The organism is Vibrio sp. Isolate24 (assembly GCF_022398215.1).
In the GTDB taxonomy this organism is placed as follows: Bacteria; Pseudomonadota; Gammaproteobacteria; order Enterobacterales; family Vibrionaceae; genus Vibrio; species Vibrio coralliilyticus_A.
In genome coordinates, this window is record NZ_JAKEUU010000002.1 from 747,762 (window position 1) to 969,910 (window position 222,149).

Below are 222,149 nucleotides of genomic sequence, written 5' to 3' on the forward strand. Positions count from 1 at the left end.
CGATTTGCCCCTTGAACTTACATTTCAAATATTTTGAGAATGTTTTCTCAATCCCATTTGAGATATTTTTTGAAGGTGAGAAACAGACAACGAAGTCTATCATTTCATCATCGAGTAGTTTCTTGGCAAGACTAGCGGCCATAATCGTTTTTCCGGCTCCTGGCGTTGCTTGCGCTAGAAAATGGCATCCTCCACTTTTATACTTGTTATACGCATGTTTTACGCATTGTTGTTGCCATACTCTCATCATATCGATTCACTTTTACGCAATCGTGCAAGTGCTTCAGACCAAACGTTCAGTTTTGCTACGAGTGATGCCGCTTTTTTGGCTGCATTCGAATGCGGTTCATCGAGTAACCTACAGAGTTCTCTCGAACGCTTCATTAGTATTTTGTACTCTTTGAGCTCTTCTAGGGTGATTGTTAGTTCAGCTTCAATGTCAGACTTTTCTTGCTGTAGCGTTGAATGAATAGATCGCAACGGACTCTTTGCAGTGGCTACTTTTGAGCTCATCAAACGCTTTTCTTTAAGGTCAAACCTCATTTCATTAAAGGCACTTGTTTTTGAGTAAGTCTTGTTGTGTCTAGTTCCTTGGCTAACAGCAAGCCCAGCCTTTTCGAGCTTATCAAGCTGCCTTGCGACAAGTTGACGAGCGTTAGACACGCTGCCATACGAATCAGAATGGCTCTGAATATGTTTACGAACATCTGTCACGCGAAAACTACTCATTGAAGGGTGAGTGATGGCCTGATAGACATCACGGTTAATTCGATAGACTTCGGTCATAGCGACACCATCAAAATGGAAAGTTGCGGATTATAGTCCGTGGATATGAGCGCATCAAGAGCGGATAGTCTTTGATTTTAAGAACGACATAAAATGAAAGACTTAGCAAAGCAGTTTGGAGATAATCTGCGCAAGATGCGTTTAAGCAAATCCATTGCACAAGAAAAGCTGGCCTTAATGGCGCAAATAGATAGAAGCTATATTGGGCGGATAGAGCGAGGAGAAGTCAATATAACTTTGGAAAAAGCCTATATGTTGGCTTCAGTGTTAGAGTGTGATGTCAGAGAACTATTACCCTAATCTCGAATAACACCCAATTTGTATTGGCTTGTTGCCCTATCTTTGGTAATCATCTCGGCCATTTTCCTGACCGAGATGCATACTCATTAAGACTCTACAAACTGGAGCCCCATTTCCCAGTCAGACACTTTAACAAAGTTCAAAGTATCTACATTGTGTTTCTTGAACGCTTTCACAACTTTCTCATGAACGATAATATGAGGATAGTCGCTGAATTTAGGCATAAAGACTAAACGATCTTTCTCTGGCATCGCAGACAACTTGTCATCATCTAAATAGTACTGCTCAATGGTGTGTCGAGTGTCTTCAGGGTCAAAATCATCAATACTACACTTCTCGAGATTAAGGACGTCCATTTTTTCAAAAACATTAAAGACCCAAAAGTTGTCATGGTATTTATTGTTGTCGTCTACAATCACGCTTGGGTACAACTGACAGAACTTATTGCTAATTTCACCAAGAGACTCTTTGATTTCATTGGAAAATACAGGATAAGTTGAATCTAAGTGGGCCTGCTTAATAGGTCTTGATATACCTCGAGCCAAATCATCTTCACGGTAGCCATTTTCAAAAAACATAGGCTCACCACCACTCAGCTTTGTATATTCGTAATCTCTCATAGCTGAATGTTTCTGTGGCTTTAGATACAAAGTGTTTTCATCATAGCTTTTAAAAACAATATAGTATTGATCGTTATATTGGCTCATTGTCCTACCTTAGGTATCCATCTTGTACTCTGGTACGTAATTGTTTTGGTGTTCCATGGTGAGCGACTGGTTTGGTAACGCTTGTCTTTACCATCTCTGTCACTCCCCTTGTAGTGAAGTCTGTCGTTGCTGCAGTATGTATCGGAGGAAGCTTCTGCATTGAGAATATCAAACTGACAAGCGCATCCTGGCCCTCCGGGAACAAAATAATGGGAAATCTTGGTCAACGGCAGTAAAAAAAACTTCCCTTTTTTAACTTTGTTAATCTTTTTTAGTAACTTACGGCTTATCGGATCAAGTAGCTTATGTATCTCGGACTCGTTTTCCGTTGCTTTAGTTTTACCGTAGCACTCTTTAATGCTCTTTCTTATCTCTGGGTCTCTCAACTCTCCAGAAACGTAATCATGATACGGTTCTTCTCTAGGACGGCTAAACGTATGGTCCCCTCGGTGCAGTTGGCAATGAAGTTGGCATGCCCCTGGTAATGTAGCAGGCAGACCAACCAAGTTTGATAACTGATTGATATCATAACCTTTATTGACCAAGTTTTCACCCAGTTCACTGAGTTTTACCGCTTCAGCGGAAATAAGGTGATGCGTATCCATATGGATACCATTGTTATAGGGGTGCTCAGGTAATTTTTTTACGTTATTCACCCAACGTTTTCGGTAGCCTTTTTTCTCAATTGTACCATTAACAAAATCGGATTCGGCCGCTTCTTGGTTACTCAGTATACCCATAGGTAACTCATCCTATACATAATCAATTTCACCCCGGTACAGCCGAGGAGTTTTATGTTCTTCACTCTTGCACAATCGACATTTACCGTTTCTAGGCTCATGTTCCTCTTCCACTTGAGCGGTACCATTAACCCGTTTGTCTGGTATGGCTGATTTACGGCGCAATGCCAAATGGCCCGCTAATTTGTCGTAATCTGGTAAGATATCGACTAAGCCATCCACAGTACTGGTAAAGGTTTTTAGTGCTTGTGCGGCGTGAGAGACTGCCCCAACCTTTTTGACACCCATGGTAAATTTCGCTGTGACCGTCGCAATTCTAGCGGCTGCCCCTGCTGGCCCTGTTAGTAATCCAATCACAATGGTTAACACCACTTCAATGGCAATGTACGCTGCCGCTTTGCCCACGTAGTAGAAATAGAAGTTAGGCGGGATGGCTTCAATAATGAGGTTCAAGTATGTAAAGAAAGGCAAGATGCTGTTGTCATCATTAATCAACGCCAAGGCTTTAGGGAAAAATTCACTCCCCTTGATTTCCATCGCCCACTCAGGGTCAAACTCCATCACGACAGTGTCAACGAACTGTTCTACTCCTTTCACATCGTTGTTGGTAAAGAGCGTAGGCAAGTTCCAAATGGCTTCTCGGTGTCTTGCAATACACTTAATCTTGCGCGCGATATCATCTGAGCCTTCATTCCACCAAAGCTGCACATCATCGATGGCCTCATCAATGCTCTCGTATGCATCCACACTGGCTGCAATGAGTAAGTTAGGCGCCATACTGGAAATGTAAGCTGCCTGTTTTACCCAGCTTGGTAAATCGCTTTGAGCTAACTGAGCTTCCGTTCCTTTCATCGCATCGGCGGTGTACTTTTCCAATGCATTGTATTTTTGATTGGCGTAAATATAGAGCTTATCAAAACCATCGGTGGTGGCATCGGCTAGAGTATGGCCCATCTCGCCCCAGACTTCGGGAGAGAAAAGTTCCACCACGTCAGCTCCCCAAGCTTTAGCCCCTTCAAGCACACCATCACCCAAACAGAGTACGCCTTCTTCGTCCCATTGCTTCTGGAAACCTGACATATCTTGAGCAACGGTGTTTAAAAGGCCATCCAAATAGGTCTCTATCGCTTCTTGTTGCTTTGCAATCTTATCTTCAATGCCCGGCTCACCTTCATACTCGATAGTGACGGAGTCGGTGTTCGGTTTAAGGTCGTCGACCACCACCACTCCTCCTTCTGTCTTCCGAGTCTCCAACGCCAGATCCATAGTTTCTGAGATCGTACTTCTTTGTGGCGATGGGTTGAGCTCTAACTTGTTTTTATGGGGAACGGAGCCATTGGCTATCACTTTGAGGTTTTTGGCGTAAACAGGCGTTCCCCACAGATCATCATGAACGGCACGGATCTTAATCCACTTCTGCTCTTCTAAATCTATCTTCGGTATCGCATTCACCACCACTTCAATAGTCCCTGCTTCAGCAGAATAAACATGGTCAGGCGCTTGAATGACCGAGACACCCGACACATCACTCATAAGTTGGCTAGCATTCTTCTCCATACGCTTGAAAGCTTGGCTGAGGTTATCGGACAGCTTTTTAGCGTAAGTATCAATGGTACTGACATGCTTCTCATAGATATCAGAAGACAAGTAAACGTAATTCAACCGACTGGCTTCGGATTTGAGTGATTCGACACGCCCCTTTATCTTACTAAGTAGACCTTCAAGTTCAGAGTTAAGTGTCTTCTTCGCCTTATCCCAAGGGTAGCTATTGATGAAAACCTGAGGGTTGCCTTTGCCACGAGCACGCATGTAAGCCAGCATACGGTCTGCTGTTTCATGTTTGGGTAAACGAATTAAGACGGAGAGGATTTCCCCTTCTTCCATCACCATAGGTAAGCCGTTCGCCAGTACACTGTCAAAACTGGTATCAGAGAGACTATCAATTCCCGCGATTAGCGATTCTGCCAATACGCTGAACTGAAAATCAGGGTGTCTAAATTCGAAGTGGGCTTTCGTNTCCCCTTCTTCCATCACCATAGGTAAGCCGTTCGCCAGTACACTGTCAAAACTGGTATCAGAGAGACTATCAATTCCCGCGATTAGCGATTCTGCCAATACGCTGAACTGAAAATCAGGGTGTCTAAATTCGAAGTGGGCTTTCGTTTCTGCTTTCACAATATCGGCAAAATACCGGTCAGCGGTGAGGCTAGGCCCCATGGTTCCCCAGCCTTCTATTGGCGGGGCAATACGGTTCGGGCGCCAGAAGGTTTGCTGTCCCTGAGCAGACCTATCAAAAAAGTCATAGTCATTGTAATCCGGCAAGTAGTGCGGGTTAGTAATACGAACAGGCGTCGTAACAAACTCATCCGTACTTTCTTTAGCCAGAATTTTGATTTGACCGGGCTTTAGCCCTGACACTTTGCTTTTGCCTGAGTCATCAAAATGACCAGGGGATAGAACGCCCCCGGAGACATCAGTAATGTCAAAGTCGGCATTCATGAGAAGCACGCCATCCGGGTATCTGGCCTTAACGTAGACGGTGTAAGTCCCTTCTTCATCTTCATTGACCGTGACAGCTGGGTTTTGAACCCCGCCGAGGCACATGGTGTTGGCCTTATTCATCGTCATTTGGTCAGAAAGCCTTGCCACACCTTTCCCTTCGATGATGACATTCGGTGACGCGGATATGAATTCGGCTTCGGATTCAATGGTGCCCGATGCCACACCTTTTTTGTCCCCGCCCGCATCGCCAGTACTCTTGGCAAACTTACTGCCCTTTAGGGCAATGCTGTTGCCGCCATCTGCGGTGACGGTCGTGGTGCCTTCCACTAGATCTGCTGACTTCGCGTTGTTTCCATAAGGAATAGGAACTACGGCATTCCCGACGGTTGTAAGACACACATCAGGTAACGTGGCATTGGCCTCTCCGCCGGATCCTTTGTGAACGATGCTTAGCCCGTTCGCATTGATGGTGACTGACATATCTACTCCTTATAAAGCTCGGTCAGTTCAGTGTAATTTTTGAACCTTGGATTTTGTGGACTTTTTCAGCACGACTTGAGATGTATGTCGCCTTCGTCGTAATGCGACCATCATTGCCACTGAACTTAGTTGCGGCCTCACCAGCTCCAATCGTGACTTCTTCTTTACCTTCCAATACCACACGTTTGGCTTTGATGACGAGCTCTTGTTGTTCCACTAACGAAAGATAAATATCTGTTAGTACAGGTACATCTATATCATCACCAACGAACTCAATACGGCATTCAAGCTGATTGTCGATGGCCAAATGAATCTCAGAACGAGTGAAGCCACGACCTAAAGCAGCCCAAACAGGCTGTCCGTAAGCATTCCCATAAAAATCGACTTTCACACGATGATTTTCAGGGTGTATTTCTTTTATCCAGCCAATACGAGCACCATGCTGTGAGGCTAAAGAGTCAGTAGAAGATCCGTGTATCATTAAAAAATCACATAACAATAGCTGATCGAATCATTTTACTGATGAGGGGAAAGATTATGTAATGTTGAAAAAAGTATGATTTCCTTCAATATGAATTGCACAAAAGTAGCCCTTAGCATACATATAGGTAGGTTTTGGCATCATTTCGAAAATTTAGGTAGTTCGTTTGTCTGATTTTAGGCTGTTGGTACTACCTCAATTTCGTGATGTCTGGCACAAAGAATTTGCAAAATAGCTGTTGGTATAAGTTTCGCTTTAATGGTCGAATAAAACTGGTCACAGTTTTGTACGTTTCACAATATAGCCTTTACGATTCACTCGGAGTGAGACCACTATTGTATTGATGCTATCTGACCTAGTTGTAGTGCCTAAAAGTATCACAGCCAAACTTTATCGAGATTGCTACAATCATCTGTTCGTTTTGAGCTTCGTGCTTGTTTAGTTCATGGCGCACAGCTCGTTATAGCTTCAATTTCTATCGATTCCTGCTCTATCCAATAGATATCATCCTCATCCATGGAGTTAAGAGCGTCCCTCAATTCACGAATTGGCCCTCTTGAAATTTTATTTAGGCTCTTTACTAACTTCTCTCTGCTAACAGTTCTTTCAGATGAGCTTACTAGTTCAATAGGATTCATCATATACGGCATGATTGCACGGCTGAAAAGAGAATCCATAAAAGCTAAGATCTGGTATCCGCCTACATCTATATCGCCCCAGTGAAAAATTGGTGTTTCAGGAGGCAACAGTGTCTCCAGCTTTGAGTACAATGACTGCCAACCTCGTGATGGAAAGCCGTTTGTGTAAAAGACTAAACCATTGTCGGTAACTTCTCTGCAATAACGCTCGAAGGTTGTCTGGTTCTCAATGAAAAGTACATACTTGGGTGGGTGATTTAAAGCAATGTCAACAACCCCATCCGGTGAAATTCCGATATTTGGCCAACAATGAGTGGTATCTATATGACCGGATTTAAACTGTACTTCAAGGCTGCCTTTAAATCTAAACAAAGGTGGGAAGCGAGAAACGCCAATATAAGCAAGCACTTCGATAGCACTTAGCGCCATTACTTCTTCAGGCAACTTTTTCCTCATCATTGATTTGATTTTGGAGGCTAAGTTCTCAAGCCTTTTAGAGCTATTGAAAAGTTGAACGCTTACTGTTCGAATATCAACAGAAACAAGTTGTGAAGGGCTGATAGATTCTACCCAAATAATAAATTTACAAGCATCTTGAATTTTATCCTTATCATTTGGGCTACAGTGGTAAGGTTGCTTACCTTCGTTCCAACCTTTTTGGATTTCAGTTAGAGTGTCGCAAAGCCATCTGGGACATGCATCTTTTATATCGTCAATTGCCTCTATCGCTAATTTAGTTTCATCTGAGTAGACATGGATATTAAAAAATTGACAAAGTTGACGAACATCTGTTAGCTCTATGCTATCTATTAAATCTTCATCACCAAATGCTTTTGTAGCATATTCTACTCGAAGAGAGTTGGTTTGTCTGCCAACAAGCTCTAATTGCTCGTGACACTTTAGGCGCTCTCCCATAGTTAAAGCATGATAAAAATCGTATCTTTTAAGAGTAATATTAAATTTCTGTCTCTCAATTAGTATATTTGGTTTGTTACACGCATTAATCAGCTTTTCAAGCAATTTATTAGTCAATTTGTTTGTCTCCAAACTCTCTTTCAACCTCTTTTATCAAGGCAGATAGAACTTCGGGGTTGGTATTATGGTCGTCACTTTCTAGCAGTTTTTTACCATCATCTTTGTAAGCGTGATAATCAATATATACTTGGTCGCCATTTCTTAAAATCGTATAAGTCTTATCAACGTACGGGCCGGTTTTAATCTCACTTTCTGGTGGTGCAGCTATGATCACTTGTAATCCAATCTCTCGGAAGAATGACAGTGCTGCTTTGGCGTTATTACCATCCATTTTTGAAAATGCTTCATCAAATATGGCAATTGCAGCCCCACCCTCAACATGATCGCCAAACTTATGAATTCTATAAGCTGTCATGAAGGAGGCACCCAATGCCACATAAAAAGGCGCTTGCTTTTCGCCGCCAGAACCCGTTTTTAATAATTCGCTGAATTTACGTTTAGTATCGGTATTTATATCTTTTGACTGTATGTCATAGCTAAAAAAATTCCTATAATCTGAAATCTCTCTCAACCTACCATCTAGTAGTAAGTTCTCAATGATACTAACGGCTGGATCATCTTTATGTTCATCAAACATCGTACCAACATTTTCTATATCCAGATCTGAAGTGTCTGTTACATAGTCATAAATCTTTTTTAACGAATCAATACCTGTAAGAGGGTAAAGGAACTGGTAAACGTTATTGTTGAATGTTAGCTCTGCTAATTGATCGTTTAAAATTGTGAATGTCTGTTTTATCTGTTGGAAGCTTTCTTTTAAATTGGCGACGACTTCTGCACGAAAGTTTTTCAGCATGGTTTCCCTGGCTCGTATTGAATCTAGGCCATACTTCGCCAGTTCAGTTTTCTCAATTCTATTTACGTGTATTTGACATCTTTTAGATGCTAGAAGTGGTTGTGATTGATTTAATTCTGCAAGCTCTTTCTTATCTTCAGGATCAAAGTATGAGCAATATTGGGCAAGTAACTCCCCTGCATTTCTTAATGCATTATTACTGGCAGTTTGTGCGCTCTCAGCTTTCAATCGAGCTTGCTCGGCAAGTTCACCATAATTTTCATCTAGTAAATTGGTAAGTGTTTCCAATTTTTCATTAGCTAAATCAAATGAAAGTTGGTGGGTCGTTTCAAACACCTTCCGTTTACTAACTAGCTCTTTATACTCTGTTGAGAGCTGATTGATTCTGGTTGCTAAACTTCCAAGATTTTTTTCTTGAATCCCTACGTCAACCTTGAGTTCATTTAGTTTATTATTCTCTTCATCAAACAATCTTCCAGCTTCTATTGAATACTCTTCCAATTTTTTATCACATTCTTCATCAAGGCGAGAAAGCTCTAGCTCTAACTTCTGAATCACTAGATCAAATTCGTTATATTCCTTGAGCGAACATGACAACGGAGTACAGCTGTTGATTGCCGTTGTAAGGCTTGGTATGAACTCATTGACTAGAGATTCAAATGCATTGTGGTTGTTTTGGGCTTGGGCTAGCAATGGAGCTTGCTGATTAATTTTCTTTTGTAGCGTTAAAGCATGTTTTTTTCTGGCTTCAATTCCTAGCATGATAGAGTCAATTGGCTTGCCGCCACCACTAATAGCACCGCTTCCGGAAACCATCCCATCCTTGCTAATTGCTCGTTTTTCATGACGCAGTTCGTCTTCAGTGTCAACTAGCTTAACGTTGTGTAACAAGCCACGTAAGAACTTCAATGCGATTGGGTTGTCAGATTCGATTAGGCTCGCAGCGCTATCAGAAGATGGTGTTCCTTCAAACCCAAAACCTTTATCTGGGTTGATCAATTTTACCTGGCGAATGTGCCGATGCCTGTTTTTTTCCTGACGGTATAGCTTTAGTGCTTGAGTATAATCTTGACCACTAATGACCAAAGCTTCACGGTTGTTTCTAAGAAAACTTTCAATACTGAATTGCCATTCATCATCACTGATGCTTGCGAGATCGCATACTGGTTTTGCATCTATCCCATAGCTTTTTAGTAGGTCAATAACATGACTAGTTGATTTACTAACGCGTACTTTACCTTGTTGGGAATCTTCAAATGCGGCTCTAAGTTCGTTAAATCCTTTCGTTAATATGGCGGTTCTTTGTTTTGAGTTTGAAGACTCGTTTTGAAATTCTAAAGATAGTTCTCTGAGCTTTTTAAGCTCAATAAGGGCTTGCTCAATACCTTCAAGCGAGAAGTACCAAGGATGAGAAAGAAGGTCATTGTTACTGTCAACAATGGCTATCAAGTTAGACTGGATAGATCTAGCCAAATCATATAGTTTGGGATCTTCAAACTCAGGCCAGAAGAATTCTGAAATCTTTTGCAGTTGTTCATGTGATTGGTCTAATAATTTTTTTCTTGTTTCACGAAGTTGTTTTTTATCGGCTAGCTTGTCAGAAAGGTTTTGCTTCTCTTGATATGTTTTAGAGCCAAGCCAAGCACTTTTGGCCTCATCTGATATCTTTTGTAGCTTTTCAACATTTTCAGTGAGCGTATTAAGCTTATCGTTGTTAGCATCTAATTTGAGCTTTAAGTTAGATGCTTCGTCTTGCTTTTTATTTAATTTATCATCTGTACCTAAGCAGATTGCCTCTAATTCACACCATTGGTAAGCCAATGCACTGTTGTGTTTTTGTTCGTAACGAGTGTATGAACTTACGATCTTTTTCAACAAAGAGAGTTTTTCCTCTGTTGTAGCTATAAGCTCTTCTATTTGCTGATATTCGCTATAGTCATTTTCAATACGATCAACATCGATAGCGCGCTTTGGCAGAATGTAGTTCCAAATAAAATCGTTAATGCTTTTTTCTTCTTTAAATGCTATTCCATTCTTAAAAGCTTGTAGCATCATATTTGAAGCAATTTGCTGGTTTGCACCTGACCCGGACATCAGTTCACAATACTGCCTTCTATAATCTGACGCGTTATTTGGAAAAGAGACGGTAGCTGGCATTATTTGTAAGCGCTTTTGCATTGTTGACCAAGGTACGATGGTGGTACTTCCATCCATAAAGTCCATGCTGCTAAGATCTAATCCATCAATAATAAAGCGCTCTTTTTTGACTTTTTTGTCCCCACTCCGGGCGAACAAGGAAACTCCGAAGCTGTAACGAGAATTATCAGGTCGTTGAAATGTTACGGCTAAATAGCAATTAGAAGATTTACGTGGTTGAACTGCTTTCATCCCTCCGGATTCGGCGACTATACCAAGTACATATGAAAGTACAGAACGACCTGATTGCTTGTTATCACCGCTTGCTGCATTCAGTGCTATCTTGGTTTCATCACCGCCAGCAAAAATAGTTTGCAATGCATCTGCTAGAGAACTTTTTCCTGCACCATTCACCCCTTTGAAAAGAGCAACATCTACATCAATAGTTATATCTTCATAATCAAATAGGTACCAGTTAATTAAAGTTAGCCTTACAAGGCGGTGCATGTTTGAGGAATGCTTAGCTTTATTCATTGGTCACCTCGACTGCTCTTTCTGTTTTTGCTTCGTCTGTTCCTACGAAGGATTGTTCATGCGTACCTTTGGCAAAGTGTTCTAAAAGAGAAATATACTGTTCTGACAAAATCACCTTGATAGTTGGTAGAACCACAATTGTAGGCAGTTCTGATGCCTCATCCTTTTCTCCCAGGGAAATAATTCCACTTTTTTCAAGGGAGTTAAGCGCTTCCTTGGTGTCTGTGTATTTAGGCTTTTCTTTACCTGTAAGTTCTATGTAATTGTCTATTAATAGTGAAGGAGAAGGTTGCGCTTTACCATTTTCAATACAGGCTTTACGTGCTTCTGTGTCATAGAGCTTCGCTAAAATTAATAGAAATAGAGTCTCGAGCTGCTTCATTTTTCCGCGATGATATTTGGGGATAACTCCGCAAAAGCCAAAGTTATTATCTAAAACAAATTCATCACCAAATGCTCCAAATAGATCAGCAAAATATTCTTTGTGTTTAAGAACTAGGTTATAGTTAGAACGCTGACCATGGCCGTCATACCAGATAAATTGCTTGTGCCTGATTTGTGCTGCTGCGTGATAAAAATCATCTTCATCAAGATGCTCATTCTCTGGCCTATTTAGTAACATTTTTAAATCTCTTAGCATTTTTGTACCTTGGCTTAACTCGGATGAATTCTACGTTCTATAAGTATTTTGGGCGCGATAATGAAGGAGTTTTCTGTGTATTCGTTCTGAATGGGCTTGCATTTGTAGAACTTAGTTAACTGGCTATATGGACTACCTAGAGGTACTGCATCATGAAGTAACTCTCGCATTTGCAAAAAAGCAATTAGATCGTCTAAGCTGCTCACTTCAATTTCATCACTAGTAACACGTTGCTTATCACCTAGCGCTTTTTCAATAAGGTGTAATATACGTCTTGGTGAAGGCGCTCTTCGTTTTATATAGGCATCAATCGCACGGCTTCTCGCGATGTCCTCAATCTTTGGTAGCTGTTTTTGAACTTGTGTTGGTTCTGCGGGTGCTTGTGCTGATCTAGGTTGATATAGACGAGAGTCAGCAATATAGAGCTCGGTTAATTTGTTACTAGGTATGGATGAATCTTTAGGTAACTTCGCGACAGCATCAATAAGACTATCTAATTTTTCGCCAAGCTCTGGAGTCACGGTTAGAGCATATTGCATTGCTTCACGTGTTCGCTTAGTCATTGTCCGCCTATAGTGATCTATGCGCTTTAGAGTCGTATCGATGTTTTCGAGGATTTGGACGATGTCATTAAGTTCAGTTCTTAACTTTTCTTCTGATTCTTGTCGAGAAATGGTTTGGTATTCCTGATGGTGTTTATCAACAAGAGTTAACCACACAGGTTTGTTCTGCTGAATATCAAAGATTTCACGAATAGTTACTGAGCGGTACCTATAGGGATGAGTCGTTAGGTTTAATTTGGAGTAGTCCTCCAATAGTATTTTCTTCAGGAAGTCTTCAAAAAATGTCTCGAAAAGCTTTCTACCTGTTTGTTCTTCACGCATTGTATAAGCAATTTCTTGACAGCTTGCGGCCATAGAGAGTAGTTCTTTGTAGAACCTTCGGGTGCAATCGGCTGCAAACTCAATGTTAGAAAGAGCATTTTGAGGCGCAGACTGCACAGTCCTAATTGCGCTATATATGCCCTGGCAGGTAGAGCCTAGTTTGGCAATAGGGCCTTGCGAGATATTGTCTAGAGCCGAAATAATGCTAGCCGCGATGCTCGGCATAAAAGTTTCCTTTCTGTAGCCTAGCCCATCCACTTCACGAATCCAGCCACACTCCTTCAACCTCCTATAAATTCTTGCAGCATCGTCGGGCTCATCATAAATGCGTTGCTCTTCATCTTCTTCTCGAAGGATAGTCACCTGACCGTGTTCTAGAAGACTATTACGAATGACCTGTTTGGCCTTTGCTGGAGTGCATTCACCTATTTCTGTCTGATCGACCACCAGATGACGGTACAAAGCAAATAATGAAATTGAATATATTTCGCTATTTATAGAAGCCAGTGGTTTAAACAGGTCATTATTGATGTTTTCCCAAAACATAGAAATCTTCAAAGTTCTCTTAGATAGAGCAACTATAATTGATTAAAAATCATGCGTCTAGTTTCTTTACATGTAAAGTTATTTGACGACCTCAGAAGAGTAATCGATAATAATGATGATGTTATTAACAAAACAGAAGTGATTATGATCAGAAAGTTTGAAGATGTTCCTTGGGGAGTAAAAAAACGCCTTCAATTTATTGAGTTTCATTTGTTATTCAAGCGCGAAGTAAATTCACGAACTCTTGTAATGAGGTTCGGAATTTCAAGGCAACAGGCGAGCGGCGATATCAAACTTTATAGGGACTTGTATCCAGAAAATCTATTACCATACAATGCTGCTGATAAGTCATATCGGCCAAGCAAAGCGTTTAACCCTCACTTCATTAGTGAAAGCCTAACTCCCGGATTTAATGAGTCTTTTGAAGAATTGTCAGATAGCAAATCTATAGAAACGATACCGACATTAACCAGAAACCAGACTAGAGGACTCCTGTCTAAAATAATGCTTGCTATCGAGTGCGAATCAGACATTCAGGCAATTTATAAATCAGCCAGTTCTCCATTTGGTGTAAAAAGGACGTTAAAACCTTGCGGTATTGCCTATGTCGGGAACCGTCCCCATTTAAGAGCTTATTGCTACGATCATTGTCAATTTCGTGATTTTGTATTATCTAGGTTTAGTTCTATGCCTGAACTAATAGCGCCAAGGAGTGGTAACGCTGAATTTCCTGAAGATACTGTGTGGCAAGAATTCATTTCTGTAACTCTCGAGGCTAACCCTCACCTTTGCAAAGATGGACAACGTCTTATTTTTGAAGAATATGACCTTGGAAAGGCCTCTCCGATAAGTATTAGAAAATCGTTACTACATTACTTTTTTGCTCATAACAATATGCCTGTTAATGAAGATGACTATGACCTAGCCAAGAAGCAGCCTTGGTCATTTCCTGTTTTGGCTAAAAACTGGGAAGAATGTAGAATTTATCTTTTTGGCCATTGTGAATAAGAAAACTCCCTATGTCATTGGTATAAGGGCACTTGTACTGCAATATCGTATATTCTCAAAATGCGCTAGTTAATGTTATGGTATACATAAAACTCTTAAGCTATTTGCTATCCTTTTCCATTTAGATGATTTGTTGTTTCGTTATTATTCATCTTTCAGTCACCATCGTTTTCGGATAGTTAATGTTCAAAGTATGTATATTGCTTTCAATCTATTAGCAAGGAATCAAAGAGCAAGGTTATGATTTAGTTTTAGGTAAAGGCTAATGCTTAGATCGCTGATTAAACATTAACCTAATGTGTGGCAAGATCATAAAAAGCAAAACTCAACCTACCTTTGTTTTGAAGTTTTTTCTTCTGAATTTCAAATGCGACAGGAACAATCGTTGATGATCCGACTAATAGAATCAGCCTATGGTCAACACTCAATAAAAAATGGACGAAATAGGACAATTGTGGAGATGTATGCTTACCATAGTACGGCTAATGATACTCATCAGATTCGAAGTCAACTTACAGAGCAAGCCCCACATTTTGAGAGTGTTCTACAGTTTTCAATCACGGATAACAAGCCATAAAGTGATTAAGCTGTGGTATATGAGCGACGGCAACAAACGGCTCATGTCCGTTAACAATGGTATGGGCACACACCCACTCTCCATAAAGAGCCAGTTGATAAATTCTTAGTGACACACCTAAGTCACGCACATATTGTTCTATTGCGTTTAAATCTCCTGGCTGCTCTAAGTCCATCAGACGCCCGACAGGTACATTATTTGCGCGTCGGTAGCTGTTGTAATAACTGTTTTGTCTCTGGGTTATTTCTGAATTTGGTGAACCATTAATTCTATGTGCCATTGTAGATAACCAGGTAGCATGAAATAGACAGTTGTTCCCCCTACCTGATGTATTGCGAGTGATTGTACCAACTGGCCCCTCCATGTTAGCGCCAACCACTCGATTTAAGCTCAACAAATGAAACTGATTTTGTAGTGCTTTGGCTATGACGTCCTGATCCATGTCAGTATCGCTGAATTTGGCGTTTGAGACACCTTCGTGATAAATCTCTATTTCTAGGTCATTATACTTATGCACAAATCCACCTTTTAGGCCCTTTTTCTTGTTATCGTAACTGCCTTGAGTTAACGGATAGCTTTGACCTTCTCTAAACTCAGGATTGGTGTCCGCGCCTTTATGATAGTTGTAAGAGATAAACAGATATTCGGTATCTGTCTTATCCAAACCTTTCTTTTTCTGCTGATAGCTCTCAAAATCAGACTTTTTACCCTTAGCTAAAATGCTCACAACCCCCTTGAAGGTGCTTTTATTGTTTTGGCAATAGTCGAGTAATACGGCATTCATTTTATGGTACAAAGCTAAACCAGTAAGAGTAAGCTTACCGGTTTGTTTGGTGGGTATTCCACCTTGCCCAAATATCTGAGAGCTAGAGGTTCTTTGCTGCAGTTCCTTGGTACTGGTTAAAGGCCCGTGCTTCGGTTTATCAGTTATATCAATGTTCGCTTGTAGAGACTTTGACGTTTCATCATATGTGAGAGCAAAACCACTAACAGCATGGCCCTTAAGGTTGCCATAGCCAAGCGTTCCTAAGTATTTGAGGTATTCTCGGCGCTCAACGTCAGTAACTTTCTTTAAATCTATTACCTGATCAGAACTCACGCTTCCCGCGCTGGAGATATTGCCTTTGTCATCCCGAGTAATAAAGTCCTTAAGATCCAGATCTTCCCCCAGCTCTTTGAAATACAACGAGTCATCAAAATTAGCGGATAGTTCGTAGGAAAGTTGATCTTCCAAACCAACGGTATTAACGAAGACATAAGGTGAGTTTAAGCAACTATTGATATGCTCTGTTGAACCACCTTGAGAATGTTCGGGCAATGGTAAAAGCGTATTGCCACCAGACTCCCGAAATGCAGCAAGAGCGGAAGCTCTGAGTTGATCCAATTCTTCATCTGTAAAGTCATCATCAGAATCTGACGGCATAATCAATTTTTTACTACTAGGATCAAGCCGAGACAATTTAAGAAGCAGTTCTGGCGTTAAGTTCTTGGCTTTTTTTATCTGAGTCAAGTTATACCAATCCACTACATAAGGCTCGTCTTTTATCAACTTATTCCGTTTTGGCATGTTGGCTATGAACTGCCGTCCTACTGTGTAAGGGAAAGTACTGGTTAACCCAATATCGATCTGGTTATGTAGACATGGGCAGTTGTATGCATTGTTGATGTTAACATCATTGTTGTGTTCGCGTTTTACGAAGCAGTGGTGGCAATAGGTTTCCTTCATTTTTGTTTCTCCCTTTATAACTGCAATTTGTTTAATGACGAGTCGGTGTAAATTTCTCATCAACAGCGTAGATAACTGACAGCTTTAAAACTTGGCTGATTTGACAATCTTTGCAGTCAAATATGGGGAAAACTAAAAATTTGGAAATATCATTGAAAGAAACTACTAACTGTTACTCCTAGAAAAGCCAGATTAAACAGAAGAAAAAACAAACATCCGATGTAGCTGGTTAGAGTTGTGAAAGTTTAGTCAAACCTAAAACCTTTTTAGCCTCGGATCGTAGAAAATCGAAGCTTTTCCTTGTTATCAGCGGAGAAAGATGGACGCATGGAGCATTACCATGCCTATGGTGTATTTTTTGATACATTTTCCTCTACCACTTAGGTAACTTTGGTATCCTACTGCTCATCACTAAAATCATCAAAATCACTTGTTTCTCAAAAAGTGTTGAATAGCTTTAGAGACGTCTCCTTGTACATGTACAAAAGTCGTCACAACTGTATATTTAAGGGAATATATTGACTATACATGTACAAAATTCGTACAGAAAACGTTAACTAAGCGTCTAATTAACTGTAATTCAATGGAATTTATTCAGAGTACTATACGTGTACAAGGTCTAATTCATAGATAAGTTAAATAAAGTATTCATCTACGTAAAATCTGACTCGTTTATTGCTGTTACTCCTCTCTTTTTTGAAATCCATTCAACATAATTGGATTTACCATAAAATATCTAATATACAACTTAACCATCTATCGATGATTAAGCTGCATATTATGAGTCTTCTTAAACTCATTGCTTGATGTGGTCACGCGCAAAACTGTTTAACTCGGAAATGGATCGGATGACGTGTAGAGATTTGTTTGTCGAAATAGATTCTAACCTATGTATGAACTTGTCATTCCAAAACTTTGGGCTGAGTTTTAGGAATCGATAACTTTGGATTGTGCCATTCCAGATTGAGCTTCCATCTGGCCAACCTTCAGGTTTAACTATTAATCCTTTTAAAAGCCGCTTGGTGACTAGCCAAAAACTCGTGATGTACGGAAGATCGATGTAAACCAAGGTGTCAGCTTCATCTAGTCTCTGGTTGAACGACTCTATTGGTCCAAGCCCGTCAATTATCCAACTTTCGGTTTCGAGGATATTGTTATGGGCTTCTGTGAACGTTTCTGCATCAATCTGCTCACCATTTTTCTTGTAGACGATCGAATCAAGTTGATGCAATTCAATGCCTGTCTCGCGTGCCAATTGTTTGCTCAGCGTTGATTTTCCGCTTCCTGGCTTGCCGAAAACTGCGATTTTCTTCATGTTACCTCCTTATTGTAGGACTGAACCCACGAGGCAGATACAGAAAACCCACCTCGATTCGGTGGGTTTTAAAAATCTAACGCGTACTGCTTCCCACCATTCCTATGGAATGATGGTAATTCGGTTTGAGTGGCGCTTAAGATCTCTATTCATACTTTCATCCTCGTATACACTCTGAGCAATGTCAATGTGTTCGTTATTCAAAAATTAAGCTTTGTCAAAAGGTCCAAAACTACTTTGATACAAGCCCGAGAAGGTTTCTAATATTAGGCTTTGCTCGCTACACATTGCTTTATATGATGAAGCGTAAGCCCCCTCTGCTATTTTTCTAAGTAACTTGGCGCCGTCACAAGGGGTATATAAATTATTTGAACATTCGACTAACTCTTTTCCAGAGGAATGGTAGTCCGTCTTTAGACCGCTTTCTTGAGGAAGAATGACATAGTTGACACCAAACTCTTGAGCTATTGATATTGAACCTTTTCCTTCAGCTAAAACCAGGTTAACTTTCTTTATCAGGAAGTTATTTACACTAGCCGGCAATCTACCTACTGTTACAAATAGAGCCTTATTTGAAGGACTGTTGAGAGTTTCAATCAAATCAGGGCTATCAATAGAGATAGAATCATAAGAGCCCAAATCAGGGATGTGTTTGTCTCCCACAACAAGAACAACGGCTTTCTTACTCAAGTTTTCGAATGCGTAGTGTTGTGTTTCAATCAGATCTTGACGATGTTCTGCTGGTACCTGATGGTAACCATAGTTGTAAACTAGGTAGAGTTGATCGTTATTCAGTATCGAGTTAAGTCCATGCTGGATAGCTTGAGGTAACTCAGACTCTTTTATCGCATTGTCGGAAATCAGTGTTCGATAAATTGCGTTGTCATCTATGCCACACGGGTAGTCTTTTTCTTTGCCATTTTCATAGATTGTACGTTTATCGGGCTTGTGATCCTTATCCCTCATGTGTACCTCAATAACTTCACCTGAATCATAGTCTGCAACCTGTGCATAAGAATCCCTCGCACCAGACAATAATAGGGTTTTACCTTGATGAGTTCTTTTATCGATAAGCCTTTCAAAGTCAAACGACTGCTGTTCCCAGTCAGGGCATAGCTTTTTAAACTTATCTTGTGCTGTATCTTTACCTTCTTGAGTGAGAACGAAAGTAAAAGTGCCTTCAAGTGGGTATTCCGAATAGTTTTCAAACAACCCGGTTTTTTCTGGGCCGTGAGTATCATCGGACATTGTGTAAACTACCGCTTGACCCTCACTAAACGCAGTTAGCGCCTCACCTAGCTCAGACGCATTGGTTGGACAACCTTCAATATTAGATGCGAGCGTAAGTACGGTTTGATTTTTTGCGTTTTTCTCGACTATGGCCCCTTCACCGCCAAACTCTTGATAAAACGATTGTAATTGACTGTCTATTTTGTAATCGTCTTTCCATTTGGCTTTGAAGCTCACCGTCTGAGTAAAGCCTGTACTTTCCTCGTCATCGTCCGTGAGGATTATAAATCTTGGTGGCTTATTGAAGTAACTTTTGAATTCGTTAATAGCTCTAAGGTTAATTCCTTGTTCACCAAAGTTAGGGGAGTTTGGAAAAAAGAAAATAAAGTTGTCAAACTTTGTACAGTATTGGCGTAGCTGTTCCTCTTTCGTGACTGGGAGGATCAATACTGGAACTTTGTCAGGAATCGAATGACTCTGCATGACATTAACCATAGTTTCACTGAGCTTATGTTGTTTGAATTGTCCCCATATATCGCCAAATGGGTGAACGGCTTTAAACTGCTTTAAAGGGGGCCATACTTCAGCGCCCTGCTCTGCTTCAGGTCGTTTCTCTAATGCTGACGTTCTTGCAGCAACAATGTCGTCCATTTCCAGTTTAAGTGCGTGTTCGTCGAGCCATTGAGTGGTCACTGCATTTAGCTGATCTTGGCTAAGTTTTTCCAAGCGATATAGAAAATGCTGATCGGGTACAGGGGCATCTTCTCGTTTGTATGGAAGCAAAACACTCGTTAATTGATTTTTAGATAACAGCTCATCATCCAGTTTTGATGCTTCAGACAAGGTTGCCTGAAACGTTGAACGCCCTTCTCCAGCTATACAATACTCACGGCTTAGCTTTCCACTAACAAAGTGATAAAAGTAGCCCTTTGTCGGAAATGCCAATTTACTCTCGTGTGCTTTGATTGCTAACTTTACCGATATAAATTCGGCGTTAATGTGTTTGGTACCTTTGGGTTTAGGTATAACGTCGAAGCAAGTCGTATGATGTTTGGCGAAGAGTTCATGGTGGAGCACCTTTTCTTCACTTTGAAAGCAATGAGCGGTCAGAATGCTTGTTTTCTCATGTGCCTCCTCTTTTGACCATTGTGACACTGGCATTTCAGCCTCAGTGCGGCCCAATGACCATTGGCCAGCCTGGAGAAAATTAAGTTCCTCTTTCGTGCAATGGATTTTTACATTGATTTCATATTCTGGTTCGGGATCGGGTGTCTCTTGTACAGGTTGTCGAGGTTGGACATTGGCGCCATCTTGTTCTTCTTCAATTGGGGCGTACCCCGCTCTCACGACTTTCTTATTATTCTCGTAATACATGCTAATTAGCCTATGATGTTGTGGTTATTTATTGTTGTAATATTTCTTTTATCAGGCGGTTAACGGCCTTGCTTAATTAAACTGAGTTAAATGCCAGTACTTCTGATTTCTCGTAGTTCGTCTCTTAGTCTCAACTGATTGTTGCACTTGGCAAGTTCTTTAAGGTGGGTGATCTTCGCTTGATAAACTGGCATGCGCTCCGCAGTGATCTTAGAACAGATTGCCCCGAGTTCTGAGTTAGCTAACTTCATGAGCTCAGAACGCATAGGGCCTTTACAGAATTTCTTGATGGTGTTTTTGAGGACAACTAACTCGCCAGTCGCGATTTGTTGAGGTGAGCTTTTAGCAATAATTGCGGCTGCTTCATTTTCCATATTTGTCTCCCTGACAATAGGTTTAAAGGAGCCTTATTCTCATATCAAAATAATTGAATATAAAATGAAAAAGTCTAAAAAGAAGTAATGATGTCGCCAACCCTATATATAGTCAGCGTTTATAACCAATTTGAAGTTTATCTAAATGGCTCACTCACGCTGGCTTTGAACCGCTTTATGTGATCTTGGTTACGGTATGTAAAGCCTTGGATTGGCTGTTCCCCAAACGGTATAAAGCTCTGGGAATATCAATTCAGCATGTTCTTCCATTTCTCCGACACTGATTTGTGCATTCGCTTGTTGGCCAAACAGTGTGACTTCTTGTCCCGTAATTACACCTTTAACATCAGTAACATCTACCATCGTCGTGTTCATCGATGTTTTCCCTACAACCGGAGCACGTTGCCCATTCACTATTACATGGGCTCGGTTACCCATTTTTCTCGGGTAACCATCAGAGTACCCTACGGGTAAATTGGCCAATACACTGTCACGTTTGGTCACGTAGCTACTGTCATAACCGACGGTAGAATTGGCAGGAACATTGTGTAAAGACGCGACTCGAGTTTTGAAACTAACAATTGAGGGATATTCCGGGTTAGTTGGCAGATCGCCATACAGTACCCCGCCGGGTCTCACCATATCCAGTTGCGCTTCAGGAACGTTCAATGCTGTATAAGAGTTTGATACATGGAGTAAAACATCATCCCTATTCAAGTTAGCGTTTTCGAGCAGCCATGCTGAGCTTTGATTAAAATCGGCGAGTTTGCTTCTCACTTCGTCAGCATCATAATTTGGGAAATGCGTCATGATGCCCACGATATCGATGCCTTGGTGCTTCGCAATATCAAGTGCTTCTTGCTTACCTTTTTCGGTACTCATATCAATCCCATTTCGAGACATGCCGCCATCATTCAACGCTAAATGGACTTTGATTGTTTTGTCTGTGCTTAGAGATTTGATCTGATTCGCCTGCTCCAAGCTGCCGATAAGCTCTTCAATATCAAGATCCATGGCTTGTTCAATTTCCTGAATATCGGCAGATCGAACACGAACTAACTGGCCTTCAAACCCACTATCTCGAACAGTCCTCGCCTCAGCATTACTTGCGATTGCGATGCAAGGGACATTGAGCTCAAGAATGGTCGGCATTAAGCCGCGTATTCCATTACCATAGGCATCGGCCTTCATCACCACACAAAGCTTTGTTTGACTGCTGAGATGAGAGCGAAACTGTGCCATGTTTTGTTTGAATTGACCTAGGCTAATCTCAAGCCATGCGTTCGATTGCTGTACTTGATTCATTGCTGGCGGCGTGTCAGGCAACGCTATAGGTGCAGCGATGGAGCCCATTGGAAATAGTGCAGACGCGACTGCAAGTGAAACCAGTGTTGCGCGGAAAACCATAAAACCTCCCTATTCCAGACCGTATTCGTCTGAATCACTAATCCAATTTGAATTTACCCATCGCTTGCTGGAGCGAGGCGGACAGGCGGCTGAGCTCCTGACAACCCTGTGCGGTGCTTTCAGAGCCAGCAGAAACAGATTGAGCAGACATGTTAATACTCTCAATATTTGAACTGAGCTCTTCAGCCACACTATCCTGCTGATTACACGCGCTGGCTATTTGCGTTCCCATGTCAGCTATTTCTGAGATAAAGCCACGAATCGCGGTCATAAGTTCTTGAGACTGATTACCTTGCTCGACGCACGTTTCGATTTGCTGACGCGAACGATCGGTTGTTTCTTTTGCCTGGCTGGCAATAGCCTGAAGTTTCTCGATGATTGCGGTGATTTCACTTGTGGAAGCCTGTGTACGCCCGGCGAGTGTACGAACTTCGTCGGCTACAACAGCGAAACCTCGTCCTGACTCACCCGCTCGTGCAGCCTCAATAGCGGCGTTTAGTGCGAGAAGATTGGTTTGATCGGCAATGTCTCGGATCACATCAACAATGGTATTAACCTGGTTCGATTGTTGTTCAAGCTCGGCTACACTTTCACCCGCTTCCCCCATGATCTGTGCGACATTTTGAATAGAACCGACCATTGCTTTGGTATTACGTGCCCCTTCTTGAACTTTGCCATTCGCGTCATTGGCTTTTTCAGCAGAGACTTCTGTGGTTTGAGCTACATTTGCCACAGAGGATTTCATTTCCCCCATCGCCGTCGCAACATGGGTGACCTGTGATTGCTGATCTTGCATTTCACGCGCTGATTTGTTCGATGTATGCGTCATGTCATCGACTGCGCGCCCGAGCTCGCGAACCACTGTGACGCTCTGGTTGATCAAGTCTCTGAGGTTGCTTTGCATTCGGGTCGAAGCATCAGCCAGCTCACCTAATTCATCGTTACCGATCGCTGAGCGATCCAGTGTTCTAGACAGATCCCCCTCGGCGATTGCATTGGCTTGCTTAACAACGACAACTAAAGGACCGCATATAAGTCGGGTCAGAAACATCGTCATAATCACCATGACTGCGACGATCAAAACATTGATGATCATTGCTGAACGGCTTAAGCCATCGACTGACGATAAAATCGCTTCCCGATTACTGTTCATTGCACCTTTGAGAATGTCGACCAATATATTAATGTCAGCCTCGATGCTCTCAAACTCACCAAGTGAGTTAGCCAATATGGGGTAAGCGGTTTCTTTGTCCATGTTGGACATGGCTTGGTTGAATGAGTCCATCGTCGCCAGATAACCTTGCCACTTCTTATCTAGTCGCTTGAAGGTTTGTTCTTCTTCACCAGGCCAAACGGTCTTTCCGTAGGCGCTGAGCCCTTTATTAATTTCCTGACGAATGTTCTCGTTGCTTGAAATGGTGGATTGAACTTTTGCAGGATCACTCATCGCAAAGGCGGCAAACTGAGCTCTTCGCCATAACGACATCTGGTCTCGAATAGAGTCGACTTTCTCGACAGCAGGCAGTGTATCGTCGGTATAGTTGAGGAGTTCGGCTTTAATGTTCCTTAGTTCACTCAGCATTAAAAAGCCGAAGCCCAAATTCATTACGGCGATAACGACAAACGCTAAGGCAATTTTTTTGCCGATCGAAAGGTTCTTCACATGCATACGTTAGGTACCTTACATCTAAGTTAAGAGTGCCCTGTGTATGACATCCTTCTCTCTTCAAGGACTTTGCGGTACACGCACTCTTTATTCAGCACGAGTACAGCCAGTCACAGCCGAATACTCATACTGTTTTAATACTCAATAAAGATAGGCAAGGATAATGTGAATAGCGAGAAGCAATAGATAATGCTAATGAAAAGATAGTGCTTAGAACAGATGTGGTGACGTTGTCACTAGTGAGTTTGAGGAATTGAGTAATGATAAAAGTAGCAGATTTTCAGTATGTTATTGATGCTTCACTGTGTAATCGACTAGAGTCATTGCACCACTTCTCTGCCACAATTCATAATTTCTAACATTCCTCAATACACTTTATAAATCTCATCTACTTTCCAATATATGCATCCAATTACTTATTGATGAGAGCTATGGAAAGACGTACTTTTTTAAAGGGATTAGCGGGTGTTACTCTTGTGCCTGGGCAGCTGTTCGCTTCACCGACTGTGAATCACTCACTTTTCCCAGAGTCGATAATGCAAGCAGACTTCACGCCCTCTTCGGGCAACCTAAATCTGCTTTACGGGCAATTACCCGATGACATCATGGGCCATGTGTTCTTTGCTGAAGGCATTCCACTCGAGCGGGATCATCTTAGCCCGAGTGGTCGTGGTGCGCTGACCCGCTTGGATTTCTCCCTTGGGCAAGTGTCGTTTATGCGCAAAATGATCGACACTCCCTCTGCTATCATGCAACAGCACATCCACTATTGGCCTGATAGATTCAAATTGCTAGGTGGTATGGCGTATTACAGCCCTTCTATGGGATTTGTGAACTACTGTAATACCGCGCCCAACTATCTCGGTGATAACCGTTTCGCTTTGAGTTACGAAGGCGGCGTCCCTTATGAATTTGATGCGACGACATTAGATCTAATTACGCCCATCGGTCATTACGATGAATGGCGTAGCAGTTTACCACCATGGATGGACGCACTGACGCCAGACAAATGGCTATTTCCTCAGGTACGGACCACTGGTCACCCATACTTTGATCTCGAATCAGACGAGTGTTTTACCATCAACTATGGCGGTAACGTTTCAAATACAGGCACCAAGAATGGATTTATCCGGCTCCTGAAATGGGATAAGAAAAGCGCCCTTAAAGGTTGGGATATTGTCGGACGAGATGGCCGACCAGCATTTATCGCTGCGACTGCGCATTCACTGGGTGTCACCCGCCATCATGTTCTGATCTTTGAAACAGCGGCACAAGTTGAGCCGCTAAGAATGATTGGTGTCCGTTCAGTCTACGCTCAGCAACATCGCACGCCTGTATGGGTTATTCGCAAGAAAGACCTGCTCTCAAATCGTGACATTGTCACAGCCGATTACATTGAGCTTAACTTTGATACCTCGGATGTCATGTGTAATTACGATGATCATGAAAACGAAATTACGCTCTATGGGCAGTATCTGGGCGCGATGGATAAATCTGAGCCGCAATATACTCGAGATAGATTGCTCTTCGGCGGAAGAGTCAGTGATTCGCTCGCAGGTTATCCTGCCGCACCGGTGGATGTGGGTGGCCTCGTTCGCGCGCGCATTCAAGTTCAATCTGATTCAGTACGTGAAATTACGGGTGATTTTCGTTTAATTCGAGATGACCAGCTTTTCTGGGATATGAACGATCCCGCTTACCGAGGTCATTTCCAATTCCCTGAACAGTTTGACCATATCTATTGGGCTGCTGTGGGTTATCGAAAAGACCATGTTGTTGAGCGTGTCGCGGATGCGTACGATCAATACCCTAACCGCCTGTTTACCAATGACTCGTTGCCTCAAGAAGACCAACCTTCCGCGCTCGTCCATATGGATTGTCAAAAGATGGCAGTCACCGACGCTTATCAATTTCCTGCTGACTGTGTAATGCGAACGCCTCAGTTTATGTCGAGACCTGGTAGCCACGCGCAAGATGACGGCTACGTCTTTACTGCGGTGGTTCGTAAGGAGCCAACCAACACCATTGGCAACGGTAAAGAAATCTGGATTTTTGATGCGAGAAACCTCTCTCAAGGCCCGCTTGCCATTTTAGGTCATTCCCAACTCAATTTTGCGACAACGAATCATGCGCTTTGGGTTCCAGAGATAGGGCCAAGACCGATTGACGGATACCAAGCCAATGTTGGCGAGTTCTTCCGCAGTCGAGTTCCTCAACATCGACGTGCCGTTCGGGACGTTATCGAGCAACAAATACTGCCACGATTTGGCTGATAACAAATTTTAATTTCGAGCTGATGAAGCTCAATGTCACGATGCTTTCAAATAAGGAATATTTAATGAGAATAAGAACTCTCGCGCTCGGCGCAACTTTAATATCGGCTGCATTAGGAACAGCCTTTGCGCTTCAAACGAGCGAGCCTGAACGCGAAATCTCCAATTATCAAGGGACCTATACTTGTCATCCTGAAGCGGTTTATGACCCACAATCCATTGAAGGCGTTCAGGCTATCATTAAAGATGCACTGATACGCGGTAAAAAAGTGATGACGGGTAACCGTAAGTTTGCCAGCCAGATTGATGCTGCCTGCGCGGGTGATGACCAAGTTCAACTCACGCTGAAGAATATGGATAAGATCGTTCATTTCGATGCAACGAATAAACGAGTCACAGTTGAAGCGGGTATGAGGTTTAACGACTTAAATGACTTTCTTCGTGAACAAGGTTATGCGATCAACATGGTCACTGAGTTAGCCATCTTCACAGTCGGCGGTATGCTTGGCAGTGGCACACACGGCTCAACATTAGACAAACCTAGCAATATGCTGGCGGACTATGTGACAGAGCTTAAAGTCGTTGACGGTCAGGGAGACGTTCGTGTATTAAACGGCGATTTACTCGACGCTGCTCGCGTCAACTTGGGCGTGCTAGGTGTCGTCGTTGAAGTCACGCTGGCTATCGAGGAAGCGTTTAAAGTCAAAGCAGAAGTGACAGGGTATCGTGACGATTCTGGATTGGAAGATGTTGTTCTGGACATCGCTCGCAACAACTACTCAGCCAATATTGCCTGGTTCCCTGGCCTTGGCCGCTATACCACCACCTTATACAACCCTGTTCCATTGGAGACGCAAGGTGAAGCGTATAATGCTCAGGCGGATGTGTCTGATGCAGAAGAGTTCTTCTTCGGCTTGCTGTTTAATGCCGCTCACGAATTTCCGGGCACTGGATTGCAATGTCTAGCCGCCGTTGCGCGTTATAACGCCAGAGCGAAGTCTTACTTCCGCGATACTCATACTGGCAAGAAAGTGAGTGAACCTATTGGTTACTCTGATCAAATGCAGTACTTCAAATGTAAAGATCCCAACAAATGTATTTGGGACAGACTTCCTATCGCACTTCAGGAAGTGGCCATTGATATTGAGCGTTTGCCTGACTGGATCAGTGACGTACGTGAGATAGTCGCGGCTCACCCAAGAACGTGTTTCCCTCTCAATGGCATTTATTTCCGCTTTGGTAAAGCGTCTGACAGCTATATTGGTATGAGTGCTGGTCGCGAAACCGCATTTGTGGGTATTGAATACACCTTGCGTCAAGAAGGTAAAAAGGAACCGAAGAATTACTTTGTGAATCTGGAAATAGAGCAGATGTCATTGCGTAAGTATGATGCACGACCTCACTGGGGCAAAAATTCTGTTGCGATCTTCGAGGATATGCCTTCTCGATTCCCGATGTGGCCTGAGTTCTTACAGGCGAAAGCAGAGCTGGATCCTTACAATATTTTTACCAACCCTTTCTGGGAGCGCGTAAGTGGAGATATCCCTATGGATGACTATTTAACGCCAGGATGTAACGTCCGTGGGGAATGCTACTGTCAGACAGATGAGCACTGTCAGTCTGGAACGCAATGTCAGGCTGGGCTGCATTTCACCGACGCTCGTATTTGTCGCTAGCTAGTGTCAATTGGCCATAGGGAGAACTCCTTGTGGCCGATTAGCATCAATACTTATTTCCCTTTACTCATCCTCTATTGATTTAAAGGAACTCCAGACGATGAATATGAAATCGATTTTGCTTGCCGTCACAGCTTCATTTTCTCTGTTGAGTCTAACTGTGTCTGCGACTACCTTAGATGATATTCGGCCACATGTACCAAGCTCAGATAAAACTTGGGCAGAACAGTGGTTCTATAATGTTGCGGTACCGGATGTGGGTTATTTCAAAATCAGCCTCCAGAGCTATATAGCGCCTGATTTTGATGAGCCAACGCCCAAAGCATACGTTCACCTTGCTTTTACTCCACTCAATGGAAAAACCATTAAGTACGATATCTTCCGTGACGAACTCATTATGAAAGGTTTTGATGATGCGACACTTTTTCACTATGAAATCCCGGGGGTTGTCGTAGCTAATCAAGACTCGGTTGAAGTGACCTACAATGACTTCCATTTCTCGATGCGTTGGGATGGCGAGCATGCTCATTATTGGCGAGGATTAAACCCAGGGCAAACCCCATTTGGTATCATTCCAGAATTGCCCGGTGTCGGAGGCAAATGGTTTCTTTATACTGTAGGAACACCAATTCAATACAGCTTCTCTGATGGTGACGTGTCTTTGTTTGGAAGCGGTTATGCTCAGGTTGATAAAGGCTGGTATGACAAAGAATCGAGTGCAGGTATGGTTTATAGTATGGGGCTCTCCGATGATCTCTACTACATGTTCACAGGTGCTAAAATTGGAAACTCCAATATAGAGTTATGGGCTGGACGCTACATTTCAGACAACTACGACCTTATTTTCTACCCCGCCATTGGAAACCTATCGGTCAAGCGTGAATATGATTCTTGCGCTGGCTACCTAAAAGTTGAAATGAACAAACTCAGATACAAAATGGTGATGGAGGCAAAATCTGATTTAGATGATTTTTATCCTCTTGAATTTCCTTCCGTTATCATTTTTGGTGGTGAACAAAAGTACATGAAGTCTATGAAAGCGGATGTAAAATTCTCTTTGTATGACTTTGGGCAATTGGAAGAATCCATCGAAATTCCGCAAGCATTGCTTGAGTTCAGTGGTCCTTTCTATTGCGATGCCTTGTCTACAGAATAAGCAGCTGGCCTATATAAAATGGTTGGAAAACCCAGCCATTTCATAGGCCTTATACTTTTAATATTTTTATTAAATAACGGTTTCCTACATTAGGAAGTTTTAATTTAGAGGTATTTAAAATATAAACCTTAACTGAACATAATTGTTTTAACATTATGCCTTAAAGCTTGTCTGGTTATTATACCGAACGATAAAAAATCATAAAAATACCTGAAGTTTCCTATAAGAAACATTTGTGATCTATGTTTTGATTTTAGCTTAAAATTCCAAATTATATTTGAATTTTAATTAGAGCAATTACTTTAATTAATATTTTAACATTATCAATATTGAGACATATGACTGAGAGCACTTTAGCAACACCTGAATGAAGAGCTATTCACTGTTATAACGATCACTTAAAAACTAATGTACAACAAAAAATTTTCCTTTTAAACAGATGGTTATATTAAAATCCATCATCTACTCTTTTTATATTAAACTCATTTAATACTGTTTAAATTAAATAACAAAAGTGGCATTAAGATCATTAAAAGAACAAAGTCTGTATCATTTCCGAGCAATAATGTCATAGACCAATCATGGTTTAAACTGAATTAATATCACATTTTGTGCTAATTGATTAGTATAAGAATTCAATTAATTCACCTAAAAAATCCCTTTCCCGAAATCCATTGATCGTGGTACTAAATAAAACACGGGGATTGATTTGGAATATAGCTTGATTCCAAGAGGTATTTATTCTCGTTCAAGGATGACAACAAAATATCATGGAAAGTTAACTAACGTTTAAATTGTTATTAAGTAATAACTCTTTACGAGGATTTTTGTATGCAAAATAACAGAACTAAAGTGTTAGGGACGCTTACCCTACTCTCTTCTTTGTTTGCTGCACATGCGTTTGCTGATATTCAGATACTTGGAAGTGAAAGTGAAATTTCTCAGTCAATTACTGAGCACTATCAGCAATCAACTCAGTTTTACAACGGACACTTGGCTAAGACCGATTTACTCTACATCAATGTAGGAACCGCATCTGATGATGATATAGCCCAGGCAAAATCTCATGTTGTGAAAGGTGATACAGTGGTTATCGACCTAAAACAAGTTTCCGGTGACGATGCAAAAATTGAGTTAAGCCAATCGTTAACAGGGCTTGGTAGTGACGCACCTGTAGTAGTCACTGGAATGTATCAAGGCGACAATATCATCAACTCTATTGTGGCGGACGTTCGTGACGAAAACGGTGAGCCAGTGAATAACCCATTGGCTGAATTAGAAAGCATTAAGCAATCATTGGTTCATGCACTTGATCGCCTTGGTTTTGGAGGGGAGTAACATGAAAACTTCTACTATTTTCACACTTTCCTTGCTTGCGGCTTCTGTCAACGCGTTTGCGGATGATTACGTTCCTGTAGTTGAGAAAGTCTACTACATCACCAGTTCCAAGCTGACGTGTAATTTGTATACCAGTAAAGATTTTGAAACGAAACGAGATTGGTGTAACGCGGGGGCCTCAGTTGATATTCGCGTTAACGTATCCCAGATGCGTTCGGTTCAGTCATCAACTTCACAAGGTTTTACACCTGACGCTAAGATCGTGCGCTTTACCGTTGAAGCTGATAAACCTGGCACAGGTTTCCACCTCGTCGATGACCTTCAACAGGATCACAGCTGGTTCCAAAGCTGGGCGAATCGACGTACATATATAGGTCCATTTGCAAGCAGTTACGAGCTATGGGTAAAACCAGTTTCAGGTTACGTACCAAAGAAAGTCAGCGACTTTCCTCATAACGAGAATAAGAATTACCAGCATCGTGATACACATGGCTACTCTATCGGTATTAATGGCTCCGCTGGTGCGGAGGTTGGCAAAGATGGGCCTAAAGTCAGCGCAGAAGTCAGTGGTTCATTCAGCTATAAGAATGAAAAAACATTGGTGTTTGATACCAAAGACTACCGTGTAAACAACCGTTCTTCACTCAGTGATTTTGAGGTTGCTTTTGAGCGCGAATTTGATGAATGTGAAGAGCTACGCCGTGAAGAACTAGGCTGCTACTTTACATCTGCACACTGGGGAAGCGGATGGGTATTCGATAAATCGAAATTCAACCCAATCTCTTACGCTAACTTCAAACCTAACTACGACGTCATCTACGAAGCTCCAGTCTCTCAGACAGGAACTACGGATTTTGAAATCGGTGCGAAGTTTATTGCCAAAGCACGCTATGGCGACGTTATTCCATCGGCACTCTTCTCCGTCTATGGACCTGGCGGCTGGGCAACAACAGGTTGGTCCATTCCGCGTACAGTTCGTATAGACTGGAGTCACCCACTGTTTGAAGCTGAGGCACACGTAACCTTACAGTCGTTAAGCAACAACGACTTGTGCCTAGACGTTTATGGTACCAACGGCGATAAAGAAGCCGAGGGTGGTCAAGTGGATGGCTGGAGCTGTCACGGAAGTTGGAATCAGACTTGGGGCCTAGATAGTAATGAGCGTTACCGCAGCCGTGTTGCACCAGATCGTTGTCTGACGGTTTCTGATGATAAGAACCTAACCGTTGAGTCATGCAGCTCTAACCTTGCTCAAAAATGGTTCTGGGAAGGTGACAAGCTGATCAGTCGATACGTCGATGGTACCAATAAACGTTATGTGCTTAACATTCTAGACGGTCGTAACGTTGGAGTAACGCCTGAAGATCAAGCAACACACGCGAGATGGAAACCAACACTACAAAAAATCAAACTGTAATTTTGTAATGAAGCTAAAACGGAAGACACTGTCTTCCGTTTTTATTTGAAAACACTCTTTTTAGACAGAGAAGCTCGGATAGAAAACCACTCTAACTTGGCTGATTAATAGTTAGCCTGTTCCAGATGTTTGTTCAAATCGTCGCTTTGATTACACAAAAAACCGAGGACTGGGATCGTTCGTAATAGTACGTTTCTCTTATATCTATAATTAATTTCAAGCCAAATAGCGGTGCGATTCTTGTGCCACAAAATTAGGTAGCAGAAGTTAATCTTATGTTTCATTTTTAGCAGGTGCATAACTTAAACGGCCCTATTATTGTTATCAGTAGGTTTACAAACCGTTACACAGTGAGGGCCAGATGAAAGTACTAATCCAATATACTCAAACCGGTAAATATCGCGATCACGCTTGGGAAGCCTATACTCTTAGAGCTAAAGGCGATATTCATGCGGTCACTCCTTCTTACGCAGCACAGCTCATAAAGCAAAATAAAGCCAACTTGTTCACCACAGAAGATTCTGACATCGTCATTGCGCCATAATAGAAAAGTTCTCAACGTTTACGCTGAGGACTTCTTTTTGTTCGATTTATAAAAAGTGCCCATCATCAGTCAATATAGGCGGCCCTTTTATTGGTAGGAGTATGAGTTCAACTATGATGAAGTTGGCGATTATCGTTATGATCTTGATAATATTTTGATATTAAAATGTTTAGTTATAGTGCGTTAAATGGTGTTTATCTTAACTCAGACACTCAAGTCAATACGGCCAGGGTTACAATTACGGATAGCTTTTAATGCCTCTGGTGGCATCTGAACATTGGCGAACCAAAATGGCTTATGCTTATTAACAAAAACACTACTACGATCAAGCGCATCATATATTGAATAGGCTTGAGCTTGGGCTAAAGCAACCCCGTAAGGGCTTCGCTCTAATATGGGAATGTCATCTAAATCTTCAAGTAAAGCATTCTTTAGGTGTATATTTCTGGGTGACCACTCAATATGCTCTACCACTTTACGTGTTAGTAAACTTTCTAAACCAAGAATAACGTCTGGAAGCACACTCATAATGGGCTTAATCTCCGCGCAAGCGTAATATTCTTCACGACGATTCTTATCACGATAGAACTGCATTCGTTCTACTAAGGTATCTTCGAACATCATCGGGAAGTTGTTAACAATAGCAAACTGGCTAATAGTCCGTAAAATGCCGATTGCTATTCCCTGCTCAGGTGATTTTACACCAGCTTCCTCTAGGCGAATACGAGTAACATTTGCTGTCAAAATCATATGTTGCCAAAGTTTTGGAGCTATCAGCTTAGTGGTTGGTTCATCCCAACGTAGCAAAGGCTTAACCATTAAGATTGGAAACAAAACACGACTGTTATCAATACCAAGCAAGCCTATTGCCATCTTCGTGTCAGTGAAACTTCTTACCGTTTTACCCAAACGAGCACAAAACTTGGGATTCCTGCATAGTTCGAAAAGATTATTCTTTAATTGATTGTCGTTGACGGCTAAAACATCGAGCTTGCTATAACTGACTGAGGGCGAATACGCGATACTTAAAAAATAAGAAAAGTCAGGGAAACGCCCGAATAACTTTAACACCTCTAGCTCTGCAAGCTTTTCTATCATTCCTTCTGTCGCTAACTTGGAAATGTCCCCTATTACACTCTCATGTATCTTCTGCCTTGCTTCTGCCGCTTGGCGCCTCTCCTCGACTTTACTACTTTCACATTCCAGTAAGAGGCGCTGGTTTTTCATTACTCGCTCTTTTTCATTGAGAATCACTGTGTCGCAAAACTCGCTCTGCCGACTGAGCACTGAATCAACGTCTGACTGATCAAGCACATACTTAATACTAACAAGCCATTTGGCGTAACGTTCTCTGGTTGATGCAGCTATTGCTCCAGCCAGCTGATTTGCTTCTTCATTGTATTTTTTGTTGGTAAGTAGCAAACAGAAATACCCCATGGGAAGAATCATTATTTAACATTAGCACAAACAATTATACCTAAGAGTGCTGACTAAAAACCTAATAGCAAAGCCCCAGTGATTGATGCCAATCACTGGGGCTTAGGTATAAATGATGTTCTGTTAATGCGCTTTTTTCTTACCTTTGGACTGAAAACCTTGATGAGGGAACACATTTCTTATCCGCTGCTGGATCTTCTTCGGAACTTGTTTAGAGAAGACAAGTTTCATTCCTGTCCGTTGCTGATAGACTTTAAATTCGCCATCGAAAGGATCGCGCTCAGCAATATCGAGAACATTGTGGCGAAAAGTAGGAGGAAAGTGACCTTTTTCCTTAGTGATTTGCCCCAACTTAAATTGAACTCGCAAGACTGGTCTATCAATAGCTACCAGCCAAAAGATAACAATGGCCGCCACTAAAATTACATAAAGCATATCTACTCCTTAATCTAGTAACTTACTCAGATCCTCTTTGAGAGTGTTGACTGCTCTGCTTGCCTTTTCACTTCTAGAGGCCTCCGAAAGCAGATATTCAATGGCATCAGACAAAGTACAGCCCAGTTCATTTGCCCGCGTTGACAGCTTTTCCCAAACTCGATAGTCCAAGTCAATTGACTTCTTCTTGGTGTGTATCTGTTCGGCATTAAAATGGCGCTTACGCTTTGCTCGAATGGCTTGTTTGAGTTTATTGTCTAACTCAAGAGACATGTGAAGTTCTATCCACTCCAGAACTTTTGTTGGCTCATGCTCAAGGTTACGCAACTCATTCACCGCAGCCTCAGCTTCACTAGTGTCAACGTGACGAGTGATCTCCTCACCGTTTTTCCATTTACTAATGAGATAATTCCACTTCCAACCACATTCTAAATTTTCAAGCTGTTGATATTTCATTGTAAGCAGTTCCATTGAATTTGGGTGACAGCGTAACTCAGCGTCACTATAGATACAATCTTTATTGTAGAAAAATCGACCTAGATCATCACATTAAATTGGCTATGTCATACTTAGCGGTTTTTCTATATAATTTCTGACCTTTTCAAGCACATGAATACTGTCGATGAACCAAGAAAGCTGGCATGCCGTCACACCGCAATACTCCCATTATGACGATGTTATATCGCAATTTGAAAGCCTACCCCATGTTAGCTTTCTGGATGTTCAACCTCGATTAAAGCAAGCCTTGTCAACCTTTGCTGAGATTAAAGGCTTTTCTAGAATTCTCGTAATCAATTCACCTGATAATGCTTTCTACCGCACAAGTATTAAAAACGGTTTATCTTCGTTATCTAACAGCCCAATTATTTCATCTGAAAGCATTAATATAAACGAGTTACTTGGCACTTATTCATGTAATAAGCTTGGTGAAATTGTTTCACAAAAACAAGGTCTTTTAGAAAAAGCAAATGGCGGTTATCTTGTAGTATCGGCGAATATTCTTCTGGCGAATCCAAGTAGTTGGCCAATGCTTAAATCTGTCTTTCTTGGCGAACAGGTTAGCCCAGTCAACGTCACACCAAGCAACATTGCAAACGACTGCCCTATTTCAACTTACAACATTAAACTCATTGTCGTAGGCAATAGAGATCAGATCGCTGATTTAGAGTACTTGGATGGTGAACTCTATAATGGCTTGGCTTCTTATACCGAGATCGAACACGAAATCACATTAAGTGAACAATCTATCAGACCGTATTTAGGGTATCTGTCTTCCTTGCTAAAGGAATACGGTTTGCCATCGCTTTCTGCAGCATCTATTCATCGCCTAATGGTCGCTGGTGCAAGGTATACCGAAGATCAACGCTATATGCCGATTGAACCACTGTGGTATCTCTCGCTCTTTCAAGAAGCATCCCTCTACTCCGATGGGCAAAAAATTAGTGAAAGCGCACTAGATAAAGCTATAGAAGCAAAATATCAGCGTGAGTCATATCTTCCGGAGCGTGCATTATCTGATATCTTAGATGGACAAGTGATTATTGAAACTCAGGGTGAGTGTATTGGCCAAGTAAATGGTCTGACGGTCATCGATGTTTCAGGTCATCCTCTTCCTTACGGTGAGCCCGCACGAATTTCATGTGTTATTCATTTTGGTGATGGCGATATTTCCGATGTTGAACGCAAAGCAGAACTAGGTGGCAACCTTCACGCAAAAGGTATGATGATCATGCAAGCTTTCGTTTCAAGTGCGCTTCAATTGGATGAACCTCTCCCATATTCAGCTTCGGTCGTGTTTGAGCAATCTTATTGTGAAGTAGATGGCGACAGCGCAACGCTCGCTGAGTTGTGCTCTTTTGTCAGTGCACTCTCGGCATATCCAATAAATCAACAAATAGCCGTTACTGGTGCCGTAGATCAATTTGGACGAGTGCAAGCAGTCGGTGGCCTTAACGAGAAGATTGAAGGTTTCTACCATGTTTGTAAACACCAAGGCCTCACTGGCCAACAAGGGGTAATTTTACCCAAAACGAATCTAAAACATTTAGCCCTTCATAAAGATGTAGTAGAAAGCATTAAGAATGATGAGTTCCATATTTGGTCGGTGGAAACGGTTGATGAAGCTATTCCTATCATTATGGGCAAACCATTCCGTGGAGATGATGAAACTAGCGTGATTCATAAAATTGCGGAACGAATTGATAACTATGAAAAACATGAACATCCACAGGGAATTGTGGAACGCATCAAAAACTGGTTCTCTTAGAGCAAAGATTAGTCACATTTAGACTGATCGGAGTTGTTTAGCGTACACGTGTTCACTAACATGCTGCTATCAAAATTTGGAGTAATTGATAATGCAAAATAAACGTGATTCTTATAACCGCGAAGATCTATTAGCTTCTAGCCAAGGTGAGCTATTTGGCCCAGGTTACCCCCAGCTACCTGCACCTAACATGCTAATGATGGACCGCGTCACTAAGATGTCTGAAACTGAAGGTGATTTCGGTAAAGGTCTAATTCTAGCAGAACTCGATATTACTCCTGATCTCTGGTTCTTCGATTGTCACTTCCCTGGTGACCCAGTGATGCCTGGCTGTCTAGGCCTTGATGCGATGTGGCAACTTGTTGGCTTCTTCCTTGGTTGGGTTGGTGGCAAAGGTAAAGGCCGAGCTCTAGGTGTGGGTGAAGTGAAATTCACTGGTCAAATCCTGCCTACTGCAAAGAAAGTTACTTATGAAATTCATATGAAACGAGTTGTTAACCGTAAGCTTGTAATGGGTCTAGCTGATGGCCGCGTTCTTGTAGATGGAAAAGAAATCTACGTAGCGAAAGACCTTAAAGTAGGCCTTTTCCAAGATACATCTGCGTTTTAAGCAAGTCTTTTGTAAGCGACTCAATCGAGTCGCTTTTTTGTTGCCAATGAATTTAGTTATAGTGCGTTAAAAATGCAAACAAAAGCCCCGAATTTTCGGGGCTTTTGTGTTCCTTATATCGTATGTGGATTGAGTCTGTTATTTGTAGAGACCAGAGTGTTTATCTTCCCTGGCATCGCGCCAACCACCGAGCCAATAAGATCGAGCATCCATCTGTTGATATGGACATGAGTCCGTTGAGCGGCCATTTAAGCCTGCTTTATAGCCTTGAGATTGAGCTCTTTCTAAGCGGTCACGCTTTTGTCTCTTCATAGTGTCGTCCTCATACATAAAGTTTTTCTAACGTACTACTATTAACTTTTTGTGGAGCTTTTATGACTCCACCATTAAGAATCGATCAAAATCTGGTCTTTCTCAAGGCATAAAAAAAGCACAGGCTCAAAAATGTGAACCTGTGCCCTAGATGAAAATTTAATCTATTTTCTACGGAACCCTAAGAAAGCAAGTAGAGTCAGAGCTAAGAAACCAAGCGAAGATCCTTTGCGCTCGACTGTCTCAGTGCGGAAGCTTCTCGCTTGAATATCATCTTTTCCACTTCCAGTAATAGGCACTAGTTTAACCGCGACCACCTTTTCAACATTAATAGCACCACCTTGACAGTATGAATCGACTTCAGTAGTGTCGTAACCATTTGTACATTTAAGCGCAGTAGCAGCAATGACACCTGCATCATTGATATCTGCTGCATCAATAATTCGATATTGGTTATTATTTGAGGAAACAGAACCATCGTTAGTGAGGTCATCTAGAATCCAAGCTTTGCTATTAAATATAGATGAACGACGTGTAGAATTTGTGTCAGTAGCGTTGAGGGGATTTATAAATGCTCGCTTAGCTCGCTCCACTCCATCGACTTCAGCCGAACTACTGATATCAACGCTACCGACCACTTCATTAAAGTTGTTGATCCCGCCCATGGTTCCACCAGCTCCATCAAAGAATATTCCACCGCTAAAGTAGGTGGCTGTAGGTGAGCTTTTCACATCAGCAATATAAAACAGTCTATTTGAAGCAGCGCGATTCTCTGGCTTATCACCCGCTCGCTTTGCACTACCTACTGCGACAAAGTTGTCATTAATAGATGAAACGACTGAATTACTATAGATATAGTCAGAGCCGCTCTGAGCATTTGAAACTGCATTAATATCATTTGTGTTAAATACCCATTGTGTAACATCATTGGGATCAGCACTCATATCACCAATAAACACAGTAGCATCCATTCGTTGGTCTGAATAAGTATTGTAACCTACACCATAAAAGGTCGTACCATCCACTTTAAAATCTCTGATACTTGCCTGACCAAGTGTGTTGCCATCTTTCTCAGCACCACCACTACCAAAACCTATCTCCTTCACACCAGATGAACTATCCCAAATACTAGCTTGAGAATAAAAGTGCGTTCCATTACCATCAGTAGCTTGCTCACGCGATATGCTACCAACGGTATAGGTACCATCAGTTTTCCAAGCTCGTGTTTGCACTACAGTTGGGGCATCTGATGGTACAGTTAAATCCGAAGCACCAACAAATGCCACATTTCTTGTGCTGTCATCACGTTTATTACCAACCGGATCCGTTCCATCTAGACTATTAATAACTGCGTTGGTTGTCGAAACTGCCGCCGTTTCGCCCTCGACAAAAGCAATCGAATTTAAATAGTTGCTCGATAGCTCTTTAGCATAGCCATTCCATTCATCTGTAGACCAAGTGTCACAATCTGCATAACGAAGCTGAGCATTACAATAGCTTTCAAAATCAGCTTGATCATCCACGTAGTTAAAAGCATTATCCATCGCGAACGGAACTTCTTCTCGGTAGCTAATGCCTTCTTTCCAGTTGCGTGTTTCTGCAGCAATTTTGAAATCAGAATCTGCACAAGTGCCACCAAAACACCCTAATGTCGGATCGGGACCTGCCCCTTGCTCAACCGCTGTTCCGTAATATTCCGTGGTATATCCACCAAGACTGTATGTATCGTTAAGAGACTCATCAATCTCAACAACTTTATATATAGCGGCATTTACCCCAAAAGAAGCGGCTACAGCCAATGTAATGGATGATAGTTTAAAGATTTTACTACTCATTGTTTGTTAACTTTCCTGTTGCATTGCTTCGAGCTCTTCCCAACGCTCGAAAGCAATTTCAAGTTCCTGCTCTACGGCAGAAAGCTTATCTAAAATTGGTTGTGTCTGCTCTACTGGTTGAGAGAAGAAGTCAGGATCATTGACCTGATCTTGCAGCGATTCCAACTCAGCTTCCAGTGCTTCAAGTTTTGCCGGCAGTGCTTCTAATTCACGCTGCAGTTTATAGGATAACTTCTTCGGCTTACTCTTTACAGACACTGTTTTGGGAGATGCCTCAACCTGTTTCTCAGCCTTGTTCGGTTTTTCGACCGTACGAGCTTTCTTTGTTTGTTCACGTTGCTGCTGGGCATCATGATAACCGCCAACAAACTCTTCTATTCTACCTTCACCTTCAAAGATCCAACTCGTCATAACTGTGTTATCGACAAATTGTCGATCGTGGCTTACAAGCAGCAACGTGCCCTGATAATTGGCAAGTAAATCTTCCAAAAGTTCCAACGTTTCGATATCTAAGTCGTTGGTTGGTTCATCTAAAACTAATAAGTTGTTTGGTTTTAGCAAGATACGAGCAAGTAATAAACGGTTTTTTTCGCCACCGGATAGCGCTTTCACTGGCGTCCGCGCTCGCTTAGGTGCAAATAAGAAATCCTGAAGATAACTCAAGGCATGGCGCTGACGACCACCTACCATCACTTCTTGTTTCCCATCAGCAAGGTTATCGATAACAGACTTCTCAGGATCGAGCATTTCTCGGTATTGATCGAAATAAGCTACTTCCAACTTGGTCCCACAATGAAGTCGCCCCGAATCAGGTTGAAGATCACCAAGTAATAACTTAAGTAAGGTGCTCTTACCGCAGCCATTAGGTCCAATCAAGGCAATGCGGTCTCCACGCATGATATTGAAAGAAAAGTCCTTCACTATCGGCTTGCCATCAATATTGAAGTTGATACTTTCCGCTTCGAAAACGATCTTTCCAGAACGAGCCGCGTCGTCAACCTGAATATTGGCTTTGCCCTGCACTTCACGACGATCTTTACGCTCTTCACGGAGCTTTTTCAGGGCTCTAACTCGCCCTTCATTGCGGGTTCTTCGAGCTTTAATACCTTGACGTATCCACACTTCTTCCTGAGCGAGTTTTTTATCAAACTCCGCATTTTGCATCTCTTCGACACGCAGCATTTCTTCTTTATCAACGAGGTAATTGTCGTAGTTACCTGGGAATGAGGCTAATTTACCGCGATCAAGATCGACAATACGAGTCGCCATGGACTTAATAAAGGCTCGGTCGTGAGAAATAAAGATAATTGAGCCGCGAAAATCTTTCAGGAAGCTCTCTAGCCATTCGATCGTCGTCACGTCTAGATGGTTAGTCGGCTCGTCGAGCAGCAAAACATCAGGGTCTCGTACTAAAGCTCTAGCCAACGCAGCCTTACGCTGCCAGCCACCAGATAGATCCGTCAGCTTTGTATGCCCGTCAAGCTTCAACGCACCAAGAACATTTTTAATCCGATCTTCGAAACGCCAAGCACCTGAATGCTCAAGTTGTTCTTGAATCCGTGCAAGTTTATTAATGTTCTGCTCTGTTGGCTGAGTGGCAATCAGATCGAGCTGATCTTGGTAGATCTTTAAATGTTCCCCGATTTCCGCTAGCCCACCAGCCACATAGTCAAAAACCGTTCCTTCTTGATTACGCGGTGGATCTTGCTCAAGGCGAGACACAACGACATCTTGAGTCACCGTCAGTTTGCCATCATCCAAAGTTACTTCGCCGGCAAGAACTTTCATTAATGTCGATTTACCCGCTCCATTGCGACCGACTAGACAGACACGTTCATTTTCTTGAAGCGCAAAGTCTGCATTATCAAGTAGCGGGTGATCACCATATGCCAGCAATCCATTATTTATGGTAAGTAATGCCATTTTGTTCCAACCAATGTTGTAATTCTTGTAAATCAAATGGCCAGTTCAACTCTTCACCGTTGATATTAAGAACGGGAATAGTGACGCCGTAACGAGAAAATAGCTCATCATCGAATGCAATATCGACAATCTCTACGTCCTGGCTGACCTTTGCTTGTTGGCAAAGGTCATAGGCCATCTCACAGAGATGGCACCCTTCTGTACTGTAAAGTGTGATCAAATCTTGGCCTACTATTCTGTGTGAGTCACAATCCAGCAGTTGTGAATATGTTTATTGCGAGAAAAGTCTAACGGCAAAGTTTGACTCGATATATTTTTCGCATTGAGATTCAATTCACTCATCGCTTCCATGTCCATTTTGAACTGTCGTTTATTGTTCGAGAATACGATGGTTCCACCCGGACGTAGCAGTCGCTTCAGATTTTTCATCAGCTGAATATGGTCTCTTTGAACATCAAAACTTTGCTGCATCCTCTTCGAGTTAGAGAACGTCGGAGGATCAATAAAAATTAGGTCAAACTGTGAATTTGAACTTTCTAGCCACTGCAAGCAGTCTGCCTGTTCAAATTTGTGCTGCCTCCCTACCTGACCATTAAGCTTCATGTTTTCTTTAGCCCACTCAAGATAGGTATTAGACATATCCACTGTTGTTGTCGATTTCGCACCACCACAGGCCGCATGAACGGTACCTGAACCTGTGTAAGCAAACAAGTTCAAGAAGTCTTTACCTTTGGCCATTTCACCCAACTTGCGACGAGTAAGCTTATGATCAAGGAACAAGCCCGTATCGAGGTAGTCATGCAGATTGACGATCAAATTAACGCCATATTCGTTAACATGCATGGTTTCAGATTCTTGGGAGAGTTTCTGATACTGTGAGCGTCCCTTTTGCTTCTCTCGGACCTTAAGCACAACCTTATTTGCTTCCGTACCAGTCACTTGAATTGCTGCACGAATAATATCCGTTAAACGGCGCTTCGCCTTCTCTTCTGGGATATTCTTTGGTGCAGCGTATTCTTGGATCACAAGATGATCGAGGTAAACATCAATAGCTACGTTATATTCAGGTAGGTCTGCATCATAGATTCGGTAGCAATCGAGCTTTTCTTTGCGCGCCCATTTGCCAATTTTGGCAATGTTCTTCTTCAATCGGTTAGAGAAATCAGGAGCAATTAACGACTCTGTGACATTGTCACCTTCATTTTCTACCGGACGCTCACTAATCAAGTAGTTCTTCTGGTGACAAGGTAACGCACCATTATTCAGTTTGAACTGTTTATCTGCGCGCATGCGCAAACAGCTTAAAAGCTCGTCAGAACTAGAGAATATAGACGCTTGGCAGCCACCAAATTCAGATTTTAGCTGGGCACCAAATGCGGTGTACAGAGCAATTAAGCCTGGATGCGTCCCTAAACGCTCACCATATGGCGGGTTTGAAACAATAACGCCTGCTGTAAACTCTTTAGGACGTTTAACTTGAGCGGCATCGCCAAGATTAAATTCAATCAGAGCATCAACACCTGCTCGACGGGCGTTGTCTTTTGCCGTTTTAAGTACTTTTGCATCGTTGTCAAAGCCGAAAAACTTAGTGTCAACTTTTTTGACGCCCTTTCTCGCCTGTACTGCTGCTTCTGATTTAATCTCAGCCCAAAGCTCAGGTTCAAAGTCTTCTAGTGACTCAAAGCCCCATTTTTCACGATTGACGCCTGGTGCCATGTTCGCCGCCATCATGGCTGCTTCAATCAATAGCGTGCCTGAACCACACATAGGGTCTAGCAGAGGCTTATCAGCACTCCAGCCACTACGAAGAATAATGGCAGCAGCTAGAGTTTCGCGAAGTGGCGCACGACCAGACTCAGGACGATAACCACGTTGGTGCAGGCCGCCCCCCACCATATCCACGCCAAGAATCGCTTTATCTCGATGCAGGCGAACATGGATACGAAGATCTGCACGATCTTTACTGATCGACGGTCTTGGCAAGTTCTTTTTTTCGAAACTATCCACTACGGCATCTTTCACTTTCATTGCGCCGTATTGGCTATTGCGGATTTCTCGGTTAGTACCATTGAAATCAACAACAAACATCTTCGAACTATGGAATTGGTTTACCCAGTTCACTGAAGACGTTGCTAGATAGAGATCCATATCATCGTTACAAGTGAACTCGGATAACACACGGACGAAACGCGACGCTAAGCGGCTCCATAAGCAACAACGATAAATTTGCTCATTTGATGCTTTAAAGCGTACCCCTGCTTGAACAGGTTTGGCATTAGTGATCCCTAGCTTAGTTAACTCTTCAACCAACAAGTTTTCCAAACCGTTGGACGTAACCGCAAGATATTGATGCATAGTGTTTTTAAATTCTTGATAAATGACCCTTCATTATACCTGTCCCATAACAATTTCGTTAGCCCAATCCGAGTCAATCTCCCACTCAATTCACTTGATTGAGCAAAACATCATCAATGTTGATTTGATCCATAAATTCCAAAGTACTCATTAGTGTCTTTTCGATTTCCTACCTATTTTTTGGCTTTAAGGTGATAGTGAATGCTTATTCACAGTAATTTTGGACTATACCAAACTGCGTTTAATGTGTAATAAATTTTCATTTTTGAGCTAATTGGGGAATAAATAACAACTCGTAGTTCTGCTATCATCAATAACAGGAATATTTTATTGATAGTTAAATCGAAAATTTATGGGTTAATTACGGATGTACCCTATCAATACACGAAAATGTAGAGGAGCGAGCAGGCAAAAAAAGTCGGCACACAGGCCGACGGGGAAATGAAACAAAGGAACGAATGGTTAGCTGACCAGAGCCATGGGCTGTGTCTGACCAGCGAAAAGATGGTTGATATTAGCCATACGGTCATGCATCACTTTTATTGCCTGACCAAATGCGAGAGATTTCACGCCATTAAGAACAAAGGCGTCCAAATTAATAGATGCGCATAGACTTGCGTTATCTCCTACTTCCAGAACCAGGAAGCATCCATCACTGTAGCTATTAGATAACTGGACAAAGTCCCCTTCTTTGGGAGTATCAAGACCATTCGAGAGACAATCAAAAAACCAGCTCTTGGGCTGTACTGGTTTATGGAAACGCTTGGCAGCAACACAGTAAAGTGCCAGTTCTGCTTGGCGAGGTTCTGAAAGGTCTAAATGGGCGATTTGCTCTTTATAGGTTTGATAAGCAGATGCGTCATCAACGGAGAACTCATTCACACCTATTGCACAATCTACAATCAACTTTTTGGAAAGATTTGTCTTGAATACCATATCATCACCCAGATCCAGCATTAGGTGCTGCTCTGCGTCATCATAGTACCAAGTCCATTTGTCACTCGGTTTAAGCATCATTCCAATCTCGTGTAAAAGTTAATTCAGGTAAAACACTCAATTACCTTCCCATACATTTACCGAAATTCTATTCGCTAATAAGCAAAAAAAAAGAGGAAATGATAAATCATCCCCTCTTCAGAAACCGAGTAATTTCAAACCATTTTCTCGTGTGACAATGTCACTAATAGATTATAGGTTTTTAACAATATCTCTGACCAGTGCGGGCCCGTGATAGATGAAACCAGAGTAAACTTGTACAAGTTGCGCTCCAGCCATCATCTTTTCTTTTGCAGCCACGTACGAATCAATGCCACCTACCCCTATGACGGGAATTTGCTCTCCCAACTCTTCACGCAAACGACGTACAACTTCCGTGCTACGAGATTGAACTGGTCGGCCACTTAAACCTCCCGCTTCATTTGCGTGCTTCATACCTTCGACAATACTGCGATCCAATGTCGTATTGGTTGCAATAACACCATCGATTTTATTCTTCAGTAAAGAATCACAAATTTGGCTGATCTCATCGTTACTGAGGTCTGGTGCGATCTTTAGAGCAAGCGGAACATATTTATTGTGTTTCTCAGCTAGCTCGGCCTGCTTTACTTTTAATTCGGAAAGCAACTCATCTAGAGCCTCACCATATTGAAGTGAGCGTAATCCCGGAGTATTCGGCGATGAGATATTTACCGCGATGTAACCTGCGTGCTCATACACTTCTTCCATACAGATCAGGTAATCTTCGGCACCCTTTTCAATTGGTGTATCTTTGTTCTTACCGATATTGATACCAAGCACACAATCGAAGTTTGCTTTCTTCACATTATCAACTAGATTATCGACACCTAAGTTATTAAAGCCCATTCGGTTGATGATACCTTCCGCTTCCACCAACCGGAAAAGGCGCGGCTTATCATTACCAGCTTGTGGTCTTGGTGTTACAGTTCCAACTTCAACAAAACCAAAGCCCATCGCATCAAAAGCCTCTATGCATTCACCATTTTTATCCAAGCCAGCGGCAAGGCCAACAGGATTACGAAAAGTGAGCCCCATACATTCAACAGGACGATTTGGAAGTTGTTGACGATAAAGAAGATCGAGAGGTGTTCCTGTGAAACGTTTGAAGTTTTGAATTGCGAGATCATGTGCCTTTTCGGCATCAAGTTGAAAAAAGCCAGCTCTGGCTAGACGGTAAAGCATTTTGCCTCCGATAGAAAAAAGCCCCGTATAAACGGGGCTGTATTATTGACTGTTTTACCGAATAATTCAACGAAATATGTGTTGATTACTCGTTAGCCGAACAGTTTAAGTTAAGCAACATCAATTCACGTAAAGCAACGGAGAACTTAGCAAATTCATGCACCGAGCCAACTTTAAACTCATTAAGGATATTCTCCCAACGATGAAGGGAGACTTCATTATTGGCGATCCAATCATCCAGTGCTTTCATCACATCAAGATCTTCCGGTGCACAACTGCAACTCAGAACTTGACCGGTCAACTGGCGTTGCTGCCAGTCTAGATCTTCACGGAAAGCCGCTCTTGCTAACGCTTGCCAATGATTGTCTACGGCCTGCCCGTTGATCTGTTTCAAGAACCAATGCAGAGACAAACGATCGCCCAAGTTGTAGTACAGCTTAGCGCTCTGCTCGACTGATTTGCCTTTTTCTCTAGCTACTGTGGAAATATCCAGTACTGAGTATAAACTAGACAAGCGAGAAACGTAGTTGGCAATCTCTGGACTAATACCTTGTTCAATCCATGCTTGCGCCATTTCATTATGCTCTTCCACTTCTGATGGAACCAGCATATCGTCAAGCTTGGCTTTGATCGTTTCTACATCGCCTTGATAAAGTTCGATCAATGCTTTCACACATTGACGGCCAGTGCGGTTACGTAACAGCCAGCGAGACAATCGACGTAAAGTGCGACGAACATAAAACATCATATCGTACTGAGCTTCTGTTGAAGCTTGGTTATCTAGTTCACGCAATGATTTGAGTACATCACCTAAACCAAAAATTTCGCGAGAAGCTGCATATGCATTAGCAATATCTACAACGTGAGCACCTGTCTCTTCTTGTAGACGTGTCACGTAGTTACAACCCATTTCATTTACCATCTGGTTCGCAAGCGCTGTTGCAATAATCTCAGCACGTAGAGGATGGTTGTCCATTTGTTGAGAATAGTTACGGCGTAACTCAGTAGGGAAATAATTAACCAGCTGCTGAGCATGATAATCATCGTTTGCGATATCATCATGGACTAACTCTTCTTTCAGAACCATCTTGCCATAAGCGACCAAGACGGAGAGTTCTGGTCGAGTTAATGCTTTGCCCAGCTTTTCTCGCTCCAGTAAGGTTTCATCATCAGGGATATACTCAAGCGCACGATCAAGGTGCCCCGCTTTTTCTAAATCGTGAATAAAGCGAATCTGCTCTTTGACTAGAGAAGTGCCTTGCTGTTCAGTTACTGAAATAGACTCAGATTGGCAATATGCATCATCAAGTACGATTTCACCGACTTCATCTTCCATCGATTCGAGAATCTTATTACGCTGCTTGACTGTAAGATCACCATTAGCAACAAGACCATTTAAGAAGATCTTAATGTTAACTTCGTTGTCCGAACAATCTACACCACCAACGTTATCGACAAAGTCTGTATTTACGCGACCACCGGTCAATGCATACTCGATACGACCTAACTGAGTCATACCTAAGTTACCGCCTTCACCGACCACTTTTGCTCGCAGGTCACGCCCATCGATACGTAAAACATCGTTAGCACGATCACCAACATCAGTGTGAGTTTCGCTAGATGCTTTCACATAAGTTCCGATACCACCGTTCCATAAAAGATCGACTTTCATTTTCAGTAGCATCTTAATGAGCTCATTTGGTGCCAAGGACGCTTTCTTGGTACCAATCATTTTTTGAATTTCTGGCGTTAGTGTAATCGACTTCGCACGACGAGAGAAAATACCACCGCCTTTAGAAATCAGCTTCGCATCGTAATCTTCCCAACTTGAGCGAGGCAATTTGAACAAGCGCTCACGCTCTTTCCAACTCTTCGCTGAATCCGGATTTGGGTCAATAAAGATGTGCATGTGGTTAAACGCTGCTTGAAGACGGATATGCTTAGATAGGAGCATACCATTACCAAATACGTCACCAGCCATATCGCCGACACCAATCACGGTAAAGTCAGTGGTCTGACAATCAATCCCCATTTCACGGAAATGACGTTTTACAGACTCCCAACCACCTTTTGCCGTGATGCCCATGGCTTTGTGGTCATAACCGTTAGAGCCGCCAGAAGCAAACGCATCTCCAAGCCAGAAGTTGTATTCATCGGAAACTGAGTTTGCTAAATCAGAGAATGTTGCTGTGCCTTTATCTGCAGCAACCACTAAATATGGGTCATCTTCATCATGACGAACCACGCTCTTAGGTGGAACCACTTCCCCTTCGATAATGTTGTCTGACACATCTAGAAGTGCACGAATGAAGCGTTTGTAACAACGCTGGCCTTCTGCGAAAATCTCGTCACGACCACTCAACGTATGCTGACGCTTACAAACAAAGCCACCTTTTGCACCGACTGGCACAATAACGGTATTCTTTACTTGCTGCGCTTTTACTAAGCCGAGGATTTCTGTACGAAAATCTTCCTGACGGTCTGACCAACGTAGACCACCACGAGCTACCTTGCCACCACGTAGATGAACACCTTCGATATCCGGTGCATATACAAAGATCTCAAATGCAGGTACTGGCTGCGGGATCTCCGGAATATCACTCGGCTTCATCTTCAACGATAGCCAAGGTTTATTCTGCTTATTTGCGTCTAGCTGATAATAGTTAGTACGCAACGTTGCAGTGATCATTTCTACATAGCGACGGATGATACGATCATCATCCAAGCTTTCTACATGATCAAGTTGCTCCGTGATCTTTTTCGTCAGTTCAGTCTGACCTTTCTGACTGCCTTTAAATTTAGGATCAAAACGCTTAGCAAATAATTCGACCAAACCTTTCGCTAGTTCTGGGTAATGGCTTAGCGTTTCTTCAATGTATTGTTGACTGAACGGGAAACCGACCTGGCGCATGTAACGCGCGTAGGCACGAAGAATCGAAATTTCACGCCCCGTCAATGAAGCACCAAGTACTAGGCGGTTGAAACCATCGCTCTCCAGTTCACCAGCCCAAATTGCGGCAAACGCCTGTTGGAAACGATCACGAGCTTCACGAAGATCAACTGTCTTTTCGCTCTTATGAAGCATTGAGAAGTCGAGGATCCAATACACCTGACCGCTCGCTTTACGAACTTCATAAGGTGACTCACCAATAACTCGTAGACCCAAGTTTTCTAACATTGGCATCACATCGGATAGATGAATAGGCTCATCACGATGATAAAGCTTCAGACGAACTGACTTTGAATCTGAACCCAATTCTTGTGGGCGATAGAAGAGCATGCCTAGTTTATTGTCATCACTCAATGCCTCAAGACGTTCGATATCTGCAACCGCAGAACCTGGCATAACATCTTCTTTATATGAGCGAGGGAATGCACGTAGATACTCTTTCGATAAAGGCAGACCTTTACTTTCACCGAAGTTCGCTACAATCGCGCCTGATAGGCGATCATCCCAAGTTGAAGATGCTTCCATTAAGTTTTGCTCAATCATTTTTACGTCTACATCCATGTTGTTGTTATCAACACGAACAATGTAATGAGTTCTGGCTAGTGGGCTTTCAGAGAAATAAGTTGTGAATTCGACTTCTTTATCGCAGCCAAAATATTGTTTTAATATTCGCTGAGTCTGGCGACGAAGCTCTGTGTTATAACGATCTTTCGTTACGTAGACCATACAACTGAAGAAGCGACCAAACGGGTCTTTGCGAACAAATAAACGAAGCATGTCACGATCTTGCATCTGCACTACGCCCATGCCCACTTCAAGAAGTTCTTCTTCGTTGGCTTGAAGTAGTTCATCACGCGGATAGTTTTCTAAGATGTTGTGCAGTGCTTTATAGGAGTATGAACCTTCGCGATAGCCACTTGCGGCCAGGATACGTTCTACTTTTTCGCGGATTAATGGGATGCTTTCCACACTTTGATTGTAGACAGCTGAAGTGTAAAGACCCGTAAAGCGGTGCTCACCGATGACTTTGCCATCTTTATCAAATTTCTTGATACCGATGTAGTCCGTATATGCCGGACGGTGAATTCGCGAAGGCGTATTGCCTTTAGTCATGATCAATAAAAACGGCTTTTTCGCTTCTAAGCGTGCAGAATCTGGGAAGTCAGAAAGCTTAACGCTGCGGACACGATCGCGATTCGCAAACAGCCCCAGCCCTTTATCAGCCGTTGGACGAAGCTCTGTATCACCATCCACATTGACCAAGTCATATTCTTTGTAGCCCATGAATGTGAAGTTATGATCGCCTAACCAGCGTAAGAACTTAATCGTTTCCTCATAACGATCACGTTCGACATCAACTTTGCCTTCATGCGCTTCAACTTGGTTCGTTACTTCTTCCAGTTTCTCAACCATCAACAACCAATCTTGCACCACTAGAGCGGTATCCGTCAGGATTTTCAAAAGCTCTTCTTTTAGCGAGCTCATCATCTCCTTCGCACTTAAGCGGTCAACTTCAATATGGAACAGTGACTGGAGAACACCTTCTCCTTCGTTGATACTTATGATCTCACCTTTTTTATTGCGTTCAATTTGTGTAGGGCCATGAAGCATAAGGTGGGAAGCTAAATCTAAACGGCTAAGCGCCATTTTTACCGAATCAACAAGGAATGGACTATCGGGAACGACGATTTCTACAATGGTGTGTGTGGATTGCCATCCTTGACGGCTTACGGTCGGGTTAAAAACTCGAACCGATACATCATCTGCTTTTTTCTCATTAATATGGTGCCAAAGGCTGACTACAGCGCCATACAAATCAGATTCGTTTCGTTCGACTAGATCGTCTTGAGATATGTTATTGAATAAATGCTGAGCAAGTTGAGTGACTAGGGGTTGATGAGCAAGCTCGAGTTTGTCTTGAATCAGTTTGTAGACCTTTTCAAGCAGAACCGGCATCAGAGTTTCACGCGCGGTCATAATCACACTCCACAATTAGAATTGTATATATATTTGGGGGATGTTGTAAGCATAGTGCTTAACACGGGTAATGCCGCTTTATTGTAAAAGCTTTATTGATAAATAGTTAATTCTTTTAGGAGTGGTAGGAGGTGAAATGTTCGATAATGTGACTAAGGCACTATTTAAACTCCTATAAAATCAGTTGCTCACAGAACTTCTAACTTAATAAACTTGTTATTTTGGTCAGTTGTTAAACGAAAGCGCCCTTTAAGGCCGATTTGACTAAGAAAAGGTCTGAACCTCGATGCAGGCAATTGTAAGCGTAAACCATTATCAGTTATCACTAAAACGTTGCTGGCAGCTCCACTGTAATGAGCTAGAAAAGATTGATAAGAGATGTTAAGTGAAAAGTAGTAGTGATTCATTTGTGTTGATTAAAAAAGTAACGGTTTGTTCACACTGACAAGATAACTGTACAAATATACAGTAGCACCATATAGCGCTACTGTTTCTATTAAAGCCCTAGGATTCTAGTGCTTTATTGACCTTTTCAAACAGGTCTTTTGCTAAGTTATCCATTGACTTGAGTGCTTCAAGCTCAGCTCTAATCAAAGCTTGGCGCTCTTCATCATACTTGCGGAACTTGAGCAATGGGTCAATGAGCCGCGAAGCAACTTGTGGGTTACTGCTGTTGAGCTCTTTCAAAATCTCTCCCGCGAACTTGTAGCCTTCACCTGACTTAGCGTGGAAACGCACTGGGTTCATATTCAGGAAAGATCCAATCAGGCTGCGAGTTCGGTTTGGATTTTTCAAGCTGAACGCTTCATGACTCATCGTGCCCTTGATGACTTCCAGCACATTTTCGGCTGGGTTTGTACCCTGTAAAGCAAACCATTTATCCATTACCAAACCATCATGCTTCCACTTATTGCTGTAATCAGCCATTAATTTTTCACGGCATTCAAGTTGGGCACTGTTCGCCGCGCTCATCGCCGCAATCGTATCTGTCATATTGTTGGCTTCAGAATACTGTTTTTCAGTTAATCTGTTGCCTTGATCTGTATACGCAAGATACGCCAAAGCTGTATTTCGCAAAGAGCGCTTGCCAATTGCATCGTGATCAATCGTATATTCTGACTGCGTCAAGCTGTGATAAAGCGCGCCAAACTCATCTTCTAGCTCGAAAGCCAGCTTCATTTTGATGGATTTAAGCACTTTAGCAACAGCGTCTACATCAACCTGCTTGTACCAACCGGATACTTCATTGTGGTTTGGCAATGCCATCATCTCAGCAATAAATGCTGGTTCAGGCTTGTCTGATAGTAAGACACCTCGGAAGGCATCAATTAGCGCTGGAGACAGTTCAACATCTTGACCGTTTTGCACTGCTTCAACGTTACTACGAATGTATTTTGCTAACAGCATTTGACCAGCGTCCCAACGAGCAAATTCGTTACGCGCATGCACCATCAGGAAAATCAGTTCTTCATCGCTATAATCGTACTCCAAAACAACTGGTGCAGAGAACTCACGTAGCAAGGACGGTACTGGTTGCTCAGATACGTTTTCGAACACGAAGGTTTGCTCAGCTTCGGTAACGTTAAGAACATTATCGACTTTTTCACCGTTACATTGTAACTCAATAACATCACCGTTTTCCGCATACAACTCAACATCAAATGGAATATGAAGCGGCTGCTTTTCTTGCTGCTCATGAGTCGGTTCAGTGTGCTGAGAAACAGTAAGCGAATACGTTTGTGCCGCTGAATCATACTCACTTGTGACGGATACCGTTGGTGTACCTGACTGGCTATACCATAGGCGGAACTGTTTCAGATCGACACCTGATGCATCTTCCATAGCCGCGACAAAATCTTCACAGGTTGCCGCAGTACCATCATGCCGCTCAAAGTAAAGCCTCATACCTTTCTGGAAGCCTTCCTCTCCCAGCAGTGTGTGCATCATTCGGATAACTTCACTACCCTTTTCGTATACCGTTAAAGTATAGAAGTTGTTCATTTCTATAACTTTTTCAGGGCGAATTGGATGTGACATAGGGCTCGCATCTTCTGCGAATTGTGGGCCACGGATAATTCGTACGTTGTTAATACGATTCACCGCTCTAGAACCCAAATCAGAAGAAAATTCTTGATCACGGAATACAGTAAGGCCTTCTTTCAGGCTCAATTGGAACCAGTCTCGGCACGTCACTCGGTTACCCGTCCAGTTATGAAAGTACTCGTGACCAATAACCGCTTCGATACCTAGGTAGTCAGTATCTGTTGCCGTTTGATCATTAGCCAAAACAAATTTAGAGTTAAAGATGTTCAGGCCTTTGTTTTCCATTGCCCCCATGTTGAAGAAGTCAACGGCAACAATCATGTAGATATCTAGGTCATACTCAAGACCAAAACGCTCTTCATCCCACTTCATTGAGTTAATAAGAGACGTCATGGCATGAGGGGCACGATCCAGATTGCCTTTATCAACAAAGATCTCCAACTCAACATTACGACCTGATTTTGTTACGTACCTATCACGAAGAACGTCAAAGTCTCCGGCTACCAATGCGAACAAATAGGCTGGCTTAGGATGAGGATCCTGCCACTGAACCCAGTGGCGACCGCCTTCCAGTTCACCTTCAGCAATACGGTTACCATTGCTTAACAAGAATGGGTACTCGAATTTATCCGCGATGACTTTGGTGGTGTATTTAGCCAAAACGTCAGGACGATCCATGTAGTAAGTGATACGACGGAAACCTTCCGCTTCACATTGCGTACAAAATGCACCACCAGACTTATATAATCCTTCCAGAGCGGTATTCTCTTCTGGATTAATCTCAGTAACAATTTTCAGTTCGAATTCTTCAGGTAAAGCAGAGATCTCCAATGTACCTTCAAGCTCTTCAAATCGAGTCCAAGCTTCACCATTAACGAAAATACTCACTAACTTGAGACTTTCGCCATCAAGGCGAAGCGTGCTTTGATCTTTCATTTGTTTAACTTGAGAAACCGCCGTGACTATAGTTGCGGTATCATGAAGCTCAAAGGTTAAATCAATGTCGGAAATAGTGTGTGATGGAGAGGTATAATCTTTACGGTATTTGGCTTGAGGTGTTTGAGCCATGTCGAAATCCTTCTGACTAGATGTAATACACTGTGAACTGCTCTACAAGAGCACTTGGTGAGTATGTCGTTATTTAAAAACACTGCTACTTTCTTTTCAGCTAGCTTAACCTCAGAAAATTAAAAAAACGAGGTATTATGTCTAAATACCTCGCTTTTCAGCTGCTGTGGTTGGTATTTTCAAATTATACGTCTAAATAATCACCATCTTTTAATGCTTGTTACATCACCTGACTCGATTCAAAACAGCATAAAGTGCACCTTCTTCCATCTCTAATGTCAAAATATCACTATTCAAGCTGTATCTCGTTTCATGCTCACCATTTTCATACAGTAAAACTAAATGCTCACCTTCTGTGTAATAAACACCTTTATGGATAGCTTCATCGCCTTCTTCATTGCTGACTCTAAACATGAACACAAAATCTGGCTGCAAAATGAGATCCATACGTTGCACTTCACTTGCAAGCATTTCATGCCCACTTAGCTGAGCACTAGACCACATACCAGCAAGTGAATTAGATAAAGCTTTTGTGAAAACCACGCCATTAAGGTTAAGCATATTATGGTTACTGCTGTAATTGTATATTTGCGGCTCAGACGTGTTTAAACCTAGAATTATCGTATCTTCATTTGCCGCATAAAGCCCCTCCCAATGATCCACAGAGTAATCGCGCTTTTGAATATCAATTTGGAAACTGTAGTTGGAGTCGAGACTAAGTTTGATTGCTAAGAAATTTTCTTCTGATTGTTCTGGGTTTGGGTTCACAAGGTACCAATCCCCAAGTAAGAATGGTTGATCGAATTGAGTCAAATCGCTGTTATCTCTGGTTTCGCTTGCGAACACAGAAACGCTTATACAAGTCAGTAGAATTCCAATCCATCTCATATCGCATCCCTCACTCTTTTCTATAAGCTTAGGTGCGGAAATCTGAATAAGCGAAATTTTTTGATCTATATCACGTTAATTATTTAAATAAAAAAAGCGAGCTAATTTGTAGCTCGCTTTTTATTTCAAATATTTCAATTACTTAATCATATCAACCATGATAGCTATCGACTCATCCAAGTATGCATCTGGAGCTTCATAATCTTTTGGCACGTCATCAAGAGATTTAAATGGTTTCTCTCCATGAGCAGTTTGCCTTAAATTAATACGAGCCAAGCGATCGTCATCCGCTTTATCACTTTCATCCTTACGAACTTTCTCGTTAAGAGACAAAGTATTATCGTCTTTTTCTGCTTTGTATTTCGCAATATCCTCAGAAATAAACTGGAACTCTAAATCCTTAGCTATTCTTGCCTGATGCTGAGCATCGAGTTTTTTGATTAATTCACTGTTACGCTGTAACACTTCATATTTAGCTTTATCAATACTATCCCAAGGCAGCGCATTGTCTTCAACGCTTTCACCCGTATCGCTTGGTTCGATCGGGGTTGGGAACGCAATATCGGGTGCTACACCTTTGTTCTGAGTACTGCCACCATCGATGCGATAAAACTTTTGAATCGTGTACTGTACATAACCCAGCTCTTTATCAAATAGATCATAAATATGATTTAAAGAGCGATGCTGTTGAACAGTCCCTTTACCAAATGAGTTTTCACCAAGAACGATTGCTCGGCCATAGTCTTGCATTGCAGCAGCAAAAATTTCTGAAGCCGATGCACTGTATCGATTAATAAGAACTGTCATAGGGCCGTCGTAACTGATTTTACCATCAGTGTCACTATTCACATTGACACGCCCGTAACTGTCGCGAACTTGCACCACTGGCCCACTGGTAATAAAAAGGCCGGATAAAGCCGTCGCTTCCGTCAGTGCTCCACCACCATTGTTGCGAAGATCAACAATGATACCGTCAACACCTTTACCTTTCAGTTCTGTAATCAATTTATCTGTGTCTTTCGCAAGGCCAACATAAAAGCTTGGTACTTCTAGTATGCCAATCTTCTTACCATCTTTTTCAACCACCTCAGACTTTACAGCGCGGTCTTCAAGTCGGATTTTATCTCGAACAATGGTAATGACTTCCGCGTTAGCATCTTTACCTTCAGGCAAGATTTGCAGATACACTTTAGTGCCCTTCGGCCCTTTGATTAGTTGAACAACATCATCCAACCTCCAGCCGATGACATCAACGATACCTTCGCCATCCTGACCAACACCGATGATACGATCACCTTCAGCCAATTGTTTGCTCTTGGATGCTGGGCCACCAACCACTAATGAACGAATAACAGTGTAATCATCTGTCATTTGAAGAACAGCGCCAATACCTTCTAGAGACAAATTCATCTCTGTTTGGAACTGCTCAGCATTTCGAGGAGAAAGATAGCTGGTGTGTGGGTCCACTTCTCGAGCAAACGCATTCATATACAGTTGGAACGCATCCTCATTATGAGTTTGGCTGAGGCGCTTGAGTGCATTGTTATAACGTTTGCCTAAAACGTCTTTAATTTCATCCCAGTTTTTACCCGTTAGCTTGAGATTCAACGCATCATATTTAACACGTTTTCTCCATAGCTCATTAAGCTCTGCTGTATCTTTCGGCCAAGCCGCTTCACTACGATCAAGTTCAATACTTTCATCTGTATCAAACTTCATTTCGTTATCAAGTAGAGACAACGCATAGACAAACCTTTCGTAGCGACGTTTCATCGACAAGTTATAGATGTCAAAAGCGATTTGGTTATTACCTGACTTTAGTTGGTCATCAATATCCAACGCTACCTTATTGAATGAATCGATGTCAGCTTGAGTGAATACATTTCTGTTGAAATCAAGAGATTCAATATAGCGCTGAAATATCGCTTGAGAAAACTGATCGTTGAGAGTGAAGTGCTTGTAATGGGAGCGAGTGAAACGTGAGGTAACACGTTTACTTGCAGTTGCATGTTGATCTTCGGGAGTTAAGACTGGTAAGTCTTCGAGGTTAATTTTCGCTTCAAGAGCGCTTGCTGAAGAAGCTGCCAGCCAGAGGCTAGCAGCAATCAGCGACAATTTTGAACGGCATTTCATGCGTAGGAGTATCTCCTTTATGCGCGCAGGTGCTCCGCTTTAACAACCATTTGCAGGCCGTTAGACAGTTGAACACGCACATCTTCCTTATTAATTTCAACGATAGTCGCAGCCATGTTTCCTTTGCCCATATTTACGTTTACTTGATTACCGATCGTCATTTCGTCAGCGTTCAGAGCACGCGTTTCTACTGGCTTGTTGGCTTTCTGTGTTTTGTTTTGCTGTGGGCGACGGCTCTGTGGCTTTTTATTCGCCGGTTTAGCTTTCGCTTTACCTTCTTCACGAGCTTTTTGAGCTTGCTCTTTACGACGAGCTTGCACTTTTGCTTTACTTTCAGCTAGTGCTGTTTTCGCGTGTTCAACATGCTCTTCTTCTAGCTCACCAGCTGGATTGCCATCTAGATCAACACGAGTCGCCCCCGGTTTGACACCGTGTAGGTAACGCCATGATGAAGTGTACTGTCTTAACGCTGCACGAAGCTGAGTTTTACTCACCTTAGGATCGTCACTTAGACGTTCCGCAAGATCTTGAAAAATACCAATTTTAAGTGGTTTTGCTTCACCTTCTAAAGTAAAGCACTTAGGGAAACATTCAGCAATATAGGCAATAACTTCTTTGCTGTTTTTTAACTTTTCAGTGTTTTCCATGAGGAGTCCTGGTTAGTGCGGTCTGTCCGCGAGCATTAAGATAAATATTTCAGGTATTATAGTGACCTGCAAGCGAAAAACCACACTCAATCTGGAAATTATGCACTGATAGCGTGTGAATTAAGCAGCTTTTCCACTTCGCTCATCAAAAAAGTCAAACCTTCTTCATCTGTTTCACTAAATCGGCCGACTTTCGGACTATCAATATCCAGAACGCCTACAATATTACCGTTAATGCTAAATGGAATGACGATCTCAGAATTACTCGCCGCATCACACGCAATATGGCCTTCAAACTCATGCACATCATGAATCCTCTGAACGGTATTCGTTGCAACAGCAGTACCGCACACCCCACGACCCACAGGAATTCTTACGCACGCAGGTTTACCTTGAAATGGCCCAAGGACCAGTTCCCCTTCTTTCATTAGATAAAAGCCCACCCAATTAAGTTCCTCAAGCTCCATGTTCAAAAGAGCACTTAAATTAGATAAGTTGGCGATAAGGTCTTTTTCCGATTCTAAAAGTGCGACAGCTTGCTTGGTTAAGCGGTGGTAATGTTCTATTTTCATACTGACTTCCATTTGAAAATGAGAGACTTCCATCATGAATCAACGTACAATCTTCCGTAAATTATAAATAGTAAGCATTCTCATTATAATGTCTGATAACCCCAACACTATTAGCCGTTCTTGGCTAATAACTCAAGTAAAACAACACAAGTCGAAGCTTGTTCTCGCTAATATTATCGCGTTGATAGCCACTCTTGTGAGTGTCCCTATCCCGCTTTTGATGCCTTTAATGGTTGATGAAGTTCTTCTAAACCAGCCTGCAACCGGCCTCGAGTTGATGAATAAAGTGTTACCTGTTTCAATGCACACTCCAACAGGTTATATCTTCTTGACACTGCTTCTCGTCATTCTCATGCGCACCGTCAGCCAAGGACTGAACATTCTTCAGGGGCGACAGTTTACGTTAATTTCCAAGACCATCACTTATCAAATGCGAAGTAAAATGATTGATAAGTTGGGGCGTATTAGTATCAGACAATACGAAACTCGTGGTAGTGGTGGCATTAATGCTCACTTAATCACCGATGTGGAAACCATCGATCAATTTATTGGGACGACACTAAGCAAGTTTCTTATCAGCTTACTTACAGTTATCGGCACCGCTGGTGTATTGCTTTGGTTGGAATGGCGCCTTGGGCTATTTATTCTTCTAGTCAACCCTATTGTCATCTACTTCTCTCGCAAACTCGGCAGTAAAGTTAAGCACCTTAAAAAAAGGGAAAACCAGTCCTTCGAGCGCTTCCAAAACCGGCTGGTCGAGACCTTAGACGGTATTTATCAACTACGAGCAGCTAATCGCGAGCGTGAGTTTCTCGGCGAGTTAAAGCAGCAGGCAAACCAAGTTCGCCTTGATGCGGATAAATACGCATGGCAATCAGAAGCAGCTGGTCGAGTTTCTTTCTTGCTATTCCTCTTGGGCTTTGAACTTTTTCGCGCAGTAGCCATGTTAATGGTCCTGTTTAGTGATTTAACCATCGGACAGATTTTTGCCGTCTTTGGCTACCTTTGGTTTATGCTTAGCCCGGTACAGGAGCTACTCGGTATTCAGTTTTCTTGGTATAGCGCAAAAGCTGCAATGGCCCGTATTAATGCTCTCCTTGATTTAGAAGAAGAGCATCGCCCTGTCAGCAAAACCAACCCATTCACTGAAGATAGAGAAGTGGATGTTAGAATCGAAAACGTTGACTTTTCTTACAATGAAGAGAGCCGAGTCCTCAATAATTTGAGTCTTAGTATTCCCGCAGGAAAAAAAGTGGCATTAGTTGGTGCAAGCGGTGGTGGAAAATCGACACTAATTCAGTTGCTCATTGGTGTTTATCGCCAAGACTCAGGCATCATACGATTCAATGGTGAGACAACCGATGATATCAGTTTTGATGTAATTCGTGATCAAATTGCTGTTGTATTACAACAACCTATACTATTCAACGACAGTTTAAGGCATAATTTGACACTCGGTTCCGACTACGATGATCTACAACTATGGCGTGCTCTTGATATCGCACAGATGCAAGATGTCATTAGCCAGTTAAGTGATGGCTTAGATACTCAAGTGGGCCGAAATGGCATTCGTTTATCAGGCGGACAAAGGCAGCGCCTAGCAATCGCTCGTATGATTTTAAGCGATCCTAAGTTTGTCATTCTGGATGAAGCGACTTCTGCTTTAGACACCGCTACCGAGGCAGCACTACACAAAGCGCTGACAGAGTTTTTGAATGGGCGCACAACCTTGATTGTGGCGCATCGACTCTCGGCAGTAAAACAGGCTGATTTGATCTACGTTTTAGAAGATGGACAAGTTACACAGGCAGGTACGCATGTTGAGTTGGTTGAACAAGAAGGATTATACCAGACGCTTTATGGAAGCGTTCAATCGCACGCCTAAAACCCTGACTGCATACCATTTAAGGAGGGCGTTATGAGCCCTCCGCAAAAGCTTGCACCGCACTTATCTGAAACGTCTCACATTAGGTTATGCCATGGCTGCGAGTTGCCCATTGATACCGTTGCAGTCTCTCGAGGCAAAAGCGCATTCTGCCCTCGTTGTGGTAGTCAGCTATATAGGGGGGGAACACCTTCTCTATCTGGCAATTTAGCCATCGCAATAACCTGCTTGTTGTTGTTTATCCCCTCTCACTTCTTTGACTTTATTAGCATTCGTTTGTTCGGGGTAATGATTCCAGCGACGCTACCTTCAGGTGTCTTCACATTATTCAATGAAGGGTTTATTTTCCTATCGGTCTTGATTATTTTCTGTAGCTCAATCGCCCCGTTGCTTGTGAGCGGCTCCGTATTAACTGCTCATCTTGCATTAAAACGTCGTGACTTCCAATTGCTCAAACATTCCCTTTATTTGATCCAACATCTTAAAAATTGGGTCATGATCGATGTCTTTCTTGTTAGTGTCGCTATTTCATGTTTCAAACTTCAAGATTATTCCGATATTTATGTTGGTGTAGGCTTATATGGCTTAGTCCTATTGCAAGTCGCCACCGTTATGCTAGTAACTCGTGTTAGTGTTCGACATTATTGGGAAGCGTATGAATCAGAGTTTTCATATCAATTCAAAGAGAAGCAGCTGCACTGTCACCATTGTCACCTATCTCAGCCGGAAGGCTTAGAATGTGTTCGTTGCCATAAACCAATCTATCATCGAAAGCCGCATTCAATACCACTCACATGGTCCTATTTAGTTGCCGCTACCATTGCTATTTTCCCTGCCAACCTCATCCCAATTTCTATCTTAATTACGAATGGCCAACGATTGGAAGACACGATTTTTTCCGGTGTGGCATCACTTGTGAAGAATGGAATGCCAGGCATTGCTGTCATTATATTCGTAGCCAGCATTGTCGTACCTGTAGCAAAAATCATCGGTTTGGCCTATTTATTGCTGGCTATCCAATTAAAACGTAAAGTGTTTCACCGCCAACGGATGACTATTTATTTTGTTATTAAGTGGATTGGACGTTGGTCTATGATGGACCTGTTTGTGATATCCATTATGATGACATTGGTGGATCGTGGTCAGATTCTAGATTTTACCCCTGGATATGGGGCTGTCGCATTTGGAATCGTTGTTGTACTGACTATGCTAGCTGCTGAAAGTATTGATCCTAGATTACTCTGGGACAATTACTCTGATCCGGCAAAAAATAACTCAGAGAAAAAAGAAGAGCCTTTAAATGACTAATTCATCTTCTAATCAACCTTCTTACTCACCAGATATCAAGCGTAACAAGGGGATATCGCCTTTATGGCTTTTGCCTGTTTTAACCATGGTTTTAGCAGGATGGTTAGTAGTGAAGGCAATTAATGATGCGGGTCAGCGAATTCAAATCTATTTCTCTGATGCTCAAGGGCTAGTGGCGGGTAGAACAACGATTCGCTACCAAGGCCTAGAAGTAGGAATGGTGCGTGATATCAACCTCTCCGAAGATTTAGAAAGTATCTATGTCGACGCGGATATTTATCCTGAAGCCACTAAGTTGCTATCAAAAGAAACACGCTTCTGGATGGTGAAGCCTACGGCAAGTCTCTCAGGCATTTCCGGGTTAGATGCTTTGGTCTCCGGTAACTATATTGCTATCCAACCAAGTGATAACCCTTCTGAACCAGAAACCAAATTTACCGCACTGGAACGCGCGCCTTCAGATATTCTGACTCGTGAGGGGCTTAGTATTACTTTACGAGCAGAAGATCTCGGCGGTATTTCCGTCGGTTCTCAGATAGTTTATCGTAAAATCCCAATTGGTGAGGTATACAGCTATCAGCTTGATGAACACGGTAAAAATGTACTAATTCAAGCTTCTATCCGCGATGAATATCGGACAATTATCACTGATGAAAGCCGCTTTTGGAACGTCAGTGGTCTGGGTGCCAATATCGGTTTTGATGGCGTTGATGTGCGATTGGAGAGCTTGAGTGCTTTAATTGGAGGCTCTATTGCGGTTGATTCTCCAGACGGTGGCGAGCCGGTTGCAGATAATACGAGATTTAAACTTTACCCCGATCTAAAAACTGCGGGGCGAGGTATACCAATCAAAATCACACTTCCAGATGATAATCAGATCAGCCCAACTGGCGCTCCCATCATGTATAGAGGGATTGAAATTGGTCAGATTACTGATTTACAACTTAGTAATGGCCGAAAGGAAATTGTCGCCTCAGCAGCCATTCAGCCTGCTTTCTCGGACATGCTGACGAGCGGAAGTAATTTTATCCTCGAAGAAGCGAAAGTCTCTCTTTCTGGTGTAGAAAACCTAACTAACTTGGTGAAAGGCAATTTCCTCACTCTCGTGCCAGGTAAAGGCGAGCGCTCTCGTTACTTCAACGCCATTCGGAAAGAGCAGTTCAACAAGCAACAAGCTAAATCAGTCGCCATTACGTTGATTGCTGACAACTCATTTGGCTTAGGAGCCGGTGCTAATGTTCTTTATCGTGGGATCACGGTCGGTGAAGTAACTAACGTTTCCTTAATCAACGAAAAAGTGCATTTAGATGTGCTGGTGGACAAAGCTTACGCAAAGACGATTAAGTCGCAGAACCGCTTTTTTGTAACAGGCAGCGCCACCGCCGAATTGACAGAATCAGGCCTAAACATTAGCGTTCCTCCCGCCCAGCAGCTTTTGACTGGTTCGATTAGCTATGTCAGTGAAGGGGATCAAGACCCTAGAGAGCAATATACTCTCTACCCAAGTAAATCGCTGGCTGAACTCGCCAAATACAACATGTCTGGTTCACAGACGATCACGCTCTTTGCTAATGAGTTGCCACCAATTAGCAAGGGAAGTCCCCTACTTTACCGCAACCTACAGGTTGGAAGTATTTCAGACTTCCACTTAGTCGATGGGGGCATCATTATTTCAGCCAGTATTGAAAACCAATACAAGCACCTTATAACAGAGCAAACGGTTTTCTGGAACCGTTCTGGCGTCGAAGTAGACGCCAGTCTTTCAGGTTTCAGTGTCAAGGCTGCACCGCTAAAATCCTTGATTCAAGGTGGCATCGCGTTTGACTCTTTACCCGGCGTCGAGAATAAACAGAATGACAAATGGCTGCTTTACCAAGATTTTAAAACAGCTAGAAAATTTGGCCATGTCATAACAGTCAATGCTGAGGGTGAGAACAACATCACCAAAGGTACCGCTGTCAAATACAACGGCGTCAAAGTTGGTGAAGTGACCTTAGTCGTACCTGACTTTAACCACAAACGAGTTGAGATCAAACTTCGTGTGCTTCCAGAGTATGCTGACAAATTGGCAAGAGAAAACAGCTATTTCTGGGTTGAGCAAGCTACGTTAGGCCTAGATGGCGTTAAGAACCTACAAAACCTGCTCACGCAGACGATCAATGTCACCCCAGGTTCAGGTAAGTCAGAGCACACTTTCACTTTACACAAGGAAGAAAAAGACAGCCAAGGAGTGAGTTTCACATTACAGAGCGAATCTCGCGGCTCAGTCACCAAAGGGACTCCCGTTCTCTACAGAGAGATTGAGGTCGGTAAAGTCACCAATGTCGAACTTGGTGAGTTCGCCGATCGCGTTGTATCAACTATCTCCATCAATCCAAAATACGCTTACCTCGTCCGTCGAAACAGCGTGTTCTGGAACACTTCTGGCGTCGATGTTTCAATCGGTCTTGGTGGGGCCAACATTAAAGCGGGCACCATAGATAGCCTTGTTCGGGGCGGAATTACCTTCTCAACTCCTGAGGGTAATCAACTGCAACCCGCCGCTCAAGAAGGGCAATCCTTCTTTCTTTACCCTACACCAGAAGAAAACTGGAATGCATGGCGTACAGCCATACCCAAGCCATAACGTCAGTAACCTAATAAAACGCAGCGATATCTCGCTGCGTTTTGTTTTTCTATCCGCTATAATCCCTGCCTCTTTACAAACCGAGACAGAACCTTGCATCAGAACGTCTACTTACCAGAAGAATTCTTGAAAGAGATGGAGGCTATACTTCCTGATGGCCTCTATATGGACGACTTCATCGCCGCATGCCAACGTCCACTGCGCAAAAGTATCCGCGTCAATACCCTGAAGATTTCCATTGATGATTTTACCCGACGTGCCTCTGAGAAAGGTTGGCGCCTTACACCGGTCCCTTGGTGTACAGAAGGCTTTTGGATTGAGGCAGATGAATCTGACACACCTTTAGGTAACACGGCAGAGCATATGTCTGGCTTGTTCTACATTCAGGAAGCTAGCTCCATGATGCCTGCAGCTGCTCTTTTTCAAGGAAAAAACGAATTTCATCGTGTCTTGGACATGGCTGCAGCCCCAGGCTCAAAAACTACTCAAATTGCCGCAAGTATGAGAAATAATGGCGTATTAGTTGCCAATGAATTCTCGGCAAGTCGAGTCAAGGTATTACATGCAAACATTGAGCGTTGCGGTGTTCGAAACACTGCATTAAGCAACTATGACGGTCGGGTCTTTGGTGGTTGGTTACCGGAACAGTTTGATGCCGTGTTGATCGATGCTCCGTGCTCTGGCGAAGGTACTGTTCGCAAAGATGCCGATGCGATGAAAAACTGGAGTAAAGAATCCGTTATTTCGATTTCTGATACACAAAAAGATTTGATAGAAAGCGCATTTCACGCTCTAAAACCAGAAGGCACGATGGTCTACTCAACATGCACCTTAAGTATTGAGGAAAACCAACATGTCTGTTTGTACTTGAAAGAAAAGTTTGGTGATCTAGTTGAATTTCAGCCACTCAACTCCCTATTCCCCAGCGCCGAAAAAGCACTCACCGAGGAAGGTTTCCTGCATATTTTTCCTCAAATGTACGATTGTGAGGGATTCTTTGTAGCAAAGATCAAAAAGCTAGGTTCTGTCGAAGCACCACAAGTCAAGAAACGCTTGGGCAAATTCCCATTTGAAAAAGCGTCTAAAAAAGTTCAGCAGGATATTAGTAAACAGCTGAACGAAAGTTTGGGGATTAAACTTCCACAAGATGCGGCAGTATGGCTACGTGATAATGATGTTTGGCTTTTCCCCAATGCATTAGAGCCCATGATTGGAGAGTTTAGATTCTCTCGAATGGGGATAAAAATCGCCGAATCACATAAGAAAGGCTATCGCTGGCAACACCAAGTGGCAATGGCATTAGCCTCAGGTAATGAAGCTAACAGCATTATATTATCCGTCGATGAGGCTCGTGAGTGGTTCATGGGCAGAGATGTCAGACCGCAAAATCAATCTGGCAAAGGCGAAGTGATCGTCAAACTTGGTAACGATGTGATTGGCTTGGGAAAATGGGTAGGAAATCGAGTGAAGAATGGCCTACCTAGAGAGTTAGTTCGAGATAAAAACCTATTCTAAATGGGTATTTTTCAGTAGAAAACTCCACATATGCCTAGCGAAACGATGATGATGTACTACACTTTAGTTAATGATAAGTCATAGAATATCAAATAGTTAGCGCAGGCTCATAAGAGCCATTCCCCTAGGCCCAAAGCAATATCTGCTTCGGGCCTTTTTTTGGACTCAATTACGAAGCGATACGAATCCCATCTTTCTCTATCGTAATTTTTCCTTGCTTATACAACCCACCAATTGTTTTCTTGAAAGTACCTTTACTGGTACGAAATGCAGCAAAAATACTTTCCGGTGATGATTTGTCGTTCAATGGAAGAAACCCGCCTTTCTTTTCAAGGAGGTCTAGAACTTTCTGACTCAAGTCATCCATTTTAGCCACACCGACTTTCTGTAGCGATAGATCGATCTTACCGTCTTCTCTAACCTCTTTGATATAACCTTTTAGACGCTTGCCAATGAACAGCTTTCCGAACACATCAGATTTAAAGATCATTCCCCAATGTTCACCTTCCACGATCGCTTTAAAGCCAAGGTCACTTCGCTCAGCAATAATAAGATCCACTTGCTGATTACGTGTATAGTTTGCTGGCGTCTTGTCCAACACTTTGTTGAACTTGGTGGTGCCAACAATTCGTCCAGAAGCTTTATCAGTATAAACGTATACAAGGACAGTTTGACCTTCGGAGAAACGCCCACGCTGCTCACTGAATGGAATCAATAGGTCTTTGCCTTTGATGCCCCAATCTGCGAAGGCACCTGTGCTATTAATTCCTTGAATCTTCATCAGCCCCCACTCACCCACTTGAGCAATTGGAGTTTCTGTAGTTGCAACCAGCTGATTGTCTGAATCGAAGTATAAAAAAGCATCGATAGACTGACCGACTTCGGTACCTTCGGGAACAAATTTATTTGGTAATAAACTCGTTCCAAAATCCTCCGCATCGAGAAATACGCCAAAATCTGCTTTCTTTACTACTTCTAAGTGGTTTATCTGACCAACTTTAATCATTTCAACTGTCTCTTGCTAAATTTGCGGAGATTATACCGAAACTCTGTTATGCTTTCGCCAGATAATTATAATTTTTTCAGGAGTACTCTTTGCTCACCGTTGATAAGCAGGACGGCATCACTCTCAAGATTTCCCACGCTATGGCTTCCTCTAAGAAGTCAGATCTCGACCTCTACTTTTTCATTCCTGGCGAACTTGGCCTAACGCCCGATGTGCTTAAAGAAAGTGAGATTTACTACGAATCCATCGTACAAAAACGTGCCTACTATAGTGATAAAACACTTCTCCCGCTTGTACACAGTCGATTGGCAAAGCGTGGCCGCCTATCCTCAACTCAATATCGCGTGAGTTTGAGTTTGTTTGCTTATCAATATGTGATTGCTTTAGATAAAGCAGTGAACGAGCTTAATAAGCATAATTCCGATGTCATTACGACAGATGAAGTCGATGAAGTCATTGAGCTTGCTTTAGATATACTGAAAAAACTCAGACGAGGAATTCCTTACGAGGAAAGCCTCAAACGCTACTACGCTAACATTGATAACTACCTTTCTTGGTACACAGGTCAACGATTCATGTCGTTGATTGCGCATATGCCAAGAGACAATGATTATAAGACCATTAAAGATCGATTACTGGCGATTATTGAGAAAGAAGCCGCACACCGCAAGCTCAACAATTACAACTCTGAAAGTGTTCGTGACGATGTAACACGGCTTAGTAACAAAATGCGTTTGCTACGTCGATTGATTGAGCATCCCGTTGTATTGAAAGCAAAGACTCAATCACTCGGGAAAAACATGAAGCGCGTTGTCAAAGGCTCTGCAACCGGCTTTGTTATGGTTTTCGTCACTATTACAGCCATCCTAGCTCGTGACTACTGGGGTGAGATCACCGTTTCTTTCATCATTTTGATGTCGTTCGTTTATGCGTTACGTGAAATATTTAAAGATGATCTACGCGACGTTATGTGGCGTTGGATACGTAAAGGCAGGCCTAAATGGCGTAAATACTACTTGGACCCTACAACCAATAAAGCGGTCGGTCAAAAGCTTGAGTGGTTAGATTATAAAAATATCCTCAAGTTGCCCGATCGGATTCAATTAATCCGCAAAAAACGCGTTGTACAGCGTGAAGAACAAATCCTGCATTATCGTTCAGAAACAGAAATGTCGACGTCCAAGTTTATGAGTGGTTATGAAGAAACTCGCGAGTCCATGATGCTCAGTATGAGACCATTTATGCGTTTAATGGACAAAGGTTCAAATAAGGTTTACACACTCAATAATGGTCAAGTCAGTAAAGAATCCGTTGAAAAGCGACATCTGATCAACCTGATCGCGAAAGAAGATAATCACAATGGCGAGCCCAACTATTATCGTTGGAAAATTGTTCTTAATCGAAACAAGATTGTGGCAATTGAACAAATGGAGGTCGATGACATCAACCACCCATTCTCTTCAATGAAAGAGTAAGTTGAAACTCTGCCATCGGCTCGTTGCCATGTAGGCTTGGGCATATCGCAGTGATTTTGACCGGTTGGTTGATTCGTTCTCCAGTTTCTAATGCTTCATCCAACATTTGATCAATAAGCGCGCCGTCGTTGCAAACGAAATGGACATCACTTTCTGGTCGCTTCAAGAACTGTCCATCGACGGCTTTAAATGCCAGTGATACTTTATGCCCACGCTCTTGTGCTTTGCTCATTGCCATGAAACCGCCAGCCACATCAGCCCCCACAGCCAAAACACCAAAATACATACTATTTAGATGGTTTTTTGTTTTTCGTTTGAGGGGGATTTTAATTTCAACTGACTGAGAGTCGAGTTTTAATATTGTAGGTCGGCATAGCCAGATCAATGGCACTTTGAAGAATCCGAAGAGCTTGAGATATAGATTTGCTTTGGCGAGTGGAGAGAGCATTAAACTGGTCCGACATGTTATTATTTGTACGTCTAGTTCATACTGTCCAAAAGAAGATGTCAACACTTTGTTAACATCTTGCTTATGAAATTATAGCCGTATCACCTAACCGTTGGTTACAGCGTCACTACAAGTTCAATATTCGAATGCTCAACCATATAATCTTGAATTTTATGATAACTGGCTAAGCCGCTACTGATCATAACGATTGGCTTGCTACTGCTATTCGCAGCTCTAACAGACTTATCGATAAGATCGATAACCGCTTCACTTTGCGGATCAAATAGGTACTCTAATTCTTCATTAAGTCGGTCAACACCTAAGGTAAATTGAGCTAAGTTCTCTAGGTTAATGACCACACCATCAAAGTAGTGCAGTAAGCGCTCCGACATAAGAGCAGCAGAAGGAACATCAACGGTATACAGTACTTTCAAACCATTTAGCCCACGAGGTAAACCCTGCTCAGCTAATAAATCTATGATTTTTGCAGCATCTGATAGCGCTCTAACAAATGGGATGACAATATCCACTTGCACACCCTGCTGTTGCAGTGTCTTAATCACCTTACATTCGAGAGCAAAAACTGAATTGAAAGGCTCTGATGCATAACGAGATACGCCACGAAGCCCCAAGGCCGGGTTTATCTCTGTGCTCTCTACTTTGCCGCCAAGAAGAGAACCAAGTTCATAGCTATCGGCACTGCTCAATGCAACTCGGATTGACTGGTGGTTCGGTTGAATAGCTTGCAACACCTGTTCGGTTAACGTCGCTACAAAATGATCCTCAGCAGAAGCGCTGCCCAGTATCGCTTCGATAGAGTTGCGTTCCACATCATCCAAAGTCGACTCCACAGTCTTATAACATGGGTGATAGAAAATATGTTCTGAGGCTAAATCTGATAAAGAAACAAAGAGATGAGGGCTATCAGAAGTGTTTTCTGGCCCCGGCAGTGCATCGCCGATGTTCAGCTCTGAATGCAAGTTGTCTGAAGTTTTAATGCTCATTACTGCTCCGTGCATTTTTACTGTGTTGTTCTACACCGAACATACCGACAGTCCTCTTCTAAAACAAGTTAAAAAGCATCTTTAGTGACAATAAGTGAATAAAATTTCACTCTAGAGTAATAAGCACTCTAAGAATGCAGATAAGAGGTTTATTCCTACTGACGTTTCCGTTATCTTTACCGCTTCGCAATAAAAGAACAGGCTGTCGTATGCCACTCAAAACCGATGAACTAAGAACTCAACCACTGGGGCCAATGCCGACTCCGGCAGAGCTTGGAAGCGCCCACCCAATTACGGAAGATGTCGCAGAGCGCATAGCTGAGTCTCGCCGTCAAATTGAAAAGATTCTTGTAGGGGAAGATAACCGTCTGTTGGTAATCGTCGGCCCTTGTTCAGTCCATGACACAGAAGCAGCTCTTGATTACGCTGAGCGTCTTGCAAGTATCCAAGAACAATACAAAGACGAATTGTTTGTTGTCATGCGAACTTATTTTGAAAAGCCGCGCACCGTTGTCGGTTGGAAAGGCTTAATCACAGATCCTAATTTAGATGGGTCATACGCACTGGAAGCGGGCCTCAATAAAGCACGTAAATTGCTTTTAGATATCAATAAGCTAGGATTAGCGACTGCGACTGAGTTCCTCGACATGATCACTGGTCAATATATTGCTGATTTGATTACTTGGGGGGCCATTGGTGCACGTACTACAGAGTCACAGATTCACCGCGAAATGGCCTCTGCTTTATCCTGTCCTGTAGGCTTTAAGAACGGCACCAACGGAAACATTAAGATTGCTATCGATGCGATTCGTGCGTCCCAAGCTTCACACTACTTCTACTCACCCGATAAAAATGGCCGCATGACTGTTTATCGCACAAGTGGTAATCCATTCGGACACGTGATTCTTCGTGGTGGTGATAAAGGTCCGAATTTTGACGCTGATTCTGTTGAAGCCGCTTGTCAGCAATTAGCAGAGTTTGATCTACCTCCACGTCTGGTTGTCGATTTCAGTCATGCTAACTGCCAAAAGCAACACCGCAAGCAACTTGATGTCGCACAAAATATTTGCGAACAAATCACATCGGGTAAAAATCAGATTGCGGGTATTATGGCCGAAAGCTTTATTATCGAAGGCAATCAGCCAATGAAGGACATCAGCAACCTCAAATACGGACAATCAATCACAGATCCGTGTCTGAGTTGGGAAGATACTGTAACTATGCTAGATATGCTGGCATCAGCAGTAAGATCACGCGGTTAAAGAAAGGAAATTGAGCAATGCCATCTTTTGATATTATATCTGAAATCGATACGGTTGAACTTCGTAACGCAGTAGATAACGCATCTCGTGAATTGTCTACTCGCTTTGACTTCCGTGGTGTTGAAGCGTCATTCGAAATGCAGAAAGATGAATCGGTACGCTTAAATGCGGAAGGTGACTTCCAACTAAAGCAAATGCGCGATATTTTACGTTCACATTTAACCAAGCGTGGTGTTGACGTTAATGCAATGGAAGCAAAAGCGGAAGAAGCGTCGGGCAAAAACTGGCATCAAATTGTTGTTTTCAAACAAGGAATTGATACCCCGACAGCAAAGAAAGTGGTTAAAGCGATTAAGGATGCCAAGCTGAAAGTGCAAGCGTCAATTCAAGGTGAGAAGGTTCGAGTCACTGGCAAAAAACGTGATGATCTCCAGTCAACCATCGCCATGATTCGCGAAGCCGACCTCGGCCAACCGTTCCAGTACGACAATTTTCGTGACTAACTTTTTTATTCATAATCCTCACAGAGCCCGCTAACTGCGGGCTCTGTTTTTTCTGGCTTCAAGCTGAACCCAATCGAATATGCATATCGCTGCTTTTCAGCAAATTATACTGAGAAGAACTTGGGGCAACTAAGATTACCACTCTCAAATTCTCACTTTTTGCCGTTGCTAATCTCTCTGATAAGTCCACATCATCACGATACTCCTTTCTTTCTGCATCCCTTCTAATCAAATCAACAAACTCGAACGGACAAGCATTATCAAAAAATACAAGTTCAGCTTGCTGCATGATTCGTAATGCCTTGATAGGAAGCAGTTCAACGTCATGACCATAGTCTATCCAAGTGACTGAGCCTTGGGCTTCAAGCTTATTTTCAAGCGTGTTTAAATAGACGTCCTCTAGCTGCGATCGCTCTGTTGCCATTTCAGTTTCAGGACGATTAAAGAACGACTCCCAAAACTTTCGTCGCAGATCAACCGAAGGTAATCGCTGTTTGATGTCAGTACGCTTTGATGCTCCAAAGTCAGCCAGTAATGACAAGTTCTGAGGCAAAGTGGCTTCAAATTGCTCTCTGATATTACGCACCAAAATAGGAGAAGCTCCACCACTCGAAATCGCAATCTGGATTCTTCCACGATTTATCATCGAGGGTGTAATAAAATCACAATATGGCTGATCATCGACTACATTTACTAATAAACCTAACGCTTTCGCATCATGGTAAACACGATGATTAAGCTCCGGGTTGTCTGTCGTTGCCCATACCTGTAGATATTTACGGTCTAGTAGTTCCTCTGAGTAAAAGTTCTGTACCCACAAACACTCGTCATTTTCGGCAAGTTTTTGTAGATAAGGCTCAATATTGGGCGACACTATGGTGACTTCCGCCCCCGCACGAATCAGGCTGTCTACTTTTCGACAAGCAACCTCTCCTCCCCCCACAACCAGAACGGGTTTGTCGGTGAGATTCATAAACAGAGGAAAATACTGCATTTTTATCCTTGAGCAATGTTACGACCTATACAGACGATACTACCAAAAATGGGGCACATCGATAAACCCAACAATGCGAAACGTATAATTTATCACCAAATTTAATGTTATTTATAGAATTATATTTTAATCCTAACTCAATGTACGAAATGTAAATATTGTGTAAACACTAACTTATAGAGAGTCTCTATGTTTGCACCATTAGTGTGAAGTCTTGCACTATTTACATTCGTGTAACATTTGGTCATTCTATTCACAGGTTGGATTCGTAGATTCGTTTAATAAATCTTTTTAAATTATATATTTGAGAATTTACAGATCCTTTCCTACTCTTATAAACGGTTGATTTATATACAACTCAAATTTGAGTAATCAGCCAATAACTATTGAAACACAACAATTTTTTCATTCGTTGTATCAGGTGTTACCTGGTTTAACATGGATCATACAGGAAGGATACAAATGGCGAACAAACTAACACTTCTTGCTTCTGTAGTAGCGGCTTCTACTGCTCTAATGTCTACGAGCGCTTTTGCAGCAGATAGCACTTTGGATAAAGTGACTAAGCAGGGTTTCCTAACTTGTGGTGTAAGTACCGGTCTACCAGGATTCTCTAACCCAAACTCAAAAGGCGAATGGGAAGGTATTGACGTTGAATACTGTCAAGCTCTTGCAGCCGCTGTTCTTGGTGATAAATCTAAAGTCAAGTATGTGCCCCTCACTGCAAAAGAACGTTTCACTGCACTACAGTCTGGTGAAATTGATGTGCTGTCTCGTAACACTACGTGGACTCTACACCGTGATACAGCATTGGGTCTGAACTTCGTAGGCGTCAATTACTACGACGGTCAAGGTTTCATGGTCAAGAAAGACTTGGGGCTGAAGAGCGCGAAGGAACTTGACGGTGCATCTGTATGTGTTCAGTCCGGTACCACCACTGAACTAAACCTTGCGGATTACTTCCGCAACAATGGTATGTCATACAAACCCGTTGTATTTGATACAGCAGCTCAAACTTCAAAAGGTTTTGATGCAGGTCGTTGTGATGTCCTAACCACCGACCAATCTGGTCTGTATGCCCTTCGCCTGAATCTTCAAGATCCAAGCTCAGCAGAAGTTCTTCCTGAAATTATCTCTAAAGAACCACTAGGCCCAGTGGTACGTCAAGGTGATGATCAATGGTTCAACATTGCCAAGTGGACACTTTCGGCGATGGTGAATGCTGAAGAATATGGTATTTCCTCTAAAAATGCTGACGAGATGCTAAAATCTAAAGATCCGAATGTAAAACGTATTTTGGGTGTGGATGGTCCTAAGGGTAAAGGCCTTGGTATCCGCGATGACTGGGGTTACCAGGTAATCAAACAAGTTGGTAACTACGGTGAAAGCTTTGAACGTACTGTAGGTAAGGGCTCTCCACTACAAATCTCACGTGGTGTAAACGCACTATGGAATGCGGGCGGCTTTATGTACGCTCCACCAATCCGTTAAGCAATACATTACAACAAAATGGGCGGTGTAAGCCGCCCTTTTTACAAAAATGGATTTGAGGTTATAGCTGTATGAAACCTACTAATACTGTTGCGTCGAAGGCGGATAACGGACCGACTTCTAACGCTAGCCTTTTTTACAATCCCACCTTTCGATCAGTCGTATTTCAGATTATCGCAATACTTGCACTGATCTTTTTCTTTTACACTATTGTAAACAATGCACTGACAAACTTGGAGGCACGCGGTATCGCCACAGGTTTTGGATTTCTGACGCAAGAAGCTGGCTTTGGGATTGGCCTAACGCTGATTGAATATGATGAAACCTTCTCTTATGGCCGCACTTTCATCGTTGGCCTACTCAACACAGCCCTAGTATCCGTGCTCGGCATTATACTTGCGACTGTTATTGGGTTTGTTATGGGTATTGCCCGCCTTTCATCCAACTGGTTGGTGAGCAGACTGGCAGCCGTATATATCGAAACGTTCCGCAACATCCCCCTACTTCTGCAAATCTTCTTCTGGTACTTTGCCGTTCTGCAGGCGTTACCTTCTGCTAGACAAAGTTTGAGCCTTGGTGAAGCTATCTTCTTAAATGTTCGAGGTTTGTACTTCCCTGCTCCAATCTTTGAAGCTGGGTCATCCGTGGTGATTGCGTCTCTGGTTATTGGTATTATTGCGACCATCTTTATTGGCATTTGGGCTCGCAACAAACAGCGCTTAACAGGCCAACAAACACCAATGGGTCGTATTGCGCTTGCCTTAGTGTTTGTGCTTCCGATTGTTGTCTATTTCATTATGGGTTCGCCAATTTCGGCAGAATATCCAGAGCTGAAAGGCTTCAACTTTAAAGGTGGTGTCAGCATCATCCCTGAACTTGCTGCTTTATTGCTTGCGTTAAGTATTTATACTGCGTCTTTCATTGCAGAGATTGTTCGTTCAGGCATTAATGCCGTCAGCCACGGTCAAACTGAAGCCGCGATGTCTCTTGGCCTCCCTCGTTCTAGAACGTTGAAACTGGTTATTGTTCCTCAGGCGTTGAGAATCATTATTCCACCTTTGACCAGTCAGTATCTGAACTTAACCAAAAACTCATCATTGGCGATGGCCATTGGTTACCCAGATTTGGTCTCCGTATTTGCTGGTACAACTCTTAACCAAACTGGCCAGGCGATTGAAATTATCGCAATGACCATGGCGGTATACCTATCATTGAGCTTAATTACTTCTGCTCTGATGAATATCTACAACCGTAAAGTTGCTTTGGTGGAGAGATAGCATGAAGATACATCAATTTCAGCCAGATCTACCACCACCAGCTAATACGGTGGGTGTTGTAGGCTGGCTACGTAAAAACCTGTTTAATGGCCCAGTAAATTCGATCCTGACCGTGATTTTGGCCTATCTTGCCTTATCACTGTTATGGACTGTTTTCGATTGGGGAATTTTAAAAGCCGACTGGGTCGGAACCACACGTGATGCCTGTTCGCGTGATGGCGCTTGTTGGGTATTTATCAGTGTACGCTGGGAACAGTTCATGTACGGATTCTACCCTCAAGAAGAGCTTTGGCGCCCTCGCCTTTTTTACATTACGTTAGCAATCTTTACAGTATTGTTAGCCTACGAGAAGACTCCAAAACGTTTGTGGATATGGCTGTTTTTCGTCAACATTTACCCATTCATTATCGCTGCACTGCTGTACGGTGGCGTATTTGGGCTAGAAGTGGTAGAAACACACAAATGGGGCGGATTGCTGGTTACGCTAATCATAGCGCTTGTCGGTATTGTTGTGTCTCTCCCTATTGGTGTAGCACTGGCGCTGGGTCGACGTTCTGAAATGCCAATCATTCGAAGCATCTGTACCGTCTACATAGAGATTTGGCGTGGCGTACCGCTGATCACGGTTCTTTTCATGGCATCAGTAATGCTTCCACTGTTTCTTGCGGAAGGCTCTGAAACCGACAAACTTATTCGCGCTTTAATTGGTGTGGTTATGTTTAGTGCTGCGTACATGGCTGAGGTGGTACGTGGTGGCTTACAGGCAATCCCTAAAGGCCAATATGAGGCGGCTGATGCATTAGGGCTAAGTTACTGGAAGAAAATGGGCTTGATTGTTCTTCCTCAAGCATTGAAGATTACCATTCCATCCATTGTAAATACCTTTATTGGGCTGTTTAAAGACACCAGTCTAGTACTAATTATTGGTATGTTTGATGTACTAGGAATCGGCCAAGCAGCAAACACTGACCCAGAATGGCTTGGGTTTGCAACAGAAAGTTATGTATTTGTCGCGTTAGTGTTCTGGGTATTTTGTTTCGGCATGTCGAGATATTCGATATGGCTAGAGAACAAACTTCATACCGGTCACAAACGATAATCAGAAAGCTCAAGGACGTATTATGACGCAACAACAAGAACACATGATCCAAATTAAGGATATGAACAAGTGGTACGGTGAGTTTCACGTACTGAAAAACATCAACCTCGATGTTAAAAAAGGCGAAAAGATCGTAATTTGTGGCCCTTCTGGTTCTGGTAAATCCACCATGATTCGCTGTATCAACCGTCTTGAAGAACATCAGCAAGGGCAAATTATCGTTTCTGGCAACGAGTTGACCGAAGATTTGAAGAACATCGAAGCGGTTCGACGCGAAGTGGGTATGTGTTTCCAGCACTTCAACCTCTTCCCTCATCTGACGGTTCTGGAAAACTGTACTTTGGCGCCTATATGGGTGAAAAAGATGCCAAAAGACGAAGCGAAAAAAGTCGCAATGAAGTACTTGGAGCGAGTGAAGATCCCTGATCAAGCGGAGAAATACCCTGGTCAGCTATCTGGTGGTCAACAGCAACGTGTGGCTATCGCTCGATCACTATGCATGAGCCCACAAGTGATGCTGTTTGATGAACCAACGTCCGCACTTGACCCTGAAATGGTACGTGAAGTACTGGATGTTATGGTCGAGCTCGCTGAAGAAGGGATGACCATGCTCTGCGTGACTCACGAGATGGGTTTTGCGAAAGAAGTGGCTGACCGAGTTATCTTTATGGATGCGGGAGAGATAATTGAAGAGAACAATCCTGTCGATTTCTTTGAAAACCCTCAGTCTGATCGAACGCAAAACTTCCTTGCTCAAATCTTAAGTCACTAAGAAAGAAGAGCAAATTTTTAAAGAGGCGATTAAGATCGCCTCTTTTTATTTGTTATATTGTGTTACATCTTTCAAAATACATCGCTTTGTAATTCAATTATTATTTACTCTACTGCATGCATTAGCAGGGCTTGATTTTTTCACTGTTCGCCCTCATAAATGTAGATATAAACATAAAACCTTACGAGGAAGATTATGAACAGCCCTATGTTTACACGTTCTACAAGCGCTCCTAGCACACTTGAGATCAATAAGACACTGAAAAACACTTATTTCTTATTGTCTATGACACTAGTAACAAGTGCCATTGCAGCAATAGCAACGATGGCGATTGGTATTTCTCCAATCATGGCTATTGTTATGCAAGTCGCGGCTATTGGTATTCTATTCTTTGCACTACCTAGAAGTATCAACTCATCAATGGGTATTGTTTGGACGTTTGTTTTTACAACATTAATGGGCGGTGCTCTTGGCCCAATGCTCACTTATTACGCATCCATTGCTAATGGTCCTTCAATCATTGCACAAGCCCTTGGTCTGACGGGTATGGTGTTCCTTGGTCTTTCAGCGTACACAATCAGTAGCAAAAAAGACTTTTCTTTCATGCGTAACTTCCTGATCGCAGGGCTTATCATTGTTATCGTCGCTGCAATAATCAATATCTTTGTTGGTTCTACAATCGGTCAGCTAGCGATCAGTAGCATGTCGGCTTTAGTATTCTCAGGTTTTATTCTGTATGACACTAGCCGTATTGTGCGTGGCGAAGAAACTAACTACGTTAGTGCGACTATCTCAATGTATCTAAATATTCTGAACCTGTTTACTAGCCTACTTAGCATCCTAGGCATCATGAATGACGATTAATTCATAGACTTAAGTTAATTAAATAATGCCCGGAAGATGAAACTTCCGGGCTTTTTCTTTTCTTACATATTGTTGTCCCAACCTAAGCTGCGCTACCCTATCCCATATCTGATTTTTGAGACCTACAACAATGTTTGAATACAACGGTAAATCAATCGAAACTGATGCACAGGGTTACCTACTTGATCATACTCAGTGGGAAGAAGGCATGATTCAAATCCTTGCAGAGCAAGAAGGTATCGAACTGACTGAAGCTCATTTGGAAGTTGTCCATTTTGTTCGAGAGTTTTATGAGGAGTTCAACACATCCCCAGCGGTGAGAATGCTAGTGAAAGCCATGGAAAAAGCGCATGGTCCAGAGAAAGGTAATAGTAAATACCTTTTTAAGCTGTTTAAGCAAGGCCCTGCGAAACAGGCAACCAAACTCGCAGGCTTACCAAAACCCGCGAAATGTTTGTAAATATCAAAGAATTTTGAATCCGCTAAACGGTTTAAAAGACATTGGCTCTGAGACTACTGAATCAACATGTGATGTCTTAGGGCCATCTTCCAACCACTTTGCCATGTCGGCGATTTGTTCTTCATTGCCACACACCACCACTTCAACATCTCCATTATTTAAGTTCTTCGCATAACCTGTTAAACCCAATTTCATGCCATAGTGAGAGGTGTGATAACGAAAACCAACTCCTTGCACAACACCTGACACTGTGAACTTCTCGCACTTTTGATTCATTACTCATTCCTCAAGACAAGGTCCGTGATATATTCGCTTGGTATGTTTTACGCCCCATAAGGAACTACGGGGTTTCATCGGAAATTGCCATTATGAAAGAAATACCATTTCGCTGGATTGATAAATATCTCATTCATTTAAAGATACAGGAAAAATTCTACCTCCTATTTTTCCTTCCCGTTATCGCACTACTCGTTCTCACCTTCGTTTTCGATAATGCCGCAGATCAAATGCTAACTCACTTATATCAAGATGAACTAGTTTTGATAAAAAATCTAATAGAAGCAGGGAATCTCACTCAAAGTCAGGTCGCTAGCTTATTAGCCAGTTCTGAAACCATCGCTCTTGGTAATGGACCTAGCGCTATCAATATAAACAATGGTGCTTTTAGCATCGTTGCTAAGCCAAGCATCAATCTATGGTCAGCTCTTTCTACAACCCATATCGTCGTTGTTCTGGTTACACTGTCTCTTATTGCATTGGGGGTCTACTACATCATGACCTTTATTGGCGGAGCTATGTTTACAATGAACAAGGCACTCAGCACTCTGGCAGATGGTGATTTGACGAGTCGAATGAACTTTTTCAAGGTTCGCGATGAATTCAGTGAAATCGCGATCACCATAGACAAAGTCGCAGAGCGTGAACAATCGCTGGTGCTCTCCATTCAAGAGTCAGTAGCGTTAATGCAACAAATAAGCTCAGAACTTAATCAATCTAACCAGCACAGTGCTGAAATTTCCGGCACTCAACAGGAACACCTGAATTCACTGGCAAGTGCCACGGAAGAAATGGCTTCCACCATTCGTGAAGTCGCAAACCTAGCTCATGACTCCAGCACGCAAACTGAAAACGCGCGTTCTGTTGCTCAACAAGGGCAACAGAAAGTTGGACACACGTTAGCCTCTATTTCCCAACTTTCCAACGAAGTTCAGTCAGCTTCACAAGCGGTTGCCGAACTTGATGCTAATGCCGCCCAAATCGACGAGGTGGTCACCGCTATTAACGGTATCTCTGAGCAAACGAACCTACTAGCACTCAACGCGGCCATCGAAGCTGCTCGAGCGGGAGAACAAGGCAGAGGTTTTGCCGTTGTTGCCGATGAAGTACGAGCATTAGCAGCAAGAACTCAACAATCTACCGTTGAAATTCAATCTATGATCGAAGCCTTACAGCGCAACAGTCAGTCTTTGACAAAACTGATGGAAACTACCGTGGTGAACTCTAGCGAGGGCCAAACATTGATGTCAGAGGTGAATACAGAAATCGCATCCTTGGCAGACAAGAACCAAGCTATATCTGATGCCAGTGTTCAAATTGCTACCGCAGCTGAAGAACAAGGTGTCGTTGCAGACAGCATTGCCGCTAGTGTGGAAGAAGTTCGTACTCAGTCCAATCAAGTCTATGAAATGATCAACGCGACCAACAGCAATATTGAACAGCTTCGTAATCAGAGTGATTCAATGGAGAACTTACTCACCGGGCTTAGAGCTTAATGCATTGAGCCGCCTGACAGGCGGCTCTTTTATTTGCTTTTCACTCCTACTTCCCTGAAAATACCCAGCCTTCCAAAACCAACCTATTGAGTAAACACATGACTCCAGCTATTTACCTTGAAAAGGGCCGCGATAAATCCCTAAGACGTCGACACCCATGGATTTTTTCTCGTGGTATTCGAAAAGTGGAAGGCGAACCTTCATTAGGTGAAACCGTGGATATCTTTACTCATGATGGAAAATGGTTGGCAAAAGGCGCTTATTCTCCCCATTCTCAAATTCGTGCTCGCGTTTGGAGCTTTGAGAAAACCGATATAAATGAAGACTTCTTTGTTAAGCGTATTCGAGACGCGCTACTGCTCCGTCAAGACGTGATTGAGCGTGATGGTCTCACAGGTTATCGATTGATCGCAGCAGAGTCAGATGGTCTGCCTGGTATTACCATCGATAAATACCAAGACTACCTCGTTTGTCAGCTCCTAAGTGCAGGCGCAGAGTTCCAGAAGCAGTCACTGATAAACGCTCTCCTAAAAGTATTCCCGCAGTGCAACATTTATGAACGCTCAGACGTAGCGGTACGTAAGAAGGAAGGCTTAGAAGAACGCACTGGTGTTTTACACGGTGAAGTGCCACCCAAGTCTGTTGTCATTGAGGAAAATGGTGTCAAGATCAGTGTCGACATCGTTGGCGGACATAAAACAGGTTTCTACTTAGATCAGCGTGACAGCCGCCAACAAGCGATGAAATACGTGAAAAACAAAGAAGTACTTAACTGCTTCTCTTACACCGGTGGATTTGGCTTATATGCGTTAAAAGGTGAAGCAAAGCGTGTGATTAACGCGGATGTTTCTCAGCCAGCACTAGACACAGCAAAACTCAATGCCGAACTAAACGAGTTTGATATCTCTAAGAAACGAGCTGTATTCCTCAATGCTGACGTGTTTAAGTTGCTACGTGAATATCGCGATCAAGGCACCCAGTTTGATGTGGTCATCATGGATCCACCAAAGTTTGCAGAAAGTAAAGCTCAGCTCAATGGTGCATGTCGCGGCTACAAAGACATCAACATGTTGGCGATGCAGATTCTAAAACCCGGTGGTACCCTGCTGACGTATTCGTGCTCAGGCCTGATGGACCAAGTTCTATTCCAGAAAATCATTGCGGATGCTGCAGTCGATGCGGGTAGAAAGGTCAAGTTTGTCGAGCGCTTTGAGCAAGCGGCGGATCACCCTACTGATACCGCTTACCCGGAAGGCTTTTACCTTAAAGGTTTTGCTTGTAAAGTCATCTAAGCAGACAAACTCATTAGCAGAAAAGGGCCTTACGGCCCTTTTTTAATCGTACGATTTTATGATGCCGTTAAGTAGGTTGGTCAAATCGTTACTCGTGATACTGCATTGGCTGGTGCCAGCTCCAGTGAGTTTATTGACGACGTTAGCAAGCCATCATAATCCATGGGATACATTTTGTTAACGAGTTAGTACAGCAACATAGAAAGTGATGTTAGTCATCATTCTGAGTATAGTGTTACTTTATTCACGCTACAGATGGATAATTCTCAAAAATGAGATCGAACAATTGAGTAATATCCCTCGAACAAGATGTACCCGAGGAGCCCCCATAGTGAAATGGAACCGGATTAAACTGTTGAGCATCGCTACCGCGTTCGCTTTCCCAGTACAAAGCCAAACCTTAGAACAAGCTGTCGCCCTTACAATTGCTAATAACCCAAACGTTAAAGCCTCTTATAATGAGTACATGAGCAAACTTTACGATGCCGAAGCATCATCAGGTGCTTATTTGCCATCGATCGATCTCGATGCAGGCATTGGCTATGAACAAGTCGACTTAGCATCGGGAACAGAAGATGAACTGACTCGTAAAGAAGCAACATTAAGTCTGACACAGCTTATATGGGATGGCTCTGCCACGTTGAACAACATGGATAGAACCGCAGCTGACGCTGAATCCGTTCGATTCCAACTACTCGCCGATTCTCAAGACATCGCTCTCGAAGTAACAAAGATTTACCTCGATGCGACCAAAGCTCACGAAGTGCTAGCGCTTTCAGAAAGCAATTTAGCGGTTCATAAAGAGATTTACAGTGATATCAAGAAACGGGTCGAATCAGGAATAGGTTCAACCGCAGACCTATCACAAGTGGAGGCCCGCTTAGCGAAAGCTCATGGTAATCTACTGGCTGCGCAAAATAACCTTTATGACGTCCACACTCAGTTCAAAAGAATTGTCGGCCAGGCACCACAAGGACTTATTTTCCCTAGAGCAGACGAAAATGCCATTCCATTCTCTATCGATGAAGCCCTTGATATTGCAGTTAAGAATCACCCAGTAGTTAAGATTGCACAAGCGGACGTAGATTCAGCTCGTTTTCAATATCAACAGTCAAAAGGTGTCAACTACCCAACTCTCTCTATTGAGGCAAACCAAATATGGCGTGATGATGCTGGAGGTATACAAGGTAGTAGCAACGAATCTTCTGCCATGCTGCGTATGCGCTATAACTTGTATAATGGAGGCTCTGATTCTGATCGTACCGAAAGTGCAGCGTATCAGTTGAATAAAGCGAAAGATTTTCGTGACCGTACATTCCGTAGCCTTGAAGAAGGCCTGCGTTTGTCTTGGAGTGCTCTTGACCTAACTCTACAGCAAAAAGAATTTCTTGCTGACCACGTAGACTCGGCATCCGATACTGTTATTGCTTACGAAAAACAATACAAGCTTGGCAAGCGCACTCTTCTCGACCTCCTCAACACTGAAAACGAGCTGTTCGAAGCACGTAAAGATTACCTAGATGCCAAATACGATGAGCAGTATGCCAAGTACCGGGTTATGAATGCTACGGGTGGATTGCTAACAGCACTTCGTGTTGACACGCCTGAAGATTGGAACAAAGTGGTTGAGTACTAATATGAAAAAGTCGATTATTTCTACAGCTATCATCGCTCTGGCATTTTCAGCAGCTACATATGCTGAAGATATCTACAGCTATCGTGAAACTCCCGTAGCCAATCAACTGTCAGATCTATATGACGATGATAAAGATGGTGTTATCAACGCACGAGATTTGTGCCCAGATACTCCACTCGGTGCCAACATTGATAACGATGGGTGTGGTACATACGTTAAGTCAGAAGAAGAAATGGATCTTCACATTTTGTTCGAAAATGACTCAAGTGACATTCAACCTGTATTCCTAACTCAAATCCGAGAAATGGCCGATTTCTTAGAGGTATACCCATCAACGTCTATCGAACTACAAGGGTATGCGAGTAAAGTTGGCAACCGTACCCACAATATGGAGCTTTCCAAAGAGCGCGCACAGGAAGTCGAGTCAGCCTTGATTAATAACGGCGTAAGTCATACAAGGATTAAGATCGTCGGTTTCGGAGATACTAATCTAGATGATTTGGGTGACGATGAAATCACTCACGCTAAAAACCGTAAAGTGGTCGCGACTGTGGTAGGACACAAAGGCAACTTTAAAAAGGAATGGACGATTTTCACCAAGAAATCCCGCTAAAGTGTCACTCATACATATCGAATGGGCACTCAATGTGCCCATTTTTATTTAGCTTTCATAGTAAGAGTGTTACCCTAACCGCGATTCTACTTATGAGATAAATCCTATGAGCAAATTAACTGCTGATATTCAGGCTAACCTAGAGCTATTCGTATCAGAAACCAAAGCAAATAGCTTGGTTTGGGGCCTTCGCAATGAAGAAGGTTGGCTGTCTTGTGACTCTACGGAATTTGAAAACAGCGAAGTCATGCCATTCTGGTCTTCTAAGGAAGACGCTCAAGCACATAACGTGGAAGAGTGGTCAGATTTTGAGGTTTTGGAAATCCCACTAGATATCTTCGTTGAAGACTGGCTACTAACACTAGCGGAAGATGGCGTTTTAGTTGGAACAAACTGGAATGCGCAGCTAGAAGGCAAAGAGCTTGAGCCGTCTGAGCTTGCAAAAATGTATCTGGATTAATAACTCCTGATTAGAAAAACGCCCTCATTTGAGGGCGTTTTTGTATTAGCGATCTTAGAGAAACTTTACGCTTCACTACTTTGCTTGCTGACTAACGAGGCCATAACGGCTTCTCGATTGTCGATGTAATCATTCAAACCCGCTTTTCTTAAATCACACGCTGGGCAATCTCCACAACCATCACCGATAACGCCGTTGTAACACGTCAGTGTTTTTTCTCTCACCAACTGCAGTGCATCGTATTGGTCAGCCAGAGCCCAAGTTTCCGCCTTATTTAGCCACATCAGCGGCGTAACAATGTCTAGATTGCGATCCATACCTTGAACCAAGGCACTGCTCATCGCTTTAACGAAATCATTGCGGCAATCAGGATAGCCTGAGAAGTCCGTCTCACACACGCCAGTAATCACAGCCTGAGCACCAATTTGATACGCGTAAATACCCGCTAGAGTCAGAAAAAGAATGTTACGGCCAGGGACGAATGAGTTAGGTAGACCATTTTCCTGCAGCTCATGTGAGACCGGAATGTCATCACGAGTCAATGAGCTAATGGCGAGTTCGTTCAGCAAGCCCACATCCATCACTTTATGCGCTTTAACGCCTAGCTCTTTTGCAAGGTCTTGAGCCACCTCAATTTCCAGCTTGTGGCGCTGACCGTAATCGAAAGTGATCGCATGTACTTCATCAAAATTCTTAAGTGCCTGCACGAGACATGTAGTGGAATCTTGACCACCACTAAATACTACAACTGCTTTTTTCATTTCGTTTCCCTTACGCAATACTTAGATACTTGTGTGTCTGGATAGAGAGTCTCCAGTTACGCGCAATACAAGTATCAATACATAGCTGAGTGGCGCGTGGTTTCTGACTGATCGGCTGTAAAGCAATAGTCGTGCTTTCAGGCACGCCTGCGCGCTCAATCAAAGCATCGAGTTGCTCAATGTCTTTATCGGTCGCTACTGGATGTTTAATCTCATTTGCTCGGAGCAAAGCACAATCCAGAACGGGCAGTTTACCTTTCATGGCTACTTTTGGTGACACTGTCACCCAGGTACTTTCACTTGCTAAAACTGGTGATGTGCCACTGGTTTCAATTTGGCAACGACATCCAATCGCTTCGAATGCTTCTGTCAACGGACGCAAGTCGTAGATGCATGGTTCGCCGCCAGTAATAACAATATGCTTAGCCTGATAACCTTGTTGACGATACTGCTCGATAATGTCATCTCCAGACACACTACACCATGTTGGTGAGTCTTCCGTTTTCGCGAGCACTTCCGCTAATGGTCGTTCGTCTTGAGGTGTCGCATCCCAGGTTTGTTTCGTATCACACCAAGCACATCCTACCGGGCATATCTGCAGACGAACAAACACCGAAGGAACGCCTGTAAAGACACCTTCGCCCTGAATGGTTTCGAACATTTCGTTTAATTTGTACAACTTTGTCTCAGCCTAACTCATCATCAATATTTAGCAGGAACGAGACCATAAATGACTGCACTGCGAAGGTCAACTAAATCAGAAATTGATCATTCCGATTCACTCATTTAATCTGCTTCTTTCTTTAGTGATAACTTTAAAACTTTTAGGTAAGTATATGTACAAGCTGATTGCTTTGGATATGGATGGCACCTTGCTAACCAGCGACAAGTCCATTTCAGAAAGAACAAAAACCGCCATAGAAAAAGCGCGAGCTCAGGGAGTCAAAATCGTTCTTGCTTCAGGCCGCCCTCTTGCAGGTATGCAAGAGAAACTGACAGAACTAGGCATAGACGGACACAATGAATTTGTGGTGTTCTACAACGGAAGTACAGTGAAAGAAATTGGCTCTGGAAAAGTCATTCATCAAGCCTACATTGATGGTCGACGTGCGAAACAAGTGGCGAAACTCGCTAAAGAGCTAGGATTGTACTGTCATGCATTCAGTACTGAGCACGGCTTAATTACACCCGAGAATAACGAGTTTACTACCTTGGAATCGGACATTAACCAAGTGCCGATTACGGAAATGGCGTTCGATTCATTGGAGGACGACCACCCTATCATCAAAGCCATGATCGTCGGTGAACCATCAAAACTGACGCAAGCAGCGAAAGCCATTCCAGATGTACTTCATCAGGAATTCACCATTGTACAAAGCGCCCCGTTCTTTCTAGAATTTCTCAACCTTGAGAGTAATAAGGGCGTGGGGGTCAAAGCGATTGCAGACTACCTTGGTATCCACGCTGACGAAGTGATTTGTATGGGAGACGCGGAAAACGATCACCATATGATTCGCTATGCGGGGCTTGGAGTCGCAATGGAAAATGCGATGGAACAAACCAAAGCGATTGCTGATTACATTACCACCAGCAATAATGATGACGGCGTTGCATTGGTCATCGAGCAGTATGTACTGAATCAATGATACTTATGCGTTAGCAATAAAAGCTGCCATTAGGCAGCTTTTGCAAATTTCCTAACGCTGACTACGAACAGAATCATAAGCACTGGGTAGCGAACGGCGTCTAATCCGAATGACAAAACGCTACTTCTAGAAACAAACACTTCACTGTACTCAAACAACCAATATATCGCGACCATAGAGATAGTAATTGGAATAATCAGTTCTGCTGTGATTTTCTTTTCATTTTCGTCAGCTGTGTAAATCACACCTAACGCCGTGCCGATTATCCCTAACCAAATACCAAATACCGGAATTGGCCACACAGAGACCATCACCAAGCCAGCAGCAATCAACACAAACCAAAGTGCTTTCGACTGTATCAATGTCATTAACTCTACATCACGTTTGTTATCTAAACGGATCAGATGCCAGGCACACAAACCACCAATCAACAAACCACTTAGCATATCGACGATAAAGTGCGTCCCAGTGTAAAAACTAGAAATAGCTAGCCAAGTCATCAATCCCACGCTGGTACCTGCAAGATAGTCTGCCCCATTTTCCCTCATTTTATTGAGTAGTAAGATGATCACGCACATCCATACTGCAAACGGTAAACTCGGTAAACTGTAACCTGAGAATTGTGGCAAAGCCTTGTTCGCAAGATAGACCTGTGGTGGAGGGAGTTGAAATCCCTGTTTCGCAAGTAAAACAATCAATGACGTAATTGTTACGGCGAAAAACACTTTATAGCTAAAATCTCGCCCAAACCGCCAATAAAGATAAGGGAAGAGAACCAACAGAATAATGGGATGATTAAGTTGAAGGCTTAACTTAAACAACTCTTCAATAATGGCTTCGGCATGAGTTGGTAGCTTATCTAGCAACAAACGGAACTCATTTAACCAAGCCAACTCCATTTGATTAAATGTAGGCGCAGATTCAACCAAGTTATCCACATATCGAACAGGTTGAGGAGTTGCTTGCTCAAAATACCCTGCAATCCGTTTGAGTTGTTCTGGGAATCGATATTCCTGAGCATTGATCATCTCTGGCGAAATTAACATTGCCGACGCAATTTCAACGCCATAATGCGGTGCAAACCATATTGGTAACTGGTGTGCATCAAATGAATCATCAATGTGAAACGCCACAATTTCAGAATCAGAGATACAATCGTAATAAATCGTGTTGTTTCTCTGACCCAGAACTTTATTGATTGACACAACCAGCCCGGTTTCTTCCCAAGTTTCGCGCTGTGCGGCTGATTCTGGCTTTTCGCCTCGTTTCACATTGCCTGCAGGCAACCATGACTTGCCAGTCAAAATTTCATTAACAAGCACCAGCTTATCATCTGCTCTGATGACACAGGCGGCACCTTCTATTTCTAGCTGTTTTTGCTCAGCGAAAAGCAAAGATGAGAAAAATGTGAGTGTAAAAAACAGAAACACTCGATCCAACTGCTTAAAAATGGTCATTTATTACTTCTTGTTTAACCCACTGGTTTGCGGAGCCAATGGATGTGATGTTCGAAACCCAGTTCTTTATAAAAATCCAGCGCATTGCTGTTGAAATTCCACACTTCAACAAAGATCTGTTTTACGCCATAGTCATCAAAACGCTGTTCAATCGACTTGCATAATTGTTTTGCAATACCCGACTTACGACACTCTGGAAGGACATAAAGTTCATCGATACTGCCCATTTGTACGGGTTTACTCACGCTGGAAATCAGTTCGCAAAAATGGCCGGATACAAAACCAACAATCCGTTGTTCTTCAAAAGCAATTAGTACAATACATTCTGGGTCATCTAAGTATCGGGCGATACTCTTTTCCTGCTCTATATCTTCCGCAGTTTTAAAGTGTTCAGAGCATTGCTGATGATGTTCGTCGTGCAGCCTGAACATCATGTCATTGAGCGATTCTAAGTCCTGCGCTTGAGCGACTCTAATTTCTAATTTGTGCATATTTATTTTGATGTCGCAAATAAAACCACAGTGTGAGTCGAACATAAAAATTTATCAACAAAAAAGCCCCTTAAAGAAGGGGCCAATTAGTGATTATGGAACGCCGTCTCAACTATGATTCGAGGGCTTTCTGAATTTCCTCTAGACTCGTCGGATCATCGATGGTTGAAGGAACAGTATACTTTTCACCATCGGCTATTTGTCGAATGGTCTTGCGAAGTATTTTGCCCGAACGTGTTTTCGGTAGACGCTCAACGACGAGTGCGTGCTTAAAGCAGGCAACTGCGCCTATTTCATCGCGTACCTTACCCACAAGCTCACCTTCAAGCTGCAAGTCATCGACTTTGACGCCGTCTTTTAGGACCACAAATCCTAATGGTAACTGCCCTTTTAAGTCATCATGCACACCAACAACCGCACATTCCGCGATAGCAGGATGGCCACCAACAATTTCTTCCATTTCACCGGTCGACAATCGATGTCCGGCGACATTAATCACATCATCGATACGGCCCATAATAAATAAATAGCCATCTTCGTCTAGGTAACCACCATCACCTGACACATAGTAGCCTGGGAACTGGCTCAAATATCCCGACTCAAATCTGTCATGGTTACGCCACACGGTAGGCAAACAGCTAGGTGGCAATGGGCGTTTCAACGCAACAAAACCTTGTTTATTCGGCGCGACAGGCTCACCTAGTTCATCCAATATTTCAACCTGATAACCGGGGATCGGTTTAGTCGCTGAACCTGCTTTAACAGGCATCAACTCAATCCCCGTTGGGTTACCCGCAATTGCCCAGCCTGTTTCCGTTTGCCACCAGTGGTCCACAACTGGTTTGTCGGTTTTACTTTCTACCCACTCCAAGGTTGGAGGGTCTAAACGTTCCCCCGCCATAAAGATGGTTTTTAGATTCGACAGGTCATATTGCTTGAGGTGCTCACCTTCTGGGTCTTCTTTCTTGATGGCACGGAAAGCAGTTGGCGCAGAGAACAATACATCGACCTTATACTCTTCACACACGCGCCAAAAGGCGCCTGGGTTTGGCGTTCTCACAGGCTTGCCTTCAAACAAAATCGTTGTGCAACCATGAATGAGCGGCGCATAGACAATGTAAGAATGCCCGACTACCCAGCCCACATCAGAAGCAGCCCAATAAACTCCATCCAGAGGAACGTTGTAAATGGCACTCATTGAGTACTTCATCGCGACAGCGTGGCCTCCGTTGTCACGCACGACTCCTTTCGGTTTTCCGGTTGTTCCCGAGGTGTAAAGAATGTAGAGAGGATCAGTCGCCAGAACCGGTACGCACGCGTGAGGTAAAGCGTTGTTGTACGCCTGCATCCAATCCACGTCTCGCGCCTGGCTTAATTCAGCCTCACACTGTGAGCGTTGTAATACCAAAACCTTTTCAGGTTTCCAGCGGCTATCCATCACTGCTTTATCAACCATAGGTTTATAAGGGATGACTTTATTGATCTCGATACCACAAGACGCGGTCATGATAACTTTTGGCTCAGCATCTTCTATCCGTACTGCAAGCTCGTTTGGGGCAAAGCCTCCAAATACCACAGAGTGAATGGCCCCTAAACGTGCACATGCCAACATCGCCATTGCGGCTTCTGGAATCATTGGCATGTAGATAACAACTCGATCGCCTTTCTCCACCCCTTGCTCTGCTAGCATCCCTGCGATCTTGGCGACCTTATCCCTAAGCTCTTTGTATGTGTACTTTTGCTTGCTACCGGTGACAGGAGAGTCATAGATCAGTGCTGTTGTCTCCCCTCTTCCTTGTTCACAGTGGTAATCGAGTGCAAGCCAACAAGTGTTAAGCACACCATCAGGGAACCAACGTTCAATACCGTTTTCATCCTTCTGCAAAATGGTCTTAGGTTGCTCAAACCAGGCCAATTGCTCGGCTTGCGCTTTCCAAAATTGCTGTGGGTTTTCCTGTGCCCAAAGGTATTCTTTCTGATATGCAGACATAATGCTTCCTCCAGTATGTCCTGACATTACTTACATCGGGTTTGTTACCGACGAGATTTATTCTTCAAAGACATTGGAGGGAACACGCACAAAGCCCTCCATCAAAATACGAGCGCTTCGGCTCATTGCGGCTTTTTCTACTACCCAGCCTTGGTTTGACTGAGTGGCCCTAGCGCCTACTTTTAGCGTTCCGGACGGATGCCCAAAAGTCACTGAATGCTTATCACCGCCTCCAGCGGCCAAATTGACTAATGTCCCCGGCACACAAGAAGCTGAAGCAATGGCAACTGCGGCTGTTCCCATCATTGCGTGATGTAACTGGCCCATAGATAAAGCTCTCACCAGCAAATCAACGTCATTATAATCAATCTGTTTTCCGCTTGAGGCTTGATAGCTCTTCGCTTTGCTAACAAAAGCCACCTTAGGGGTATGTTGGCGGGACTCCGCTTCTTCGACCTTATCAATAAGCCCCATTTTTAGTGCGCCATAAGCTCGGATTTTTTCAAATCGTGCTAATGCTAACTCGTCACTATTGATATCTTGTTGAAGCTCAGTGCCGGAGTAACCAAGGGCATCGGCATCAATAAAAATTGTTGGGATACCAGCATTAATCAAAGTAGCGTTAAATGTACCAACCTCAGGTACTTCAAGATCATCGACTAAATTTCCCGTTGGGAACATACTTCCATCACCCGCAGCAGGGTGCATGAAATCCACTTGAATTTCAGCCGCAGGAAAAGTCACCCCGTCTAGCTCAAAGTCTCCAGTTTCTTGAACAAGTCCATTGCGGATAGGCACGTGGATGACAATCGTTTTTCCAATATTGGCCTGCCACACTCTCACAGCAACCACACCATTTTCCGGGATACGCTCTGCAGGGATTAGCCCAGCATGAATCGCGAATGGGCCAACCGCTGCCGATAGGTTTCCGCAATTTCCGCTCCAATCAACAAAAGGCTTATCAATGGAAACTTGCCCAAATAGGTAATCTACATCGTGCTCTGGCTGACTGCTCGGTGAAACAATAACGGTTTTGCTTGTACTCGAAGTCGCCCCTCCCATACCGTCGATTTGTTTGGCATAGGGATCTGGGCTACCAATGACTCTTAGCAACAACGCGTCTCGGGCCTTTCCCGGTTTTTGCGCCACCTCGGGTAAATCAGATAGATTAAAGAACACACCTTTACTCGTACCGCCTCGCATATAGGTCGCAGCGACTTTTATCTGGCTCGGTCTAATGTTATTCATAATCACTCCTTACTGAGCCAGAAAATCTTGAGCGAAGCGTTGCAATACACCACCCGCGTTGTAAACAGAGACTTCGTCGGCGGTATCAAGGCGGCAAGTAACCGAAACGTCGAGTTTTTCGCCATTTTTACGAGTAATCACCAAGGCGAGATCCGTACCCGGTTTAATATCTCCGACGACATCATAAAGTTCTGTGCCATCAAGCATTAATGATTTACGGTTGACTCCCTCTTTAAACTGCAAAGGTAGCACGCCCATTCCAACGAGATTGGTCCTGTGGATACGCTCAAAACCTTCGGCAACAATAGCTTCGACGCCTGCCAAGCGAACGCCTTTTGCCGCCCAGTCACGAGATGAGCCCTGACCATAATCGGCTCCTGCAACAACAATAAGGGGTTGTTTTCGGTTCATGTAGGTTTCGATAGCTTCCCACATACGCGTGACCTTTCCTTCAGGCTCAATACGAGCCAGAGACCCCTGAACAACTTCGCCTTCGTCTCTCACCATTTCGTTAAATAACTTAGGATTCGCAAAGGTTGCACGCTGCGCGGTAAGGTGATCTCCTCGGTGAGTCGCGTAGGAGTTGAAGTCTTCTTCAGGAACTCCCATTTTCGCTAGGTACTCACCTGCAGCGCTGGATGCAAGAATAGCGTTAGAGGGAGACAAATGGTCGGTTGTAATGTTGTCACCAAGTATTGCTAGAGGCCTCATTGCGGACAGTGTTCTTTCACCCGCCAATGCGCCTTCCCAATAAGGAGGTCTGCGAATGTATGTACTTTGAGGCCGCCAGTCATACAAAGGATTGCTGTTGCTTTGTTCATCATCAAGCTTAAACATTTGAATATAAACTTGATTAAACTGCTCAGGTCTAACGTACTTACCCACTACCGCGTCAATTTCTTCGTCAGTTGGCCAGAGGTCATTGAGGTAGATAGGCTTGCCCTCAGAGTCTGTACCCAGAGGATCTCGCTCGATATCGAAGCGAATCGTCCCTGCCAACGCATAAGCAACGACCAAGGGCGGTGACGCCAAAAATGCTTGTTTCGCGTAAGGATGGATACGCCCGTCGAAGTTGCGATTACCAGAAAGTATAGCCGTCGAATATAAATCTCGGTCAATGATTTCTTGCTGAATCTCAGGGTCTAACGCCCCACTCATCCCGTTACATGTCGTACACGCATACGCGACGATGCCAAAGCCAAGTTTTTCCATCTCTTCAAGCAAACCTGCTTCTTCAAGATACAACTTAGCAACTTTTGACCCCGGAGCGAAAGACGACTTCACCCATGGCTTACGCACAAGACCTAATTGGTTGGCTTTCTTGGCAACCAAACCTGCGGCGACCACGTTTCTTGGGTTACTGGTGTTAGTACAGGAGGTGATCGCAGCAATGATCACCGCACCATCGGGCAGTTGACCTTCATTCTCTTGCCACTGGCCTGCAATACCCTGTGAAGCTAGCTCTGACGTTGGTAAGCGGCGATGTGGATTCGAAGGGCCGGCCATATTGCGTGTCACTGCAGACAAATCAAACTCAAGCACTCGTTCGTATTGCGCCGTATCTAAATCATCTGCCCAAAGGCCTGTTTGCTTGGCGTAGTTCTCAACCAGTTCAACTTGTTGGTCGTCTCGGCCCGTCAATTTAAGGTAGGTAAGCGTTTGTTCATCAATGTAGAACATGCCTGCTGTCGCACCGTATTCAGGCGTCATATTGGAAATGGTTGCACGATCACCAATCGTTAGGTCACTGGCACCTTCACCGAAGAACTCAAGGTACGATGAGACAACACGCTCATTGCGTAAGAACTCAGTGATTGCCAAAACGATATCCGTTGCCGTAATACCGGGCTGGCGTTTACCAGTGAGCTTGACACCCACAATATCCGGTAGGCGCATCATTGATGGTCGGCCTAACATTACCGTTTCAGCTTCAAGCCCGCCAACACCAATGGCGATAACACCTAACGCGTCTACATGCGGGGTATGACTGTCAGTTCCAACACAGGTGTCTGGATAAGCAATACCTTGCTTGGCTTGCACTACAGGTGACATTTTTTCCAGATTAATCTGGTGCATAATGCCGTTACCTGCAGGAATAACGCTGACGTTTTCGAATGCCGTTTTACACCACTCGATAAAGTGAAAACGGTCTTCATTCCGACGCTCTTCGATCGCTCGGTTTTTCTCGAACGCATCAGATTCAAAACCCGCATGCTCCACCGCCAGAGAGTGGTCGACGATCAGCTGGGTTTCTACCACAGGGTTCACTTTAGCGGGGTCGCCTCCTTGGTCTGCAATTGCATCACGTAAACCGGCTAAATCAACTAAAGCGGTTTGCCCCAAAATATCGTGACAAACCACGCGTGCTGGGTACCAAGGAAAGTCTAAATCGCGTTTGCGATCAATTAGTTGTTTAAGAGAGGCTGTTAGAGACTCAGGATCACACCGTCGCACTAATTGTTCAGCAAGAACTCGCGACGTGTAAGGGAGAGTCTCATAAGCTCCTGGCGTAATATCATTGACTGCTTCTCGGGCATCGAAAAAATCAAGATCAGATCCCGGAAGCGACTTACGATATTTTGAATTCACTGTACTACTCATATCATTGCTTCCATTCAGATAATATTCGGGTATCCGAGCCTCCCTACAAGCTGGCAAGGAGGCTCTTGGGTAACTGGGTGTTACCTCTTTTCGATAGGAACCCAATCCTGATGCTCAGGACCTGTGTAATCCGCACTTGGGCGAATAATGCGGTTGTTGGCACGTTGCTCATAAACGTGCGCAGCCCAGCCAGTCAGACGGCTCATGACGAAGATAGGTGTAAACAACTTGGTTGGAATGTCCATGAAGTGGTACGCCGAAGCGTGGAAGAAATCTGCATTACAGAACAGTCCCTTTTCACGTTTCATCACCGACTCGACTCGCTCAGAGACCGCATAAAGGTGCGTATCACCCACTTTATCTGAAAGCTCTTTCGACCAACGTTTGATTAATGCATTTCGAGGGTCACTTTCACGATAGATAGCATGGCCAAAGCCCATAATTTTGTCTTTATTGGCTAGCATCTGCATGATGTTGGTTTCTGCCTCATCAGGCGTCTGCCAGTTTTCGATCATTTCCATCGCAGCTTCGTTTGCCCCGCCATGGAGTGGACCACGCAAAGTACCAATGGCAGCCGTAATACAAGAATGGATATCCGACAGCGTCGAGGCACACACACGAGCCGCAAACGTCGAGGCGTTAAACTCATGCTCAGCATAGAGAATCAGCGAGCAATGCATGACCTGCTTATGCAGTTCACTCGGATCTTTGTCCGTGAGCATTTTAAGAAAATAGCCACCAATACAATCTTGAGACTGATCTTCGGTATCAATTCGAACGCCATCATGACTGAAGCGGTACCAGTAACAAATGATTGCTGGGAATAGCGCCAACATTCGTTCCGTCGCATCTTGTTGCTCAGAAAAATCCATTTCCTGTTCAAGGTTGCCAAGAACCGAGGAACCTGTTCGCATCACATCCATTGGGTGAGCGCTTGCTGGAACCAGTTCTAACGCTTGCTTTAGCTCAGCAGGTAAGCCGCGTAAGCCAATCAGACGCGTTTTGTATGCATCCAGCTCCTGCTGCGTCGGTAAGTGACCACGTAACAGTAGATGGGCTACTTCTTCAAACTGCGCGTTATTAGCTAAATCAGTGATATCGTAACCTCGATACGTCAGACCTGTACCTGTTTTACCGACGGTGCATAATGCAGTGCTTCCGGCGCTTTGACCTCGTAGGCCTGCACCACCTATCTCTTTAGTAGGCATGTTGAACTCCTTTTCTGTCCGCTCTGCCCTCTGAATGGAGCATTTTCTGTTCGGACAAGTTTCACGTTATTGAATTAAAAGTTTTCCGATACTTTTCTTAGGCTTCCGTTTGTTTCTGTTGGCTATTTTCCTTCTGAAAACAGCTGATCTAATTTGTCTTCGTAATCATGGTACTTGAGGTGTGCATAGAGCTCTTTACGTGTTTGCATCGAATCAAGCAGCGCCTCTTGATTTCCCTCTTTCAACAGGTGGGCGTACACCATTTCTGCGGCTTTATTCATCGCTCTGAAAGCACTCAATGGATACAGCACCATATCTACATTTGATTTGGCTAACTCTTCACCACCGTACAACGGCGTTTGGCCAAATTCGGTAATATTCGCCAATATAGGCACGTGTTTTCCGGTCGCTTGCTTTAGCGCTTCAGAGAACTGTGAATACTGCTCTAATTTGTTCATTGCCTCTGGGAAGATCATGTCCGCGCCAGCTTCGACACAGGCAATCGCTCGTTCAATGGCGCTATCCATTCCTTCAACTGCGAGCGCATCAGTACGAGCCATGATGACGAAACTTTCGTTATTACGCGCATCTACCGCAGCTTTAACTCGATCAACCATTTCCTGTTGACTGACAATGGCTTTGTTTGGTCTGTGGCCACAACGTTTTTGGGCAACTTGGTCTTCCATATGAACAGCGGCAGCACCGGCCTTTTCCATCGCTTTGATCGTGCGACCAATATTGAATGCGCCACCAAAACCAGTGTCGATATCCACCAATAAAGGCAGATCACATGCGTTAGTAATGCGGTCAACATCGACCAAGACGTCATTGAGGGTCGTAATTCCCAAATCAGGGAGACCGTAAGATGCGTTGGCAATGCCGCCACCTGATAAATAGATCGCTTGGTGGCCTATGTTTTTCGCCATCATGGCGCAGTATGGGTTAATCGTACCGACAATCTGCAAAGGATCATTTTGCTCTACGGCGGCTCTGAATTTCGCCCCTGGAGATAAACTCATGACAGTTTCCTTCTAGTCATTTTCAGCAAGTAAAATTTGTTGCTCTATTAACCGTCTGCTGCCTGAGATATGTCTTCTCATCAACATTTCGGCCAACTCTTCATCACGATTACGAATCGCCTGAAGGATAAATTTGTGTTCGTTCAGCGCTTCTTTTGGTCTGGATTGAGCCCGCGGCGATTGGTATCGATACATACGCAGCAAGTGATACAGCTCATCACATAAGAGCGCGATCAACTTACTATTGCGACTCGCCTGAATAATGCGATAGTGAAAATCAAAATCGCCTTCCTGATGAAAGTAAGAAGCGCCTGCAACTTCATCGATGTGCTTTGAGTGCTTGGCAAGCAATAGCTCCAAACTCAACAGCTCTTCCTGAGAGATATAGCGTGCTGCCAAGCGCGCAGCCATACCCTCTAAAGCCTCTCTAACCGCATAGATTTCAACCAGCTTTTCAGGCGAGAAAGCAATCACTCGTGCCCCCACATGAGGAATGCGCTCAATCAATCCCAGTCCCTCAAGTCGCATGATGGCTTCTCGCAGTGGACCTCGGCTTACCTCAAATCGTTTCGCCAACTCAGGTTCGGAGATCTTACTTCCGGGAGCTAATTGCCCCTCAACAATCGCCTCAATCAGTATCGAAGTCAGGTTTTCAGACTTAGTATGCTCTTTTTCAGCCGTTATACTTTTCATACGAGTCATTAATTCATCATTCATATGTCGCCCACTCGTGTTTTCGACTTAAATCTGTCAACAATCTCTGTGCAATGATTATAAAATAGCCGATGAAACTGTCGATAATCAAGATTATTGTCGACAATTTAGACTAAGGTATTACGAAAACGGGTAAGCACATCTGAATTTGAAACAATAAACAGAAGGGTTCTCATCATAGTTTGTGAAGTCTATTAGCAAGAATAAAATGAGAACAATGACTTAGCTCACTCGCAGCATTAGTATCTTTTATGTAGAAGAAACCATGGGAATCAATGGCAAGGATGCTGAATTCACTCACGAAGATATCTATAGGTATAGTGCTAGGCCTTGGATTGACGGCCTGCTCATTCTTTTCGGCACCAGAAAGAGAGCCTTACTATCCAACTCTAAGAGATGCTGTCTATTCCGATGAAGACATTAGGGTAATAGAATCAAACAACATCCTTAAAACCGCAATTAAATCCAACCATTATGTTCAGGTCGCTGACCGCGCTGCCGTCAACAATAATGCGCACAAAATCTTCGCCGAAATACTTAATAGTTCCACTATTCTCCTTAGCGATATTCAGAACTCACGTTTCCATGACGGACTGGAATTCATCATTAAGCAGTTCACCTGTGAGCTGTATGCAAGCCAGCAGCCTTCAGATTCTGTTCAGCTTTGTCCGTTTTCCTCTCAAATTGTCGACAATAATCTTCATTATCTCCCATTTGAAGATGGCTTGAGGCTGACTCAAAGGTTGAGCACCACATTGCATGACAACGAGGATACCTTACAGTTAGAGTTGTTCCTGAAGAGCACATATGAACGCCCCCTAACCTCTCTATGGGGGGCGGTTCACGAATTAGGTCGATTTAAGTACAGCCAGCTTGCAGAAGACAACCTTGTACTCACTGTAAATATGAAGGTCTACAAAAAGTCAGAGTCAAGCTTGCGCTGGGTGCACCTTCACCCAGATCCACTCATCTTCTTTGTAGTACTCCCCTCGGTTGACTCAATTCTAGCTCACCCTAATGAGTTGGAAGGTATGCACTTCTCCTATCAAAATGCAAAACTACTCGTTGTGGACAGTCGATAAAACTTGGGAATTCAGAAAGCGGCTCACACATTCAGCCATTTTAGTCGCAAAGCATCTTATATAAGCAGTGGTAGGATTTATTTACGCTTAGTTTACTGCTACTTTTTATAAATCCAACAAATTATACCTTATGTATCAGTATAATTTTTAAGGTCTTTTTTCATACAGACTCATCATTTCAAGGATAATATATGGCTGATAAGTATTCAGCGTCGGCTAGCTTAATTTCAGCAAAGGACTATAAGAATCAAGAGCATACGGTAAGCGAGTTTACTGTAACTCAATCTTTGTCTACTCCTTTTGAGATTACCGCGACTCTTGTCTCTTCTAATTTCAGCGTTAAAGATCAACTAGGCCAGCTGTTGACGATTAACCGATATTCCAATGAATCTGGCAGTAATACACTGCAGCGCTCTTTTAACGGTATTGTCGCTCGTATCGAGCAAATGGGATTGGATGCCAACCTGCAGTTCATGCAGTACCGAATCACTCTTCGACCATGGTTTTGGCTACTCACACACACGCACTCTTTTCGTGTTTATCAAACTCAGTCAACAAAAGACATCATTAGTGACATCTTTGATAACGCAGGATTTAAAGGCAAATATAAGCTTTCAAGCTTACCGTCGACCAAACGAGAATACTGCTTGCAATATAACGAATCTGATTTTGACTTTGTTACACGATTACTTGCCGAAGAAGGGCTGCACTACTATTTCGAGCATGAGTCCGGCGACCATACAATGGTCATTCAAGATGCTCAGTCTCCTTTCGACAAAGCCGACGTCGCCAAATTCGATATGCAGGAGACCCCTTCTGGCAGCTTACCTCTAATTAAGTCGTGGTCTCCTGTGATGTCCTTCCACGGCGCAAGTGTCGAACTCACAGCCTACGACTATTCGCAATCTAAGTTGGTCACAAGTAAAGCGAAAACCAGCAGTAACACTATCGCGAACAATACTAAACTTGCTTCTGTTCACTACCCTGAGCTAGGTATTAGTGGAGATATGACGGATCTTTCTAGTAATTTAGCAAAGCGCCGTATTGAGCAAATTGAGCAAGACTACCAATCTATCATTGCTCACGCAGAACACGATATGTTCGAAATCGCGACTTGGTTTTCTCTATCCAGTCACCTAGACAAATCTCAGCTCGGTGATTTTTCCGTCGTTAGTACATCCACACATTATTCTGATGATGTCCGTTGTGCAACGGAAGTTAAACTTATACCGAAAGCTACGCCAACCTATCCGAAACCTAGATCTAAACAAGTCGTCAATGGCTTGCAAAGTGCGACAGTAGCGGGCTCAACCGCTGGCGAGATAAATCAAGATGAACAAGGCCGAGTACGTATTCAGTTCCACTGGGACACCGAGGCTAGCGGTGACAAAACTAGTTGCTATGTACGTGTAGCACAAATGATGGCTGGAAGCGGTTATGGAACACAGTTTATCCCACGAGTTGGGCAAGAAGTTTTGGTTTCCTTCATTGATGGCGATCCAGATCAGCCGATTATCACAGGAAGCGTCTATAACAGCAAAAATGCCCCTCCTTACAAAGAAGCGAATACGACCAAGACGGGGATTAAAACTAAACTAACTGGCCAAACCAACGAGCTCTACTTCGACGATAAGAAAGACAACGAGCTGGTATATATTCATGCTGCCAAAGACATTACACAAGAAGTCGAAAATAATCATACCGAAACGGTGAAAGGTGAACTTAGTCAGTCTGTAACCAAAGCTATGACAATAGCCACTGAAGACAACTACACGCTCAATGTCACTAAAGCGATGAGTGGCTCAGCGAAATCAATCACACTTGAAGCAGATGACTCTATCGATCTCAAGGTGGGTTCTAGTAAAATTTCAATCTCCTCATCCTCAATTTCCATTGAGGCGACCAACATTGATATCAAAGCAAGTAGTGCTCTAAATCTGGAAGGGACGAATGTCACCAGCAAGGCAACCTCTGCGAATAAGATATCCGGTACGACTACAGCACTTGAAGCAACAAGTTCAAACAGTATTAAAGGGCTTAGCATCGCTATGAAAGCCAGTACAACATTAAGTGCTGAAGGCTCGCTCAGCGCTGAATTTAAGTCGGGCCTCAAAGGTACATTCGATGGTGGCGTATTAGGCGAGTTGAAAGGCGCCATTGTGAAAGTGAACTAAATCTATGTATAAAAAAATCCCTTACCAGAGCAGCACTCAAATATTGCCAAGGTTTCAAGCCTCTGATGAAGCAAAAGAAATCATTGGAGAAGAGTTACCGATAGACCAAGTGATAAGCAAACTTCAACAGGCTCGCTTATACAATGATTTAGTACAGTTCCTCGCGCATGCACTTCCTGTTCGAGAAAGCATCTGGTGGGCCTTATGCTGCGTATCTACAAGAAATGATGTCTGGAGCGACGCTCAAAAAATGGCTCTTGATACTGTCAAGCAATGGGCTCTCTCCCCATCAGAAGAACTGCGCAGACGAGCAGAATTGTTGGCAAACCGTTTAGAGCTCAATTGCGGCCCATCATGGCTAACCCAAGCCGTTTTTTGGAATGGTTCTGGCAGTATCGTCGCTCCAGATCTACCGGCAGTGCTACCTGACCCATTTCTTTATGCAAAAGCGGTCAGCGGTGCTATCAATCATGCGGCTTCACTGCCTGAGTGGGATAAATCTGAACAATATTATGAAAGTGCAATTGAAGTTGCACTTGATATTGCTTCTGGAGGAAACGGAGGGCTTAAATGACGCTACCAGCAGCAAGACTAACCGATATGCACGTTTGCCCAATGCAAACCCCAGCCGTTCCGCCAATCCCTCATGTTGGCGGCCCCATCACAGGCCCAGGAGCACCAACCGTTTTGATTGGTGGTATGCCGGCAGCCACCGTTGGTGATGTATGTGTCTGTGTAGGTACACCAGATTCAATAGTCAAAGGAAGTGCCACTGTTATGCTAACGAGTAAACCAGCAGCCAGAATGGGAGATACGAGCTCTCACGGCGGCAGTATCGTATTAGGTATGCCCACCGTTTTGATAGGCGGATAGCTAACTGCTAAATTTGAGCTGTTGTTGCGAAACGACAGCTCAATATGCCCTTCTGACTAGCAAACATCTCCTGAAGCATTTCATTTCGTCACGCAAATAGAACATTCGACTTACAGGGAGATGAAATACAAATGCCAAACGGTTCAAAAAAACGCCACCAAAAGAACAAAAAACCACCACTTTTATTTCCTGTAAACCACATAGAAAACAAGACATTGATAAAAAATATACGTCATCCGGCCAATTTTCTAGAAGCGGATCACCTTTCAAGGTAAATAATGAATTTGAACGAGCCTTTTCAAAAAATAAGCCTAGACTATGAAAGGTGCAGTTTTATTTACTAATAATAAGCAAGAACACTTTTTATAAACTTTTTTGTGAACAACTAACAACGGGCAATGTATGGTTGATATTGAAGCATTATTGAAACCTATATCAGAAGAGCAACCATCAGGAACATACCTGAAGTTAGATCGTAGTGCCTACCGTACATTAAGAAATCACTACAACACGGCTCAATCATCATTCCGTCAACTGATTGAAACGCCCGATGCCTCGAGTGATGAAGCTTTAATCGACGCCAATCAAAACAACTGGGACTTGTTGCGCACTTCAACATTTGATGCCCTCGTTTCTCAAACAAAAGATACAGAATTCTTAGGTTGGTACATTGCAAGCCAACTCTTTACTTCCGCACCTTATGAAAATCTCGCCAGCTCCACTAAGGTTTTGGTGGGCTTTGTTGAATCTTTCTGGACAACTCTTAATCCTCACCCTCCAATTGAAAAGCTAAAGAGCAGCGAGGAGGCAGGTCAAACTAAAGAGCTGATTGAATTTAGGACCAAACCTTTATTACAGTTAGTTGGGGAAAGCCAAGATTCGACAGCACTGTACATGCCTCTGCAAATGATTGGCCTCATCGATGAGCTATCTTTTGGTGATTTTCTACGTGCAGAACGAGCGGGAACCATCGCCGATCTAAAAGGCCGAGCTCAATCTCTATTTTCTAAAGAAGTAGAAGACACGCTCAATGCTCTTTCTGAAAGCTATCAAAATTTTGATGAGGCAGAGAAGCGAATTGCAAAAGAATGCCAATCTGCTGGTGTCGCTCCGGTTAGCTTTAAGTTTGTCAAAGCCAACATTGCGGACTTAATCAATGCTATCCAGTATTTAGTTGGGGATAAATTCACACGTTGGCCACTAGATAGTGAATACAAGCAAGCTGCCGATGAACCAGCTTCTGAAACTAATGCTATGTCTCAGCCAAGCAATAGCATTGAAGCTCCTCAATCAGAGTCAATAACCTCAGACACAGTTATTGAGCAAGCGTCAGCACAAAGCCAAGTACAGCAAGCAATTCAAGCTACCGATGAACAACCAGTTAACATAGCGCCGGGCGTAATAACGAATCGTGATCAAGCTTTTCACGAGCTGCGTAAGATTTCTGAGTTTTTCCAACAAACAGAGCCTCATAGCCCTATTCCATTTCTACTTGAAAGAGCGATTCGATGGGGTTACATGAGCTTGCCAGAACTGTTGAATGAAATGACGGGGGGTAACTCCGGCGTTATTGCCCATATCAACCAAATATCGGGTATGGACAACTTAGCTCAAACAGATCTGAGCAATAGGCCAATGACTTCAACACAAACTTTATCCTCTGCATCTGTGCTAGCACAGGCAGGTGCTCATGTTCCGTCTCCGCAGACTTCCGCTCCTTCGGAGCCAGTCACAACGAGCGAACAAAATACTCAACCTGAAGCGAACACTACTCAGCCTGAAAGCGGTATTAGTAACTTCGAGTGGTAAATACACTACATGCTTAATTAGCGAAGGAGATCAACATGGCTTCTATTTTCATGAGAATTGATGGCACTACACCTAAAGGTGCGGCAACAGTAGAAAAGATCGGTGGTAAAGATGGCTTCTTTGCTATTGATACCGTTACTTGGAACGCAGTACGTGGTGTAGGTATCGATGTAGGTAATGCAAACAACGCAGACCAAGGTATGGTGGCACTAGGCGAAGTCAACATTACTCGTGGCTGTGATGGCGCAACACCTCACCTAACGACTTTCCTTTACGCTCCTGGCGGTGAAGGTAAAACAGTTGAGATCGTGATGACTAAACCTAACCGTGAAGGTTCTGGTGCAGATCCATATCTAATCCTAACGTTGAAAGCTGCTCGTATGTCTAGCTACAACATGGCTGGTTCTGACGGCACTCTACCAAACGAATCTTTCTCTCTAACTTACACTGAAATCTCGAAAGCTTACTACATCGAAGGTGAAGGCGGTAAGATCGAGAAAGGTCCAGAAGTAGGCTTTGATGCAACCACTGCAAAAGTTACTTCGACTGCTGCTTAATTAGTTAAGGAGAACCATTGTGGCACTAAATTCCCAACACAAACGTGTAAGTAAAAACCGCGTAAGTATTACTTACGATGTGGAAACTAATGGCGCTGTAGAAACCAAAGAACTCCCATTTGTGGTTGGGGTAATTGGTGACTACTCTGGCCATAAACAAGACAAGGAAGACGTTGAAGATCGTACTTTCTACAACGTTGACAAAGACAACTTTGATACTGTGATGAAGCGCGTGGGTCCAGAGTTGTCTTTGAAAGTCGATAACGTACTTGCAGACGATGACAGTCAGTTTGAAGCAAACTTGAAGTTCAATTCGATGAAAGACTTTGAACCGGAAGCCATCGTCGAGCAAGTAGAACCTCTAAAGAAACTTGTTGAAACCCGCAATCAGCTTAAGGTTCTACTTTCAAAAGCAGACCGCTCTCGTGATCTAGAGAAGCTACTGAAAGAAGTTCTGCAAAGTGCCGATACAATCAATGCACTGTCGGAAGAGCTTGGTGTCAATAAGGAAGGAGGCGAATAATGAGTACAGAAGCTGAAAATCAAACGCAAACCGAAGCAGCAGAAGGTTCGTTAAGTTTTCTTGACCGAGCCATTGAGGCAACCACTCAGACACCAGCTGATACAACGAAAGAACTGTTTTCAGTCCTTACAGAACAAGCGCTTTCAGGTACTGTAACGTGGGATAAAAACGTTACTAAAACTATCGAGAATGCCATTTCTGAAATCGATAAGAAGCTTTCTAAGCAGCTTTCAGAAGTTATGCAGCAGAAAGAGCTTCAAAAACTCGAAGGTTCATGGCGAGGATTACAAAAACTGGTTAAGGAAAGCGAACTTGGACGCGATCTGAAAATCAAGATGGTCGACTTTTCACAAGAGGAGCTGCTAGACCAATTTGAGGATGCACCAGCTATCGACCGTAGCCCTCTATTTAATGCTGTTTATCAGGGTGAATTTGGTACAGCAGGCGGTGAGCCTTATGGTACATTCATCGGTGACTACGAATTCAGTGCTAAAGACGAAGATGTTGCTCTACTTCGCTATATGGGTGAAGTTGCCGCTGCGTGTCATGCACCATTTGTAGCCGCAGCAAACGCTCAAATGTTTGAGTTTAATGACTTCACTACTTTTGACGAAGGTAAACCTGTTGCAGCTGGTTTTGACTCACCTGCTTATGCCGCATGGAATGCATTCCGTGAAAGTGACGACGCTCGATACGTAACGCTGACTCTGCCAAGAACCCTAGCCCGTTTGCCTTATGGTGCTAAAGGTCTTGGTACAGAGCTATTTGACTACGAAGAGCTTGATACAGACATGGATGGTAATCCAAACCCATCAAGTAATGATCAGCTAGTATGGTCTAACGCCGCTTATGACCTTGGTTTGAAAATGACTCAGGCATACACGGCTTCTGGCTGGTGTACTTCTATCCGTGGTCTTGATAACGGTGGTAAAGTAGAAAACCTACCAAACCTAACTTACAAAACAGAAGCTGGTGACTTAGTTCAACAGTGTCCAACAGAAGTGAACCTTACTGATGAGCGTGAAAAAGAACTCAGCGATCTAGGCTTCCTGCCTCTCGTTCATTATAAGAATTCGAACTACGGTGTATTTATTGGTGGTCAAACAACTCAGAAGCCAAAAACTTACACTGATCCAGATGCAACAGCTAACGCTGCTATTTCTGCACGTCTTCCATACATCATGGCAAGTAGCCGCATCGCGCACTACTTGAAAGTAATGGGACGTGACAAGCTAGGTTCAAATTTAGAAGCGCCAGACATTCAACGTGAACTTCAACTTTGGATCGATCAATACACCAATGCTGGTGCGATTGGTAACGAACAACGTGCGAAAACTCCGCTTTGTGAATCTAGAATCGAAGTGGTTGAGCAACCAGGTCGTCCTGGTTCATATTCCGCTGTCGCTCACCTACGCCCATGGCTACAACTGGAAGAGCTAACAACCTCAGTACGCATGGTTGCTAAAATTCCAGGTTAACCAAAACTAAGGCCGGAACCATCCGGCCTTCCTTTCTGTTATTTACCACCTAAGGAAAATATGAAACTGAATTTTGATGCGGGTTGGCAACAAAGGTTTACCACCTTAGACAGCAAAAAAAGCGACTTTCTAAGAGACGCGCTCTTTTTGCTGTCCGAAGCTAATCCAGGCGCCTTAGAAAATAAACCGTCACTAGTTAATTTCATTTCTCGACTTGTCGCTTTTTTAGATGATGCACTGTCAAAACAGCTCGATGAAATCCTTCATGATAGAGACTTTGAGCACCTTCATAGCAGTTGGCTAGGTTTACAAGGCCTCGCCACATTACCTGTAAACAAACAACGCACTAAACTAAAACTCCTTGATATGGACTGGAGTGAAGTGTCTGCGGACGTTAACCAAGCCTACAATATCAAGGCTTCCAATCTGTTCAACAAAATCGGTAATCAAGAATTAAATACTCTAGGCGGTCATCCATTTGGTTGTATAGTTTACACACACCCAATTGCAATCGATATGGATTTTGATGCCGACTATGATGATCTTTTCACTGTAGAGCTTCTCAGTAAACTTGGGGAGTCAACACTTTGCCCAATGATCTTTTCACCCGATGAGCAATTTTTTGTCGATTCCGGTGCCGATTGGCTTTCAGACATCAATCGAATAGATAAAATTCTCACAGGACCAGACTACCAAGCTTGGCAATCACTCCGTAGTAAGCAAAGCTCACGGTTTGTTGGCTTTGTGATGCCTTCGATACGTATGCGACATTGCTATCGCAACGCTAAGGCAGGTTTTATCTACAACGAGGTAGGAACTGGTCTGTGGGGTAGAGCGAACTTTGCGTTTGCAGCAACCATAATGCGAGAGTACCATCGCGTAAACTGGTTTGGCTTTCTCAAGTCACGCTGGAACGATAAATCTCAGGGTGCCGTTGTAAATATTGAACAGCAGAACAGTCTGTTTCTACGAGAGCCTCAGACAAGTGTTGTGCTCTTTGGCCAAATATCTACCTTTTATGCACAACATGGGTTTATCCCTCTCACTAAGAGTCCACTTAGCAACAAATTCTTTTTCAATGGAAATAACTCCATTTGGCAAAGTGGTACTTCAGACAACGAAAAGATATTAACTCAGATTCAAACCTGCCTAATGTCTTGCCGCGTCGCCCACTATTTAAAAGTTCAAGTTCGCGAAATGCTTGGTAGCTTTAATACTGCCGCGGAATGTGAGTTATTTTTAACTCAGTGGGTTGAAAAGTTTGCCAGTAATGTCACCTACGCAAACGAAGAGACGCTGGCTAAATACCCACTCAGTTTTGCCAAAATAAGTGTTTCAGAATCGGATAATCAACCCGGCAGTTTTGTCTGTACACTGAGAATTGTCCCTCAGTATCAATATGATCACTTTACAGGCGAAGTTGTTTTGACCACTGAGCTGGATGAGGCTGCGTGATGGGCTTTTGGAAAACATTTATTGACCCTAAGAGCTCAAGCCAAAGCGAAGAGATTGATGATATCAAGTACCACCTAACTAAGCTTCTTGAGTCTGAGTCCTCTCTAATCGATATTGATGACCGATTCACAGAGCTTCAACGCTCTAATTTGCGTTTTGGAATCGAAGATGTACAACTTCTAAGTGCCAGCTTGGACCAAACTCAACTCGCATTACGGTTAGAAAGCTATATTCGACATTTCGAGCCTCGACTTACTCAGATTATGGTTGAGTTACTTGAACGCAAAGAAAATGAAAACGCATTAGTTTTCAATATTATAGCCAAGGCTAAAACGTCTAAAGGGGAACAAGATCTGGTATTCGATTCTAAGATTTCACTCAATGATCTGACAACTGTAATGACGGAGGATAGCTATGACTGATCCTTTAATGCGTTACTTTGAGCAAGAACTGACTTTTGTAAGACGGGCTTTAGGTCAATTTGGTCAACAGCATTCAGAACATGCCGAGCGCCTTAATATCCATCAAGGCCAAATCGAAGACCCCAGCCTTGCTCGGTTGCTAGATGGTGTTGCTCTACTAAATGCCACTGTAGAAAAGCAGCTTTCCGAACAGCTTCCTGAAGTTGTAGAAGGTTTACTTGGCGTACTCTACCCTAGTTATACTCAAACCATCCCAAGCGTTGCTTATTTGCAATTATCCCAAGAAGAGGATGTTCCAGAGTCAGTACTGCTTCCTAAAGGAGCGCATTTTACTTCGGAAGCAAAAGGAAAACTTTGTCAGTTTACAACGGTAGATGACCTCAAGACAGCGCCATTCACCTTAACCGATACAACAGCATCCAGCGCACCATTTAGGTTTAATCGTCCTTCTGGCACCGAGCAATCAACAGCGGTTATCCAACTTTCACTCGCTACGGGCGATCCAGATAAATATTTTTCTCAACTGGATCACCAAGATTTAGATCTTTTCGTACAAGGTTTTGAAAATAATGCGGACTCACTTGTCGAGCTGCTCTTGGGTCAGACTAAAGCCATTTCTATCTCTGATAGCGACTGCGAAAAGCATGTTGTTTTATTGGCAGAAAAACTGAAAAGCCGAATCAGTGATCTCAATTTTTTATTTCTTCCTCAAAAAGGCAATCAGTTCTCTGGCTTCCAGCTCATCAGTGAATTTTTCTTTTTCAAAGAGAAGCGTCAGTTTTTCCGATTAAAGGACTTTGGGCAAGCGATCAAGCAATTTGAATGTGCGGAAATCAAATTAAACCTATTTATGAATTCGATACCAACAGAATTCATGCGCCTATTTGATAATCAAGTGTTTAAGCTCGATATTGTTCCAGCTGTTAATCTATTTGAGCAAACTGGTGAACCGACCCATTATGATCAACGCTGCCTCAGCATACCTGTCAATGCAGACGCACACAGTGAAAGTGACATTGAGGTCGTTGAAGTAAAAGAAGTGTTCGAGATCACGCCTCAAGGTGAGAAACCATTGCTCCCTCTATTTAGGGACAGCTACAAATCAAACCCAAATGCCGATTACTGGCAAAGCTCCCGGGATATCAACGGTCAGTTTAAGCTTGCGATCAGCCTAAAACCTAACCATGACTTAGAGTTCAACAAACTCTATGGTACCCACCTACTGTGTACCAATGGAAAACAAGCGTGCGGTATTAATGGTGATATGGAGTGCTTGGAAAGCATAGATTTGCCCGGTTCTTTTAAAGCGATTTATCCACCGACAGCTCCCATTGAACGAGAACAAAACCTCAACTTGCACTGGCAATTTGTTGGCTTGTTGAATGGTAACTTTTCTTCCTTGCTGCACTCTGATAACCCAACAGAAAAGCTAAAGCAGATGCTGCAGCTTTGCAGCAGAGAGCAAATCTCAGCGGAGGAGATTCAAACCATTCACAGCGTTTCTATTCGGTCTCAGGTTTCTGCGATACGAATTATGGGTAAAAACGTCTTCTCTCCTGGCACTGAAATTGAATTAACACTCGATACACAAAGCGGATTCCTCGTATTTAGCGATGTCCTTAACCGCTTTTTCCAACAGTTTTGTAGCTTTGACCGGTATATTCAATTATCCATTCGAATTTACGGTAGAGATGGCATTGCAAAACGCTACCCTAAAATCCATGGGAGCCAACTAGCTATGTAATCGCTAGTTGAGGAATATGTATGTCATTGATTAACGATTTAACCCAACACCCACAACACTACGATTTCGCTCAAGCGATGAGGTTATTAACCCACTGGGTTAATCAAAACCCGAATCGGGTAAAACTCGAACTCAAAGCTGAGGCAATGCCAACAGGTGATGCCAGTGAGATACAGTATTTTTCACTAAAAAATAATCGATTAAAGCTAAGACTAGCAAAGCAAGCTTTATCTGGCGTGAAAGGCGTTATACCCAACTATATCTATGAAGAACTTCTTGCGGCACTTCACAATGACGATCATGCGCTCAAAGACTTCCTTGATGTGTTCAATCAGCGCTATTTCGAAATTGTAGGTCAGCTTGAAACGGGCTCTTGGCTTGTGGTCCAGAATGAACTTCAGCCCGAGAAAACTGCCTTGCTGAACCACATTGCCACACTCAAAAATAACCATGGTAAGTATTTTCAGTATTCGATGCTGTTGAGCCAAGGCCATAGGAATCTCAGCACATTGAGCCAAATGCTCAATGACTACTTCCCATTCGACGTTAAAGTGTCAACCAAGACTCATGAGAGAAGACAACTTCCGTCTGATTCATTGACTCGCTTAGGTCAAAAAGAACATTTTAACAGTCGTATTGGACAAGGCTTTTTGATCGGAAAAACTTGCTTGACGCACTTTAGCCACTTGATGGTTTATATCACGCCAAAAACCGAGAGTGAGCTGATTGCTATTCAATCTGATCCCTTGCTCGCTAGCCACATGAAAGAATTGATTCAGCATTATTTAAAAGATAACACCTCAACTTCCGTTTATCTCAACGTCAAACGGGAGTATCTGAATAGACCTCGTCTGTCCAGTAACAAGTATAACGCGGCTAAACTGGGCGAAGTTGATTGCCTAGCGCCGGAAAGGAAACCTCAACAAATAGTAAGTATTCTTCTGAAGTGATGAGACTTCAGAATCAAATAAGAGCTAGGTATTAAAGACGTATTGATGCCTCTTGAGATACAAGGAAAACGGTATGACGCAAGTTACGCTAACAAATCTAGTCGCTAAGTTGTCACCAGAGCTGAAACAAGCACTTGAAGTTTCTGCTGGGGCCGCGATGAACCAAAATGTGCCTTCTATTGAGACTGAGCACTGGCTATTACAGCTACTCTCACAGCAAGATAAACATTTAAATAGTCTCATTCAATCCCAGAACCTCTCGCAGGACAATTTAGTGAATGAGTTGTCCTCAAGAATTGCACGTTTTCCTAAAGGAAATGAAGGCCAACCGACTCTCAGTCAAGCTCTTACCGAAATCGTAAAAGATGCCTGGATGATTGCCTCTGTAAACTATGGTCATGGCGAAGTGATCAGCCTTCATTTGATTCAGGCTATGTTGCAACAAAACGTGCTTGGAATGAATACACTGCAGCTAGAAAGCTTGCAAAATGTATCACTGGAATCCTTGCAAGGCTTAATCAATAAAACAGCGGTAGCACGTTCTAAAACCAGTGCTGCAGCTACCGATGGTACTAGTGGTGCACCTGTCGGTAACGATGCGTTAAGTAAGTACACCACAAACCTAACTCAGCAAGCCTTAGATGGTAATATTGACCCAATTTCTGGTCGCAACTCCGAAGTACGTAAAGCGATAGACATACTGTGCAGAAAGCGTCAGAACAACCCAATTATGGTAGGTGAGCCTGGGGTTGGTAAGACCGCTGTTGTCGAAGGTTTAGCACTACGTATTGCAGAGAATGAAGTTCCAGGGGCACTGCAAGGTGTACAAATCCACTCTTTGGATCTTGGTCTACTTCAGGCTGGGGCTAGTGTAAAAGGCGAATTCGAAAACAGACTCAAGGACGTCATCAATGAAGTCAAAAATAGCGAAAAACCTATTATTGTTTTCATTGATGAAGCTCACACCTTAATTGGGGCTGGCGGCGCTGCTGGTCAAAATGATGCTGCAAACTTATTGAAACCAGCTCTAGCGCGTGGCGAATTCAAGACCATTGCAGCAACGACTTGGGCAGAATATAAGAAGTATTTTGAAAAAGACCCTGCGTTAACTCGACGCTTCCAAGTTGTATCGATCGAAGAGCCTAACGCTGAAGATGCCAAGCAGATGCTTCGTGGAATAGCGGCTTCGCTGCAAAAACACCACGGTGCCTTTATTGCAGAATCAGCCATAGATGCAGCCGTTCACTTATCCATTCGCTATCTACCAAGTCGCCAACTTCCTGACAAGGCCATTAGCTTACTCGATACAGCAAGTGCTCGTATCGCTCTGACTCAAGGAGCAAAACCCGAAGTTATTGAAGCACTTGAACAAACTATTCGTTACCAAAAAAATGAAAAAACCGCATTAGAAAAAGAAAATGCGCTATTTGGTATTGCGGAAGATGAAATTGCCGAACTTGCTACCGAAATTTCGGATAACGAGAAAAAGCTGGAAGATTATCAAACCCGCTGGAAGCAAGAAATCGACTTGGTTGAGCAAATCAAAGAGCTTCAGCAAGAAATCGGCGATGAGCAAACCGGGGAATCCGTCGATAAAGCAAAACAAGACAAACTCAACGCACTCATTGATCAGCTTAGTGAATTACAAGGTGAAGAGCCTTTGGTCAACGCAATGGTTGATGACAACACCATTGCTCAGGTCATTGCTAACTGGACAGGAATTCCTGTGGGGAACATGATGAGTGATGAAATCGCCCGTCTTTTATCCTTAGAAGAAGAGCTAGACAATCGAGTCATCGGCCAAGATGTAGCAAAACAGGAACTTGCCAAAGCGATCCGCATTTCTCGTGCTGGCCTCACCGATAGCCGAAAACCAATTGGGGTATTTCTAATGTGCGGTCCTAGTGGTGTAGGTAAAACAGAAACCGCTATGGCACTTGCAGAGCAGCTATATGGTGGTAGCAACGACCTTACTATCATCAATATGACCGAGTTTAAGGAAGAGCATAAAATTTCTATGTTACTTGGTTCTCCCGCCGGCTATGTAGGCTTTGGTGAAGGTGGAGTATTAACAGAAGCCATTCGCCGTAACCCCTACTCGGTCTTACTGTTAGATGAAATGGAGAAAGCTCACCCTGGCGTGCATGATCTCTTCTATCAGATTTTTGATAAAGGGCATATCAAAGATAGCGAAGGTCGAACTGTCGATTTTAAAAACACTATCATTATTATGACGTCAAACGCAGCGGATCAGGCTATTTGTGATGCTTGTGCAGATAATAGTGAACGCCTAAGTAATGAAAAACTCCTTGAAGCGATACGCCCAGATCTTCAGCACTATTTTAAGCCAGCGTTTTTGGGCCGTACAACGATTGTTCCTTACTACCCACTAAACGACGAAGAGTTAGCTAAAATCACTGAGATATCTCTAAATAGGATCAAGAAGAAACTTGCCGAACAGTATCAAGCATCGTTCACTTGGGATGAAGGCTTCGTTGAATACGTTGTTGGTAAAAATACAGATCCTACCACTGGTGGTCGAGCCGTTGAGCAAATCATTAACCGTTCTTTGATGCCTAAGCTAGCTGAAGAATGTATTAGCAGGTTAAGCCAACAACAGCCAATCACACAAGTGTCTGTTAATGCAGCTAACAATGAGGAAGGATTCGAACTTACTATTCAGTAAGTTCGGTAGATGAACAGCAAGATGGATACTGGATACATGGTTAAAGCTCAACGATTTATCTCACTGCGAGCCAAGCTTATTTTGGCCATTGTCGCTGTCTTGCTGTTTTCTAACGGGTTAAATACAACATTAAACTACCTCAACTTCGATAAACGCCTAACTCAGACAAGTGACTCAACTTATCAGGTGGTACTGGACGAGACAGATAATGACATTCGACAGGCAATGAGTTTGGGGCTCTCCCTTTCTTCTATCTCGAATATCCAATCTCTCATCGAAAGACGCCTAGAGCTTGTTGATGGTATCAGTAAAATTCAAGTCGTAAACAGTTCTGACGACGTCCTGTTTACTACAGGAGTAGCTAAATTCGACACTGACAGGCTGCTGACTACCGATATTGTAAATACATTCAATGTAAAAGAAGGGGAGTTGCGACTTTACTACTCGCCACTTTATCTTGAGCAAATCAAACAAACTTTGCTTTCTCAACAAGTCATGGACACCCTTTTATGGGTTTTAGTCGCTGCGGTCATTGGATATTTGGCACTAAACTCTTTGCTTGATTTTCTGCTGAAAAAAGTCAAATCAGCGACCAATGCAATAAATACTGAAGGGATGACCGAAAAACAACTGCTAACCTCAGTTAAAAGCCATATTATCGCTGACCGAACTAGTTCTAAGTGGAACAAAATCCGTGCAAAGTATTTTCCACTTCTTATCATTCTTCTCGCGATTGTTTTAACAGTAGCTTCAAACTTAGGAAGTTCCTATCAATCATTGAATAAGTTCTCCGTTGTTTATGAAAATCAGCTAGAACAAAAGTCTAACCTTATCGGCGATACACTCTCCCATATGATTGGACGCATCATTAATGAAGGAGTTCCTCTCGAACGATTAATGGGTCTAGAAGAAGAATTTTCATCTTATATTGAACATCACCCTGAATTGCTTTCTATTCGTTTGGAACGTAACGAAACTGCTCTCTATCAACATCCCGACTTTTTCCCAGATTATGTCGAAGCAAGCGAGTTGTCTATTCCGATAGATACTACTGGAATGATTAAGCTTCAAATGATGGCTGATACTAATATCATCCCACAGATGATCAAAGATAGTATTATGGATATGATCACAGTCCTTGTTGCCTCAGGATTGTTCGTTATTGAAATCATTTTATTTATCTGTCACTTCATGATCATCAAACCATGGAGGCAGATTAAACAGTTGATTGCGATGGGCGAACATAAACAAATCCCATATCTTGTTAAGGTTCAATCCAATGACGAGCTTGGCTCTCTCATCGGTAAGCTAAATGCCCTCATAAAGAGTACTTTTGACAGCAAAACGCTCCCTGAGAAAAACATTCAGGACTACCGTTTTGTTAGACTTCCTCTATTTATCTTAATATTCTCAGAGGCCGCCTCCCTAGCCTTTTTCCCTAACTTTGTAGCCAGCTTGCCAAGCACGCAGAATTGGATCCCAACAGACTTAGTCACCAGTTTACCTATTTCACTCTTTATGTTGTGTTGGGCCCTATCTCTTCCCTTTGCTGGCTACTGGTCTGACAAAGTCGGCCGAAGAAAGTCTCTCATCGGTGGTGGTCTTCTAACTGCTGTGGGGCTAGTGGCAACCGCCCTAAGTCCCAACCTTGAGTTGCTGCTTGTTGCTAGAGCAGTAACCGCTGTTGGTTACGGTATCGTATTCATTTCGGCTCAAGGCTATGTCACTGATACAACAAATACGCAAAACAGAACTAAAGGTATGTCGACCTTCTTATCAGCCTTTTTCTCGGGTTCACTTTGTGGGGCGGCAATTGGTGGCGTTCTAGCGGACAAACTTGGCTACTCGATGACATTTATGCTTGCCGCCGCTTTAGCGATCGTTGGGGTAATGCTAGTCATCATCTTCTTTGATCGTGGAGAAACCAATAGTGAAAGCAAGCCTGTACAGTTAACTGACTTTAAAATACTGTTGAGTAATAAGTATTTTGCACTCATTACCTTCTTTAGTGCCATTCCTGCTAAAGTGGTTTTAACTGGCTTCTTATATTACATCTGCCCGGTTTATTTGCAGTCACTAGGAGAAAGTAGCGCTGTTTCGGGTCGTGTAATGATGACATATGGGCTTGCCATTATCATCATCTCACCTCTCGCTGCGTCGCTAGTTGACAAGTGGAATAACAAAATTGCCTTTATCTTTGCCGGTGGTATCTTGTCTGCCGCCGCATTGATCAATATTATGATGCTCCCGGGGACATTTGGCTTACTCATGATAGTTATACTCGTGGGTATCGCACACGGCCTATGTGTTTCTCCGCAAGTTCCACTCATAATAGAGCTATTGTCAGGTTCTGGGCTGGATAAAGGCAAGACGATTGGTATATTCCGACTGACCGAACGTATTGGCAATATCGCGGGCCCATTAGTTGCAGGGCTTGCTTTAAGTGTTTTAGGTTTCCAAAGCACCATTATGCTGTTTGGTGTTGCATTACTAATCAGTTCTATTGTTCTGCTGAGCTTCTATAGCTTGTTTGTCCGCAGAGACAGAAACCAAGTGGAGGTGGTAAAATGAAGGCTTTGCTTTTGTGTTTGCTAATTCTTCTGCCGTTTGCTGTGCCAGCGGCAGATTCAGGAAGCGAAAAACATGTCGTAATGGTGTTATGGCGCGGCATCACCGATGCTGAACGTGGGTTTATGGATTACTTATCCGAAAAAATGAACATACGCTATACAGTGCTAGATGCAAAACGTGACAAAGCAACCTTAAGGCAGCACTTAGAAAGCATAGATAATTTAAACCCAGATTTAATCTATACATTTGGCACCACAATCACTCTTAACCTTTTAGGCACAGAACACAACCCAAGCCTTTTCCGAGAAGAAAGTGATACTCCCGTTGTGTTCAGTATCGTCACTGATCCCGTGGGTTCAAAGATAGTGAACTCTTTAGAAGAAAATGAACGAAATTTTACTGGTGTCAGCCATATTGTTCCACATAAAGTACAGTTCAACGCCATCAGTCAGCTAAACGGTATCGAAACTATCGGCATTATTTTCAACCCTTTAGAAAACAATGCCGTAGTAACAGCGCGCAGCATACAAACACTTTCAGCAAAATTCAAAAAGGATGTGTATTTGTATCCTCTCAGAACAATAAACGACAAACCTGATTCCAGCTCAGTTGGAAAGGTCGTTGACCTTATGTTGGAAGATGGTGTTCAACTCGCCTACCTTCCACCAGATTCATACATTATCAGTCAGGGCAAAGATATTGTAGACAGCTTGCATCGACAAGGTATTGCGACGTTTTCCGCCACCGAATCACCAATAAGAAAACATGACGCTCTTTTTGGCATTGTGAGCCGTTATTACAATGTCGGCCAGTTTGCTGGCCACAAAGCAGAGCAAATACTGAGTGGAAGATACGAACCTAGTGATGTACCTATTGAGCCTCTGACTCAGTACTCATACATAGTCAATGTCGGCGCAGCTCGTGCCCTCGATTATTATCCACCAGTTTCAATATTAAAGATTTCCGAGCTTATTGGAGGAAATGAATGGTCAGAATGATGCCGTATTTTACTTTCTGCCTAGCGATTCTACTTGGCCTTATCACTGTAGCCAATGCATCCGCACAAACAACATTTGGCCCTGCGCGGCTGCATTTAACCACTCAGGATTGGCCGCCCTATCAAGACTATAAACATGGCCAGATGCAGGGAATCGCTCTGGATAAAGTAAAGTGCGCCCTAAGCCATATGGGTCAGCCTTACCAGATCACAATGACGATTTGGTCTGATGCACAGTTGCGAGTTCAAAGCGGTACACAGCATGGCTTTTTTGTTGCAACTCAAACGGCTGAACGGGATGAATACGCAACACTATCAGCACCGATCGCTCAACAAGAGTTACGCTGGTACTTTGGGCCCGGTGTAGAGCCCAAAATGGATGAACTTACCAAAGTAAACCTTAAGTTTTCAGCTAAATTTGGGTCCAACAAGTGGTTTTGGCTAAAGCGCAACGGATTCAACGTAGTCAAACAGCCCCGAGATGCTAAAGTATTACTAAAGCTTTTAAAACAAAGGGAAATTGATGTTGCATTGGAGGATGAAAAAGTCTTTCGGGGTGAACTAAGGGAAGCTTCTCTACCTGAGGATTTCTTTCAGTCACAATTGATGGACACCAAACCAATGGGCGTCTACTTTTCAAATCGATTCCTTAACAAGTACTCAGGTTTCCTATCTGCATTTAATGCAGCGATTTTAAAGTGTGAGGGGTAACAAGTGACAATTAGCATTCATTTGATTTCAGTACCCTCTGATGAGGTAGTCACTTCTCGTGTCGTGTACTTACCAAAAACAGGTGGTGAATTTGGACGGGCGACTTCTTGTGATATCTCTTTACCCGACCAAAGCAAACGCATTTCAAGAGTACATGGCAGTATTCGCCTTACCGATAATGGATACAGTGTAAAGAGTACAGGCCAAAACAGTGCCGTACTGAACGATAAATCAATGGCGAAAGGAAAAGAATATCCGCTCAGCGATGGCGATATTCTTAAGGTCGAGAATTATACCATGCTGGTCTCCACTCTCATCACCTCCGAGCAACCTCAAGATGAGAAGAAAGATGACGAGCTGTTTTCTGAACCTTTTTCGCTTCAACTAGATAATGATGACATTGACTTTTTAGAGGAAGAACCCTCTCCCGTGGAAAGTAAAAAGAACAACCATTTTTCTGAAGATAACATCTTAAGTGATGATCCATTTGCTGCGGACCCTTTTGAAGACTTAGATGAAGATCTGATTGCTCAACACGTCGAAGTTGATGATATCAACTCGAAAGTGGCCCAAAACCCAGAAGAACCTGAGTTTTTACCTGTACATTCGAAAGCAGGTGTACCCATAGAAGCATCGCTAGAAAAACTTCTTTCTATGACAGAGAAGAACAATAAATACCTGAGAAACCCGACCTTGCATCATGAAGCGCTGTTTGATGCCCTCGAAAAAACGGTTGATCAGTTCTTGAACGAATTCGCACCGACTCAGCTTGAGAGACAGTTTAGCGATTATATCTCTGGCGGAATGTTTACCAATAAAGAGAAGAAATACTGGAAAATTTATCGCAAACACTTCCAGCATAGACAAGAGAATGGAGATTTCAGACGCCAATTCAAAGCTCTTTTTATGGAGAACATGCAGAAACAAAGAGAGGAAAGTTAATGGCCAAGTGGTGTGTTGTTTTGGCCCTGTTTCTGATCGGTTGTTCGTCAGATCCTGCGCCTGTTGTAACTCAATACTCTTTAGCAATTAAGTCAGATAAATCGGCCAACCCGTCGGATTCCAATGAATCGAACCCCGTTGTGGTTAGATTATATCAATTGACTGATGCACAGATGTTTAAGCAGCAGCCTTTTATTGACCTATACAGTAATGATGTGCAACTGCTCAGCGCCAATTTAGTCTCGAAACAAATACTACCGATTGTTATTCCCGGTAGTGAACAAAAGATAACGTTAGATATTAATAATCAAACACAATACGTTGCAGTGTTGGTCGAATTTATCGATTACCAGCAAAGTGAGCCTAAGTCAGTATCTATGTTGCCAAAAACCTCGGACGAGTATTTGCAGCTCAGTATTTCAGGTGACAAGGCCAAGCTAGAAGTTATTACGCCAGATTCTCCCTGGTGGAAATTATTTTAATCATAAAGTAGGGAAAGTACGTGGACGCATTCAAAAAAGTAGTATGGCAAGAAGGTATGTTCATTGCCCCACAGCATTTTCAACAGCAGGATCGATATGTTCAAAACTATGTTCGCCAAAATATCGAGACATTAGCTGGATTTGCTCCCTTTTATGGTGTGACTGAATTAACCATCAATCACGATTTGCTTAAAATCGGCAAGCTCTCTGTCGCGTCTTCGGCTGGCGTATTCCCCGATGGAACCCATTTTGAGTTAAGAGAAGAAGTCGCCCGAGATATCCCACAAGGCACTATTGAGACTATCGCTTATCTCGCTTTGCCAATTTCGTTACAAGGTAATAATGACTACGGTAGTGACGAAGCAGAGCAAAGTCGCTATATAACCCAATCGATCAGTGTCTTCGATACTTCAACATCAGAAAATGCCAGCGTAGAGATTGATGTTGCGCAGCTCAACATTTCCATCAAATTAGAAGGTGAAGACACCTCTGGTTTTACACTGATCCCTATTTCCAAAATTCTGGAAAGTAGTGAATCTGGGGATGTGGTGCTTGACCGAGCATTTATTCCAGCTTGCCTCCACTATGGGGCTTCAACACTATTAGTGGAACGTATGAAAGAGATACACGCCCTATCTTCTAATCGAGCCACCAACCTACTCAAACGTATTCAAGCCGGTCAAGGGCAAAAAAGCCCTCAGTCAATGATGCAAGACTACCTCTGGCTACAGACATTGAATACTTGGCTTCCTTGGTTCGATCTCACAATTAACAACCCCAAATTCCAAACTCATGATTTGTACCTCGAACTACGCAAGTTTGAAGCTCAAATCATGGCATTAACGCCGGCAATACCGGAGCCATGCAGTAACCTGCAATATCACAGGCTTTATGACAGCTTTAATCCGTTGTTTTCTAGCCTACGCAATATGCTGACTCTGGTTCAGCAGGATTCTGTGATTGAATTTAACTGGGATTCTTCCCTATTCGAACGCCGTCGACTTCTAAGAACCTTGATAAAAGATACGGCAAGTGTCTCTAATCGTCGTTTCGTATTGGCCGTCAAATCCAATATCAGTAGCGCCGAATTGAATGAGCTTTTCCCAGTCGCAGCCAAGCTCGGTAACAATGCTCGTATCGTTGAGCTGGTTAGAAACAGCTTATCCGGAATCGCGTTGTCACCACTACCCGTTGCTCCAAGCGAGCTTAAACCAATGCAAGGTGTTTCCTATTTTGAAGTCGACACCTCAGACAGAATGTGGCTAGAGATGCTTGAAAACCGTGATGCGATAGCGCTTCACGTCGATACTCGCATTGGTGAATTAGAAGTCATGTTGTACGCGTTGAGATAATGCCTATGGACTACTTAGACGAAGAAACACTGGTTTGGGATACCAACAAATCAGACTTTACAGACAAAAACAGTGACGATACAACAACCCATTGGGCTCCTGTTCACGCGAGCAAAAGCCATCATGACTTTCTGAATTTTTTCGATAAAGCTGAAAATCAGCTGATTAATATCAGTAGTGAATTATTGGCGACAACGCTCAAAGTTTCGACTCTGCCTGAACCTGAAGATGTCACTACACTACGCCACCAGCTTGTCAGCAATATCAATGAAATCAAGTCTAAAGGGGCTGAGTTAACTTACCCTGTCGCTGTCATCGATAAGCTCTGCTTTCTGTATGCTGTCGTGCTGGATGAGCTTATTATCTACAGCGAATGGGGTGAGAAGCGGGGTTGGGAAAATAAAACGCTACTCAGCGAGTTATTTGGGATGCGTAACGGCGGAGAGTTATTTTTCACTGTTGCGGAAAAGGCAATACGCCAGCCTCATAAACTTATCGATTTACTTGAAATCATCTACATTTTTCTCAACATTGGCTTCAAAGGCCAATATCGCGAAACAGGTAGCGAACAGTTAAAAAGCTTTATTCACCAATTGGAGCAAGTCATTAGTCAATACCGGCAAAGTAACAGTATCCATTGCCGTACAAGAGTAAAACTGCCCAAAGCGCGTAAACCAACTCGCAGAAAACGTTACCTACTTACCACGTTGTTTTTTAGTACGTTAGTGGCGCTAAGCATTGGGTTAACACACTTCTGGTATGAAAAGACCATGTCTCAACGAGCGCGAGATTTTAGCTTGCTGCCTGACTTTAGTGAACGCTACATCTTATCGGGAGAGGTCAACGACATCGTTTTCATTAGTAACGACGATGATTTAGTTAATCCCCCCCAAAGAGCCAGTAAGGTCGAAATGGTAGATGCAACACCTCCGCCTTCCATGCTCACAAGTAAATCAGATTGGCTGGTGCAATTGGCGACTTTCTCATCACAAAAAAATGCCAATGCGTTTATTAACACACTATCGCCTTCTGCATATACGCCTTTAGTGGAACCATTCCACTCTTACTTCCGCGTTATTGTACGTAGCGACTCTTCTCAACAAGCACGTGAAATCAAAGCTTGGTACCTAGAGAAAGACGCAATTAAAGCCATCATTGTGCAAAACAGAAAAACGACAAAAGACACAAAGAAAACTTCAGAGGCTCCTTAGGAATGGCAGAATCAACTTCATCTAAACCTGTAAGCAACAAACGAAGTACCATACTTTGGACCCTGCTCTTAGTATTCGTTATTGTTGTGGTCGGTGGCGTTCTGACATGGCAGCTCGCCTATCCCGACCATACGTCGGTCGGCGTTTTATCGACAATATTGGTGGCCATTGTTCTAGGCTATATTTGTTACTGGCTGCTCTCCAGAAGAAAGAACAAACCACAAACCTCAGATCAAGAAAAAGCGCTCATCAACAAGCGCTGTAAGCTTTTAGCACAAAACTTTAAGTTAATGCTCAATGTTCAAAAGCGTAAAAAGAGACTCACTAGTCGCTATGATCAACCGACATACTTATTCCTCAGTGAGGACCCACGTAAAGATAAGAGCATCATCACTCAGATGGGCTATGAAGCTTATAAAGTGGACGATTTCGGGAACGATATAGAATTCCCAATTCTATTTTGGTTAAGTGAACATTCCATTCTAATTTCAGTGAGTTTAGGGGAAGACCAAAACCCAGCCTATATCAAAACATTATGTCAAAGCTTGAATAAGTGGCGCCCTCGTCAGGCTCTGAATGGACTCATTCTGACTACAGATGTCAAACAGCTACTAAGCACAACGGAAGCATTGACTCAAAAAGCGGATCAGATCAAGTCTGAAATCAAAGGTTTTAATCGCGCTTTTGGCTTAAACCTTCCCATATATAACATTGTCACTCAAATGGGCCAGATCAACGATTTCTGTCAGTTTTTCTCTGCCTTTGATGAAACAAAACGCAACGAAGTCTTTGGTGCTACCTCCCCAATTCAAAAACATGGTGGCATTGATGGAGACTGGTTTAATAAAGAATATGACAGTCTAATTAGTCAATTGATCGCCAATATGAGCACGGCTCTGGCTTCGCAGCTTAACCAAGACTATCGTAATGCTATTTGCGCCGCTCCTTATCAATTTGGGCTACTCAAGCAAAGCTTATGGCAGTTCCTACATCGCCTGTATCGCGGTGATCAGATCCAAGATGGTTTAAACTTTCGCGGATTCTACTTTACGCATAGTGGCACCGTTCAAAGTCAGCACGATGTCTTGGCCAATGTTGTCAACCAGTCTTTAGGTAACGAGCAGTTCCAACAACACCAACAGATACCTGTACAACAGACTTTGTTTGCGCAGCATTTGATGACTCATACCATCATTAATGAGCATGAGCTGGTGGGAGTAAACCGCCGCAAAGAGAATATGCTTCTTACTATGCAAACCGCCTACACCTTGTTTTGGCTTGGTTTGTTTGCAAGCGTTCTCTTGATCATTAAGCTGGATTTTGACTATCAAAACCAGAGGGAAGCAAGAGCTGATAATATGCTTGAGCGCTATAAAGAAGCCATTGCCGCTCAACCTTATGACATCGAAAACATGTCGGATAACATCCCGAATCTGTATTCGCTGAATAGAATTTACTCTCTCTATTTAGAGCCCAAGCCTTGGTACAGCCTGCCGTTCATGCCAAGCTCTAGCATAATGAATGACGTGCAGAATGCTTACTTTAGTGAGCTACAACGTGTGTTAATTCCTTCAATGGAGAATACCCTAGAAAAAGACCTTTTTGTCTACGTGAATCTTGAAGATCAAGCGAAAACTTTGTCCTTACTAAATAACTACCGACTGTTATTTAACGCAGAGCGAACAAATATTGCGGAGCTTAAAAACTATTTCATCAACACATTGGAAGAACAAGGCGAGGCTGATAGTGTTAATTTAGCTCAACTGAGAGTCTTACTTGATGATGTCTTCGCTCAGGACTTAGTCCCACTCAAGCCAAATTTTGATTTAGAAAGTTTAGCGAAGAAAGTGATCAACCAAACCGGTATCGAGACATTACTTTATGAGCATATCCTAAACTCTCCAACTTATTCGAAGCGTATCGATGTACGACAAGAGCTGGGTAGCAACTTTGATCAATTGCTATCTTTTTCACCAAACTATGTCGGCTATTTAGTCCCCTATTTATTTACACCTTCTGGTTTTAACGATCTAGATTTGTCTGTTGACTCGCCAGTATTGAAAGAAGCACTCAAAGCTTATGAAGGCGTTGCAGGTACGTCTCCAAGTGCACTAGAAATGTATCGCATCAGTCGTGACCTTAAACAAATGTACCAGAACGACTACATTAATTACTGGCGTGATTTTTCCTCACATATTCAAGTCAAGAGCCTAGCAAATGCAGATCAACTTAAACAAACCTTATCTGTCCTGACCACAGCCTCGAACAACCCTTTGGCGCAGTTATATAACACGGTAAGTAAGTACACTTCTGTGGAGCTCGTTCAACCTGAAACTACCAGTGAAGGAGAGCAGCCACCCGAACAAGATGTCGATAAGAAAGAATCTGCACGACAGATCTTTATTGCCTTTTCCCAATACCACAAGCAGGTAACGGCAGATGAACAGGGCAACAAACCTATTGACTCTTTGCTGGGGCAATTTACCGAAGCTGAGACTTGGCTAGGGAAGTTCTACGAGGCAGAAGAACCACAAAAAGTGGCCTATCAAGCGCTAACCGCTGAAATAAAAACCAGTAACCCAATTACTTTGCTGGCTCAACAAGAGTCGTCACAACTCAATATTTCAAAACAAATACTGACTCAGGTGACGCAACAAGCCAATGACTTAGTAATGGGCTTGGCGCATGCCTACCTCAACAGCACGTGGAAGTCAGAAGTCTACCAACCCTATGAAACAACCATTGCAGCCTATTACCCATTTAACAAAAGTGCGAGTTTAGATGCGAGTACCGCAGACGTAGCCGCATTCTTTAAAACAAACGGGACCTTAGATCAGTTTTATCAAAGCAAGCTGAAAAGTTTCTCTACTGAAGAGCGCTCTCCCTATCTTTATGGTTTGCTGCCAAACACTGGCTTAGCTTTAGACCCTGCCGTTTGGCAAATGATTGAGAAAGCTCGTGATATTCGAAATGCTTTGTTCTTAGCTGACCCGCAAAACATGTCTTTGCAGTTCCAGCTAAAAGCCAAAGAAATGAGCTCCGATGTTACAGAGTTCGTTATTCGTGGAGAAAAGCCTCTGTTTACATACCAGCATGGGCCACGTCTATGGAGTAAGCAGAGTTGGAATGCTGCAGCGATTGAGCAAGATACGTTAGGCTTCCAGATTATGGCTCAGGCTAATTCTATCGCCAACGAGAAGTTTGAAGGTAACTGGGCTTGGTTTAAGCTTATTGAGCCAAGAGTCGCCTCATCGACATCTCAGCAAACCGAAGTTGCCATTAAATATGGTGACAGCCAAGTACAACTGAGCATTAAAACTCAAGGGCAAAATAATCCATTTGTACCGAACTTCTTCTCGGCTTTTTCGCTACCTTCGAGTATATAAATTGTGGCGATGAACCATGAAGCAGAAAGCAAAATAGCGGCTTGCTTTAGAGTACTGGGTGTCACCCAGTACTCATTGCTTCGCAGTGGAGCCTACCTTGCTACTCACCCTCACTTTGGTTCAACCATTATCAAATTTGCTTGGTCGCTTTATGCGAAGCAACAACTCAAGGCCGAGGCCGAGTTTCTCCACCATCACTCTTCACCATACTGGCCTAAGTATCTCGATTACGGCTCAAGCTTAGGGGTTGACTGGCTTATATTAGAGTTTGTGGAATCTTTATCAGCAGACTTTTCTTTATTGGATCAACCTTTAAAAAAAGAAATTACGCATAATGCCGAACAAGCACTTAAAGCACTTCATGCCACAGGCTTTGTTCATGGTGATGTAAAGCCATCCAATCTACTCGTTACTCCCTGCTACCGAACACTTTTGGTAGATTTTGGCAGCATTCTCCCCATAAATTCATACTATGAAATACAGACCAACCCTTCCCTATCACCTATGTTCTCTCCTTTAAATTCTCTCCTTCGCTGTGGAGAAATCTCATCGCAAAATGACTTCTTTTCACTCGCTATCACGCTTCAGACCATGTGGGAAAAGCATCCATTTTCAGAGCTAACATTGCTCGATTTCGCTAAAACAGAAAAGCGTCCACAACTAAACCACCTCTCTAGCAGTTACCAAATATTGGTTGCTCAACAACTTAAACGCGCTAAGCAACACGTGATGCACTCAGGTGCTGAGTAATACCATTTCAGGAAAAAGAGCTGTGAACTTTATGAACAAAATCGACAGAATAAACAGTATTGTTTTTATCAACGCATTAGCGACAACTATTTAACACCTCATTAACCTTAAACGCATCTATTGGTGAAAACTCTTCCTCACCAATGGAAAAATGATAACGATAAGTGCTATCTCAATGAAGATGCACCTGAACATAAGGAACGTGAATCATGTTTAAGGTACTCAAGCCAACACTGGCAGCTTCAATCATCGCTGCGTCTTTTTCTTTCAACACTTTTGCAGCCGATCTTGAAAAAATACACTTCTTAATCCCTGGCGGTGCTGGTGGTGGCTGGGATATGACGGCTCGTGGAACGGGTGATGTCCTCGTTAAGTCAGATATCGTCGACAACGTCTCATTCCAAAACCTATCCGGCGGTGGTGGCGGTAAAGCCATTGCTCACCTGATCGAAACCGCTCAGCGTCAGGAAGATACCTTGATGGTGAACTCTACTCCAATCGTTGTGCGCTCCCTGACAGGCATTTTCCCTCAGTCATTTCGTGATCTGACACCGGTGGCAGCCACCATTGCAGACTATGGTGCTATCGTGACTTCTGTCGATTCCAAGTACAACACTTGGGAAGACGTAGTTAAAGACTTTGAATCTAACCCTCGCAAAGTCAAAATTGCCGGCGGATCAGCTCGTGGCAGTATGGATCATCTAGTTGTAGCGGCAGCGTTCAAGGGTGAAGGTTTCGATGCACGTAAAGTGCGCTACATCGCTTACGATGCAGGCGGTAAAGCCATGGCCGCTCTACTCTCTGGCGAAACACAACTGCTTTCCACCGGCCTAGGTGAAGTACTGGAGATGTCGAAATCTGGGCAAGTTAAGATCCTAGCGGTCACAGCACCTAAACGCCTAGATGCTGCACCAGAAATTCCAACTCTAACGGAATACGGAAACGAAACTGTCTTTGCTAACTGGCGTGGATTCTTTGCCGCTCCAGGTACCAGCCAAGAAAAGCTGGATGAGTGGAACACCGCGCTGCAGAAAATGTATAACACCGACGAGTGGCAGGTCGTTCGAGATCGCAATGGCTGGATCGATAACTATAAGGCAGATAAAGATTTTTACGCTTTCCTTGAAGATCAAGAAAAGCAAATGGGCGACCTAATGCGCGAGCTGGGTTTCCTTAAGTAATCCTGTCGAGGGCAAACTTGCACTTGCCCTCTTTCCTTTTTGCCGTACCTGAGATAACGACACAATCTCCTCTGTTTAGAAATAAACAGCTAAGCCTCTTTGACTAGCAGCAAATGGCTTATTGGTTAGTGATACATGCTCATTAATCCCTCTTGTACGGCTTTTTTCTTCCCTCAATGTGAATGCAAATGGAGTTGGATATGTCGGACTTGCCAACGAATTCTTTCAACAAAGGTCAGTTTTTCTCAAAAGAGAATTTGCTTTGTCGCGATCGCGTCGGTGCCATGATCTTTCTTATCGTATGCCTTTGTTATGGCTATCAAACATCACAAATCCCTCTTTTTCCCGGTGACGAATATGAACCCTTCACGGCTCGCACCTTACCCACACTTCTGACCTTTATCGGTATCGGTCTTTCTCTGATGTTACTTGTGACAGGCCAAGCGGATAAGCAAAGTGGCGCGGTAATGGATTTTAACTGGAAACTGCTGATCGCTTTTTTAGCGTTAATGGCGTTTTATGGTTTAGGGCTGACTTACATTGGATTTGTGCTCTCAACGGGACTATTCCTGCTCGCAGGTTTCTACCTACTGGGTGAACGACGGAAAAAGGTCCTGTTCGGAGCCTCCTTCCCTTTTGTTATCGCATTTTATCTGCTGCTCACTCAGGGACTGGATATTTATCTAGAACCGGGCGTCATCTTCACCATGTGGTCGTAAACAGTAAGGAATAACAAATGTTAGATGGAATCTTACAAGGTCTTTCGACCGCAGTTATGCCGATGAACATCATGATGGTGATCGTCGGATGTTTCGTTGGTACTTTCATCGGTATGCTTCCAGGCCTTGGCCCTATTTCAGCTATCGCTCTGATGATCCCCATTACGTATGGATTAGATCCTTCATCAGGCCTAATCTTAATGGCAGGTGTGTATTACGGTGCCGTATTTGGTGGCTCAACCTCCTCAATTCTAATCAACGCTCCGGGCTGTTCTTCTACCGTTGTGACCGCTTTTGATGGCTACCCAATGGCGCAGAAAGGTCAAGCTGGTAAAGCACTAGCACTAGCTGCATACTCATCATTCACGGGTGGTACCCTATCCGCGATTATGCTGCTCGTAGCAGCTCCTGCTCTGGCAAGTGTGTCACTTAGCTTCCAATCATCGGATTACTTTGCACTGATGCTATTGGGCCTATCAGCCGTTGCAGCCTTTGCCGGTAAAGGTCAGGTAATCAAAGCTTGGATGATGACCATATTAGGCCTGATGCTTTCAACAGTGGGGATTGACAAAGGCGTCGGCGTTGAGCGTTTCACTTTTGGTCTCACAGATTTAATGGATGGCTTCAGTTTCTTACTATTGGCTATGGCGACATTTGCGCTAGGTGAAACTCTGATGGGCATACTCAAACCAGAGAAAGACACTCGCAACGAAGAACAAAGCAAAATGAGCGACATTGGCAGCATGAAAGTCACCAAGGAGGAGGTCAAGGAAGTCGCGCCAGTATCGATCCGCTCTTCTATCTTAGGCTTTTTTACTGGCGTGTTGCCTGGCGCTGGTGCGACTATCGCAGCCTTTCTAAGCTATGGTATGGAACGGAATCTCGCCCCAAAGGAGAAGAAAGAAGAATTTGGTAAAGGCAGCATCCGCGGTCTGGTCGCACCGGAATCGGCTAACAATGCAGCCTCCAGCGGTTCGTTTGTCCCGCTTTTGACGCTAGGGATCCCAGGCTCAGGGACAACCGCCATTATGTTAGGCGCACTGATTGCCTATGGTATCCAACCTGGCCCTCGCTTATTTGTCGAGCATCCTGATGTATTCTGGTCGGTGATTATCTCAATGTACTTTGGCAACATCGTATTGGTTATCCTCAACCTACCGCTCATCCCTTACATTTCGAAGTTGCTGGCAGTTCCCAGAACGGTTCTTCTACCAATGATATTGTTCTTCTCGATCACTGGTGTCTATCTGGTCTCTTTCAACACAATGGACGTCTTTATCATGTTGTTGATTGCCATAGGTGCGATAGCACTGAGACTGGCTAATTTCCCACTCGCCCCCCTTCTTCTCGGGTTCATTCTCGGAGGATTAATGGAGGAGAACCTTCGCCGAGCATTAATGATAAGCGATGGAGAGCTTAGCTTCCTTTGGGAAAGGCCAATTACAATGGCATTTACAGTACTAGCAATAATGGTTTTAAGCAGCCCTATCATTATTGGTTTATTTAAAAGGTTCAAGCCAGAACCAGTCAAAATAGAGCAATAAACATAACTAGACTAAGAAGGCAATAGTGCCTTCTTTTTCATTAGCGCAATTTGCAAACCCAACCACTTAGAGTTTAAACTCTATTTTTTAACGAATAGAGTAAATACTATGTCGCTGCGCCCTATCGCATTGATCATCGCTTGCCTTAGCTGTCAGCCAATAGCCGCTCATTCGGCTGCTATCAGCTTTTCAGAAGCTTGGCAGTTGTTGCAGAGTGAAAACAATTCTCTTGCAGCACAAAGGGCCAATGTCGACCGATATCAGCATCTCGAAAACGCAACCGACAACCTTCATCTTCCTTCCGTGACCGTCGGTGCAAATTATACCCGGCTAGATACCGACGTAACGCTATCTGGTAACCAATTGATAGAAAGTACTCATGGAACGCTTCCCAGCATTGGTAGCCTTGCCCTACCGACTTCCTTACTATCAAGCCTGAGTCAACTCTTTAGCGATCTTGGTAATACTACATCCACCATCAGCGAACGAGATATTTTCACTTCTTCGATAAGAGCCATTTGGCCTGTTTTTACCGGAGGCCGAATTAATGCAGCACAATCGGCAGCCCGAGGTAAAACCGAAGAAGCACAAAGCCAGTTGGCAATGGAGACACAAGCCCGGTACGAAGACCTAAGTAAATACTATTTCAGCGTATTACTGGCAAAAGAGGTCGTTCAAACACGCCAGCTTGTTGAAAGTGGACTTAAAAAGCACCGGGATAATGCCCTTAAGCTGGAGCAGCAAGGCCAGATTGCGCGTGTTGAGCGCCTCCAAGCTGAATCAGCCTTAGATCAAGCCAGGATAGAGCGAAAGAAAGCGCAGAAAAACCTCGATATTGCCCAAACTGCATTAACCCAAATACTGAGCCAAAATGCCACAGTCGAGCCAAGGGATCACTTATTCATCAATGAAACACTTCCTCCGATTGAGGCATTTATTGATCAAACATTAAACACCTACCCCGGGCTTTCCTTACTTGATGCCAAAGAGAAGCAAGCACGCAGTCTTATCAAAGCAGAGCAAGGCAAGTACTACCCTGAAGTGTATCTATACGGTGACTACAGTTTGCATGAAGACGACTCTCTTGCCAGTCAGATGAAACCAGACTGGCTGGTCGGTGTAGGTGTGAGCATTCCACTGATAGAATCAAGCGGCCGCTCTGAACAGGTCAAAGCCGCACACAGTACCGTTTCACAAGTCCAGTACCTCAAAGCTCAGGCGAAACAAGATTTGACCGTGTTAGTGCAAAAGACCTACTTGGAAGCCCAGCAAGCACAAGAAGAAGTATTGGGCTTGAGTTCAAGCATTGAACTTGCGAAAGAAAACATAAAACTGCGAGAGAAAGGGTTCTCTCAGGGTCTCTCAACATCGACAGATGTGGTCGATGCTCAACTTTATCTGGCCAACGTACAAACCCAAAAGTCTGCTGCAAGCTTTAACTATCTGTTATCACTATCAAAACTTTTAGCACTATCGAGCGAAATGGCCACATTTCAACAATACCAGCAGGACTCGATTAACACGTCAACTCTCTAGGACACTAAGATGAAAAAAGCCAAACCTATTATCCTAACTGCCGCTGCTTTAGCCATATCATCTTGGGTTGGATACCAATTCTATACGGCTTATTTGCCTAAGCCGGTTCGACTGCAAGGGCAAATCGAGTCACAGCAGTATAGTATTTCTTCTAAAGTCCCCGGACGAATTGATCAGGTATTGGTCCGCAAAGGCGACAAGGTGCAAAAAGGCGAATTAATCTTCACTCTGCATAGTCCAGAAATTGAAGCAAAACTTGAGCAAGCTATAGCAGGAGAAAAGGCAGCTGGTGCCATCGCCCAAGAAGCAGAAAAAGGGGCGCGCACCCAGCAAATTCAAGCTGCTAAAGACCAATGGCAAAAAGCCAAAGCAGCGTCTCAGCTTATGGAGAAAACCTACCTTCGAGTCAACAACCTCTATAAAGATGGCGTGGTTGCTGAGCAAAAGCGGGATGAAGCAAAAACCCAATGGGATGCTGCGAAATACACGGAAAGTGCAGCATATCAAATGTACCAAATGGCGCGTGAAGGGGCGCGTGATGAGACCAAAATCGCCGCTGCAGAAAAAGCCCGTATGGCAGCAGGCGCTGTGGCTGAAGTAGAAGCTTATGCAAAAGACACTCAAATCGAAAGCTGGTTTGATGGCGAAGTGTCACAAGTCTTACTTCAAAGTGGAGAGCTTGCCCCGCAAGGCTTCCCTGTAGTGACCGTTATTGATACAGCGGATTCTTGGGCTGTATTGAATGTCAGAGAAGATCAACTCAAGCATTTTTCTAAGGGCCAGATATTCAATGCTTACCTGCCCGCGCTTGATAAGTCATTGGAATTTGAAGTCACTCATATCGCGGTAATGGGAGACTTCGCAACTTGGCGTTCAACCGACTCGTCACAGGGTTTTGATCTTCGAACCTTTGAAGTTGAAGCTAGACCTTTGACGCATGATCACGCCCTTCGAATGGGGATGAGCTTGGCAGTCGAGCTTTAACATGAACGATCTGTTTTCCACTCAGTGGACCATCATCAGGCGCGATAAATGGTTGTTGTCCTGTCTTACATGGATACCTATTGCTCTCGTCATCTCAATTTGGGCAATTTTTTCACAAGGACTGGCACGAGACTTACCTATTGGCATTGTCGACTTATCTCATAGTCAACTTTCCCGCCAACTGAGTCACTATTACGATGCGACATCAACTTTAAAAGTGACTCGGAACTTTGCCGATATTGCCGAGGCCAAAAATGCACTCGTGACCAGCAAGGTTTTCGCCTATGTCGTTATTCCGACGGATTTTGATAAGAGTATTTATCAGGGTATACCTCCACAGGTGAGTGCGTTTTATAACAGCCAGACAATATTGATTGGAAAACTTATCAGCTCAGCCTTGGTGCAAGCACAGTCAACATTCAATGCCCAAATCGACACTAAGAAAGCGTTATTAGAAGGAGGACACTCAATAGATCAAGCGCTGGGATCAGCACTGCCAGTCAAAACCCAAATTACACCTTTATTCAACAAAAACGCCAATTACGCGCAGTTTTTGGTCTCTGCAATTGTGCCTGCCTTGTGGCAAATCATCATTGTGGTTTCGACCATTTTAATACTGGCCGCAAATCATAGAAATAGAGGCTTAGTTCGTTGGTTGGGAAATAACAGCACCACAGAGTGCTTAAAAACTCTGCTTCCTTACTTCCCCATATTTATAGTACAAGGCTTGGCCTTCCTATACTGGTTTTACATGGGCTTCAAATGGCCAATGAGCGGTAGTTATGCTGTGTTGATATTCGCACAAATCATCACTGTTTTCGCTTGTGTTGTTATGGGCAGCTTCTTCTTCTTTTTAACTCTCGACCCAGCTCGCGCCATGAGTTTTGCTGGCGCTTTCACTGCCCCCAGCTTCGCCTTCATGGGCATTACTTTTCCAGTGACAGACATGAACCACCTCGCACAAGCTTGGCGCAGCTTGTTACCTATTAGCCATTATATCGAGGTTCAGGTAAGCCAAGTCAGTTATGGTCAAAGTGTTTATGATGCCTTACCTCACCTGCTACCCATGTTAGGCTACTTACTCCCAGCCTTAATGTGTGCTTTGCTAATTCGAAAACATTTATTCAACACAAGACAAAGCCAAGTGGAGGCGCAATGAGAATCATAGATGTACTTTCTGCCGAAGTTAAAGCTTTGTTGAGTAACCCTATCGTGACACTTACTGTGTTTGGTGGTGTACTGTTCTATTCGTTTCTGTACCCTCTTCCCTACAACCACCAAACGCCAAGAGAACAACCCATCATTATTGTCAACCTTGATCGTAGCCAGACTAGTTACAAGCTTGAGAGAATGGTGGATGCAACGCCACAGGTCCAAGTCGTACAACGTGATTACGCTATCGAGTCTGCTCAACAAGCCTTTATCGATGGTAAAATCAGCGGCTTTCTTGTGATTCCTGAGCATTTTTATAAAGACCTATTAATGGGTGCTAGCCCGACTCTCTCTTTCGCAGGGGATGCCTCCTATTTTCTTGTCTACGGAACCGTCGTTGAAGGCCTTGCACAAGCTGGGGGAACCTTAGCCGCCCAAACAAAAGTTACTCAATTACTCCTAGATGGGACTCCAATGGCTTTAGCCAGTGAACAATATAGCGCAACCAAACTGAACCTTAAGCCGACCTTCAACCCACGTATGGGCTACATTGACTATGTTGTTCCAGCTGTGTTTGTTTTGATTTTACAGCAGACGATGGCGATGGCTTCAGGCCTAATGACTGGTAGCCAAAAAAGCGGAAAAGGCTATTGGAGTGCCACCCAGCCGAGCACACTACTCTTGGTCCGCTTTAGTGTTCTGGTAGGCATTTACTATATTCTGAGCATGTTTTATTTTGGTGCCAGTTTCTCGATGCATGGCATCAGTCAACTTGCAACTAGTGCTCAACTCCTCTCCCTGCTATTGCCGTTTTTACTCGCTTCCTGCGCAATCGGTATCTGCTTGGGAGCAATAACGCCAAGACGAGAACTTGTTACCCTAGTCGTTCTCATCAGCTCAATGCCGTTGATCTTCAGTGCAGGGTTTATCTGGCCACTAAACAGTATTCCCTCCCCAGTCCTCTGGCTCTCACAACTTTTTCCAAGCACACCAGCTATTCAGGGCTTTCTTGCCTTAAATCAAATGGGAGCAAGTTGGGATCAAATATCTTCTCAATGGGGGCTGTTGTGGTTACAAAGCGGCTTATGGATCAGCTTAGCTCTCTACAGCTATCGAAAATACTGTCAATAAAGCGATTACCAGCACTTATCATCTAACGGTAAATAAAATAGATCACCTAAGGCGAAAATTGGCTGAATAGCCAGAATTGGTGTAAAAGTTAACTTAGTTATTGCGATTAATTTGCGGACAGTTCGACATTTTTATGCGGCAATATATATTAATATCAAATAAGTTAACTGGATAGAATAATTAAAATGAATCAAAGCGTATCAACTCTAACACTAGAACTTAAATCACTGCTTGCTTACATTTTAATTCCACTTTGCATTGTTTTTCCTGTTTCACAATACGTTGCGTATTATGGAATTACGGATAGCTTGAAAACCATAGCCTTAAATTTTCAAGATAGAATTGAAGATGTCATCACTGAGCTCCAAGAAAAAAATGCTAAAGCAATGAAGCATCCTGAGAGTTGTGACGCTATTCGTGAAGATCTCCTGTTTGAGAGTTCCTTAAGAGAACTCATCATCATTCAAGACGGCATCGCTATTTGCTCCTCAAAGCGTGGGGAAGTTTATACCGACTTAAACTATGCCTTTAAAAATGGTACGGCTAAATCTGGCGCCTTTCTTTTCGATATTAACCAAGACCCAAAACAAAGAACGATGGTCGTGGTGAATAGAGAGCCGAATATCGTAAATAGTGGTGCCTTTGCTATCGTTGACAATAACTACCTTCTTACAAGGCTAACTAACATTGAAAATGATAAGCTGAGTTTTATTACGGCTAAGTTTGGTCAAAAAGTCTACCCTGCAGAAAAAGATTTTACATCGGATACTCTTCATTACATTACTACCTCTCCAAAGTATGGTTTTTCTTTAATGACTGAAGCGAGCTCCGAATTTATTCATCGACGTGTTGTTTATTCTGCATTAAGCAGCATTCCAATTTCTTTTCTCATTTCAATGGCTTTATATATTGTTCTTTCGCGTCTAAAAAGCCGTGACAGCCTCGTCGATGACCTCAAAAAAGGCTTAAAAAGAAAAGAGTTATTCCTCGTTTATCAACCTATTGTTGACGCTGACGACAGTCAGAAACTGAGTGGTTTTGAGGCACTTATTCGCTGGCAACACCCTAAACTAGGTTTGGTTCGCCCAGACTTATTTATACCACTGGCTGAGCAAGAAAATATCATAGATGCTATTACTGATTATGTATTGGAAGTGGCATTAGAGGATTTCAGTTCAGAACCTGCATTCCGTCATGTTCATCTAGGTATTAATGTTCCTCCCTCCTATCTACATCAGCCACAAAATATATCAACTCTATGTCACTATGCTATCCGCTTTAGACAGGTTGGGATTCGCCTTGTAGTTGAGGTCACCGAAAGACAGATACTTGATGACAAAGGGCGAGATGCGCTTGCCGAGCTGAGAAAGAGCGGCGTTCTCATCTCGATTGATGACTTTGGTACCGGTCACACAGCTCTCTCAGTCATCCAGAGCACTCAGTTTGATTATTTGAAAATCGATAAATGCTTTGTTGATACTATTGGTTTAGAAACCGTTAATGCCACTGTACTAAACACGATTATTGAACTTGGCCATCGCCTGGGTGTAAAAATAATTGCAGAAGGCGTCGAAGAGCCCGAGCAAGTCAAATATTTAGCCGAAATGAAGGTATCTTATCTGCAAGGTTACTACTTTTCCAAACCCTTGAAGTTAGAGACACTTAAACAATCTTGGCTATAGTGACAGGAACAGCCTAAAACCCTCGTCTTTTCCAGAATTCTCCTTCTCGGCTGTAAACATCGAAGGTCTTATCCGCAACCACTTTGCCATTTAATTCAATGGTCATACGCCATTTACCAATGTTGGAATCATAACCATTGATAGGGTCTAAAAGCTGAATGGTATCCCCAAGATAAAAATCCCAGTCATTACTCCCGACATGCATGTCCCCAGTAAACGGATCTAATATCTGGCCCTTTTTACCCAGAACCCCCGGATGGTCAATGCAATATTCAATCACCTGACCTTTGGCTTTTTTGATATTCACAATAAAACCAAACTCTATATCCTGATCGGCAGGAATTTTAGTTGTGAAGTCTTGAATTTTAGGTAAGTGCTTAGATTTTGAATCCCACTGGCTATAGACGCCGTAAGAGGTCATTTCTATTACAGCGGTTCTCTTCGCCATTCTTGCCACCGTTTTTTCATCTCTAGGATAGTGCTTGCAGGAACACCGTGAATATTGCCATAGTCTTGCTTACATTCGATGATTTCAAACACCGCGCCATACTGTTGCGCCATTTTGTAGTAGGGTATGATCTCCCATCTCATGACAAAAGTATTAGATACCACCACGCTTTGCTTCTGAAGCAAGCTTTCACGCGTCATTGTTTTGCACCAATCATGCGCCTTCGAGATATCTTCTGGTCTGAAAATGTAATCACCTTGAGCATCAATGAAGTACATATCCGCTTCATAATGATTCACACCCAGTGTCCGAGCTAGAGTACTTTTCCCGGAACCAGGCAACCCACGAATAATGGTCAGCTTTAGCGTCATTGAAATGAATAGTTCGACTAATGAGGCACAAATTTTACCGCAAATAAGCATAACAATGCTATCGACATCTCATTAGGTTTGAGTTAAGTTTGGATGTATAGACGTCCAAAAAGCTTAGGGAGAAAGCTGTGCCGATTAAGATCCCCGACCAATTACCTGCTAGTGATGTATTACGTCAGGAAAATATCTTCATAATGCCCGAATCTCGAGCGTCTACGCAGGAAATTCGTCCCCTAAAAGTATTGATCCTCAACCTAATGCCGAAGAAGATAGAAACTGAGACTCAGTTTCTTCGCTTACTTTCTAATAGCCCGCTTCAAGTAGACATTGAGCTGCTACGTATCGATGATAGACCAAGCAAGAACACACCCACGGAGCACTTGGATAACTTCTATCGTCAGTTTGAGATGGTCAAAGGGCGTAATTTCGATGGTCTGATCATTACAGGAGCCCCATTAGGACTGGTTCAATTCGAAGACGTAATCTATTGGGAGCACTTACAAGCCATCATGAGTTGGGCGAAAGAGCACGTAACCTCGACATTATACGTGTGTTGGGCTGCTCAAGCAGGTTTGAAACTGCTTTATGACCTACCCAAGCGCACTCGGAAAGAGAAACTTTCTGGTGTCTACCACCATCAGATACATCAACCGTACCATCCTGTATTGCGTGGCTTTGATGATACTTTCTTAGCTCCCCACTCACGATACGCAGACTTCTCACCCGAGTATCTCGCTGAGCATACCGATTTGGATGTGCTGGCGACTTCTGATATCGCAGGAGTGTATTTAGCCGCGACGAAAGACAAGCGAAATGTCTTCGTGACGGGTCATCCTGAATATGATGCATTTACGCTTCACAATGAGTATATCCGTGATCTCGGCGAAGGAATGGAACCCGCTATTCCTGTGAACTACTATCCGAACAACAATCCAGATAACAAACCCATCGCAAGCTGGCGCAGTCACGGTCATTTGCTATTTTCGAACTGGCTCAACTACTGCGTATACCAACAAACTCCTTACGACTTAGATCAATTTAGTGAAGCCAATTTCACAAAGGATGATTAAGGCCTAAAGCGTGGATTAGTTGTTTGATTTCGTTGATAACTTTAGGGGTATTTTGCCAAAGGATAAAATGCCCCCCACCCTTAACTTCCACCAACCTCTTATCTTTTCCAGATAGGCGCTCAATAGCAAAAGTCGAATTCTCAGGCGCTGCGATATTATCTTCATCACCGTGAATCAAAGTCACGGGCACTGAATCCAATGGACTCCAATCCTTAGCACTGAGCTTTTCAAGCTCTCCAGCAAGAGGCAACATTTCTCCATTTGACTTCCTCCAGATGTCAGTAAGAAAAAGACTAACCAGCCACGTATCTGCCAGCTTGTTGTACCACTTAGGTGCTTCATGTGTTGGGTCAAATGCTGGCGCAATCAATACCATTCCGTGAACCAAATTCGGAAACATCAGTGCGAGATTTAGTGCAATAGGCCCACCTAGAGAATGACCAACCAGAATATTAACTTTGTCTTCAGCAAGAAAAGGTTTAATGGATAGGGATTGTCCGTCTAAATTGGCAATAAGCTGGTTAGGAGACTGACCGTACCCCAAACGATCAATTGAAACCAATTCAGCATTGGCTAATAACCAAGTGTCTTTCAAGTAAGCTTCATAGCCTTCTTTATTCCCGGGGGATCCATGAATAAAAATCAGCCTATAGTGACTAGCTTGGTTACCCTGCTTAACATACGCCACACCACTGTCCGCATACTGAGTGCTCATGTCTAACTCAGATGCGATAGATGATTTAATAGACAGCCCGACTAAAAAGCTTAAGGCCGCTGCACCGATGACTTGTTTTTTCACACTCTGTTCCCTTTATTTTCAGCCGTTCTTGCTAAATCGGCCGCATGATTACGCCTATTTTGATGAGACCGGACAAATAACGTAATACATTCAAAAGAAGGTCCTTCTCTTTGCCATACTATGCGCTTTCTATTTCTTTTCGCCAGCCTATTACTATCAGCTTGTGTCACCGTCAAAAACCCTTTATCGACCTCAGCGAAAAACCATCAAGCGGATGCTCGAATCGCATTGGGGATAAGTTATTTACAACGTGGGGAGCGGGTCAAAGCACGAGAGAATCTACATAAGGCTCTTGTACATTCACCGAGCTATTTCCGCGCGCAACTGGCTATGGCTCATTATTTGGATCATGTGTCTGAGTACGAACGAGCGAATGAGATGTACCAGAAAGCCATTCGTAGCCAACCTAGTAATGGGCAGATACTGCATGACTACGGTAGTTTTCTTTGCAAACAATCCCGCTATAACGCAGCGCAGACTATGTTTGACAAGGCTATTCAACAGCCTGATTACCTCAATGTCGCAGCGAGCTACGAAAGTGCCGCTTTTTGTGCGCTTAAGGCTGAACAAACCATACAAGCAATGACATACTTCAAAAGAGCGATAGCACACGATCCCAAACGAGCACAATCAATACTAAACTTGGCCAAGCTTGAAATTGAGCATGGAAAACTGGCCATTGCCCGACAGCGTATCAGCTCGTTTCACCAAGAATTTGGCGTACGAGATGTTTCGCTCCGCTTGCTCATGAAGTTAGAGCAGAGCCAAAAAACAATCAGCCCCAGACCATAGTATTGAAGCATACTTAGCGTTTCTTTCGGTGTGATAAAGGGGTACTACGCCGGCGTTTTATCCGAGAAGCTCGCTGGATTTTGAGGTACTCTCTATAAACGATAAATACAAAGCCCAAAAGCCCAACAATAAACAGGAAGGCAAAGAGAATAAGTAAACCATCGCAAAACCATTCAGGCTCACAAGGCATATAAATTTCGATATCCATATGCCCTCCTTTGGTTACTGTTTTGAGCTATACCAGCCTTGCCTTTCAGCTGGCGTTTGAAACGTCCATGCCATAAACCGGCTCACTTTGTGCCCTTGACTCATTTCAACTATTTGTACCTCTTTCGCACCAACTTTAGCGAGGTTCTTGCGCATCCAACGTACGTTCTCTTTTTTGGAAATCAAAGTAGAAAACCACAAGACTTGTTTCGCAAAGTCACGGCTTTCAAACGCAAGGTTCTTGATAAAGGCCGCTTCACCTCCAGGGCACCAAAGTTCCGCATTTTGGCCACCAAAGTTAAGTATAGGTGATGCTTTGTATTTCTCTTTTTCTCTGTATAAGCCACGTTGCTGTTTACTGCGGTTGAGGTTGTTAATTTTACGTTCCGTACCTTGTTGCGCTTCCTGTAAGGATCTGTGAAATGGCGGGTTACAAGTTGTTAACTCAAAATACTCATCGCTTTGAATGATACCTTTAAAGAAATACCGTCTTTGTGTTTGCAAACGGCACTCTATTAGTGGTTTGAGTTCAGCATTACTTTCAACAATCTGATTGGCGTTCTCAATAGACACCGGATCAATATCAGAGCCTACACACTGCCATCGGTACTGCGTTGCTGCGATGATAGGATAAATACAATTCGCCCCTACTCCGACATCCAGTGCCCTGACTTTTTCGTGGTTTATCTGCTTGTTATCTTGCACTAGCAACTCGGCTAAGCGGTGGATATAGTCGGCACGACCGGGAATTGGCGGACACAGATAACCCTCGGGAATATCCCAAAAGACAATGCCGTAATGATGAGCCAGTAAGGCTTTGTTGAGTAATTTGACGGCAACAGGATCAGAGAAGTTAATGGACGCCTCACCTTTCGGATTTTTAACAACATGCCTTTTCAACTCTGGGGTCACTTTCACTAATTGAGAAAAATCGTAGCGACCTCGATGCAGATTACGCTGGTGTAACCCCGCTTTTCCTTTTAAAACCGTGACTTTCATTTCTCCTGACGGCTTGCCTGTGTATTTCGGGCTTGTTCGCTTGTTCTGCTCAATCATAAATCAGTTTACTTATTCGTTTTCTCTACCGTTTCGGTATATATCATAAATAATCGAGCATCGAGCTCAAGTTGGTGATAGTCAGGTTCCATATGGCAGCAAAGTTGGTAAAACGCTTTGTTATGGTCTTTTTCTTTCAGGTGTGCAAGCTCATGAACCACAAGCATTCTCAGCAAAGATTCAGGGGCATTTCTAAACACACTGGCGATGCGGATTTCATTTTTGGATTTAATTTTACCGCCGTGCACTTTAGCGACGTAAGTATGTAGCCCTAACGCATTGTTGATAAGGTGAATCTTATTGTCGTATACCACCTTACTGATGGGCGATGTTTTTTTCATATAGCGATTTTTTATCGCCATTGTGTACTCAAAAAGCGCTTTCTCGCTTTTAATCTCGTGATTTTCCGGATAACGACGCTTAAACCATTTCTGCAACCGTCCTGTTTCCAACAATTCTGTCACTGGATTAATAATATGTTCTGGATAACCTTGGATGTAACGAAGAACTGGATTCATAGCGTAAATATCAGTGCAAAGATCAAGGTGTGCCAGTCTACCCGAATCACACTTGCCATTCACTGTCTTTTCATTACACTCTGCTGCAAAGCAAGATTAGGAATTTACGATGAAAAGACTTGTCTTATATGTGAAGGATAAATGCCCGCACTGTAAAGATGCCCAGCGATACTTAGATGAAAAAGGGTATGCCTACAGGTTAACTAACGCCAAAATGCAACGCGGTCGCAAAGAGCTTGATGCGATCGGCGCTCGTTCTTTGCCCGTACTCAAAATTGGTGATCGCTATATGATTGGCTGGAACCCGAAAAATTTCGAAAAGATGTACAACTCAAAGTGATCAATCATGCTTCGCGCATCGCTTTTTCTTCCAAAGTTTTAAGCGTTGCGTGAAATACTTCATCCAGTTTGTCTGAACTGATAGGTTTGGTAATGACATCTGCACAGCCTGCAGAGATCATTCGCTCTCTTGTTTGTTCAAATGCGTCAGCAGTACAACCAATGATCACTGGAGGGGACGTTAAGCCTAGTTCAACAATCGCTTTGGTTGCCTTCAACCCATCCATCACTGGCATATGGTTATCCATTAAGACACAATCGAAATGTTGACTTTGCACTCTTTCCACAGCCAATTCACCATTCTCAACCACTTCATATTCAAACCCTTTGTTTTTAAGGAATTTACCTAAAACCAAGGCGTTGACTCTCGTGTCTTCCGCAATAAGAACACTCAGGCCTGATCCGTCAAACTCTGGGAGCTGTTCCTGCTTCTCATGAGTCTGACGAACTTGTACAGTTTTCAATTCAATAGGAACGATCACCGTAAACTGGCTACCCTCTTCGACGGTACTATTTAAGTCAATCGTCCCCTTCATTGCTTTGACCAAATCACGTGTAATAGACAAACCTAAGCCCGTTCCACCAAATCGACGCGTGGTATCGTTTTCCGCTTGAGCAAAAGGGTCAAAAATCACTGATTGCTTTTCCGAACTTATCCCAATACCTGTATCAGCAACCACCATATGAAGCTCTGTTTTCTGACTTTGCTTCACCACATCTAAAGTTAGGCTAATCCCACCTTCCGAAGTGAACTTTAAGGCATTACTGAGCAAGTTTTGTAAGATTTGCAGTATACGCGTTTCATCCGCGATTAGTGCTTTATCAGATGATTGAGGGTAGGTACATTTGAACTCTAGGTGTTTGTCAGCACACAGAGGTTCATAAAGCCGAGTCAGCCTTGTCGCCACGTCCTGTAGAGAAAACTCTGTTTTTTCAAGTTCGAGTTTTCCCGCTTCGATTTTTGAGAAATCAAGAATATCATTCAGCACATTTAACATGTGTTTCCCAGAGCTCACTAAAGTGTCCACGTACTCTTGCTGCTCTTGGCTAAGGTTTGTGTTTTTAAGTAAATCCCCGACACCAAGAATACCATTCATCGGCGTTCTTAGTTCATGGCTCATCGCGGCTAAAAATTGAGATTTAGCTATGTTCGCCGCTTCTGCTTCTACAGCTTTTATTTTTAGAGACTCTTCAAGCTCAACACGCTGGGTAATATCGCGCTCGACAGCCATAAAGCCCTCAATCTGCCCATCTGTGGAATATAAAGGAGTCAGTGCAATTTCAATCCAGTATGACTCTCCGTCTTTGTTATAATTCAGCAGCTCAAAGAAACCCGGTTCTCTGCGGTCGATGAAATCACGCATTTTCTTTGTGGTTTGTCTATCTGTATCCGCTCCTTGAAGCAGTTGGCTAGGCTTTTTACCCACTAGTTCAGATAACGAATAACCCGTCAGCTGTTCAAAAGCTCCATTAACCCATGTCACTTTGGCATTTAGGTCAGTGAACACCACGGCATCACGCATATGCTTAACCACGCGTGCTAATCGAGCCGATTCTGCCTCTCGTATTTTCAAAGATTCTGACTGCTTATATAAACGCTGCTCTGACTCTGCCAATTTTAGAAATGGCGAGACCAGAACTCTACGCCCAAAGATAAACATAACAATCAGCGTCATCCCAGTGGCAGTGAGCATGCCAATAAATAAGCTTTCCATTAAATTGGATCTGGCGTTCACCACCAACTGTGGTGATACCGAATACATTAAAGTCAGCTCAGTTCCTTCGATAGGAAAGGTATCAACCTTCCAATTATTGGGTGGACTCATCTCCCAATTCAGTCGATTTTGAGCAATACCAAACCAATGCAAACTATCTGTGCCTAAGCTCTCGAAAAACTGGCTCTCATCCAGTGGTGTGACATAGGTACCTAGGCCTTCTGCGTATTCGTTATATAAGATTGGAGAAGTAAGCAGAAGATAGTCTCTTCCACCATATTTAAACAGTGAGTATGACTGTTCATCCATTAATGACTCATTTTCTACACCAGTTGTAATGAAGGTTAGTACCGTATCTGGAAGGGCTATTTCTTGATAAATTTCCCCTCCTGAAAAATCATATATATTGACGTAGGCAGTCGAGCCAGATGACTTAATTACATCAAGTTGATCTTTAAATGCGCTGCGATTATCCACCCCTTCTAATACCGCTCGTGTGACAACAGGGTGAGAAGTGACACGTCCAAGCCTTTGCTCATGCAGCTTCAGAAACTCGAATACATATCTCTCAATGGCAACGAATTTTCCTTTTAGACTCTCGTTAATAAGGATTTGTGCCGTCTCTCTGGCTTGATGTTGAACAAAAGCAAAACTTGCAAGCATGAATACGCAGGCCCCAACGATGAGAAACAACGAAAACAAATGCATTCCATTTTTCTTATCAAACTTCAACATAGACCTGCGTTACCTGTACTTAAATGGATTTAGATTTCAGTTTTACAGCGTTTTTATCATCGTAAGTCGCCATACAAAAATCATCAGCACCTAATGCTTCATGGGCATCAAAATTTTCTTCAGAGAAGGGAGAAAATGGTGATTGATATTCTTTAATTAGCCCTTGCACAATGATATTGCTCGATTCCAAAGCATTTTTTAGTGCGATACGATTAGATTCCACATTGTCCGTTAACTCTATTCGACTGGCTGCTTCAATGAATATTTTTGCCAGATCGTAACCATGAACAAACCCGGCTGGAGCCTCAATATTGGTGTCTTCAAAGTACGCTGGGAATAGTTTTTTGGCGTCTCTAAACACATTTTTGCTAAAAGTATTTAACTCAGAGCTATAAAAGTTGAAACACGATTGGATGAAGTGAAGATTAGCTTTCTCGCGGATAGGGAAAGGGACATTTTGTGCAAACTTCCCTCCCGTAATTCCCCAATGACTGTATATCGGCATTTCTATATCAATATCTGCCACACTTTCCACAATCAATTTGCCTTCACGGCTATTCGCTACCAGTAATACACAGTCCGCACCACTGGATTGGGCTTCACGAATCAAAATCCGCGCATCAACATTCTTAATCCCCCAATTAAACCAGCTTGTTTTAACCTGCTCGGTGAGGTCTTTAGGTAACGCAGACATCATGGCTTTGTGATTGGATTTCCCCCACCCTGTATTTTCTAACACCAAGTGAGGTTGTTTACATTGCTGCTCTAATGCATAGTTAACCAATATTTTCCCAACCTTAGAGTCATCGACAGAAAGGCGAAATACATAGTTATCTTCCGCTGAAGGGTAACGGGTTATTGGCGTACCGGCTGCCCATGGTACTAGCGTCAGCATCTTGGATTTATTGATGTATTCTCGATATTTCATTAAAGGCGGCGAATGCATTCCAGCAAAATAAACCAATCCATTATTATCTTTTAGGAAACGATCCATATTTCTCTTACTACGCAGTACGTTTCCTCGGTGATCGGTCGTTACAAACTCAACCGGAATGCCCGAAATTTGATTTCCTTGTTGAGCGAAAGCCACCTTAACCCCATGCTCAATGGAAAGTGCCGACTCTAGATGCCCAGTTCTATCGGCATCCAAATACACTCTTAGCACATCGGGTTTAGTCGCATGAACCAAACCGCTGAATAGTAGCATCACTCCAATCAAAAATTTCCTAGCCATATAGATCACCAAGTTAGTCGTTATCCTTTATTTCTATAATTAGCCTAGGAAAGCATGACGTTTTTTCCAGTAATTTATTGACTTTAAAAAACAAAAATTGAGGGCACCCGCTGTTTAGGCCATCAACCAGAGAATATCACCTCTCTCATTACAGCGATTGGTGAATGATAGTCTTGTAGCATGCATGAGTTTGATCGAAGCAAAACTCGAGTTCATTATGGATACTTTCTAGCTTGTCATTTTGATAGTGAGAAACGTAAAGAAGCTGGCTCAAGTTTTCCTTAGCAATCAGCTCGAGCGTATTTTTAACCAGTCTCCTGCCTAAGTAGTCAAGCCCCTGATAAGGTTCATCTAGGATTAGAATTGCTGGTTGTTTTATTATCGCTCTGGCAATCAATAACAGACGCTGTTGACCGTACTCAAGTTGCTTAAAAGAGGTTTTTTCGTACTCTGACATGTGCAGTATTTCCAGCCACTCTTGAGCGACTTGGACTTCCTTTTTGGAAGGCGATTGATAGAGACCAATAGAGTCATAAAAGCCAGAAAGGATAACTTCTAGTGCGCTGCAACTGACACGATATTGCAGATGTAATGCAGACGACACCATCCCAATGTGTTTTTTAATATCCCAAATAGATTCACCTGAACCACGTTTATTCCCCAAGATATGAATATCGTTAGAATAGCACTGCGGATGATCACCAAAAATCAATCCAAGTAACGTACTTTTCCCACAACCATTAGGGCCTTTAACCTGCCAGTGCTGACCTTTGTCGATTCTCCAATTTACACCAGAGAAAATTGTTTTCTCTGTGTATTCGACCTTACCCTCTTTAAGTTCAAATATCGGATTGTTAAATTCTGTGGTGTGCTGATGACGACGAATAAGAGACATCATCTGTTCACTCTGCTGTTTGGATTGGGCTTTGATTTGATTGATGACCGGGTGTTGATGCCAAGATTTGATGTTCATGACACTCTCGAGTTTTCCCTGATTAAACAACGCAACTTGCTCAATCCAGCTAGGCACATCTTCCTCTCGGTTAAATGTGATGATCATCTGAAGTGATTTCGACAGTGCCGCTAGATACTCCGCAAGCGCTGAACGGTGAGTGACATCGAGACCTGTAAATGGATTATCAAGAACAATCAAATCCGGCTTGGTTGCCAGCGTTCGTGCTAACATAACTCGCCGTGTTTCCCCTGTGGAGAGAACACGAAAACCACTATCACTGAGGTGTTTAAGATCTAAATCTTTAAGCAGTCGTTGAGTTAGCGCTTCATCTTTACACTGTTCATAGATCAGAGTCTGAACAGTGCTCCCATTATCTATTCGATCTAGAAAGTCGGTATCGTCTTTCGCGAGCTCATCTTCTAGCAACCGCTGTTGCTCGACAAGAGAGACCTGAGCGACTCGACCTTCAGATATAGCGAAACCTCCCTCGACTCCCTCCAACTCCCCACAAAGCAAATAGCCCAGAGTAGAACCAATATCGCCTTCTGTACTAAACACGCCCCATGATTGGTCTTGCTCAATATCCCATCGCGTAATTTCCAACTTACTCGCGCCAATTTCAACCATCAGATCTTCAATTTTCAATTGCATTTCACTGCATTCCTTCCCTGAACTTTGTATCCAATCAAACTACTCTAATCGAAACAATGTTGCGACCAACTTAGGGGAAAGTGTGAGCTACATGAGCTACACATACTGCTTAACAAATTCAATGAATGTCCGATCGGCGATGGATAGATAACCATCTTTTCGCCATGCGAGAGATAAGCGTAAGTTGACGGGATCATCAAAAGGCACAGCAACCACATCTTTCTCATGCTCCGTGACCAGCTTAAGTAAAGCAGTAATAGCAAACTCATGCTTCACAATGCTTAATATCATTGGTAGCAAATTGGTTTCAAAAGAAAAATTCATCTTCTTTTCATACTGACGCGCTTTGCTTTCCACGAAGTCACGGTGGAAATACCCGGGCTTAAACATCACCAGTTCATGTTCAAAGAACTCGGTGAAACTAATACTTTTCTTTTCAGCAAGTGGGTGTTCGGGGCCAACGACTGCAACCATTTCAACATTCAGCAAATGGTCCGTTTCCAGATCATCAGGTACATTTTCATCATCAATGACACCAATATCGAGCTCTCCATTCAAGAGCATCTTTCTGATTGAACGAGCGCCCGCATCAATAAGGGTTAATTTGAGATTGGGATAATGTGTCTTGAATGCCATCAAAACCTGCGGAAAGAAATAGGATCCCATCATGCTTGGTGCTCCCAACCTGACTTCCCCTTTCTCTAAACCTCGCATTTCGTCGATGGCTAATTTGGCGTCATCGATTTGTTGCAGCACTCGCTTGGCATGTTCATACAGCACCTTGCCTTCATCAGTTAACGTTATTTGTCGTTCTTCTCTACGGAACAATTCAACACCAAGTTGCTGTTCAAATTTTTTTATTGAAATGCTTAATGCGGGTTGCGCAATATGCAGTGCTTTTGCAGCCATGGTGAAGTGGCCATGCTCTGCAACAGAGACGAAATGTTTCAGGTGTCGAGAGTCCATGTTTCTTCATATATTTTATATATAGCATCCATATTTTTAATATATTTTATTAATCTTCATCTCGCTGATATTTTGATCACATTAACCGATTGAATTTCTAAGGCACACCTTCAATGATCGAATTAGGCACTCAAGATTACCGACGCGTCACTTTGAGCCTCGCATTGGGATCCTTCATTATTTTCTGTAACTTATACTTGTTCCAGCCAATGCTTCCCTATATGGCTGTGCACTTTTCAGTGTCCGAAACTCAGGTTAACTGGCTATTTGCTGCAACAACACTCGCACTTTCATTCAGCTTGGTTCCTTGGGCTGTTGCCTCTGAAGCAACTGGACGTAAACGCGTCATGCTAGCAGGACTTCTTACAATGCCAGTGATTGGTCTTTGTATGCTGCTCTTTCCATCATTGATCAGTTTGGTGGCTATGCGCGCTTTAATGGGCATTGCGATCGCTGCATTTGCTTCCGTTGCTGTCGCTTACATGGTCGAAGAACTCTCGCCAAAAGCTTTTGGGCAAGCTATTGGTGGCTACATTGCCGCTAACTCACTCGGCGGGATCACCGGGCGTATTGTCGGAGGGACGCTTACCGACGCACTTGGCTGGCAACAGGCGGTTATTGTCATGGCGATATTGACTTTCATTGGTGCCCTAGCCGTTTGTGTGATGTTGCCAAAGCAGAAACATTTTGTGCCTCAAAAAGGTATGCTGAGGTATCACAACCGATCACTCATCAAGCATCTCAAGAACCAGACTATTTGGCTCGCAATGCTGATTGGCGGAGTGAATTTCGCTCTATTCGTAAACTTGTATTCGGTCATGGGGTTCCGACTCGTTTCGGCTCCCCACTCTTTACCGATAGGGTTAGCATCGTTGATTTTCCTTTGCTACTTACCCGGTACACTAAGTTCTAAGCTGACTTCTGTATGGAACCGCAACCATCAACCCATATCCGGTATGGTTTGCGGCACCATGATCAGCCTACTAGGAATGTTGGTCGCCTACATTGACCGTATTCCATTTATGATTCTAGGCTTAGCCCTAATAAGCTTTGGGGCTTTCTTCACTCATACTTTGGCTTACGCTTGGGTCAGCCAAAAAGCCACCAGTGCCAAAGCAACAGCAACCGCATTATACCTCGTGCACTATTACGTAGGCGGTAGTTTAGGAGGATTCTTCTTAATTTACTGCTGGCAGCATGGTGGATGGGCCTATGTGATTGGTGGGGGAATGACTCTATATCTGACAATTTTCACCCTTTGCTACAAGTTAAACTCAATCAGTATTGAGCCGGTACTTAAAGACAACAAGACACAAACTGAAACGTCTCATGAGTTAAAGGCTACAACAACTTCTTAATAGCCTTCTTAGCTACTTACTGCCGTAAACTGAATCTGCTATTCTTGCTTCCAAATAATAAACCGGAAGCAAGATGACCACTTCAAGCTCAACACAAGCCATCGCAGAGCAAGTCAATCAATGGCTCAATGATGTCGTAATCGGCCTAAACCTATGCCCATTTGCTGCCAAACCACAACGCAATAAACAGATTAAAATCTTTGTGAGTGAAGCTACGCAAGAAGAAACACTGTTAGAAGACATACTCACTCAATTAATGGAACTCGAAACCAAGCCCGCCGAAGAATTGGAAACCACTCTAGTGGTGGTACCAAACATGCTGGAAGACTTCTTCGATTACAATCTATTTATTGACTGGGTAGAAGCCTTAATTCGCCAGCAAGATTGGGAAGGTGTCTACCAATTAGCGACATTCCATCCCGATTATTGCTTTGGGGGTGCTGAGCCTGAAGATGCAGAGAACCTAACCAACCGTTCTCCTTATCCAGTTTTTCATCTCATCCGCGAGGCGAGCATGGAAAGAGTATTGAAGCACTACCCTGACCCCGAATCTATTCCTGACAACAACATTGCGCGAGTCGAGTCTCTTACTCAGGCAGAATTGATCAAACTTTTTCCGTACTTATTTAAATAACGCACCAGTTTGAGTGGAGTCTAACCTCCACTCATTTCAACGATTCATTGACAAAGAAGATAGCGAACGTATCACAACGCAATTGCGTCCTTGGTTCTTAGCGGTATACAGCGCCTCATCAGCCACAAGAATGATTTGATCGAGAGTACTCTTTTTACAATCAGAGTTTGATTCAAGGGAGAAGTCAAACTCACAAACGCCAATGGAAACCGTTATTGGTTTATTATCCAGCACCACTTCGGTAACCGATTGATGAAGCTTATTGATGAACTGCTTTCGTTCTTCAGTATTGCGCTCTGGGGACCAAACAACAAACTCCTCTCCACCTAAACGAGCAATAAAGTCTCTGTCAGACAAGCTGGACTGAAGTTTTTGTGCCGTTTTCTTTAGAACGTCATCACCAATTTGATGACCATAAGTATCGTTGACTTTCTTGAAGTTATCGATGTCAATGACCGCCAAAGCTCCTTTACCACCAGCATGTTTCATACGTTCAATGTCCAAATGTATCGTTTTGAACATACAGCGACGATTTGCGACACCAGTCAAAACATCATGATAAGCCTGATATTCTAATTGGCTGTTCATCTTTTGTAGACGTTCTTCCTGATTACGACGAATTAACTCGACCTCAATCCATGAAGCCATGAGTTTAAGCGCATCAATATCGATATCTTTGAATTTTCTTGGGTAGGGAGAGGCGGAAGAAAAGTTGAGCGTCCCAAAAATCTCGTCATCAATAAAAATTGGTACGCCGATGTAAGACTCTAAGCCAAAAGCCTCATAAGCTGGGTGTTTAGCGTACTTATCGTTTTCTCCCATATGCTCAATAGAGACAGGACCAGACGCGCTGCAGGTAATTTGACAATACGTAGACTCATAATTAAAAGTATCCCCAGGGTTTAACTCAACACCTTCGGATGTAACGCAATATAACACGGTATATTGGTCGTCATCTATACGAGATAAGATACCAATATCAAGATTAAAGCGCTCCAATCCCATCATGATCAGCTGGGTAATCTGGATATCAAATCCTTTCTGATAATCATTGGTGATCTGGTAAAGACGTCGTATCACCTTTTCACTTTCACTCGCTACAACCATATGCTTTCCAAATCAATTTCCTTTTATGTAAGATAGACTTACCTTCACAACAACATCAATGGCCGTGGACGTGAAACTCTGAATATTTTGGCCTTGCCCCATTTATTTTCGTGCTGCAATGGCACGTTTCATAAGGCTTTGTTAGTATGACGCGATAATTAGCAATTGCAGGTTAAGTGAATGCACCTATCCAAACTTACTCAAGATATCTTTGACCATCTTTACCGCGACATTACCGAGTTTCGTACTACTTTCGACTTACCTGTTGCCTCTCCTGAAAGCTTAGACGAGAAAGCAGACACCCTGCATACCTCTTTAGCGGTAGAAGAGCTCACTGAGTTAGCTGAAGCTGACAATAAAACGGAACAAGCTGACGCTATCATTGACAGTGTATATGTCTTAATGGGCCGCCTAGTTCATCTAGGGGATAATAAAGTAGAGTCCAACCTAGCCATCAGTTACCTGATTGACTTGCTACTCAATGTTGCGGTTAATCGTGGTATTGACTTTATTCCTTGTTGGGATGAAGTCCACTCAAGCAACATGAGTAAAGTCTGTCGAAATGAGCAAGAATACGCAGAAACCGAAGCCCATTATGCAGAGCAAGGCATCAAGTTGAAAGCGGTACAGAAAGGTGATTACATTATTGCCAAATGTGCTGAAGACTTCGTCTCTGAGGGCAAAACAATTCGCCAAGGTAAGGTGTTAAAATCTGTTTATTACCGCCCAGCAGACCTTGCTCCCCTCACCGTATAACCCCTAGATAAAAAGCCGCCACCTTCGGAAACCTTAGGTGGCGGAAGCTGCCATAATCATAAAAATGGCTTATTTGTTGTCAGCTTTCTGGTTTCCCTTCAAATTGACTAAGCCTAACAAGAACGAGAATGTATCATTCTTATTAATGCCAAACTCATGCCACCCTACGAAACAAATCTAACCAATTGATATTTAAGGTTAATAAGATTTTTGCTTCGCTAAAATCAGATGAGTATGAACACATTCAGTGCAGACTGCACTAATTTGAGTATTAGAAATGGTAGGGCTGTCTATCAGTCAAAGACTAATACGGGCTCCCCATTGAACTCTGTCCGGTGAACTTGAGTGTTGAACACTTTCGATAACTTACTTGGCTCAAATACTTGAGAGACGGGGCCGACATGTTGCATCACTCCTTTATCAAGCAATAAAGCTTGATCGGCATGCTTCAGTGTCCGATTCAAATCATGATTGGACATCACAACGCAGATCCCCATATCCGCCACCTTTCGAATCAACCGATATAACAGCGCCTCTTGGCCAATATCCAACGACGCAGCAGGTTCATCGAGAACCAAGAGTTTCGCGTATGGGTTCAATGCTGGCCAAATTTGAAGACAAATGGCACATAAACGGACACGTTGCCATTCACCACCAGATAATTGATGAATTGAGCGATGGAGCTTATCCTCGAGTTCGAGCAGCTCGACCAGTTCACTCACCACTTGCTCTACCCCTTGATTCATTTTCAGAACTGAACTCGGCAATGAGAGAGAAAGGTATTGTGACACTTCAAGATTAAAAGCTGGTCGATCATTTTGGCTTAAGAAAGCTCTATACATGGCTAGGCTCTCAATAGAGCTAGAGTGGACGCTTAAACCGAAAATCGTTGCTTCCCCCTCAAACTCTAACAACCCCGAAAGAGCCGTCAATAAGGTGCTCTTCCCACTCCCATTTGGGCCGACAACGTGAAGTATCTGCCCTTTCTCGACCGAGAATGAAAGCGGCAATAAACGCGCGCCTACCGATAGGCTATTAACGTGAATCATGATGTTTTACCAGCATCCATATAAACACAGGGGCGCCTATCGTCGTCGTGACGACTCCAAGTGGCAGCTCAGCAGATTCCAACGCGATTCTGGCGATGATGTCGGCAAAGACAAGCAGCAACGCACCTGACAATGCGGAGATAGGGAGTAAATAGCGATTCTCACTTCCCAAAGCGAGTCTAAGCAAATGCGGAACAATTAAACCAATAAACCCAATCACACCACCGAGTGCGACTGAACCACCAACAAGAATCGAAACGGCTAAGATTAACTTCCAGCGAACCGCTTCCACGTCAACGCCGAGTTGCTTGGCATGCAGTTCACCCATCATTAGCTTGTCCAGTATCTGTCCTTTTAAACACAACCACACCAAAACAGGGATCAACGTGAGTGTTAATGTGTGGTGGTACCAACTCGCCCCACCAATACTACCCATCAACCAATACATAAGCTGCCTTAGGCTTAAGTCATCACTGAAATAGAACGCCCAAGTCACAACAGCACCCGTCAAAATACCCAATGCAACACCAACCAAAAGTAGCCTTGCCGTAGTCAGCCGCATCACCTTAGCCATAGACACAAGCAGTAGAGTGAACAGCAATGCACCTATCACCGCAGCCACCATAAAACCAACTGGGGTTGCCAAGGCAGGAAGAAAAAACAGGAGGATGACCATCATTACGCTCGCCCCACCTGAAATACCAAGAACGCCTGGCTCTGCAAGAACATTGCCCAAAAGCACCTGCAAAACGGCACCCGATACAGCCAGTGACGCCCCAATAGCAATCGCGGCAAGTAGCCTCGGCAACCGAAGTTGAGTGATCAATTGTTGCTGCAAATGGGTCAATTCTGAGAAAGGCGAAATGAACATTTCACCAACCATAAGGTGCGCCATGGAGAAAAGAACAAGCGCAGCAAAGATCACCATAAGACAACGCTTCCAGCGTTGATGTCTGCGACTTAATAATTGACTCAGTTCCATAGGACTTCGCTTAACTTCATACAGCAAGTGATTCTAGGTATGATAAAAATAATGGCTTAACGATACCGTTAAGCCATTAAAATAGAAAGCTTGTCTGATGAGTTTAGACTGCAAACGCTTTAATCATAGACAAGTTGATCTTCTTCATAACGCGTTTTCACTGGGCAAACCATTAGCGCAGCTCTTTGCCCTATCGCTACATGCCTGTTAGGGAATACGATCGCTTCCCCCTCATTTTTTGCCATCAGCGGTTTATCACCATCATGACCAAACACTTCGCCATGCTTAAATGCCGTAAAGTTTTCTACGTCATCATCAAACATGAAGTCAAAGTCATCGTGCAGACGAACGATAGTACGGCTAACACGATACATAACGGGCACACGCGGTAGGTGTTCTGCTTCGCTGGATGAGAGGAGATCTCTCATCGCCAAATCAAAAGCGACCAGTTTATCGAGATCATTCTCCCCGATACGTGCAACTCGCCCTAATTCCACCGTCAATGCCTGTGCGGCAAAGTTTTCGGCACTGAACCAGCTGAATGTGCTGGAAGGCGCATTGGAAAACATCACTGCATCAATATGACCGCTCGCAACAAACTCCATGAGAGCTTTGCTTCGAACAGGATGGCGTGTCTTCGGGCTCACAACAAATGTGTAGTGTTTAGATAAGCGGATTGCACAATGCAGATCTAGATGCCAGCGCTTATCTGAAGGCGTACCTTCATAGAATTCTGCCACAATACGTTTAAGGTTTCGCGCAATGACCAGCTCTTTCGTAGGTTCATATTCTTTTTCATCAAACAAACGGTTGAGGTTCATTTCTAGAAAACGAGTATGAGCGTTCGTTGACTCAGGATGAGCAATAATAAACAGCAAACGCTCCGTGACAGGCTGAAAGCCTGACTGGATATCAGAAATGATTTTATCCACCAACTCCATGGGAGCGGTTTCGTTACCATGAACACCACAGGAAAAAATGATGTGTTTACTGTCTTCATTTAACGTTGACGGGATGACTTCCAGAACTCCACGTTGGTGAAGTTTGAACACAGTACCATTTGCAACAGTGATTTCACCAGCTGGCATGTCTTGTTCTAAGTTCAGACTGTCAAAAAGAAAAGATTGGCGAAAGAGGTTTTTCGTCATGCGCTACTCCTTTATTGCACAGCGGGTATGTTAATGAATTGTTCAGGCAATTTATGTAGACACGATCTCACTTATCAAGAGAAAATCCGTGCTTCATCGTAAAAAACTCAACTGCCACGCCCGATACCATTTTCCGTTCGGGATAGAATGCTCTCGCTGTACATAAAACAACCGGGCAGACTCCCTACCCGGTTTGCTGACTATCGTATCATATTTATGGTGAATTTATTCTTGATCTAATAGAGATTCGAACTCATCAATTTTATTTTTCACCATATCGATGCTTTGTTGCCAAAACACTTCACTGTTCAATGCCATACCCAGATGCTTTTCAACCACTTCTTCTGCCATCATTGAGCCAGTATCACGTAAAAGGCTGACGTAATCCGCATAGAAGTTGTCACTTTTCGATTCTCGTTGTGCATAGACACCTTTACTAAACAGATAGCCAAATAAATACGGATAGTTGTAAAAACTGACTCCCGAAATGGAGAAATGAAGCTTGCTTGCCCAGAAATAAGGATCGGCTTCCGTCATCGACTCACCGTACCATTCTTTCCAAGTCTCACTCATCAAAGCACACAATTGTTCAGCACTCAGTTCACCTGACATTCTCTGCTGATAAAATTCCTTTTCAAATTCAAAACGCACTGGAATATTGATCATCAAGGCGTAGCAACTTGAAAGCTCTTCCCATAGCATTTCCAACTTTTCTTCACGACTTTCGCTCTGTTCCAGCAAGTAATCACGGACAATATTTTCCGCGAAGATGGAAGCCGTTTCTGCTAGCGTCATCGGATAGCGTGTTTGACACAGCGGCATATCACGCATTACCCAGTTATGGAAAGCATGGCCAAGTTCATGAGCTAGAGTGAGAAGATTGGAACGGCTTCCTCCCCAAGTCATGAAGACTAACGGGGAACGCGTTGCGGCAAATTTTGTACAATATGCACCTAGGCGTCTGTTGGTTGAAGGCGCAGCGTCAATCCATCCATTTTCCACCATCATGGTGACAAATTCCGCCATTTCATTGTCCACTTGAGCAAAGGCATTGGTAATGATCTCGATACCCTCATCAAAGCTATACACCTTAGGTTGAGCCTCTGTTAGGCTCGGCATACCCGCTAAATGGTTCCAAGGTTTCATTTCCGTCAAACCATGCACTTTGGCCATAAGCAAACCTGCTTTCTGTCCTACATGTCGGTTGTCTTTAGCAACTTTCATCATGGTATCTAAGGTTTCCGCTTGGATACGACTGCCATGAAGACTACTATCTAGGAAGTGTACTTTTTTCACATGAGAACGTTTTTGGTTGACCGTGTGGCGCCATCCCGCTAGTGCATTTAAAATTCCAGCAAAACTTTCTTGGTGCGTGTGCATTGCTTTCTGAATACCACGCCAAGCTCGTTCTTGTTTGTTAAAGTCCGTACCATACAAAATACTGGCAGCCTGAGAAAAACCGATAAAATCGGGTTCGTGTTCTCCTACATTAACTTGCAGCGAGCCTGTGATGTTGTCATACATTCTCCCCCAAGCATCTCGCCCATCCACCTGCATTGCCGATAGCAATTGCTCTTCCGCAACACTTAACTTGGTGTCTGCAAGCTTACGTGTACAATCAATCTGAAAAGCCTGACCAAACACATCCCCACTTTCATGGTTCAATACCTCAATAATGAACTCTTCGGGAGCGTTTGTCAGAGTATCGTCATAAGGTGTAAACGCTTGAGAAAGCTCAGAGTTCAGCTTAGCTACACGACCAATCATTGCTTTGGCTGCGCTGCTTTTGGCGTCTACCGACGCATGGCAATTTGCAAACGTATTGATTGTTGAAAGTAGCTTGCCTGCGGCTTCACTAGTCAATATTGCATTTTGCATCACGGCAACCGAGTTACGTTTATCAACGTTCAATCCCAATACCTGAATACATTGCTGAACGAGCTCGACATCTTGTTCAATCTTATTATCGTCTAAACCTTGATAAGCAATGGTCAGATTCCAACTTGGTGTTGTCATGTTTTATTCCTTAATTTGAAGTGGTACGCCAATGGAGCACACTCGTTGGTACAGACTGTCTGCTCTGGTCAGTTGGATGTGAGTCAGGCTTTGATTGCCTATTTGAAGCACAGAATAGAGCGCAGGGTTTTTCCAGTCTAAATCCAATATTGAAGCTAATATCATACGTATCGTACCACCATGACAAATGATTAATGTGTCCTCTTCGACACTCTCTACCAGTGCTGTCCACCGTTGAGTAACACGACGGTGAAACTGCTGTAGAGTCTCTGCCCCTGGTAAAACCGTCTCTACGGGGTCTTGCCAAAATTGCTCCAGCAATGGCCAGTGAGGCTTAGTACAGTCAAATGATTGACCGTCAAGCTCACCAAAATTCATTTCCTGCAGCTCAGGATCTGCTGATAATGAGAGAGCCGGCCGATTTGACACCAGTAGTGCTGCCAAGTCTTGGCAGCGCCGAAGTGGTGATGTAACAACGTGGGTGATGTTTAAAGACGATGATATCAAACCTCGGCAAATTGCTTGCTGAGTATCGGAGTCAACCAAAGCATCAGTGGAACCATTCAAGGCAGGCTCACCTTGTGTTTTTCCATGCCTGAGTAAATAAATATTAACTGTCTTCAAGCTTCTTCCCTTACAGCTTGATTGGCAAAATAGCCGCAACCAATGTCAAATGTATAGACACTCTTTCACCTTCACAGAAAACCAAGTATCACTAGATAAATCACGATTTCCATCAACTGCTGAGCAGCACCTAGGCAGTCGCCCGTAAATCCACCAATTCGTTTCATTAGCCAGTGTTTGAAAAGCACTCGAAACATAAGAGCGGCAGTAATCAACAAAACCACTAGCGTATAATCTAACCACAACATCGGCAGCAAAGCGGTGACAGCCAGTATCACAAGTTCGCTTTTAGATTGTTGATTTGCAAGCGGTTTACTCTTGCTCACCTCGGGGTCACTCACATAAGGCATATTATAAATGAGCGAAGCAGCGATCGCTCGGCTTAAAGTATAAGAGACGAGTAAAACGACTATGAGTTCAGTTTTAGGCGCAAGCTCAGTAAGCAGAACGTACTTTCCCAGTAAAGCCATGACAAGGGCACTCGCGCCATAGGTGCCAATTCGGCTGTCTTTCATGATGGTCAAACGCCTTTCAAGGGTCATCCCACCACCAATGCCATCTGCCATGTCGGTCAGGCCATCCTCATGGAAAGCACCGGTTAACAACAAACTAAACACCATAACCACGACAACGGCAACATTGACGCCCCAGACACTTTCGGCCAACCAATAAACCATGGCACATAATGTTCCTAGGCATAAGCCGACTAAAGCAAAGTAACGGCCAGCCTGATTCATGCGCTTTTCTGAGTATGGAGTGGCTTGAGGAATGGGTAACCGCGAAAAAAAACCTAAAGCCAGCCAGAACAGTTCTATCTGATACCTCAGAGAATGCATCAAACCGTTACTCCGGCATCTTCGAAGCTTGCCATTGAATTGTAAAACTCCGCAGCCGTTCTGACTAAAGGAATCGCAAGAGCGGCACCCGTGCCTTCTCCTAAACGCATAGACAAATCTAACAGCGGGTTAGCATCGAGTTTTTCGAGTAATATCTGATGGGCCAATTCTTCAGATTTATGCGCAAAAATCATAAACTCTCTGCATTCAGGGGCTATCAGTGTTGCTGCGTAGGCTGCTGCTGTGACAATAAACCCATCGACAATAACGGGTGTTCTTGTTTCACTGGCGGCCAAGAACGCCCCCACCATTTGCACAATCTCAAAACCGCCCACTTCAGATAACACCTGATAAACGTCACCACCTCGGCAACGCGACACGCCTTGCTCGACTAGAGCCACTTTTTTCGCTAGCTGTTCAGTGGTGATACCTGTGCCTAGACCAACACATGATTGGGCATCCTGACCTGTCAAAGCAGCAACTATGGCGGCGGCACTTGAAGTGTTCCCAATTCCCATTTCACCAAACATGACAAGGTTGCAACCTTCATTGACCGTTCGCTTAACCAGCTCGCGACCAAACTCAATCCCCTGTTTGACTTGGTCACTAGACATCGCTGCCTCATTGGCAAAATTGGCGGTTCTGTCACCCAGCCTTTGCACTACAAAGTTAGGCGCTGACACCTCTACAGGAATCAATATTCCCGTATCAACCACCTTAAGCTCAATCTGGTTTACCCGACAAAAACAATTGATTGCCGCTCCACCAGCAAGAAAATTTAACACCATTTGTTGAGTCACAGCGCTTGGCGCGATGCTCACATCTTCATCCGCAATGCCATGATCACCAGCAAAGACAATCGCGGTTGGCTTTACAATGCCCACATTAGTGACGACGTCACCTTCTGAATTACTCTGAATCAGTGCGAGCTGGTGGGCAATTGACTCTAACTGCCCAAGAGCACCCAGTGGTTTAGTTTTTTGATTGATTCGATGCCAAATAGCATCTGAATAAGATTGATCTAACATACAGCTTTATTTCGGTCTGGCGACAGTAAAGGATTGGTCTAGGTTGGCATATTGGCTACCACCTAAACGAGAAAGAGGATTCACTTTTAGTGCGTCAACAACTAAACGTTCTTGGTTATCTCCAATCACTTCCGGCGCAATATATATGTCTTCAATTTGAGCAAAGATTAGGCTTTGAGGTGTTTCCCCAATTTCTTTAACTTCAAACAGCTTGCATCCAAAAGCAATTGGGCAACCTTTGATTCTTGGTAATTCAAAGCCCTCAAATTCAGTCAGTTCCAACTCGGCTAAGGCAACCTCAGACTGACCATGTGGTAAGGTTGCCGATGTCTGAGTTACTCGCTCAGCCATCTCAGCATTTGCGATATGCACCACCATTCTTCCAGTCTCTAGGATGTTGCGTGTCGTATCTTTGATCTCGCCTGTCGGTTTTTTACCCACAGAAAACATTAAAAGCGGAGGATTACTTGAGATAGGTGTGAAATAAGAAAATGGTGCGAGGTTGTAATCTGCATCACCCGAATCGGTCAAAACCCACGCAATTGGCCTTGGAATCACGGTTTGAGTCATCAAATGGTACATCTGAGTAGGAGCAAGAGTGCTTGCATCAATATTCATTTTATTGTTCCTTTTGGTGTCACGAATCCCCTGTGAAGCTCTGAGTGTAACGCGAAATCAGCTAGTTAACACCCCACCCCCACGCTTATTTCATCGCGGATAGACATATACAGACGTCATTTTCATATTCAAATTGATGTGAAAAATGAAACTTTTCCCTCCCATCACCTATCTTATTATATGGGGCAGCCTTATTCACAACTAACTTACTGAAAAATATCACACTGAAAATTAGTCGGCATGAAGACTGCATTGCTTAACGCCGAGTACGGTTGACCCAAGCTTGATAGCGCAAGGAGGTTTGTATGTTTGCCAATCAAAAATCGAAGAAACAGAAACAACACAAGTCGAATCAAAAGACTCAAAAGCGAGTCCCTTTCTCCCTTACTTGATCTCTCCACCACCAGAATGGCCTCGTTAATCGAGGCCAAACATGACCCAAGATAACTCTCAACCTAAAAGATCGATCACAGACTTTTCAGGTGCATTGTTAGATGCTCTGGTTGTTACATTGAACTAAGGACAATAATGTGTCTGAGTCGAGAGATTTAGTCGTCATGATTGCTGGCGCGACAGGCTTAATAGGAACAGAGCTGATTAAACAGATGCTAGAAGAGGCTCCCATCACACGCATCTATGCCTTGAGCCGTCGTCCACTGCCTTTCTTTCACCCCAAACTGGAAGTACTAGAAAACAAGCAACTTCAAGTTCAACAGTGGGACTCTGATAAACCATCCCCAAAATATGGCTTCATCTGCCTAGGTACCACCATCAAGCAAGCAGGATCAAAACAGGAACTGGAACGCATCGATTACGAGTTAGTGTGCGATGTAGCTCAAACAATGAAGGTACTTGGTGTGACTCACTTAGCCGTTGTCTCTAGTTACGGTGCTTCGGTACGTTCTGTGTCTCATTATTTGCGCTGCAAAGGCAAAATGGAAATAGCCATTGAGCGAATGGGGTTTGAACATGTTTCCTTTGTCAGGCCTGGACCTCTTGTCGGCCTTAGGGATACCCCTCGCACTGATGAAGCCGTTGTTCAATTTGTCTTGAAATCTCTTCGACCGCTTATGTTAGGCAAGCTGGCTAAGTTGATTCCCATTCAAGCTGAAGAAGTCGCAAGGGCAATGCAATACAGCTTGCTGACCAACACGGAAAGAAAAATTCAAACTCTTGATAGTATCCAGATGAGAGATTTGATTAATAAATATCAATAAGTTACCCATTTTCACTTTTATTCGCGCACTTTCGATACAAAACCGCCAGTTTAATAACTTAAATACATATCAAATATCTTTTTTTTATTTCAATCATACTTTTCAAATCATTATTGTTTGTTACAGAATTTAATCCTGTAATGCATTTACTCAATAAATGCGACTCAAACTCTCAATAAGGACAACCTATTATGTCAGTAGCGGCTATCGCTTCTTTAGCGGTATTTGTCGGTATCCTCTTTTTCCTTTTTGGACAACAGAGGAAGGAAAACACATTATCCCGACTCGTTCTCTTCGGTTTAGTGCTCGGCAGTGCATTTGGCTTAGCGCTTCAACTTATATTCAGTGAAGGTAACCCGGTTATCGATCAAACTCTGGAGTGGGTCAATGTCGTTGGCCGTGGTTATGTTGGCCTATTAAAGATGGTCATTATGCCGCTGGTACTGGTCTCTATGATTGCCGCCGTTGTCAAGCTAGAAAAAGGCGGTTCATTGGGCAAGATCTCTGGGCTGACAATTTCAGTACTACTAGCCACCACGGCAATCTCTGCCATCATCGGTATCTTTGTGACCCAGGCGTTTGGCCTTAGTGCAGAAGGTTTAACTGAAGGTGCCCGAGAAACAGCTCGTATTGCTGTGCTCGAAGATCGCGTAGGTGTTGTCAGCGATCTCACCATTCCTCAAATGCTGGTTAGCTTTATTCCTACTAATCCTTTTGCTGATCTAACTGGTGCGCGCTCGACTTCGATTATCGCTGTTGTGATCTTCGGTGTATTAACTGGTATCGCTGCACGCAAAGTGATGGCAGAAAAGGAAGAGTTGGAAGCACCGATTCGTACGTTTGTAGAAGCCACTCAATCGGTAGTGATGCGTTTGGTAAAAATGATCATGGCTTTGACACCTTACGGTATTGCAGCGCTGATGGCGAAAGTTGTTGCCACATCCAGTGCGAGTGACATTCTCAACCTACTGGGCTTTATCGTTGCGTCATACGTTGCCATCGCATTAATGTTTGTTGTTCACGGAATTCTGGTGTCTTTTGTTGGTGTTAGTCCTAAAGAGTATTTCCAGAAGATTTGGCCGGTGCTGACATTCGCATTTACGTCACGCAGCTCAGCAGCAACGATTCCACTTAACGTAGAAGCACAGATCAACAAGCTGCGCGTGCCACCTGCAATTGCAAACCTTTCAGCATCATTTGGCGCAACCATAGGACAAAATGGCTGTGCGGGAATCTACCCTGCAATGTTGGCCGTGATGGTTGCTCCAACTGTGGGTATCGATCCAACGGATATCAACTTCATCCTATCCCTAGTCGCGATTATCGTGGTGAGCTCATTCGGTATCGCCGGCGTAGGGGGCGGGGCGACCTTCGCTGCTTTGATTGTATTACCTGCAATGGGATTACCAGTAACCATCGCAGCGCTACTTATCTCAATTGAACCTTTGATTGATATGGCACGAACCGCTCTTAACGTCTCAGGTGCCATGACAGCAGGCACCCTCACAAGCCGTATTCTTGGTGATAAACTCACCGACGAAGAGCTTGAAACTCAACAAGCCTAACATAGCAAAGCCCTGAGTTAACCACTCGGGGCTTTTTCTAAGCCAACAAATTTCCTGCAATCAAGCGCTTCCTGTTTGCCTTGTCTCATCCTCAGTGGTCTAATACCTGAGTGAATTTCAAAGACTTGGTAAAGAGATAATGCAACAAGAGCATCAACCTACGTTTTTTTTCTTCGATTATGAAAACATAACTTTAAGAGACTGATATTTATATATTTTATATTATCAGACAAAATTATGAGACGCTAAATAGACGCAAAAAAACCAACTATATTTAGGTATTCAAGGTAACTTCTGGACATAACCTTGTCGGCGACTTTGCTAAATTAACAAATTATGGATAACTACTGGTATAGAAAGTCGTTTAGCTTTGTGCCCAACCTTTATACTGTAGATCAAGTTCGGAGAGGGTCAGGCTTTGATCACAAACACTCATCCTCTATCAGAAGCCCTTCTTCGCTTACACCACTAATCGGAGAAATATCGAAAATATATCCGCCGAACAAGGAATTGGATTCTGCTTTTACATCTTGTAGGAACTGCAAAATAATTTCCAGTAACCCCGAATTGTTGTGCAATGCCATACAATCCTTGGGGGCGATTAAGGATAAAACTTTTTTATTGAATCCTTCCAAATCTGAAGGTAACTTAAGCAACTTTATCTTTGAGCTGTGCATGATGTGAACAATATGTTAAACGCCTAAATTCAGAGTAATTTTTGCTGTCTCCATCCTCTAATTGCTGCAGAATGACAAAAATCACCCGCCTTCCACTTCATACCTTGTATTTTTCACCTGAAAGTTCATTACAGCTTTTATCTAAATGTTAACGGTTTGCTGTTTACTATCATTTCACCCTTTCATTGCCAAAACGAACACTTTTCCAAATGAAACGGTGAATGGAGATAAGGGAATTCTGATAATTGCTTATTGAGTTGCATATAAGGCGCACACACTGGGCTGATACTGGAAGGGCCAGTCTCATTTGAGGTCTGGTATTTACACAACTCTTACTTAACCCTCCTCACTGCCCTTCTTCAGTGAGTTTTTTTTGTATTTGAAAGGTGTGTAACTCATCAAGTAACTCCTCACGCAATAGTGAGCCCTCTTCTCAGTCCTGCGTGCTGGCCACTGCATTTTATCGCTGCCTCTGGAGTGGGTTAAGCATTTGCCTGCCACCTTTAGGAATAGTCTTATAGGAATAGTCCTTACAATCGTTGATACTCATTTCGCTTATTTCATAAGCGAAACGATGAAGTCATTTGAATTGGGCCTAATTACAGATGTATATCTTTTTCGTCAAACTTTGCTTTCGCCAGGCAGTATGAATTATTTGAAGACAAAACGGGTGTAGAAGCAGTGCTCTATGGCGTTATCAAGTACTGATTGGTTTGGTTGTAGAAGGCGGCTATCCGCTATGTAGTAGCTACGAAGTAGAGTTGACTAAAGTATCACAGTGTAAGCGGCTGTTTTTGGTTCATTTCGTTAGGAGTGATTCAACAACCCACAGTCGCTTTCAGTAAAGACTGGTTAATATTATGAACAAACGTATCAATGACATAAACAAACTTTCAGGCAAACTACCAGCAGCTGCACTATTGGCCTTGCTTTTAGCAGGATGTGGCAGTGATAGTGACGGGGATGATATACGTGGCCCTATCGGGTCGTGCCCAGCCCTTCTCTGTGACAGCGATGGTGATGGTATTTCCGATGCGGAAGAGGTGAGCAATGGTACCGATCCGTATGACCCGAACGATCCAATCCCTGGTGGTAATAAAGACACCGATGGCGACGGCATCAAAGATGGTCGTGAAATCGTGGAAGGTTGGGACCCGAATGACCCGAACGATCCTGTTCAAGATGGTGGCCTGGATAGCGATGGTGATGGCATCAAAGATGGTCAGGAACACGCGGAAGGCTGGGATAAAAATGACGCCAATAACCCTGTGAAAGATGGCCATAAAGACAGCGACGGCGATGGCATCAAAGATGGCCGAGAAGAGATAGAAGGCTGGGATCCGAATGACCCGAATGTCCCCGTTATTGACGGCGATCAAGACAGCGACGGCGATGGCATTAAAGATGGCCAGGAAGAGATAGAAGGCTGGGACAAGAATGACCCAAATAGTCCCGTACTTGGTGGTGCGGATGACAATGACAGCGATGGCTTCCCTAAAGGCCAAGAAGTGATTGAAGGGTGGGATGATAATGATCCCAATAATCCAGTCTCTGCTGCCGATGTGATCAACCCTGAGTTGGTGCTGGCGGATAGCACCGTATTACCAGAGATGTCTTTACAAGCGAGTATCAGCTTTGAAGTAAGTACTCAACCGGGTAAAACCTTTAGCACCTTGCAATCCCCGGATGCCAATCACGTAACATGGTCAGTGGTGGATGCAGACGGGAGCAGTTTAGAAAGCGAAGGGTTTGTTGTCAATACAGAAGGACAAGTGTCGATTCCGGCACAAGAACAAGCCCTGCCTTATGTAGATGAACCGCTTGCTGTCCGTGCTTCATATGTGCCTGACGGTTGGTTTAGTTATCTAACGGGGCCGTTAGAAAAGATATTCAAAGTGACATTGGCTAAACCATCGGATACAAAAATTACTTTCATTAAAGATGACGTAGTATCCGATCCAACAATCTATCTATTACAGAAGGTGAAAGCACAAGCTACGGTTATGTTAGTGGATGGTGGCTCTGTGACGGTACCGGATGATACCAAATTTGGGTCATGGAGTCTGGATAAGGACGGAACAGATGCTGGTCTTATCATTGATCCTGCAACAGGATTAATTGATAGCACTGGTGTGGTCTTAAACGATAGCCTAGCAAGTGATATATCTTTCATGGTTGAGTGGACTGGTGCGGGGAGTTTAGAAGGAGCAAGTCAAAAGGAAGAAATGAATCTGAAATTAGCTTTGGCCCAAACATCCACTGACGTAGCAGAAAATAATACCACTTATTTGGCTCCATTAACCGTGTATCAAGCGAATGATTTAGGAATTACATATAGTAATTCTATAACAGAAAATGGCATTGAATTTCCTTTGTATACCTTTGATGAAACAGAGCAAGTATGTAGTATGCAGGGTGCTGCTATAGCTGGGCCAAGATCTGAATTAGGTAGTACTTTGACCGATTTATGGAATGATAAAGGGAATATAAGTAAGTCTTTGGGTTGGCCTGTCGATAGTCCATATTGGAGTCATTATAATGATATGGGTAGTGCTGAACAAAGAGACTATAGTTACGTTAATGGTATAGGAAACGATTCTCCAATAGATTCATATAATTTACCGATGTGCATTACTGCAACTTCCGAATAGTTTTTTGAAAAAAGTAAAGTCAGTAGTTGCGGCTACTGACTTTTAATCAATTCTTATACTAGTAAATATTGATTTTTGTATTTTAAATACAAGTTGGATGTCGAAATAGGCACCGAATAGAAGCTTTTATCGTTAGCATCAAACCTATCAGGATAGTGTAGGAAAGAAAAGTATCCAAGTGGGTTTACACTAAGCACCCAAATTGATGGTAGTACATGGCCGAGTAGCTCAAAGGAAGAAAGTGTCCTGAACTCTGTGTAACTACCTAAGCTTGCCTGAAAAAAGGCTAAGGATAGGCGATATGAATAAGGAAGCACTTGGAGCGTCTTCTCGTGAAGCTGCCAAACCAATCAAGACAGAAAACGATCTTGATGACTTCCAAAAAATGTTATGAATAAAAAATCTAAACAGAAAAGGGGCAAAGATGAGTTAAGTTGTACTAATTCAGACCTGATCTGACAGTTACCCACTTTTTGACTCGGTGCCTGTCAGATTATATCTGGACTAGATTCTTTTCAGCCCAGGTTGATTTCCCATCCTCTAATGTTTCTATCGGCGTTCTGCCGCAGCACATTTTTCCTTGATGAGTACGATGATTGTTGTAGTAGTCCATCCATTCGTCCAGATCTTTCTGTAACTCTTCCATCGACCCATACAGTTTCTTTCTGAATGTTACTTGGTAGAACTCATTTAATATGGTCTTGTGGAAGCGCTCGCAGATGCCATTTGTCTGTGGCGACATGGCTTTAGTTTTGGTGTGGTCGATATCATTGATGGCTAAATAGAGTTGATAGTCGTGCTGTTCAACGCGACCACAGTATTCAGTGCCTCGGTCGGTTAAGATTCTGAGCATTGGTAGCGCGTGAGTCTCGAAGAACGGTAGGACTTTGTCATTGAGCATATCTGCTGCTGTGATTGGTGTTTTGGTTGTGTAGAGCTTTGCTATAGGTATCAACGAACGTCTGCTGATAGATGCGTCCAACCCCCTTAAGGTTGCCGACATAAAACGTGTCCTGAGAGCCTAGATAACCTGGATGTGCTGTTTCTATCTCACCACAAGCTTCTTCATCGTGCTTCTTACGCTCAAGAGCAGCAACTTGTTCGTCCGTTAGAATGATACCGTTTTCAGCTACCTGTTTTTCTAAGGCGATAAGGCGCTTTTTGAAGTTTTCTAGGCCATGACGAAGCCAGATTGAACGCACGCCACTTGGCGAAATAAACACACCTAGCTTACGCAGCTCGTTACTTGTTCGAACTTGCCCATGAGCAGGAAAATCAATGGCGTACTTGAGAACGGCTTGTTCTGTTTCACCATCAACTCGGTTCTTCAAGTTTGGTGTTCTTCTGCTTTGATTAATCAGAGCATCAATGCCACCAGTTTCAACCAGTTCTTGATAGCGATAGAACGTGTCTCGTGAGACACCCATAACCTTGCAGGATCTAGATACATTGCCAAGCTCTTCTGCAAGATTGAGAAGACCAGCTTTGTGTTTGATGATTGGATTGCTAGTATGAAGCATGAGAGTTACCTCTTATTGTCTTTGATTACGGATTCAGCACCTTTAATCAAAGTGGGTAACTCTCTTCTTTTCAAATTGAAGTGTCAGATCTAGTCGGAACTAATACAGTTAAGCAACCTGTTGGTATAGTCACGTCGTATTTGAGTCATTGAAAGTTTTAGTCCAGCCTAATCCAAATAAATCCAGCGTTACGCATCACACATGCAACACTTGCCAGCACACTACTTACTTCAAACCATCTTGGTGGTGGTGACTTAGGCGACCAAAAAATTTTTATTTCACGCGAGTGAGCCTCGTTTGCTTTGCAGATAGTCCAGAAAGAACCTATTTACCTAGTAACAACCGTGTAGTCACGAATCGAGAGACTAGAACTGAGTGTTTCACACCTTAATGTACGAACCATACTTACGCTTTACTTCAGCAAATCGCTTTTCTGCATCACTAATCCGAGCATCATAATCATCAATCTGCGATTGTTTGCTTTTCAACAATGCGTCTAACCTTGCTTCCGCCAGCTCCATAGCCCGAGACTCTATAGAAAGATCCAACTTAACTTCCTTAGACTTCAGCAAAGCGGCCTGTCTATCATTGGCTAGCTGCTGCCGCTCTAATTCTCTCGTCGTATCTTCAAGCGTGCTTTGCCAAGATGATAGCTTAAAGTTAATTTCATCAAGTTCATTCTCTCGCTTTTTGTTGGAAGCCACAGCAGCAACATGCCAACTAGCATGTTGCCTTTGATTCTCCTCAAACATATATACTTTTTGCAACATCGAATCATAGTGCTCTATGTTACTCTCGCAGTCTCGGAGTGTAGCTCTAGCTTGCTTGATCTTATGATTGACCTGTTGTAACTGCTTCGCTGCAGAACCACTTTGATTTTCAACCCTTCGCTCTTTTTCCTGAAGAAACTGAATGTTACTTTTTAACTTGGTGAGTTCACTTTGTAACTTTTGCTTGTCACGGCGATGTCGTTTGTGAAGTTCAGAGATTTTACGTCTGTTATGGGTGTTTATTTTTTCAGCATAATTGCCAGTTGGAGCCACCGAAAGCCAATTAGCTTCTGCACTATGGATAATCTCTCTTAATTCACTCTTGGAAACTAGCTCCCCAGTAATTCGGTATCCTGACAAATCGATCTCAAGACAATTCTGGTTGTTCTGCTTGTAATCTTGAACCTTTTGTCCATCACATGAATGAGTTACAGCAACTTCTATGAAAAAAGTTTCTCCCCCAACCTCTGCAACAACATCAGGGATTCGGTTTCCTCTTTTCACTTCTAGTTGAACATTCGAAAACTCTACGATTTCAGTCTTAGGCTCGATAGTTCCAATAGGAAGAAGCAGAGATTTGTCTTCAGCAATGATTTCTTTTACTATCAAGTGAATGTCAGTTTCAGGAGCCCACGAGCAATCCGTTTTAACTTTGGAGTTTGGATCGTGAGCGAAGTGATCTGCACGTTCCTCTCCTTTCCTAGCAACGAGAGAAGAGTTGCAGCCTATACAAGTACAATTACAACTGCTTCCTCTGGGGACATCTGAAATACTTACAATATTCCCAAAGGCATCAAATGCCCTAGACATCTTTACTCTTCTCACTGCTTGTCCCTCAATTCACCTATCTATAAAGCCAACCTAACGCACGTATCATGATTTACATTAATGACATCTCCGTGCTCACCCTCTTCCAAGAGCTTGACAGAAAGAGCTAATAACCTATCTTGGTTGCCTTCAAATAACTCTATAGCTTTCTGTTTAGTATCTTCTGTTTGGAAATAGTCCACCAAAGCCATACGAGATACCCTGAAAATGTGCCGAGACTCGTCACTCGAAACGTAATAGCGGATACTCTCACTCTTCATCTCCCAGTCCCACTCGCCTTCAATTCGCCATTCATTTTCCATTATTATTCCCTTGGTTTTATATAAACAAACTGCACACCTCCACTTTGCCTAGTAGTAGGTTTACGGTCAAGGTAACGCCTCGCAAATAACTGCTTTAGTAAAGTACTAGCCCAACTTTCTGATAAATCGCACCTATTAGAGATCAGTTGTGCAGTTACTTCTTCACCAGGTTTAATCGAATTCAGCACTCTCAGTTGGGTTTTGCTCGGCTTTACGTACACCACTTGGTGAGGACAATTTCGCGCAGCAGTTATAAGAGCCTCGTTTATTGGTGTGTTTGGGTATAAAAATGACATGACAGGATTACCCCCTGTAATTAAGAATTGAAATTGAGTTTAATCGTTGATCTGAATGATCAATTTGATATGAAATGTTTATTGAAAATCAGCACTAAAACAGCTTCGCCAGCAATTTTTTAGCCATGAATGGTAGGCTTTAAGCGCCGATAGCTTTTGCAGTTCCGTATGTGTATGAATATAGGCTTGATCCAACTTGCCTTTTGCGTCATTGAGTAAAGTTTCAGCGACTAGGTAATCAACCCCAAGGTCTGCCCAAACGGTACGTGCAAGTTTCTTCAGATCATGAGCGCTCCATTGCCCTTGACTGATTTCACGAACCATTTCACTTGCCTTGGTCGCATGAATAGCCTGTTTATCTTTTTTTGTTAGAGGAAAACGTTGTTGCTCTTGTAGCAATTCGCTAACTGCCACTTTTTAAACGCTTTTAGCAAAACTACCATTTCATCCGTAAGCGGGTAGACGGTTTCTTTCTTCGTTTTGGTGTATTGCTTTGGGATAGTCCAACGCTTTATCACAAAGCAATCGTGCTTCCACTTTGCCTGCTGAATATCATCAATCCAAGTACCCTGATGAGCCACCATAATTAAACATAGCATTCGACCATACGGATCGAATGATGAAAAGACTCAACCACGTAAGTTGTGTTACCTGATCAAAACTTGCGCCCTTTAACGCCATCTTTACTGTTTGGAATTCGTCTTATGCCCGATTGCTATTATCGTAGTGAGTTCAACGTGTCCTGCGCCATGACAGCAGGCACCCTCACAAGTCGTATTCTTGGTGATAAACTCACCGACGAAGAGCTTGAAGCTCAACAAGCCTAACATAGCAAAGCCCTGAGTTAACCATTCGGGGCTTTTTCTAAGCCAACAAATTTCCTGCAATCAAGCGCTTCCTGTTTGCCTTGTCTCATTCTCAGTGGTCTAATACCTGAGTGAATTTCAAAGACTTGGTAAAGAGATAATGCAACGAGAGCATCAACCTACGTTTTTTTTCTTCGATTATGAGACGTGGGGAACCAGCCCAGCAAAAGACAGACCGTCTCAGTTTGCGGGAGTACGTACCGATATGGACTTCAATATCATAGGTGAACCTCTTGTTATCTACTGCCAACCACCCTCAGATTATCTTCCTTCACCAGAAGCTGCGCTGATCACAGGTATTACACCTCAAGTTGCGGAATCGAAAGGCCTGCCAGAGCCTGAGTTTATCGCCAAAATTCATGAGCAATTATCCACCCCCAACACCATTAACTTAGGTTACAACAGCATTCGATTTGATGACGAAGTAACGCGATACACCTGTTACCGGAATTTCATCGATCCATATGCGTGGAGCTGGCAAAACGGCAACTCTCGCTGGGACTTACTTGATGTGATGAGAGCTTGTTATGCTCTTCGCCCAGAAGGCATCAATTGGCCAGAAAATGAAGAAGGCTTCATCAGTTTTAAGCTGGAACACTTATCCGTTGCAAATGGCATTGAACACGCGAATGCACACGATGCGATGGCCGATGTTATCGCCACCATTGAGATGGCGAAAAAGGTCAAAGCTGCGCAACCAAAGCTTTTCGATTACTTCCTGAGTATGCGCCACAAGCGTAAACTCAATGATCTTGTCGATATCGTAAAGATGACACCGCTTATGCACGTATCGGGTATGTTGGGGCGTGAATGCAATTATACTAGCTGGGTAGTTCCGGTCGCTTGGCACCCAACCAATCAAAACGCAGTCATCGTGGTTGATTTGGCGAAAGATCCTCAGCCGTTGTTGGATTTAGATGTAGAACAGCTTAATGAGCGTCTCTACACCAAACATTCTGAACTTGGCCCAGACGAACTGCCCGTACCAATCAAACTTGTCCACCTCAACAAGTGCCCTATTTTGGCCCCAGCCAAAACATTAACTGCTGAGAATGCAGCTAACATAGGCATTGACAGAGAGAAGTGCTTACAAAACCTTGAGCGACTTAGACAACACCCAGAAATAAGAGAAAAACTCAATTCGCTATACAGTATCGAACGAGAATACGAAAAGAACGATGATGTCGATACCATGCTTTACGATGGTTTTTTCTCTCCAGCTGATAAAACATCAATGGCAATAATCCGCGAAACGGATCCGGAGAATCTATCCGCTCTAGATATCTCATTCAATGATGAGCGAATAGCCCTACTTTTATTTCGCTATCGCGCCAGACATTTTCCGTGGACATTGGACGAGAGTGAGCAACAAAAATGGGCGGCACATTGCCGTGAGTACTTTGAAAGCCGAATTGAAGATTACATGTTGAATTTGGAAAACTTAGTTCACGAGTATGAAAGTGACGAAAAAAAGATAGCTATCTTAAAATCTGTTTACCAATACGTCCAAAAGCGAGTATCTTAAACAACTTATTGCCTGCACCCTATAACAGTTAGGCCTCATCACACTATAAAAATACCACCTTGCTGAGGCCTGTGAATACACTGAACCTACGTTTCAGTGTATTCACATATGCAAAAGTTGATTAAATTTGGACGACACCACCTATGGCGAAAACCTTGCTTAAATACGTCGTATCTATGGGGCTGATTTTTCTTTGCCTCATGGCAGGCATTAATATTCAAAACCTTCTAGATATCTCAATTCCAGGCAGCATCATTGGCATGTTAATCTTGTTTTCACTTCTTGCCAGCGGCCTAGTACCAGTGGAATGGGTACGCCCTAGCGCCACTCTGTTTATTCGATACATGGTACTGCTCTTTGTTCCAATCAGTGTTGGATTAATGGAACACTTTGATCTACTCCTCAACAACGCGCTTCCGATTCTTGCTAGTGCAGTAGGTGGCACATTCATCGTACTGGTTTTATTAGGACTCATGTTGGATAGAATGCTCAAGCGAGGTGACCAATAATGTGGCTACTCGTAACAATTGTCGTTTTCCTGTCTGCACGTTGGCTCTGCCAAAAGATCACTAGTCCGTTTATGAATCCTCTACTGATCAGTCTGGCAGTGATGATCCCTTTACTCACCCAGCTCAAAGTACCGTTCGAAACTTATTACCAGGATAATGAGTGGATTAATTTTCTGCTACAGCCTGCCGTTGTTGCCCTCGCTTATCCCCTATACGAGCAGCTTCCTCAAATACGAGCTAACTGGCGAATCATCATTCTGGCCTGTGGTGTCGGTAGTGTCATGTCGATGCTGACCGCCACGGTTATCGCATCCTACATGCAGACAGACCTCTCATTGATCGCCAGCTTATTAGGTAAATCTGTAACAACGCCAATCGCAATGGAAGTATCAAGCCATTTAGGTGGCGAACCTGCTATTGCCGCTATTTTGGTGCTATTGGTTGGGTTGTTTGGTGCGATTCTGGCCTACCCTATTTATAATGTATTGAACATTACTCATCCCATTGCCAAAGGCCTCACCATGGGCACCGTTTCTCATGCATTGGGGACCGCAACCTGTGCAGAAAAGGACGCACAAGATGCAGCCTTCAGCTCATTGGCACTCGTGGTCTGTGGCGTAATTACCTCAATTCTGGCCCCATCATTCTTCGCTCTCGCGATCTGGCTCGCTGCATAAACCTCCGCGTCGGATAGCGTATCTACGCATTCCGACGTACATCACCTAAACCCTCACCGCAATCGTTATCATGTGTGACATCACTCTAATTGTGTAACAATAAAATCCATTGCAATTTTTATTGTGACAATGATCTCAGTAAAGTTTTCTGCGTTACATAAAATGAAATACCAGTATCAGGGTAAGCCACTGTAAAAGTAACTCAGGCAGACCCAAAGATATTCATTATTGCTTAAACAAGGATTCAATATGAGAAGCCGCATAGAACAAGCGCTGTCTGAAGCGCCAGCTAAAGTCGCAAAGTTCCTTTCTCCTATTTTGTTAGCGGATGATTTTGATGCAACCCTCTCTTCTGAACAGTTTGCAGAGCTACTCGCTATTTCTGATCTACAAGATGATGAGCTGAGAGTGGCACTGCTTCCCTTCGCCGCGGCTTATTCTTATGCTCCGATTTCAAATTTTTATGTAGGTGCAATTGTTCGTGGCCTGTCAGGAAGACTTTACTTCGGTGCAAACGTTGAAATTTTAGGCGCGCAACTTGGTCAGACCGTACACGCAGAGCAATCAGCGATTAGTCATGCGTGGATGAAAGGCGAACAAGGTATCTCGGACATTACAATCAACTTCAGTCCTTGTGGTCATTGTCGACAATTTATGAATGAATTGACGACAGCTGGTGAATTGGCGATCCAACTTCCTCAACGTGATGAGAAAACCCTTGAAGAGTATTTGCCTGAATCATTTGGGCCTAGTGATCTCGGTATCGAATCAGGTTTAATGGCAGCCGTTGACCATGGAAAGCAATGTGACGAGTCTGATGAAGTCGTCCTCAAAGCATTAAGTGCGTTGAATAGAAGTTATGCGCCTTACACTCACAATTTAAGTGGTGTTAGCATCAAGCTAAAAAGTGGAAAAGTGTATCAAGGTGCCTATGCAGAAAATGCAGCCTTCAACCCAAGCCTACCTCCACTACAAGTAGCATTGATCCAATTACTTCTTGATGGTGAGTCATTCGATAATATTGCCACAGCAGCACTTGTTGAGATGTCTGAAGGCACAATCAGCCACCTTGCCGATACTCAGTCAACGCTGGAAGCAATTAACCCCGATATCCCTGTATCTTATTTGGCTATCTAATAAGGTGATATTCGCAAAAGGCGCTGAGTTAGCGCCTTTATTATTTTCTCACACATCAAAAAATGGGGCGGGATCTACTTCAAGATTACTTGGCGCAATCGCCTTCGCAATTTTATATTGACTGTTCTTGATATCGACGAAACTGACATCAATAAAACGCTTATATTTTCTTGAGTAAAAGCATTTCACTTCTGGCTTTAGAGGCTCATCCGCATTCGATGTCCAAACAATGCCAACCCTACCGTCATTCAGTTCGACTAACGCCCCGACTGGATAGACGCCGATACAGTTAATAAACTTATAGACCAAGTCACGATCAAGATGAAATGGCGTTAAACTCAATATGATCTTAAACGCTTCGGCCGAGCTCATTCCTTTCTTGTAACAGCGATCTGCGGTCAATGCATCATAGATATCCACAATGCAGCTCATTCTCCCATGTAATGGTATTTCATCGCCCTTGAGCCCCTTCGGGTAACCATTGCCGTCTAATTTCTCATGATGCATCAGACAAACATCACGACTGATGCTACCTAACCCCTCGACAGTAAAAATAATCTCTTCAGCATAGACTTGATGCAATTTCATATGCTCAAACTCTTCAGGGGTGAGCTTACCAGGCTTGTGCAGAACTTTATCGTCCACCTTAATTTTGCCAACATCATGAATAATACCGCCGATAGCCAGTTGCTTTAGTGTCTCTTTCGGCAAGTCAAGGTGTTTGCCAAAAGTCACCAATAAAGTAGCGACATTGACTGAATGCTCAAGCAAATACTCGTCTTTACTTCTTAGTGCAGAGACGCAGTGCAAAGCATCGGAATCAATCAATACCGCTTCTATAAGATCATTGGCCCAACCATCTAACTCATCAACATGAATCGACTTATCATCAAACGTCTGATTAAGAATTTTTTGCGCAAGACCTTTGGCTTCACGAATGATTTTTGACGCTTTCTTCTGCTTAGAAAAACGGCTCATGGGCTTGCGTTTAATCGGTGTTGGTGACGACTCTTCGTTCACCTTGGGCTTGTCTTCAACCACAGGTTTAAACACACTCCCTTTAGCAGACAGACTTTTATCTACCCACGCGAATTTGATCCCATTCTGAACGAGTTGCTGGATGGCTTTCTTAGAAGAAACTCTACCCGCATTTGCCAAATTAACACGCTTGTTATCTTCGATTGCCGTAACAAACATCCCAACCATTAACGTATCAATCGGAACCTTTATGGAGTTGTTTGGATCGTACTTCATCTATTGACTATGACAACTATTGTGATTTCTGTAGTTTTATAAATTATAATCACAAACTTATCACTTTACTTAAGCATTCACTCTACTGATATGTCACATAATTAAGATTTTTAACGATGCACACTCAATTCACTCTCTTCCGTTCAATACACAAGTCATAACAACCTCATTCGGCAGCATAGAGCAAGTAAAATCATCCACTGAACGTATATAATACATGGCTCTACAGTATCCAGATGTAATTCTCACAGAAAAGGCAAACGTTTGCCTTTTCTGTTTATATCAGTATGATTCGTATCAATTTCAATCTCCATTAATTGTGAAAGGTTATTTATGTTTGGTACTGCTACCCGCAATAACGCGACACGTGTGTTGCTGCTAGGTTCCGGGGAACTTGGAAAAGAAGTTGCGATTGAATGTCAACGTTTAGGCTTAGAAGTCATTGCATGTGACCGATATGAAAATGCTCCTGCCATGCAGGTGGCGCACCGAAGCTACACATTAGATATGCTTGATGGCGAAGCGTTAGAAAAAATTATCACCAAAGAACAACCGGATTACGTTGTACCTGAAATTGAAGCCATAGCCACAGAGAAACTCGTTGAGCTTGAAGCCAACGGATTAAATGTTGTGCCAACAGCAAATGCAACTCGCCTAACAATGAACCGAGAAGGAATACGCCGGCTGGCAGCAGAAGAGCTCAACCTCACCACTTCACCTTACCATTTTGCTAGTACCTATGAAGAATTCACCCAAGCCGTTGAGTCTGTTGGCATCCCATGCGTATGCAAACCAATTATGAGCTCTTCAGGCAAGGGTCAAAGTGTTATTAAATCAGCAGCGGATGTAGAGGCCGCTTGGCAATATGCACAAGAAGGTGGCCGCACAGGTGCAGGACGCGTTATTGTCGAAGGCTTTATTGATTTTGATTATGAGATCACTCTATTAACGGTTAAAGCTATTGATGGTATCCACTTCTGCGCTCCGATTGGACACCGCCAAGAAGACGGTGACTATCGTGAGTCATGGCAACCTCAAGCGATGTCTGATGCTGCGCTATCTGCCGCTCAAGACGCCGCTAGCAAAGTTGTAAATGCGTTAGGAGGCCGAGGTATCTTCGGCGTAGAACTGTTCGTTAAAGGTGACACCGTCATTTTCAATGAGGTCTCCCCTCGCCCGCACGATACTGGCCTAGTCACTCTTATGTCTCAAGACAGTTCTGAATTCGCACTTCATGTCCGCGCATTCACTGGCCTACCTATTTCAGGTATCACCCAGTACGGGCCTACTGCATCAGCGGTAATTTTGGGACAAGGCCAATCCGATAACCTTCAGTTTAAAGGAATGGTAGACGCTCTAGCTGCCCCACAAACTCAACTTCGTTTATTTGGAAAACCTGATATCAATGGACGCAGACGCTTAGGAGTGAGCATCGCTCGTAGAGAGACCATTGAGCAAGCGATTGAAGGCGCTGTTGCCAGCGCAGATAAGGTAAAAATCGTTTATTAAAACAAAAGCCCCTGAGATTATTCAGGGGCTTTCATCATTAACTTTCAATCAAATACACTTCTTCTGCGAAGCTGGATAAACCTTTCTTCGCTATCTTAGGATGGTTTTCATCTGCGTCATCACGATACAGTTTAGTGATGCGGTATTCTGAGAATAAAGAGCGTACTTCTGTTTCGGTCACAGAGAATGGAGGACCCACCATTTCAGCTTGCGGATAATCCAACGTAACTAACAGAATTCTTCCGCCCGGTTTCAGCAGAGATTTAATACGCTGGACGTAATCTGCACGCATTTCTTCTGGCAAAGCGACCAGAGCAGCTCGGTCATACACAATCTCAACTGGCTGAACGGGCGCGGTAAAGATGTCGCCAGTGTAAACAGACAGCTCATCAAACTGATACAATTCGTGCTGACCATTTACAGGGATCACCGTAGGCGTATAAAAATGTTCAGCAAAAAATGAACGTACTGCAATTTTGCTTAGTTCCACTCCCTGAACATCATCATGCTTGGTCGCTAACCAGACTAGATCTTCCGTTTTACCACACAGAGGGACAAACACTTTATCTTCTCTGCTCGGTTTGGTTTCGGACCAATACTGAACCAGCAGCGGGTTTACATCTTCTAAGTGAAAACCGATTTGGTTTGATGCCCATTTACTGTGCCAAAATTCTGGATCTTTCATTTTTATTCCCTACCTGACGTGACTGCCTCATAGCCTATACGAAAGCGTTTCTCAGTGGTATCCCTCAAGCTTTATAAACCGTTCAGATTGGGTTCAGATAAAGCGTTTATACTGATTTACAAATTGAGAATGAACCATAAGGAAATCGGGCACTCAAACAAATTGGGAGTTAGCTCATACAATTACATCACAAGGATATTCCTACATTGTAATTATCGGACTAGCCCTCATATATAAATTAGAGATTGGTATGCCTTGGTTGTTGAATCTTTTCTTACACCATTTACCCAAGACGCTACGAATCTAAGGAGAGTGAATGAGCCTATTTTTGCGAACTACGGCCCTGATGCTTTTAATGCTCAGCCGCGCGCCAGCTTTCGCCGCTATTCCAACAGCACCCGGTAGTGAGGAAAATCGTTCGACTAACCAGAACGAAGTTTGTTCCAAAGCATTCAAACACAACCTGAGTGGCCTGTATGGCATCCAATCCACACCAACAACTCCACTTCAACCCTACTCTGACTTCGACATTCTATACAGCAAAGCACACCAAGCTCAGGCTGAGTTAGAAATGATCTGTAAGAGCACTGCAATGCTAACTTCAACAAACGCCCACTTTGCAGGTGTGAAATCTGCAGAGCGAGCAAAGCAAAAGATCGCCTATGAACTTGATGGTGATGCTGAGCGTATTACTGACCTTGCCCGTGCGACGATTGTTGCCGATGACATCGAAGGCTTGATGTCAGCTTACGAAGTGTTGAATCGTGAAACCACTGTGGTAAAAGTAAAAAACCGCTTTAAGAAACCTGGTGCATCAGGCTATCGTGACCTAAATCTATTGGTCCAGCTTCCAAAGACCAACTTGATTGCTGAAGTCCAGCTACACCTTAAAGCCATTGCCGATGTAAAAAGTGGTCCAGAGCATGACTTGTACGAACGTATTCAGAAAATTGAACGTCAAGCGGCTTCAGAAGGCCGCCACATCAGTGAGTTTGAATTCGCTCAGATTAAGTCAATGCGAGCTCAGTCGAAAGCGCTTTACCAAGAAGCATGGCAACCTTATATTACCACCCATCTAAGTGCTGCCTAGGCCTAACTAAATGCGACAGCCCCTTATTATTGAAGGGGCTTCTTTTCAAGGACGATGATGACCCCACAGCAACAAGCGTATCTAAACGAATACCTCACCACCCTCGCACCTCAACAGCGAGAAGCGATACCAGACACCATCGCTGAATATTTTTGCGCTGACGAGTTTAATGCCAACCAATGCGCCAAATTGATTAACGAAGGTACAAAGCGAGCGTCCTGTAGCTTGAAACAAGGCTACGATATTGAACAAGAACCTCTTCCTCAGGTAGGTCGCATTACAGTGGTGCTTAACTGGCAGCAAGAGCCGGTTTGTATCATTCGCCTAACAGAAGTTTCTATCTGCCCTTTCGATCAAGTAACTGAAGAGTTTGCCCGCTCAGAAGGAGAAGGTGACCTGAGCTATGAATGGTGGCGTGACGCGCACATTAGATTCTTTACTCAGTACGCTGGTGAGATTGGTGCCAAATTCGATTTACAGTCCGAATTGGTACTAGAACGATTCGAAAAAGTGTATCCACTGTAAAGCTCCCCCAGACCGACTGCTGAGGGTTAGCCAGACGTCCCTCAGCACATATCCGATCATAAATTCGGCACATGATAAAATCATAAACTATCCTTTTATCAGTGACATAAGAATAAGAAATGAATCTATGATCCTTTGCAGGCAGTTTTTCCTCTCTCTCATTCCTCTGGTAATAGTTAACGCTGCGTGGGCACAAATCGACTACGGACCGGTGCAAAGCTATACGCAGTCCCCTTTCCATACCAATAGTTTGTCACCTCAGCTTCGTTCTGGGTTTTCGATGGATAGAAATGAAGTGGAAGTTTATGGTACCGGCACTATTTCAAGTATCTGGGCCGTCACGTCAGATTACGAATTAGACTACTATCAGAATCAAATTGCCGTAGGTGGGAAATGGCAGTTCACTGCCGATTGGCAATGGGAATTGAGCTATCGCTGGAATTACGCTGGTAACAATCACCTTGATCGATTAACCATCGCTTTTCACGACTGGTTTGGTATTGACCAAAATGGCCGTGAGAATGTGGAGAACGATCGCTTTGTAATTAATATGCCTGACTATGGCATAGAATTGGAAGACTTCCGTGGAGAAAGCCTAAGTCACGCAATCACCAGTTATATGCAATATCAATTTATCAATAAAGAACATTACGGGCTTTCAGTCGGTGCATCTCTTTACTATAACGACACTAAGCATGGCATTTTCAGTTCTTCAGAGTTCGAGCAAGGTATTCAACTAAACTACGGCTACCGCCGCGACAAACACTCCCTAGACACCCTACTTGCTATCACTTTTCGCAATACACCAACAGTATTCAAAGATATGCCCTATCGCTCTAGCACCTGGACAGTGGGAGCTAGTTATCGCTACCAGCTATTGGCAAGACACCACCTTATTGGTCAGATTGCTTTTCATGAGGGGGTTTCTGATGGGGAAGATGAGTTTTCCAAGCCATCGACCGAGTTCACCTTTGGCTATCGTTACCAGATGGAAAACTCAGCCATTGAATTGACTGCAGTGGAAAACATGTTTAACGCAGATAACAGCACCGATATCGCCTTTGGAATAGGATATCGGTACCGCTTTGGAGGTTCAGATAACCAAGCTTAAACTGAAAGCACTCGGCTAACCGCAGAGCTGATTTCAGCATCGCTGGCGTTAAGACTCAGAGAGAAAGAGACGTACTGGTCACCACGCATGCTAAGCGAACGGTCAACTTCAGCTAAACAATGCATAACACTGCCATCAAGGATGAATGACAATTCTATTTCTTTCTTGTTGATGAAGCCATTGTTGCGGAATTCTATCTCCTGATAGCAACCAGATTTAGATGAGAAGTTGCTGCCTCGCAAATGCCCTTTTTCCACATCGGCCTTGACCATTGCAAAGCCAGCCTGCTCTATCGCCGAAATTACTTTAGAAGCCACCGGTAATGCTTTCACTTCAACAAAGTCACGATCTTTAGGATCGATCGCGAAATCAATATCTAATGTTGTTTCTACCCAAACATGACACTGATTCTTCATTGCATTCAGCGCCGTAATCGGTGTTTCATCATCTAACTTAAATTCGAAAGGAACCTGTTTATTTTCCTGCGGCTGAATAGTGAAAGGTTGTACGGCCTGAAGGCTACCAATGGTGAAACTCTGATAGCTAGCACCGTTATCACTCTCAACTTTGACCTCAGTACAAAGTTTAAGATTAATAGCGTCAATTTGCTGCTCAACATCGCCCCCTTGAATATGGACAACACCTTTCAGAGTTTCTCCCTGAAAAACAGACATACTCTCAAGAATCGTATCTACTTTCGCAGCTCCAATACCCAGTGACGCTTTTAACTTACCAAACATAAGGTTTCCTTTTACTTTCTATGTCGTTATTGTGTTTGATTAACATGTCGTGTTAATCAGCTGCAAGTCCTTTCTCTGAATAATGCGTCAACCATCATTTGAACGATTAATCCGTAACCAGAGTTGCAATTTAATGGCAAATGAATCACCATTTGTATAGTCAATTAAATAATTATTAAGTAATTATGAGCCAATCGCCATTATATCTTCAAATAAAACAATATATTACTGACAAAATCGATTCCGGATATTGGCCTGTGGGTCATCGTATATCGACTGAACTGGAGCTAACAGAACAGTTCGAAGTTAGCCGGATGACAGTCAATAAAGCAATTCGTGATCTAGTCGCTGAAGGTAAGCTTCAAAGGCGGCCTAGGCTCGGCACATTTGTTTGTGCACCAGATGATAAAGCAGAGTCTCCATTACTGGATATTCAAAATATTGCCGAAGAAGTGAAGCTACGTGGTAAAACCTACTCTAGTAAGGTAATCAAACAAGCCTCGATGCTCGCCGACGAAACTGTTGCAATAAAGTTAGGAGTGATGTTGAACAGCCCGATTTTCTATAGTGAAATCATTCACTTTGAAGATAATTCTCCTATTCAATATGAACTTCGCTGGGTTAATAGCACTTATGCGCCTGATTATCTTGAACAAGACTTTACCCAAATCACCCCAAACCAGTACCTATCCGAAAATTGCCCACTAAGTGCTATCGAACATACCGTTGAAGCCATCGTTGCAGATGATGAGGTGCGTAATGCCTTGAGACTCGGGGCTAACGAACCTTGCCTGCTACTGAACAGAAGGACATGGAGCCAAGATAAGCTCGTGAGTTCTGCATTGCTTTACCACCCGGGCACTCGCTACAAATTAAGCTCCAAAATATTACTCAGTTAAAGCATTTCATATTTTTTACTGATCACATTTTTGCAACAAGCCACTTGATCAATTGTTATACCTGAATAATTATTTGTATATACATTTAAACTTGTGGACTCAATTACATGCTTGGAAGCGCTTCTTCATCCTTAAAAACCGACAGCCAAGAGTTGCTGCTAACTAATGCACGACTGGTCTCTATGGTCGCTGGATCGCAAGGGTATTCCGTTTCAGAACCAAGTAGCCTTCTTATTAAGGGTGGAAAGATCGCGCAAATCGGTGGCTCCGAGCTTTCTTGCACCAACTCTTATGATTGTAACCACCAGTTGGTCACACCTGGGTTTGTTGATTGCCACACTCACCTAGTATATGCAGGCAATCGCGCCAATGAGTTTGAAATGCGTCTTAATGGTGTCCCATACCCGGAGATTGCCAAGCAAGGTGGCGGTATTCTATCAACCGTTCGTGCAACGCGAGAAGCAAGTGAAGAAGCTTTAATTAACCTTGCCCTGCCACGATTGGACGGTTTAATTCGAACTGGTGTTACATCAGTAGAAGTAAAGTCGGGTTACGGTCTGACTGTAAAAGATGAGATCAAAATGCTACGTGCAGCAAAAGCACTAGAAGAGCACCGTAAGATTCGAATCACCACAACATTACTCGCAGCACATGCCCTTCCTCCAGAATATGCCGGTAAAGCGGATGACTACATTAAATTGGTGTGCGACGAAATTATTCCTCTTGTCGCAGAAGAGAAACTAGCCACCAGCGTCGATGTATTCTGTGAATCGATTGGCTTCAACTTGGAACAAACCGAAAAAGTATTCGCTGCTGCCAAACAATATGGTCTGCATGTAAAAGGTCATACTGAGCAACTGTCTAACTTAGGTGGCACAGCCCTAACCGCTCGCTATCAAGGACTGTCAGCAGATCATATTGAATATCTCGATGAAGAAGGCGTAAAAGCACTCGCCCAATCTAGAACGGTTGCCACGCTGCTACCTGGGGCGTTTTACTTCTTACGAGAAACCCAGCTACCACCCATTGAGCTGCTTCGTCAACACAATATTCCAATGGCAATAGCAACGGATCTTAACCCGGGCACCTCGCCTTTCTCAGATTTGACTATGATGATGAATATGGGCTGTACACTTTTTGGCCTAACACCTGAGGAAACATTGCGTGGCGTGACTTGCAATGCTGCTCACGCGCTAGGCTTCGGTGACAGCCGAGGGCAAATTCAGCCGGGCTATGATGCTGATCTTGCTATTTGGGATGTGAGCCACCCTGCCGATTTCAGTTATCAGCAGGGTTTGTCACGCTTGTCTGCTCGTGCGGTAAACGGAGAACTGGAATATGTCTAATCTACCAACGACTAACCAGGATTTTCACTGGCAAGGACGCCATGACGCTGAAGATGGTGCGATGGGAAAACGCGTCCATCACGTTATCAAACAGCTGCAAGTACAGGATCTTGAACCTTATCGAAACGCTGTGAGCGTCTTGGGCTTCGCCTGCGATGCAGGTGTTGCGCGAAACAAAGGTCGCGTTGGCGCTAAAAAAGCACCTGATTTGATTAGACGTGCACTTGCCAATATGGCTTGGCACAAAGAAAGCGCGCTTATCGATTTAGGTAATGTCGTCTGTGAGGATGACTTGCTGGAACAATACCAATCAGAATGTGCCGATGTCATCGCCGCAGCGCTTCGTTCTACTCCGGTTATCACACTAGGCGGCGGACATGAGGTGGCTTGGGCTTCCTTTCAAGGACTTGCTCGCTACTTTGAGTACTTAAACCCAGTAACGCCGCCTAAGATTGGTATCATCAACTTTGATGCTCACTTTGATTTACGTGCGTTTGAAAGCAATAACGCCGACGTAAAGCCCAGCTCTGGCACACCATTTAATCAAATTTATGATTACTGCCAAAAGCATGACTGGCCGTTCCATTACGCCTGCCTAGGTGTCAGCAGAGCCAGTAACACGCAAGCCTTGTTTGAGCGAGCCAAAGAGCTCAACGTGTGGTTCGTCGAGGACAAAGATCTCGCGCATTTAAACCACATCTATCATCTGACCCAGTTGCAGCATTTCATCGATAATTGCGATTACATCTATCTCACCATCGATCTTGATGTCTTCCCTGCTGCGACAGCTCCGGGCGTCAGTGCCCCTGCCGCCAGAGGCGTTAGTATGGATACGTTGGCACTCTTTTTAGATCGAATTTTACACTACAAACAGAAGTTGGTTATTGCCGACATCGCTGAGTACAACCCTACTTATGACGTTGACAGTCAGACGGCGCGGTTAGCTGCAAGGCTTTGTTGGGATATCGCTAACGCCTTTTCCGAAAAATAGAAAAACCAGAAAGGAAAGCGATTAGATTGCGTGAGAGCTTTGCTCTTGCGTCACCCGCTTTCAACCTGAAAACGTGAAATACAAGGAGTCTTACCATGACGGAACGCCAAGTAGAAGATATGCGTCTCGATACAACCCGCACTATTCGTGCCCCACATGGCACGGATCTGAGAGCAAAATCTTGGCTGACTGAAGCCCCGCTTCGCATGTTAATGAACAATCTGGATCCTGACGTCGCTGAGCATCCTCATTCGCTGGTTGTGTACGGTGGTATTGGCCGTGCAGCGAGAAACTGGGAATGTTTTGACAAGATTGTTGAAGTTTTAGAGCGTTTGGAAGACGACCAAACCTTGCTGGTTCAGTCTGGTAAACCTGTTGGTGTATTCCCGACACACAAAAATGCACCACGTGTTCTTATTGCAAACTCAAACCTAGTACCGCATTGGGCGAACTGGGAGCACTTTAATGAGCTGGATAAAGAAGGCTTGATGATGTACGGCCAGATGACTGCTGGTAGCTGGATATACATCGGTTCACAGGGCATTGTTCAAGGCACTTATGAGACGTTTGTTTCTGTTGCGAAGAAGCACTTTGATGGTAAAGCAAACGGACGTTGGATTCTAACCGGTGGCCTTGGCGGCATGGGCGGCGCTCAACCTCTGGCTGGCACCATGGCGGGCTTCTCTATGATCGCGGTTGAGTGTGACGAGTCTCGTATCGATTATCGTCTACGTACAGGCTACGTTGACAAAAAGGCCACCAGCTTAGATGAAGCACTGGCAATCATTTATGAATCTGAAGAGCCTGTGTCTGTCGGCCTACTCGCAAACGCGGCAGATGTATTCCCTGAGCTGGTTGAGCGCAACATCACGCCAGATGTCGTGACAGACCAAACGTCAGCACACGACCCACTCAACGGTTACCTTCCAATTGGTTGGTCGATGGAACACGCAGCCGACATGCGTAAGCAAGATGAAGCAGCTGTTGTCAAAGCAGCCAAAGAATCGATGGCGATTCAAGTTAAAGCGATGCTTGAGCTTCAAGAACGCGGTGCAGCGACTCTAGATTACGGTAATAACATTCGCCAGATGGCCCTAGAAGAAGGCGTAGATAACGCGTTTGACTTCCCGGGTTTCGTTCCAGCTTATATTCGTCCACTCTTCTGTGAAGGTATTGGTCCATTCCGCTGGGCTGCACTATCCGGTGACCCAGAAGATATCTACAAAACCGATCAGAAAGTCAAAGAGTTAATTCCAGACAACCCACACTTGCACAACTGGCTAGACATGGCTCGCGAGCGTATTCAGTTCCAAGGCTTACCTGCTCGCATTTGTTGGGTTGGATTGAAAGATCGTGAGCGTTTAGGTCAAGCATTCAATGAAATGGTCAAAAATGGCGAACTTAAAGCGCCGGTTGTCATAGGCCGTGACCACCTAGATTCAGGTTCAGTAGCCAGCCCTAACCGTGAAACAGAAGGCATGATGGACGGTTCTGATGCCGTATCGGATTGGCCTCTGCTGAATGCTCTGCTAAATACAGCAGGCGGTGCTACTTGGGTTTCACTCCACCACGGTGGCGGTGTAGGAATGGGCTTCTCTCAGCATTCTGGTATGGTTATTTGTTGTGATGGCAGCGATGATGCGTCTGAGCGAATTGCTCGCGTTCTTCACAATGACCCAGGCACAGGCGTGATGCGTCATGCAGATGCTGGCTATGATATCGCCAAGCAATGCGCAGCAGACCAAGGGCTCGACCTACCTATGCTCAATGAAGAGCTGAAGAAGCTTAAGTAAGCAAACCTGAAGAAAGGAAAGACAAAGATGTTAAATTTAACGCTAAAGCCGGGAAATATTAGCTTAAAAGAACTCCGTCAGGTGAGTCGCTCTCCTGCAAGATTGACTCTGGATCCAGAAGCCATTCCTGCTATCGATGAAAGCACTAAAGTGGTTGAACAAGTGATCGCCGAAGACCGCACTGTCTACGGTATCAACACCGGCTTTGGTCTGCTTGCTAACACTCGTATTGCCCCAGAAGATCTCGAGACGCTGCAAAAGAGTATCGTGTTGTCGCACGCGGCCGGCATCGGCAAGTTCATGTCAGATGAAACGGTTCGCCTGATGATGGTACTTAAGATCAACAGCCTTGCTCGTGGATTCTCAGGTATTCGCCTTAAAGTCATACAGGCGCTGATTGACCTAGTGAACTCTCAGGTCTATCCATGTGTGCCACAAAAAGGCTCTGTGGGTGCTTCTGGTGACCTCGCGCCACTAGCGCACATGAGTACCGTATTACTTGGTGAAGGTCAGGCACGCCACAACGGTAAGATCATCTCAGGTCTGGAAGCGATGAAAATCGCAGGCCTTGAACCAATCACACTTGCGCCTAAAGAAGGCCTTGCGCTGCTTAACGGCACTCAGGCATCAACTGCCTTCGCACTTGAAGGCTTATTTGCGGCTGAAGATCTGTTTGCTTCTGCGACCACCTGTGGCGCAATGTCTGTAGAAGCGGCACTAGGAAGCCGTCGTCCATTCGACCCTCGTATTCACCGCGTACGTGGTCATCGAGGTCAGATGGACGCTGCACTAGCGTACCGCCACGTTTTGGACGCCAATAGTGAAATCGGTGACTCACACACAGGTTGTGAGAAAGTTCAGGATCCATACTCGCTGCGCTGTCAGCCTCAAGTTATGGGGGCATGTTTACAACAGATCCGAAACGCCGCGGATATTTTAGAAGTGGAAGCCAACTCTGTCTCTGACAACCCACTGGTTTTTGCCGAAGACGGTGACATCATCTCAGGTGGTAACTTCCATGCTGAGCCTGTCGCCATGGCAGCGGATAACCTAGCTTTAGCAATTGCTGAGATTGGCAGCCTTTCTGAGCGTCGTATGGCACTGTTGATCGACAGCGCATTGAGTAAGCTACCACCTTTCTTAGTCGACAACGGCGGTGTTAACTCAGGATTTATGATTGCTCAGGTCACCTCCGCCGCATTAGCAAGTGAAAACAAAACGCTAGCTCACCCTGCGTCTGTTGATAGCTTACCAACATCGGCAAACCAAGAAGATCATGTCTCGATGGCAACCTTTGCTGGGCGCCGTCTGCGTGAGATGGCAGAGAATACTCGCGGCATTTTAGCGGTTGAGTATCTTGCGGCCGCTCAGGGGATAGACTTCCGTGCTCCAAACAAGTCGTCTGCGAAAGTCGAAGAAGCAAAACAGATCTTGCGTGAGAAAGTACCGTTCTACGATAAAGACCGCTACTTTGCGCCGGACATTGAGCAAGCAAACAGTTTACTCAAGCTTGCCGTGCACAATCATCTGATGCCAGATTCGATTTTACCTAGTCTCTGATCACTGTTTGCAGGGCTCCAATTCGGAGCCCTTTCTTGAATTTATCGTCATAATTCAGTAATAACTCCACTGGATGGACCATTCAAAAAGAATCGTCATATATAATCCATCTCAGTTTTGGCTATTTACCGTAAATTATGTTTTTAAAACCATATTTTTCTAACAACGACAAGCAGTTCCAGTTCACTCGTCAGCAAGCAAGCCATTTTGCAAAGATGGTTGCGGGCGACTTCAACCCAATTCACGATGAAGACAACAAGCGCTTCTGCGTTCCGGGCGACCTGCTTTTCGCTGTCTTGTTACAGAAAGAAGGCGTTAGCCAGAAAATGCGTTTTGATTTCTCAGGTATGGTCAGTGATGGTGTTGCTCTGCACATTGAAAACAAGTGTGACAAAGAAGCCGCTGTTGTTGACGAAAGCGGTAAAGAATACCTCCACATGAACCGCGAAGGCGAAGTGAATCGTGATGCCGCATTTATTGAGCATGTCGTAACAAATTACGTTCAGTTCTCAGGCATGAACTTTCCACACATCATGGTTCCATTAATGGAAGAACAGCAGATGATGATCAACTGCCAGCGCCCATTAGTAATTTACGAGAGCATGGAAGTGGAGTTCACTCGTTTAAATCTCTCACATCCAGAAGTCGAGTTTGCAGGCGCAACGTTTGATGTTGAAGGCAAACGTGGTGTCGTCACATTGAATTTCGACTTTAAAGAAGGTAACGAGGTTGTCGGTAAAGGTGTTAAGCGCATGGTTGCGAGTGGTTTGAAGCCATACAACCAAGAAGACATCGACTGCTTAGTGGCTCGCTTTAACGAGCGCAAAGAGGCATTCTTAGCGCAGTTCAACAAAGCGGCATAGCCACTCTGATTTCTAAAAAGAACCCCGCACATATGAGCGGGGTTCTTTTATATCCAGCGTCTGACACGTTGCTTGTAGTCTAAATAAGCGGCTCCAAAAAGCTCTTCAAGGGCGCGCTCTTCAGGACGAATTTGAAATCGATTCATATATAGAACAAATCCGAAAGCGAACACAATACACAACAAGTTTTGTTGCCAGTAAGCGAAACCAAACAGCAACAAAAACAGCCCCAAATACATTGGGTTTCTTGAGTAAGCAAAGACACCACTATCCACGATCTTTGAAGCTTCTTTGACGTTGACTGGATTGACAGTCGTGTTCGCTTTGCGAAACTCATAGACGCCAGATAGCCCAACAAACGCTGAAATAACGAAGCACGCCAATAAAACTATCCAAGGTAGTGGCAAACCAATTGAAAAAGTGTGGAACTCATGGCCAATATGATTCATCAACACTCCAATAAGGATAAACAGCGCGACAGGTGGGATTTTTCTTTCTAACTTTTCCATAATCTTCAAGAGCTTTGCAGGTGTTCATAAAAAATAGCCCAGCTTTGAAAGCTGGGCTAGGTCTAATCACACAATTTGCAGTAGTGCCTGTAAAGGATGCTTCACTTTGACTCCTTCAAAGCGCTTGACCTGACTTCGGCAGGAGTAGCCTGTTATCAGGCAACGATCTTTTGGCAACTGTTCTAGTTGAGGCTTCCAGCTCAGCCCGTAAATGTCTCTCGACATCTGCAACTTATCGACTTCGTGGCCGAACGTTCCTGCCATACCACAGCAGCCAACAGGTACCGTATTCAAGCGAGAACCAAAGTGCGAGAATATTGCTCCCCACTCTTTCTCTGCGTTTGGCATTTTGGTTTTCTCTGTACAGTGAGCCAGAAGATACCAAGGTTCTTCTTCACTCGTACCAGAGGTCTCGAACTCACCCAACCTAGGTTGCAGCCATTCATGAACCGTCAGCACTTCGAAGTCACCACGCTTATCGCCAAGCACTTCGTTGTATTCATCGCGATAGCAGAGCACCAATGCGGGGTCGACACCAACCATAGACACTTCTAGATCGGCCACTTGTTGTAAGAACATCGCGGTGCTCTTAGCACTTTTGGCAAAACGCTGTAAGAAACCTTTTACGTGCTGAGCCTTACCATTAGGTTTGAAAGGCAGCAAAACTGGCGTTTTACCAAGTTTAGTCAGCAACTTAGCAAAGTCTTCCACCACTTCAGCATCGTAGTAGCTAGTAAATGGGTCCTGTACGATCACCACATGGTTCGCTTTATCTTCTTTAGACAAAGCCGCCAAGTATTGCAGATCAAAAGGTTGATGGTGCTGCAATCTCGACTTGAGTGTTGGCACTGACATAAATGGCGCATCAGTATAACCCACCGCAGAAGCCGTAAGGCTTTGGACCCATTTTTGGTTGAGGACACCATTTACTAACTTTGGTGCTTTCGCCATGACAGGTAAAACTGATTCTATATTCGCAACCAAATAGTCCTTTGCAGGACGCTGATAGCGCGAGTAATAAATATTGAGGAACCTTGAACGGAAGCTTGGTACATCGACTTTAATCGGGCATTGGCTGGCACAAGCTTTACAGGCTAGACAGCCATTCATCGCTTCGTAGACTTCATGGGAAAAGTCATACTCATGACGCTTGTTTAACGAATTACGCACTCTGTCCAGCATCGACTTGATGGATGACGTTTCTTCTAAAGCCTGCTTCTCCAAATCGAGAATATCCACACCCTGCTCTGTAAGCTGACGTAGCCACTCACGAACCAAGCCAGCACGACCTTTAGGAGAGTGGCGACGATCTGCCGTCACTTTCATCGAAGGACACATTGGCGAAGATGTATCGTAGTTAAAACAAAGACCGTTACCGTTACATTCCATCGCCTGCTTAAAGCTGTCTCGCACTTCAACATCGATCTGGCGATCAAAGTAGCCGCGCTTTGTATCTGTGACTTTGACTAGTTCTTCTTGGCTCTCTAGTGGTGTGCAGATCTTACCTGGGTTCATCTTGTTGTGAGGATCAAACGCCGCTTTAACTCTTCTCAACTCAGTAAACAGCTCGTCACCAAAGAACTCTGGTCCATATTCTGAGCGGTAGCCTTTGCCGTGTTCTCCCCACATTAAACCACCATATTTGGCGACGAGCTTAACGACTTCGTCAGACACTTCATGCATCAAGGCTTCTTGCTTAGGATCGCACAAATCTAACGCAGGTCGAACATGAAGAACGCCTGCATCAACGTGACCAAACATACCGTAGCTGAGAGATTTGGAATCCAGTAGCTCTCGGAACTCAACAATAAAGTCAGCAAGGTTTTCAGGCGGGACACAAGTGTCTTCTGCAAATGCGACAGGCTTAGCTCTTCCTTTCGCTGCACCAAGCAAACCAACCGCTTTTTTACGCATGTTGTAGATACGACCAATACTGGCCACATCACTGCACACCTGATAACCGATAATGCCCGCTTGCTCGGCTTCCATCATTTGATCCAAACGTTTGGTCAGCGCATCGACCTGCTGCTCGACTTCCTCAACATCTTGGCCTGCATACTCCACCATGTTGATGCCTTGCATATCTTTGCCGGGAACATCGGTCAGCAAATCACTGACGGTATGCCAGACAATGTCTTGCTTAGCTAAATTGAGTACTTTTGAGTCGATGGTTTCTACTGAAAGCGCGTTAGCTTCAACCATAAATGGGGCGTTACGCAGTGCGGAATCAAAGCTGTTGTATTTCACGTTCACTAACGTGCGAGCGTTAGGGATTGGAGTGAGGTTAAGCTTAGCCTCTGTAATAAATGCCAAAGAGCCTTCCGCGCCACATAATACTCGAGTTAAATCGAAGCTCTGTGTCTCTTCATCAATTGCATTCTTTAAGTCATAACCCGTTAGAAAGCGATTGAGAGGGGGAAATTTCGTATTGATTTGCTCACGCTTGCTACGACAAACTTGCTCTGTGACCTGCAATGCTTGGTATGCGTACTCTCCCTCCTGAGGACGACCTTGTGACATATCCGACTCAAGCACTGAACCATCAGAAAAAACGGCTTGTAAAGACAATACGTGATCAGACGTTTTTCCATATTTCAGGGAGCCTTGTCCGGAAGCATCAGTATTGATCATACCGCCTAGAGTCGCACGGTTACTGGTCGAAAGATCAGGCGAGAAGAAATAGCCATAAGGCCTGATAGCATCGTTTAACTGATCCTTCACCACACCAGTCTGAACGCGTACCCAACCTTCCTTCTCATTGATTTCCAGCACCTTGTTCATATGGCGTGATAAATCCACCACGATACCCTTGGTCAACGACTGGCCATTGGTGCCTGTGCCTCCACCACGTGGTGAAAACGTAATACGCTCATATTGAGATCGGGTACTGAGTTTCCCAATGAGAACAACATCTTGAGTAGACTTAGGGTGAACGACTGATTGAGGGAGTTGTTGATAAACACTATTGTCCGTCGCGACAGCCAAGCGGCTAGAGTATTGGCTTTCGATATCTCCGGTAAAACCCGATTGTCTGAGATCTTCCAAAAAACTGAGTACGACGGGATCCACATCAGATTGAGAGTGTAATCTTGGTAACATTTGCTTCCTGCCCCTACTGCGCTGATCCTATCAGCATTGGGTTCAATATAATGAGTAATATTTTTTTGATTTTCGTCACTTTACAACATTTGAAAGGGTGAATAAAACAGAAATGCAATGTCAGAATGGCACTAATTGCAATTCTTATCCACACTTAGTAATTATACCTAAAATTAGTAAGTGTCTTTCATGAGCGAATCATCAATGAAAAAAAATAAAGTCATTACCACAGAAGATATCCTTTTAAAGCTTTGCCAGTCCGTATCGAGTGTGCTGACTTCAGCAACCAGTTCTGATATCAGCTATTCCGCTATGGTACAAAAAATCACCAAAACGAGTCTCAAACCTGACTTCGGTTGTTTTGTACTGTTTGATGGTGGTTTCTCTGGGCTGGTTGTTATCAACTTTACTTCAAAAGCCGCTTTGGAGATTTATACCAATTACATGCGCAACATGGGTATGCCTGAGGAAGAATTGGCCGTCCTACATACTTCAGATGAGGTAGGTGATGTGCTTGGAGAGCTGATGAACCAGTTGGTCGGAGACTTCACCAACCAAGTAAGGAAAGCCCTGCAAACACATATTACGCAGAACCAACCTAAGATGCTGACGCTGAATAAGCAAGTCATTCTTTCCGTTGACACGAACTTAGACCGCCCTCAGGCTCGCCGTGTGACCTTCTCAACCGAAAACGGCAACATTTTCTACCTTGAGCTTGCTATGGACAAAACGGAGTTCATTCAACTAGAAGAGTTTGAAACTCACGAAGATGAAACACCAGATTCGATTCTTGAACAAGCACAACAAAAGCTGAAATCTAAGAAAGAATCGCCAAAAGAACAGGCCGATAACGGCAACGATTTGTTAGATGAGCTAGGTATCTAATCTTTCTCAACTAAATCTGACTAAGCCGCTGTAATTTCAGCGGCTTTTTATTTTTGATTATATAGTTTCAAAACAAAATTTATCCTCTGGCAAGCCAAGAGTTTCGTTTTGATGTCAGAAGCGTTAAAATGGTCGACTTTGTAAAAATCAGTGAGATTTTCTGTTGTCGATGGATAAACAAAAAGCCCTCAAAAAAATTGCTAAGTGTTTAGAACTTGGTAACTCAGCCAATGTTAATGAAGCGGCGAACGCGATAAAAATGGCGCATCGCCTCATGCTCAAATATGGCTTAGATAAAGATGACATTGAATTCATCAAAATGGGCAAAACTAAATCGACAAACTTACTGCCTTCTAACATTAGCTCTACCCTGCTCCGTATTATTCGCGGGATTAATACCAAATTTGGTGTAGAAGCCGTCTTAACCAACCACAAAGGCCTCAAGCGTGCTGAATTCATTGGTGAGGCTGATCGCGCCATCTTTGCAGCTTTTGCATTCGATATCATCTATCGTGAGATGAATGAGCAAACAGGTAAGTTTCGCAACAGCTTTGCGGGTACAGGCACGTCTACTGGTGAGGTATCTCGTCGGGTCAATTCCTTCGTTTCGGGTTGGGTTGAAGGGGCGCTTGAGAAACTGCCGATCATCAGCCCTGATGATGACTCAAATAAAAAAATCGACGACTATATCGATAAAGAATTCAAAAACATTGATCGCGAAACGTTCAAAAAGCAACTTCGCGAAGCAATGAAAAACCTCACAGAAGACTATGAAGTCGGCCTAAAGAAAGGTCGTTCAGTCTCAGTCAGTCGTCCAATTGATGGGGCCCAAGCCCCTAAAATGCTACGATAAACTCTCCCCTCTCTTAAATTAACTAGGCTGAATTCTCACCACTTACGTTCAGCCAACGTTAACATTCAGTCAATTGATATATAATTAATTGACATAACAAACACTAGAGGGTTAATTCTACTCCCCGTATAAGTCCACAGGTCAGTTTTGACTTATGCTGACAATGAAAGTGAAAGAATACATGGAGATGTTTTCGTGAAAAAAATGACTTTAGCACTTGCGGTAGCGATCGCACTTACTGGCTGTCAAGCAACACAGCGCCAGAATGCGACCACCGGTGAATCCGAGACAAATTCAGCTACCAAAGGGGCACTGCTCGGCGCTTTGACAGGCGCTGCCGTCGGGTTAGCGACAGGTGATGATGCAACAGAGCGCCGACAACATGCGCTAATAGGTGCTGCCGGAGGAGCCGCCGTCGGCGGTGGTGTAGGTTACTATTTTGATCAACAAGAAGCGGCTCTTAGAAAAGAGTTGCTCAATTCAGGAGTTCAGGTTGAGCGTGTTGGTGAAAATCAGTTATTGCTTCGTATGGAAAATGGTATCGGATTCCAAACCAACTCGTACAACCTAGACCCTAGCATCCACAATACCCTACGCGGCGTGGCTAAGATTCTGGTTGAGTATCCAGATACCAGCTTAGTCATTGAAGGACATACCGACAGCACAGGTAGCGATACGACTAATCAGGTATTATCTGAACGCAGAGCTGAGTCTGTTCGCTCTTATCTATTATCACAAGGTGTTGCGGCTGGCCGCGCGATTGCACGAGGCAACGGCGAACGCTTCCCGCTATGCTCGAACAGCACTTCAGACGGTCGAGCTTGCAATCGAAGAGTAGAAATTAAGATTCTGCCTCTTAAATAAGACTCGGGATTCTATCGATGAAAGTGGCTTCTCTAGAAGCCATTTTTTTATTTGTTAGATAAATACATTACACTATAGATCAGGTAAGTCATTTTTAATGGTTTGGGGAATATCTTGAAATTTATCAGCCTTTTATTGTTAATACTCTCCCCAATCACCTTGGCCGAGTCTATCGAAGTTTTAACGAATAAAGCTCAAAGCAATGACGTAGAAGCACAGATACAACTAGCCAACCAATACCTTAAGGGTAAAGATGTTCAACCCTCACAAGAAGACGCACTCTACTGGCTCGAACAAGCAGCCAACAACGGCAGCACTGAAGCAGCAGTACAACTCGCCTCTCTCTATCTTCAAAATGAGACTAAAGATACCCAAGAAGCCATATATTGGCTCACTAAACTCGCTGTATCCAGAAATACCCAAGCTCAATTCAATCTGGGCAAGGTTTACGAGAACATGCCTGACTCACCTGAAAATTTGGATCTAGCCGAAGTTTGGTACCGTACGGCCTCATCAGCCAATGAAGAGGCAGAACAAGCCTATGCCAGGGTACTGGAAAAGAAATTCAATGCCCAAAGAGCGAAACAAGTGTCATCGATCGGCCAGTTAGACGTCGCTTTTGATAATTCGACTATTGAGCTAAGCCCTGTCGCTAAAAGTAAGTCCCGTGCCAGTAACCGGAGTAATGACATCATTTATGCATTGATGATCATTTCAGGTGCATTATCAGTATTAGCATTCTGGCTGGGTCGCAAAGTACGTAAGTTAAAAGCATATTCAAAGCTCTCACATGATGATTTGTCTGGTGAGAAACGCAAACTAGAGTCTAAACTAAAAGACAAAGATAACCTGTTGAGACAACAAAAAAAACAGCTGGAAACCTTGTATCGCCAGTTTAAGAAGATGCAATCGTCTCAAGCACAACACATACCTAAACACAAGTCAGATACTCTCGCTACAGAACAAAAACTCTCGCTTGCGTGCGCTCTATTTGGCTTCAAAGTAGAGGCCATTCCTGCTGAAAAAGACATCAAAGTCAGATATAAGCAATTATGTAAAATTTACCACCCAGATTTGAAGGGCAGTGATGAGGAAATGAAACGCCTTAACAATGCACTAAAAGTCATCCTTGCCAATGTTAATAGATAGTTACAATTTAAAACTCATTGAATTTAAAACAGACAGGACCCTTAGTTTCACTCACTTGCGCAATCGATCTCCCTCCCACTTCAAGTAACAAAAAGTTAACTTACCTTCATCATGTATGTCATACTCTTCGCCGAAAATAACACCTGGTAAAACAAGGTGAGGAGAAATCTATGTTTACTATCGAAGGTATTTGCGATTGGTGCAAAAAGCCTAGCCTAGTTACCAAACATGAGTATATTGACGGCCTTTGCCACCACTCCTGTAAAGAGTGTAACGATCTAGCCAAATTAGACGTTCGCCAATTCAATATCGCAGAAACCCAGCAACGGGAGCGCCTTGCACAATCATAGTATCCGCTGTTGCCATGCTCTATGAGAAGAAATAGAACAGCCACCGTTTTCGCGGTGGCTTTGTTTTTGTGGTGAGGGTAATTATTTAGCTCGTCACTGCATCGGGTTGATGTTCCGGCGCTGCGGAAATAAAGGCTGGATGCTCCCTTAGTGACATTGTCACTTTATGAATAAGAGGATAACGGCTCAAATCCACACTGAATCGTTCTGCATTATAAACCTGTGGAACCAAACAAACATCGACTAGACTGATATCATCACCAACACAATAAGCACCATGTGTTTGCGCCAGTTTCTTTTCCAAACTATGAAAGCCCACATCGATCCAATGACGATACCATTGAGACTTTTGTTCCTCTACAACCAACAGCTCTTTACTTAGGTACTGCAGTACACGCAAGTTATTGATAGGATGGATATCTACAGCAATATCCTGCGCCAACGCTTTCACGATATAGCGTTTCTGCTTATCCAGTGGCGTCAGAAGATAACTAGGGTACTGCTCATCAAGGTAATCAATAATAGCTAGTGATTGATTCAACCTAACATCACCATCAATCAGCACTGGGACCAGTTCGCTGGCATTCAGGGCTTGAAATTGGGCGGAGTGTTGCTCTCCGCCATTGTTCACCAAGTGAATAGACTTCTGTATGTACGGCAACTGCTTGAGATTCAGAGCGATTCTAACTCTATAAGCTGCTGATGAACGCCAGTACCCATACAATGTCAAATCAGACATCAGTACTTCACCACTTTTTGATCTATCGAACCGAAGATGGAAGCGCCAGAGGCATCCTTCATTTCCATTTTGATTCGGTCACCGAACTTCATAAAGCCAGTCGAAGGTTTACCATCCCGAATCGTCTCGATCATACGAACTTCTGCAATACACGAATAACCTACTCCTCCTTCTTCAATAGAAGTACCGTATTCTGTACCTTGCTTATTGGAGACGGTTCCTGAGCCTATGATAGCCCCTGCTGATAACGGACGAGTTTTTGCAGCATGAGCTATCAGATCAGGGAATTCAAATGTCATATCAACCCCTGCATTGGGGCAACCGAATGCTTCGTCGTTATAGAACGACAACAAAGGTAAAGTGACTTTCCCCCCATCCCATGCATCACCTAATTCATCTGGCGTTACAGCAACTGGAGAGAAGACAGAGGAAGGTTTTGACTGAAAGAAACCGAAACCTTTTGCCAACTCATTAGGGATCAGCCCACGCAGTGAAACATCATTCACCAACATCAGCAAGCGGATCGACTTCGCTGCTTCTTCCGCATTCGCCCCCATAGGGACATCGTCAGTGATCACAGCCACTTCCCCTTCAAAATCAATCCCCCACTCTTCACTGCTTACAGGAATATCATCTCTAGGACCGATAAACGCATCAGAACCTCCTTGATACATAAGTGGGTCAGTCCAGAAACTCGGCGGCATTTCGGCACCACGGGCCTTACGCACCAGCTCAACGTGATTGACATACGCACTGCCATCAGCCCACTGATAAGCGCGCGGTAAAGGAGACTCGCACAGGCTCTGTTCGAAAGGCATTTCAGCAACCAGCGTGCCTTCATTCAAGGCTTGGTAAACTTCGGTAAGTTGAGGTTCTACTTTTGACCATTGATCGAGCGCAGACTGCAAAGTCACAGCAATGTCTGCAACAGCCACACATTTAGTCAGGTCTTTGCTGACAACAACCAACTGACCATCTCGAGTATCGTTTTTCAGGGTAGCTAACTTCATCATTGTTCCCTTTTATTTTTCTGGATGTGTTTTCCAGCTATAAACATATTCTGGGTTCTCTACAGCATGCGCTTCATCGCTGAACTTTAACGCATGTCTGGTATCGATCATCACTGCAACTTCGTCAGTAAATTTTTTCTTATACTCCTGTCCCGCTTTGAATGCTTTAGGATGAGGGCCATGCGTAAATCCAGCAGGGTGAAATGTCACCATGCCCGCTTCGATGTTATCCCTGCTGAAAAAGTCACCGGCATGGTAGAAAAGCACTTCATCGTAGTCATCGTTGTTGTGATAGAAAGGCACTTTAAGTGCTCCAGGGTCACTTTCAATTGGCCTTGGTACAAAAGTACAAATAACAAACCCGGCACCGACAAACGTCGTATGCGCTGACGGCGGTAAATGATAGCGGTGAGACATTAATGGGCGAATATCACGCCAGTTAAGCTTCACAGCAGAGAGATCTCCATGCCAACCAATCGCATCAAGCGGGTTAAACGGATAAGTGATCACACTCACTTGCTCGTGTCTTTTCACCTGCACTTGAGTTTGCTTTTCCGAATATTGCGCTTTGAAATGGTCATCAATTGAAGGAATTTCCAACACGGCAGGATCAAACACCGCATGATTGCCAACCATACCTTTTTCAGGCAATGAATAAGCGGCATCGGTATTCTCGACCATCAGAATGAACATTGGTTCAGAAGGCTCTAGGCGCCAGTTGGTCGAGCGGGGAATCATCACATAATCCCCTTCGCCAACTTCTAGATGACCGTAATCGCAATACAGATCAGCTTTGCCCTGATGGATAAACAGAAGTTCATCGCCATCGGCGTTGCGCACAAGAAAGTCCATCTTGTCATCCATACGCCAGATACGAATTTTACAGTCATTGTTATGCAGAAGATTCGGCACCGCCCATGGTGAAACCTGTGCCGCTTTCTCAACCAGATTAAAATTAAACGCGCGAGGCCTTAGATCCCCTTCCCATTCCGTCCAGCCAGTTGGTGCATGCTGGTGATGGAAATGAGCTGCTGGGCCGAAGAATCCACTTCGACCTGCTTCGCGCTCATAAATTGCCTCTTCCGGAAAGTCAGCATGTGCCTGTTTGGAGCACACTCCCTCCCGGTGAGGGAATGTAATCCATTTATGCATCGCTCAATACTCCTCGGCGGATCTGATCTTCTTCAATCGATTCAAACAACGCTTTGAAGTTACCTTCACCGAAACCTTCATTACCTTTACGCTGAATGATTTCAAAGAAAACTGGACCAATGACCGTTTGAGTAAAGATTTGCAGCAAAATACCATCTTTCATCGGCGCACCATCGATCAAGATCTGCAGATCTTTTAATTTTTCAACATCTTCTGTGTGGCCTTCAACTCTCGAATCGATTTTTTCGTAGTAAGTGTCCGGTGTTGGCATAAAGTCCATACCACGGTCGCGCAGCGTTTGTACGGTTTGGTAGATATCATCCGTTGTCATCGCAATGTGCTGGATACCTTCGCCATTGTATTCTCGGATAAATTCTTCAATTTGTGATTTATCGTCAGAGGACTCGTTAATTGGGATTCGGATCTTTCCACACGGAGCTGTCATCGCTCGGCTGACTAGACCAGTCAACTTACCTTCGATGTCGAAATAGCGGATTTCACGGAAATTACCGATACGCTCATAGAAGCCGGCCCATGTGTCCATGTTACCTTGCTTAACGTTATGCGTCAGATGGTCAATTTCGTACATGCCAACATCCGCTTTCTTCAAACGCGCTTCAGCATCATCATAGAAATTAAAGTCGACATCATAGATACTCTGCTTACCATAACGATCGACAAAATAAAGCAAGCTTTCACCAATACCATAAACCGCTGGTATGCTAAGCTCCATTGGGCCAATTTGCGTCTTGTATTCTTCTGCACCATTCTCTAATGCATGAGCCATGGCTTTGGCAGCATCTGCCACACGGAATGCCATACCACACACAGATGGACCATGTACCTTAGCAAACGCTTCCGCTTGGCTATGGGGCTGTGCATTGACAATAAAGCTGATGTCTCCCTGGCGGTATAGCCACGCTTCTTTTGAGCGATGTTTGGCAATTTCCGCGAACCCTAGAGAAACAAACAAATCCTTCAACTGCCCGATCCCTTCATCTGTCGCAGCGGTGTACTCGACAAATTCAAATCCATCAGTTCCAAGTGGGTTATATGCTTGAGTCATTGTTTTTCCCTCAGTGATTAGTTACGTCCTTTCCTAATTAACTTGAACCAACTTGACCACTAAGGGAATAAGCTCACTCTAAATCGATTTTAAAAGTCAAACGCATGATTTTGTAAACAAAGCGTAACAAGACAGGAAAATAAAAAAAAGACCATTAGAAACAAACAATTAGACAAAAACAAAGGTAACATTTTATTTACAAAAGAGCATATACCTGCAACTTTTCACTCACAATCTAGTGTTTGGTATAGAGCTCCTAAGGGGCAAAGCAAAACAATATTTGGCGATGACAAAGCTCTTCACTAAAAGATGTTTCATCAACGCCACTGCGGCACTATCACGTGACTTGATTACTTTGTTAACGCTCCGTGTTAAAGCTGTATGACTGGATTTTTTGAAGAGTTTTGCTCATAAACACGATAGCGATAGATCCAACCAAAACAGGCGTAATTAAAAACGACCACCCATAACCAGCCAGCATGATTAAAATAGGGTTTGCTCCAGCTGGCGGATGCGTCGTTTTAGAGACCAGCATACATGTAATTCCCAGCCCAGTGGCGATAGCTAAGTTCATTGGATTTACATCCATATACTGAGAAAAAGTCACCCCAATGATCGCAGTGATTAAGTGACCCATAATAACATTTTTCGGTTGGGCAAGCGGACTCTGCGGTAAACCAAAAACCAGAACGGCTGTAGCGCCAAATGGAGCAATTACCAACATCACATTTTCTATATTACTCTCCAGCACCAAAAGAAAGCCAATAGCAAGTGATGCTCCAACCCCCGATATCAACGCAGACAAATAATGATTCATATAAACCTCTCCATTGCAAAAGTAGACCACTCTGTCTACTCATCTAGGGTAGACAATTTGTTCTACCTGCGTCAATATAGAAAACACGATTTTTGAGGTACCGTTTATGAGCAAGAAGCGAGATTTATTGCTAAGTACAGCACTAGAATTGTTTTATCGACATGGCATTAACTCCATTGGAATAAACGAAGTCATCAACGTTTCTGGGGTAGCGAAAAAAACACTGTACAGCCACTTCAATAGTAAAGAGGATTTAATACTGAAGGCTTTAGAAAGAAGGCACCAAACTTTTATGTATTGGTTGGAGTCTAAACTCGAACACGCCACAACCAATTCTGAGTTGATTGAAGCATTGTTTTCTTCTTTAGAGAGTTGGTTTAATAGTAAGGAGCCTGAATTAGGCGACTTTAATGGGTGCTTCTTTATTAATACCTCTGCGGAGTTTCGCGATACTGACAGTGAAATATCGAGCTATTGCCGCTTTCACAAAGAACAAGTCCGCCAATTTATTCAGTACAAACTTAGTGAAAGCTCAGAGGAGTTACTAAACGCGATTTGTTTGCTAAAAGAAGGCGCTATTATAACCGCTTACATATCAGGACAAAGTTCAGAGCTCATTAAAAGTAGTGTGGATACTTTACATCGCCTGAGTGATCTGCTCCAGCAAGACTCGGGGTCACATTAGGTGTATGATTATAGACATCTTTTCAACTATACTGGATGTCTATTGACAGATAAATCAACCACTTATAACAAACATCCAATTACCACTTTCAACAAGAGGCTCATTCAAAAAGAAAAGACTAGCAACTAAAAACCAAATCGCTATTAGCAAATCATTGATTGCTCCCAAGGCCTCATAACGACGTTGGATGACAGCATGTCGATTATCAATGTCTAGATCCAATTTCATAGTTTGACTCATTTCCACCTCATAAAACGCTCCATGACTGAATAAAATAAATATCAGGTTGCAAATGTCCATTGGCAACCTAACGCCTCGTTAAGTGGTGAACAACGCCCCCACTATGCTCTAGAAAACCGTCGAAAACACTGCACTTCAATCTGCAACTAAAAGTGCTTAGCGTTGTGAGTCCGTCTTGAACGCTTTGTTGCTTTCTTTCGAAACAGTGAAAGTGATGCCAGAACAACTAAAACAAACCAATGGATACTACCGCCGCTATAACCACTGCCGTAGCTAACATTCGCTACCTTTTCTTCTTTGATACGGATTTTGAACAAATCGAGCTCCGAACCAAGATTGTTCACCATGTCTGTAACAGCCAAGTCAAAACCTTTTTCAGAGTTTTCGTAGAAGGTCTCCTCAATGCCGACGGCCGTGGACAAAGACCCAACATTACTCAAGCCAGGAGCTCTGAATAGCAACTTGCTGCTATTAATATCGAATACCGCAGTATCTACAAAAGTTTGAGTTGTATTTTGGTCTCCGGGGATTAAGTACATACCAACGATGGTCCAATAAAGTAGAGCAGCGTTGTTTTGACTACTACGCGCCACTTGGTCATACGAAACTAGCGCCATAACTTGTACATCATACAACCTAGAAATTTGCTTTAAATTATCAAAACCACCGCCACTTCTTAGGTAGGGGTCGGATATAATTTCTATTCTGTTTACGTAGTCGAGCTCTAAAAATTCATTTTTTACTTTTGACAAAATTTCATGCTTTCGCTTACTAGACAAATCCAACTTGCCGTATTTTGAGCTAGGTACAAAGGCGATACCAACGTTAACTGGTAAAACCAAATGAGGAATTGTCGGCTGGTGTTCTTGATAATCTTTAGTATTGGGGTAGAGGAAGTCAACTAAGCTACTAGAAGCCGTTTCTTCACTTTGACCAAGCCCGCTACACCCAAATATAAAGAACGATAAAGCAAAGATAAACGCTATTTTCTTCATATTATTACCCCTTTATTAATACTAAAAACCCTTAAAAGCTACGCTAAGTTAAGTGGTGACTAGACGTGCGCGATGCTTGAGAAAACGAGTCCAGCGCACGTTTAGACATCCACTTAAACGCCTTGTTATAAGGGCTTATTCTGCCACCGATTTTTAAACAGCGCACAGTGGTTGGGAGAGTTTTGTGAAGCATAGAACACCGCATTCATCGCTGAGCCCTCGAGCCGAGTACGTACAGAAGTTAAGACACATTGATAGAGCGGTGGTAAATATTGACCGCTACGCCACAGTGAAACTATGCCAGCAATTGTGAACCGCTAAACTTGGCAAGGTGTCCAGTAGTAACCATCGATTTCAACACACAAACCAACACCACAACAACGAGATTTGGCTAGCTAGATAGAAGGTCAGGTGGAAAACTTTAGAATTAGAGTACAAAAGCACAAAGCCTTATAACACCGCATTAAGGTGTGAGCAACGCCACCACCCAACCTAAACCCTTGTGCCGTAAACACTAAAACTGAATCAAACCAAAAATGTCAAGCGTGCCACTCTTAAATTGTTTGTTAGATTCCAGAGCTCTGAGCCTGATTTAGTAGTGGTAACGACACGAAATTATCGTTATCGCTTGATCATCAACTGCATAAACAAGCCTGTTAATGTCATCAATACGACGAGACCAAAAACCAGATAAGTTCTCTTTTAACGGCTCTGGTTTACCGATGCCCTCAAATGGGGAGCGCTTAACATCATTGATGAGCTTGTTGATGCGCTTGAGTGTTTTCTTGTCTTGAGTTTGCCAATACAGATAGTCATCCCAAGCGTCATCAGTCCACGACAGTAAACGTTGACTACTACTCATCAATTAATTCTCGTGCTGTTGTTTTACCAGCACGGTACTGTGCTATCGAACGGTTTAGGTGTTCAGCGTTTTGAGGAGAGCGTAGTAAATGAACTGTCTCCATAAGGCTATTATAGTAATCTAAAGACATAACCACAGCATCCTCAGAGTCACGACGTGTAATGACTGTTGTGTCTGCGTCATTAACTACACCGTCTAAAATAGCTTTAAGACCATTTCTAGCTTCAGTAAAAGATACAATTCTCATAAGAACCTCAACATGTACATTTAATGGAACAAGTATAGTCTTCATCGCTCTACTTGTACAGTAAGTTGAACATGCGATATTAATAAGGCAACTAACGCCCCATTAAGGTGTGAGCGGCGCTTGGCTATACTTGAGCGAAGCGAAACTGCCAAGCTTTGCGAATCACTCTTAAATGCTTTGTTAGGCAAATTTTCGCTATGGCACGTAAGACCAGTTCTATTTGATACTTATTACCCACTGGCATTTTAGCTCAATAGTTTCACGGTCAAAATCAATTGAAGCCTGAACGCCCAGTGGGGTGACCAGCATTGGATGTGTATGACAACTGTCAAAGCCATAGAGTATAGGAACATTTTTGCCATTTAACACTTCAAGCAAAACATCTAGCGGACTGCGCCCCGTCCCTTTGTCATTAAACAGTTCATGTTTGCCTAAAACAATTGCACCAACTTTTTCGAGCACACCGCAAGCCATTAAATGATCAAAAGAACGTTCAACAGTTTCTATACCTTTGAGCGAATCTTCAAGCAGTAGGATATCGCCTTGCTCTATCTTTGGCATATATTTGCTACCCCATATGCCCGCAATAGTATTTAGATTACCACCGATTATACGGCCACTGACTTGGCCTTTGCTTAAAAACTGCCATTCATTCGTGTAACTAGTTTTTGGAGAATCTTGAGTTTCCCAGTCATGCTTAACATCTGTCCACAGCTGAGGGATTGAATACTTATACGAGCCAGGCCCCGAGCATAAGATTTCCAGAATGGACTTGAGTGTTTCATCAACTAAGGTAAGGGTGGAAACTCACCAAATGAGGCAACCAGAGCTGGGCCATAAAACGTAACTACCCCTGCCTGAGTATAGATACCCAATAGCAAAGCCGTTACATCCGAATAGCCGATGAAAATCTTGGGGTCGTTTCTGAGTGCTTCATAGTCGATGTAGGGCAATAGAGAATTACTATTGCTCCCACCAATTGTAGACATGGTACACCGTACATTAGGGTCACGGATTAATCGGTTAAACTCTTCTGCACGTTCTAGAATCGAGCCTGAGCGATATGCATCAGAACAGCCAGCAAGGTGACCCTCCATTAGTTCAAAGCCTTGAGATTCCAGATAAGATTTTGCTCGCCTGAAGCGATTTGGCGCAAATGCCGTTGCTGGTGATGAGGGTGAAAAAAGCCAATTTTATCACCAACTTTTAAAGCTTGTGGGAATATCACTTACCCTTATCCTCCATAATTCAAATAAGCAAAATAACACCCAATTAAGGTGTGAGCGACGCTTGGCTTTACTTGAGCGAAGCGAAACTGCCAAGCGTTGTGAATCCCTCTTGAGCAGATTGTTATGTGTTGATTAACCATGCTGAAACCAGAAAGCAAGCTAAAGAAATAAGTACACCTAAAAATGGAATTTTAAACCAGTATTTTTTGGCCAAAATTAAATATGACACACCAACCACTACTGGTAAAAGAGAAAACCAAATAGAGTTCTTAATGACTTCGAAATGGTTAACGGCCAATGGAAGGTAAATCGCTGGTAATAACATGGCACCTAAACTATGGCTAGCATTGAAACCTACCCAAGCGCGCCACATTGTAGTTTCTTTGGTAAGTATTGGTGACGTACTTTTCATGACAGTAAACACTGAAGCGTCATAAGGGTTAAACTTTTCTGTGAAAAATGTATACACCAAGTGGATAGCGCCCAGAACACCGAATATTGACACTCCAATAATTAGTAATATTTGACCCATATTCCCTCCCTGATTTGACACATAACGCCGCGTTAATGGGCAGACAACGCTGCCACATACTTAACCCATTGTGACATAAACACTAATACCAAACTGTGAGCCAAAACTGCCAAGCGTTGGTTGTCCGATTAAACGCTTGGTTATGGAACCTAAGACAACCAACACACTCACCGCGACGCATGAGCGCTTTGCAACCACGAAACCCCACAAACCATTATGCAGCAACCCAATGAAGCCCAAGGAAGAAACCTAACAACAACGATGCGGCCAATTGAAACAAAGAGGATCCGCCCCCACTGAAGCCAAGTACCAGCTAATTGCCGCTGTACCAGTTTTACTTGGGAACCAGATGCAAACGGCAGATTAGCCGCCTTAAGAAACTCAAAGCGGCTTTTCATCAGAGATTAAGATTTAAAACCAAGTGAGCAAATAAGAGCTACTAATAAACAAGTAGCGAAAACTGAACCAACAAGCCAAATAAGAACTATATCCTGCTGTACCATAACGCCGCATTAAGGTGTGAGCGACGCTTGGCTACACTTGAGCGAAGCGAAAATGCCAAGCGTTGCGAATCACTCTTAAATGCTTTGTTATGTGAATTAATCGCTCAAACTTGGACCAAAGTACCAACCCGGTATCCACTGCCATTCGTTTTGCTCTGTGCAGCTTTTAGAGTCATTGAACCATAAAGTCACTTGTTTCTTGCTAGATTGCGCCGCTAAGAGAGTGGAATATACAACTTTACAAGCATCCGCACTAATACCATCATGTTCATTATCCACCTTACACATTCTTGGCCACTTTATAGGCCTATCTGCTCAACTAAAACATCGCCTATTCTAGCCTCGATTGAAACTCCTTTTACATAACCAGAACATGTATAGGCGAATGTATTAGTACTAACAAAAGCCAATAACAAAAGTGTTTTTTTCATTTGATCTTCCTTAAAAACATAACGCCCTACTAAGGACTAAGGGGTGGGCAACGCAATACCAAAGCCGCCGCATACCACCTTAATCACTTAAACCAACGCATAGTAAAAATGCCACGCGTTGCGAATCCCTCTTGAGCAGTTTGTTAGAGGTATTCCGGGTCATCAGCTGCAGACCAATATACTTCATAATCAACATTTTCAATTATTTGATTGTCTTTAAACTGGTAAAAATCATACTTGGCAGGTTGCAGAAATTCCAAATCTGGTGGGATCATTTCAAATTCATCCTCACTACCACCTTCGACTTTGACTAATAACCCATTCTCGTGAGCTGAAACAATTATTCCCCAGAAACCATCATATTCATCATCGCGATTTGGATATACAATCCTTATGGATACTAATACACGTTTTCCAATTTCTTTGGATGCTTCATCAATTGAATATTCCACTTTATACCTCTAACGCCCTTGCTAAGCGGCTACCAACAATACCACAAAACTCAAACAAACCACCGTAAGCACGATACCCAACTAGACACAAAACCGCCAAGCGTTGGTTGTCCGTCTTGAGCGGATGGTTAGGTATGCTTATTTCGACTCCCTTTGCCCGTTGGTGCTATAGGACTCCCCCATAAAACACCAAAGCCAACTGCACCGCAATCGCCACCGAAGCTGAATAGCAATCACATCACTTTTTTGCGGTAGCTCACTGAAGCAAAAAACTAACCGGATGGAGATAGCTAACTTTCAACGAACAAGCTTGACCAAGAGCACTTAAAACCAGAAAACACTCAGCCACTAACGTCAAAGCTTGCCAGTTGAATGAAACCTTCACCTGAAAACGTTTGAGCCACATGACCACTGAAACTAGCGACAAACAATATTATTGAAGTGGCTGACTGCAAAACTATAAGCCGTACAAGCTTAAAGCAACCTAACGCCCTGCTAAGTGGCCAGCAACGCTACCACATGCTTAAACCATTGTGACATAAACACTTATGCTAAACTGTGAGCCAAAATTGCCAAGCGTTGACTGTCCATCTTGAACGTATTGTTAGCTCTAAGTGCTCGGCGATATATGTCTTATGACTATTGAAATGTATCGCCCAAGTTTTCTAAGGTTTTATAACCACACTTTTCGCAAACCTCGTACCTATCGATTAAGTCTAAAGATGCACCTACAGGACTAGCGACCCCACCAAAGAAACCTTCAAGGAAAGCCTTAAATTGTTCTTTCTTACTTTTACCGTATTTCGAAGGCTTCTGCTTTATTAGTTCCTTATGCTCGGTTTTTTTTCACCACACTTCTCACAAAAACTAAGACTCATTTCCTACACCTCTAACTGATTTACACCAATTGGAGTAGATAATCACATAATGCCACAAGAAAGATTGAGCTGGTTTCCAGTTAACAAGCAAATTTTGAATTAATTGCCCTGCAAATAGAAGAGAGCTAACGCCCTTGTTAAGCGACTACCAACAATAACACAAAACTCAAACAAACCACCGTAAACACTGAGCACAACCAGATACAAAACCGCCAAGCGTTGGTTGTCCGTCTTGAGCTGATTGTTAGGTATGCTAATTACGAGTGTCTTTTCTCGCTGGTGCTATAGGGCTAACCCACGAAACACCAAATCTAAATGCACCGCAATAACCACCGAAGCTGAATAACAGCCACATTACTATTTTTGCGGTAGCTCACTGAAGCAAAAAAGCTAACCACATTGAGATAACGAGCTTCCAATAAATAAACTTGGGCAGGAGCACTGAAAACAGAAAACACTCAATCACTAACGTCAAAACTTGGCAGTTGAATGAAACCTTCACCTGAAAAAGTTCGAGCCACATGGCCGCTGAGACTCACTACAAATACGATTATTGAAGTTGCTGGCTGCCAAACTAAAAAACCGTACAAACCCAAAGCAACCTAACGCCGCGTTAAGGGGCAGACAACGCTACCACAAACTTAAACCATTGTGACATCAACACAAAAACAAAAATGTGAGATAAAGCTGCCAAGCGTTGGCTGTCCCATTGAACGCTTTGTTATGCAAATTTAGCTCACGTCTTTAATGTGATGTATTTTACCATTTTGAAACTCAAAGTATGTCTTACCTTTCAGAGCTAATTCCTGACCTTCCTTGATACCATTGGGAAGATCGATTGCCAAAGTACCCGTATAATCGATACTGACTGTTGCTGTACTATCACTTAGCTGTATATCCGTGACAACTTGCTGGCGAGCACTAAACATTTTTGCTGACTGGGAAGCTAAGTTTTCAAAATCTACCTTACCTACTGTACGCGCCGTTATCTCACCATTTGATTCGTTTTCGAAAACGATATTATCACTAAGAATCTCTAACATCCCAGTCACATCAAACGCGTTGTAACGACTTATATAGGACTCGATCAATTCAACTTTTTCACTTTCTGACATGCTAATTATCCTTATTTGTAATTTGCATAACGCCGCGTTAATGGGCAAACAACGCTACCACAAACTTAAACCATTGTACCTTAAACACTAAATTCAACTTAAACTGAGATCGCCAAGCGTTGTGAATCCATCTTGAACGCTTTGTTAGGTTTGTGATTTCCACTTCATTAAGTGATAACTTTCCGCACCATTGCCCACAGTTTCGGCAATTGTGAACCCCTGAGATAAATAGAACTCAGTGGCATAGCTATTTTGACTAAGACACTTGAGGCTTAAGCTTGGATACCTTTGTTTGGCGAAGTTTAGCAGTCTTAATCCCACACCGCCACGTAGCTTACGAGGACTAACAAACAGATGGTGAATGAAGTTTTCAGGTGCCCAAATTGAGACAAAACCGACGACTTTATTTGATTCAATTGCCACCCAAATGCTTTCACCTTCTGTATCCCGCTCAAAATCTGACAGGTCAAATTCAACTGGATCCAACCATGTAAAAGTTACTAGTCGTGATTCTAGGTACAGCTTCTCTGCAGCATTTAAATGATGAGATTGAAATCTTATTATTTCCATAAACTTACCAACAAACCTAACGCCGCGTTAAGTGGTGAGCAACGCTACCACTGCACTTAAAGCATTGTACCGTAAACACTAAATTTGAAGTAGAAGCAAAAATGCCGAGCGTTGGGAATCCGTCTTAAACGCTTTGTTATGCTTAATTTTTGACGTACTTTGTCATTGCTGTTTCCGAGACTGACAAACCGTCGATTCTATATTGATCTTTGAACTCTCCAACAACATCGAACCCTGCTTTTAGGTAGAGGTTCTTTACTGGGAAATTCTCTGATAGTACACAAAGATCAACCCAGTCAATTTCGGCTTTTTCTTGGCAGAAATTTATAACCGCATCAATGAGTCGTTGACCAATACCTTGCTTCCGGCAGGAAACATCTACGCCCATACCAAGTAGAACTCGATGAGAACGGCTATCATCACCGTGGTGGCGAAGATCAATGTGACCTTTGATACTTCCAGAGGTGTCTTTTACAACCCAGAGCTTTCTCCAACCTAAATCGCCAAAGTGATGGGAAAAACCTTGGATAAACTTATCTTTTGTTGCTTCTGGAATTTCACTTTGCTCTCTGGACATTGGCTGGAAAAGAGGAACTTCTCCATTACCATTTTCAGACAGCTGATTTTCAAGATACGCAAAGAATGAATCTAAATCCGATTTTCTCGCTTCTACTACTTCCATCTAATACTCCGTAGTCCATCGATTACGCATAACGCCCTGTTAAGGGGTGAGCAACGCAATACAAAGCCGCCGCATACCACCTCAATCACTAAATTCAACGCATAGTAAAAATGCCACGCGTTGCGAATCCCTCTTGAACAGTTTGTTAGCTGCGTTGTTGAATAAGATCTAAGAAATTAATATCAACATGCCCTTCTTCATCTCTGACTCGGACTCTTTCGTTGAAAAGAGCATCGTCAATATTTGAATTTTCGGCAAAGATTTCCAAAAACAACGGTTTTATCGTTCTGCTCTGAATTGCAACAGCTAGAGCTTCATGAGCAAGGTTAATAAAAAACTCAGTCTTGTCATCGTCATCACTTTCATCAGTAGACCCCAGCGCTTCCCAACCTTCAAAGATATCGCGTAACCTTGAGATATTTGAATTACCCACTTCAAAATCGGAGAGAATTATAAAGGGATTAGGAGAACAATTTGGATGACGCTCAAAGTCCATGCCTTCTTTACTCCATACATTCCAATGTAAATCATAGTGCCAAAAAGCTACCGATAATGTCATATGAGAAAACGACTTTTGATGAGCGTAAAATTTCAGCTCATCCTTACGACTGGTAAGCAATGTCTTTAACGCACTCTTGTAGTACTTGATCAATCTTTTTTTATTGGTGAAAAAGCGCCAAGCAAAAGGAACATGAGCCTTGAGTTCAAGTTCAGAACAGATATTGGTAGTAAGAACCACTGCACGCGCGATCAAATCAAATACTCCTTAATACTTTTTATAGAGAAATTACCTCATAGTGTGAGCAGCTAACGCCCTGTTAAGGTGTGAGCAACGCAATACCGATGCCGCCGCATACCACCTTAAACACCTAAACCAACGCATAGTAAAAATGCCACGCGTTGCGAATCACTCTTAAACAGTTTGTATGTAAAAATTAATTTGGGCAGAGAAAAGAACCTACTAAAGGCTCTTCCACAACCTCACACTCTAACGTTCCATTTACTGAGAGTTTTAGAAGGTTCAAAGGTGTACAACATTCATCTTCAGGCGCTATGGAGTTTTCGACTTGGTACTTAAAAATGTTGTCGTTATCTTGCCTATAAGTAAACTCACACCCCGAAAACTCACCATTAGTATCGCCAAAAACCATACCATAGCGTGTAACTATCTGAAATCTTTCTTCAAGCTCGGTAAAAGTTTGAGAGACAACTTCAACATTCCCCTCATAGCATTCGAATATAGTCTCTGTAAATTCATGTTCGTTCAAAGCACTACTAATATTTACTGGTCGAAAATAAATATAGGGGCGGCAAAGGACACTATTATTGTAGCGAAAGACAACGCTAAGCTCGTCTTCCCCTATATATTCGTAATCATTTTTATTCAAAGTTATATGCTGCGTGAAGTACGCTAATTTGAGCATTATATCTTTCACTATCTAATACCTTTACTTAGAGCTAACAACGGCTTCAGGAGAATTTTCACATAACGCCGCGTTAAGTGGTGAACAACGCAAGCCGCCAAATCTAAATTATTGTGCCATAAACACAAAAGCTAAACTTTGAACCAAAATTGCCAAGCGTTGAGAATCCCTCTTGAACGCTTTGTTAAGTTGATAAATTTTTACGAAACAAATGCATAAACGATAGCGCCCATACTAACAATAGTTTGCAACAAATTAAGAACAACAATAACCTTTGCTAAAACCACCCAGAGCTTTCTTCCAGTATATTTATTAGCAGATCTCCATACAGCTACGCTCAAGAATAGATAGTAAATTGACAGAAGAATAGCTCCCGCGATTGCTGCTTCCACCGTTGAGAGCTTAGTAACAAAGCTTGTTAATACCGCCCCACAAATAATATAACCTGCCCAAAAAACATCGACTAAGCGGTAGTCTCCTGACATTAATTTAGAGACTGCTCCCTTATTAGACTCTTTCTTAATAACTTCCATTTAGCTTTCCTCTTTCAACTTAACGCCCTTGCTAAGCGGCAACCAACAATACCACAAAGCTCAGACAAACCACCGTAAACACTAAACATAACCAGACACAAAACCGCCAAGCGTTGGTTGTCCGTCTTGAGCGGATGGTTAGGTATGCCCATTACAAACGCTTTTGCTCGCTTAAGCTATAGGACTCACCCATGAAACACCAAGGCCAACTGCACCGCAATAACCACCAAAGCTGGATTAATAACCACGTCACTGTTTTTGCGGTGGCTCGCTGAAGCCAAAAAGCTAACCAAATTGAGAGAGCGAACTACCAATGAATAAACTTGGACAAGAGCACTTAAAAACAGAAAACACTCAATCACTAACGTCAAAACTTGGCAGTTGAATGAAACCTTCACCTGAAAAAGTTCGAGCCACGTAGCCGCTCAAATTTGTGACGAATAAGACAATTGAAGTGGCTGATTGCAATACCACAAACCACACAAGCTTAAAGCAACCTAACGCCCTTGCTAAGCGGGTTAGGTATGCTCACTACAAACACCTTTGCACGCTGGTGCTATAGGGCTAACCCATGAAACACCAAAGTCAAATGAACCGCAATAACCATCAAAGTTGAATAACAACCACATCACTATTTTTGCGGTGGTTCACTGAAGCAAAAAACTAACCGGATGGAGATAGCGAACTTTCAACGAACAAACTTGACCAAGAGCACTTAAAACGGAAAACACTCAGCCCTAACATCAAAGCTTGCCAATTGATGAAACCTTCAACTGAAAAAGTTCGAGCCACATGGCCACTGACACTAGCAACAACAAAAGGAGCCAAAGTGGCTGAGCGCCCAACTAAAAAACGACCAAATCTAAAGCAACCTAACGCCGCGTTAATGGGCAGACAACGCTACCACATACTTAAACCATTGCGACATCAACACAAAAACAAAAATGTGAGATAAAGCTGCCAAGCGTTGGCTGTCCCCTTGAACGCTTTGTTATGTTTATTTTGGGAAACCTTCTAACTTAACTGCTTGCAAACCCAGCTTATGCCACTCTGCTTGTTCTGAACAGAATATTTGAGCATCAGGAACCTTTGATGGCTCTTCATTTAAAGAACCAGCTGGAACAATTAGAAATTTCCCACTTTGAGTCAAAAATGGTAAACCTGAACCACAATCCGTACAAAATGCCTTAGAAAAAGAACGAGTTGGATGGTCATAGCGCTTTATCTTGTCGTCACCTTTAATCCACTTAATGTTAAGCGGAGACGTAAACAAGTTCGACGCATGAGCCGAGCCTGTTAGTTTCCTACACTGTTCACAATGACAGAAGAAGAACTTACCGAAGTCATCATTAAGTTTAAAGGCGACGCTTTCACAGCAACAACTACCAGTAGTCTCTTTAGCCATACCAAAACTCCATGTTTGTCTTTTGTACTGTAAACATAACGCCCTGCTAAGTGGCTAGCAACGCATAGCACGATACTTAAACTAGCCGCCGTAAACACCATACCTGACTAGAACTAAAGTTGCCGAGCGTTGATAGTCCGTCTTGAGCAGTTTGTTATGTGTTAAATTTTAAACTCTAGCTTCTGTTTCTGAGGAACAGATTCAGCATGATTTAAAGATCCATACTTCCATTTTGATAACGCTTGTACAGCAGCCTCATCAAAAACGCCTTCTGGATTTGATTCTACCACTGTAATGTCAGTTACATGCCCTTGCTGATTGACGTTAAAAGTCATAACTACAAAACCTGATAATTGACTTTCAACTGCTAATTTAGGGTACTTGGGAAATACACGCTCTATAGGTGTGAGTTCTTGATATGTGAGAGGGTCAGTATTTTCCTCAGGGCTAGCGCACCCGACCAGTAATAACACTAAGAAAATTTCTATAAATCTCATATTTACCCTTTTATACATAACGCCGCGTTAAGTAGTGAGCAACGCCACCACTTAACCTAACCATACCACCGTAAACACAAAACCCAACGATGGAATTAAAAATGCCATGCGTTGGGAATCTGTCTTAAACGCTTTGTTATATGCCTTTTTTCAGCAAACTCTACTGCTCACTATCTAGAATTTGCCATTCATTTGAAGTGTGTTCTTTACAGACATTTATTGTCTTGTGGAGTTCATCATTACAAAACACAGCGCTTGGTTTAACTGCTCCTTTCTGAACTAAACGCGTAAATAGATTTTCAGAAATAAGGAAGTTTTCTTCATCTAAATGTTGAATTAAAAGTTCAGTAAAATCTCCGTCACTTTCATTAACAACAAATTGATTTGAGCCTAAAACGTGCTCAACTACACTCAGTGTAAACGCCTCTGTTCTGTTTAATCTATTGGATTCATACGTGGTTCGGCCACCGTAGCAAACTAATTTAGTTGTCATTTGAATATCTCCATATGTGCATCATAGTGCTCATTGTGAACACCCGACACCATAGGTTTAGCATAAAAAAACTGTTTCGCGTGTAATCGCTCACCGATTCAGGGCATATAACGCCCTTGCTAAGCGGCGACCAACCATAACACAAAGCTCAAACCAACCACCGTAAACACCAAACGCAACCAGACACAAAACCGCCAAGCGTTGGTTGTCCGTCTTGAGCTGATGGTTAGGTATGCTCATTACAAACGCTTTTGCTCGCTTAAGCTATAGGACTAAGCCATGAAACACCAAAGCCAACTGCACCGCAATAACCACCGAAGCTGAATAACAACCACGTCACTATTTTTGCGGTGGTTCGCTGAAGCAAGAAAGCTAACCAAATTGAGATAACTAACTACCAATGAATAGACTTGGGCAAGAGCACTTAAAACGGAAAGTCCTCAGCCACTAACTTCAAAGCTTGCCAATTAAATGAAACTTTCACCTGAAAATCTTCGAGCCACATGGCCACTGAAACTCACGACAAAGAAAGATTCGGAGTGGCTGAGCACCAAACTAAAAACCGTATAATCTTAAAGCAGCCTAACGCCGCATTAAGGTGTAAGCAACGCTACCACTGACCTAAACCATTGCACCGTAAACACGAAACCCAACCTTGAATTGAAAATGCCAAGCGTTGGGAATCACTCTTAAATGCTTTGTTAAGTTTTCTATTTTACTTTAACAAAATTGAATGTTGGGTAGTTACTATGGCATCGTTGAGCAACCGTTGTATCTGCGTTTTGGATAACGACAACTTTACCGGAAGCATGTGCAGCAAGAAGCATTGATAGATGCCTATCGTTCAATGTTTCTGGGTTTTTGATAAAGTACTTTAAGCTGTCTCCACACGGATTTTTATCCATTGTACCTTCAAGTTCAATACCAAAGTACGGGTTGTGTAAACGCTCATGCAGATAAATGCTCTTAATTTTTCCTTCATAAGTTGAAAATGTCTCCGCTAACACCTCTGAAGATTGTGATAGAGCAAAAAACACACCAAAAAATATCGATTTATAAACCTTCATATTACCTCTAAAAAACTTAACGCCCTGTTAAGGGGTGAGCAACGTAATACCGATGCCACCGCAAATCACCTTAATCACTAAAACCAACGCATAGTGAAAATGCTACGCGTTGCGAATCCCTCTTAAACAGTTTGTTATGTTGTCTGAATAGTTATCGCTATTCAGCTAACACCTCTTTAATTAACGGATAATCATATCCTGTTTGGCAACCTTCAGCATATATCTTTACTGTTTTCCCCGAAGCATAAGCAGAAAGCAATAGAGAATAAGTTTCTTTAAACAAATTGTCATCTGCCTTCAAAAATAAGTAGGCATTATTTTTACAATCATTCTCGACCTGGCTTTCATGAACAAAATAAATCCCATTTCGACTTGGCTTTGGATACACTTTCGTAATAAGCCCCGCAGTATTCCAAGCCCCAGAAAAAGCGCTAGAAGATACTAAAGCAGTAAGCGTGAACAATAATAGTTTCTTCATTTAAAACTCTCAGTAATTTACATAATTTCCAATAAAACATAACGCCCTTGCTAAGCGGCAACCAACAATACCATAAAACTCCAACAAACCATCGTAAACACCAAACTCAACCAGACACAAAACCGCAAAGCGTTGGTTGTCCGTCTTGAGCTGATTGTTAGGTGTCTCTCAACGCGCTCAGTACCTTTAGCGCAAATTCGTCCCAACCTGGCGCAGTAAAGGCGATACCCCTTGCCTGTTTAACAGCATAAATGGCTTCTATAGGGGACAGTTTTTTGGTGCTCATTAAATATGCAGCCAAAGCTAGACCAGTGCGATCTTTACCTGATTTACAGTGAACAACAACCACACCATTACGCTCGTGCTGTTCAATGAAATTGAGTATTTGTGGGAGAGCCTTTAAGCAAAGATCCAAATCACCATCGAGAGGTGGTGCATTACTTGAAAGCGGTACGTTTTTGTAGGCAATACCCAATGAGTCCAGAAGAGAAACATGCACCATTTCACCATCATTCACTGATAGTATGGCAACTACTTTGTTATTGTGTAGTTCATTAAGGTCCCACATACAGTTGTCAGGACCACACCTACCAGCCACCGATTTTTTGATAAAAAATAACTGCTGCAAAATAGCTCTCCATTAGACACCTAACGCCCTTGTTAAGCGGCTACCAACGATACCACAAAACTCAAATAAACCACCGTAAACACTAAACATAACCAGACACAAAATCGCCAAGCGTTGGTTGTCCGTCTTGAGCGGATGGTTAGGTATGCTCATTACGAGTGTCTTTGCTCGCTGGTGCTGTAGGACTAACCCATGAAACACCAAAGCCAGATGCACCGCAATAACCATCGAAGTTGAATAACAACCACGTCACTATTTTTGCGGTGGTACTCTAAAACAAAAGAACTAACCGGATGGAGATAGCGAATTTTCAACGAACAAACTTGCCCAAGAGCACTTAAAACGGAAGACACTCAGCCGCTGACGCCAAAACTTGTCAATTAAATGAAACCTTCACCAGAAAAAGTTCGAGCCACGTAGCAGCTGAAATTCGCGACAACAAAAAAATTTGAAGTGGCTGAGCGCCAAACTCAAAAACGAACAAACTTAAAGCAACCTAACGCCGCGTTAATGGGCAGACAACGCTACCACATACTTAAACCATTGTGACATAAACACTAATGCCCAAATGAGAGCCAAAACTGCCAAGCGTTGACTGTCCTATTGAACGCTTTGTTATATGGCTTTACACCAACACTGATTTACAACTAGTACCCTAATCCAGGGCTTTCAACTTTGGTGGAGCTGTATGCCAGACATCATCTCTTTTCATTTTCGGTGGTTCGTAAATTTGCTCAGGCTCTTTGGCTATGTCAATACCATAGTTTATTAGGATATCACGATGACGTCTTAGCGTTTGTTTAGACACATAGTGAGTGGATATTTGCCCCTTGAACCATAGCTCTGCAGTAACCCAAACATTGTATTTTTCACCTTGGTGTATACGCTTTAGCAAACTGTGAGGGTGATCCTCAGGATATGTGGGTTCAGGCACTTCAACATACTTCTTGAACTCAATAATATGCATCTTAAGCTTGGAACTATTTTTCCAATCATTAAAAAATGCTCTAGCTTCATCAATTGAGTTAAACTCAGCGGCTTTTCCCCAACCACATTTTCTCTTTTTTGCTGATAAATATAACGCGCTATCATATTCATTTGAGCCATAGGGCCAACGATCAAAATGTGCTGGGTCATATAATCCTATGTTGAAAAACGAACGATATTCCGTTGCCACTAGTTGCTCCTAAGTCATACATTAGGTTAATACCTGATTGCCATATAACGCTAAGCTAAGTAGCTGCAAACGCTCCACTAAACCCAAATAACCACCGTAAACACATAAACCAATTTGAACTAAAACCGCCACGCGTTTGCAGTCCGTCTTAAGCGCCTTGTTAAATGTCTTTACCTGCGTACACATTTGAAATTTAGAAATTCTTTCCCCTCGCGACTTGCAAGCAGTTGATAACTTAAAATGTGCAATGAATAGTCAAAATTAATATGATCGAAACTCATTTCTTTTTTGACAGTCTTACCATCAACCAGATCATAACCCACTACTTTCGTTTTTTGTCCGGAAAAAAACTTTCTCTCACGAGATATTTCTCCATTCTCATACGTTACTTTTTTACTCGATAAGAATAAAGTAGCCTGATTATCCTCTACTTCAATTACTAGTTGATTTGTTTTATTTGATAACTGTTCACAATCCCAGGCTCCTATAGCTTGAGTTTGGTATAACCTTTTATTCTCTTTCCATTCATCAAAAGACAAACGCTCTTTTGCTTGTAACGAAGCTGTGCAAGCCAACATTACAAAACCAGCGACCTTTGATCGTACTACTTTCATCATTACTTCCGTGAGACATTTAACGCCGCATTAAGGGGTGAACAACGCAAGCTACTCAAAACTAAACTATTGTGTCATAAACACTTAAGCTGAACTTTGAACTGAAACCGCCAAGCGTTGAGAATCCCTCTTAAATGCTTTGTTATGTGAATTTTGTCAACGGACGTCCTGACAGAACCTAAACAAGTACCCGTCTGGTGATTGCACGATAAACTGCTTTTGAACAACGGACTTAGTACCACATTCATACGATTTAGATTAGAGTGCTAGATAAATTGACTCATTAGATTTCGAACACACTTCACGATATAAGCGTTCAATGTCATTAACGTCCCACTGAAAGTTCATACCACGGCCCAGCGGGAATTCTGGATTACTAGTGATCCACTTACGGCTTTGACTGGATAAACCTTCTAACATTAAATCGACACCATCGAGTGTTAAATATACAAACTGTTCTTCTGGCCTTTCGTATTTGATGGCAAAACCAAGAATATCTGTGAAAAAAGCCTTACTTACATTTATATCGAAACAATACAATTCTGGAACTACTCGTAATGTCATGATTTTCCCTATTCACATAACGCCCAATTAAGGGGTGAGCAACGCTACCACCCTACCTAAAGCATTGTGCCATAAACACTAAAATTGAAGTAGAAGCAAAAATGCCAAGCGTTGGGAATCCCTCTTAAATTGTTTGTTAGTTTACCTTTCGCACAAATCACACGATTTAATCATATTGACCATTTCATGCGAATAACTATAATCTTACTGTGATTACAGATTTGGAGAGTAATCATGCACACATTAACAGCAAATGATGCCAAACGTAATTTTGGTGAGTTACTTCTGAGCGCTCAACGTGAGCCAGTGAAAATTAGCAAAAATAGCAAAGATGCCGTAGTAGTTATGTCGATTAAGGACTATGAAGAGCTGGAAGCAATGAAAACTGATTACCTGAGACATTGTTTCGAGTCAGCTAAGCAAGACTTGGTACAAGGCAATGTGGTTGATGGTGAAGACTTTTTAAACGCCTTATAACCCATTATGCAAAAGAATAAATATAAGCTAAGTAAATTAGCACAGACCCATTTACAAAAAATCAAAAACTATACCGTCAACAATTTCTCTGAGATGCAATGGCGAAGCTACAAAGATACCTTACTAACAGGGTTTCAAATGCTTGCTGACAACCCGGCTGTTGGTCGCAGTTGCGATGAGATATACCCAAGTGGTTTTTATTTCCCAGTGGGTAAGCATACCGCTTACTTTACAAAAGAAGATGGCTTCATTTTAGTTGTTGCTGTACTCGGTCAATCACAACTTCCGCAGAACCACCTGTAATTAAGATTTCACCCTAGGATTGGATTTAGGGTGATGATCTTCACTGGTAAACTAACGCCCTGTTAAGGTGTGAGCAACGCAATACCGATGCCGCCGCATACCACCTTAAACACCAAACACAACGCATAGTAAAAATGCCACGCGTTGCGAATCACTCTTGAACAGTTTGTTATGCGTATTATTCACTAGGCTTAGAATTGGTAGTTTGATTCGTTTGCGTGCTTGCAGTTGGTTGTTGGGGATTGGAAGTATTTTGGCTCGAAGACTGCTGTTGCATAGTTTTACGCATATTGGCAATTTCATTAAAACTGTCCATACCTATACCGGTAAAGGTTGTTTCAGTTGTTTTTTCGTCAGACATGATTGGTTCCTTATTTACATTATCAATAGCTGAAAACACACCAATTATTACAGAGAATACCATACCTAATAAAAATGATATCCAGGCGGTACGATCTAATATCGACAAAAGCTGACTTGGTTCATCACTCCCTGCAACAACTTTCACTAAGTGATCCGCATTTGCGTTAAAAATCCATAAGACCGCACATATACAAGCTAAGAAAGCAAAAACAGCTAAACAAAACATAATTGCAGCATAGATACTATTAAAGCCAATCGTTGTTGCTAGCGTAACCAATACCCCCAGACCAACAGACGAGATTGAAAACAGGTGCTTGTCTCTTTCCAATTTAGTAGCATACCAAGCGTTCAAGGCTGCTGCGTTAAAGTCATTATTTTGTTCCACTTTTACTCCGTCTTTAAAATTGACGCTTAAATACGCATAACGCCGCGTTAAGGGGTGAACAACGCCACCACCTAGCCTAAACCATTGTGCCGTAAACACTAAAGCTGAATCAAACTGAAAATGCCAAGCGTTGAGAATCCCTCTTAAACGCCTTGTTATATTTTTTGACGCACTAGCTTGACGACATCCGTTGCAGCAGAGCCTGACTTGAAGCTACGACCAAGATCATAAGCCATATTTTCAAGAGGAGCATCATCGTAGCCATATTCGTTAATTTCTCTAACATACCTTTCAAGAAAACCAACGCCACCAATTTGGTCCCATTGAACTGTATGCATGAGTTCATGCATATGGATTTCCAAGTTTGCTTGATGTTGAGGCTTCATGAAGTACATATGCTTATATGTGATCGCACCACAATCCATATCGAGGAAGTCACCCAAGCCGATTTGTCGCAATTCGGGAATATCAGGCTTGGGAATGGTGTCAGTGACAACGAATTTACACCCAGCCAAATATTCAGGTGAGTAATAACCTGAAAATACACCTGAGAACTTACTGCAAGATTGAGCTTGTTCTTCGTACTCAGAAACAATGTTGTCTATCCACTCATCAAACTGCTTTATTGGCATATTTCCTCCGCAAAATATAACGCCGCGTTAAGGGGTGAACAACGCCACCACCTAGCCTAAATCATTGTGCCGTAAATACTAAAGCTGAATCAAACTGAAAATGCCAAGCGTTGAGAATCCCTCTTGAACGCTTTGTTATGTGATTTTCATATGCGGGTGAAACGTCTCTTTTAACTGAGAAAGTACATCCATATGCCATTGAAGCAATTCATCCGCTTTATCTACAACATCACTTCGTTCTTTTCCCACTGGAAGGCCAGGACTTCGATCACTTGGGTAAAGCTTTTCGTGGCACGATGCCAACGAAATTGATTTTTGGTATATATCCGCAATCAATTGAGGAACGTTTTTATCAAACAAAAACGCAGCCTCCGAGGCTTCAGCATTAAACTTCAGAGTGTCATGATAAGTAGTGTGTCCTTCTTGAACGATTCTCGACAAATGTAATTGAATTGCTTTATATACCTCTAACCTTCTCTCGTATGTTTCGTGGTTCAGACGCTGCTTGTTAATTATAAATTGCTGATACGCAATGTAGATACCTATTACCGTCAATATAGGAACGAGCAATGCGGACATAGTTGCAACCCAATCACTCTCTACTTTTGAAACGGTTTCTACTACCAACCTAACTGGTTTCTCAGAACTCAAATTGCCTCCTAATCACATAACGCCGCATTAAGGTGTGAGCAACGCTATCATTAAACCTAACCATACCACCGTAAACACAAAACCCAACGATGGAATAAAAAATACCAAGCGTTGGGAATCACTCTTAAATGCTTTGTTATGGCGAGACTATAAAGCGCCTCATTGANTAACGCCGCATTAAGGTGTGAGCAACGCTATCATTAAACCTAACCATACCACCGTAAACACAAAACCCAACGATGGAATAAAAAATACCAAGCGTTGGGAATCACTCTTAAATGCTTTGTTATGGCGAGACTATAAAGCGCCTCATTGACTCTCTTCTAGACCCCATTAGCTCTTGATATGATGACACATCAATTTTAAAACATATGTGGTTCTTATCGTGTCGAATGTAGAAACCAGATTTATTCTCACGTAAATAATTCGTAGGAATGTCGAGCAAATGTATGTTCATACCATCTTCGAGTAAGAAATAGATTTGCTTTAGCCGGCTGTCATCTATTTTGTCTAATGAAACCTCTAGCCACCAAACTGGTAATGCCTTGTTGATCTTTGAAAAGTGAGTATTGCGACTTCGAAAGTCAACACCATATATACTTCTCGCTCGTTGCATTGCTTCTGACTTTTTCATGATTCATGTCCTATCCTTGGATACAAATCAATTATAGCAACTGATTGAATACAACTTACCTAGCGCCATAACGCC

Annotated in this window: 200 protein-coding genes and 5 pseudogenes (1 of these 205 only partly in view); 91 read left to right on the forward strand and 114 right to left on the reverse strand. The window is 43.2% G+C overall.

What is annotated here, in order from left to right; genetic code table 11:
- Positions 1-250: the beginning of a DEAD/DEAH box helicase family protein gene (locus tag L1D23_RS11690; protein ID WP_239866473.1), read on the reverse strand. It extends 1,133 nt beyond the left edge of the window; 250 of the gene's 1,383 nt are visible here — the first part of the coding sequence; the start codon lies at positions 248-250; its stop codon lies off the left edge, out of view.
- Positions 247-786 carry a hypothetical protein gene (locus L1D23_RS11695; protein WP_239866475.1) on the reverse strand — a complete coding sequence of 180 codons (540 nt, stop codon included), beginning with the start codon at positions 784-786 and terminating at the stop codon, positions 247-249. Before L1D23_RS11695 ends, L1D23_RS11690 begins: the two co-directional genes overlap by 4 nt.
- A 93-nt stretch (positions 787-879) precedes the next feature.
- Here L1D23_RS11695 and L1D23_RS11700 point away from each other — a divergent pair, with 93 nt between their 5' ends.
- Positions 880-1,086, forward strand: a complete 207-nt coding sequence (locus L1D23_RS11700) for a helix-turn-helix transcriptional regulator (RefSeq protein ID WP_239838963.1) — start codon at positions 880-882, stop codon at positions 1,084-1,086.
- A gap of 86 nt (positions 1,087-1,172) precedes the next feature.
- Here the strand turns inward: L1D23_RS11700 and L1D23_RS11705 are convergent, their stop codons facing one another.
- The 8 genes from L1D23_RS11705 to L1D23_RS11740 form a co-directional block, all read right to left on the reverse strand.
- Positions 1,173-1,793 carry a hypothetical protein gene (locus tag L1D23_RS11705; protein WP_239866477.1) on the reverse strand — a complete coding sequence of 207 codons (621 nt, stop codon included), beginning with the start codon at positions 1,791-1,793 and terminating at the stop codon, positions 1,173-1,175.
- On the reverse strand, positions 1,790-2,533 hold the full coding sequence (locus L1D23_RS11710) for an AHH domain-containing protein (protein ID WP_239866479.1): 744 nt from the start codon (positions 2,531-2,533) through the stop codon (positions 1,790-1,792). Before L1D23_RS11710 ends, L1D23_RS11705 begins: the two co-directional genes overlap by 4 nt.
- 12 nt (positions 2,534-2,545) lie before the next feature.
- On the reverse strand, positions 2,546-5,515 hold the full coding sequence (locus L1D23_RS11715) for a PAAR-like domain-containing protein (protein WP_239866481.1): 2,970 nt from the start codon (positions 5,513-5,515) through the stop codon (positions 2,546-2,548).
- 22 nt (positions 5,516-5,537) lie between these two features.
- A complete protein-coding gene (locus tag L1D23_RS11720; RefSeq protein ID WP_239866483.1) occupies positions 5,538-5,996 on the reverse strand; it encodes a hypothetical protein in 459 nt (152 codons plus the stop codon).
- Positions 5,997-6,439: 443 nt separating this feature from the next.
- A complete protein-coding gene (locus L1D23_RS11725; protein WP_239866485.1) occupies positions 6,440-7,666 on the reverse strand; it encodes a Wadjet anti-phage system protein JetD domain-containing protein in 1,227 nt (408 codons plus the stop codon).
- A complete protein-coding gene (locus L1D23_RS11730) occupies positions 7,659-11,135 on the reverse strand; it encodes an SbcC/MukB-like Walker B domain-containing protein (protein ID WP_239866487.1) in 3,477 nt (1,158 codons plus the stop codon). The genes L1D23_RS11725 and L1D23_RS11730 overlap by 8 nt, the downstream gene beginning before the upstream one ends.
- Positions 11,128-11,775, reverse strand: coding sequence for a DUF4194 domain-containing protein (locus tag L1D23_RS11735; protein WP_239866489.1), 648 nt, complete (start codon positions 11,773-11,775; stop codon positions 11,128-11,130). Before L1D23_RS11735 ends, L1D23_RS11730 begins: the two co-directional genes overlap by 8 nt.
- Before the next feature lie 14 nt (positions 11,776-11,789).
- Positions 11,790-13,205, reverse strand: a complete 1,416-nt coding sequence (locus L1D23_RS11740) for a Wadjet anti-phage system protein JetA family protein (protein ID WP_239866491.1) — start codon at positions 13,203-13,205, stop codon at positions 11,790-11,792.
- A 51-nt stretch (positions 13,206-13,256) separates the two neighbouring features.
- Here L1D23_RS11740 and L1D23_RS11745 point away from each other — a divergent pair, with 51 nt between their 5' ends.
- Positions 13,257-14,213, forward strand: a complete 957-nt coding sequence (locus L1D23_RS11745; RefSeq protein WP_239866493.1) for a WYL domain-containing protein — start codon at positions 13,257-13,259, stop codon at positions 14,211-14,213.
- Positions 14,214-14,770: 557 nt separating this feature from the next.
- On the opposite strand, the gene L1D23_RS11750 is transcribed toward L1D23_RS11745, so the two are convergent.
- The 6 genes from L1D23_RS11750 to L1D23_RS11775 form a co-directional block, all read right to left on the reverse strand.
- Positions 14,771-16,516 (reverse strand): hypothetical protein, encoded by a 1,746-nt coding sequence (locus L1D23_RS11750; RefSeq protein WP_239866495.1) that lies wholly within the window; start codon positions 16,514-16,516, stop codon positions 14,771-14,773.
- Between the two features lie 796 nt (positions 16,517-17,312).
- Entirely contained in the window at positions 17,313-17,831 is a 519-nt protein-coding gene (locus L1D23_RS11755) for an adenylate kinase (protein WP_239866497.1), read from the reverse strand.
- A gap of 207 nt (positions 17,832-18,038) precedes the next feature.
- On the reverse strand, positions 18,039-20,435 hold the full coding sequence (locus L1D23_RS11760) for a hypothetical protein (protein ID WP_239866499.1): 2,397 nt from the start codon (positions 20,433-20,435) through the stop codon (positions 18,039-18,041).
- Positions 20,436-20,521: 86 nt separating this feature from the next.
- The gene (locus L1D23_RS11765; RefSeq protein WP_006962197.1) at positions 20,522-20,809 is read right to left on the reverse strand and encodes a hypothetical protein; all 288 of its coding nucleotides are present in this window, start codon (positions 20,807-20,809) and stop codon (positions 20,522-20,524) included.
- Between the two features lie 189 nt (positions 20,810-20,998).
- On the reverse strand, positions 20,999-22,216 hold the full coding sequence (alr, locus tag L1D23_RS11770; RefSeq protein ID WP_019277109.1) for an alanine racemase: 1,218 nt from the start codon (positions 22,214-22,216) through the stop codon (positions 20,999-21,001).
- Between the two features lie 37 nt (positions 22,217-22,253).
- Positions 22,254-23,885 carry a methyl-accepting chemotaxis protein gene (locus L1D23_RS11775; RefSeq protein WP_006962199.1) on the reverse strand — a complete coding sequence of 544 codons (1,632 nt, stop codon included), beginning with the start codon at positions 23,883-23,885 and terminating at the stop codon, positions 22,254-22,256.
- 428 nt (positions 23,886-24,313) lie between these two features.
- Between L1D23_RS11775 and L1D23_RS11780 the strand changes: the two genes are divergently transcribed.
- From L1D23_RS11780 to L1D23_RS11805, 6 genes are all read left to right on the forward strand, one after another.
- Complete coding sequence (locus L1D23_RS11780) at positions 24,314-26,155, forward strand: carotenoid oxygenase family protein (RefSeq protein ID WP_239866501.1); 1,842 nt, start codon at positions 24,314-24,316, stop codon at positions 26,153-26,155.
- A gap of 65 nt (positions 26,156-26,220) precedes the next feature.
- Positions 26,221-27,831 (forward strand): FAD-binding protein, encoded by a 1,611-nt coding sequence (locus L1D23_RS11785; protein ID WP_239866508.1) that lies wholly within the window; start codon positions 26,221-26,223, stop codon positions 27,829-27,831.
- A 106-nt stretch (positions 27,832-27,937) separates the two neighbouring features.
- On the forward strand, positions 27,938-28,987 hold the full coding sequence (locus L1D23_RS11790) for a hypothetical protein (protein WP_345779104.1): 1,050 nt from the start codon (positions 27,938-27,940) through the stop codon (positions 28,985-28,987).
- Between the two features lie 831 nt (positions 28,988-29,818).
- Positions 29,819-30,325 (forward strand): cytolysin secretion protein, encoded by a 507-nt coding sequence (locus L1D23_RS11795; protein ID WP_239866512.1) that lies wholly within the window; start codon positions 29,819-29,821, stop codon positions 30,323-30,325.
- Position 30,326: 1 nt separating this feature from the next.
- Positions 30,327-31,742 (forward strand): leukocidin family pore-forming toxin, encoded by a 1,416-nt coding sequence (locus L1D23_RS11800; protein WP_239866513.1) that lies wholly within the window; start codon positions 30,327-30,329, stop codon positions 31,740-31,742.
- Between the two features lie 361 nt (positions 31,743-32,103).
- Complete coding sequence (locus tag L1D23_RS11805; RefSeq protein ID WP_239866514.1) at positions 32,104-32,286, forward strand: hypothetical protein; 183 nt, start codon at positions 32,104-32,106, stop codon at positions 32,284-32,286.
- Positions 32,287-32,490: 204 nt separating this feature from the next.
- Here L1D23_RS11805 and L1D23_RS11810 read toward each other — a convergent pair whose 3' ends face one another.
- The 3 genes from L1D23_RS11810 to matP all read right to left on the reverse strand — a co-directional run bounded on the left by L1D23_RS11810 (position 32,491) and on the right by matP (position 34,614).
- A complete protein-coding gene (locus L1D23_RS11810) occupies positions 32,491-33,735 on the reverse strand; it encodes an HDOD domain-containing protein (RefSeq protein WP_239836414.1) in 1,245 nt (414 codons plus the stop codon).
- Between the two features lie 111 nt (positions 33,736-33,846).
- Entirely contained in the window at positions 33,847-34,158 is a 312-nt protein-coding gene (locus L1D23_RS11815; RefSeq protein WP_239866516.1) for a DUF3634 family protein, read from the reverse strand.
- Between the two features lie 9 nt (positions 34,159-34,167).
- Positions 34,168-34,614, reverse strand: a complete 447-nt coding sequence (gene matP, locus L1D23_RS11820; RefSeq protein WP_239866518.1) for a macrodomain Ter protein MatP — start codon at positions 34,612-34,614, stop codon at positions 34,168-34,170.
- Between the two features lie 166 nt (positions 34,615-34,780).
- On the opposite strand from matP, the gene L1D23_RS11825 reads away from it, so the two are divergent.
- On the forward strand, positions 34,781-36,424 hold the full coding sequence (locus L1D23_RS11825; RefSeq protein ID WP_239866520.1) for a Lon protease family protein: 1,644 nt from the start codon (positions 34,781-34,783) through the stop codon (positions 36,422-36,424).
- A gap of 91 nt (positions 36,425-36,515) precedes the next feature.
- Positions 36,516-37,034, forward strand: coding sequence for a bifunctional 3-hydroxydecanoyl-ACP dehydratase/trans-2-decenoyl-ACP isomerase (gene fabA / locus L1D23_RS11830; protein WP_004743352.1), 519 nt, complete (start codon positions 36,516-36,518; stop codon positions 37,032-37,034).
- A 138-nt stretch (positions 37,035-37,172) separates the two neighbouring features.
- Here fabA and rmf read toward each other — a convergent pair whose 3' ends face one another.
- The 14 genes from rmf to L1D23_RS11900 all read right to left on the reverse strand — a co-directional run bounded on the left by rmf (position 37,173) and on the right by L1D23_RS11900 (position 57,936).
- The gene (gene rmf / locus L1D23_RS11835; protein WP_006962151.1) at positions 37,173-37,346 is read right to left on the reverse strand and encodes a ribosome modulation factor; all 174 of its coding nucleotides are present in this window, start codon (positions 37,344-37,346) and stop codon (positions 37,173-37,175) included.
- Between the two features lie 164 nt (positions 37,347-37,510).
- A complete protein-coding gene (locus L1D23_RS11840; RefSeq protein WP_239866522.1) occupies positions 37,511-39,181 on the reverse strand; it encodes a DUF3466 family protein in 1,671 nt (556 codons plus the stop codon).
- A 6-nt stretch (positions 39,182-39,187) separates the two neighbouring features.
- Positions 39,188-41,104 carry an ABC transporter ATP-binding protein gene (locus tag L1D23_RS11845; protein ID WP_239866524.1) on the reverse strand — a complete coding sequence of 639 codons (1,917 nt, stop codon included), beginning with the start codon at positions 41,102-41,104 and terminating at the stop codon, positions 39,188-39,190.
- A complete protein-coding gene (locus L1D23_RS11850; RefSeq protein WP_239866526.1) occupies positions 41,082-41,324 on the reverse strand; it encodes a glutaredoxin family protein in 243 nt (80 codons plus the stop codon). Before L1D23_RS11850 ends, L1D23_RS11845 begins: the two co-directional genes overlap by 23 nt.
- An 11-nt stretch (positions 41,325-41,335) precedes the next feature.
- Positions 41,336-43,459, reverse strand: coding sequence for a bifunctional 23S rRNA (guanine(2069)-N(7))-methyltransferase RlmK/23S rRNA (guanine(2445)-N(2))-methyltransferase RlmL (rlmKL, locus tag L1D23_RS11855; protein WP_239866528.1), 2,124 nt, complete (start codon positions 43,457-43,459; stop codon positions 41,336-41,338).
- A 462-nt stretch (positions 43,460-43,921) separates the two neighbouring features.
- A complete protein-coding gene (locus L1D23_RS11860) occupies positions 43,922-44,473 on the reverse strand; it encodes a cell division protein ZapC (protein ID WP_239836893.1) in 552 nt (183 codons plus the stop codon).
- A 174-nt stretch (positions 44,474-44,647) separates the two neighbouring features.
- Positions 44,648-45,658: a quinone-dependent dihydroorotate dehydrogenase gene (pyrD, locus tag L1D23_RS11865; protein WP_239866530.1), complete on the reverse strand. Its 1,011-nt coding sequence runs from the start codon at positions 45,656-45,658 to the stop codon at positions 44,648-44,650.
- 85 nt (positions 45,659-45,743) lie between these two features.
- The gene (locus L1D23_RS11870) at positions 45,744-50,585 is read right to left on the reverse strand and encodes an NAD-glutamate dehydrogenase (RefSeq protein WP_239866532.1); all 4,842 of its coding nucleotides are present in this window, start codon (positions 50,583-50,585) and stop codon (positions 45,744-45,746) included.
- Between the two features lie 188 nt (positions 50,586-50,773).
- The gene (locus tag L1D23_RS11875) at positions 50,774-50,992 is read right to left on the reverse strand and encodes a DUF2835 domain-containing protein (RefSeq protein ID WP_239836424.1); all 219 of its coding nucleotides are present in this window, start codon (positions 50,990-50,992) and stop codon (positions 50,774-50,776) included.
- Between the two features lie 97 nt (positions 50,993-51,089).
- Positions 51,090-53,696, reverse strand: coding sequence for an aminopeptidase N (gene pepN / locus L1D23_RS11880; protein ID WP_239866533.1), 2,607 nt, complete (start codon positions 53,694-53,696; stop codon positions 51,090-51,092).
- A gap of 225 nt (positions 53,697-53,921) precedes the next feature.
- Positions 53,922-54,584 carry a hypothetical protein gene (locus L1D23_RS11885; protein ID WP_239866535.1) on the reverse strand — a complete coding sequence of 221 codons (663 nt, stop codon included), beginning with the start codon at positions 54,582-54,584 and terminating at the stop codon, positions 53,922-53,924.
- A 138-nt stretch (positions 54,585-54,722) separates the two neighbouring features.
- Positions 54,723-56,717: a carboxy terminal-processing peptidase gene (prc, locus tag L1D23_RS11890; RefSeq protein WP_239866536.1), complete on the reverse strand. Its 1,995-nt coding sequence runs from the start codon at positions 56,715-56,717 to the stop codon at positions 54,723-54,725.
- A gap of 17 nt (positions 56,718-56,734) precedes the next feature.
- Positions 56,735-57,364, reverse strand: a complete 630-nt coding sequence (proQ, locus tag L1D23_RS11895; protein WP_239836428.1) for an RNA chaperone ProQ — start codon at positions 57,362-57,364, stop codon at positions 56,735-56,737.
- Between the two features lie 98 nt (positions 57,365-57,462).
- Positions 57,463-57,936: a GAF domain-containing protein gene (locus L1D23_RS11900; protein WP_239836429.1), complete on the reverse strand. Its 474-nt coding sequence runs from the start codon at positions 57,934-57,936 to the stop codon at positions 57,463-57,465.
- Positions 57,937-58,024: 88 nt separating this feature from the next.
- On the opposite strand from L1D23_RS11900, the gene L1D23_RS11905 reads away from it, so the two are divergent.
- The 4 genes from L1D23_RS11905 to rsmF all read left to right on the forward strand — a co-directional run bounded on the left by L1D23_RS11905 (position 58,025) and on the right by rsmF (position 65,270).
- Complete coding sequence (locus L1D23_RS11905) at positions 58,025-59,821, forward strand: ABC transporter ATP-binding protein (protein WP_239866538.1); 1,797 nt, start codon at positions 58,025-58,027, stop codon at positions 59,819-59,821.
- A 33-nt stretch (positions 59,822-59,854) separates the two neighbouring features.
- On the forward strand, positions 59,855-61,129 hold the full coding sequence (locus L1D23_RS11910; RefSeq protein WP_239866540.1) for a paraquat-inducible protein A: 1,275 nt from the start codon (positions 59,855-59,857) through the stop codon (positions 61,127-61,129).
- Complete coding sequence (locus L1D23_RS11915; protein WP_239866542.1) at positions 61,122-63,755, forward strand: MlaD family protein; 2,634 nt, start codon at positions 61,122-61,124, stop codon at positions 63,753-63,755. Before L1D23_RS11910 ends, L1D23_RS11915 begins: the two co-directional genes overlap by 8 nt.
- Before the next feature lie 93 nt (positions 63,756-63,848).
- Positions 63,849-65,270, forward strand: coding sequence for a 16S rRNA (cytosine(1407)-C(5))-methyltransferase RsmF (rsmF, locus tag L1D23_RS11920; protein WP_239866544.1), 1,422 nt, complete (start codon positions 63,849-63,851; stop codon positions 65,268-65,270).
- A 169-nt stretch (positions 65,271-65,439) separates the two neighbouring features.
- On the opposite strand, the gene L1D23_RS11925 is transcribed toward rsmF, so the two are convergent.
- On the reverse strand, positions 65,440-66,276 hold the full coding sequence (locus L1D23_RS11925) for a S1-like domain-containing RNA-binding protein (RefSeq protein ID WP_239866546.1): 837 nt from the start codon (positions 66,274-66,276) through the stop codon (positions 65,440-65,442).
- Between the two features lie 89 nt (positions 66,277-66,365).
- Here L1D23_RS11925 and L1D23_RS11930 point away from each other — a divergent pair, with 89 nt between their 5' ends.
- Complete coding sequence (locus L1D23_RS11930) at positions 66,366-67,751, forward strand: hypothetical protein (protein ID WP_239866548.1); 1,386 nt, start codon at positions 66,366-66,368, stop codon at positions 67,749-67,751.
- On the opposite strand, the gene L1D23_RS11935 is transcribed toward L1D23_RS11930, so the two are convergent.
- Both L1D23_RS11935 and L1D23_RS11940 read right to left on the reverse strand, forming a co-directional pair.
- Positions 67,720-68,199, reverse strand: coding sequence for a DUF4442 domain-containing protein (locus tag L1D23_RS11935; protein WP_239866550.1), 480 nt, complete (start codon positions 68,197-68,199; stop codon positions 67,720-67,722). The two genes, L1D23_RS11930 and L1D23_RS11935, sit on opposite strands and share 32 nt — an antisense overlap.
- Before the next feature lie 116 nt (positions 68,200-68,315).
- Positions 68,316-69,203 carry a putative PEP-binding protein gene (locus tag L1D23_RS11940; protein WP_239866551.1) on the reverse strand — a complete coding sequence of 296 codons (888 nt, stop codon included), beginning with the start codon at positions 69,201-69,203 and terminating at the stop codon, positions 68,316-68,318.
- A gap of 209 nt (positions 69,204-69,412) precedes the next feature.
- On the opposite strand from L1D23_RS11940, the gene L1D23_RS11945 reads away from it, so the two are divergent.
- Together L1D23_RS11945 and L1D23_RS11950 are read left to right on the forward strand one after the other, a co-directional pair.
- Positions 69,413-70,465 carry a 3-deoxy-7-phosphoheptulonate synthase gene (locus L1D23_RS11945; protein WP_239866782.1) on the forward strand — a complete coding sequence of 351 codons (1,053 nt, stop codon included), beginning with the start codon at positions 69,413-69,415 and terminating at the stop codon, positions 70,463-70,465.
- Positions 70,466-70,482: 17 nt separating this feature from the next.
- A complete protein-coding gene (locus tag L1D23_RS11950) occupies positions 70,483-70,968 on the forward strand; it encodes a YajQ family cyclic di-GMP-binding protein (protein WP_006962125.1) in 486 nt (161 codons plus the stop codon).
- A gap of 58 nt (positions 70,969-71,026) precedes the next feature.
- Here L1D23_RS11950 and L1D23_RS11955 read toward each other — a convergent pair whose 3' ends face one another.
- Positions 71,027-71,962, reverse strand: coding sequence for a siroheme synthase (locus L1D23_RS11955; protein ID WP_239866553.1), 936 nt, complete (start codon positions 71,960-71,962; stop codon positions 71,027-71,029).
- Positions 71,963-72,424: 462 nt separating this feature from the next.
- Between L1D23_RS11955 and L1D23_RS11960 the strand changes: the two genes are divergently transcribed.
- From L1D23_RS11960 to L1D23_RS11985, 6 genes are all read left to right on the forward strand, one after another.
- A complete protein-coding gene (locus L1D23_RS11960; RefSeq protein WP_239866556.1) occupies positions 72,425-73,453 on the forward strand; it encodes an amino acid ABC transporter substrate-binding protein in 1,029 nt (342 codons plus the stop codon).
- A 71-nt stretch (positions 73,454-73,524) separates the two neighbouring features.
- The gene (locus tag L1D23_RS11965) at positions 73,525-74,730 is read left to right on the forward strand and encodes an amino acid ABC transporter permease (protein ID WP_239866558.1); all 1,206 of its coding nucleotides are present in this window, start codon (positions 73,525-73,527) and stop codon (positions 74,728-74,730) included.
- Position 74,731: 1 nt separating this feature from the next.
- On the forward strand, positions 74,732-75,829 hold the full coding sequence (locus L1D23_RS11970; protein ID WP_239836441.1) for an amino acid ABC transporter permease: 1,098 nt from the start codon (positions 74,732-74,734) through the stop codon (positions 75,827-75,829).
- A gap of 22 nt (positions 75,830-75,851) precedes the next feature.
- A complete protein-coding gene (locus L1D23_RS11975) occupies positions 75,852-76,601 on the forward strand; it encodes an amino acid ABC transporter ATP-binding protein (RefSeq protein ID WP_239836442.1) in 750 nt (249 codons plus the stop codon).
- Between the two features lie 195 nt (positions 76,602-76,796).
- On the forward strand, positions 76,797-77,465 hold the full coding sequence (locus L1D23_RS11980) for a Bax inhibitor-1/YccA family protein (RefSeq protein ID WP_239836443.1): 669 nt from the start codon (positions 76,797-76,799) through the stop codon (positions 77,463-77,465).
- 130 nt (positions 77,466-77,595) lie between these two features.
- Entirely contained in the window at positions 77,596-77,925 is a 330-nt protein-coding gene (locus L1D23_RS11985; protein WP_006962117.1) for a TusE/DsrC/DsvC family sulfur relay protein, read from the forward strand.
- A 3-nt stretch (positions 77,926-77,928) separates the two neighbouring features.
- Here the strand turns inward: L1D23_RS11985 and yccX are convergent, their stop codons facing one another.
- On the reverse strand, positions 77,929-78,201 hold the full coding sequence (gene yccX, locus L1D23_RS11990) for an acylphosphatase (protein WP_239866560.1): 273 nt from the start codon (positions 78,199-78,201) through the stop codon (positions 77,929-77,931).
- Between the two features lie 92 nt (positions 78,202-78,293).
- Here yccX and L1D23_RS11995 point away from each other — a divergent pair, with 92 nt between their 5' ends.
- The 5 genes from L1D23_RS11995 to L1D23_RS12015 all read left to right on the forward strand — a co-directional run bounded on the left by L1D23_RS11995 (position 78,294) and on the right by L1D23_RS12015 (position 83,698).
- Positions 78,294-79,697 (forward strand): methyl-accepting chemotaxis protein, encoded by a 1,404-nt coding sequence (locus tag L1D23_RS11995; RefSeq protein WP_239866562.1) that lies wholly within the window; start codon positions 78,294-78,296, stop codon positions 79,695-79,697.
- Positions 79,698-79,795: 98 nt separating this feature from the next.
- Complete coding sequence (locus L1D23_RS12000; RefSeq protein ID WP_239866564.1) at positions 79,796-80,989, forward strand: class I SAM-dependent methyltransferase; 1,194 nt, start codon at positions 79,796-79,798, stop codon at positions 80,987-80,989.
- A gap of 331 nt (positions 80,990-81,320) precedes the next feature.
- Positions 81,321-82,625, forward strand: a complete 1,305-nt coding sequence (locus L1D23_RS12005) for a TolC family outer membrane protein (protein ID WP_239866566.1) — start codon at positions 81,321-81,323, stop codon at positions 82,623-82,625.
- 1 nt (position 82,626) lies between these two features.
- Positions 82,627-83,238: an OmpA family protein gene (locus tag L1D23_RS12010; RefSeq protein ID WP_239866568.1), complete on the forward strand. Its 612-nt coding sequence runs from the start codon at positions 82,627-82,629 to the stop codon at positions 83,236-83,238.
- Between the two features lie 106 nt (positions 83,239-83,344).
- Positions 83,345-83,698, forward strand: coding sequence for a DUF2750 domain-containing protein (locus L1D23_RS12015; protein WP_019278084.1), 354 nt, complete (start codon positions 83,345-83,347; stop codon positions 83,696-83,698).
- Between the two features lie 65 nt (positions 83,699-83,763).
- Here the strand turns inward: L1D23_RS12015 and queC are convergent, their stop codons facing one another.
- Positions 83,764-84,459 (reverse strand): 7-cyano-7-deazaguanine synthase QueC, encoded by a 696-nt coding sequence (gene queC, locus L1D23_RS12020; protein ID WP_239866570.1) that lies wholly within the window; start codon positions 84,457-84,459, stop codon positions 83,764-83,766.
- Positions 84,460-84,469: 10 nt separating this feature from the next.
- Positions 84,470-85,120 (reverse strand): 7-carboxy-7-deazaguanine synthase QueE, encoded by a 651-nt coding sequence (gene queE, locus L1D23_RS12025; protein ID WP_239866784.1) that lies wholly within the window; start codon positions 85,118-85,120, stop codon positions 84,470-84,472.
- Positions 85,121-85,295: 175 nt separating this feature from the next.
- Between queE and L1D23_RS12030 the strand changes: the two genes are divergently transcribed.
- On the forward strand, positions 85,296-86,105 hold the full coding sequence (locus L1D23_RS12030; protein WP_038158838.1) for a Cof-type HAD-IIB family hydrolase: 810 nt from the start codon (positions 85,296-85,298) through the stop codon (positions 86,103-86,105).
- A gap of 29 nt (positions 86,106-86,134) precedes the next feature.
- Here L1D23_RS12030 and L1D23_RS12035 read toward each other — a convergent pair whose 3' ends face one another.
- The 8 genes from L1D23_RS12035 to L1D23_RS12070 all read right to left on the reverse strand — a co-directional run bounded on the left by L1D23_RS12035 (position 86,135) and on the right by L1D23_RS12070 (position 96,836).
- Positions 86,135-87,562, reverse strand: a complete 1,428-nt coding sequence (locus L1D23_RS12035; RefSeq protein ID WP_239866572.1) for a bifunctional NUDIX hydrolase/phosphatase PAP2 family protein — start codon at positions 87,560-87,562, stop codon at positions 86,135-86,137.
- A gap of 14 nt (positions 87,563-87,576) precedes the next feature.
- Entirely contained in the window at positions 87,577-88,053 is a 477-nt protein-coding gene (locus L1D23_RS12040; protein ID WP_031343311.1) for a GNAT family N-acetyltransferase, read from the reverse strand.
- Between the two features lie 112 nt (positions 88,054-88,165).
- The gene (locus L1D23_RS12045; protein ID WP_239866573.1) at positions 88,166-90,043 is read right to left on the reverse strand and encodes a propionyl-CoA synthetase; all 1,878 of its coding nucleotides are present in this window, start codon (positions 90,041-90,043) and stop codon (positions 88,166-88,168) included.
- A 57-nt stretch (positions 90,044-90,100) separates the two neighbouring features.
- Positions 90,101-91,291, reverse strand: a complete 1,191-nt coding sequence (prpF, locus tag L1D23_RS12050; protein WP_239866576.1) for a 2-methylaconitate cis-trans isomerase PrpF — start codon at positions 91,289-91,291, stop codon at positions 90,101-90,103.
- Between the two features lie 9 nt (positions 91,292-91,300).
- Positions 91,301-93,892, reverse strand: coding sequence for a Fe/S-dependent 2-methylisocitrate dehydratase AcnD (gene acnD / locus L1D23_RS12055; RefSeq protein ID WP_239866578.1), 2,592 nt, complete (start codon positions 93,890-93,892; stop codon positions 91,301-91,303).
- 80 nt (positions 93,893-93,972) lie between these two features.
- Positions 93,973-95,100: a 2-methylcitrate synthase gene (prpC, locus tag L1D23_RS12060; protein WP_239866580.1), complete on the reverse strand. Its 1,128-nt coding sequence runs from the start codon at positions 95,098-95,100 to the stop codon at positions 93,973-93,975.
- A 122-nt stretch (positions 95,101-95,222) separates the two neighbouring features.
- Positions 95,223-96,119, reverse strand: coding sequence for a methylisocitrate lyase (gene prpB, locus L1D23_RS12065; protein ID WP_239866582.1), 897 nt, complete (start codon positions 96,117-96,119; stop codon positions 95,223-95,225).
- A gap of 12 nt (positions 96,120-96,131) precedes the next feature.
- Positions 96,132-96,836: a GntR family transcriptional regulator gene (locus tag L1D23_RS12070; protein ID WP_239866584.1), complete on the reverse strand. Its 705-nt coding sequence runs from the start codon at positions 96,834-96,836 to the stop codon at positions 96,132-96,134.
- 281 nt (positions 96,837-97,117) lie between these two features.
- Here L1D23_RS12070 and L1D23_RS12075 point away from each other — a divergent pair, with 281 nt between their 5' ends.
- From L1D23_RS12075 to L1D23_RS12220, 30 genes are all read left to right on the forward strand, one after another.
- Positions 97,118-97,915 carry a hypothetical protein gene (locus L1D23_RS12075; RefSeq protein WP_239866587.1) on the forward strand — a complete coding sequence of 266 codons (798 nt, stop codon included), beginning with the start codon at positions 97,118-97,120 and terminating at the stop codon, positions 97,913-97,915.
- A gap of 191 nt (positions 97,916-98,106) precedes the next feature.
- Positions 98,107-100,089, forward strand: a complete 1,983-nt coding sequence (gene tssI / locus L1D23_RS12080; RefSeq protein ID WP_239866589.1) for a type VI secretion system tip protein TssI/VgrG — start codon at positions 98,107-98,109, stop codon at positions 100,087-100,089.
- A 4-nt stretch (positions 100,090-100,093) separates the two neighbouring features.
- Positions 100,094-100,663 (forward strand): hypothetical protein, encoded by a 570-nt coding sequence (locus L1D23_RS12085; RefSeq protein WP_239866590.1) that lies wholly within the window; start codon positions 100,094-100,096, stop codon positions 100,661-100,663.
- On the forward strand, positions 100,660-100,962 hold the full coding sequence (locus L1D23_RS12090) for a PAAR domain-containing protein (RefSeq protein WP_239866591.1): 303 nt from the start codon (positions 100,660-100,662) through the stop codon (positions 100,960-100,962). The genes L1D23_RS12085 and L1D23_RS12090 overlap by 4 nt, the downstream gene beginning before the upstream one ends.
- A 402-nt stretch (positions 100,963-101,364) precedes the next feature.
- Positions 101,365-102,771 (forward strand): type VI secretion system ImpA family N-terminal domain-containing protein, encoded by a 1,407-nt coding sequence (locus L1D23_RS12095; RefSeq protein WP_239866592.1) that lies wholly within the window; start codon positions 101,365-101,367, stop codon positions 102,769-102,771.
- Between the two features lie 35 nt (positions 102,772-102,806).
- Positions 102,807-103,328 (forward strand): type VI secretion system tube protein Hcp, encoded by a 522-nt coding sequence (locus L1D23_RS12100; protein ID WP_239836465.1) that lies wholly within the window; start codon positions 102,807-102,809, stop codon positions 103,326-103,328.
- 19 nt (positions 103,329-103,347) lie between these two features.
- On the forward strand, positions 103,348-103,851 hold the full coding sequence (gene tssB / locus L1D23_RS12105; RefSeq protein WP_239836466.1) for a type VI secretion system contractile sheath small subunit: 504 nt from the start codon (positions 103,348-103,350) through the stop codon (positions 103,849-103,851).
- Complete coding sequence (gene tssC, locus L1D23_RS12110) at positions 103,851-105,329, forward strand: type VI secretion system contractile sheath large subunit (protein WP_239836467.1); 1,479 nt, start codon at positions 103,851-103,853, stop codon at positions 105,327-105,329. Before tssB ends, tssC begins: the two co-directional genes overlap by 1 nt.
- Before the next feature lie 60 nt (positions 105,330-105,389).
- The gene (locus tag L1D23_RS12115) at positions 105,390-106,784 is read left to right on the forward strand and encodes a type VI secretion system contractile sheath large subunit (protein WP_239866593.1); all 1,395 of its coding nucleotides are present in this window, start codon (positions 105,390-105,392) and stop codon (positions 106,782-106,784) included.
- On the forward strand, positions 106,784-107,206 hold the full coding sequence (tssE, locus tag L1D23_RS12120) for a type VI secretion system baseplate subunit TssE (protein WP_239866594.1): 423 nt from the start codon (positions 106,784-106,786) through the stop codon (positions 107,204-107,206). Before L1D23_RS12115 ends, tssE begins: the two co-directional genes overlap by 1 nt.
- The gene (gene tssF, locus L1D23_RS12125) at positions 107,199-108,950 is read left to right on the forward strand and encodes a type VI secretion system baseplate subunit TssF (RefSeq protein ID WP_239866595.1); all 1,752 of its coding nucleotides are present in this window, start codon (positions 107,199-107,201) and stop codon (positions 108,948-108,950) included. Before tssE ends, tssF begins: the two co-directional genes overlap by 8 nt.
- Positions 108,951-108,970: 20 nt before the next feature.
- Entirely contained in the window at positions 108,971-109,900 is a 930-nt protein-coding gene (locus L1D23_RS12130; RefSeq protein ID WP_239866596.1) for a type VI secretion system baseplate subunit TssG, read from the forward strand.
- A gap of 73 nt (positions 109,901-109,973) precedes the next feature.
- Positions 109,974-112,586, forward strand: coding sequence for a type VI secretion system ATPase TssH (gene tssH / locus L1D23_RS12135; RefSeq protein WP_239866597.1), 2,613 nt, complete (start codon positions 109,974-109,976; stop codon positions 112,584-112,586).
- Between the two features lie 21 nt (positions 112,587-112,607).
- Positions 112,608-115,157 carry an MFS transporter gene (locus L1D23_RS12140; RefSeq protein WP_239866599.1) on the forward strand — a complete coding sequence of 850 codons (2,550 nt, stop codon included), beginning with the start codon at positions 112,608-112,610 and terminating at the stop codon, positions 115,155-115,157.
- On the forward strand, positions 115,154-116,155 hold the full coding sequence (locus L1D23_RS12145) for an ABC transporter substrate-binding protein (RefSeq protein WP_239866600.1): 1,002 nt from the start codon (positions 115,154-115,156) through the stop codon (positions 116,153-116,155). The genes L1D23_RS12140 and L1D23_RS12145 overlap by 4 nt, the downstream gene beginning before the upstream one ends.
- Positions 116,152-116,865 carry a transporter substrate-binding domain-containing protein gene (locus L1D23_RS12150; RefSeq protein ID WP_239866786.1) on the forward strand — a complete coding sequence of 238 codons (714 nt, stop codon included), beginning with the start codon at positions 116,152-116,154 and terminating at the stop codon, positions 116,863-116,865. Before L1D23_RS12145 ends, L1D23_RS12150 begins: the two co-directional genes overlap by 4 nt.
- A 3-nt stretch (positions 116,866-116,868) precedes the next feature.
- Positions 116,869-117,807: an FHA domain-containing protein gene (locus L1D23_RS12155; protein WP_239836475.1), complete on the forward strand. Its 939-nt coding sequence runs from the start codon at positions 116,869-116,871 to the stop codon at positions 117,805-117,807.
- Positions 117,807-118,289 carry a type VI secretion system lipoprotein TssJ gene (tssJ, locus tag L1D23_RS12160; protein ID WP_239866601.1) on the forward strand — a complete coding sequence of 161 codons (483 nt, stop codon included), beginning with the start codon at positions 117,807-117,809 and terminating at the stop codon, positions 118,287-118,289. The genes L1D23_RS12155 and tssJ overlap by 1 nt, the downstream gene beginning before the upstream one ends.
- 20 nt (positions 118,290-118,309) lie before the next feature.
- On the forward strand, positions 118,310-119,641 hold the full coding sequence (gene tssK / locus L1D23_RS12165) for a type VI secretion system baseplate subunit TssK (protein ID WP_239866602.1): 1,332 nt from the start codon (positions 118,310-118,312) through the stop codon (positions 119,639-119,641).
- 5 nt (positions 119,642-119,646) lie between these two features.
- On the forward strand, positions 119,647-120,852 hold the full coding sequence (gene icmH / locus L1D23_RS12170) for a type IVB secretion system protein IcmH/DotU (RefSeq protein ID WP_239866603.1): 1,206 nt from the start codon (positions 119,647-119,649) through the stop codon (positions 120,850-120,852).
- 2 nt (positions 120,853-120,854) lie between these two features.
- A complete protein-coding gene (gene tssM, locus L1D23_RS12175; RefSeq protein WP_239866604.1) occupies positions 120,855-124,238 on the forward strand; it encodes a type VI secretion system membrane subunit TssM in 3,384 nt (1,127 codons plus the stop codon).
- A 9-nt stretch (positions 124,239-124,247) separates the two neighbouring features.
- Positions 124,248-124,988: a protein kinase gene (locus L1D23_RS12180; RefSeq protein WP_239866789.1), complete on the forward strand. Its 741-nt coding sequence runs from the start codon at positions 124,248-124,250 to the stop codon at positions 124,986-124,988.
- Between the two features lie 209 nt (positions 124,989-125,197).
- On the forward strand, positions 125,198-126,169 hold the full coding sequence (locus tag L1D23_RS12185; RefSeq protein ID WP_006962072.1) for a tripartite tricarboxylate transporter substrate binding protein: 972 nt from the start codon (positions 125,198-125,200) through the stop codon (positions 126,167-126,169).
- A 200-nt stretch (positions 126,170-126,369) separates the two neighbouring features.
- Positions 126,370-126,888, forward strand: a complete 519-nt coding sequence (locus L1D23_RS12190; protein ID WP_239866605.1) for a tripartite tricarboxylate transporter TctB family protein — start codon at positions 126,370-126,372, stop codon at positions 126,886-126,888.
- A gap of 17 nt (positions 126,889-126,905) precedes the next feature.
- A complete protein-coding gene (locus L1D23_RS12195) occupies positions 126,906-128,432 on the forward strand; it encodes a tripartite tricarboxylate transporter permease (RefSeq protein WP_239866606.1) in 1,527 nt (508 codons plus the stop codon).
- 108 nt (positions 128,433-128,540) lie between these two features.
- Entirely contained in the window at positions 128,541-129,968 is a 1,428-nt protein-coding gene (locus tag L1D23_RS12200; protein WP_239866608.1) for a TolC family protein, read from the forward strand.
- A 9-nt stretch (positions 129,969-129,977) separates the two neighbouring features.
- Entirely contained in the window at positions 129,978-130,952 is a 975-nt protein-coding gene (locus L1D23_RS12205; RefSeq protein WP_239866610.1) for an efflux RND transporter periplasmic adaptor subunit, read from the forward strand.
- 1 nt (position 130,953) lies between these two features.
- Positions 130,954-132,111: an ABC transporter permease gene (locus tag L1D23_RS12210; protein WP_239866612.1), complete on the forward strand. Its 1,158-nt coding sequence runs from the start codon at positions 130,954-130,956 to the stop codon at positions 132,109-132,111.
- Positions 132,108-133,235: an ABC transporter permease gene (locus L1D23_RS12215; protein WP_239866614.1), complete on the forward strand. Its 1,128-nt coding sequence runs from the start codon at positions 132,108-132,110 to the stop codon at positions 133,233-133,235. The genes L1D23_RS12210 and L1D23_RS12215 overlap by 4 nt, the downstream gene beginning before the upstream one ends.
- A gap of 185 nt (positions 133,236-133,420) precedes the next feature.
- Complete coding sequence (locus L1D23_RS12220; protein ID WP_239866615.1) at positions 133,421-134,917, forward strand: EAL domain-containing protein; 1,497 nt, start codon at positions 133,421-133,423, stop codon at positions 134,915-134,917.
- 13 nt (positions 134,918-134,930) lie between these two features.
- Here L1D23_RS12220 and L1D23_RS12225 read toward each other — a convergent pair whose 3' ends face one another.
- Both L1D23_RS12225 and L1D23_RS12230 read right to left on the reverse strand, forming a co-directional pair.
- Positions 134,931-135,365 carry a DUF3859 domain-containing protein gene (locus L1D23_RS12225; RefSeq protein WP_239866617.1) on the reverse strand — a complete coding sequence of 145 codons (435 nt, stop codon included), beginning with the start codon at positions 135,363-135,365 and terminating at the stop codon, positions 134,931-134,933.
- Positions 135,344-135,787, reverse strand: a complete 444-nt coding sequence (locus L1D23_RS12230; protein WP_239866619.1) for an ATP-binding protein — start codon at positions 135,785-135,787, stop codon at positions 135,344-135,346. The genes L1D23_RS12225 and L1D23_RS12230 overlap by 22 nt, the downstream gene beginning before the upstream one ends.
- Positions 135,788-135,864: 77 nt before the next feature.
- Here L1D23_RS12230 and metA point away from each other — a divergent pair, with 77 nt between their 5' ends.
- On the forward strand, positions 135,865-136,806 hold the full coding sequence (metA, locus tag L1D23_RS12235; RefSeq protein ID WP_239836491.1) for a homoserine O-succinyltransferase: 942 nt from the start codon (positions 135,865-135,867) through the stop codon (positions 136,804-136,806).
- Here metA and L1D23_RS12240 read toward each other — a convergent pair.
- On the reverse strand, positions 136,790-137,605 hold the full coding sequence (locus L1D23_RS12240; protein ID WP_239866621.1) for an alpha/beta hydrolase: 816 nt from the start codon (positions 137,603-137,605) through the stop codon (positions 136,790-136,792). The genes metA and L1D23_RS12240 overlap by 17 nt on opposite strands.
- A gap of 120 nt (positions 137,606-137,725) precedes the next feature.
- On the opposite strand from L1D23_RS12240, the gene pilW reads away from it, so the two are divergent.
- A complete protein-coding gene (gene pilW / locus L1D23_RS12245) occupies positions 137,726-138,397 on the forward strand; it encodes a type IV pilus biogenesis/stability protein PilW (RefSeq protein WP_239866624.1) in 672 nt (223 codons plus the stop codon).
- A 13-nt stretch (positions 138,398-138,410) separates the two neighbouring features.
- Here the strand turns inward: pilW and L1D23_RS12250 are convergent, their stop codons facing one another.
- The 3 genes from L1D23_RS12250 to L1D23_RS12260 all read right to left on the reverse strand — a co-directional run bounded on the left by L1D23_RS12250 (position 138,411) and on the right by L1D23_RS12260 (position 140,178).
- The gene (locus L1D23_RS12250; RefSeq protein ID WP_239866626.1) at positions 138,411-138,605 is read right to left on the reverse strand and encodes a hypothetical protein; all 195 of its coding nucleotides are present in this window, start codon (positions 138,603-138,605) and stop codon (positions 138,411-138,413) included.
- 14 nt (positions 138,606-138,619) lie between these two features.
- Positions 138,620-139,603, reverse strand: a complete 984-nt coding sequence (gene rlmF, locus L1D23_RS12255; protein WP_239866791.1) for a 23S rRNA (adenine(1618)-N(6))-methyltransferase RlmF — start codon at positions 139,601-139,603, stop codon at positions 138,620-138,622.
- Between the two features lie 65 nt (positions 139,604-139,668).
- Complete coding sequence (locus tag L1D23_RS12260) at positions 139,669-140,178, reverse strand: M48 family metallopeptidase (protein ID WP_239866627.1); 510 nt, start codon at positions 140,176-140,178, stop codon at positions 139,669-139,671.
- Between the two features lie 109 nt (positions 140,179-140,287).
- On the opposite strand from L1D23_RS12260, the gene L1D23_RS12265 reads away from it, so the two are divergent.
- A complete protein-coding gene (locus tag L1D23_RS12265; RefSeq protein WP_006962058.1) occupies positions 140,288-140,518 on the forward strand; it encodes a glutaredoxin family protein in 231 nt (76 codons plus the stop codon).
- 4 nt (positions 140,519-140,522) lie between these two features.
- Here the strand turns inward: L1D23_RS12265 and L1D23_RS12270 are convergent, their stop codons facing one another.
- From L1D23_RS12270 to L1D23_RS12285, 4 genes are all read right to left on the reverse strand, one after another.
- Positions 140,523-142,967 carry a PAS domain-containing hybrid sensor histidine kinase/response regulator gene (locus L1D23_RS12270; protein ID WP_239866629.1) on the reverse strand — a complete coding sequence of 815 codons (2,445 nt, stop codon included), beginning with the start codon at positions 142,965-142,967 and terminating at the stop codon, positions 140,523-140,525.
- Between the two features lie 19 nt (positions 142,968-142,986).
- Positions 142,987-144,201, reverse strand: coding sequence for an ABC transporter substrate-binding protein (locus L1D23_RS12275; protein WP_239866631.1), 1,215 nt, complete (start codon positions 144,199-144,201; stop codon positions 142,987-142,989).
- Between the two features lie 148 nt (positions 144,202-144,349).
- Positions 144,350-145,807 carry a molybdate ABC transporter ATP-binding protein ModF gene (modF, locus tag L1D23_RS12280; RefSeq protein WP_239866633.1) on the reverse strand — a complete coding sequence of 486 codons (1,458 nt, stop codon included), beginning with the start codon at positions 145,805-145,807 and terminating at the stop codon, positions 144,350-144,352.
- Positions 145,808-145,903: 96 nt separating this feature from the next.
- Positions 145,904-146,773, reverse strand: coding sequence for a LysR family transcriptional regulator (locus L1D23_RS12285; protein WP_239836499.1), 870 nt, complete (start codon positions 146,771-146,773; stop codon positions 145,904-145,906).
- 113 nt (positions 146,774-146,886) lie between these two features.
- On the opposite strand from L1D23_RS12285, the gene L1D23_RS12290 reads away from it, so the two are divergent.
- Both L1D23_RS12290 and L1D23_RS12295 read left to right on the forward strand, forming a co-directional pair.
- Positions 146,887-148,131: an MFS transporter gene (locus L1D23_RS12290; protein WP_239866635.1), complete on the forward strand. Its 1,245-nt coding sequence runs from the start codon at positions 146,887-146,889 to the stop codon at positions 148,129-148,131.
- A 73-nt stretch (positions 148,132-148,204) separates the two neighbouring features.
- Positions 148,205-148,765, forward strand: a complete 561-nt coding sequence (locus L1D23_RS12295; RefSeq protein ID WP_239866637.1) for a DUF1415 domain-containing protein — start codon at positions 148,205-148,207, stop codon at positions 148,763-148,765.
- A 36-nt stretch (positions 148,766-148,801) separates the two neighbouring features.
- Here L1D23_RS12295 and L1D23_RS12300 read toward each other — a convergent pair whose 3' ends face one another.
- Entirely contained in the window at positions 148,802-149,872 is a 1,071-nt protein-coding gene (locus tag L1D23_RS12300; protein WP_239866638.1) for a diguanylate cyclase, read from the reverse strand.
- A 180-nt stretch (positions 149,873-150,052) separates the two neighbouring features.
- Here L1D23_RS12300 and L1D23_RS12305 point away from each other — a divergent pair, with 180 nt between their 5' ends.
- Positions 150,053-150,628: a nucleoside triphosphate pyrophosphohydrolase family protein gene (locus L1D23_RS12305; protein WP_239836503.1), complete on the forward strand. Its 576-nt coding sequence runs from the start codon at positions 150,053-150,055 to the stop codon at positions 150,626-150,628.
- Positions 150,629-150,921: 293 nt separating this feature from the next.
- Here the strand turns inward: L1D23_RS12305 and btuD are convergent, their stop codons facing one another.
- The 8 genes from btuD to L1D23_RS12345 all read right to left on the reverse strand — a co-directional run bounded on the left by btuD (position 150,922) and on the right by L1D23_RS12345 (position 158,929).
- Positions 150,922-151,677 (reverse strand): vitamin B12 ABC transporter ATP-binding protein BtuD, encoded by a 756-nt coding sequence (btuD, locus tag L1D23_RS12310; RefSeq protein WP_239866640.1) that lies wholly within the window; start codon positions 151,675-151,677, stop codon positions 150,922-150,924.
- Positions 151,664-152,659, reverse strand: coding sequence for a vitamin B12 ABC transporter permease BtuC (gene btuC, locus L1D23_RS12315; protein ID WP_239866642.1), 996 nt, complete (start codon positions 152,657-152,659; stop codon positions 151,664-151,666). The genes btuD and btuC overlap by 14 nt, the downstream gene beginning before the upstream one ends.
- A 119-nt stretch (positions 152,660-152,778) precedes the next feature.
- Positions 152,779-153,807 carry a succinylglutamate desuccinylase gene (locus L1D23_RS12320; protein ID WP_239836506.1) on the reverse strand — a complete coding sequence of 343 codons (1,029 nt, stop codon included), beginning with the start codon at positions 153,805-153,807 and terminating at the stop codon, positions 152,779-152,781.
- A 225-nt stretch (positions 153,808-154,032) separates the two neighbouring features.
- A complete protein-coding gene (locus L1D23_RS12325) occupies positions 154,033-155,823 on the reverse strand; it encodes a M3 family oligoendopeptidase (protein WP_239866643.1) in 1,791 nt (596 codons plus the stop codon).
- A gap of 3 nt (positions 155,824-155,826) precedes the next feature.
- Positions 155,827-156,447 carry a histidine phosphatase family protein gene (locus tag L1D23_RS12330; protein ID WP_239866645.1) on the reverse strand — a complete coding sequence of 207 codons (621 nt, stop codon included), beginning with the start codon at positions 156,445-156,447 and terminating at the stop codon, positions 155,827-155,829.
- Positions 156,448-156,518: 71 nt separating this feature from the next.
- Positions 156,519-157,286, reverse strand: coding sequence for an adenosylcobinamide-GDP ribazoletransferase (locus L1D23_RS12335; protein ID WP_239866647.1), 768 nt, complete (start codon positions 157,284-157,286; stop codon positions 156,519-156,521).
- Positions 157,283-158,311, reverse strand: a complete 1,029-nt coding sequence (gene cobT / locus L1D23_RS12340; protein ID WP_239866649.1) for a nicotinate-nucleotide--dimethylbenzimidazole phosphoribosyltransferase — start codon at positions 158,309-158,311, stop codon at positions 157,283-157,285. Before cobT ends, L1D23_RS12335 begins: the two co-directional genes overlap by 4 nt.
- 6 nt (positions 158,312-158,317) lie before the next feature.
- Positions 158,318-158,929, reverse strand: coding sequence for a flavin reductase family protein (locus L1D23_RS12345; protein ID WP_239866651.1), 612 nt, complete (start codon positions 158,927-158,929; stop codon positions 158,318-158,320).
- 530 nt (positions 158,930-159,459) lie between these two features.
- Between L1D23_RS12345 and L1D23_RS12350 the strand changes: the two genes are divergently transcribed.
- The 3 genes from L1D23_RS12350 (at position 159,460) to L1D23_RS12360 (ending at position 165,039) form a co-directional block, all read left to right on the forward strand.
- The gene (locus L1D23_RS12350; protein ID WP_239866653.1) at positions 159,460-160,146 is read left to right on the forward strand and encodes an NAD(P)H-binding protein; all 687 of its coding nucleotides are present in this window, start codon (positions 159,460-159,462) and stop codon (positions 160,144-160,146) included.
- Positions 160,147-160,337: 191 nt separating this feature from the next.
- Positions 160,338-161,711, forward strand: coding sequence for an L-cystine transporter (locus L1D23_RS12355; protein ID WP_239866656.1), 1,374 nt, complete (start codon positions 160,338-160,340; stop codon positions 161,709-161,711).
- 1,537 nt (positions 161,712-163,248) lie between these two features.
- Positions 163,249-165,039 carry a hypothetical protein gene (locus tag L1D23_RS12360; RefSeq protein ID WP_239866657.1) on the forward strand — a complete coding sequence of 597 codons (1,791 nt, stop codon included), beginning with the start codon at positions 163,249-163,251 and terminating at the stop codon, positions 165,037-165,039.
- A 493-nt stretch (positions 165,040-165,532) separates the two neighbouring features.
- Here the strand turns inward: L1D23_RS12360 and L1D23_RS12365 are convergent.
- The 5 genes and pseudogenes from L1D23_RS12365 to L1D23_RS12385 all read right to left on the reverse strand — a co-directional run bounded on the left by L1D23_RS12365 (position 165,533) and on the right by L1D23_RS12385 (position 169,169).
- Positions 165,533-166,559: pseudogene (locus tag L1D23_RS12365) on the reverse strand (IS481 family transposase).
- Between the two features lie 380 nt (positions 166,560-166,939).
- Positions 166,940-168,139, reverse strand: a complete 1,200-nt coding sequence (locus L1D23_RS12370; protein ID WP_239866659.1) for a hypothetical protein — start codon at positions 168,137-168,139, stop codon at positions 166,940-166,942.
- Positions 168,140-168,177: 38 nt separating this feature from the next.
- Positions 168,178-168,459, reverse strand: coding sequence for a hypothetical protein (locus L1D23_RS12375; protein WP_239866661.1), 282 nt, complete (start codon positions 168,457-168,459; stop codon positions 168,178-168,180).
- A gap of 2 nt (positions 168,460-168,461) precedes the next feature.
- Positions 168,462-168,755, reverse strand: a complete 294-nt coding sequence (locus tag L1D23_RS12380; RefSeq protein WP_239866663.1) for a MarR family transcriptional regulator — start codon at positions 168,753-168,755, stop codon at positions 168,462-168,464.
- A 78-nt stretch (positions 168,756-168,833) separates the two neighbouring features.
- Positions 168,834-169,169, reverse strand: a complete 336-nt coding sequence (locus tag L1D23_RS12385) for a hypothetical protein (protein ID WP_239866665.1) — start codon at positions 169,167-169,169, stop codon at positions 168,834-168,836.
- Between the two features lie 290 nt (positions 169,170-169,459).
- Here L1D23_RS12385 and L1D23_RS22240 point away from each other — a divergent pair, with 290 nt between their 5' ends.
- The 5 genes from L1D23_RS22240 to cdd all read left to right on the forward strand — a co-directional run bounded on the left by L1D23_RS22240 (position 169,460) and on the right by cdd (position 173,469).
- Entirely contained in the window at positions 169,460-169,582 is a 123-nt protein-coding gene (locus L1D23_RS22240; RefSeq protein ID WP_275667304.1) for a hypothetical protein, read from the forward strand.
- 139 nt (positions 169,583-169,721) lie between these two features.
- Positions 169,722-171,146: an exodeoxyribonuclease I gene (sbcB, locus tag L1D23_RS12390; RefSeq protein ID WP_239866667.1), complete on the forward strand. Its 1,425-nt coding sequence runs from the start codon at positions 169,722-169,724 to the stop codon at positions 171,144-171,146.
- A 143-nt stretch (positions 171,147-171,289) separates the two neighbouring features.
- On the forward strand, positions 171,290-171,655 hold the full coding sequence (locus L1D23_RS12395) for a CidA/LrgA family protein (RefSeq protein WP_239836522.1): 366 nt from the start codon (positions 171,290-171,292) through the stop codon (positions 171,653-171,655).
- Complete coding sequence (locus L1D23_RS12400; RefSeq protein WP_239836523.1) at positions 171,655-172,332, forward strand: CidB/LrgB family autolysis modulator; 678 nt, start codon at positions 171,655-171,657, stop codon at positions 172,330-172,332. The genes L1D23_RS12395 and L1D23_RS12400 overlap by 1 nt, the downstream gene beginning before the upstream one ends.
- Positions 172,333-172,581: 249 nt before the next feature.
- Positions 172,582-173,469: a cytidine deaminase gene (gene cdd / locus L1D23_RS12405; protein ID WP_239866668.1), complete on the forward strand. Its 888-nt coding sequence runs from the start codon at positions 172,582-172,584 to the stop codon at positions 173,467-173,469.
- 48 nt (positions 173,470-173,517) lie between these two features.
- Here cdd and L1D23_RS12410 read toward each other — a convergent pair whose 3' ends face one another.
- Positions 173,518-174,723 (reverse strand): HD-GYP domain-containing protein, encoded by a 1,206-nt coding sequence (locus L1D23_RS12410; protein ID WP_239866670.1) that lies wholly within the window; start codon positions 174,721-174,723, stop codon positions 173,518-173,520.
- A gap of 333 nt (positions 174,724-175,056) precedes the next feature.
- Here L1D23_RS12410 and purT point away from each other — a divergent pair, with 333 nt between their 5' ends.
- Entirely contained in the window at positions 175,057-176,232 is a 1,176-nt protein-coding gene (gene purT / locus L1D23_RS12415) for a formate-dependent phosphoribosylglycinamide formyltransferase (protein ID WP_239866672.1), read from the forward strand.
- A 37-nt stretch (positions 176,233-176,269) separates the two neighbouring features.
- On the opposite strand, the gene L1D23_RS12420 is transcribed toward purT, so the two are convergent.
- Positions 176,270-176,917, reverse strand: coding sequence for a thiopurine S-methyltransferase (locus L1D23_RS12420; protein WP_239866674.1), 648 nt, complete (start codon positions 176,915-176,917; stop codon positions 176,270-176,272).
- A gap of 316 nt (positions 176,918-177,233) precedes the next feature.
- Here L1D23_RS12420 and L1D23_RS12425 point away from each other — a divergent pair, with 316 nt between their 5' ends.
- From L1D23_RS12425 to L1D23_RS12435, 3 genes are all read left to right on the forward strand, one after another.
- Positions 177,234-178,007 (forward strand): phosphoribosylglycinamide formyltransferase, encoded by a 774-nt coding sequence (locus L1D23_RS12425; RefSeq protein ID WP_239866676.1) that lies wholly within the window; start codon positions 177,234-177,236, stop codon positions 178,005-178,007.
- A gap of 57 nt (positions 178,008-178,064) precedes the next feature.
- Positions 178,065-178,532, forward strand: a complete 468-nt coding sequence (locus L1D23_RS12430; protein ID WP_239866678.1) for an ASCH domain-containing protein — start codon at positions 178,065-178,067, stop codon at positions 178,530-178,532.
- A 127-nt stretch (positions 178,533-178,659) separates the two neighbouring features.
- Positions 178,660-179,643, forward strand: coding sequence for a DUF3187 family protein (locus tag L1D23_RS12435; protein WP_239866680.1), 984 nt, complete (start codon positions 178,660-178,662; stop codon positions 179,641-179,643).
- On the opposite strand, the gene L1D23_RS12440 is transcribed toward L1D23_RS12435, so the two are convergent.
- Positions 179,640-180,383, reverse strand: a complete 744-nt coding sequence (locus L1D23_RS12440; RefSeq protein ID WP_239866682.1) for a sporulation protein — start codon at positions 180,381-180,383, stop codon at positions 179,640-179,642. The genes L1D23_RS12435 and L1D23_RS12440 overlap by 4 nt on opposite strands.
- Before the next feature lie 185 nt (positions 180,384-180,568).
- Between L1D23_RS12440 and hutC the strand changes: the two genes are divergently transcribed.
- The 6 genes from hutC (at position 180,569) to L1D23_RS12470 (ending at position 187,835) form a co-directional block, all read left to right on the forward strand.
- A complete protein-coding gene (gene hutC / locus L1D23_RS12445) occupies positions 180,569-181,282 on the forward strand; it encodes a histidine utilization repressor (RefSeq protein ID WP_239866684.1) in 714 nt (237 codons plus the stop codon).
- A 107-nt stretch (positions 181,283-181,389) separates the two neighbouring features.
- Positions 181,390-182,628, forward strand: coding sequence for an imidazolonepropionase (gene hutI / locus L1D23_RS12450; protein ID WP_239866686.1), 1,239 nt, complete (start codon positions 181,390-181,392; stop codon positions 182,626-182,628).
- Positions 182,621-183,619, forward strand: coding sequence for a formimidoylglutamase (hutG, locus tag L1D23_RS12455; RefSeq protein ID WP_171353390.1), 999 nt, complete (start codon positions 182,621-182,623; stop codon positions 183,617-183,619). Before hutI ends, hutG begins: the two co-directional genes overlap by 8 nt.
- Before the next feature lie 95 nt (positions 183,620-183,714).
- The gene (gene hutU, locus L1D23_RS12460) at positions 183,715-185,412 is read left to right on the forward strand and encodes a urocanate hydratase (RefSeq protein WP_239866689.1); all 1,698 of its coding nucleotides are present in this window, start codon (positions 183,715-183,717) and stop codon (positions 185,410-185,412) included.
- A 27-nt stretch (positions 185,413-185,439) separates the two neighbouring features.
- The gene (hutH, locus tag L1D23_RS12465; RefSeq protein WP_239866691.1) at positions 185,440-186,972 is read left to right on the forward strand and encodes a histidine ammonia-lyase; all 1,533 of its coding nucleotides are present in this window, start codon (positions 185,440-185,442) and stop codon (positions 186,970-186,972) included.
- A 137-nt stretch (positions 186,973-187,109) separates the two neighbouring features.
- Complete coding sequence (locus L1D23_RS12470; RefSeq protein WP_239866692.1) at positions 187,110-187,835, forward strand: DUF3581 domain-containing protein; 726 nt, start codon at positions 187,110-187,112, stop codon at positions 187,833-187,835.
- Positions 187,836-187,882: 47 nt separating this feature from the next.
- Here the strand turns inward: L1D23_RS12470 and L1D23_RS12475 are convergent, their stop codons facing one another.
- Positions 187,883-188,344 carry an isoprenylcysteine carboxylmethyltransferase family protein gene (locus tag L1D23_RS12475; protein WP_239866695.1) on the reverse strand — a complete coding sequence of 154 codons (462 nt, stop codon included), beginning with the start codon at positions 188,342-188,344 and terminating at the stop codon, positions 187,883-187,885.
- Positions 188,345-188,410: 66 nt separating this feature from the next.
- The gene (locus L1D23_RS12480) at positions 188,411-191,443 is read right to left on the reverse strand and encodes an FAD-binding and (Fe-S)-binding domain-containing protein (protein WP_239866697.1); all 3,033 of its coding nucleotides are present in this window, start codon (positions 191,441-191,443) and stop codon (positions 188,411-188,413) included.
- Between the two features lie 204 nt (positions 191,444-191,647).
- Here L1D23_RS12480 and L1D23_RS12485 point away from each other — a divergent pair, with 204 nt between their 5' ends.
- The 5 genes from L1D23_RS12485 (at position 191,648) to L1D23_RS12505 (ending at position 195,544) form a co-directional block, all read left to right on the forward strand.
- Positions 191,648-192,328, forward strand: coding sequence for a DUF3334 family protein (locus L1D23_RS12485; protein WP_239836538.1), 681 nt, complete (start codon positions 191,648-191,650; stop codon positions 192,326-192,328).
- 169 nt (positions 192,329-192,497) lie between these two features.
- A complete protein-coding gene (locus L1D23_RS12490) occupies positions 192,498-193,181 on the forward strand; it encodes a DUF2786 domain-containing protein (protein WP_239866699.1) in 684 nt (227 codons plus the stop codon).
- A gap of 195 nt (positions 193,182-193,376) precedes the next feature.
- Positions 193,377-194,045, forward strand: coding sequence for an OmpA family protein (locus L1D23_RS12495; RefSeq protein ID WP_239836540.1), 669 nt, complete (start codon positions 193,377-193,379; stop codon positions 194,043-194,045).
- A gap of 114 nt (positions 194,046-194,159) precedes the next feature.
- Positions 194,160-195,194, forward strand: a complete 1,035-nt coding sequence (locus L1D23_RS12500; RefSeq protein ID WP_239866701.1) for a J domain-containing protein — start codon at positions 194,160-194,162, stop codon at positions 195,192-195,194.
- Positions 195,195-195,364: 170 nt separating this feature from the next.
- Positions 195,365-195,544, forward strand: coding sequence for a hypothetical protein (locus tag L1D23_RS12505; protein ID WP_239836542.1), 180 nt, complete (start codon positions 195,365-195,367; stop codon positions 195,542-195,544).
- A gap of 85 nt (positions 195,545-195,629) precedes the next feature.
- Here the strand turns inward: L1D23_RS12505 and maiA are convergent, their stop codons facing one another.
- From maiA to L1D23_RS12530, 5 genes are all read right to left on the reverse strand, one after another.
- Positions 195,630-196,283, reverse strand: a complete 654-nt coding sequence (maiA, locus tag L1D23_RS12510; protein ID WP_239866702.1) for a maleylacetoacetate isomerase — start codon at positions 196,281-196,283, stop codon at positions 195,630-195,632.
- The gene (locus tag L1D23_RS12515; RefSeq protein WP_239866795.1) at positions 196,283-197,293 is read right to left on the reverse strand and encodes a fumarylacetoacetate hydrolase family protein; all 1,011 of its coding nucleotides are present in this window, start codon (positions 197,291-197,293) and stop codon (positions 196,283-196,285) included. Before L1D23_RS12515 ends, maiA begins: the two co-directional genes overlap by 1 nt.
- Before the next feature lie 12 nt (positions 197,294-197,305).
- Positions 197,306-198,445, reverse strand: coding sequence for a homogentisate 1,2-dioxygenase (locus L1D23_RS12520; RefSeq protein WP_239866703.1), 1,140 nt, complete (start codon positions 198,443-198,445; stop codon positions 197,306-197,308).
- Positions 198,438-199,511, reverse strand: a complete 1,074-nt coding sequence (hppD, locus tag L1D23_RS12525) for a 4-hydroxyphenylpyruvate dioxygenase (RefSeq protein ID WP_239836545.1) — start codon at positions 199,509-199,511, stop codon at positions 198,438-198,440. The genes L1D23_RS12520 and hppD overlap by 8 nt, the downstream gene beginning before the upstream one ends.
- A 358-nt stretch (positions 199,512-199,869) precedes the next feature.
- Entirely contained in the window at positions 199,870-200,328 is a 459-nt protein-coding gene (locus L1D23_RS12530; protein WP_239866704.1) for an HPP family protein, read from the reverse strand.
- Positions 200,329-200,434: 106 nt separating this feature from the next.
- On the opposite strand from L1D23_RS12530, the gene L1D23_RS12535 reads away from it, so the two are divergent.
- Complete coding sequence (locus L1D23_RS12535; RefSeq protein WP_239866705.1) at positions 200,435-201,013, forward strand: TetR/AcrR family transcriptional regulator; 579 nt, start codon at positions 200,435-200,437, stop codon at positions 201,011-201,013.
- A 63-nt stretch (positions 201,014-201,076) separates the two neighbouring features.
- Here the strand turns inward: L1D23_RS12535 and L1D23_RS12540 are convergent.
- The 28 genes and pseudogenes from L1D23_RS12540 to L1D23_RS12690 form a co-directional block, all read right to left on the reverse strand.
- A pseudogene (locus tag L1D23_RS12540) lies at positions 201,077-201,253 on the reverse strand (YrhK family protein); the annotation flags it as partial.
- 146 nt (positions 201,254-201,399) lie between these two features.
- Positions 201,400-202,248, reverse strand: coding sequence for a rhombotarget lipoprotein (rhlP, locus tag L1D23_RS12545; RefSeq protein WP_239866707.1), 849 nt, complete (start codon positions 202,246-202,248; stop codon positions 201,400-201,402).
- 592 nt (positions 202,249-202,840) lie between these two features.
- Positions 202,841-203,110: a Txe/YoeB family addiction module toxin gene (locus L1D23_RS12550; RefSeq protein ID WP_239866708.1), complete on the reverse strand. Its 270-nt coding sequence runs from the start codon at positions 203,108-203,110 to the stop codon at positions 202,841-202,843.
- Positions 203,103-203,357, reverse strand: coding sequence for a type II toxin-antitoxin system prevent-host-death family antitoxin (locus L1D23_RS12555; RefSeq protein WP_239866798.1), 255 nt, complete (start codon positions 203,355-203,357; stop codon positions 203,103-203,105). The genes L1D23_RS12550 and L1D23_RS12555 overlap by 8 nt, the downstream gene beginning before the upstream one ends.
- Before the next feature lie 216 nt (positions 203,358-203,573).
- A pseudogene (locus tag L1D23_RS12560) lies at positions 203,574-204,585 on the reverse strand (S66 peptidase family protein).
- Positions 204,586-204,707: 122 nt separating this feature from the next.
- Positions 204,708-205,118, reverse strand: a complete 411-nt coding sequence (locus L1D23_RS12565; protein WP_239866710.1) for a hypothetical protein — start codon at positions 205,116-205,118, stop codon at positions 204,708-204,710.
- A gap of 599 nt (positions 205,119-205,717) precedes the next feature.
- Complete coding sequence (locus tag L1D23_RS12570; RefSeq protein ID WP_239866712.1) at positions 205,718-205,900, reverse strand: hypothetical protein; 183 nt, start codon at positions 205,898-205,900, stop codon at positions 205,718-205,720.
- Between the two features lie 20 nt (positions 205,901-205,920).
- The gene (locus L1D23_RS22245; RefSeq protein ID WP_275667283.1) at positions 205,921-206,052 is read right to left on the reverse strand and encodes a hypothetical protein; all 132 of its coding nucleotides are present in this window, start codon (positions 206,050-206,052) and stop codon (positions 205,921-205,923) included.
- A 143-nt stretch (positions 206,053-206,195) separates the two neighbouring features.
- A complete protein-coding gene (locus tag L1D23_RS12580; protein WP_031856600.1) occupies positions 206,196-206,504 on the reverse strand; it encodes a hypothetical protein in 309 nt (102 codons plus the stop codon).
- A 639-nt stretch (positions 206,505-207,143) separates the two neighbouring features.
- A pseudogene (locus L1D23_RS12585) lies at positions 207,144-207,382 on the reverse strand (hypothetical protein).
- Positions 207,383-208,113: 731 nt separating this feature from the next.
- Positions 208,114-208,497: a nuclear transport factor 2 family protein gene (locus tag L1D23_RS12590; RefSeq protein WP_239866715.1), complete on the reverse strand. Its 384-nt coding sequence runs from the start codon at positions 208,495-208,497 to the stop codon at positions 208,114-208,116.
- A 144-nt stretch (positions 208,498-208,641) separates the two neighbouring features.
- Positions 208,642-209,067, reverse strand: coding sequence for a GNAT family N-acetyltransferase (locus tag L1D23_RS12595; RefSeq protein ID WP_239866717.1), 426 nt, complete (start codon positions 209,065-209,067; stop codon positions 208,642-208,644).
- A gap of 142 nt (positions 209,068-209,209) precedes the next feature.
- Positions 209,210-209,749, reverse strand: coding sequence for an N-acetyltransferase (locus tag L1D23_RS12600; protein WP_239866719.1), 540 nt, complete (start codon positions 209,747-209,749; stop codon positions 209,210-209,212).
- 145 nt (positions 209,750-209,894) lie between these two features.
- Positions 209,895-210,503, reverse strand: coding sequence for a hypothetical protein (locus L1D23_RS12610; RefSeq protein WP_152163244.1), 609 nt, complete (start codon positions 210,501-210,503; stop codon positions 209,895-209,897).
- A gap of 181 nt (positions 210,504-210,684) precedes the next feature.
- Positions 210,685-211,185, reverse strand: coding sequence for a hypothetical protein (locus L1D23_RS12620; protein ID WP_239866721.1), 501 nt, complete (start codon positions 211,183-211,185; stop codon positions 210,685-210,687).
- Positions 211,186-211,373: 188 nt separating this feature from the next.
- Positions 211,374-211,706, reverse strand: a complete 333-nt coding sequence (locus tag L1D23_RS12625) for a hypothetical protein (protein ID WP_239866723.1) — start codon at positions 211,704-211,706, stop codon at positions 211,374-211,376.
- Positions 211,707-211,720: 14 nt separating this feature from the next.
- Positions 211,721-211,858, reverse strand: coding sequence for a hypothetical protein (locus L1D23_RS12630; RefSeq protein WP_239866725.1), 138 nt, complete (start codon positions 211,856-211,858; stop codon positions 211,721-211,723).
- An 845-nt stretch (positions 211,859-212,703) separates the two neighbouring features.
- Positions 212,704-213,111 (reverse strand): GFA family protein, encoded by a 408-nt coding sequence (locus L1D23_RS12635; protein WP_239866727.1) that lies wholly within the window; start codon positions 213,109-213,111, stop codon positions 212,704-212,706.
- 161 nt (positions 213,112-213,272) lie between these two features.
- A complete protein-coding gene (locus tag L1D23_RS12640) occupies positions 213,273-213,608 on the reverse strand; it encodes an energy transducer TonB (protein ID WP_239866728.1) in 336 nt (111 codons plus the stop codon).
- A 160-nt stretch (positions 213,609-213,768) separates the two neighbouring features.
- The gene (locus tag L1D23_RS12645; protein WP_054757271.1) at positions 213,769-214,101 is read right to left on the reverse strand and encodes a hypothetical protein; all 333 of its coding nucleotides are present in this window, start codon (positions 214,099-214,101) and stop codon (positions 213,769-213,771) included.
- A 90-nt stretch (positions 214,102-214,191) separates the two neighbouring features.
- Positions 214,192-214,341, reverse strand: coding sequence for a hypothetical protein (locus tag L1D23_RS12650; RefSeq protein ID WP_239866730.1), 150 nt, complete (start codon positions 214,339-214,341; stop codon positions 214,192-214,194).
- 470 nt (positions 214,342-214,811) lie between these two features.
- A complete protein-coding gene (locus L1D23_RS12655) occupies positions 214,812-215,168 on the reverse strand; it encodes a hypothetical protein (RefSeq protein ID WP_239866732.1) in 357 nt (118 codons plus the stop codon).
- A 157-nt stretch (positions 215,169-215,325) separates the two neighbouring features.
- The gene (locus L1D23_RS12665) at positions 215,326-215,646 is read right to left on the reverse strand and encodes a hypothetical protein (RefSeq protein WP_239866734.1); all 321 of its coding nucleotides are present in this window, start codon (positions 215,644-215,646) and stop codon (positions 215,326-215,328) included.
- Positions 215,647-215,803: 157 nt separating this feature from the next.
- Positions 215,804-216,274 (reverse strand): dual specificity protein phosphatase family protein, encoded by a 471-nt coding sequence (locus L1D23_RS12670; protein WP_239866737.1) that lies wholly within the window; start codon positions 216,272-216,274, stop codon positions 215,804-215,806.
- A gap of 12 nt (positions 216,275-216,286) precedes the next feature.
- Positions 216,287-216,427 carry a hypothetical protein gene (locus L1D23_RS12675; RefSeq protein WP_239866739.1) on the reverse strand — a complete coding sequence of 47 codons (141 nt, stop codon included), beginning with the start codon at positions 216,425-216,427 and terminating at the stop codon, positions 216,287-216,289.
- 502 nt (positions 216,428-216,929) lie between these two features.
- On the reverse strand, positions 216,930-217,451 hold the full coding sequence (locus L1D23_RS12680; protein WP_239866741.1) for a hypothetical protein: 522 nt from the start codon (positions 217,449-217,451) through the stop codon (positions 216,930-216,932).
- A gap of 170 nt (positions 217,452-217,621) precedes the next feature.
- Complete coding sequence (locus tag L1D23_RS12685) at positions 217,622-218,068, reverse strand: hypothetical protein (RefSeq protein WP_239866743.1); 447 nt, start codon at positions 218,066-218,068, stop codon at positions 217,622-217,624.
- A gap of 153 nt (positions 218,069-218,221) precedes the next feature.
- Positions 218,222-218,629: pseudogene (locus tag L1D23_RS12690) on the reverse strand (VOC family protein).
- 234 nt (positions 218,630-218,863) lie between these two features.
- Here L1D23_RS12690 and L1D23_RS12695 point away from each other — a divergent pair.
- Both L1D23_RS12695 and L1D23_RS12700 read left to right on the forward strand, forming a co-directional pair.
- A complete protein-coding gene (locus L1D23_RS12695; protein WP_239866745.1) occupies positions 218,864-219,106 on the forward strand; it encodes a type II toxin-antitoxin system Phd/YefM family antitoxin in 243 nt (80 codons plus the stop codon).
- Between the two features lie 6 nt (positions 219,107-219,112).
- Positions 219,113-219,409 carry a type II toxin-antitoxin system RelE/ParE family toxin gene (locus L1D23_RS12700; RefSeq protein ID WP_038939651.1) on the forward strand — a complete coding sequence of 99 codons (297 nt, stop codon included), beginning with the start codon at positions 219,113-219,115 and terminating at the stop codon, positions 219,407-219,409.
- Between the two features lie 178 nt (positions 219,410-219,587).
- Here the strand turns inward: L1D23_RS12700 and L1D23_RS12710 are convergent, their stop codons facing one another.
- The 4 genes from L1D23_RS12710 to L1D23_RS12725 form a co-directional block, all read right to left on the reverse strand.
- Entirely contained in the window at positions 219,588-220,157 is a 570-nt protein-coding gene (locus L1D23_RS12710; RefSeq protein ID WP_239866748.1) for a hypothetical protein, read from the reverse strand.
- Positions 220,158-220,312: 155 nt separating this feature from the next.
- Positions 220,313-220,789, reverse strand: coding sequence for a hypothetical protein (locus tag L1D23_RS12715; RefSeq protein WP_239866750.1), 477 nt, complete (start codon positions 220,787-220,789; stop codon positions 220,313-220,315).
- Between the two features lie 135 nt (positions 220,790-220,924).
- Positions 220,925-221,440 (reverse strand): hypothetical protein, encoded by a 516-nt coding sequence (locus L1D23_RS12720; protein ID WP_239866752.1) that lies wholly within the window; start codon positions 221,438-221,440, stop codon positions 220,925-220,927.
- A gap of 286 nt (positions 221,441-221,726) precedes the next feature.
- Entirely contained in the window at positions 221,727-222,074 is a 348-nt protein-coding gene (locus L1D23_RS12725) for a hypothetical protein (protein WP_239866754.1), read from the reverse strand.
- Positions 222,075-222,149 lie beyond the last annotated feature (75 nt).

Coding starts and splice junctions, on each gene's coding strand:
- L1D23_RS11695 (WP_239866475.1), bottom strand. CDS start 786: ATGACCGAAGTCTATCGAATTAACCGTGATGTCTATCAGGCCATCACT.
- L1D23_RS11700 (WP_239838963.1), top strand. CDS start 880: ATGAAAGACTTAGCAAAGCAGTTTGGAGATAATCTGCGCAAGATGCGT.
- L1D23_RS11705 (WP_239866477.1), bottom strand. CDS start 1,793: ATGAGCCAATATAACGATCAATACTATATTGTTTTTAAAAGCTATGAT.
- L1D23_RS11710 (WP_239866479.1), bottom strand. CDS start 2,533: ATGGGTATACTGAGTAACCAAGAAGCGGCCGAATCCGATTTTGTTAAT.
- L1D23_RS11720 (WP_239866483.1), bottom strand. CDS start 5,996: ATGATACACGGATCTTCTACTGACTCTTTAGCCTCACAGCATGGTGCT.
- L1D23_RS11730 (WP_239866487.1), bottom strand. CDS start 11,135: ATGAATAAAGCTAAGCATTCCTCAAACATGCACCGCCTTGTAAGGCTA.
- L1D23_RS11735 (WP_239866489.1), bottom strand. CDS start 11,775: ATGCTAAGAGATTTAAAAATGTTACTAAATAGGCCAGAGAATGAGCAT.
- L1D23_RS11740 (WP_239866491.1), bottom strand. CDS start 13,205: ATGTTTTGGGAAAACATCAATAATGACCTGTTTAAACCACTGGCTTCT.
- L1D23_RS11745 (WP_239866493.1), top strand. CDS start 13,257: ATGCGTCTAGTTTCTTTACATGTAAAGTTATTTGACGACCTCAGAAGA.
- L1D23_RS11750 (WP_239866495.1), bottom strand. CDS start 16,516: ATGAAGGAAACCTATTGCCACCACTGCTTCGTAAAACGCGAACACAAC.
- L1D23_RS11755 (WP_239866497.1), bottom strand. CDS start 17,831: ATGAAGAAAATCGCAGTTTTCGGCAAGCCAGGAAGCGGAAAATCAACG.
- L1D23_RS11760 (WP_239866499.1), bottom strand. CDS start 20,435: ATGTATTACGAGAATAATAAGAAAGTCGTGAGAGCGGGGTACGCCCCA.
- L1D23_RS11765 (WP_006962197.1), bottom strand. CDS start 20,809: ATGGAAAATGAAGCAGCCGCAATTATTGCTAAAAGCTCACCTCAACAA.
- alr (WP_019277109.1), bottom strand. CDS start 22,216: ATGGTTTTCCGCGCAACACTGGTTTCACTTGCAGTCGCGTCTGCACTA.
- L1D23_RS11775 (WP_006962199.1), bottom strand. CDS start 23,885: ATGCATGTGAAGAACCTTTCGATCGGCAAAAAAATTGCCTTAGCGTTT.
- L1D23_RS11780 (WP_239866501.1), top strand. CDS start 24,314: ATGGAAAGACGTACTTTTTTAAAGGGATTAGCGGGTGTTACTCTTGTG.
- L1D23_RS11785 (WP_239866508.1), top strand. CDS start 26,221: ATGAGAATAAGAACTCTCGCGCTCGGCGCAACTTTAATATCGGCTGCA.
- L1D23_RS11790 (WP_345779104.1), top strand. CDS start 27,938: ATGAAATCGATTTTGCTTGCCGTCACAGCTTCATTTTCTCTGTTGAGT.
- L1D23_RS11795 (WP_239866512.1), top strand. CDS start 29,819: ATGCAAAATAACAGAACTAAAGTGTTAGGGACGCTTACCCTACTCTCT.
- L1D23_RS11800 (WP_239866513.1), top strand. CDS start 30,327: ATGAAAACTTCTACTATTTTCACACTTTCCTTGCTTGCGGCTTCTGTC.
- L1D23_RS11805 (WP_239866514.1), top strand. CDS start 32,104: ATGAAAGTACTAATCCAATATACTCAAACCGGTAAATATCGCGATCAC.
- L1D23_RS11810 (WP_239836414.1), bottom strand. CDS start 33,735: ATGATTCTTCCCATGGGGTATTTCTGTTTGCTACTTACCAACAAAAAA.
- L1D23_RS11815 (WP_239866516.1), bottom strand. CDS start 34,158: ATGCTTTATGTAATTTTAGTGGCGGCCATTGTTATCTTTTGGCTGGTA.
- matP (WP_239866518.1), bottom strand. CDS start 34,614: ATGAAATATCAACAGCTTGAAAATTTAGAATGTGGTTGGAAGTGGAAT.
- L1D23_RS11825 (WP_239866520.1), top strand. CDS start 34,781: ATGAACCAAGAAAGCTGGCATGCCGTCACACCGCAATACTCCCATTAT.
- fabA (WP_004743352.1), top strand. CDS start 36,516: ATGCAAAATAAACGTGATTCTTATAACCGCGAAGATCTATTAGCTTCT.
- rmf (WP_006962151.1), bottom strand. CDS start 37,346: ATGAAGAGACAAAAGCGTGACCGCTTAGAAAGAGCTCAATCTCAAGGC.
- L1D23_RS11840 (WP_239866522.1), bottom strand. CDS start 39,181: ATGAGTAGTAAAATCTTTAAACTATCATCCATTACATTGGCTGTAGCC.
- L1D23_RS11845 (WP_239866524.1), bottom strand. CDS start 41,104: ATGGCATTACTTACCATAAATAATGGATTGCTGGCATATGGTGATCAC.
- rlmKL (WP_239866528.1), bottom strand. CDS start 43,459: ATGCATCAATATCTTGCGGTTACGTCCAACGGTTTGGAAAACTTGTTG.
- L1D23_RS11860 (WP_239836893.1), bottom strand. CDS start 44,473: ATGCTTAAACCGAGTGACAAATGGACTTGGTACTATGATGACGCAGAG.
- pyrD (WP_239866530.1), bottom strand. CDS start 45,658: ATGCTTTACCGTCTAGCCAGAGCTGGCTTTTTTCAACTTGATGCCGAA.
- L1D23_RS11870 (WP_239866532.1), bottom strand. CDS start 50,585: ATGACCGCGCGTGAAACTCTGATGCCGGTTCTGCTTGAAAAGGTCTAC.
- L1D23_RS11875 (WP_239836424.1), bottom strand. CDS start 50,992: ATGAATCACTACTACTTTTCACTTAACATCTCTTATCAATCTTTTCTA.
- pepN (WP_239866533.1), bottom strand. CDS start 53,696: ATGGCTCAAACACCTCAAGCCAAATACCGTAAAGATTATACCTCTCCA.
- L1D23_RS11885 (WP_239866535.1), bottom strand. CDS start 54,584: ATGAGATGGATTGGAATTCTACTGACTTGTATAAGCGTTTCTGTGTTC.
- prc (WP_239866536.1), bottom strand. CDS start 56,717: ATGAAATGCCGTTCAAAATTGTCGCTGATTGCTGCTAGCCTCTGGCTG.
- proQ (WP_239836428.1), bottom strand. CDS start 57,364: ATGGAAAACACTGAAAAGTTAAAAAACAGCAAAGAAGTTATTGCCTAT.
- L1D23_RS11900 (WP_239836429.1), bottom strand. CDS start 57,936: ATGAAAATAGAACATTACCACCGCTTAACCAAGCAAGCTGTCGCACTT.
- L1D23_RS11905 (WP_239866538.1), top strand. CDS start 58,025: ATGTCTGATAACCCCAACACTATTAGCCGTTCTTGGCTAATAACTCAA.
- L1D23_RS11910 (WP_239866540.1), top strand. CDS start 59,855: ATGAGCCCTCCGCAAAAGCTTGCACCGCACTTATCTGAAACGTCTCAC.
- L1D23_RS11915 (WP_239866542.1), top strand. CDS start 61,122: ATGACTAATTCATCTTCTAATCAACCTTCTTACTCACCAGATATCAAG.
- L1D23_RS11925 (WP_239866546.1), bottom strand. CDS start 66,276: ATGATTAAAGTTGGTCAGATAAACCACTTAGAAGTAGTAAAGAAAGCA.
- L1D23_RS11935 (WP_239866550.1), bottom strand. CDS start 68,199: ATGCTCTCTCCACTCGCCAAAGCAAATCTATATCTCAAGCTCTTCGGA.
- L1D23_RS11940 (WP_239866551.1), bottom strand. CDS start 69,203: ATGAGCATTAAAACTTCAGACAACTTGCATTCAGAGCTGAACATCGGC.
- L1D23_RS11945 (WP_239866782.1), top strand. CDS start 69,413: ATGCCACTCAAAACCGATGAACTAAGAACTCAACCACTGGGGCCAATG.
- L1D23_RS11950 (WP_006962125.1), top strand. CDS start 70,483: ATGCCATCTTTTGATATTATATCTGAAATCGATACGGTTGAACTTCGT.
- L1D23_RS11955 (WP_239866553.1), bottom strand. CDS start 71,962: ATGCAGTATTTTCCTCTGTTTATGAATCTCACCGACAAACCCGTTCTG.
- L1D23_RS11960 (WP_239866556.1), top strand. CDS start 72,425: ATGGCGAACAAACTAACACTTCTTGCTTCTGTAGTAGCGGCTTCTACT.
- L1D23_RS11965 (WP_239866558.1), top strand. CDS start 73,525: ATGAAACCTACTAATACTGTTGCGTCGAAGGCGGATAACGGACCGACT.
- L1D23_RS11970 (WP_239836441.1), top strand. CDS start 74,732: ATGAAGATACATCAATTTCAGCCAGATCTACCACCACCAGCTAATACG.
- L1D23_RS11975 (WP_239836442.1), top strand. CDS start 75,852: ATGACGCAACAACAAGAACACATGATCCAAATTAAGGATATGAACAAG.
- L1D23_RS11980 (WP_239836443.1), top strand. CDS start 76,797: ATGAACAGCCCTATGTTTACACGTTCTACAAGCGCTCCTAGCACACTT.
- L1D23_RS11985 (WP_006962117.1), top strand. CDS start 77,596: ATGTTTGAATACAACGGTAAATCAATCGAAACTGATGCACAGGGTTAC.
- yccX (WP_239866560.1), bottom strand. CDS start 78,201: ATGAATCAAAAGTGCGAGAAGTTCACAGTGTCAGGTGTTGTGCAAGGA.
- L1D23_RS11995 (WP_239866562.1), top strand. CDS start 78,294: ATGAAAGAAATACCATTTCGCTGGATTGATAAATATCTCATTCATTTA.
- L1D23_RS12000 (WP_239866564.1), top strand. CDS start 79,796: ATGACTCCAGCTATTTACCTTGAAAAGGGCCGCGATAAATCCCTAAGA.
- L1D23_RS12010 (WP_239866568.1), top strand. CDS start 82,627: ATGAAAAAGTCGATTATTTCTACAGCTATCATCGCTCTGGCATTTTCA.
- L1D23_RS12015 (WP_019278084.1), top strand. CDS start 83,345: ATGAGCAAATTAACTGCTGATATTCAGGCTAACCTAGAGCTATTCGTA.
- queC (WP_239866570.1), bottom strand. CDS start 84,459: ATGAAAAAAGCAGTTGTAGTATTTAGTGGTGGTCAAGATTCCACTACA.
- queE (WP_239866784.1), bottom strand. CDS start 85,120: ATGTTCGAAACCATTCAGGGCGAAGGTGTCTTTACAGGCGTTCCTTCG.
- L1D23_RS12030 (WP_038158838.1), top strand. CDS start 85,296: ATGTACAAGCTGATTGCTTTGGATATGGATGGCACCTTGCTAACCAGC.
- L1D23_RS12035 (WP_239866572.1), bottom strand. CDS start 87,562: ATGACCATTTTTAAGCAGTTGGATCGAGTGTTTCTGTTTTTTACACTC.
- L1D23_RS12040 (WP_031343311.1), bottom strand. CDS start 88,053: ATGCACAAATTAGAAATTAGAGTCGCTCAAGCGCAGGACTTAGAATCG.
- L1D23_RS12045 (WP_239866573.1), bottom strand. CDS start 90,043: ATGTCTGCATATCAGAAAGAATACCTTTGGGCACAGGAAAACCCACAG.
- prpF (WP_239866576.1), bottom strand. CDS start 91,291: ATGAATAACATTAGACCGAGCCAGATAAAAGTCGCTGCGACCTATATG.
- acnD (WP_239866578.1), bottom strand. CDS start 93,892: ATGAGTAGTACAGTGAATTCAAAATATCGTAAGTCGCTTCCGGGATCT.
- prpC (WP_239866580.1), bottom strand. CDS start 95,100: ATGCCTACTAAAGAGATAGGTGGTGCAGGCCTACGAGGTCAAAGCGCC.
- prpB (WP_239866582.1), bottom strand. CDS start 96,119: ATGAGTTTATCTCCAGGGGCGAAATTCAGAGCCGCCGTAGAGCAAAAT.
- L1D23_RS12070 (WP_239866584.1), bottom strand. CDS start 96,836: ATGAATGATGAATTAATGACTCGTATGAAAAGTATAACGGCTGAAAAA.
- L1D23_RS12075 (WP_239866587.1), top strand. CDS start 97,118: ATGCTGAATTCACTCACGAAGATATCTATAGGTATAGTGCTAGGCCTT.
- tssI (WP_239866589.1), top strand. CDS start 98,107: ATGGCTGATAAGTATTCAGCGTCGGCTAGCTTAATTTCAGCAAAGGAC.
- L1D23_RS12085 (WP_239866590.1), top strand. CDS start 100,094: ATGTATAAAAAAATCCCTTACCAGAGCAGCACTCAAATATTGCCAAGG.
- L1D23_RS12090 (WP_239866591.1), top strand. CDS start 100,660: ATGACGCTACCAGCAGCAAGACTAACCGATATGCACGTTTGCCCAATG.
- L1D23_RS12095 (WP_239866592.1), top strand. CDS start 101,365: ATGGTTGATATTGAAGCATTATTGAAACCTATATCAGAAGAGCAACCA.
- L1D23_RS12100 (WP_239836465.1), top strand. CDS start 102,807: ATGGCTTCTATTTTCATGAGAATTGATGGCACTACACCTAAAGGTGCG.
- tssC (WP_239836467.1), top strand. CDS start 103,851: ATGAGTACAGAAGCTGAAAATCAAACGCAAACCGAAGCAGCAGAAGGT.
- L1D23_RS12115 (WP_239866593.1), top strand. CDS start 105,390: ATGAAACTGAATTTTGATGCGGGTTGGCAACAAAGGTTTACCACCTTA.
- tssE (WP_239866594.1), top strand. CDS start 106,784: ATGGGCTTTTGGAAAACATTTATTGACCCTAAGAGCTCAAGCCAAAGC.
- tssF (WP_239866595.1), top strand. CDS start 107,199: ATGACTGATCCTTTAATGCGTTACTTTGAGCAAGAACTGACTTTTGTA.
- L1D23_RS12130 (WP_239866596.1), top strand. CDS start 108,971: ATGTCATTGATTAACGATTTAACCCAACACCCACAACACTACGATTTC.
- tssH (WP_239866597.1), top strand. CDS start 109,974: ATGACGCAAGTTACGCTAACAAATCTAGTCGCTAAGTTGTCACCAGAG.
- L1D23_RS12140 (WP_239866599.1), top strand. CDS start 112,608: ATGGATACTGGATACATGGTTAAAGCTCAACGATTTATCTCACTGCGA.
- L1D23_RS12145 (WP_239866600.1), top strand. CDS start 115,154: ATGAAGGCTTTGCTTTTGTGTTTGCTAATTCTTCTGCCGTTTGCTGTG.
- L1D23_RS12150 (WP_239866786.1), top strand. CDS start 116,152: ATGATGCCGTATTTTACTTTCTGCCTAGCGATTCTACTTGGCCTTATC.
- tssJ (WP_239866601.1), top strand. CDS start 117,807: ATGGCCAAGTGGTGTGTTGTTTTGGCCCTGTTTCTGATCGGTTGTTCG.
- icmH (WP_239866603.1), top strand. CDS start 119,647: ATGGACTACTTAGACGAAGAAACACTGGTTTGGGATACCAACAAATCA.
- tssM (WP_239866604.1), top strand. CDS start 120,855: ATGGCAGAATCAACTTCATCTAAACCTGTAAGCAACAAACGAAGTACC.
- L1D23_RS12180 (WP_239866789.1), top strand. CDS start 124,248: ATGAACCATGAAGCAGAAAGCAAAATAGCGGCTTGCTTTAGAGTACTG.
- L1D23_RS12185 (WP_006962072.1), top strand. CDS start 125,198: ATGTTTAAGGTACTCAAGCCAACACTGGCAGCTTCAATCATCGCTGCG.
- L1D23_RS12190 (WP_239866605.1), top strand. CDS start 126,370: ATGTCGGACTTGCCAACGAATTCTTTCAACAAAGGTCAGTTTTTCTCA.
- L1D23_RS12195 (WP_239866606.1), top strand. CDS start 126,906: ATGTTAGATGGAATCTTACAAGGTCTTTCGACCGCAGTTATGCCGATG.
- L1D23_RS12200 (WP_239866608.1), top strand. CDS start 128,541: ATGTCGCTGCGCCCTATCGCATTGATCATCGCTTGCCTTAGCTGTCAG.
- L1D23_RS12205 (WP_239866610.1), top strand. CDS start 129,978: ATGAAAAAAGCCAAACCTATTATCCTAACTGCCGCTGCTTTAGCCATA.
- L1D23_RS12210 (WP_239866612.1), top strand. CDS start 130,954: ATGAACGATCTGTTTTCCACTCAGTGGACCATCATCAGGCGCGATAAA.
- L1D23_RS12215 (WP_239866614.1), top strand. CDS start 132,108: ATGAGAATCATAGATGTACTTTCTGCCGAAGTTAAAGCTTTGTTGAGT.
- L1D23_RS12220 (WP_239866615.1), top strand. CDS start 133,421: ATGAATCAAAGCGTATCAACTCTAACACTAGAACTTAAATCACTGCTT.
- L1D23_RS12225 (WP_239866617.1), bottom strand. CDS start 135,365: ATGGCGAAGAGAACCGCTGTAATAGAAATGACCTCTTACGGCGTCTAT.
- L1D23_RS12230 (WP_239866619.1), bottom strand. CDS start 135,787: ATGCTTATTTGCGGTAAAATTTGTGCCTCATTAGTCGAACTATTCATT.
- pilW (WP_239866624.1), top strand. CDS start 137,726: ATGCGCTTTCTATTTCTTTTCGCCAGCCTATTACTATCAGCTTGTGTC.
- L1D23_RS12250 (WP_239866626.1), bottom strand. CDS start 138,605: ATGGATATCGAAATTTATATGCCTTGTGAGCCTGAATGGTTTTGCGAT.
- rlmF (WP_239866791.1), bottom strand. CDS start 139,603: ATGAAAGTCACGGTTTTAAAAGGAAAAGCGGGGTTACACCAGCGTAAT.
- L1D23_RS12260 (WP_239866627.1), bottom strand. CDS start 140,178: ATGAATCCAGTTCTTCGTTACATCCAAGGTTATCCAGAACATATTATT.
- L1D23_RS12265 (WP_006962058.1), top strand. CDS start 140,288: ATGAAAAGACTTGTCTTATATGTGAAGGATAAATGCCCGCACTGTAAA.
- L1D23_RS12270 (WP_239866629.1), bottom strand. CDS start 142,967: ATGTTGAAGTTTGATAAGAAAAATGGAATGCATTTGTTTTCGTTGTTT.
- L1D23_RS12275 (WP_239866631.1), bottom strand. CDS start 144,201: ATGGCTAGGAAATTTTTGATTGGAGTGATGCTACTATTCAGCGGTTTG.
- modF (WP_239866633.1), bottom strand. CDS start 145,807: ATGCAATTGAAAATTGAAGATCTGATGGTTGAAATTGGCGCGAGTAAG.
- L1D23_RS12285 (WP_239836499.1), bottom strand. CDS start 146,773: ATGGACTCTCGACACCTGAAACATTTCGTCTCTGTTGCAGAGCATGGC.
- L1D23_RS12290 (WP_239866635.1), top strand. CDS start 146,887: ATGATCGAATTAGGCACTCAAGATTACCGACGCGTCACTTTGAGCCTC.
- L1D23_RS12295 (WP_239866637.1), top strand. CDS start 148,205: ATGACCACTTCAAGCTCAACACAAGCCATCGCAGAGCAAGTCAATCAA.
- L1D23_RS12300 (WP_239866638.1), bottom strand. CDS start 149,872: ATGGTTGTAGCGAGTGAAAGTGAAAAGGTGATACGACGTCTTTACCAG.
- L1D23_RS12305 (WP_239836503.1), top strand. CDS start 150,053: ATGCACCTATCCAAACTTACTCAAGATATCTTTGACCATCTTTACCGC.
- btuD (WP_239866640.1), bottom strand. CDS start 151,677: ATGATTCACGTTAATAGCCTATCGGTAGGCGCGCGTTTATTGCCGCTT.
- btuC (WP_239866642.1), bottom strand. CDS start 152,659: ATGGAACTGAGTCAATTATTAAGTCGCAGACATCAACGCTGGAAGCGT.
- L1D23_RS12320 (WP_239836506.1), bottom strand. CDS start 153,807: ATGACGAAAAACCTCTTTCGCCAATCTTTTCTTTTTGACAGTCTGAAC.
- L1D23_RS12325 (WP_239866643.1), bottom strand. CDS start 155,823: ATGACAACACCAAGTTGGAATCTGACCATTGCTTATCAAGGTTTAGAC.
- cobT (WP_239866649.1), bottom strand. CDS start 158,311: ATGTTAGATCAATCTTATTCAGATGCTATTTGGCATCGAATCAATCAA.
- L1D23_RS12345 (WP_239866651.1), bottom strand. CDS start 158,929: ATGAATATTGATGCAAGCACTCTTGCTCCTACTCAGATGTACCATTTG.
- L1D23_RS12355 (WP_239866656.1), top strand. CDS start 160,338: ATGTCAGTAGCGGCTATCGCTTCTTTAGCGGTATTTGTCGGTATCCTC.
- L1D23_RS12360 (WP_239866657.1), top strand. CDS start 163,249: ATGAACAAACGTATCAATGACATAAACAAACTTTCAGGCAAACTACCA.
- L1D23_RS12370 (WP_239866659.1), bottom strand. CDS start 168,139: ATGTCTAGGGCATTTGATGCCTTTGGGAATATTGTAAGTATTTCAGAT.
- L1D23_RS12375 (WP_239866661.1), bottom strand. CDS start 168,459: ATGGAAAATGAATGGCGAATTGAAGGCGAGTGGGACTGGGAGATGAAG.
- L1D23_RS12380 (WP_239866663.1), bottom strand. CDS start 168,755: ATGTCATTTTTATACCCAAACACACCAATAAACGAGGCTCTTATAACT.
- L1D23_RS22240 (WP_275667304.1), top strand. CDS start 169,460: ATGCCCGATTGCTATTATCGTAGTGAGTTCAACGTGTCCTGCGCCATG.
- sbcB (WP_239866667.1), top strand. CDS start 169,722: ATGCAACGAGAGCATCAACCTACGTTTTTTTTCTTCGATTATGAGACG.
- L1D23_RS12395 (WP_239836522.1), top strand. CDS start 171,290: ATGGCGAAAACCTTGCTTAAATACGTCGTATCTATGGGGCTGATTTTT.
- L1D23_RS12400 (WP_239836523.1), top strand. CDS start 171,655: ATGTGGCTACTCGTAACAATTGTCGTTTTCCTGTCTGCACGTTGGCTC.
- cdd (WP_239866668.1), top strand. CDS start 172,582: ATGAGAAGCCGCATAGAACAAGCGCTGTCTGAAGCGCCAGCTAAAGTC.
- L1D23_RS12410 (WP_239866670.1), bottom strand. CDS start 174,723: ATGAAGTACGATCCAAACAACTCCATAAAGGTTCCGATTGATACGTTA.
- purT (WP_239866672.1), top strand. CDS start 175,057: ATGTTTGGTACTGCTACCCGCAATAACGCGACACGTGTGTTGCTGCTA.
- L1D23_RS12420 (WP_239866674.1), bottom strand. CDS start 176,917: ATGAAAGATCCAGAATTTTGGCACAGTAAATGGGCATCAAACCAAATC.
- L1D23_RS12425 (WP_239866676.1), top strand. CDS start 177,234: ATGAGCCTATTTTTGCGAACTACGGCCCTGATGCTTTTAATGCTCAGC.
- L1D23_RS12430 (WP_239866678.1), top strand. CDS start 178,065: ATGACCCCACAGCAACAAGCGTATCTAAACGAATACCTCACCACCCTC.
- L1D23_RS12435 (WP_239866680.1), top strand. CDS start 178,660: ATGATCCTTTGCAGGCAGTTTTTCCTCTCTCTCATTCCTCTGGTAATA.
- L1D23_RS12440 (WP_239866682.1), bottom strand. CDS start 180,383: ATGTTTGGTAAGTTAAAAGCGTCACTGGGTATTGGAGCTGCGAAAGTA.
- hutC (WP_239866684.1), top strand. CDS start 180,569: ATGAGCCAATCGCCATTATATCTTCAAATAAAACAATATATTACTGAC.
- hutI (WP_239866686.1), top strand. CDS start 181,390: ATGCTTGGAAGCGCTTCTTCATCCTTAAAAACCGACAGCCAAGAGTTG.
- hutG (WP_171353390.1), top strand. CDS start 182,621: ATGTCTAATCTACCAACGACTAACCAGGATTTTCACTGGCAAGGACGC.
- hutU (WP_239866689.1), top strand. CDS start 183,715: ATGACGGAACGCCAAGTAGAAGATATGCGTCTCGATACAACCCGCACT.
- hutH (WP_239866691.1), top strand. CDS start 185,440: ATGTTAAATTTAACGCTAAAGCCGGGAAATATTAGCTTAAAAGAACTC.
- L1D23_RS12470 (WP_239866692.1), top strand. CDS start 187,110: ATGTTTTTAAAACCATATTTTTCTAACAACGACAAGCAGTTCCAGTTC.
- L1D23_RS12475 (WP_239866695.1), bottom strand. CDS start 188,344: ATGGAAAAGTTAGAAAGAAAAATCCCACCTGTCGCGCTGTTTATCCTT.
- L1D23_RS12480 (WP_239866697.1), bottom strand. CDS start 191,443: ATGTTACCAAGATTACACTCTCAATCTGATGTGGATCCCGTCGTACTC.
- L1D23_RS12485 (WP_239836538.1), top strand. CDS start 191,648: ATGAAAAAAAATAAAGTCATTACCACAGAAGATATCCTTTTAAAGCTT.
- L1D23_RS12490 (WP_239866699.1), top strand. CDS start 192,498: ATGGATAAACAAAAAGCCCTCAAAAAAATTGCTAAGTGTTTAGAACTT.
- L1D23_RS12505 (WP_239836542.1), top strand. CDS start 195,365: ATGTTTACTATCGAAGGTATTTGCGATTGGTGCAAAAAGCCTAGCCTA.
- maiA (WP_239866702.1), bottom strand. CDS start 196,283: ATGTCTGATTTGACATTGTATGGGTACTGGCGTTCATCAGCAGCTTAT.
- L1D23_RS12515 (WP_239866795.1), bottom strand. CDS start 197,293: ATGAAGTTAGCTACCCTGAAAAACGATACTCGAGATGGTCAGTTGGTT.
- L1D23_RS12520 (WP_239866703.1), bottom strand. CDS start 198,445: ATGCATAAATGGATTACATTCCCTCACCGGGAGGGAGTGTGCTCCAAA.
- hppD (WP_239836545.1), bottom strand. CDS start 199,511: ATGACTCAAGCATATAACCCACTTGGAACTGATGGATTTGAATTTGTC.
- L1D23_RS12530 (WP_239866704.1), bottom strand. CDS start 200,328: ATGAATCATTATTTGTCTGCGTTGATATCGGGGGTTGGAGCATCACTT.
- L1D23_RS12535 (WP_239866705.1), top strand. CDS start 200,435: ATGAGCAAGAAGCGAGATTTATTGCTAAGTACAGCACTAGAATTGTTT.
- rhlP (WP_239866707.1), bottom strand. CDS start 202,248: ATGAAGAAAATAGCGTTTATCTTTGCTTTATCGTTCTTTATATTTGGG.
- L1D23_RS12550 (WP_239866708.1), bottom strand. CDS start 203,110: ATGAGTAGTAGTCAACGTTTACTGTCGTGGACTGATGACGCTTGGGAT.
- L1D23_RS12555 (WP_239866798.1), bottom strand. CDS start 203,357: ATGAGAATTGTATCTTTTACTGAAGCTAGAAATGGTCTTAAAGCTATT.
- L1D23_RS12565 (WP_239866710.1), bottom strand. CDS start 205,118: ATGGGTCAAATATTACTAATTATTGGAGTGTCAATATTCGGTGTTCTG.
- L1D23_RS22245 (WP_275667283.1), bottom strand. CDS start 206,052: ATGAAAAAAACACTTTTGTTATTGGCTTTTGTTAGTACTAATACATTC.
- L1D23_RS12590 (WP_239866715.1), bottom strand. CDS start 208,497: ATGTCAGAAAGTGAAAAAGTTGAATTGATCGAGTCCTATATAAGTCGT.
- L1D23_RS12595 (WP_239866717.1), bottom strand. CDS start 209,067: ATGGAAATAATAAGATTTCAATCTCATCATTTAAATGCTGCAGAGAAG.
- L1D23_RS12600 (WP_239866719.1), bottom strand. CDS start 209,749: ATGGAAGTAGTAGAAGCGAGAAAATCGGATTTAGATTCATTCTTTGCG.
- L1D23_RS12625 (WP_239866723.1), bottom strand. CDS start 211,706: ATGGAAGTTATTAAGAAAGAGTCTAATAAGGGAGCAGTCTCTAAATTA.
- L1D23_RS12630 (WP_239866725.1), bottom strand. CDS start 211,858: ATGGGCATACCTAACCATCCGCTCAAGACGGACAACCAACGCTTGGCG.
- L1D23_RS12635 (WP_239866727.1), bottom strand. CDS start 213,111: ATGGCTAAAGAGACTACTGGTAGTTGTTGCTGTGAAAGCGTCGCCTTT.
- L1D23_RS12640 (WP_239866728.1), bottom strand. CDS start 213,608: ATGAGATTTATAGAAATTTTCTTAGTGTTATTACTGGTCGGGTGCGCT.
- L1D23_RS12645 (WP_054757271.1), bottom strand. CDS start 214,101: ATGACAACTAAATTAGTTTGCTACGGTGGCCGAACCACGTATGAATCC.
- L1D23_RS12650 (WP_239866730.1), bottom strand. CDS start 214,341: ATGAGCATACCTAACCATCAGCTCAAGACGGACAACCAACGCTTGGCG.
- L1D23_RS12655 (WP_239866732.1), bottom strand. CDS start 215,168: ATGAAGGTTTATAAATCGATATTTTTTGGTGTGTTTTTTGCTCTATCA.
- L1D23_RS12665 (WP_239866734.1), bottom strand. CDS start 215,646: ATGAAGAAACTATTATTGTTCACGCTTACTGCTTTAGTATCTTCTAGC.
- L1D23_RS12675 (WP_239866739.1), bottom strand. CDS start 216,427: ATGAGCATACCTAACCATCCGCTCAAGACGGACAACCAACGCTTGGCG.
- L1D23_RS12685 (WP_239866743.1), bottom strand. CDS start 218,068: ATGATGAAAGTAGTACGATCAAAGGTCGCTGGTTTTGTAATGTTGGCT.
- L1D23_RS12695 (WP_239866745.1), top strand. CDS start 218,864: ATGCACACATTAACAGCAAATGATGCCAAACGTAATTTTGGTGAGTTA.
- L1D23_RS12700 (WP_038939651.1), top strand. CDS start 219,113: ATGCAAAAGAATAAATATAAGCTAAGTAAATTAGCACAGACCCATTTA.
- L1D23_RS12715 (WP_239866750.1), bottom strand. CDS start 220,789: ATGCCAATAAAGCAGTTTGATGAGTGGATAGACAACATTGTTTCTGAG.
- L1D23_RS12725 (WP_239866754.1), bottom strand. CDS start 222,074: ATGAAAAAGTCAGAAGCAATGCAACGAGCGAGAAGTATATATGGTGTT.